The organism is Herbidospora galbida, assembly GCF_005233835.1.
In the GTDB taxonomy this organism is placed as follows: Bacteria; Actinomycetota; Actinomycetes; order Streptosporangiales; family Streptosporangiaceae; genus Herbidospora; species Herbidospora galbida.
In genome coordinates, this window is record NZ_SZQA01000010.1 from 1 (window position 1) to 193,196 (window position 193,196).

168 protein-coding genes, 3 tRNA genes, 2 rRNA genes and 1 pseudogene are annotated in these 193,196 nt (G+C 69.4%); 94 read left to right on the top strand and 80 right to left on the bottom strand.

Features of this window, described 5'->3' with window-relative positions; genetic code table 11:
- The 3 genes from FDA94_RS12575 to FDA94_RS12585 all read left to right on the top strand — a co-directional run.
- A 23S ribosomal RNA gene (locus FDA94_RS12575) occupies positions 1-126 on the top strand; the annotation flags it as partial.
- 53 nt (positions 127-179) lie between these two features.
- Positions 180-296: ribosomal RNA gene (gene rrf, locus FDA94_RS12580) — 5S ribosomal RNA — on the top strand.
- 144 nt (positions 297-440) lie between these two features.
- On the top strand, positions 441-1,340 hold the full coding sequence (locus tag FDA94_RS12585; protein WP_137247257.1) for a serine hydrolase: 900 nt from the start codon (positions 441-443) through the stop codon (positions 1,338-1,340).
- On the opposite strand, the gene FDA94_RS12590 is transcribed toward FDA94_RS12585, so the two are convergent.
- The 6 genes from FDA94_RS12590 to FDA94_RS12615 all read right to left on the bottom strand — a co-directional run bounded on the left by FDA94_RS12590 (position 1,330) and on the right by FDA94_RS12615 (position 7,240).
- Positions 1,330-2,016 (bottom strand): response regulator transcription factor, encoded by a 687-nt coding sequence (locus FDA94_RS12590; protein WP_246059805.1) that lies wholly within the window; start codon positions 2,014-2,016, stop codon positions 1,330-1,332. The genes FDA94_RS12585 and FDA94_RS12590 overlap by 11 nt on opposite strands.
- Before the next feature lie 23 nt (positions 2,017-2,039).
- Positions 2,040-2,816 (bottom strand): phosphate ABC transporter ATP-binding protein PstB, encoded by a 777-nt coding sequence (gene pstB, locus FDA94_RS12595; protein WP_137247259.1) that lies wholly within the window; start codon positions 2,814-2,816, stop codon positions 2,040-2,042.
- A 5-nt stretch (positions 2,817-2,821) separates the two neighbouring features.
- Positions 2,822-3,670 (bottom strand): phosphate ABC transporter permease PstA, encoded by an 849-nt coding sequence (gene pstA, locus FDA94_RS12600; RefSeq protein WP_137247260.1) that lies wholly within the window; start codon positions 3,668-3,670, stop codon positions 2,822-2,824.
- Positions 3,671-3,705: 35 nt separating this feature from the next.
- Positions 3,706-4,671 carry a phosphate ABC transporter permease subunit PstC gene (gene pstC / locus FDA94_RS12605; protein WP_246059807.1) on the bottom strand — a complete coding sequence of 322 codons (966 nt, stop codon included), beginning with the start codon at positions 4,669-4,671 and terminating at the stop codon, positions 3,706-3,708.
- 21 nt (positions 4,672-4,692) lie between these two features.
- A complete protein-coding gene (gene pstS / locus FDA94_RS12610; RefSeq protein WP_137247262.1) occupies positions 4,693-5,805 on the bottom strand; it encodes a phosphate ABC transporter substrate-binding protein PstS in 1,113 nt (370 codons plus the stop codon).
- A gap of 178 nt (positions 5,806-5,983) precedes the next feature.
- Positions 5,984-7,240: a helix-turn-helix domain-containing protein gene (locus FDA94_RS12615; protein WP_137247263.1), complete on the bottom strand. Its 1,257-nt coding sequence runs from the start codon at positions 7,238-7,240 to the stop codon at positions 5,984-5,986.
- A 154-nt stretch (positions 7,241-7,394) separates the two neighbouring features.
- Here FDA94_RS12615 and FDA94_RS12620 point away from each other — a divergent pair, with 154 nt between their 5' ends.
- Positions 7,395-7,670 (top strand): hypothetical protein, encoded by a 276-nt coding sequence (locus tag FDA94_RS12620; protein ID WP_062436138.1) that lies wholly within the window; start codon positions 7,395-7,397, stop codon positions 7,668-7,670.
- Here the strand turns inward: FDA94_RS12620 and hisN are convergent.
- Positions 7,667-8,446, bottom strand: a complete 780-nt coding sequence (hisN, locus tag FDA94_RS12625) for a histidinol-phosphatase (protein WP_137247264.1) — start codon at positions 8,444-8,446, stop codon at positions 7,667-7,669. The two genes, FDA94_RS12620 and hisN, sit on opposite strands and share 4 nt — an antisense overlap.
- A gap of 82 nt (positions 8,447-8,528) precedes the next feature.
- Between hisN and FDA94_RS12630 the strand changes: the two genes are divergently transcribed.
- Positions 8,529-8,975 (top strand): DUF4442 domain-containing protein, encoded by a 447-nt coding sequence (locus tag FDA94_RS12630; protein WP_246059809.1) that lies wholly within the window; start codon positions 8,529-8,531, stop codon positions 8,973-8,975.
- Here the strand turns inward: FDA94_RS12630 and rsgA are convergent.
- Entirely contained in the window at positions 8,972-9,979 is a 1,008-nt protein-coding gene (gene rsgA, locus FDA94_RS12635; protein ID WP_137247391.1) for a ribosome small subunit-dependent GTPase A, read from the bottom strand. The two genes, FDA94_RS12630 and rsgA, sit on opposite strands and share 4 nt — an antisense overlap.
- On the bottom strand, positions 9,976-11,253 hold the full coding sequence (gene aroA, locus FDA94_RS12640) for a 3-phosphoshikimate 1-carboxyvinyltransferase (RefSeq protein ID WP_137247266.1): 1,278 nt from the start codon (positions 11,251-11,253) through the stop codon (positions 9,976-9,978). Before aroA ends, rsgA begins: the two co-directional genes overlap by 4 nt.
- A gap of 36 nt (positions 11,254-11,289) precedes the next feature.
- On the opposite strand from aroA, the gene FDA94_RS12645 reads away from it, so the two are divergent.
- Positions 11,290-12,006, top strand: a complete 717-nt coding sequence (locus FDA94_RS12645) for an SOS response-associated peptidase (RefSeq protein ID WP_137247267.1) — start codon at positions 11,290-11,292, stop codon at positions 12,004-12,006.
- Positions 12,007-12,471: 465 nt separating this feature from the next.
- A complete protein-coding gene (locus FDA94_RS12650) occupies positions 12,472-12,777 on the top strand; it encodes a TraR/DksA family transcriptional regulator (RefSeq protein ID WP_246059811.1) in 306 nt (101 codons plus the stop codon).
- Here the strand turns inward: FDA94_RS12650 and FDA94_RS12655 are convergent, their stop codons facing one another.
- Complete coding sequence (locus FDA94_RS12655) at positions 12,778-13,521, bottom strand: methyltransferase domain-containing protein (RefSeq protein WP_030456433.1); 744 nt, start codon at positions 13,519-13,521, stop codon at positions 12,778-12,780.
- 293 nt (positions 13,522-13,814) lie between these two features.
- Here FDA94_RS12655 and FDA94_RS12660 point away from each other — a divergent pair, with 293 nt between their 5' ends.
- The 7 genes from FDA94_RS12660 to FDA94_RS12690 all read left to right on the top strand — a co-directional run bounded on the left by FDA94_RS12660 (position 13,815) and on the right by FDA94_RS12690 (position 19,924).
- Complete coding sequence (locus FDA94_RS12660; RefSeq protein ID WP_231515680.1) at positions 13,815-14,351, top strand: sigma-70 family RNA polymerase sigma factor; 537 nt, start codon at positions 13,815-13,817, stop codon at positions 14,349-14,351.
- On the top strand, positions 14,348-14,614 hold the full coding sequence (gene rsrA, locus FDA94_RS12665) for a mycothiol system anti-sigma-R factor (protein WP_030456435.1): 267 nt from the start codon (positions 14,348-14,350) through the stop codon (positions 14,612-14,614). Before FDA94_RS12660 ends, rsrA begins: the two co-directional genes overlap by 4 nt.
- Positions 14,615-14,624: 10 nt before the next feature.
- Positions 14,625-15,533 carry an NAD-dependent epimerase/dehydratase family protein gene (locus FDA94_RS12670; protein WP_137247268.1) on the top strand — a complete coding sequence of 303 codons (909 nt, stop codon included), beginning with the start codon at positions 14,625-14,627 and terminating at the stop codon, positions 15,531-15,533.
- A 131-nt stretch (positions 15,534-15,664) separates the two neighbouring features.
- Positions 15,665-16,999 carry an HD-GYP domain-containing protein gene (locus FDA94_RS12675; protein ID WP_342778472.1) on the top strand — a complete coding sequence of 445 codons (1,335 nt, stop codon included), beginning with the start codon at positions 15,665-15,667 and terminating at the stop codon, positions 16,997-16,999.
- A complete protein-coding gene (locus FDA94_RS12680; RefSeq protein WP_137247270.1) occupies positions 16,996-18,261 on the top strand; it encodes an HD-GYP domain-containing protein in 1,266 nt (421 codons plus the stop codon). The genes FDA94_RS12675 and FDA94_RS12680 overlap by 4 nt, the downstream gene beginning before the upstream one ends.
- A gap of 88 nt (positions 18,262-18,349) precedes the next feature.
- Positions 18,350-19,681 carry an acetyl-CoA carboxylase biotin carboxylase subunit gene (locus tag FDA94_RS12685; RefSeq protein ID WP_137247271.1) on the top strand — a complete coding sequence of 444 codons (1,332 nt, stop codon included), beginning with the start codon at positions 18,350-18,352 and terminating at the stop codon, positions 19,679-19,681.
- A gap of 33 nt (positions 19,682-19,714) precedes the next feature.
- Entirely contained in the window at positions 19,715-19,924 is a 210-nt protein-coding gene (locus FDA94_RS12690; protein WP_137247272.1) for a biotin/lipoyl-binding carrier protein, read from the top strand.
- Here FDA94_RS12690 and FDA94_RS12695 read toward each other — a convergent pair.
- Positions 19,914-20,297 carry a thioesterase family protein gene (locus FDA94_RS12695; RefSeq protein WP_137247273.1) on the bottom strand — a complete coding sequence of 128 codons (384 nt, stop codon included), beginning with the start codon at positions 20,295-20,297 and terminating at the stop codon, positions 19,914-19,916. The two genes, FDA94_RS12690 and FDA94_RS12695, sit on opposite strands and share 11 nt — an antisense overlap.
- A 47-nt stretch (positions 20,298-20,344) precedes the next feature.
- On the opposite strand from FDA94_RS12695, the gene bsaP reads away from it, so the two are divergent.
- Both bsaP and FDA94_RS12705 read left to right on the top strand, forming a co-directional pair.
- Positions 20,345-20,527 (top strand): biotin synthase auxiliary protein BsaP, encoded by a 183-nt coding sequence (bsaP, locus tag FDA94_RS41665; RefSeq protein WP_137247274.1) that lies wholly within the window; start codon positions 20,345-20,347, stop codon positions 20,525-20,527.
- 140 nt (positions 20,528-20,667) lie between these two features.
- Entirely contained in the window at positions 20,668-22,305 is a 1,638-nt protein-coding gene (locus FDA94_RS12705) for a serine/threonine protein kinase (RefSeq protein WP_137247275.1), read from the top strand.
- A 38-nt stretch (positions 22,306-22,343) separates the two neighbouring features.
- Here the strand turns inward: FDA94_RS12705 and FDA94_RS12715 are convergent, their stop codons facing one another.
- Entirely contained in the window at positions 22,344-23,978 is a 1,635-nt protein-coding gene (locus FDA94_RS12715; RefSeq protein ID WP_137247276.1) for an acetolactate synthase, read from the bottom strand.
- Between the two features lie 75 nt (positions 23,979-24,053).
- Positions 24,054-25,046 (bottom strand): biotin synthase BioB, encoded by a 993-nt coding sequence (gene bioB / locus FDA94_RS12720; protein ID WP_246059813.1) that lies wholly within the window; start codon positions 25,044-25,046, stop codon positions 24,054-24,056.
- A gap of 115 nt (positions 25,047-25,161) precedes the next feature.
- Between bioB and FDA94_RS12725 the strand changes: the two are divergent.
- Positions 25,162-26,394: pseudogene (locus FDA94_RS12725) on the top strand (RNA-guided endonuclease InsQ/TnpB family protein).
- Here FDA94_RS12725 and bioD read toward each other — a convergent pair.
- From bioD to FDA94_RS12740, 3 genes are read right to left on the bottom strand one after another with little or no spacing between them, the layout of a single operon-like run.
- Positions 26,378-27,100, bottom strand: coding sequence for a dethiobiotin synthase (bioD, locus tag FDA94_RS12730; RefSeq protein ID WP_137247279.1), 723 nt, complete (start codon positions 27,098-27,100; stop codon positions 26,378-26,380). The pseudogene FDA94_RS12725 and the gene bioD overlap by 17 nt on opposite strands.
- A gap of 10 nt (positions 27,101-27,110) precedes the next feature.
- A complete protein-coding gene (locus FDA94_RS12735; RefSeq protein WP_030456446.1) occupies positions 27,111-27,836 on the bottom strand; it encodes a GntR family transcriptional regulator in 726 nt (241 codons plus the stop codon).
- Positions 27,833-28,984, bottom strand: coding sequence for an 8-amino-7-oxononanoate synthase (locus tag FDA94_RS12740; RefSeq protein ID WP_137247280.1), 1,152 nt, complete (start codon positions 28,982-28,984; stop codon positions 27,833-27,835). The genes FDA94_RS12735 and FDA94_RS12740 overlap by 4 nt, the downstream gene beginning before the upstream one ends.
- 67 nt (positions 28,985-29,051) lie before the next feature.
- Between FDA94_RS12740 and FDA94_RS12745 the strand changes: the two genes are divergently transcribed.
- Entirely contained in the window at positions 29,052-30,530 is a 1,479-nt protein-coding gene (locus FDA94_RS12745) for a histidine kinase N-terminal domain-containing protein (RefSeq protein ID WP_137247281.1), read from the top strand.
- A gap of 53 nt (positions 30,531-30,583) precedes the next feature.
- Here FDA94_RS12745 and FDA94_RS12750 read toward each other — a convergent pair whose 3' ends face one another.
- The gene (locus FDA94_RS12750; RefSeq protein WP_030456449.1) at positions 30,584-30,838 is read right to left on the bottom strand and encodes a WhiB family transcriptional regulator; all 255 of its coding nucleotides are present in this window, start codon (positions 30,836-30,838) and stop codon (positions 30,584-30,586) included.
- 275 nt (positions 30,839-31,113) lie between these two features.
- The gene (locus FDA94_RS12755) at positions 31,114-32,067 is read right to left on the bottom strand and encodes a diacylglycerol/lipid kinase family protein (RefSeq protein ID WP_137247282.1); all 954 of its coding nucleotides are present in this window, start codon (positions 32,065-32,067) and stop codon (positions 31,114-31,116) included.
- 35 nt (positions 32,068-32,102) lie between these two features.
- Here FDA94_RS12755 and FDA94_RS12760 point away from each other — a divergent pair, with 35 nt between their 5' ends.
- On the top strand, positions 32,103-32,483 hold the full coding sequence (locus FDA94_RS12760) for a hypothetical protein (protein WP_246059814.1): 381 nt from the start codon (positions 32,103-32,105) through the stop codon (positions 32,481-32,483).
- A gap of 42 nt (positions 32,484-32,525) precedes the next feature.
- Here FDA94_RS12760 and FDA94_RS12765 read toward each other — a convergent pair whose 3' ends face one another.
- From FDA94_RS12765 to sodN, 3 genes are all read right to left on the bottom strand, one after another.
- Positions 32,526-33,305 (bottom strand): RNA polymerase sigma factor SigF, encoded by a 780-nt coding sequence (locus tag FDA94_RS12765; RefSeq protein WP_030456452.1) that lies wholly within the window; start codon positions 33,303-33,305, stop codon positions 32,526-32,528.
- A gap of 17 nt (positions 33,306-33,322) precedes the next feature.
- On the bottom strand, positions 33,323-33,742 hold the full coding sequence (locus FDA94_RS12770) for an ATP-binding protein (protein ID WP_030456453.1): 420 nt from the start codon (positions 33,740-33,742) through the stop codon (positions 33,323-33,325).
- A gap of 159 nt (positions 33,743-33,901) precedes the next feature.
- A complete protein-coding gene (gene sodN / locus FDA94_RS12775; RefSeq protein ID WP_030456454.1) occupies positions 33,902-34,288 on the bottom strand; it encodes a superoxide dismutase, Ni in 387 nt (128 codons plus the stop codon).
- Positions 34,289-34,345: 57 nt separating this feature from the next.
- Between sodN and FDA94_RS12780 the strand changes: the two genes are divergently transcribed.
- On the top strand, positions 34,346-34,660 hold the full coding sequence (locus tag FDA94_RS12780) for a S24 family peptidase (RefSeq protein ID WP_137247284.1): 315 nt from the start codon (positions 34,346-34,348) through the stop codon (positions 34,658-34,660).
- On the opposite strand, the gene FDA94_RS12785 is transcribed toward FDA94_RS12780, so the two are convergent.
- Positions 34,615-35,160 (bottom strand): CGNR zinc finger domain-containing protein, encoded by a 546-nt coding sequence (locus tag FDA94_RS12785; RefSeq protein ID WP_137247285.1) that lies wholly within the window; start codon positions 35,158-35,160, stop codon positions 34,615-34,617. The genes FDA94_RS12780 and FDA94_RS12785 overlap by 46 nt on opposite strands.
- 269 nt (positions 35,161-35,429) lie before the next feature.
- Here FDA94_RS12785 and FDA94_RS12790 point away from each other — a divergent pair, with 269 nt between their 5' ends.
- Positions 35,430-36,605 (top strand): NAD(P)-dependent malic enzyme, encoded by a 1,176-nt coding sequence (locus tag FDA94_RS12790; RefSeq protein ID WP_137247286.1) that lies wholly within the window; start codon positions 35,430-35,432, stop codon positions 36,603-36,605.
- Between the two features lie 50 nt (positions 36,606-36,655).
- On the opposite strand, the gene FDA94_RS12795 is transcribed toward FDA94_RS12790, so the two are convergent.
- The 11 genes from FDA94_RS12795 to FDA94_RS12845 form a co-directional block, all read right to left on the bottom strand.
- Entirely contained in the window at positions 36,656-37,687 is a 1,032-nt protein-coding gene (locus FDA94_RS12795) for a trypsin-like serine peptidase (RefSeq protein WP_246059816.1), read from the bottom strand.
- 235 nt (positions 37,688-37,922) lie between these two features.
- Positions 37,923-39,008, bottom strand: a complete 1,086-nt coding sequence (locus FDA94_RS12800) for a trypsin-like serine peptidase (protein WP_137247288.1) — start codon at positions 39,006-39,008, stop codon at positions 37,923-37,925.
- A 165-nt stretch (positions 39,009-39,173) separates the two neighbouring features.
- A complete protein-coding gene (locus FDA94_RS12805) occupies positions 39,174-40,385 on the bottom strand; it encodes a trypsin-like serine peptidase (RefSeq protein WP_170990907.1) in 1,212 nt (403 codons plus the stop codon).
- 324 nt (positions 40,386-40,709) lie between these two features.
- Positions 40,710-41,915, bottom strand: coding sequence for a trypsin-like serine peptidase (locus tag FDA94_RS12810; protein ID WP_137247290.1), 1,206 nt, complete (start codon positions 41,913-41,915; stop codon positions 40,710-40,712).
- A 346-nt stretch (positions 41,916-42,261) separates the two neighbouring features.
- Positions 42,262-43,488 (bottom strand): trypsin-like serine peptidase, encoded by a 1,227-nt coding sequence (locus FDA94_RS12815; RefSeq protein WP_137247291.1) that lies wholly within the window; start codon positions 43,486-43,488, stop codon positions 42,262-42,264.
- Between the two features lie 172 nt (positions 43,489-43,660).
- Positions 43,661-44,833, bottom strand: coding sequence for a trypsin-like serine peptidase (locus tag FDA94_RS12820; RefSeq protein ID WP_137247292.1), 1,173 nt, complete (start codon positions 44,831-44,833; stop codon positions 43,661-43,663).
- 398 nt (positions 44,834-45,231) lie between these two features.
- On the bottom strand, positions 45,232-46,407 hold the full coding sequence (locus tag FDA94_RS12825) for a trypsin-like serine peptidase (protein WP_137247293.1): 1,176 nt from the start codon (positions 46,405-46,407) through the stop codon (positions 45,232-45,234).
- Between the two features lie 378 nt (positions 46,408-46,785).
- Positions 46,786-47,985 carry a trypsin-like serine peptidase gene (locus FDA94_RS12830; RefSeq protein ID WP_137247294.1) on the bottom strand — a complete coding sequence of 400 codons (1,200 nt, stop codon included), beginning with the start codon at positions 47,983-47,985 and terminating at the stop codon, positions 46,786-46,788.
- 252 nt (positions 47,986-48,237) lie between these two features.
- Positions 48,238-49,431 (bottom strand): trypsin-like serine peptidase, encoded by a 1,194-nt coding sequence (locus FDA94_RS12835; RefSeq protein WP_137247295.1) that lies wholly within the window; start codon positions 49,429-49,431, stop codon positions 48,238-48,240.
- 90 nt (positions 49,432-49,521) lie between these two features.
- Positions 49,522-50,631, bottom strand: a complete 1,110-nt coding sequence (locus tag FDA94_RS12840; RefSeq protein ID WP_137247296.1) for a trypsin-like serine peptidase — start codon at positions 50,629-50,631, stop codon at positions 49,522-49,524.
- A 282-nt stretch (positions 50,632-50,913) separates the two neighbouring features.
- On the bottom strand, positions 50,914-52,023 hold the full coding sequence (locus FDA94_RS12845; RefSeq protein ID WP_137247297.1) for a trypsin-like serine peptidase: 1,110 nt from the start codon (positions 52,021-52,023) through the stop codon (positions 50,914-50,916).
- A gap of 263 nt (positions 52,024-52,286) precedes the next feature.
- On the opposite strand from FDA94_RS12845, the gene FDA94_RS12850 reads away from it, so the two are divergent.
- Complete coding sequence (locus tag FDA94_RS12850) at positions 52,287-53,249, top strand: zinc-binding dehydrogenase (RefSeq protein ID WP_137247298.1); 963 nt, start codon at positions 52,287-52,289, stop codon at positions 53,247-53,249.
- Positions 53,250-53,438: 189 nt separating this feature from the next.
- On the opposite strand, the gene FDA94_RS12855 is transcribed toward FDA94_RS12850, so the two are convergent.
- The 6 genes from FDA94_RS12855 to FDA94_RS12875 form a co-directional block, all read right to left on the bottom strand.
- Positions 53,439-54,197 carry a PadR family transcriptional regulator gene (locus FDA94_RS12855; protein ID WP_137247299.1) on the bottom strand — a complete coding sequence of 253 codons (759 nt, stop codon included), beginning with the start codon at positions 54,195-54,197 and terminating at the stop codon, positions 53,439-53,441.
- Positions 54,194-54,991, bottom strand: a complete 798-nt coding sequence (locus FDA94_RS12860; RefSeq protein WP_137247300.1) for a DUF4097 family beta strand repeat-containing protein — start codon at positions 54,989-54,991, stop codon at positions 54,194-54,196. Before FDA94_RS12860 ends, FDA94_RS12855 begins: the two co-directional genes overlap by 4 nt.
- Before the next feature lie 71 nt (positions 54,992-55,062).
- The gene (locus FDA94_RS39095) at positions 55,063-55,239 is read right to left on the bottom strand and encodes a DUF6104 family protein (protein WP_170990908.1); all 177 of its coding nucleotides are present in this window, start codon (positions 55,237-55,239) and stop codon (positions 55,063-55,065) included.
- A 68-nt stretch (positions 55,240-55,307) separates the two neighbouring features.
- On the bottom strand, positions 55,308-58,979 hold the full coding sequence (locus FDA94_RS12865) for a multifunctional oxoglutarate decarboxylase/oxoglutarate dehydrogenase thiamine pyrophosphate-binding subunit/dihydrolipoyllysine-residue succinyltransferase subunit (protein WP_137247393.1): 3,672 nt from the start codon (positions 58,977-58,979) through the stop codon (positions 55,308-55,310).
- A 219-nt stretch (positions 58,980-59,198) separates the two neighbouring features.
- Complete coding sequence (locus FDA94_RS12870) at positions 59,199-59,840, bottom strand: B3/B4 domain-containing protein (RefSeq protein WP_062342200.1); 642 nt, start codon at positions 59,838-59,840, stop codon at positions 59,199-59,201.
- Between the two features lie 56 nt (positions 59,841-59,896).
- On the bottom strand, positions 59,897-62,434 hold the full coding sequence (locus tag FDA94_RS12875) for a glycoside hydrolase family 9 protein (protein ID WP_246059818.1): 2,538 nt from the start codon (positions 62,432-62,434) through the stop codon (positions 59,897-59,899).
- 184 nt (positions 62,435-62,618) lie between these two features.
- Between FDA94_RS12875 and FDA94_RS12880 the strand changes: the two genes are divergently transcribed.
- Both FDA94_RS12880 and FDA94_RS12885 read left to right on the top strand, forming a co-directional pair.
- A complete protein-coding gene (locus FDA94_RS12880) occupies positions 62,619-63,650 on the top strand; it encodes an MBL fold metallo-hydrolase (RefSeq protein ID WP_246059821.1) in 1,032 nt (343 codons plus the stop codon).
- Positions 63,651-63,754: 104 nt separating this feature from the next.
- A complete protein-coding gene (locus FDA94_RS12885; RefSeq protein WP_137247302.1) occupies positions 63,755-64,246 on the top strand; it encodes an NADPH-dependent FMN reductase in 492 nt (163 codons plus the stop codon).
- Here the strand turns inward: FDA94_RS12885 and FDA94_RS12890 are convergent.
- Positions 64,243-65,292: an NAD(P)H-dependent amine dehydrogenase family protein gene (locus FDA94_RS12890; protein WP_137247303.1), complete on the bottom strand. Its 1,050-nt coding sequence runs from the start codon at positions 65,290-65,292 to the stop codon at positions 64,243-64,245. The two genes, FDA94_RS12885 and FDA94_RS12890, sit on opposite strands and share 4 nt — an antisense overlap.
- A 138-nt stretch (positions 65,293-65,430) precedes the next feature.
- Here FDA94_RS12890 and FDA94_RS12895 point away from each other — a divergent pair, with 138 nt between their 5' ends.
- On the top strand, positions 65,431-66,342 hold the full coding sequence (locus FDA94_RS12895; protein ID WP_137247304.1) for an SDR family oxidoreductase: 912 nt from the start codon (positions 65,431-65,433) through the stop codon (positions 66,340-66,342).
- Between the two features lie 66 nt (positions 66,343-66,408).
- On the opposite strand, the gene FDA94_RS12900 is transcribed toward FDA94_RS12895, so the two are convergent.
- A complete protein-coding gene (locus FDA94_RS12900) occupies positions 66,409-70,308 on the bottom strand; it encodes a ThuA domain-containing protein (protein ID WP_212735304.1) in 3,900 nt (1,299 codons plus the stop codon).
- A 158-nt stretch (positions 70,309-70,466) separates the two neighbouring features.
- Complete coding sequence (locus FDA94_RS12905) at positions 70,467-71,651, bottom strand: ROK family protein (protein ID WP_137247305.1); 1,185 nt, start codon at positions 71,649-71,651, stop codon at positions 70,467-70,469.
- A gap of 102 nt (positions 71,652-71,753) precedes the next feature.
- Between FDA94_RS12905 and FDA94_RS12910 the strand changes: the two genes are divergently transcribed.
- From FDA94_RS12910 to FDA94_RS12940, 7 genes are all read left to right on the top strand, one after another.
- The gene (locus FDA94_RS12910) at positions 71,754-73,304 is read left to right on the top strand and encodes a sugar ABC transporter ATP-binding protein (protein WP_137247306.1); all 1,551 of its coding nucleotides are present in this window, start codon (positions 71,754-71,756) and stop codon (positions 73,302-73,304) included.
- 18 nt (positions 73,305-73,322) lie between these two features.
- Positions 73,323-74,375 carry an ABC transporter permease gene (locus FDA94_RS12915; RefSeq protein WP_137247307.1) on the top strand — a complete coding sequence of 351 codons (1,053 nt, stop codon included), beginning with the start codon at positions 73,323-73,325 and terminating at the stop codon, positions 74,373-74,375.
- 89 nt (positions 74,376-74,464) lie between these two features.
- The gene (locus FDA94_RS12920; RefSeq protein ID WP_137247308.1) at positions 74,465-75,532 is read left to right on the top strand and encodes a substrate-binding domain-containing protein; all 1,068 of its coding nucleotides are present in this window, start codon (positions 74,465-74,467) and stop codon (positions 75,530-75,532) included.
- A gap of 20 nt (positions 75,533-75,552) precedes the next feature.
- Positions 75,553-76,692: a Gfo/Idh/MocA family protein gene (locus FDA94_RS12925; RefSeq protein WP_137247396.1), complete on the top strand. Its 1,140-nt coding sequence runs from the start codon at positions 75,553-75,555 to the stop codon at positions 76,690-76,692.
- A gap of 177 nt (positions 76,693-76,869) precedes the next feature.
- Positions 76,870-77,874, top strand: coding sequence for a sugar phosphate isomerase/epimerase family protein (locus FDA94_RS12930; protein ID WP_137247309.1), 1,005 nt, complete (start codon positions 76,870-76,872; stop codon positions 77,872-77,874).
- Between the two features lie 221 nt (positions 77,875-78,095).
- The gene (locus tag FDA94_RS39875; protein ID WP_137247310.1) at positions 78,096-79,883 is read left to right on the top strand and encodes a PQQ-dependent sugar dehydrogenase; all 1,788 of its coding nucleotides are present in this window, start codon (positions 78,096-78,098) and stop codon (positions 79,881-79,883) included.
- Between the two features lie 232 nt (positions 79,884-80,115).
- Entirely contained in the window at positions 80,116-80,943 is an 828-nt protein-coding gene (locus tag FDA94_RS12940) for an aldo/keto reductase (RefSeq protein WP_137247311.1), read from the top strand.
- Here the strand turns inward: FDA94_RS12940 and FDA94_RS12945 are convergent.
- Positions 80,940-81,323, bottom strand: coding sequence for a nuclear transport factor 2 family protein (locus tag FDA94_RS12945; RefSeq protein ID WP_137247312.1), 384 nt, complete (start codon positions 81,321-81,323; stop codon positions 80,940-80,942). The two genes, FDA94_RS12940 and FDA94_RS12945, sit on opposite strands and share 4 nt — an antisense overlap.
- A 147-nt stretch (positions 81,324-81,470) precedes the next feature.
- On the opposite strand from FDA94_RS12945, the gene FDA94_RS12950 reads away from it, so the two are divergent.
- Both FDA94_RS12950 and FDA94_RS12955 read left to right on the top strand, forming a co-directional pair.
- The gene (locus FDA94_RS12950) at positions 81,471-81,962 is read left to right on the top strand and encodes a GNAT family N-acetyltransferase (protein WP_137247313.1); all 492 of its coding nucleotides are present in this window, start codon (positions 81,471-81,473) and stop codon (positions 81,960-81,962) included.
- Positions 81,963-82,045: 83 nt separating this feature from the next.
- On the top strand, positions 82,046-82,315 hold the full coding sequence (locus FDA94_RS12955) for a hypothetical protein (protein WP_137247314.1): 270 nt from the start codon (positions 82,046-82,048) through the stop codon (positions 82,313-82,315).
- 17 nt (positions 82,316-82,332) lie between these two features.
- On the opposite strand, the gene FDA94_RS12960 is transcribed toward FDA94_RS12955, so the two are convergent.
- Genes FDA94_RS12960 through FDA94_RS12970 form a run of 3 tightly spaced genes read right to left on the bottom strand, consistent with a single transcriptional unit; the run spans position 82,333 to position 84,083 of the window.
- Positions 82,333-83,415, bottom strand: a complete 1,083-nt coding sequence (locus tag FDA94_RS12960; RefSeq protein WP_137247315.1) for a Zn-dependent alcohol dehydrogenase — start codon at positions 83,413-83,415, stop codon at positions 82,333-82,335.
- 18 nt (positions 83,416-83,433) lie between these two features.
- On the bottom strand, positions 83,434-83,631 hold the full coding sequence (locus FDA94_RS12965) for a ferredoxin (protein ID WP_137247316.1): 198 nt from the start codon (positions 83,629-83,631) through the stop codon (positions 83,434-83,436).
- Positions 83,631-84,083: a pyridoxamine 5'-phosphate oxidase family protein gene (locus tag FDA94_RS12970; protein ID WP_137247317.1), complete on the bottom strand. Its 453-nt coding sequence runs from the start codon at positions 84,081-84,083 to the stop codon at positions 83,631-83,633. Before FDA94_RS12970 ends, FDA94_RS12965 begins: the two co-directional genes overlap by 1 nt.
- Positions 84,084-84,150: 67 nt before the next feature.
- Here FDA94_RS12970 and FDA94_RS12975 point away from each other — a divergent pair, with 67 nt between their 5' ends.
- Complete coding sequence (locus FDA94_RS12975; RefSeq protein ID WP_137247318.1) at positions 84,151-84,765, top strand: class I SAM-dependent methyltransferase; 615 nt, start codon at positions 84,151-84,153, stop codon at positions 84,763-84,765.
- Here FDA94_RS12975 and FDA94_RS12980 read toward each other — a convergent pair.
- From FDA94_RS12980 to FDA94_RS12990, 3 genes are read right to left on the bottom strand one after another with little or no spacing between them, the layout of a single operon-like run.
- The gene (locus FDA94_RS12980; protein ID WP_137247319.1) at positions 84,762-85,814 is read right to left on the bottom strand and encodes a prenyltransferase; all 1,053 of its coding nucleotides are present in this window, start codon (positions 85,812-85,814) and stop codon (positions 84,762-84,764) included. The genes FDA94_RS12975 and FDA94_RS12980 overlap by 4 nt on opposite strands.
- Positions 85,811-86,524: a class I SAM-dependent methyltransferase gene (locus tag FDA94_RS12985; protein ID WP_062349412.1), complete on the bottom strand. Its 714-nt coding sequence runs from the start codon at positions 86,522-86,524 to the stop codon at positions 85,811-85,813. The genes FDA94_RS12980 and FDA94_RS12985 overlap by 4 nt, the downstream gene beginning before the upstream one ends.
- Positions 86,525-86,544: 20 nt before the next feature.
- Positions 86,545-87,762, bottom strand: coding sequence for a glycosyltransferase family 4 protein (locus FDA94_RS12990; RefSeq protein ID WP_170990912.1), 1,218 nt, complete (start codon positions 87,760-87,762; stop codon positions 86,545-86,547).
- A 165-nt stretch (positions 87,763-87,927) separates the two neighbouring features.
- On the opposite strand from FDA94_RS12990, the gene FDA94_RS12995 reads away from it, so the two are divergent.
- Together FDA94_RS12995 and FDA94_RS13000 are read left to right on the top strand one after the other, a co-directional pair.
- On the top strand, positions 87,928-88,920 hold the full coding sequence (locus tag FDA94_RS12995; protein WP_137247397.1) for a GDP-mannose 4,6-dehydratase: 993 nt from the start codon (positions 87,928-87,930) through the stop codon (positions 88,918-88,920).
- Between the two features lie 15 nt (positions 88,921-88,935).
- Entirely contained in the window at positions 88,936-89,223 is a 288-nt protein-coding gene (locus tag FDA94_RS13000) for a hypothetical protein (protein ID WP_137247321.1), read from the top strand.
- A 48-nt stretch (positions 89,224-89,271) separates the two neighbouring features.
- On the opposite strand, the gene FDA94_RS13005 is transcribed toward FDA94_RS13000, so the two are convergent.
- Positions 89,272-90,474, bottom strand: a complete 1,203-nt coding sequence (locus tag FDA94_RS13005) for a cytochrome P450 (protein WP_137247322.1) — start codon at positions 90,472-90,474, stop codon at positions 89,272-89,274.
- A gap of 248 nt (positions 90,475-90,722) precedes the next feature.
- On the opposite strand from FDA94_RS13005, the gene FDA94_RS13010 reads away from it, so the two are divergent.
- From FDA94_RS13010 to FDA94_RS13035, 6 genes are all read left to right on the top strand, one after another.
- Positions 90,723-91,532 (top strand): fumarylacetoacetate hydrolase family protein, encoded by an 810-nt coding sequence (locus tag FDA94_RS13010; protein WP_425460144.1) that lies wholly within the window; start codon positions 90,723-90,725, stop codon positions 91,530-91,532.
- Complete coding sequence (locus tag FDA94_RS13015) at positions 91,529-92,830, top strand: L-fuconate dehydratase (RefSeq protein ID WP_246059823.1); 1,302 nt, start codon at positions 91,529-91,531, stop codon at positions 92,828-92,830. The genes FDA94_RS13010 and FDA94_RS13015 overlap by 4 nt, the downstream gene beginning before the upstream one ends.
- Positions 92,827-93,573, top strand: coding sequence for an SDR family NAD(P)-dependent oxidoreductase (locus tag FDA94_RS13020; protein WP_137247324.1), 747 nt, complete (start codon positions 92,827-92,829; stop codon positions 93,571-93,573). Before FDA94_RS13015 ends, FDA94_RS13020 begins: the two co-directional genes overlap by 4 nt.
- Before the next feature lie 3 nt (positions 93,574-93,576).
- Complete coding sequence (locus FDA94_RS13025) at positions 93,577-94,833, top strand: aldo/keto reductase (RefSeq protein WP_137247325.1); 1,257 nt, start codon at positions 93,577-93,579, stop codon at positions 94,831-94,833.
- 2 nt (positions 94,834-94,835) lie between these two features.
- Positions 94,836-95,672, top strand: a complete 837-nt coding sequence (locus FDA94_RS13030; RefSeq protein ID WP_137247326.1) for an amidohydrolase family protein — start codon at positions 94,836-94,838, stop codon at positions 95,670-95,672.
- Positions 95,673-95,766: 94 nt separating this feature from the next.
- Positions 95,767-96,945 carry an NlpC/P60 family protein gene (locus FDA94_RS13035; protein WP_137247327.1) on the top strand — a complete coding sequence of 393 codons (1,179 nt, stop codon included), beginning with the start codon at positions 95,767-95,769 and terminating at the stop codon, positions 96,943-96,945.
- Positions 96,946-97,030: 85 nt separating this feature from the next.
- On the opposite strand, the gene FDA94_RS13040 is transcribed toward FDA94_RS13035, so the two are convergent.
- From FDA94_RS13040 to FDA94_RS13055, 4 genes are all read right to left on the bottom strand, one after another.
- Positions 97,031-97,702 carry a FadR/GntR family transcriptional regulator gene (locus tag FDA94_RS13040; protein ID WP_030456514.1) on the bottom strand — a complete coding sequence of 224 codons (672 nt, stop codon included), beginning with the start codon at positions 97,700-97,702 and terminating at the stop codon, positions 97,031-97,033.
- 30 nt (positions 97,703-97,732) lie between these two features.
- Positions 97,733-98,764: an MBL fold metallo-hydrolase gene (locus FDA94_RS13045; RefSeq protein WP_137247328.1), complete on the bottom strand. Its 1,032-nt coding sequence runs from the start codon at positions 98,762-98,764 to the stop codon at positions 97,733-97,735.
- A gap of 346 nt (positions 98,765-99,110) precedes the next feature.
- Positions 99,111-100,226, bottom strand: coding sequence for a steroid 3-ketoacyl-CoA thiolase (locus FDA94_RS13050; RefSeq protein WP_137247329.1), 1,116 nt, complete (start codon positions 100,224-100,226; stop codon positions 99,111-99,113).
- A gap of 19 nt (positions 100,227-100,245) precedes the next feature.
- Positions 100,246-100,863, bottom strand: coding sequence for a TetR family transcriptional regulator (locus FDA94_RS13055; RefSeq protein ID WP_137247330.1), 618 nt, complete (start codon positions 100,861-100,863; stop codon positions 100,246-100,248).
- A 96-nt stretch (positions 100,864-100,959) separates the two neighbouring features.
- Between FDA94_RS13055 and FDA94_RS13060 the strand changes: the two genes are divergently transcribed.
- The 3 genes from FDA94_RS13060 (at position 100,960) to FDA94_RS13070 (ending at position 103,922) form a co-directional block, all read left to right on the top strand.
- Positions 100,960-101,979: an acyl-CoA dehydrogenase family protein gene (locus FDA94_RS13060; protein ID WP_137247331.1), complete on the top strand. Its 1,020-nt coding sequence runs from the start codon at positions 100,960-100,962 to the stop codon at positions 101,977-101,979.
- Positions 101,964-103,118: an acyl-CoA dehydrogenase family protein gene (locus FDA94_RS13065; RefSeq protein WP_137247332.1), complete on the top strand. Its 1,155-nt coding sequence runs from the start codon at positions 101,964-101,966 to the stop codon at positions 103,116-103,118. The genes FDA94_RS13060 and FDA94_RS13065 overlap by 16 nt, the downstream gene beginning before the upstream one ends.
- A gap of 468 nt (positions 103,119-103,586) precedes the next feature.
- Positions 103,587-103,922, top strand: a complete 336-nt coding sequence (locus FDA94_RS13070) for a hotdog family protein (RefSeq protein WP_137247333.1) — start codon at positions 103,587-103,589, stop codon at positions 103,920-103,922.
- A 14-nt stretch (positions 103,923-103,936) separates the two neighbouring features.
- On the opposite strand, the gene FDA94_RS13075 is transcribed toward FDA94_RS13070, so the two are convergent.
- Positions 103,937-105,343, bottom strand: coding sequence for an RNA polymerase sigma factor (locus FDA94_RS13075; RefSeq protein WP_137247334.1), 1,407 nt, complete (start codon positions 105,341-105,343; stop codon positions 103,937-103,939).
- 189 nt (positions 105,344-105,532) lie between these two features.
- On the opposite strand from FDA94_RS13075, the gene FDA94_RS13080 reads away from it, so the two are divergent.
- The 5 genes from FDA94_RS13080 to FDA94_RS13100 are packed head-to-tail and all read left to right on the top strand — an operon-like array spanning position 105,533 to position 109,255.
- A complete protein-coding gene (locus tag FDA94_RS13080) occupies positions 105,533-106,486 on the top strand; it encodes an ABC transporter ATP-binding protein (protein ID WP_137247335.1) in 954 nt (317 codons plus the stop codon).
- On the top strand, positions 106,479-107,144 hold the full coding sequence (locus FDA94_RS13085; protein ID WP_137247336.1) for an ABC transporter permease: 666 nt from the start codon (positions 106,479-106,481) through the stop codon (positions 107,142-107,144). Before FDA94_RS13080 ends, FDA94_RS13085 begins: the two co-directional genes overlap by 8 nt.
- The gene (locus FDA94_RS13090) at positions 107,141-107,803 is read left to right on the top strand and encodes an ABC transporter permease (protein ID WP_137247337.1); all 663 of its coding nucleotides are present in this window, start codon (positions 107,141-107,143) and stop codon (positions 107,801-107,803) included. Before FDA94_RS13085 ends, FDA94_RS13090 begins: the two co-directional genes overlap by 4 nt.
- Positions 107,804-107,840: 37 nt before the next feature.
- Positions 107,841-108,755, top strand: coding sequence for an ABC transporter substrate-binding protein (locus tag FDA94_RS13095; RefSeq protein ID WP_137247338.1), 915 nt, complete (start codon positions 107,841-107,843; stop codon positions 108,753-108,755).
- On the top strand, positions 108,755-109,255 hold the full coding sequence (locus FDA94_RS13100; protein ID WP_137247339.1) for a flavin reductase family protein: 501 nt from the start codon (positions 108,755-108,757) through the stop codon (positions 109,253-109,255). Before FDA94_RS13095 ends, FDA94_RS13100 begins: the two co-directional genes overlap by 1 nt.
- Here FDA94_RS13100 and sppA read toward each other — a convergent pair.
- The 6 genes from sppA to FDA94_RS13130 form a co-directional block, all read right to left on the bottom strand.
- A complete protein-coding gene (gene sppA / locus FDA94_RS13105; protein WP_137247340.1) occupies positions 109,252-110,940 on the bottom strand; it encodes a signal peptide peptidase SppA in 1,689 nt (562 codons plus the stop codon). The genes FDA94_RS13100 and sppA overlap by 4 nt on opposite strands.
- Before the next feature lie 65 nt (positions 110,941-111,005).
- Positions 111,006-112,616 (bottom strand): glycosyl hydrolase family 18 protein, encoded by a 1,611-nt coding sequence (locus FDA94_RS13110; protein ID WP_246059825.1) that lies wholly within the window; start codon positions 112,614-112,616, stop codon positions 111,006-111,008.
- 148 nt (positions 112,617-112,764) lie between these two features.
- Positions 112,765-114,909 (bottom strand): 1,4-alpha-glucan branching protein GlgB, encoded by a 2,145-nt coding sequence (gene glgB, locus FDA94_RS13115; protein ID WP_137247341.1) that lies wholly within the window; start codon positions 114,907-114,909, stop codon positions 112,765-112,767.
- A gap of 12 nt (positions 114,910-114,921) precedes the next feature.
- The gene (locus tag FDA94_RS13120; RefSeq protein WP_137247342.1) at positions 114,922-116,271 is read right to left on the bottom strand and encodes a maltokinase N-terminal cap-like domain-containing protein; all 1,350 of its coding nucleotides are present in this window, start codon (positions 116,269-116,271) and stop codon (positions 114,922-114,924) included.
- 3 nt (positions 116,272-116,274) lie between these two features.
- Positions 116,275-118,008, bottom strand: coding sequence for a maltose alpha-D-glucosyltransferase (gene treS / locus FDA94_RS13125; RefSeq protein ID WP_137247343.1), 1,734 nt, complete (start codon positions 118,006-118,008; stop codon positions 116,275-116,277).
- 33 nt (positions 118,009-118,041) lie between these two features.
- Positions 118,042-120,126 (bottom strand): alpha-1,4-glucan--maltose-1-phosphate maltosyltransferase, encoded by a 2,085-nt coding sequence (locus FDA94_RS13130; RefSeq protein ID WP_137247344.1) that lies wholly within the window; start codon positions 120,124-120,126, stop codon positions 118,042-118,044.
- Between the two features lie 349 nt (positions 120,127-120,475).
- Here FDA94_RS13130 and glgP point away from each other — a divergent pair, with 349 nt between their 5' ends.
- The 11 genes from glgP (at position 120,476) to FDA94_RS13185 (ending at position 135,289) form a co-directional block, all read left to right on the top strand.
- Complete coding sequence (gene glgP, locus FDA94_RS13135) at positions 120,476-123,073, top strand: alpha-glucan family phosphorylase (protein WP_137247345.1); 2,598 nt, start codon at positions 120,476-120,478, stop codon at positions 123,071-123,073.
- Between the two features lie 164 nt (positions 123,074-123,237).
- Positions 123,238-123,438 (top strand): hypothetical protein, encoded by a 201-nt coding sequence (locus tag FDA94_RS13140; RefSeq protein ID WP_062349451.1) that lies wholly within the window; start codon positions 123,238-123,240, stop codon positions 123,436-123,438.
- Positions 123,438-124,280, top strand: coding sequence for a M55 family metallopeptidase (locus FDA94_RS13145; protein ID WP_137247346.1), 843 nt, complete (start codon positions 123,438-123,440; stop codon positions 124,278-124,280). The genes FDA94_RS13140 and FDA94_RS13145 overlap by 1 nt, the downstream gene beginning before the upstream one ends.
- Positions 124,277-125,773: a flavin monoamine oxidase family protein gene (locus tag FDA94_RS13150; RefSeq protein WP_281286579.1), complete on the top strand. Its 1,497-nt coding sequence runs from the start codon at positions 124,277-124,279 to the stop codon at positions 125,771-125,773. The genes FDA94_RS13145 and FDA94_RS13150 overlap by 4 nt, the downstream gene beginning before the upstream one ends.
- The gene (locus FDA94_RS13155) at positions 125,773-126,285 is read left to right on the top strand and encodes a YbaK/EbsC family protein (protein WP_137247347.1); all 513 of its coding nucleotides are present in this window, start codon (positions 125,773-125,775) and stop codon (positions 126,283-126,285) included. The genes FDA94_RS13150 and FDA94_RS13155 overlap by 1 nt, the downstream gene beginning before the upstream one ends.
- 106 nt (positions 126,286-126,391) lie before the next feature.
- Positions 126,392-128,680: a serine/threonine-protein kinase gene (locus tag FDA94_RS39880; RefSeq protein WP_212735306.1), complete on the top strand. Its 2,289-nt coding sequence runs from the start codon at positions 126,392-126,394 to the stop codon at positions 128,678-128,680.
- Between the two features lie 42 nt (positions 128,681-128,722).
- Complete coding sequence (locus FDA94_RS13165) at positions 128,723-130,669, top strand: serine/threonine-protein kinase (RefSeq protein WP_246059827.1); 1,947 nt, start codon at positions 128,723-128,725, stop codon at positions 130,667-130,669.
- A gap of 53 nt (positions 130,670-130,722) precedes the next feature.
- The gene (locus FDA94_RS13170) at positions 130,723-131,955 is read left to right on the top strand and encodes a serine/threonine-protein kinase (protein WP_137247349.1); all 1,233 of its coding nucleotides are present in this window, start codon (positions 130,723-130,725) and stop codon (positions 131,953-131,955) included.
- A gap of 150 nt (positions 131,956-132,105) precedes the next feature.
- On the top strand, positions 132,106-132,888 hold the full coding sequence (locus FDA94_RS13175) for an electron transfer flavoprotein subunit beta/FixA family protein (RefSeq protein WP_137247350.1): 783 nt from the start codon (positions 132,106-132,108) through the stop codon (positions 132,886-132,888).
- A gap of 12 nt (positions 132,889-132,900) precedes the next feature.
- The gene (locus FDA94_RS13180) at positions 132,901-133,848 is read left to right on the top strand and encodes an electron transfer flavoprotein subunit alpha/FixB family protein (protein ID WP_137247351.1); all 948 of its coding nucleotides are present in this window, start codon (positions 132,901-132,903) and stop codon (positions 133,846-133,848) included.
- Between the two features lie 295 nt (positions 133,849-134,143).
- Positions 134,144-135,289: a cysteine desulfurase family protein gene (locus FDA94_RS13185; RefSeq protein ID WP_212735307.1), complete on the top strand. Its 1,146-nt coding sequence runs from the start codon at positions 134,144-134,146 to the stop codon at positions 135,287-135,289.
- A gap of 166 nt (positions 135,290-135,455) precedes the next feature.
- Here FDA94_RS13185 and FDA94_RS41070 read toward each other — a convergent pair whose 3' ends face one another.
- Positions 135,456-136,463 carry a DUF695 domain-containing protein gene (locus FDA94_RS41070; RefSeq protein WP_137247353.1) on the bottom strand — a complete coding sequence of 336 codons (1,008 nt, stop codon included), beginning with the start codon at positions 136,461-136,463 and terminating at the stop codon, positions 135,456-135,458.
- A 59-nt stretch (positions 136,464-136,522) separates the two neighbouring features.
- Here FDA94_RS41070 and mnmA point away from each other — a divergent pair, with 59 nt between their 5' ends.
- Positions 136,523-137,605 (top strand): tRNA 2-thiouridine(34) synthase MnmA, encoded by a 1,083-nt coding sequence (mnmA, locus tag FDA94_RS13195; protein ID WP_281286583.1) that lies wholly within the window; start codon positions 136,523-136,525, stop codon positions 137,603-137,605.
- A 62-nt stretch (positions 137,606-137,667) separates the two neighbouring features.
- Here the strand turns inward: mnmA and FDA94_RS13200 are convergent, their stop codons facing one another.
- Positions 137,668-138,300, bottom strand: coding sequence for an MBL fold metallo-hydrolase (locus FDA94_RS13200; protein WP_137247354.1), 633 nt, complete (start codon positions 138,298-138,300; stop codon positions 137,668-137,670).
- Between the two features lie 19 nt (positions 138,301-138,319).
- Between FDA94_RS13200 and FDA94_RS13205 the strand changes: the two genes are divergently transcribed.
- The 3 genes from FDA94_RS13205 to ligA all read left to right on the top strand — a co-directional run bounded on the left by FDA94_RS13205 (position 138,320) and on the right by ligA (position 142,029).
- Positions 138,320-139,321 carry a methionine synthase gene (locus tag FDA94_RS13205; protein ID WP_137247355.1) on the top strand — a complete coding sequence of 334 codons (1,002 nt, stop codon included), beginning with the start codon at positions 138,320-138,322 and terminating at the stop codon, positions 139,319-139,321.
- A gap of 52 nt (positions 139,322-139,373) precedes the next feature.
- The gene (locus tag FDA94_RS13210) at positions 139,374-139,775 is read left to right on the top strand and encodes a hypothetical protein (RefSeq protein WP_137247356.1); all 402 of its coding nucleotides are present in this window, start codon (positions 139,374-139,376) and stop codon (positions 139,773-139,775) included.
- Between the two features lie 61 nt (positions 139,776-139,836).
- Complete coding sequence (ligA, locus tag FDA94_RS13215; protein WP_137247357.1) at positions 139,837-142,029, top strand: NAD-dependent DNA ligase LigA; 2,193 nt, start codon at positions 139,837-139,839, stop codon at positions 142,027-142,029.
- A 116-nt stretch (positions 142,030-142,145) separates the two neighbouring features.
- Here the strand turns inward: ligA and FDA94_RS13220 are convergent, their stop codons facing one another.
- On the bottom strand, positions 142,146-143,525 hold the full coding sequence (locus FDA94_RS13220; protein WP_137247358.1) for a glycoside hydrolase family 6 protein: 1,380 nt from the start codon (positions 143,523-143,525) through the stop codon (positions 142,146-142,148).
- A gap of 311 nt (positions 143,526-143,836) precedes the next feature.
- Here FDA94_RS13220 and FDA94_RS13225 point away from each other — a divergent pair, with 311 nt between their 5' ends.
- The 5 genes from FDA94_RS13225 to FDA94_RS13245 all read left to right on the top strand — a co-directional run bounded on the left by FDA94_RS13225 (position 143,837) and on the right by FDA94_RS13245 (position 151,826).
- Positions 143,837-145,930: a putative bifunctional diguanylate cyclase/phosphodiesterase gene (locus tag FDA94_RS13225; protein ID WP_137247359.1), complete on the top strand. Its 2,094-nt coding sequence runs from the start codon at positions 143,837-143,839 to the stop codon at positions 145,928-145,930.
- A gap of 76 nt (positions 145,931-146,006) precedes the next feature.
- A complete protein-coding gene (gene gatC / locus FDA94_RS13230) occupies positions 146,007-146,306 on the top strand; it encodes an Asp-tRNA(Asn)/Glu-tRNA(Gln) amidotransferase subunit GatC (RefSeq protein WP_030456557.1) in 300 nt (99 codons plus the stop codon).
- Entirely contained in the window at positions 146,303-147,796 is a 1,494-nt protein-coding gene (gene gatA / locus FDA94_RS13235; protein ID WP_137247360.1) for an Asp-tRNA(Asn)/Glu-tRNA(Gln) amidotransferase subunit GatA, read from the top strand. The genes gatC and gatA overlap by 4 nt, the downstream gene beginning before the upstream one ends.
- A 98-nt stretch (positions 147,797-147,894) precedes the next feature.
- Positions 147,895-149,403, top strand: coding sequence for an Asp-tRNA(Asn)/Glu-tRNA(Gln) amidotransferase subunit GatB (gene gatB / locus FDA94_RS13240; protein WP_137247361.1), 1,509 nt, complete (start codon positions 147,895-147,897; stop codon positions 149,401-149,403).
- A gap of 467 nt (positions 149,404-149,870) precedes the next feature.
- Positions 149,871-151,826 (top strand): VanW family protein, encoded by a 1,956-nt coding sequence (locus tag FDA94_RS13245; RefSeq protein WP_137247362.1) that lies wholly within the window; start codon positions 149,871-149,873, stop codon positions 151,824-151,826.
- Positions 151,827-151,873: 47 nt separating this feature from the next.
- Here FDA94_RS13245 and FDA94_RS13250 read toward each other — a convergent pair whose 3' ends face one another.
- Positions 151,874-152,977, bottom strand: coding sequence for a PQQ-dependent sugar dehydrogenase (locus tag FDA94_RS13250; RefSeq protein ID WP_137247363.1), 1,104 nt, complete (start codon positions 152,975-152,977; stop codon positions 151,874-151,876).
- A 40-nt stretch (positions 152,978-153,017) separates the two neighbouring features.
- Here FDA94_RS13250 and FDA94_RS13255 point away from each other — a divergent pair, with 40 nt between their 5' ends.
- The 5 genes from FDA94_RS13255 (at position 153,018) to ilvC (ending at position 160,262) form a co-directional block, all read left to right on the top strand.
- Positions 153,018-153,929: a 2-hydroxyacid dehydrogenase gene (locus FDA94_RS13255; RefSeq protein ID WP_212735308.1), complete on the top strand. Its 912-nt coding sequence runs from the start codon at positions 153,018-153,020 to the stop codon at positions 153,927-153,929.
- Between the two features lie 150 nt (positions 153,930-154,079).
- Positions 154,080-156,749, top strand: a complete 2,670-nt coding sequence (locus FDA94_RS13260; RefSeq protein WP_246059829.1) for a putative bifunctional diguanylate cyclase/phosphodiesterase — start codon at positions 154,080-154,082, stop codon at positions 156,747-156,749.
- Positions 156,750-156,922: 173 nt separating this feature from the next.
- A complete protein-coding gene (locus FDA94_RS13265; protein WP_137247364.1) occupies positions 156,923-158,713 on the top strand; it encodes an acetolactate synthase large subunit in 1,791 nt (596 codons plus the stop codon).
- Positions 158,713-159,237 (top strand): acetolactate synthase small subunit, encoded by a 525-nt coding sequence (gene ilvN, locus FDA94_RS13270; RefSeq protein ID WP_030456565.1) that lies wholly within the window; start codon positions 158,713-158,715, stop codon positions 159,235-159,237. Before FDA94_RS13265 ends, ilvN begins: the two co-directional genes overlap by 1 nt.
- Before the next feature lie 35 nt (positions 159,238-159,272).
- On the top strand, positions 159,273-160,262 hold the full coding sequence (gene ilvC, locus FDA94_RS13275; RefSeq protein ID WP_137247404.1) for a ketol-acid reductoisomerase: 990 nt from the start codon (positions 159,273-159,275) through the stop codon (positions 160,260-160,262).
- Between the two features lie 74 nt (positions 160,263-160,336).
- Here the strand turns inward: ilvC and FDA94_RS13280 are convergent, their stop codons facing one another.
- The 5 genes from FDA94_RS13280 to FDA94_RS13300 all read right to left on the bottom strand — a co-directional run bounded on the left by FDA94_RS13280 (position 160,337) and on the right by FDA94_RS13300 (position 164,752).
- Positions 160,337-160,786, bottom strand: coding sequence for a Clp protease N-terminal domain-containing protein (locus FDA94_RS13280; RefSeq protein ID WP_170990909.1), 450 nt, complete (start codon positions 160,784-160,786; stop codon positions 160,337-160,339).
- Positions 160,787-160,861: 75 nt separating this feature from the next.
- Positions 160,862-161,398, bottom strand: a complete 537-nt coding sequence (locus tag FDA94_RS13285; RefSeq protein ID WP_062341405.1) for an FHA domain-containing protein — start codon at positions 161,396-161,398, stop codon at positions 160,862-160,864.
- 51 nt (positions 161,399-161,449) lie between these two features.
- A complete protein-coding gene (locus tag FDA94_RS13290) occupies positions 161,450-162,334 on the bottom strand; it encodes a CAP domain-containing protein (protein ID WP_137247366.1) in 885 nt (294 codons plus the stop codon).
- A 162-nt stretch (positions 162,335-162,496) separates the two neighbouring features.
- Entirely contained in the window at positions 162,497-163,822 is a 1,326-nt protein-coding gene (locus FDA94_RS13295) for an MFS transporter (protein WP_137247367.1), read from the bottom strand.
- A 45-nt stretch (positions 163,823-163,867) separates the two neighbouring features.
- Positions 163,868-164,752, bottom strand: coding sequence for a hypothetical protein (locus FDA94_RS13300; protein ID WP_137247368.1), 885 nt, complete (start codon positions 164,750-164,752; stop codon positions 163,868-163,870).
- Between the two features lie 317 nt (positions 164,753-165,069).
- Here FDA94_RS13300 and serA point away from each other — a divergent pair, with 317 nt between their 5' ends.
- The 3 genes from serA to FDA94_RS13315 all read left to right on the top strand — a co-directional run bounded on the left by serA (position 165,070) and on the right by FDA94_RS13315 (position 169,319).
- On the top strand, positions 165,070-166,659 hold the full coding sequence (gene serA / locus FDA94_RS13305; RefSeq protein WP_137247369.1) for a phosphoglycerate dehydrogenase: 1,590 nt from the start codon (positions 165,070-165,072) through the stop codon (positions 166,657-166,659).
- Between the two features lie 400 nt (positions 166,660-167,059).
- The gene (locus tag FDA94_RS13310; RefSeq protein WP_137247370.1) at positions 167,060-168,106 is read left to right on the top strand and encodes a 3-isopropylmalate dehydrogenase; all 1,047 of its coding nucleotides are present in this window, start codon (positions 167,060-167,062) and stop codon (positions 168,104-168,106) included.
- 121 nt (positions 168,107-168,227) lie between these two features.
- Positions 168,228-169,319 carry a branched-chain amino acid aminotransferase gene (locus tag FDA94_RS13315; RefSeq protein WP_137247371.1) on the top strand — a complete coding sequence of 364 codons (1,092 nt, stop codon included), beginning with the start codon at positions 168,228-168,230 and terminating at the stop codon, positions 169,317-169,319.
- Here FDA94_RS13315 and FDA94_RS13320 read toward each other — a convergent pair.
- Entirely contained in the window at positions 169,316-169,966 is a 651-nt protein-coding gene (locus FDA94_RS13320) for an O-methyltransferase (RefSeq protein ID WP_137247372.1), read from the bottom strand. The genes FDA94_RS13315 and FDA94_RS13320 overlap by 4 nt on opposite strands.
- 193 nt (positions 169,967-170,159) lie before the next feature.
- Between FDA94_RS13320 and cimA the strand changes: the two genes are divergently transcribed.
- Entirely contained in the window at positions 170,160-171,734 is a 1,575-nt protein-coding gene (gene cimA / locus FDA94_RS13325; RefSeq protein WP_137247373.1) for a citramalate synthase, read from the top strand.
- A gap of 1,041 nt (positions 171,735-172,775) precedes the next feature.
- Here cimA and FDA94_RS13330 read toward each other — a convergent pair.
- The 3 genes from FDA94_RS13330 to FDA94_RS13340 form a co-directional block, all read right to left on the bottom strand.
- Positions 172,776-173,078, bottom strand: a complete 303-nt coding sequence (locus FDA94_RS13330; protein ID WP_137247374.1) for a hypothetical protein — start codon at positions 173,076-173,078, stop codon at positions 172,776-172,778.
- Positions 173,079-173,187: 109 nt separating this feature from the next.
- Complete coding sequence (locus FDA94_RS13335) at positions 173,188-173,457, bottom strand: hypothetical protein (RefSeq protein WP_137247375.1); 270 nt, start codon at positions 173,455-173,457, stop codon at positions 173,188-173,190.
- A 327-nt stretch (positions 173,458-173,784) separates the two neighbouring features.
- Positions 173,785-174,345 (bottom strand): hypothetical protein, encoded by a 561-nt coding sequence (locus tag FDA94_RS13340; protein ID WP_170990910.1) that lies wholly within the window; start codon positions 174,343-174,345, stop codon positions 173,785-173,787.
- Positions 174,346-175,131: 786 nt separating this feature from the next.
- On the opposite strand from FDA94_RS13340, the gene FDA94_RS13345 reads away from it, so the two are divergent.
- Complete coding sequence (locus tag FDA94_RS13345) at positions 175,132-175,554, top strand: hypothetical protein (RefSeq protein WP_137247377.1); 423 nt, start codon at positions 175,132-175,134, stop codon at positions 175,552-175,554.
- Between the two features lie 782 nt (positions 175,555-176,336).
- Here FDA94_RS13345 and FDA94_RS13350 read toward each other — a convergent pair.
- Both FDA94_RS13350 and FDA94_RS13355 read right to left on the bottom strand, forming a co-directional pair.
- On the bottom strand, positions 176,337-178,004 hold the full coding sequence (locus FDA94_RS13350; RefSeq protein WP_246059833.1) for a heparinase II/III family protein: 1,668 nt from the start codon (positions 178,002-178,004) through the stop codon (positions 176,337-176,339).
- Between the two features lie 109 nt (positions 178,005-178,113).
- The gene (locus FDA94_RS13355) at positions 178,114-178,392 is read right to left on the bottom strand and encodes an antibiotic biosynthesis monooxygenase family protein (protein WP_137247379.1); all 279 of its coding nucleotides are present in this window, start codon (positions 178,390-178,392) and stop codon (positions 178,114-178,116) included.
- Between the two features lie 32 nt (positions 178,393-178,424).
- Here FDA94_RS13355 and FDA94_RS13360 point away from each other — a divergent pair, with 32 nt between their 5' ends.
- The 3 genes from FDA94_RS13360 to FDA94_RS13370 all read left to right on the top strand — a co-directional run bounded on the left by FDA94_RS13360 (position 178,425) and on the right by FDA94_RS13370 (position 181,355).
- The gene (locus FDA94_RS13360; protein ID WP_137247380.1) at positions 178,425-179,195 is read left to right on the top strand and encodes a fumarylacetoacetate hydrolase family protein; all 771 of its coding nucleotides are present in this window, start codon (positions 178,425-178,427) and stop codon (positions 179,193-179,195) included.
- Positions 179,188-180,555: a glutamate--tRNA ligase gene (gene gltX, locus FDA94_RS13365; protein WP_137247381.1), complete on the top strand. Its 1,368-nt coding sequence runs from the start codon at positions 179,188-179,190 to the stop codon at positions 180,553-180,555. The genes FDA94_RS13360 and gltX overlap by 8 nt, the downstream gene beginning before the upstream one ends.
- A gap of 221 nt (positions 180,556-180,776) precedes the next feature.
- A complete protein-coding gene (locus FDA94_RS13370) occupies positions 180,777-181,355 on the top strand; it encodes a hypothetical protein (RefSeq protein WP_137247382.1) in 579 nt (192 codons plus the stop codon).
- Between the two features lie 3 nt (positions 181,356-181,358).
- On the opposite strand, the gene FDA94_RS13375 is transcribed toward FDA94_RS13370, so the two are convergent.
- Positions 181,359-183,329: a M3 family metallopeptidase gene (locus FDA94_RS13375; RefSeq protein WP_137247383.1), complete on the bottom strand. Its 1,971-nt coding sequence runs from the start codon at positions 183,327-183,329 to the stop codon at positions 181,359-181,361.
- A gap of 148 nt (positions 183,330-183,477) precedes the next feature.
- Here FDA94_RS13375 and FDA94_RS13380 point away from each other — a divergent pair.
- From FDA94_RS13380 to FDA94_RS13400, 5 genes are all read left to right on the top strand, one after another.
- Positions 183,478-183,549 (top strand) — tRNA-Gln (locus FDA94_RS13380).
- 18 nt (positions 183,550-183,567) lie between these two features.
- Positions 183,568-183,640 (top strand) — tRNA-Glu (locus tag FDA94_RS13385).
- A 29-nt stretch (positions 183,641-183,669) separates the two neighbouring features.
- Positions 183,670-183,742 (top strand) — tRNA-Glu (locus FDA94_RS13390).
- Between the two features lie 72 nt (positions 183,743-183,814).
- Positions 183,815-184,759: a TlpA disulfide reductase family protein gene (locus tag FDA94_RS41075; RefSeq protein ID WP_281286584.1), complete on the top strand. Its 945-nt coding sequence runs from the start codon at positions 183,815-183,817 to the stop codon at positions 184,757-184,759.
- 41 nt (positions 184,760-184,800) lie between these two features.
- Positions 184,801-185,298, top strand: a complete 498-nt coding sequence (locus FDA94_RS13400; RefSeq protein WP_137247384.1) for a PaaI family thioesterase — start codon at positions 184,801-184,803, stop codon at positions 185,296-185,298.
- A 5-nt stretch (positions 185,299-185,303) separates the two neighbouring features.
- Here FDA94_RS13400 and FDA94_RS13405 read toward each other — a convergent pair whose 3' ends face one another.
- The gene (locus FDA94_RS13405) at positions 185,304-186,995 is read right to left on the bottom strand and encodes a hypothetical protein (RefSeq protein WP_137247385.1); all 1,692 of its coding nucleotides are present in this window, start codon (positions 186,993-186,995) and stop codon (positions 185,304-185,306) included.
- A gap of 85 nt (positions 186,996-187,080) precedes the next feature.
- Complete coding sequence (locus FDA94_RS13410; RefSeq protein WP_062349501.1) at positions 187,081-187,809, bottom strand: IclR family transcriptional regulator; 729 nt, start codon at positions 187,807-187,809, stop codon at positions 187,081-187,083.
- 132 nt (positions 187,810-187,941) lie between these two features.
- Here FDA94_RS13410 and leuC point away from each other — a divergent pair, with 132 nt between their 5' ends.
- From leuC to FDA94_RS13430, 4 genes are read left to right on the top strand one after another with little or no spacing between them, the layout of a single operon-like run.
- Positions 187,942-189,330, top strand: coding sequence for a 3-isopropylmalate dehydratase large subunit (gene leuC / locus FDA94_RS13415; RefSeq protein ID WP_137247386.1), 1,389 nt, complete (start codon positions 187,942-187,944; stop codon positions 189,328-189,330).
- A gap of 14 nt (positions 189,331-189,344) precedes the next feature.
- Positions 189,345-189,932 carry a 3-isopropylmalate dehydratase small subunit gene (leuD, locus tag FDA94_RS13420; RefSeq protein WP_137247387.1) on the top strand — a complete coding sequence of 196 codons (588 nt, stop codon included), beginning with the start codon at positions 189,345-189,347 and terminating at the stop codon, positions 189,930-189,932.
- Positions 189,911-190,165, top strand: coding sequence for an SCO5555 family protein (locus FDA94_RS13425; protein ID WP_137247388.1), 255 nt, complete (start codon positions 189,911-189,913; stop codon positions 190,163-190,165). Before leuD ends, FDA94_RS13425 begins: the two co-directional genes overlap by 22 nt.
- 60 nt (positions 190,166-190,225) lie before the next feature.
- Positions 190,226-190,525: an HU family DNA-binding protein gene (locus FDA94_RS13430; protein WP_062349503.1), complete on the top strand. Its 300-nt coding sequence runs from the start codon at positions 190,226-190,228 to the stop codon at positions 190,523-190,525.
- Between the two features lie 80 nt (positions 190,526-190,605).
- Here the strand turns inward: FDA94_RS13430 and FDA94_RS13435 are convergent, their stop codons facing one another.
- Entirely contained in the window at positions 190,606-191,523 is a 918-nt protein-coding gene (locus FDA94_RS13435; RefSeq protein ID WP_137247389.1) for a TetR/AcrR family transcriptional regulator, read from the bottom strand.
- Between the two features lie 107 nt (positions 191,524-191,630).
- Between FDA94_RS13435 and FDA94_RS13440 the strand changes: the two genes are divergently transcribed.
- Positions 191,631-193,073: an MFS transporter gene (locus tag FDA94_RS13440; RefSeq protein ID WP_137247390.1), complete on the top strand. Its 1,443-nt coding sequence runs from the start codon at positions 191,631-191,633 to the stop codon at positions 193,071-193,073.
- Positions 193,074-193,196 lie beyond the last annotated feature (123 nt).

The following is a 193,196-nucleotide window of genomic DNA, read 5'->3' on the forward strand; positions in this document are numbered from 1 at the left end:
CTTGAGATGAGGTCTCCCACCTGTGAAGGGTAAGGCCCCCGGTAGACGACCGGGTTGATAGGCCGGGAGTGGAAGCGCGGTAACGTGTGGAGCTGACCGGTACTAATAGGCCGAGGACTTGACCATATTTGCTCGCGTCGACTATGCAACTCTCGAACCACAAGCAGGTTCGCTAGAGTTACGGCGGTTATGGCGGAGGGGAAACACCCGGTTACATTCCGAACCCGGAAGTTAAGCCCTCCAGCGCCGATGGTACTGCACCGGGGACGGTGTGGGAGAGTAGGACACCGCCGGACAATCTTTATATCGAAGGCCCCGATCGTTGATCGGGGCCTTCGACGTTTCGTGGGGGTATTGCCCGGCCTTATGGCCGGGCTTTCTGCGTTTCCGCCGACGCCATCTTCAACAGGTGAGCGTCGAGGGCTACATTGATGCCCACGATGTCCCCCCGTCGTGTGGTTCTCCCCCTCCTCGCAGCGCTGGCCCTGGCCGCCAGTGCCGCCTCGCATGACCTTCCTCGCCCGGCCGAGCCGGCCCCGGTTCCGGTCAGAGCCGTCGCGGTGACGTCGGAGCCGGTGCGGGCGCGGCCCCAGGTCGTACCGGAGCCGGAACCCGCTGACCCTCCCGTCGACACGCGGAAGCTGACCAAAGCGGTGAAGCGGCTGCTCAAGAGCCGGCCGGGGCGGACCTCGATCACCGTCGAGGATCTGCGCGGCAAGCGGGTCTTCCGGTTCGGGGGGAAGGCGGTTCTCCCGACGGCCAGTGTCGCGAAGGTCGACATTCTCATGGCGCTGCTGCGGAAGGAGCGCTGGGATCGGCTGCCCCAGGCCGTGAAGAGGGATGCCGAGATCATGATCCGGTACTCCGACAACAAAGCGGCCGATCGGCTCTGGGAGCGGATCGGCCGCGAGGCGGGGCTGGCCCGGGCCAACAGGGCGTTCGGGCTGAAGGCGACGACCGCGGTGCCCGGGAGGTGCGTCGACCTCTACTGCTGGGGGATCACCCGGACCACCACGAACGACCAGGTGCGGTTGCTCAAGTATCTGCCGAGGCTCGACGACGGGGCCGTCGTTCGGCGGCTGATGCGCCGGGTCGTACCGGAGCAGAAGTGGGGGGTGAGTGCGGGGGCCTGTGCCGGGGAGCGGGTCGCGCTCAAGAACGGCTGGTTGAAGCATGTGGCCAACGACCTGTGGGCGATCACGAGCGTGGGGCTCATCGCTGATCGGTACGCGGTGGCCGTGCTCACTGAGGACAACGTCACCAGCGAGGCCGGGATCGCCAAGGTCGAGCAGCTCGTCGAGACGGTGCTCGACGGGTTCCGCGCATGTCCTAAGGGGTGACCAGGCGGTAGCCGACCCCCCTCACGGTCTGGATGAGTTTGTCGTCCTCGTCGCCCAGCCGGGCGCGCAGGCGTTTCACGTGGACGGCGATGGTGTTGGTGGACATCGCGTCCGCGGAGTGCCAGACGTGCCGCATGATCTGCTCGCGGGTCACGGTGCGGTCGGCGTTGCGCATGAGGTAGTGCAGCAGCTCGAACTCGCGCAGGGGTAGGTGGACGACGCGGCCGCCCACCTTCACCTGGTAGGCCGTGACGTCGAGGGCGACGTCGCCGATGGTCAGGACGGTCCGCTGGATGCCCTGCCGGCGGAACGCCGCGTGGACGAGCGGAAGCAGCTCGGGTACGCGGTACGGCCGGGCGACGCACGCCGTCGCCCCGGCCGCCAGCGCCTCCATGGCCTGTTCCGCGAATCCCTCGCCGACGCCCAGCAGGACCGGTACGGCTCGTGCCAGGCGTACCGCCCGGACGAAGTCGACCGGTCCGATGATGGGCAGCGACGCGCTGATGAGGACGGCGTCCGGGCGCAGTGCTCCCGCCTGGAGCAGCGCCTGGGCGCCGTCGAACACGCCGGTGACGTCGATTCCCTCGGATTCGAGTTCGTGTGTCAGGTCCTCGACCAGGGCGCTGTCGGGGTCGGCGACCAACAGCGTCGGCGCGGATCGAGTTTCCCCGTCCACCCGGTCCTCCCCAATGTGTCGGATCAGCCGAAACGCCCGGTGATGTAGTCTTCGGTCGCTTTCTGGGACGGGCTCGTGAAGATCTTGGTGGTGTCGTCCATCTCGATCAGCTTGCCCGGCTGGCCCTGGGCCGCCAGGTTGAAGAACGCCGTCTTGTCACTCACGCGAGCGGCCTGCTGCATGTTGTGGGTGACGATGACGATCGTGAACTCCTGCTTGAGCTTGGCGATCAGGTCTTCGATCGCCAGCGTCGAGATGGGGTCGAGCGCCGAGCAGGGCTCGTCCATCAGCAGGACCTGCGGCCGGACCGCGATGGCGCGGGCGATGCACAGACGCTGCTGCTGTCCGCCCGACAGGCCGGAACCGGGCTTGGGCAGCCGGTCCTTGACCTCGTTCCAGAGGTTGGCGCCCTTGAGGGACTCCTCGACGATGCCGTCGAGCTCGCTCTTGGAGTAGCGGTGGTTCAGGCGCAGGCCCGCGGCCACGTTGTCGTAGATCGACATCGTGGGGAACGGGTTGGGGCGCTGGAACACCATGCCGATGGTGCGGCGGACCGACACCGGGTCGACGTCGGCGCCGTAGAGGTCCTGCTCCTCCATGCGGATCTTGCCCGTGACGGTGGCGCCCGGGATGACCTCGTGCATGCGGTTCAGGGTGCGGAGGAAGGTCGACTTGCCGCAGCCCGACGGGCCGATGAAGGCGGTGACGGCGCGGGCGTCGATGGTCATCGAGATGCCTTCGATGGCCTTGTGGCCACTGTAGTAGGCGTCGACGTCCGTGACCTCGATCTGTTTGGCCATGGCGATTACCTCTTCCTCGCGGGCGAGCGCCAGTACGTGATGAGGCGCGCGGCCAGGTTGAGCAGCATGATGATGATGATCAGCGTGAGGGCGGCGGCCCAGGCGCGGTCGATCGCGGTGTCGTTGGGCCGGGCGGCCTGGTCGAACACGTACAGCGGCAGACCCATCTGCGCCCCGTTGAACGGGTCGTTGTTGATGGAGTCGGTGAAGAAGACCGTCAGCAGCAGCGGCGCCGTCTCGCCGGCGACCCGTGCGACGGCCAGCATGATGCCGGTCACGATGCCGGTGAAGGCGGTGGGCAGCACGACCTTGACGATGGTGCGCCACTTGGAGACGCCCAGGGCGTAGGAGGCCTCGCGCAGGTCGTTGGGGACCAGCATCAGCATCTCTTCGGCGGCCCGGACGACCGTGGGCAGCATCAGGATCGACAGCGCCATCGCGCCGGCCCAGCCGGAGAACGGCATGCCCAGGATCAGGATCCAGAAGGCCAGGACGAACAAGCCGGCGACGACCGAGGGGACACCGGTCATGATGTCGACGAAGAAGCTGATCGCCCGCTTGAGGCGGCCGTTGGTGCCGTACTCGACGAGGTAGACGGCGGTGAGCAGACCGATCGGCACGGAGATGAGCGAGGCCAGCGCGACCTGCTCCAGGGTGCCGATGATGGCGTGGTAGGCGCCGCCGCCGGCGTCCCTGGCCCCGATGTTGCGCATCGAGTGGGTCAGGAACTCCATGTCGAAGCGGGCCATGCCGTTGGAGATCACCATCCACAGGACGGAGATCAGCGGGACGACCGCGATGGCGAACGCCAGATAGACAAGGGCCTGAACGCCCTTGTCCTTGAACCGGCGCATGCCGGAGATTCGCTGGATTTCTGGAGTGACGGCACTCACGCGGCGACCCTCGCGTATTCCTTGCGGCGGGAGATGACCCAGCGGGCGGCCATGTTCACCAGCAGGGTGATGACGAACAGCACCAGACCGGAGGCGATGAGGGCGCCCCGGCCGATGTCGTTGGCCTCGCCGAAGCCGTTGGCGATGTTGGCCGCGATGCTGTTGCCGTTGGCGCTGAGGATTTCGTAGCTGATCGTGAACGTGGCCGGGAAGATCAGGGCCACCGCGATGGTCTCGCCCATGGCGCGGCCGAGGCCGAGCATCGCGGCGCTGATGACGCCGGGACGACCGAACGGCAGCACGGCCATCCGGATCATCTCCCAGCGGGTGGCGCCGAGGGCGAGGGCCGCCTCCTCCTGCATCTTGGGGGCCTGCAGGAAGACCTCACGGGAGATGGCGGCGATGATCGGCAGGATCATGATGGCCAGCACCAGCGACCCGACGAGCATCGACCGGCCGACGACCTGGTCGCCGCCGAAGATCGGGATCCAGCCGAAGTAGTCGTTCAGGAACTGCGAGGGCCCGCGCATGAACGGGACCAGGAAGATGATGCCCCACAGGCCGTACACGACCGAGGGGACGGCCGCGAGCAGGTCGATGATGTAGCCCAGGAACGAGGCCAGCCGGCGGGGGGCGTAGTGGGAGATGAAGAGCGCGACCCCGATCGCGATCGGCGTGGCGATGATCAGCGCGAGGAAGGAGCTGAGGACGGTGCCGAACGCGAGCGCGCCGATGCCGAACTTCGGCTCTGAGGCGTTGGCGTTCCACGTCAGTTCGGTGAGGAACGACGCGGTGTTCGCCTGGAGTGCGGGGATGGCTCGCGCGATCAGGAACACGGCGATGGCCGCCATGATCACGAGCAGCAGGATGCCCGCACCGGTCGATGCGTAACGGAAGGGGCCGTCGCCACGGCTGCGCCGGAAGGCGGACCGGCTCAGGGGAGCCGACCCGCCTTCACGCATTTGCGTCGAGGTCGCCATTGGTTAGGCGATGGCCTCAACCGCGGCGCGGACCTTGGTCAGCAGCGACGCGGGGAGCGGCGCGTAGCCGAGGTTGGTCAGCACCTGCTGGCCCTCGTCCGAGGCGGTGTAGGTGAGGAAGCCCTTGACGAGCGGCAGGTCCGTGGCCGAGAGGCCCTTCTCACAGGTGATCTCGTAGGTCACCAGGACGATCGGGTAGGCGCCCGCGGCCGAGGTGGCGTAGTCGATCTTCAGCTTGAGGTCGTTGCCGGTGCCCTCGACGGTGGCGGCCTCGACGGTCTTGCCGGCGCTCTCGGGGGTCAGCTCGACGAACTCGCCGGAGCCGTTGGCGACCTTGGACTTCTGCAGGCCCGAGTTCTCGGCGTACGAGAGCTCGACGTAGGAGATGGCGCCCTCGGTCGACTTGACCGACGCGGCGATCTGGTCGGAGCCCTTGGCGCCCTGGCCCTTGGCCTCGGCCGGCCACGCCTTGCCCGGTTCGTACGGCCACTCGGCGGTGGCGGCCAGGAACTTGGTGAAGTTGTCGCTGGTGCCCGACTCGTCCGAGCGGTGGAACGCCTGGATGTCGGTCGAGGGCAGCTGGGCGTCGGGGTTGTCAGCCTTGATCGCGGGGTCGTCCCACTTGGTGATCTGGCTGTTGAAGATGCCGCCGATGGTCTTCGGCGAAAGCTGCAGGCCGTCGACACCGGGGAGGTTGTAGACCACGGCGACCGGGCCCACGACCATCGGCAGGTTGATGGCCTTGCCGGTGGCGCAACGGGCGTCGGCCTGAGCCGGCTCGTCTTCCTTCAGAGCCGAGTCGGAACCGGCGAACGCGACGGTGCCGGCGATGAACGCCTGGACACCGGCGCCCGAGCCGCTCGGCTGGTAGTTGATGCTCACACCGGGGTTGGCGCCCTGGAACGCCTTCTTCCACTCGTCGACCGCGTTGGCCTGAGCCGAGGAGCCCGCGGCGTTGATGGTGCCGCTGAGCGCGGCGTCGCCCGAGGCCGCGGGAGCGGCGGCGGCACCGGTGTCGGTCGCGGTGGAAGGGGTGGTGTTGTCGTCAGTACCACACGCGGCGAGCGACAGCACGCCGGCGATGGCGGCTACGGCGAGCCGGCCTGCATACTTCACGGCTGAATCCTCCAGATTGTTTCTTCAACAACCGGGAGGCTAGGGATCGAAGGTGACCTGATGGCCGGACGAAGGTGAACGAAGAATGAACGGGTCAGGTCCCCTTCGTGTAGGTCTCAGTAGATAACGGCCAGGTCACAGGCGTATCGCGGCGTTCACGAAAGCCGGCCTGGCCGGTTCAGAAGCTGCTGGTCGCACGCAGTCTGTCGTCGAAATCGCGGACCAGCAGAGACGGCGGGCCCTCGTAGTCGCGGCGGAACCGCCGCACCCGGTGGAGGACTCTCTCGGACGAATAGACGACCCCCGCCTTGAGCGCCTCACCCGCCAGGGTGAAGGCCTCGTCGACCTCCCCGGCCATCCGGCGGGCCGTGGCGATCTCCAGCATGAGCAGCGCCTGCTGCTTGGCGGCGGGGCGTACGGAGATGAGGGATTCGGCGAAGGCCGAGACCGCGTCGTGGGGGCGGCCCAGGCGGACCATCACCAGTGCGCGGTATCCGGCCAGCTTGCCGGGGTCGAAGGGGAAGACCCACGGCCAGGGCGGCGACGACGTCCGTTCGCTCTGGGCGACGGCGATCTCCGCCTCACGGAGGCAGTTGAGCGCGGCCATCACGTCGCGTTTGCCCGCATGGCCCAGCGCCTCGATGCAGGCCAGCCACGCCCGCGCGGTGGCCGGCGGATTGCCGCCCATCTGCGCTCTGGCCTGGGCGACCATCGTCAGCCCGAGCAGCGGGTCGTCGTGGTCGATCTCGAAGGCGGCCAGGCTGCCCAGCATGTACGCCTCCAGCAGCGGATGCTCGGCCCGCCGGGCCGAGTCGACCGCGAACCGGTAGAACATGCGGGCGGTTCCGATGTCCTGCATGTCGGCGTGTAACCAGGCGGCGAACCCGGCGGCCTCGCTGACGGTCGGGCAGACCTCCACCGCGAACGGCGTCTCGGCCGAGCGGGCCAGGGCCCGTTTGGTGAGCTCGACGTGGGCGACGGCGCCGCGGGCGAGCTCCCGGGCGGGGGTCTCGGCCTCCAGCCGGCGCTGCGCGCCGGTGATCGCGGCGAGGGACGACGCGGTCGTCTCGTCGGCCGACCGGTAGGAGATGGACGGCGCCACGGGCATCGCGGCGAGGAAGGCTATCTTGCTGAAGTCGCGGCGTTTCGTGGGGTCCTCACCCCCGACGTCGCCGATTCGCAGCAGGTAGTGCGGGATGCCGACCTGCCGCGCGAGGTCGCGGATCTGATCGACGGTGAGCGACTGGCGCCCCCGGAGCACCTTGGAGACCCAGCTCTGGGAGTAGCCGAGGAAGTCGGCGAGCTGGCCCTGCGTCCATCCGCGAGCGGATCGGACCTGATCGAGAATCGTCGCCATGTCACACTCGGCGAGCGCGCCGGCGACCGGCGGCCGGGCCCAGAAGTCCGGCGGCAGACCGTTTCCGTCATGACCCATGACGGTAAGTTACGCCCATTCGAGACGTCACGCAGGAATTCGCCGGACGAATATCGCGATTTCTGATCCGCATGGCGTATTCCCCGGGATCGGCCCAGGTAGTGAGTATCACGGCATGGATGCCCCCATCAAGACAGTCTCACGTGGAAAGGTCATGACCACCTATCACGGCCCGCACGTGCCGAGCCATCCCGATCCGGACGCCAAGCGGCTGACCTGGCGTCCTGGCGCGCGGTGGACCGACCGCGAGCGGGTCAGGGCTCATTCGTGCTCGTGCCGGGGAGTGGTCTACGAATTCGTCGGGGCGGCGGGTCAGTACTTCATTCGCCGTACGACACTGCAGTCGCAACTCACCGAGGAGACCGAACGAATGGTGTCCTCACGGGCCGAACAGATGTGGGCCGACCTTTTCTCCGGAAAAGTCTATTAAGCGAGCTTTTTGAGTACTTCGGTGTGCAGCAGCCCGTTCGAGCACACCATGCTCCCGCTGTCGAGCGGCGGATTGCCGCCCACGCCGGTACACGCACCGCCGGCCTCTTCGACGATCACGGTGAGCGCGGCCATGTCCCATGGCGACAGTTCCGGTTCGGCCGAGACGTCCACCGCACCCTCGGCCACCATCATGTGGGACCAGAAGTCGCCGTAGGCCCGCGTCCGCCACACACTGCGCGTCAGATCGAGGATGTTGTCGAGCTTCCCCTCCTTCTCCCAGCCGCTCAGGCTGGAGTAGGAGAAGGACGCGTCCTCCAGTTTGGCGACCGACGACACCCGGCACCGGGTGGCCTTGGTCAGACTGCGGCCGGTGAACGCGCCGCCGTCGCGGGCCGCCCACCAGCGCCGCTGGAGCGCCGGGGCCGAGACGCATCCGACGACGACCTTGCCCTCTTCCATGAGCGCGATCAGGGTCGCCCAGACAGGCACGCCACGCACGAAGTTCTTGGTCCCGTCGATGGGGTCGACGACCCAGGAACGCATGCCGTAGCCCGTCTTGCCGAACTCCTCGCCAATGACGGCATCGCGGGGGCGAGCCCGGCGAAGGGTGCCCCTGATCGCTTCCTCGACCGCCCGGTCGGCGTCGCTGACCGGCGTCAGGTCGGGCTTGGTCTCGACCTTCAGATCCACGGCCTTGAAACGGCGCATCGTGATGTCGTCGGCCGCGTCGGCCATCACGTGCGCGAGTCGCAGATCATCGCTGTAAGCCGTCACAGATCACACGCTAGCGGTTTCGGCCGCATTTCCATCAGACCCGGGACCGCTCCAGATCCTACCAATGAGTAACATGCCGTCCATGACCACTTTCGACACGGGGGCTCTGTTCCTGCAGAGCGTCCCCTTCGCGCGCACCCTCGGCGTGTCTTTCGACTCCGTCGAGTCCGGTACGGCTGTCGCCCGTCTCGCAGACCGTCCCGACCTGCACAACCACGTCGGCGGCCCCCATGCCGGAGTGGTGTTCTCCCTGGCCGAGTCGGCCTCCGGGGCGGCCATGCTCTCGCTGTTCGGCGACACCCTCGACCGGGCGACGCCGCTGGCCACGGTGGGGCGGGTGGCGTACAAGAAACTGGCTCTCGGGGACCTGACCGCCGAAGCGGTCGTGCGTGCCGAGCGCGAGGCGGTGCTCGCCGAACTCGCCGCCCGGCAGAGGCCCGAGTTCACCGTCGAGGTGACGGTACGCAACGCGGAGGGCGCGACCGTCGCCGAGGTCACCGTCGAGTGGACGCTGCGGCCCAACCGCTAGTCGTCGTCGGGGGAGCCCTCGCGGCTGCTCAGCAGGCGGCGCAGTGACACCAGGCGGGCGGGGTCGCCATGGCCCTCGGCCACGAACCGGTCGAGGGCGCAGCCGTCGCCCAGGTGGTTGCAGCCCTTCGGGCAGTCGACCGCGGCCTCGTTGAAGTCGGGGAAGGCGACCAGCACGTTGTCGATCTCGACATGCCCGAGCCCGAAGCTGCGCACGCCCGGCGTGTCGATGATCCAGCCGCCGTCGGGCAGCTCCAGCGCGACGGCGGAGGTGGAGGTGTGCCGGCCCCGGCCGGTGACGGCGTTGACGTGGGACACCGCCCGACCCGCCGTCGGCACCAGCGCGTTGACCAGCGTCGACTTGCCCACGCCCGAGTGGCCGACCAGCACGCTCACCCGGCCGGTCAGCTGGTCGCGCAGCTCAGACAGGTCGCCGCCGCGCCGGACCGTGATGTGCCGGACGCCGAGCGGCTCGTAGAGCGAGATCAGCTCGTCGGGGTCGGCCAGGTCGGCCTTGGTCAGGCAGAGCAGCGGGTCGATGTCGGCGTCGAAGGCCGCCACCAGCAGGCGGTCGATCATGCGCGGCCTGGGCGGCGGGTCGGCCAGCGCGGTCACGATGACCAACTGGTCGGCGTTGGCCACGACCGGCCGCTCGACCTCGTCGTAGTCTTCGGCGCTGCGCCGCAGCATCGAGCGGCGCTCCTCGCGGCGGACGATCCGGGCCAGCGAGTCGGGCTTGCCCGACGTGTCGCCGACGAGCGCGACCTCGTCGCCGACCACGATGCCCTTGCGGCCGAGTTCCCTGGCCTTCATCGCGGTGATCACCGTCGACGGGCCGGTCTCGTGGATGCCGCGCCCGGTCAGCACCGTGTAGCGGCCCCGGTCGACCGCGACGACGAAGCCCGGCACCGCCGCTTCGTGGGCAGGCCGGAGGCGGGTGCGCGGCCGGGAACCCTTGCCCGGCCGGACCCTGACGTCGTCTTCGTCGTATTCGCGCCGTCTCAGGACGCGTCTCCCCCCAGCATCGCCGCCCACATCGTGGCGAACTCGGGCAGCGTCTTGGCGGTCGTGGCGATGTTCTCCACCTCGACGCCGGGCACGGCCAGGCCGATGACGGCCCCGGCGGTGGCCATGCGGTGGTCGTCGTAGGAGTGGAAGACGCCCTCGCGCAGCTTCTTCGGGAAGATCTCCAGGCCGTCGTCGGTCTCGCGGGCGTCGCCGCCCAGGCGGTTGACCTCGGTGGCCAGCGCGGTGATGCGGTCGGTCTCGTGGCCCCGGATGTGGGCCACGCCCCGGATGCGGGTCGGTGAGTCGGCCAGCGCGGCCAGCGCCACGATCGTCGGGGTCAGCTCGGCCTCGTCGCGCAGGTCGACGTCGACGCCGTGGAGGCCCCCGCCGTGGACGGTCAGGCCCTCGGCCGTCAGCTCGACCCGCGCGCCCATGCCGGTCAGCAGCTCGCGCAGCCGGTCGCCCGGCTGGGTGGTCTCGGCCGGCCAGTGGGGGATGGTCACCGAACCGCCGGTGACCATCGCGGCGGCGAAGAACGGGGCCGCGTTCGACAGGTCGGGCTCGACGGTGAAGTCGGTGGCCGCGACGGGGCCGGGCAGCACCCGCCACACGTACTGCTCGGAGTCGTCGACCTCGACGCCCCTGGCCCGGAGCATCTGGACGGTCATCGCGATGTGCGGCATCGACGGGACCGGCGGGCCGACGTGGCGGACCGTGACGCCCTTCGGGAACCGGGCCGCCGCGAGCATCAGCCCGGAGACGAACTGCGAGGAACCGGACGCGTCGACGGTCACCTCGCCGCCGGTGAGCGGGCCGCGGATCGTGAACGGCAGCCGGTCGCCCTCGACGTGGGCGCCCAGGGCGCGGAGCGCGTCGAGGATGGTGCCCATCGGGCGCTTGCGGGCGTGGGGGTCGCCGTCGAAGGAGACCTCGCCGTCGGCCAGCGCCGCGATCGGCGGCAGGAACCGCATGACGGTCCCGGCCAAGCCGCAGTCGATGTGGCCGCCGCCGATGATCGGGCCGGGCGTCATCTCCCAGTCGGCGGAGGAGGCGCTCGTGCCGACGTTGGTCATGCCGGCGCCGAGGGTCCGCAGGCCCGCGGCCATCAGGTCGGCGTCGCGGCTGCGCAGCGCCAGCCGCACCCGCCCCGGACCGTCGGCCAGCGCCGCCAGCGGCAGGGCGCGGTTGGTCACGGACTTGGAGCCGGGCAGCGCCACGGTGGCGACCACCGGGCCGGACGCGACGGGCGCGGGCCACAACGGAGCGGACATGCGTCCAAGCCTATCGGCGGGTGGCAGTCTGGAGTGATGTGCGGTAGATACGCGTCGGCGCGCAAACGCCACGAGCTGCTTGAGGAGTTCGAGGTCGAGCTCGACTCGGAAGAGGAGCTCGCCCCCGACTACAACGTCGCCCCCACCAAGAACGTGTACGCGGTCATGAGCCGCGTCCCCCACGTCGAGGGCGCCACCCGGCCGGTCCGGCAGCTGCGGGTGGTCCGCTGGGGCCTGGTCCCGAGCTGGGCCAAAGACCCGTCGATCGGCTCCCGCATGATCAACGCCAGGATCGAGACGGTCGCCGAGAAGCCCGCCTTCCGCAAGGCCTTCGCCACCCGCCGCTGCCTGCTGCCCGCCGACGGCTACTACGAGTGGATGCCGACCGACGACAAGCGCAAGCAGCCCTTCTTCATCCACCCCGAAGACGGCGGCGTGCTGGCCATGGCGGGCCTGTACGAGTTCTGGAAGGACCCGGAAGGCGAGTGGATCTGCACCTGCACGGTGATCACCCAGGACGCCGAAGACCGCCTCGGCCACATCCACGACCGCATGCCCATGCTGATCGCCCGCGACAAGTGGGCGGAATGGCTCGACCCCGCGGTTTCGGACGCCTCCGAACTCCTCGTTCCGGCCACTTCGGCGGGCCTGGTCGCTTATCCGGTCGACCCGGCGGTGGGCAACGTCCGCAACAACGGAGAGCGGCTCATCGCCCCACTTCAGGACAGCGGTGACACCGATCAGCTGTTCTGAGTGTCCCCGGGTGTAAGGAGCGCCGACCTGGTCTGAATATCGGGAACAAGGCGAGAGCTACGCGCTCGTCGCCGGCCTCGATGAGGACACGGCCATCCGCCGCTTGGGGCTCGACCCGGCGGACTGCCCGATCACCGACGGCGGTGCTTACCGCCATGCGCTCCCCGGGGTCGGCAATGTGATCGCCGACACCTGCATCGAGATCTAGCGGCTCGTCGTCGTGCCCACGACATAGCGGACGGGCGCACCCTGTGTCGGGCGTCCTGCTTCAGGCCCGAAGCAAACGCCTGCTTCGTGTGCTCTGACCAGGTGTCCGCAGCTCGCAAGAGCGGAATACCTCTAATGGCAGGTGAGACCGGGAGGAACGGCCGACTCTCGGTGATCACCCTGCTCCGATTGCAGAAGTGCCACAACTGAGCCGTCGACCTCCCGGCGGCGTCCCCCCATTCCCGGAGGTGCGGATTCGTGGAATCTGCGGCCGCGCGTATGCGCCTGGAGATGATGCTCGACGACCTGGACCGGTCCATCGGAGTCCTGACAACCGCCCCCTCGGCCGAGATCACCCTCGGCGACGCCGACCGGAATCGGGCCATGATCGAGGCGGCGAGCCGGCAGCGCCAGGCGGTGGTGGCCGCACTGTCGCGGCTCGACGCCGGGACCTACGGCCGCTGCGTCGACTGCGGCGTCGCGGTGCCCGAGGGCAGGCTGGAGGCCCGTCCCGAGGCGGCCCGTTGCATCGGGTGCCAGTCGAGACGTGAAAGACGCCGCTAGTCAGAGGGGCTTGCGCCCGCTCGCCACCAGATGGATGCCGACCGTGTCGTCGTCGTCGGGGTGGGCGTCAAGCTCGGTCCGCACCAGCCACGACAGCGACCGCTGGTCGCTGCCAAGCACGTGGTCGACCGTCGAGGGCGACAGGACGGTGCGCGGGCGGACCCACTCGACCTCCAGGCCCGCGCCCGTGAGCAGGTCGCGCAGCTGGGCGGCCGAGAAGCAGCGGGTGATGCTCCCGTCGGGCCAGGGCACCAGCATGACCTCGCCCGTCTGGCACAGGTGGGCCCAGTAGTTCTGCTCGGCCAGGATCGCCATGCCGAGCACGAGCGAGTCGACGCAGACCAGCACCCGGCCGCCCGGCTTGAGCACCCGGGTCACGTCGGCCAGCGCCGACTCGGCCATGATCTCGACCGACAGGGCGCGCTCCTCGGCGACCACGGCGTCGACGCTCTCGTCGGCGAGGAACGCCAGGTCGTCGCTGCGCACCTTGTGAATGTGGTCGGACGCCTCCCGGAGCCACGGCTCGGCGGCGGGACGGCGGAAGTCGAGCACCTCCACCACGCGGTGCCCGGCCCGCGCGGCCTGGGCGGGCCAGCGCCCCCGGCCACCGGACAGGTCCAGCAGCAAAGAGGGCTTTTCGGGCAGCCAGCGGCGCAGCTGCTCGGCGACGACGGCGTGGTAGAAGGTCCAGTAAGGCCCGAGGTTTCCTGTGCCGTTGAGTTCATTGGCCGGAATGGGCAGCACGAGCGGCTCCTGGACGTTGACGATCTCAGAAGGGCATGGTGGCGACGGTGTCGCTACCGGCCGGTACGTAGCTTTTTCCCCGGATAAGGCATTGCGTACCTTGTCCGGGAACAGACTCTACGCCGCCGCGGTTGACGATGGGCATGAACGCGTTGCTGGTGAGGCCGGAAACCCCGGCCTATGCCGTCCCGGTATCCTCTGATGCGATAAGCATCTATGAGGGGGTGGGTCCGGTCTCCAAGACAGCCGAGGAGACTCTGGAGCAGCGCAGTGAGCGGTTCGAACGGGATGTCATGCCCTATCTCGACCAGCTCTACTCCGCCGCGCTCCGGATGACCCGCAATCCCGCCGACGCCGAAGACCTCCTCCAGGAGACCTTCGCGAAGGCCTTCGCGTCGTTCCACCAGTTCCAGGTGGGCACCAACCTGAAGGCCTGGCTCTACCGCATCCTGACCAACACCTTCATCAACAGCTACCGCAAGAAGCAGCGCGAACCGAAGCAGGCCGGCACCGAGGAGATCGAAGACTGGCAGCTCGCCCGCGCCGAGTCCCACACGTCGAGTGGGCTCAAGTCGGCCGAGCTCGAGGCGCTCGAACACCTCCCCGACAGCGACGTGAAAGACGCTCTCGCGGCGCTCCCCGAGGAATTCCGGATCGCGGTCTACCTGGCCGACGTCGAGGGGTTCCCCTACAAGGAGATCGCCGACATCATGGGGACCCCCATCGGAACCGTGATGTCGCGCCTCCACCGCGGCCGCAGGCAACTGCGCTCGCAGCTTGAGGACTACGCGCGCGAGCGCGGGCTTGTGCGATCGGAGGAGGGCGCATGAGCTGTGGTGACCACCACGACACCGACTGTAGTGAGGTGCTCGACCGGGTCTACAGCTTTCTCGACGGTGAACTCGACGAGGACAAGTGTGGAGACATCCGGCAGCACCTTGACGAGTGCGACCCCTGCCTGCGGGAATACGGGCTCGACAAAGTCGTGAAGCAGCTCGTGGCCAAACACTGCGGTTGTGACCCGGTGCCCGACGACCTTCGGGCCAAGATAAGGCTGCGGATCGAACAGGTACGAACCGAACTGGTGGAATAGCCTGCAGGCCATGCGGATTCTGGTCACGGGCGGTGCGGGTTTCATCGGTTCCAACCTCGTCGATCGGCTGCTCGCCGACGGCCACGAGGTCGTCGTGGCCGACGACCTCTCATCGGGGTCCAACCGGGCTCCCCGGGCGGAGTTCCACCAGATCGACGTCCGCGACCCGGCACTGGCCGAGGCCGCCGACGGCGCCGAGGTGATCTGCCACCTGGCCGCGCAGATCTCGGTCCGCGCCAGCGTCGCCGACCCGCTCACCGACGCGCGCGTCAACGTCGAGGGCACCCTCAACGTCCTCGAGGCGGCCCGCGCGAAGAAGGTCCGCAAGGTCGTCTTCGCGTCGTCGGTGGCCCGTTACGGCCGCCCCGAGACCATTCCGGTCCCCGGGAACACCCCGGCGCGGCCGATGTCCCCCTACGCCGCCTCGAAGGTGAGCGCCGAGGCCTATCTGTCGGCCTACCGCGCGCTCTACGGCATCGAATACACCACGCTGGTGCTCTCGAACGTCTTCGGGCCGCGTCAGTCGCCCGGCGGCGAAGCGGGCGTGGTGGCCATCTTCACCGACGCCCTCCTCGGCGGCCGGCCGACCGTCCTGTTCGGCGACGGCTCCCAGACCCGCGACTACGTCTACGTCGACGACGTGGTCGACGCCTTCACCCGCGCCTGCGGCCCCCGGGGCGACGGCGAGGTCTTCAACATCGGCACCGGCGCGCAGACCTCCGACCGCGCGCTGCACACCCTCATCGCCGCCGCCGCCGGGGTGCCCGACGAGCCCGACCTCGCGCCCGCCCGGCTGGGCGACCTGCCCGCGATGGCGGTCGACCCCCGGCCCGCGTTCGACGGGCTGGGCTGGCGGCCCGAACACGACCTCGCCTCCGCGCTCAAACTCACCGTGGATTGGGTTCGCAACGCTCAGTGATGAGTTGATTACGGTTTGGCGACAACCCAGTGAAGTGCCTGTCCGCTGGGTAGCCTGACCCTGCACATCAATGTGGAGGCGGCGCAGGTTGACAGACGCGCCTTCTTTGAGGGATGGCCGCTTTGCGCGAAATGCCGTGGCCGGCGAAGATCTACTTCGTCCTGTGCATCGGGGCGGCCGGAATTCTGCTCCTCCGGAGCTCGCAGGCCTATGACCAGCTCGACTGGTCGTCGACGCTGGTCCTCGCGCTGCTCTTCCTCGTCTGCGAGTCGGTGCCGACCCAGCTGAGTGTGCGCCAGGCGGCGATCTCGGTCAGCTTCTCGGCCGCCCTCGCCGCGGTGGTGCTGGTCGGCCCCGAGGGCGCGGCCCTCGTCGCCGCCACGGCGGTCTTCTCCGTACGTCCGGGGCTCGCCACCCACAAGCGCCTCTTCAACGGGGCGCAGTTCCTCATCTCGGGCTACGTCGCCGGGTGGGTCTACACCCTGGCCGGCGGGGTGCCGGGCCTGCCCAGGCGCACCGACTTCCCCGAGATCATCCTGCCCTACGGCGCCGCGACCTTCGTGTTCGTGGCGCTCAACTTCGTGCTGACCGCGCTGATCCTGGCGCTCGCCGAGGGCGTGGGCAAACGCCAGGTGCCGGTGCCCGACGTGGCGCAGTTCCTGCTCTCCTACCTCGGGTACGCCACCTTCGGTCTCCTCATCGCCGGGTTGTGGGCCACCGTCCAGTCGATCTCGGCCGTGCTGGTCCTTCTGCCGCTGTTCGTCGCGCGCTGGGCGTTCGGCCAGTACCACGCGCAGCACCGCTCCTACGAGGCCACCATCGCGGCCCTCTGCCAGGCGGTGGAGACCAAGGACTGGTACACCCGGGGCCACTGCACCCGCGTGTCGGCCGCCGCGTCGATGATCGCCGAGGAGATCGGCATGGGCACCGAGCGCCTCCACGCCATCCGCTACGCCGGCATGCTCCACGACGTCGGCAAGCTCGGCGTGCCGACCAAGGTCCTGCAGAAGGAGGGCGTCCTCACCGAAGAGGAGTTCGCCGCCATCCAGCTCCACCCCATGCGGGGCCTGGAGATCGTGCGCGGCATCGGCTTCCTCGACGAGGCGTTCGCCGGGATCATGCACCACCACGAGCGATACGACGGCCGGGGCTATCCGATGGGCCTGGCAGGGTCGGAGATCCCCGAGTTCGCGCGCATCATCTGCGTCGCCGACGCGTTCGACTCGATGACCTCCGACCGCTCCTACCGCAAGGCCAAACCGCAGGAGGAGGCGGTGGCCGAGCTGCGCAAGTGGTCGGGCACCCAGTTCGACCCGATCATGGTCGGGGCGTTCATCCGGGCGCTCGACCGCGACGGCTGGAACCCGCCCGCGAGCGTGCCCGCGCCCAGCGGCATGCCGGTGGTGACCGCCGCCAAAGACCACGACGACCCGACCACGCCGATCCAGGTGGTGTCCGACCGATGACGAGCGAGACCCGGGGCATCCAGGGCCTCGACTCGGGGCAACTCCTGCTGATCTGCGCCGGGGGGATGCTCGCGGTGGCCGGGATCTCCCACACGGCCGCCGTCGGGCTGGTCGACTCGCAGGTGGCGATCGGGTTCGGCGCGCTGATCACGTGCGGCGAGCTGGCCCGGCTGACCATGCCGGGCAACCGCGAGGTGGCGCCGATCAGCACGGCCGCCGCGTTCGGCTACGCGCTGCTGCTCTACGTCGGCGGCGAGCAGGCCGCCCACTCGGCGCTGCAGGTCGTCGCCGTCATGGCCGTCGGCATGATCGCCGGTGGGCTGCCGCACCTGGCCGTCGGCCGGGCGCCCCGGCTCGACGCGCTGGCCCGGCGGCTCATCTGCGGCTCGCTGCTGGCCTTCGCGTTCCGGCCGTTCGCCGACGTGCTGCGCCCACCGCCCGGCGGGGCGTGGTGGGTGGCGCTGCTGGTGATGGCGCTGCTCATCGGGGTGGCCCTCGCCGTCGACGTGGTGGTGGCCGGCCTGCTGCGGGCCGAACAGGTCCGCACGGCGTTCTCGGTCGCCGTACGCGACGAGGCGCGCATGGCCGCGCCGCTCGGCGCCGCCGTGGCGGCCAGCGGCATCCTGCTCGCGCTCGCGCTGCACAGCATGGAGCTGACCGCCCTGCTGGCCTTCGCCGCGCCGCTGCTCGTCACCCAGGTCGCCTTCCGCAAGTACGCCGGCATCCGGGCGACGTACCTGCAGACCATCAGGGCGCTCGCACGGGTCACCGAGGTCGGCGGCTACGTCGAACCGGGTCACTCGCGCCGGGTCAGCCGCCTGGCCGTGGCCATCGGCCGCGACCTCGGCATGGCCGAACCCGAACTCCTCGAACTCGAGTACGCCGCCCTCATGCACGACATCGGACAACTCAGCCTGACCGACCCCATCCCCGGCGGCGCGACCGTGCTGACCGACCCCGAGCAGGCCCGCCGCATCGCCGAACTCGGCGCCGAGGTCATCCGCAAGACCGGCGTGCTCAACCAGGTCGCCGACATCGTGCGCCGCCAGTGCGACCCCCTCGAAGAAGGCCCGCCGCTGGCCAGCCGCATCATCAGGGCCGCCAACGCCTACGACGACCTGGTGAGCGGATCCACCAACCGCGACCGCGCGGCCGCCGCACTCGAACGCATGCGGCTCGACGGCGGAAACCAGTACGACCCCGAAGTGGTCGAGGCGATGGCGACCGTCATCGACCGGCTCGTCCCGGTCAACAGACTGTGACAATTGTGGGCTTCCTACAGTTTGAGGCGTAACGATCAGTGCTCAAGAGTGCACGGCGCGGGATGATCCGGGCCGTAAGGTTGGCTGCGTGTTCGAGTCAGTCTTGGTCGCCAATCGCGGCGAAATCGCTCGCAGGATCATCCGGACCCTCAACGAGATGGGGATCAGATCGATCGCCGTCCACTCCGAGGCCGACGCCGACCTGCCCTTCGTTCGTGAGGCCGTCGAGTCGGTGAACATCGGCCCGGCCAATCCGGCGCAGAGTTACCTCGACCAGGCCCAGGTCCTGGCCGCCGCCCGCGCCACCGGCGCACAGGCGATCCACCCCGGCTACGGCTTCTTCTCCGAGAACGCCGAGTTCGCCCGCGCCGTCATGGCCGCCGGGCTGACGTGGATCGGCCCCTCGCCCGAGGCCATCGTCCAGATGGGCGACAAGATCAACGCCCGCAACCTCATGGAGACCGCCGGTGTGCCGGTCGCCGCGGGCACCCGGGAACCGGTCACCACGATCGAGGAGGCCACCAAGGCCGCCGCGAAGATCGGCTACCCGGTAATGGTGAAGACCGCCGGTGGCGGCGGCGGCATCGGCATGGGAGTCGCCCACGACGAGGGCACCCTCGCCAAGGCCTTCGACCAGGCCTCGCGCGCGGCCGCCCGCTTCGGCGGCACCGCCGCGATCCTGCTCGAGCGCTACATCGAGCGCGCCCGCCATGTCGAGGTGCAGATCCTCGGCCTCAACGACGGCCGCGTGCTGGCCCTGGGCGAACGCGACTGCTCGGTGCAGCGCCGCCACCAGAAGGTCGTCGAGGAGTCGCCGTCTCCGGGCATCACACCCGAGCTGCGCGAGCGCATGCTCGCGGCAGCGGCCCGCGCGGGCGCGGCGGTCAACTACCGCGGCGCCGGCACCGTCGAGTGCCTCGTCGACGCCGACGCGCAGGACTTCGTGTTCCTCGAGATGAACACCCGCCTGCAGGTCGAGCACCCGGTGACCGAGCTCGTCACCGGCGTCGACCTGGTCGCCGCGCAGCTCCGCATCGCCGCCGGTGAGGACGTCGACATCGACGCCACCCCCCGCGGCCACGCCATCGAGTTCCGCGTGTACGCCGAAGACCCCAAGCGCTTCCTGCCCGGCCCCGGTCACGTCACCGCATGGGTCGAGCCGTCGGGCGAGGGCGTCCGCGTCGACTCCGGCTACGAGGCCGGCAACACGGTCACGCCCTTCTACGACCCGCTGATGGCCAAGCTCTGCGTCTACGGCGCCACCCGCGCCGAGGCGATCGAGCGCGGCAGGGCGGCCGTCGCGGGTTTCACGATCTCCGGGCCGAAGCACAACCTGCCGTTCTGCGCCGAACTCCTCGACCACCCCGAGTTCGTCAGCGGCGACTATGACACCGGTCTGGTGTCCCGCATGAGATCGTGATCCGGAACGACAGAGGTTTGATGGGAGACAGCGGTGGCTGAGGTACGCGCGGAGATGGTGGCGAACGTCTGGAAGGTCGTCGTCGCCGAAGGTGAGACGGTGTCCGACGGAGACACCCTGGTCATCCTGGAGTCCATGAAGATGGAGATCCCGGTCATCGCCGAAGACGACGGCGTGGTCGCCATCAAGGTCGCCGAGGGCGACGTGGTGCAGGAAGGCGACCTGATCGCCGTCATCGAGTAGCGCGCGAGAGGAACTTCTCGCGGTCGACCACGACCCGCTCGATCGCGCCGGTGGCGACGACCGAGCCGTCGAGGTGGGCCGCGGTGAAGGCGAAGACCAGGCGGCGCCCCTCGACCTCGACCAGCTCGGCCGAGATCTCGACGTGGGCGCCCAGCCCGCTCGCCGCGAGGTGCTGGAGCTCGACCCGCACGCCGACCGAGGTCTGCTCGGACGTGAGCTGCCCGCCGATCGCCTCGCAGGTCAGGCCTTCGGCGAGCGCCAGCAGTCTCGGCGTGCCCAGCACGGGCACGTCGCCGCTGCCGAGCCTCTCCGCGGTGTCACTCTTCTCCACCATGATCAACCGTTCGGCCCGCAGTCCGGGTGTGAGCGCCATGGTGGGATGCTAGTAGTTCGACCCTCCAACTGATCGAAAGGTGTGACGTGGACCTTTACTGCGACCACTGCGGGGGCCTTTCGGATGACGGCGACCACGGGGCCTGTCAGAGCGCCCGTGAGATGGAGCCGCCTCGCTACTGCGCCAAGTGCCGGCGCCGGATGACCGTCCAGGTGACGCCTACGGGCTGGTCGGCGCGCTGTTCGCAACACGGGCTCACGGCAGCCTGAACGCAACCTGAACCAAACCTGTGTTCTGACCGTTATGGTGAGGGATTCCTGGGAGATCTGGGCTTACCGGCCGATTTTGCCGGTGCCCGCTAGACTTCCGGCACGACAGGTGGTCAGTGACATAGGGGGTATCCGGGGGCATGGTTGCCCAAGGGACGACGCTGGCCGGGCGCTACCGATTGGACCAGCGCATCGGCGCTGGCGGAATGGGCGAGGTCTGGCGCGGGGAAGACACCGTCCTCGCGCGTACGGTCGCCGTCAAGGTGCTGCTCCCGGGTCGGCTCGACGACCCCGGCTTCGGAGCGCGCTTCCAGGGTGAGGCGCGCGCCATGGCGCTCATCAACCACCCCGGCGTGGTCGACGTCTACGACTACGGGGTGACCGACGTCCCGGGTGACGGTCCGACCGCCTACCTGGTGATGAAGTTCGTCGACGGCGAGCCGCTCGACCGGCTGCTGCTCCGGGTCGGGCGCATCCGCCCCGACGCGGTGATGGAGCTCATCGGGCAGGCCGCGGCGGCGATCCAGGCCGTCCACGACCGGGGCATCGTGCACCGCGACGTGAAGCCGGGCAACCTGCTCGTGCAGGCCGACGGCACCCTCGTCCTCACCGACTTCGGCATCGCCCGCTCCGACGCGGCGAGCCGGTTGACCGACGCCGGCATGGTGCTCGGCACCGCCGCCTACTGCGCGCCCGAGCAGGCCGAGGGCGAGCCGGTGACGCCGGCGGTCGACATCTACGCGCTCGGCGTGGTCGCCTACGAGTGCCTGGCCGGGCGGCGTCCCTTCGACGGCGACACGCCGGTCACGATCGCGCTCAAGCACATCCGCGAACAGCCGCCGCCGCTGCCGCCCGACATCCCGCCGCACATCCGCCACGTGGTGGAGCGCGCCCTGCTGAAGTCGCCGGCCGAGCGGTGGCCGACGGCCATGGCGATGAGCCAGGCGGCCCGGCAGGCCGCCAACCCGGGCGCGTCGCTGACCCAGCCCAACGCCGCCCAGGCGCCTTCCGGCGTGTTCCCGAAGACGGGCGACTGGTACGAGCCCCCGGCGACCGGAACCTACGCCGCCGCCGCGACGGGCAACTACCCGGCGACCGGCAGCTTCCGCACCACCGCCGTCACGCCCGAGACGACGCCTGCGGGCGGGGGCGGGCGACGCAAGCGGAACAACAAGAAGCGCGGCCTGACGATCGTCGCCATCGTGGCGGCGGTGTTCGCGTCGGTCGGCATCGGCTGGGCGGGCGTGAACATCATCGGCAACCCGGGCGAAGCGACCGAGAAGCCACCGGAGTCGCAGCACGTCGCCGCGACCGACAGCGCCTCCCCGAGCCCGAGCCCGAGCAGGACGCGCCCCAAGCCGTCGCGGACGCCGGTCACCGCCAAGCCATCGGTGAGCGAGGAGCCCTCGGAGGAGCCCTCCGAGGAACCGTCGCCGAGCCCTTCGCCGAGTCCCTCGCCCAAGCCGTCGAAGCCGACCGTGAAGCCGTCGCCGACTCCGACCAAGGAGATGCGGACCGTCCCGCTGCTCTGGAAGCTGTCGGCCGACGCGGCCGAGTCGGTGCTGCTCAAAAACGGGTTCCAGGGCTCCTTCCAGACCAAGGGCGACACCGGCCTGGGCTGCACCGAGGTCTACTCGCAGAACCCGAAGGGCTCGACGCAGGCGCCGGTCGGCTCGACGGTGACGGTCTACGTGCGGCGCATCGCCTGCCCGGCGGCCCCGCCGTCGCCGTCGCCGTCTCCCTCGGCCGCGTCGACGGGCACGGGCACCGCTCCGTAGCAACGTGGCGGTGACGGTGAACCGTCACCGCCACGTCGTCAGACGCCCGTCGTGCTGCGCGGGTAGGCGATCTCGGGGTCGGTCGCGATGTTCACCATGTAGGGCACGCCCGACTCGAACGCGCGCTTCAGCGCCGGCCCGATCTCGCTGGGCTTGGTGACGAGTTCGCCGCCCCCGCCGAGCGCGGTCACGACCTGGTCGTAGCGGCACTGGGGCTGCAGGTCGGCGGCGACGTCGTAGCCGTAGAGCATCTGCATGGGGTGTTTCTCCAGGCCCCACATGCCGTTGTTGCCGCAGATCATGACGACCGGCAGCTTGTGGCGGACCAGCGTGTCGACGTCCATCAGCGAGAAGCCGGCGGCGCCGTCGCCGAGCAGGAGCACGACCTGCGACGACGGGCGGGCCAGGCGGGCCGCGATGGAGTAGCCGAGGCCGGTGCCGAGACAGCCGTAGGGGCCGGGGTCGAGCCAGTGGCCGGGGCGCTTCGGCTCGACGTACTTGCCGGCGTAGGAGACGAAGTCGCCGCCGTCGCCGATGACCACGGCGTCGTCGGCCAGCTGCCGGTTGAGCTCGCCGTAGATGCGCATCGGGTGGATCGGGTCGCTGTCGGCGGCCAGCAGTTCGGCGTCGTCGGCGATGGCCGCCTTGGCCGCCTCGGCCAGCTTGGTCGTCCACTCGTCGCGGGGTTTCACATTCGCGGTACGGCACGCCGCCGCCAGCCCCCAGAACACCAGCGACAGGTCGCCCGCCGCCGAACCGGACAGACCGGTGTGGGTGGCCAGCTGGGAGGGCGCGTCGGCGAGGTGGACGACCCGGGCCAGCGGCGCCCCCTCCTTGCCGCCGAACCAGCCGTAGTTGAGCCGGAAGTCGAGCGGGGTGCCCGCCACGATGACCAGGTCGGCCTGCGAGAACGCGAGGCCGCGGGCGCGGGTGACCAGCAGCTCGTGGCCCGAGGGCAGGATGCCGCGGCCCTGGCCGTTGGGCACCACCGGCAGCCGGAACTCCTCGGCGAAGTCGCGCGCGGCCTCTTCGGCGCGGTCCATCCACACGTCGGAGCCGACCACCAGCATCGGCCGCTCCGCCTCGGCGATCAGCGCGGCGATGGCGGCCAGGTGGTCGGTGTCGGGCTCCAGCGGCGAGGGCGCCAGCGTCTCGGTCTCGACCGAGGGGGAGGGCGCGAACAGGTGGTCCATGTAGAAGTCGAGGAACACCGGGCCGCGATGGGGGGCGAGCGCGGTGCGGAAGGCCATCTCGACGTCCTGGCCGATCGAGTCGGCGCCGGAACCGGTGAAGGCCAGCTTGGTGATCGGGTCGAGCAGCGGCGGGTGGTCCATCTCCTGGAGCGCGCCGGAACCCCAGCGCGACTGCGGGGCCCGGCCGCCGAGGATCACGACCGGGCTGCCGTTGAAGTGGGCGGTCGCCACGCCCGACACCCCGTTGGTGATGCCGGGCCCGGCCGTGAGCACCGCCAGGCCCGGTTTGCGGGTGAGCCGCGCCGTCGCCTCGGCGGCGAAAACGGCGCTCTGCTCATGGCGTACGTCGAGGATGCGCATGTCTTCGTGGACGGCGCCGTCGTAGAGGGGGAAGACGTGGCCACCCGAGAGGGTGAACATCGTCTCGACGCCGTAGGCCTTGGAGACGCCGACAGCGACGTCGCCCGCGTGCTTGCTCATTCGTGAAACCTACCAGTCGGTTAACTAGTGGGACCTACGAGCTGCCCTGGCCGCGGGCGAACGAACCCTCCTGGTCTAAAGCGTCTGGGACAGGGCCTTGATCGGCATCTTCAGGTCGGTCAGCAGAGCCAGATCTTCGGCTGGGGGGCGGCCGAGGGTGGTCAGGTAGTTGCCCACGATGATCGCGTTGATGCCACCCATCATGCCCGCACGAGTGCCCAGGTCGCCAAGGGTCAGCTCACGTCCGCCGGCGTACCGGAGGATGGTTCGCGGTAGTGCGAGGCGGAAGGTCGCGATTGTCTTCAGCGCCTCGCTGCCCTCGACGACCGGGTAGTCGGCGAAGGGGGTGCCGGGGCGGGGGTTGAGGAAGTTGAGCGGGACCTCGTCGGGCTGGAGCTCGCCGAGCTGGGCGGCGAACTCGGCGCGCTGCTCGACCGACTCGCCCATGCCGATGAGGCCGCCGCAGCACAGTTCCATGCCGGCCTCGCGCACCATCAGGCAGGTGTCCCAGCGCTCCTCCCACGTGTGCGTGGTGACCACGTTCCCGAAGTGGGACTTACAGGTCTCCAGGTTGTGGTTGTAGCGGTGGACGCCCATCTCGGCGAGCTCGTCGACCTGGGCCTGCGTCAGCATGCCGAGCGAGCAGGCCACGTTGATGTCGACGGCCTCCTTGATGGCCTTGACGCCCTCGCGGACCTGGTCCATCAGGCGCTTGTCGGGCCCGCGCACGGCCGCGACGATGCAGAACTCGGTGGCGCCGGTCTGGGCGGTCTCGACGGCGGCCTTCACCAGCTCGTCGATGTCCAGCCACACGGAGCGCACGGGGGAGGTGAACTGGCCCGACTGCGAGCAGAAGTGGCAGTCTTCCGGGCAGCCGCCGGTCTTCAGGGAGATGATCCCCTCGACCTCGACCTCCGGGCCGCACCACTTCATCCGCACCTCGTGGGCGAGGGCGAGGAGGTCGGGCAGGCTCTCATCGGGCAGGTTCAGGCATTCGAGCGCCTGCTCCCGCGTCAAGCCCCTGCCCTCGTCGAGCACCTGCGTTCTGGCGATCTCCAGGATGGTCATCAAATCTCCCTGAGCGTGGCTGATCCCGCATCTGGGCGGGAGAGGAAACGTATCTTGGCGTCACAGGATCGAACATGTGTACGATTCTTGACGCCCCTGCGATAGATTTCAGACCGTGAAACGGGCCTTCAAGTACCGCTTCTATCCGACTCCGGAGCAGGCAGAACAGCTGTCCCGAACGTTCGGCTGCGTGCGCCTGGTCTACAACAAGGCGTTGGAGGAGCGGACACGTGCCTTCAGAACGGACGGCCGCAAGGTCTCCTACCTGCAGAGTTCCGCCGCGCTGACGGCGTGGAAGCGAACTGAAGAGCTGGGTTTCCTCAACGAGGTGTCGTGTGTGCCGCTGCAACAGGCGTTGCGGCATCTGCAGGCGGCTTTCGCGAACTTCTTCGCGAAGCGGGCGCGATATCCGGTCTTCAAGTCGCGCAAAAGGTCTCGGGCCTCGGCCGAATACACACGTTCGGCATTCCGCTGGTCTGGCGGCACGCTTACCCTGGCCAAGATGGACACCCCACTCGACATCGTGTGGTCGCGGCCGCTGCCCAACAGGGCGAAGCCGTCCACGGTCACGGTGTCGAAGGATGCGGCGGGCCGCTGGTTCGTCTCGATTCTGGTGGAGCACGAGATCGTCCCCTTGCCCTCGGTCGAGGCCGCGGTCGGCGTCGATGTCGGTATCGCCGAACTGGCGACCCTGTCGACCGGAGAGAAGATCGACAATCCGAGATGCGAACGGGCCGATCGCAGAAAACTCGCGAAGGCCCAACGGGCCCTGGCACGCAAGGGAAAGGGCAGCAACAACCGCGCCAAGGCCAGAACGGCCGTCGCCCGGATCCATGCCCGGATCGGGGATCGCAGGCGCGACCATCTTCACAAGGTCACGACACGGCTTGTTCGCGAGAACCAAGTGATCGCCGTGGAAGACCTGTCCGTTCGCAACCTGGTCAGAAATCGTTCTCTTGCCAGGGCCGTCAGCGACGCGGGCTGGCGGGAACTGCGGACCATGCTGTCGTATAAGTCCGCGTGGTACGGCCGGGAATTGCTGATCGTCGACCGCTGGTGCCCCTCCAGCAAGCGATGCTCCGAGTGCGGGGCCGTGGCCGAGTCGATGCCGCTGCGACTTCGACAGTGGTCGTGCGTCTGTGGCGCGTCCCATGACCGTGATGTCAACGCGGCCAGGAACATCCTCGCGGCCGGGCTGGTCGAGAGGTGAAACGCCTGTGGAGCCGGTGTGAGACCCCAAGGAGACTCCTCTCTGGCCGGGCGGTCGGCGATGAAGCAGGAACACTCACGGGCGACCGTGAGAACCCCCTCCCTCCGGGGAGGGGAGGATGTCAATGGGAAATCCTAAGGGCGGTCCGGAAGGCCGACGGGTCGAACGCGCCGCCCAGCGGCGCCCCCAGCGAGGCCCGCGCGACCTTGCCGAACGCCTGCCTGCGCAGCAGCCCGGCATTCTCCGGTACGGCCCCCGCCAGCGGCCTGGCCGCCAGCATCTCGAGGTCGGCGACGTTGCACCGTTCGGCCAGCCCCGGCTCCGCCGGCCACGACCCGATGACCACCCCGGCCAGGTCGAGCCCGTGGTTGGCCATCGCCTCCAGCGTCAGCGCCGTGTGGTTCAGGGTGCCCAGCCCGGCCCGCGCCACGACCAGCACCTGCGCCTTCAGCGTGTGGGCCAGGTCGGCGAGGGTGGCGCCCTCTTCGTCGAACCGTACGAGAAGACCGCCCGCGCCCTCGACCACGACGAGCCGGTGGGACTCGGCGAGTTCGGCGATCCGCGTGGCCGTCTCGGTCAGGTCGAGCGCGGGCTGCCCCGAGACCCGCGCGGCGGCGGCCGGGCTCAGCGGGTCGGGGTAGCGGGCGAACTCGAAGGTGTTCGTCGCGCCCGAGAGCCGGATCACCTCGTCGAGGTCACCCGGCTCGTCTTTCCCGACGCCGGTCTGGGCCGGTTTGACCACCGCCACGGGACCGCCCCGCTCGATCGCCAGGGCCGTGACGGCGGCCGTGACCACGGTCTTCCCGACACCGGTGTCGGTGCCGGTCACCACAAGAACGCTCATCCGGCCAAGATTACGGAGTCGGACGCCGCAGCCGCGTGACGAACTTGTAGCGGTCGCCCCGATAGAGGGACTGCGCCCACTCGACCGGGTTGCCGTCGGCGTCGAAGGCGTGCCGGGTCAGCATCAGCATCGGCAGCCCTATGTCGACGCCGAGGACCTGCGAGTCGTAGGGCGTGGCCAGGACCGTCTCGATGATCTCCTCGGCGTCGGAGAGCCGGACGCTGTAGGCGTTGTGGAGCGTCTCGTACAGCGAGGGGTGGCCCTCCAGCTCCCGCCGCAGCCGTGGGAATCGCCGCGCCGACAGGTGGGTGGTGTCGATCGACATCGGTTCGCCGTTGGCCAGGCGCAGGCGGTGGATGCGCAGCACCCGGCCGCCGGGGTTGATGGCCAGCCGCCGGCCGAGGGCCTCGTCGGCGGTGATGTAGGAGATGTCGAGGATCTTGGTGTCGGGTTCGAGGCCGACGGTCCGCAGGTCCTGGACATAGGAGGTGAGCTGGAGGACCTGGGCGACCTTGGGCTGGGCGACGAAGGTGCCCTTGCCCTGGATGCGGATCAGGCGGCCCTCGACGACGAGTTCGGTCAGCGCCTGGCGTACCGTCGTGCGTGAGGTCTCGAAGCGCACCGCGAGGGTGCGCTCGGGGGGCAGGGCACTCCCGGCGGGCAGGCTCTTGGTGAGCTCGAGCAGGCTACGTTTGACGTCGTAGTACTTCGGCACCCGGGGAGTGTCTTCGGTCACGCGGTCACCTTCGTTCCGGCCACGGCGGCGAGCGCGCGCCCGGTCACCGCGAGATCTTCGGACCCCAGATTGGCCCGAGCGGTCAACCTTAGACAAGACCGCCCGTCTGGAACCGAAGGGGGTCTGAAGCAGCCGACCTTCACACCGTGGTCCGCGCAGGTCGCGGCGGCGGCCAGGGCCCGGTGGGGATCGCCCAGCACCACCGGCACCACGGCGGCGGCCGGCTCGGTGGTCTCGAACCCGAGTTCGCGGGCGGTCGAGGCCAGTGCGAGGGCGATTTCCCGGGCTCGTTTCGGCAGGTCAGGCTCCTCTTCGAGGATGTGCAGCGCGGCGAGGGCCGCCCCGGCGCTCGCGGGGGCGAGACCGGTGTCGAAGATGAACGACCGGCCGGTGTCGACGAGGGTGTCGATCACCTCCGGCGCGCCGAGCACGGCGCCGCCCTGGGAGCCGAGCGACTTCGACAACGTGACGGTTCTCACAATGTGAGCATTCCCCGCAAGTCCGGCATTGTGAACCGCCCCGCGGCCGGATTCCCCGACGACGCCGAGGGCGTGCGCCTCATCGACGACGAGGAGCGCTCCATTCCGTACGGCCACCTCCGACAGCGCCCCCAGCGGCGCGAGGTCGCCGTCGACGGAGAACACCGCGTCGGTGACCACCACGGCGTTCTCCTCCTCGCGGCCGGCCAGCGCCTTCTCGACCGCGCCGACGTCGCCGTGGGGGGTCACCACCACGCGGGCGCGGGCGAGCCGGCACGCGTCGACGATCGAGGCGTGGTTGCCCGCGTCGGAGACGACCAGCCCGCCCCGGCCGAGCGTGGCCACGGCGGCGAGGTTGGCTAGGTAGCCGGAGGAGAACACCAGCGACCTGGGGGAGTGGCTGAAGGCCGCGAGGGCCTCCTCGAGTTCGTGGTGGAGCCGGGTGCTGCCGGTGACCAGCCGGGACCCGGTCGCGCCGGTGCCCCACTCGCGGGTCGCGGCCACGGCCGCCTCGGTCAGCCGGGGATCGCGGCAGAGCCCCAGATAGTCGTTGGAGGCCAGGTCGAGCAGCCCGTCGAAGTCGGGCGAGCGCGGCCGCAGCACCCGGGTCAGCCCGGCGGCGGCGCGGCGCTCGGCGGCCTGGCGAAGTCGATCGATCGGCCCATGCATGGAGAGATGATGCCAGGTGCCGTGTCCCGATTGGCGTTCGGCCTGTCTCACGACGCATCATGCCTAGGTGCCAACTCTCAGCGACCTGGTGGCCAAGCACACCGATCTGTCCGCCGCCGACCTCGAATGGGTGCATTCGCTGGTCTCCGACTGGCAGTTGCTCGCCGACCTGTCCTTCGCCGACCTCATCCTGTGGATCCCCGCCGAAGAGGGCTGGATCGCGGTCGCCCAGATGCGGCCGACGACCGGGCCGACGGTCTACCACGACGACGTCGTCGGCTCCTTCATCGGCCGCAACGAGCGGCCGCTGATCGAGACGGCCTGGCAGGAGCGGCGGATCTGCCGAGAGGGCGATCCCGACTGGTCGACCGGCGTGCCGGTCCGGGAGGAGACGATCCCGGTCCGCCGCGCCCTCGACGGGCCGCTCATCGGGGTCATCCAGCGTTCGACCAACCTGTCGTCGGCGCGTACGCCCTCGCGGCTGGAGCTCACCTATCTCCAGAGCGCCTCCGACCTGGCCCAGATGGTCGCCGAGGGCCGGTTCCCCTTCCACGGCGACGAGCCCATGCTGGTCCGGTCGCCCAGGGTGGGCGACGGGCTGCTGCGGCTCGATAGGGCCGGGCGGGTCACCTACGCCTCGCCCAACGCGCTGAGCGCCTACCGCCGGCTCGGGCTGCACGCCGACCTGGTCGGCTCGGAGCTCGGCAAGACCACGGCCGACCTCTGCTACCGCGACGAGCCCATCAACGAAGACCTGATGCTGGTCGCCAGCGGCAAGGTGCCGAAGGAGACCGAGGTGGAGCGTGGCGGGACGGTCGTCCAGCTCCGGGCCATCCCGCTGATCATCTCCGGCGGGCGGATCGGCGCCCTGGTACTGGTGCGCGACGTGACCGAGCTGCGGCGCCGGGAGCGCGAGCTGCTGACGAAGGACGCCACGATCCGGGAGATCCACCACCGGGTCAAGAACAACCTGCAGACGGTGGCCGCGCTGCTGCGGCTGCAGTCGCGCCGCCTGCGGGTGCCCGAGGGGCGGGCCGCGCTCGACGAGGCGGTCAGAAGGGTCGGGTCGATCGCGATCGTGCACGAGACCCTGGCGCAGATGCCCGAGGAACTGGTCGCCTTCGACGAGATCGCCGACCGGGTCATCCACATGACGGCCGAGGTGTCGGTGGCCCAGGTGGCGCTTCGGCGGGCGGGCACGTTCGGCATCCTGCCGGCGGCCGTGGCGACGCCGATCGCGATGGTGCTGACCGAGCTGCTGCAGAACGCCGTGGAGCACGGGCTCGACGGGCGGCCGGGCAACGTCGAGGTCCGGGTGGAGCGCCTTCAGGACACGCTCGAAATGGTGATCGCCGACGAGGGTCAGGGGCTGCCGTCCGGATTCGACATCGAGACCAACAGCAATCTGGGCCTGCAGATCGTGCGGACCCTCGTCGTGGGAGAGCTTTCCGGACGCCTCAACATAGCCCCGCGAGAAGGCGGCGGCACGGAAGTCGTCCTCAGCATTCCGGTGAACGTTCCCACCAACGACATTCACCGGATTTGACCCGTGCGCAACAAACGCGCAATGCGGGCAGGCTCTAATTCGGTTGTATGAATTCAGACGTTGGCACGGGCGCGGGCCCGGGCGGTGCGGCGCTTGAGAGCGCGACGCTCGTCCTCACTGAGGCCGCCCCAGACGCCGGCGTCCTGCGCCGACTCCAGAGCCCACTTCAGGCACAGTTCGCTGACCGTGCACTGACGGCAGACCTGCTTGGCCTCTTCAATCTGCATCAACGCGGGCCCGGTGTTGCCGATCGGGAAGAACAGCTCGGGGTCCACGTCACGGCAGGCAGCGCGGTGGCGCCAGTCCATGCGTTCCACTCCTTCGTAAGTGGAGCCTGGGCGGCTCCTGCACCTTTGTGAACAGTTTCACTAACTGACGCGAACGGCCGCCCGAAACTTTGAGGGACGAGATTCGCGATGACGATCGCCGGGAACCTTGGCGTGAGCTGTGGCTCTCGTAAAGGTCCTACGTTCCGACGTCGCGTTCAGCTTTTCAGCCACTCCTACAGCACACAAGAGGTTTGGGGGAAGGTTTTGCGGGTCCTAGCTGTCGGATGCGTCACACTATGACCGCTTGTAACTGTCTAGACCAGAACTTGTAACGCGTCCGGGATAGAGCGAAATGTCACCCTTTCCCGTTCTCCCAGGTAGTCGCCGTCAAGCTGCAGCGCGATGGGCCGAACCGCCTCGATCGTGAAAACACTCTCGTCATGTGCTTGAACGAGGTGTTTACCTGTCGGCAATCCCTGAGGCTCGCCGACGATCTGCCGGAGCAGGTTCGCCACGGCCGGGAGCCGCAGTTTCGTCATCGCCAGCAGGTCGAGACCGGTGTCGAATCCGGCCCACGGAGTCGGGTTGACCGGCCGGCTCCCGACGAACGTCCAGGGCGCGGTGTTCGAGACGATCGCCAGGAAGATCCCCGGTACGTCGGTCTGCCCCGGCCGGGTCAGGGTCATCGCCGGATGCCGCCGGTCGGTCATGAGGTAGTGCCGCAGGGCCGTCTGCATGTACAGCGTCGGCGAAGCCCGGTAACCGGCGCTGCGCAGGCCTTCGACGGCTCTGATGACCTCGGCGTCCCAGCCCAGGTCGGCACAGAATGTGAAGTAGCGAGACTCCACCCCTGCCCCGGTGCCGGAATCCCTAACATCCCATTCGGCCAGCCCGAGGCTGATCGTCCGCGACCGGCCCTCACGCAGCGCCTCGAGGAGCGCGCCGGTGGCCTCGACCGGATTGTTCGGCAGCCCCAGCGCCCGCGCCAGCACATTGGCGCTGCCCCCCGGAATGATGATCATCTTGGCCCGGTCGTCGACCGCCATCAGCCCGTTGGCCACCTCGTTGACCGTTCCGTCGCCGCCGAGGACGGCCACCGCGTCGAAGCCCTTCTCCTTCGCGTGGGCGGCCAGCACCGACGCGTGACCCCGATATCCGGTCTCGGCGACCTCCAGGTCGACCGCCGCCCCGAGCGCCCGCAGCAGGACGTCGAGCGTGCGTCGGTTGGTCGAGGTCGCCTTGGGGTTGACCAGCAGAAGTGCCCGCATGCCTGAAGGTTATGCGACGGGTAGTCTCACCAACTGTGCAGAACCGTCCGTTCACCCTCCTCGTCGCGGCGGTCGCCGTCGCGATCGAAGGACTGGCCGCCGTCGCGATCGGCGGCTGGGTCGCCTACGAGACCCTGCTCGGCGGGGCCGGCGACGTCATGAGCTCGCTCGTGCTGGCCGCGTTCGCCCTGGCCGTGGGCGCCGGCCTGGTCTGGGTCGCATGGGGGATCCTCCAGCTGATGCGCTGGAGCCGGGGGCCCGCCGTGGTCACCCAGATCTTCGCCGGGCTTCTCGCGATCACCCTGATCCAGGCGGGGCAGCTCGCCTGGGGCGTGCCGCTGATCGTGGCGGCCGTGGTGATTCTCGTCACTCTTCTCGCGCCGCCCTCGACCCACGCCCTCATGGGCGACGTCTAGGGCCGGAAAAGGACTCGGCCGGCGCTTGCGCGCCGGCCGAGGTCAGTCTTCCGCGGTCAGGCCTTCGCGCAGCTGCGCGAGGGTCCGGGCCAGCAGGCGGGACACGTGCATCTGCGAGATGCCCAGCTCGGTGGCGATCTGCGACTGGGTCATGTTGCCGAAGAACCGCAGGAGCAGGATGCGCTTCTCCCGAGGAGGCAGGCGCTCCAGCAGCGGCTTCAGCGACTCGCGGTATTCGACGCCCTCCAGCGACTCGTCGACGATGCCGAGCGAGTCGGAGACCGCCGGCGCGTCGTCGTCGCCCGAGTCGGGCGCGTCGAGCGAGACCGTCGAGTAGGCGTTGGCCGACTCGAGGCCCTCGAGCACCTCTTCCTCGGTCATCTGGAGATGGGCGGCCAGTTCGGCCACCGTGGGCGCCCGGCCCTCGCGCTGCGACAGCTCGCTGATCGCCTTGGTCAGCGACAGCTTCAGCTCCTGCAGGCGGCGCGGCACGCGGACCGCCCAGCCCTTGTCGCGGAAGTGTCGCTTGATCTCACCGACGATGGTCGGGGTGGCATAGGTCGAGAACTCGACGCCCCGGGCCAGGTCGAACCGGTCGATCGATTTGATCAGGCCGATCGTCGCCACCTGGGTCAGGTCGTCGAGCCACTCGCCGCGGTTGCGGAACCGGCGGGCGAGGTATTCCACCAGCGGAAGGTGCAGCTCGACGAGCTCGTCGCGGATGCGCTGGCGGCGCGGGTCGTCGGCCGGCAGCTCAGCGAGCTCCCCGAAGAGGGTGCGGGCGCGCACCCGATCCGGGACTCCGGAGTCGCTGGTGGCCATGGCACGGGTCCTTTCCGTCACGCCGGCCTCGCCGCGCCTCGCCGCTTGCGCAGCACGATCGCCATGTGATCGGGGGAGGACACGGCATCGACGTCGTCGGCGAGCGCGGTGAGCACCATCCAGGCGAAGTCATCGCGTTTGGGCTCGGCGATCCCGACGGTGGTGACCTCGACCCGGATCGACATCTCCTGTCCGGTCAGCTCGAACTCCGCGATCAGGTCGGTGCCGGGGACGGCGTGGCGCAGCAGCATGGCGCACGCCTCGTCGACGGCGATCCGCAGATCTTCCATCTCGTCGATGGTGAAGTCGAGCCGTGCCGCCAGACCTGCTGTCGCGGTCCGCAACACGGACAGATAGGCGCTGGCCGCCGGAAGCCGTACGCTCACGGCGTCGCGGATCCCGGCCAGATCCCCTGTGACATCAGTTGCGTCGGTCACGATCCTCCTTGCCCTGCCGGCCACATCTCGCGGGGCCGCATGTTTGCAACCTACCGCCACTCGACCGCGATTGCTCGGCTTGGACGCGCCGATGCCGGAAATGCGCGGACCCCGCACGGAAAGCTCCGAGTGATCGTGCGGGGTCCGGGGCGGTGAGGCCTAGGCGGCCTTCGTCTCCCAGAAGATCTTCGCGATCTCGTCGATCTTGCCCAGGAGGTCGTCGGCCTTGGCGACGTCGACGGTGCCCTTGGCGCCGGCGGCGCCGGCCAGCTTGGTGGCGTCCCAGAAGAGCTGGTGGAGCTGCGGGTGCGCCTCCAGGTGCGGGGGCTTGAAGTAGTCGGTCCACAGCACCCACAGGTGGTGCTTGACCAGCTCGGCCCGCTCCTCCTTGATCGTGAGGGCCCGCGAGCGGAACACCGGGTCGTCGTTGTCGGCGTACTTCTGCATGATCGCCTTGACCGATTCGGCCTCGATACGCGCCTGTGCGGGGTCGTAGACGCCGCAGGGCAGGTCACAATGGGCCGATGCCACGTGCTTGGCAAGCATCGGGTTTCCTTTCGTCAGAGTGGCTGCGGTTCCGACATTACTGCTCCGAGGTGGATCATGTTCACCAGCGTCCGGGTCTCCGGGGATTCCATGCTTCCGGCCCTGCGGCCCGGCGACTGCCTGGTGGTCCGCCGCACCGCGAAGATCCGTCCGGGCGATGTCGTGATCGCTCGCATACCCGGAAACCTCATCGTCAAAAGGGTGTTCCGGTGGACCGATGAGGGGTGGTGGCTGGAGAGCGACAACCAGCGCGCGCCCGGCCGCAAGGACTCGTGGGACTTCGGCGCGATTCCCCAGGACCGGATCGTCGGGAAGGTGGTCGGCCGTTACTGGCCGTCACTCGCCTTGGGGCCGCGCTTCCTGGCCCGGTAGGCGGCCACGTTGGCCCGGCTGGCGCACCGCTCGGAGCAGTAGCGCCGCGACCTGTTCGACGAGGTGTCGAGGTAGGCGTTGCGGCAGGGCGCGGCCTGGCAGATGCCCAGCCGGTCGGCGCCCAGGCCGGTGACCACGCTGGCCAGGCCCATCACCGACCCGACCGCGACGGTGTCGCCGACCCGGCCGCCCTCGGTCAGGTGCATGTGCCAGGGCTGGCCGTCGTGCCCTGCGATCTGGGGGTGGACGGGATGGCGTACCAGCAGCCCGTTCAGCCGCTGGACGACGTCCTCCTCGTTGCCCTCCGCGGCCGACTCGAACACCTCGGTCAGTTCGTCGCGCAGCTCGATGACGTGGTCGAGGTCGCGCCGGGTCGCCCGCCCGGCGGCCTCGGTCCGGCCGGTCTCCGACAGCAGGTCACGCAGCCCGTCGAGGGTCTTCAGATCGTCCCGGCGGTTGACGAGGAGGACGGCCAGCTCGGCATAAGAGGTCAAGTCCACGGGGAACCCTGTAATAGGTGACTCTGGACATTGAGTATTACACAGGGACGGAAAGTTCCAAAGAGATTGTCAGGGCATTAAAGGCCAAACGCTTGCGGTGTACGCGACCGCGAGCGGCCGTCTCAGCATGTGGCACACTAGGGCAACGGGTGACCCCCGTGCCCGAGACGGCCGTCAACGACGACGGTTCCGGTGTCTATCCATGCCGCGGGCCCTCGTCTCGTAACGGTCTGTGTTGTGTCCGTCACCAGACATCAGGGGTCAGCGTAATGACTGCTTCCCTCGAAGCCCTCGACCTCGATCCGGCCTTCGCGCTGCACCGCGGCGGAAAGCTAGAGGTCAGAGCCACCATCCCGGTCCGAAACGCCGACGATCTGTCGCTCGCCTACACGCCCGGCGTGGCCCGGGTCTGCTCGGCCATCGCCGATTCGCCCGAGCTCGCCAACGAATACACCTGGGTCTCCAACGTGGTGGCCGTCGTCACCGACGGCACCGCCGTGCTGGGGCTCGGCGACATCGGCCCCGCCGGCGCGATGCCCGTCATGGAGGGCAAGTCGCTGCTGTTCAAGGAGTTCGGCGGGGTCGACTCGGTGCCCATCTGCCTCGACTGCACCGGGGTCGACGAGATCGTCGAGACCGTCGTCCGGCTCGCGCCCTCCTTCGGAGGCATCAACCTGGAGGACATCAGCGCCCCCCGGTGCTTCGAGATCGAAGACCGGCTGCGGGAGCTGCTGTCGATCCCGGTCTTCCACGACGACCAGCACGGCACGGCGATCGTCGCCACCGCCGCGCTGACCAACGCCGCCCGGCTCATCGGCCGTCCGCTCGGCGAGCTCCGGGCCGTGGTGGCCGGGGCCGGGGCGTCCGGGGTCGCGGTGACCCGCATGCTGCTCAACGCCGGCATCGGCGACATCGCGGTCTCCGACAGCAAGGGCCTGATCTTCGAAGGCCGGGCCGGAATGAACCCCTACAAGGACGCCCTGGCCAGGGAGACCAACAAGGCCGGGCTGACCGGCTCGACCGAGGCGGCCCTCGCCGGCGCCGACGTCTTCATCGGCCTGTCGGGCGCGACCATCTCCGAGCAGGCCATCGCGTCGATGACGCAGGACGCCATCGTGTTCGCCCTGTCGAACCCGACGCCCGAGGTCCACCCGCAGGTCGCCGCCAGGCACGCCGCCGTGGTCGCGACCGGGCGGTCCGACTTCCCCAACCAGATCAACAACGTGCTCGCCTTCCCCGGGGTGTTCCGGGGGGCGCTCGACGTGCGGGCGACCACGATCACCGAGAACATGAAGATCGCCGCCGCGGCGGCGCTCGCGGGGGTCGTGGGCGACGAGGTGCGGGCCGACTACATCATCCCCTCGCCGTTCGACGACCGGGTCGCCCCGGCCGTCACCCGAGCGGTGGCCGACCAGGCCCGCAAGGACGGCGTGGCCAGGCGCTGACATCGGAGACGGCCCGGTCCCCGAAAAGGGCCGGGCCGTCTGCGGCGCGACTACTTCTTGACGATGCTGCCCGACCAGTTATTGGCCGCGGCCTTGTAGACGTCGTACGTCTCGCCGTCGAAGTAGGGCGAGGTGATCTTGTCGATGCGGTCGTTGCCGTTGGAGTCGGCGAAGGCGCTCGTCACGCCGTTGACGTAGCCGAGGCGGCGGGCGTTGCTGTACTTCAGCAGCCACGGGCCGCCGTCGGCGCCCGGCGTCATCGAGCAGGTGATCGCGATCTGCTCCTCGATCTTGAGCCCCGCGTCGGTGACCTCACGGTTCGGCTTGCCGTAGCACCACTTCGGGGTGACCCCGGTGAACGCCTTGTTGCCGTCGGGGTGCCGGGCCGCGGGGTAGCCGAAGGCGTAGACCGCGCCGGCGCCGACCTTCTGGTTGTAGGCCAGGCCCTGGCCGCCGACGTTGTCGCCGAGGCGGCCGGCGTCCTTGACGGTGAGGATCCACCACTTGCCCTTGTCACGCCACTTGAGGCCGCCGTGGGCCTTGTACTGCTTCTCGGAGACGGCCCTGGTGGCCTCGAACTTGACGCCGTTGTAGACCGTGACGAAGGCGTAGTCGCGGTCGTAGTCCTCGTAGACGTCGAAGTCGTAGTGGGTGAAGCCCTGCTTGGCGACGTACACGCCCCAGGGGGCCTTGCCCTGGTAGTAGCCGGGGACGAAGATCCACTGGTCGAGCATGTGGTCGTTGTCGTCGGTGTCGAAGACGCAGTGCCCCGCGGTGGCGACCAGGTTCTTGTACTTGGCCTGGATCGAGGTGGCCGAGCACCAGTGGGTTTTTCCGTTCTTGCGGAAGAAGACCTTGCCCAGCGTCTTGGGGATGTTGATGTTCTTCGAGGTGCCGGCCTGGCCGCCCGGACCGGTCGGGGAGACGGTGCCCGCCTTGCCGTCGGCCGACGGGCCGCCCTTGGAGGACAGCTTGGCCACCTTGGCGACCGTCTCGGCGTCGGGGCCCCACTGGGTGGCGGCCTTGAGCGCCTTGCTGTTGCTGCGGAACCAGAAGCCCGCGATGTTGTCGGCGTCTGCCACGGAGACCGTGGGTCCGTCGGCGGGCGAGGCGTTCGCCGGTAACGCCACTAGAACGGCGGATCCAGCTATGCCGGCGGTCACGAGACCCAGGCGTGCGCGCGTGTCCACGTGAGCCCTCCTTTTCCTCCCGTTGCGGATTTGATCTAGCAGGTGACTAACCGTGAGACCGAAAACAAACGGGAGGAGAAGGAATGTGACCTAAGTCACATAGTGACTTACGGCAGATTCAGGAGCGCTACTTAACTTCGGTGAGACCGAGCGTGCCGTCCTTCTTGACGATCGAGCCCGACCAGAGCGGGGCCGCGGTCTTGTAGACCGCGTAGGTCTCGCCGTCGAAGTAGGGCGAGGTGATCAGGTCGCTGCGGTTGTTGCCGTCGGTGTCGCCGCCGAGGCTGCTCACGCCGTTCAGGTAGCCCTTGCGGGCGGTGCTGCTGTACTTGATGATCCACGGGCCGCCGGAGGCGCCGCCGGTCAGCGAGCACCGCAGAGCCAGGTGCTCCTCGGCCTTCACGCTCTTCTCAGCCACGGGGTAGACCGGCTTGCCGTAGCACCACTTCATGGTCGAGCCGGTGTAGGTGTAGTCGCCGTCGGGGTGGGCGGCGGTCGGGTAGCCGAATACGAAGACGTTCTGGCCGACCTTCTGGTTGTACGCGAAGCCCAGCCCGCCGACGTTGTCGCCCAGGCGGCCGACGTCCTTCCACTTGCCCTCCGACCACGTGATGCCGTTGTAGACGGTCACGAAGGCGAAGTCGCGGTCGATGTCCTCGTAGACGCTGAAGTCGTAGTGGGTGTAGGCGGTCTTGCCGACGTACACGCCCCACGGAGTCTTGCCCTGGTAGTAGCCCGGGATGAACACCCAGTGGCCGACGACCGAGGCGTTGCTCTCCAGGTCGTAGGCGCAGTGCCCGGCGGTCGCCACGAGGTTCTTGTACGCCGACTGGATCGACGACGCCGAACACGAGTAGAGGGAGTCGCCGAGCGTGAAGAACACGCGGCCGGCGCTCTTCGGCAGGTTGACGTTCTTGGTCGTCGTCGTGGGCTTGGCCTCGTCGCCGATGGCGGGCACCACGCCCGGCTTGCCGTCGGCGGCGGGGCCGCCGGTGGAGACGTGCTTGGGGACGCGGGCGTGCTCCAGGCCGTAGGGGGCGGCGGCCTTGAGGTTCTTGCCGCCGTCGGCGGTCCAGAACTCCAGGGTGTCGGCGGCCGCGGCGGGCGTCGCCAGCTTCGCCGAGGTGCCCAGCTTGGGGGCCGCGTTCGCCGGGACCGCTAAGGAGGCGGCCACGAGGCCGGCCACGCCGACGGGAAGGAGGATGCGCTTCACAGGGGGTTCGCTCCTTGCGATGGGCGTGAGACGCCTCTTGCGTCCCATGCGCCAGAAAGGGATAACCAGAAACTTACATGACTCTGGCAACTCAGCTAAAGAACACATAAAAAAGGAAAAGCCCGGCTGGATGCCGGGCTTTTCCACTGCCGTCAAGCGGATCGACTAGGCGATCGAGCCGGTCCACAGGTTCGCGGCGGCCTTGTAGACACCGTAGGTCTCACCGTCGAAGTAGGACGAGAGCGAGGTGTCGATGCGCTTGTTGCCGTCGGAGTCGGAGACGCCGATGGTCACGCCGTTCAGGTAGCCGAGACGGCGGGTGTTCTTGTACTGCGCCAGCCACGCCGAGCCCAGCGAGCCCTGGCCGGTGAAGGACGACTTGACGCCCAGCAGCTCCTCGCCCTTGATGGCCGAGGCCTTGGCGGCGAAGGTCTTGCCGTAGCTCCACTTGAGGGTCTTGCCGCTGTAGGCGGCGTTGCCGTCCGGGTGCGAGCCGCTCGGGTAGCCGAAGACGAAGACGCTCGAGCCGACCTTCTGGTTGTACGCGAAGCCCTGGCCGCCGACGTTGTCACCGAGGCGACCGGCGTCCTTGAACTTCCACACGAAGTACTTCGTGACGTCCTTGCCGTCGACCTTCTCGGTCTTCTTCCGGGTGAGGAAGCCGCCACCGTTCTTCTGGTACGTGTTGTACTCGGCCTCGGTGATCTCGGCGGGCGCACCCTGGCCGAGCGAGATGCCGTTGTAGACGTTGACGAACGCGTAGTTGCGGTCGCCGTCCTCGTACACGTCGAAGTCGTAGTGGGTGAAGGCCTGCTTGCCGACGTACACGCCCCACGGGGTCTTGCCCTGGTAGTAACCCGGGACGAACACCCAGTAGTTCATGGTCGCCGAGTTGGTCTCGGTGTCGTAGACGCAGCTGCCGGCCGTGGCGACCAGGTTGCGGTAGGCCGACTGGACCGAGGTGGCGGTGCACCAGCGGGGGTTGACGGCCACGACGCGCCCGGTGGCCGGGTCCTTCTTGACGCCGTCGGCGAAGAACACCTTGCCCGTGGTCTTGGGCAGGTTGATGTTCTTGGACGTGCTGGTGGTCTTCTTCTCGTCACCGATGGCGGGGACGATGCCCGGCTTGGTGTCGGCGGTGGGGCCGCCGGTCGAGACGTGCTTCGCCGGGACCGTGGTCTCGACGTTGTACGGCTGCGCGTTGATCAGGTTCGCGGCGCCTTCCGTCAGCCAGAGGGCGGCGATGTTCTTGGCCGCGATGCCCGTCGTCGCCAGGGGGTCGGAGGCGACGTCACCGGCGGCGGAGGCCGGCTGGGTGACGAGAGCGGAGGCCAGCAGACCGGCCGCCACACCACCGAGGGCGAGAGTGCGCTTCATGGGGGAACTCCTCTTGGTCTGTACGTGGGCCGCCTCTTGCGTCCCATGCGTCAGTAAAGGGGCAGTCCGGAACTTACATGCCTGTTCGTCACACGCGGTAGCGAATCTGGGGCGCCCGAAACCACCCAGGTTCCCGTGACATTTCCGTGATCTGTCAGACCCGAGGTCAGAGGTGGAGTCGGGTTGTTATCAACAGGTGATGATGTGATGTAAATCACATAAGGTCGATGGCACCGATTCGGGGGCCCGTGCGTCAAAGGGAACTTCGTTGGAACGGGCAAACGAAAAGGCCCGGCCGGAGCCGGGCCTTCCGTTGGAGAACCACTACGCGATCGAACCGCTCCACAGGTTCGCGGCGGCCTTGTAGACGCCGTAGGCCTCGCCGTCGAAGTACGGCGACACCGAGGTGTCATAGCGCTTGTTGCCGTCGGTGTCCGAAACACCGATGGTCACGCCGTTCAGGTAGCCCAGACGACGGGCGCTCTTGTACTGCGCGATCCACGAGGAGCCCAGGGCGCCCTCGCCGGTGAAGGAGGACTTGACGCCCAGCAGCTCCTCGGCCTTGATGGCGGAAGCCTTGGCGGCGAAGGTCTTGCCGTAGCTCCACTTGAGGGTCTTGCCGGTGAAGGCCTGGTTCCCGTCGGGGTGCTGGCCACTCGGGTAGCCGAACACGTAGACGCTCTGGCCGACCTTCTGGTTGTAGGCGAAGCCCTGGCCACCGACGTTGTCGCCGAGGCGACCGGCGTCGATGAACTTCCAGACGTAGAACTTGCCCTTGTACTTGAAGTGGAACTTGTAGGTCTTGGCGACCGCCTCGGTCACCTCGGTCCAGGCGCCCAGGTCGGCGTCGGACTTGATGTCGGCGAAGCCGCCCGAGGGCAGCTTCAGGCCGTTGTACACGGTGACGAACGCGTAGTTGCGGTCGCCGTCCTCGTACACGTCGTAGTCGTAGTGGGTGAAGGCCTGCTTGCCGACGTAGATGCCCCACGGGGTCTTGCCCTGGTAGTAACCCGGGACGAACACCCAGTTCTCGAGGGTGGCCTTGTTGGTCTCCGTGTTGTAGACACAGCTGCCGGCGGTGGCGACCAGGTTGCGGTAGTTCGACTGCACCGAGGTGGCCGAGCACCAGTGCGGGTTCACGGCGACCCAGCGGCGCGACTTGTGGTCCCAGTCGAAGCCGTCGGAGAAGAACACCTTGCCCGTGGTCTTGGGCAGGTTGACGTTCTTCGAGGTGCTGGTGGTCTTCTTCTCGTCACCGATGGCGGGGACGACACCCGGCTTGGTGTCAGCGGTGGGGCCGCCGGTCGAGACGTGCTTGGAGACGACCTGGGTCTCCACGTCGTAGGGGGTCGCGTTGACCAGGTTGGCGGCGTTCTCCGCCAGCCACAGGGCCGCGATGTTCTTGGCCGCGATGCCGGTCGAGGCCAGCGGGGTGCTGGCGACGTCGCCGGCGGCGTTGGCCGGCTGGGTGACGAGAGCGGAGGCCAGCAGGCCGGCCGCCACGCCACCGAGGGCGAGGGTGCGCTTCATGAGGGAACTCCTTGGTCTGTACGTGGGCCGCGTCCTGCGTCCCATACGTCAGGAAAGGGATGTTCCGGAGGTTACCCCCGCGATCTTTTGCGCCTGAAGTGGCGTTTGCGCACTTCAGAGGCCCGTGATGTGGCCGTGATCTGAGTGACTCACAGTCGGGTCACGAGTCAGCGACTCCCGGACGCGGAAAGTCCACGCTCACAGGGGTGCCGGGCTTGACCGTGATGGTTAACCGATGGTTAAGAAGTCGGACATAGATCCACAAATGTGACACAAATCACACGCGATCAATGGAACCGAAACGCGTGAGGCCCGGCCGTCACCGGCCGGGCCTCAGGTCGGGCACTTAGGCGATCGAGCCGGTCCACAGGTTCGCGGCGGCCTTGTAGACGCCGTAGGTCTCGCCGTCGAAGTACGGCGACACCGAGGTGTCGAAGCGCTTGTTCTTGTCGGTGTCGGAGACGCCGATGGTCACGCCGTTCAGGTAGCCCAGACGACGGGCGCTCTTGTACTGGGAGATCCAGGCGGAGCCCAGCGAGCCCTCACCCGTGAACGACGACTTGACTCCGATCAGCTCCTCGGCCTTGATGGCCGAGGCGCCGGCGGCGAAGGTCTTGCCGTAGCTCCACTTGAGGGTCTTGCCGGTGTAGGCCTGGTTGCCGTCGAGGTGCTTCCCGCTCGGGTAGCCGAAGACATAGACGCTCTGGCCGACCTTCTGGTTGTAGGCGATGCCCTGGCCGCCGACGTTGTCGCCGAGACGGCCCGCGTCCTTGAACTTCCAGACGTAGTAGTGCTTCTTGCCGTCCTTCCACTCCGTGCCCGCGAGCAGGAGACGGCGGCTGCCCGCCCAGTAGGCCTTGTACTCGGCCTGGGTGACCTCGGTCTTGCTGACGTCGGCCGACTGCTCCGGGCCGTTCAGCGTGAGGCCGTTGTACACGGTGACGAACGCGTAGTTGCGGTCGCCGTCCTCGTAGACGTCGTAGTCGTAGTGGGTGAAGGCCTGCTTGCCGACGTACACGCCCCACGGGGTCTTGCCCTGGTAGTAGCCCGGGACGAACACCCAGTGGTTCATGGTCGCCTTGTTGGACTCGGTGTCGTAGACACAGCTGCCGGCGGTGGCGACCAGGTTGCGGTAGTTCGACTGCACCGAGGTGGCCGAGCACCAGTGCGGGTTCTTCGCGACGACCTTGAAGTCGTCCATGGTGCCCTGGATCTCGAAGCCGTCGGCGAAGAAGACCTTGCCCGTGGTCTTGGGCAGGTTGACGTTCTTCGAGGTGCTGGTGGTCTTCTTCTCGTCACCGATGGCGGGGACGACGCCCGGCTTGGTGTCGGCGGTGGGGCCGCCGGTCGAGACGTGCTTGCTGGCGACCTGGGTCTCCACGTCGTAAGGCGTGGCGTTGACCAGGTTGGCGGCGTTCTCGGTCAGCCAGAAGGCCGCGATGTTCTTGGCCTGGATGCCGGTGGCGGCGAGCGGGGTGCTGGCGACGTCGCCGGCCGCGGAGGCCGGCTGGGTGACGAGGGCGGAGGCGAGCAGGCCGGCCGCCACACCGCCGAGGGCGAGGGTGCGCTTCATGGGGGAACTCCTTGGTCTGTACGTGGGCGCGCTTGCGTCCATGCGTCAGGAAAGGGATGTTCCGGAGGTTACTGACGGGACCTTGTGGGACTGCAGCGATCAAGAAACCACTCAGAGAACGACAAAAGGCCCGGTCGTTAACGACCGGGCCTTCCGTCAGCTGGTGACCGCTTTAGGCGATCGAGCCGCTCCACAGGTTCGCAGCAGCCTTGTAGACGCCGAAGGTCTCACCGTCGAAGTACGGGGAAACCGAGGTGTCGTAACGGTTGTTCTTGTCGGTGTCGGAGACGCCGATCGTCACACCGTTCAGGTAGCCAAGGCGACGAGCGCTCTTGTACTGCGAGATCCAGGCGGAGCCCAGCGAGCCCTCACCGGTGAAGGAGGACTTCACGCCGATGATCTCCTCGGCCTTGATGTCCGACGCCTTGGCGGCGAACGTCTTGCCGTAGGTCCACTTGAGGGTGTGACCGGAGTAAGCGTGGTTCCCGTCCGGGTGCGAGCCGCTCGGGTAGCCGAACACGTAGACGTTCTGGCCGACCTTCTGGTTGTAGGCGAGGCCCTGGCCCCCGACGTTGTCGCCCAGGCGACCAGCGTCGTTCCACTTCCAGATGTAGTACTTGCCGCCGTCGATGAAGCGGATGTCGTACTGCAGCCACAGTTCCTTCGAGACTTCGACGAGACCGCCGAGGTCCTTCAGGGTCTTGACGTCCTTGAGGCCGCCGTGGGGCAGCTTCAGGCCGTTGTACACGGTGACGAACGCGTAGTTGCGGTCGCCGTCCTCGTACACGTCGAAGTCGTAGTGCGTGAACGCCTGCTTGCCGACGTAGATGCCCCACGGGGTCTTGCCCTGGTAGTAACCGGGGACGAAGACCCACTTGTCCAGGGTCGCCTTGTTGTTCACGACGTCGTAGACGCAGTGACCGGCGGTCGCGACAAGGTTCTTGTACGCGGCCTGGACCGAGGTGGCGGTGCACCAGTGCGACTTCTTGTCAGCGCCGATGAAGAACACCTTGCCCGTGGTCTTGGGCAGGTTGACGTTCTTCGAGGTGCTGGTGGTCTTCTTCTCGTCACCGATGGCGGGAACGATCCCCGGCTTGGTGTCGGCGGTCGGGCCACCGGTCGAGACGTGCTTCCCGACGACCTGGGTCTCCACGTCGTAGGGGGTCGCGCCCTTCAGCTGGGCCATGTTCTCGGCCCACCAGAAGGCGGCGATGTTCTTGGCCGCGATGCCAGTGTTGGCCAGCGGGGTGCTGACGACGTCACCGGCGGCGGCAGCCGGCTGGGTGACGAGAGCGGAGGCCAGCAGGCCCGCCGCAATGCCACCGAGGGCGAGAGTGCGCTTCATGGGGGAACTCCTTGGTCTGTACGTGGGCCGCGTCTTGCGTCCCATGCGTCAGGAAAGGGATGAGTGGACCTTACAGCCGATCTTGGGTGTGTCCGTAGCGATACCTGGGGCTCGTTGACGCGCTTGAGGCGTCGAGATATTTCCGTTATCCGACTGACTGGAAGTTGACAGGCTTGTAAGGATTGCCTCTGGTGTAGAAGCGCAGTTCGGATGCCCTTGATCCGCCCTCTGTGGGGGCGGAAGAAAACCACAAGGTTCTGTGAAGTTCCTGGGAATGTGATGTAAATCACTCGTGATCAATGGAACCGATCGGCGAGTTAACCCAACCTTTGCTGGAACGTGCAAAAACGACAAAAGACCCGATCGTAACGATCGGGTCTTTCGTCGAGCTGGACCGCTTAGGCGATCGAGCCGCTCCACAGGTTCGCAGCAGCCTTGTAGACGCCGAAGGTCTCACCGTCGAAGTACGGGGAAACCGAGGTGTCGTAACGGTTGTTCTTGTCGGTGTCGGAGACGCCGATCGTCACACCGTTCAGGTAGCCCAGACGACGGGCGCTCTTGTACTGCGACAGCCACGCGGAGCCCAGCGAGCCCTCACCGGTGAAGGAGGACTTGACGCCGATGATCTCCTCGGCCTTGATGTCCGAAGCCTTGGCCGCGAACGTCTTGCCGTAGCTCCACTTGAGGGTGTGGCCGGTGTAGGCGTGGTTGCCGTCCGGGTGCTTGCCGCTCGGGTAGCCGAAGACGTAGACGCTCTGGCCGATCTTCTGGTTGTACGCGAGGCCCTGGCCACCGACGTTGTCGCCGAGGCGACCGGCGTCGAAGAACTTCCAGACGTACCACTTGCCGTCCTTGAACTTCTTCAGCCAGTTCTCGTACTGGTGGGCGAGCTCCGGCGACACCTGGACCCAGCTGCCGATGTTCTCCGGCGTGACGTCCTTGAGGCCGCCGTGGGGCAGCTTCAGGCCGTTGTACACGGTGACGAACGCGTAGTTGCGGTCGCCGTCCTCGTACACGTCGAAGTCGTAGTGGGTGAAGGCCTGCTTGCCGACGTAGATGCCCCACGGGGTCTTGCCCTGGTAGTAACCCGGGATGAAGACCCACTTGTCCAGGGTCGCCTTGTTGCCCACGACGTCGTAGACGCAGTGACCGGCGGTCGCGACGAGGTTCTTGTACGCGGCCTGGACGGAGGTGGCGGTGCACCAGTGCGACTTGCCGTCAGCGCCGCGGAAGAACACCTTGCCCGTGGTCTTGGGCAGGTTGACGTTCTTCGAGACGCTGGTGACCTTCTTCTCGTCACCGATGGCGGGAACGATCCCCGGCTTGGTGTCGGCGGTCGGGCCACCGGTCGAGACGTGCTTCCCGACGACCTGGGTCTCCACGTCGTAGGGGGTCGCGCCCTTCAGCTGGGCCATGTTCTCGGCCCACCAGAAGCCCGCGATGTTCTTCGCCGCGATGCCCGTGTTGGCCAGCGGGGAGCTGACGACGTCGCCGGCGGCGGCGGCCGGCTGGGTGACGAGAGCGGTGGCCAGCAGGCCCGCCGCCACGCCACCGAGGGCGAGAGTGCGCTTCATGGGGGAACTCCTTGGTCTGTACGTGGGCCGCAGCTGCGTCCCATGCGTCAGGAAAGGGATGGCTGGACCTTACAGCGGCGATCTTCTGTGGCTGAAGAGCATTCCGAGGTTCGGTTGTAGCCCTGAGTGACGGATGCTTCTCCGTGATCCAAGTCACTTTCTGTTGACAGACATGTCAATGAGAACCGAGGAGCGGAAGCGCAGCTCTGCTGCCCGATGCGTGTGACGGGCGGGTGGCGAAGGGAACCACACCTTCCTGAGAAGATCATGGGAATGTGATGCAAATCACACGAGATCAATGGAACCCGTCGCGAACGGCAAAGGCCCGGCCTTATCGGCCGGGCCTGCACAGGTTCTTACTTGACTGATCGACCTTGACTAGGCGATCGAGCCGCTCCAGAGGTTGGCGGCCGCCTTGTAGACGCCGTAGGTCTCGCCGTCGAAGTAGGCCGAGACGCTCGTGTCGATGCGCTTGTTGCCGTCGGTGTCGGAGACGCCGCTCGTGAGACCGTTCAGGTAGCCGAGGCGGCGGGAGCTCTTGTACTGCGAGAGCCACGCCGAGCCCAGCGAGCCCTGGCCGGTGAACGACGACTTCACGCCGATCAGCTCTTCGGCCTTCACGGCCGACGCCTTGGCCTTGAACGTCTTGCCGTAGCTCCACTTGAGCGTGTGGCCGGTGTAGGCGTGGTTGCCGTCCGGGTGCGAGCCGCTCGGGTAGCCGAACACGTAGACGTTCTGGCCGACCTTCTGGTTGTAGGCCAGGCCCTGGCCGCCGACGTTGTCACCGAGGCGACCGGCGTCGGTGAACCGGATCACGTAGTACTTGCCCTTGATCGGGCCGGGCGAGCGGATGGCCTTGCTGTAGGTCTCCCACTCGGCCTTGGAGACTTCCTTGGTGTTCTCGGTCCGCATCCACTTGGCGAACTCGCTGCCCTTGGCGGGCAGGCCCGACGCCGGCGCCTTGAGGCCGTTGTAGACGGTCACGAACGCGTAGTTGCGGTCGCCGTCCTCGTAGACGTCGAAGTCGTAGTGGGTGTAGGCGGTCTTGCCGACGTAGATGCCCCAGGGGGTCTTGCCCTGGTAGTAGCCCGGCACGAAGACCCAGTAGTCGAGGGTGGCCTTATTGGTCACCGTGTCGTAGACGCAGCTGCCGGCGGTGGCGACCAGGTTCTTGTACTTCGACTGCAGCGAGGTGGCGGTGCACCAGTGGGGCTTGCCGTCGCCGCCGCGGAAGAACACCTTGCCGGTGGTGCGGGGGAGGTTGACGTTCTTCGAGGAGCCGCCGGACTTGGCCTCGTCGCCGATGGCGGGGACCGTTCCAGCCTTCCCGTCGGCCGCAGGGCCGCCGGTGGAGACGTGCTTGTTGACCTTGATGGTCGTCTCGGCGTTGTAGGGGGTCGAGCCGACCAGGTTCGCGTACTTGTTGGCGAACCAGTAGGCGACCACGTTCTTGGCCGCGAGCGACGTCTTGGCCAGGGAGTCGCTCGCCACGTCGCCGGCCGCCGAGGCGGGCTGGGTGACGAGGGCGGAGGCCAGCAGGCCGGCTGCCACACCGGAGAGGGCGAGGGTGCGCTTCAAGGCTTCTCCATGCGTTGGTAAAGGGACCGTCAGGACGATATGCGGGATGTTCCGCGTGTCCAAAGCGACTTCACCGCGCCTTTGGGGCCGTTGTGCACCTATTGCCGCAGGTGGGAACTTGACTGGCGGCAGTCGGATCTTGGTTCAGATGTGACCCGAATCACATTTTTCCATGGCACCGAAATCCGGCTATGTACGTCTAATTCCTCTTGGCATGAAAAAGGCCCGGCCGAGGACGGCCGGGCCTTCGTGTTAGGCGATCGAACCCGACCACAGGTTCGCCGCGTGCTTGTAGATGCCGTAGGTCTCGCCGTCGAAGTAGGGCGAGAGGCTGACGTCGATGCGGTCGTTGCCGTCGGTGTCGGAGACCGCGGCGGTGACGCCGTTCAGGTAACCCTTGCGGCTGGTGTTGCTGTACTTGTACATCCAGGCCGAGCCCGACGAGCCTTCGCCGGTGAAGCTGCACTTGACGCCGAGCAGCTCCTCCGCCTTGATGGCCGACGCCGAGGCCGGGAACGTGGTCCCGTAGCACCACTTCTGGGTCTGGCCCGTGTAGGCGTGGTTGCCGTCGGGGTGTGACCCGCTCGGGTAGCCGAAGACGTAGTCCTTCACGTTCTTCTTCTGGTTGTACGCGAAGCCCTGGCCGCCCACGTTGTCACCCAGCCGGCCGGCGTCGACGAACTTCCAGATGTAGTACTTCGAGCCGATCTTCTTCGTGTACTTGGAGACGATCCACGGGTAGCTGCCGTAGGAGCGGTACTTGTCCCACTCGCTCTTGGAGACCTTCTTCCAGTCGCCGTCGAGCGGGCCGCCGTCGTGCGGGGCCTTCAGGCCGTTGTAGACGGTGACGAAGGCGTAGTTCCGGTCGAAGTCCTCGTAGACGTCGAAGTCGTAGTGGGTGAAGGCCTGCTTGCCGACGTAGATGCCGTAGGGGGTCTTGCCCTGGTAGTAGGCCGGGACGAACACCCAATACTTCATCGTGGCGGCGTTCGACTCGGTGTCGTAGACGCAGTGCCCGGCGGTGGCGACCAGGTTCTTGTACTTCGACTGGAGCGAGGTGGCGGTGCACCAGCGGGGGTTCTTGTCGGCGTCCAGGAAGAAGACCTTGCCGGTGGTGCGGGGCAGGTTGACGTTCTTGGACGTGGTGGAGCCCGCGCCGCCGATCGGCGCGACCAGGCCGGGCTTGCCGTCGGCCGAGGGGCCGCCCTTCGACAGGTGCTTGGCGACGACCTTGGTCTCGACGTCGTAGGGGGTGGCGGCGTTCAGGTTGGCCTTCGCCTGGCCGTACCAGAAGGCGACGACGTTCCAGGCGGCGATGCCGCTGCCGGCCAGCGGGTCGGACGCCTCGTCGGGCGCGGCGCTGGCCGCGGACGGGACGGCCAGGGCCGCGCCGAGAAGGCCGGCGGTGGCGCCGAGGAGCGCGAGGTGCTTCGCTCGGGATCGCATGGTGGTGCTCCTTCATTACAGAGGGTGTGCTGTGATGAAGGTAGGTTCCTGCGCTTTATCTCCGCTTTATCGCCGGTTGCAGAGCGCTTACTAGCTGGTCGCCTGCTTGGCGGCCTGCTGGTAGACCCGGGCGGTCACCGCGTTGAAATAGGGGGAGGACGCAGCGTCGAGCTTGCCGTCGGCGTTGATGTTCCACGTCAGGCTGGTCACGCCGTTGAGGAACCCGGTCTTCTTCACCGGATCCCAGCCGAGCACCCACGGGCCGCCGCTCGCGCCCGCTGTGAAGGGGCACGGGTTGAGCAGGACGCCGTTCTCCAGCAGGTAGGTGGGGGCCGTCGCGGCGGTGGCCCTGGTCGTGCCGGAACAGGACCGGACGCTCTGGCCGTCGAAGGGGCGGGTGCCGTCGGGATGGGCGCCGGCCGGGTAGCCGAACACCGACACCGGGCGCGCGCGGCCCTTGGTCGAGGAGAACTGGAAGGCGCCGACCTTGTCTTCGAGTCGGCCGCCCTGCACCCGCTGGTCGCCCTTCCAGGTGAAGCCCTGGTAGACGGTCACGAACGCGTAGTCACGGTCGTAGTCGCCCGCGCCCGAGAAGTCCTCGTGAAGGTAGAGCGTGTGGCCGACGTAGATGCCGGCGTCGGTGGAGCCGCCCGCGTAGGACGGGATGAAGACCCAGTTCTCCACGGGCTTGTTCTGGCCCAGCGACCAGCCGCAGTGGCCGGCCGTGGCGACCAGGTTGCGGTTCTTGGAGTGGACGACCGAACCGGAGCACCAGTACTCCTTGTCGCCCAGCTTGAAGAAGACCTTGCCGACCATCGGCTGCTGCGAGGGCGCGGCGGCGCCGGTCGCCGTCGTCGCGCTCTCGCCGGAGAGTTCCGCCATCGAGGGGGCCTGCCGCGCCGCGGTGGACGGCTTGGAGGCCGGGACATAGGTGCTGGCCTCCTTGAGCCGCGCGGGCGTCCAGTAGGAGGAGACCTTCTGCATGTCGCCGCCGGCCGCCGCGAGGGGGTAGGCCATCACGCCCTTGCCGAGATGCTTCTCCGCCGGCGGGGCGGCCATCTTGGCGGAGACCTCCATCAGGGGCGCCGTGGGCGGGGCCGCGATGGCGGGCATGGAGGTCGGCGCCCAGATCGAGAGGAGCGCGGCGGCACCCAGCGCGGCGGCGGCGCCGCTCGCTGCAAGGGTGATCCGCCTGGTCATGGGGGCCTCTCGGGGTTCTCGTGACGGAGGTATCGATCGTAAGGGGTGATTTTTCCAGATCACCAGTGATCAGGCACAGGTTCTTGGCCGTCTCGTTATGAATTCGAGGGAACCGAACGGCCCTCTGGTCCGTCCGAGTAGATCGCGCCGAAGCTACGGCCCGCGTAAAAGGAAGCGCCCGGGAGACGAGGAACGTCTCCCGGGCGCGTGGTTCCATGGCCGTGTCTTTCGGGCGGATTCAGGGCGCGAGCCACGGCCGCCCTTCGGCCGTCCGCGTCTCGCTTACGCGGTCCAGCGGTTCGCCGCGACCTTGTAGACGTCGTAGGTCTCGCCGTTGAAGTACGGCGACGAGAGCCGGTCGTACCGGTCGTTGCCGTCGCTGTCCCAGGCGATGCTGTTGACGCCGTAGAGGTAACCGGAGCGGGTCTTGCTCTTGTAGTTCCAGAGCAGCGGGCCGCCGCTGGCGCCGGCGGTCATGCCGCACTTGATGCCGACGTGCTCCTGGACGTTGTACTTCGGCGCGGCCGGCATGGCCGAGGTCTGGCCGTAGCACCACTTCATCGTCTTGCCGCTGAACGGACGGTCGCCGTCCGGGTGCGGGCCGGCGGGGTAGCCGAACGAGAAGACGTTGGTCTTGGTGCTGCGGTTCCAGGTGAAGCCCTGGCCGCCGACGTTGTCGCCGAGGCGGCCGACGGCGGTCTTCACGAGCTTGTACTTGCCGTCGACCTTCTCCCAGCTGGCCTTGTAACCGGAGGCGACGTTGACGAACGCGTAGTCGTAGTCGTAGTCCTCCTTGACCACGAAGTCGTCGTGCGCCTGGTACCAGGTGGCCGGGTAGATGCCGTAGGGCGCCTTGCCGTTCCACGCCTGCGTGCCGTCCCAGTACGACGGGATGAACACCCAGTTGTCGTAGAAGCGGTTGCTCGCCGGGTCGTACACACAGTGCCCGGCGGTGGCCACGACGTTGCGGAACTTGCCCTGGATCGAGGTGCCGGAGCAGTACTTCCAGCTCCTCGGGTCGAGCGGGTTCTTGCCGGGCAGGGTGAAGAACACCCGGCCGACCGTGTTGGGCAGGTTGACCTGCTTGCTGGCGGGGGTGCCCGCCTTCTCGCCGCCGATCGGCGGGACCACACCGGCCTTGCCGTCGGGCTGGGGGGTGCTCGGACGGCCCGAGCCCTTGACCGCGTTGCCCAGTTCCTCGGTACGGTCCTTCGCGGCGCGGAGCCGGTCGGGGGTCCAGAACTGCGCCGCCGCGGCGGCCGTGGTGGGGGCCGCCTTCTGGGTCACGTCACTGGGGGCCGTGGCCGTGGCCGACGAGGCGGTGCCCACCGCGCCGAACGCGACCAGCGCGCCGGCGAGGGGGATGGAGAGACGTCGTGCTCGGGAGATCATCGAAGTCCTTTCCCTTGGGACGAATTGAGGGTGCGTCCCAAATACGTGGAAACAGCTCCGAACGTTAATGACGCGATCACGGGTAACGCCGCAGATATAACGAGAGGGCGGGGTCAATTGGCCTTAACGTTATTCATGCACTGCTGTTATGAATTGCGTTTCCGCAGGTGATCCCTGGTTTGCCGATTCGGTTTACGCATTATTCGCGGCCGGTCTCGGTCCCTTTTGTCACTCTGGTAACAGAGATAGAGTAATGTTCTGCCATGATCGCAGTCACGGCCTCGCAGACCGATCCGAACGACCCGCTGAAGGGTCTGACCGTGGGCGAGCGGCCCGAGCCCGCCGTCCCCGACGGCTGGACGACGGTGACCGTCCGCGCCACCGCGCTCAATCACCACGACCTGTTCACCCTCCGCGGGATCGGCATCAGCCCCGACCGGCTGCCGATGACGCTCGGCTGCGACGCGGCCGGCGTCGACGAGGCGGGCAACGAGGTCATCGTGCACGCCGTCATCGGCGAGCCGGTCAACGGCGACGAGACCCTCGACCCCCGGCGGACCCTGCTGTCGGAGCTCCACCAGGGCACCTTCGCCGAGAAGGTCGTGGTGCCCCGGCGGAACCTGGTGCCCAAACCGGCGGCGTTGAGCTTCGAGCACGCGGCGTGCCTGCCGACGGCGTGGCTGACGGCCTACCGGATGCTCTTCGAGAAGGCGGGCCTGGAGCCCGGCTCGACCGTGCTCGTGCAGGGCGCCGGCGGCGGCGTCTCGACCGCGCTGATCGCCCTGGGTCGGGCGGCCGGCTACCGGATGTGGGTGACGAGCCGCTCCGGCGACAAGCGCGAGAAGGCCCTCGACCTGGGCGCCGACCAGGCCTTCGAGACGGGCGCGCGGCTGCCCGAGCGGGTCGACGCGGTCATGGAGAGCGTGGGGGAGGCGACGTGGGACCACTCGATCGCGTCGCTGCGCCCCGGCGGGAAGGTGGTGATCTGCGGCGCGACCAGCGGAATGGTCGCCCCCACCAAGCTGGCCCAGGTCTTCTTCCTGCAGAAGCAGATCATCGGCTCGACGATGGGCACCCGCGACCAGCTCGGCCGCCTCGCCACCTTCCTGGCCCAGACGGGCGTGCGCCCGCTGGTCGACCGGGTGCTCCCGCTGACCGAGGCCCGCGAGGGCGTGGCGGCCATGGCCGGGGGCGACGTCTTCGGAAAGATCGTCTTCACTCTCTAGGACGACTGGGGCACGCCCCCGCGTCCCCGTGACCGGGCGATCCGGGCGCGGCCGGTCGGCGCCGGTTACGGGGAGGCCGGGCGTCGGCGGGCGGGGCCGGCCGGGCGGAGCCGTAACGGAAGCAGAGAAGAGACCAGGAACGGCTCGAGAGACCGCACACGACGCACACGCGAGCTCCACCCATCTGACTCAGTCGCCCGGGTCGAGGATCGCCTTCAGGCGGGCCGCGGCCTCGTCGAGGACCGCCTTGCAGGCCGCCAGGTCATCGTCGCCGAGCCGGGTGTCGGCCGCCTCCGAGCGGACGTCGGCGACGAAGTCGGCCAGATACTGGCCCAGCTCGGCGTCGTTGGCCGTGGCCCGCTCGTCGTCGGTGGTGCCGTTGGGGGGCGTCGGGAAGCCCGTCATGGCCCAGGTGTCGGTCCAGATGCGCTGCCACTCGACCTTCCAGCGTTCCGACTCCGCCTTCCACTGCTGCTTCTGGCGGGACCATTCGGCCTTCTGCCGGTCGCGCTGGCGCTTCCACTCCTCGCGCGTGTCGCGCGCCGAGCCGGTCGTCTCGTGGTTGATGTTGCGGGCCATCGTGGTCAGCTCGTGGCGCAGGGAACGCACCGTCTGGCGGACGTCCTCCTTGACCTCGCGGGCGATGTCCTGGACCGAGGCGGTGATCTCGCGTTCCAGGTCGGCGAGCTCGTCGAGGCGGGCGTTCAGTTCGGCGCGGCCCTTGTCGGTGAGGGTGAAGACCTTCTTGCCGTCGACGACCTCGTGGGTGACCAGGCCCTCCTCCTCCAGCCGCGCCAGGCGCGGGTAGATCGTGCCGGGGGAGGGGGAATAGACGCCGAGGAAGCGGTCCTGCAGCAGGCGGATGACCTCGTAGCCGTGGCGCGGGCTCTCCTCCAGCAGCTTGAGCAGGTAGAGCCGGAGCCTGCCGTGGCCGAAGACGGGACTCATTCTGTTTCCTTACTGAGCAGGGTCACGCCGCCCGAGACGGTGGTCGCGCTGAGGGTGGCCATGCCGCCGCCGAGGCGCCCCGTGAGGGTCTTGGTGCCGGGGTGGCCGTTGTAGGTGAGACCCGGGAAGGCGGACTCCAGGCTGCCCGACATCGAGCGGAAGGTCACGTCGCTGTCGGTGGCGCGCGGGAGCCGTACCCAGATCGAGCCCGAGACCGTGTTGAGGGTCACGTGGCCGGTCGGGCCGAGCGTCAGGTCGGCGGTGATGTCGCCGTTCACGGTGTTGCCGCGCAGGCGGCGGGGCGTGCCGTCGGCGACGGTCAGCTCACCCGAGACGCTGGTGAACGACAGGTCGCCGGCCAGGGCGCGGCTCTCCACCGACCCCGAGACGGTCTCGGCGTGGACGTCGCCGCTGACGCCGTCGAGCACGATGCCGCCCGAGACGCTGCGCACCCGGGTGCGGCCCTCGAAGCCGGCGACGACCGCTCCGGCGGAGATCACCCCCGCCTCGACCCGGCAGGTCTTCGGCACGGTCAGCGTGGCCACGCAGCGGCGCCCGCCGCCGGGCCGCAGCCAGCCGAGAACGCCCTCCCAGCTCAGGTCGCCGTAGCTGACCGTGAGGTGGCCGTCTTCGTGGTCGACGACCAGGGGGTCGCTGCCGATCTCGCTGATCTCCAGGCTGGGCGGGCCGTCGCTGGCCAGCACCGCGAGGTGGCCCGCCACGATGCGCACGCTCAGCCGGTCGACCGGATCGAACGTGAGCTGGTCGGGTTGGTCGATGGTCCATCTCGGCATGACGCCGCCCCTTCCACGAATGCCTACAAACACGATATGTCGCGTTCGTGGAAAGTCAAGATGTATCGCGTTCAGTCCTCGTCGTCGTCGAGCCGGGCCAGCCAGGTCGCCAGGCGTTCGACCGGGGTCTCGAACTCGGGGTTGAGGTCGACGAACTCGCGGAGCCGCTCGGCCAGCCAGACCATCTGCACCTCCTCCTCGCCCCGGCGTTCGACGAGTTCCTCGATGCCCCTGTCGGTGAAGTACATGGATATCCGCTCCCGGAAACGGCGAGAGGCCCCCCGCAGTGGAGGGCCTCCCGCTGGGTGTGACGTGTCTAGCCGAAGATCTCGGTGACGATGGCGTGGAGTTCGTTGTCGTGGGTGCTGTGGGAACCGGCGGCCGGCGAGGAGTTCGCCGCCCGCGAGACCCGCCGCAGCCGACGGCCGTCGATGACCTCGGGCCGCTCGGTCAGCTTCAGCGCCAGGTAGGGCCACGGGCCCATGTTGACCGGTTCGTCCTGCGCCCAGATGAGCTCGACGTCGTCGGCGTAACGGGCCAGTTCGGCCTTCAGCGGCTGCTCGGGGAACGGGAAGAGCCGCTCCATCCGGACGACCGCCGTGTCGGTGTGCCCGCCCTTGTCGCGTGCGGAGGCCAGATCGTAGTAGATCTTGCCGGAGCACAGGACGACCTTCCGGACGCCCGCCGGGTCGACCGTGGTGTCACCCAGGATCGGCTGGAAGGTGCCGGAGGTGAACTCCGACGCCGCCGACGCCGCCGCCTTGTGGCGCAGCAGCGACTTGGGCGTGAACACGACCAGCGGCTTGCGCCGGTCGGCCAGCGCCTGCCAGCGCAGCAGGTGGAAGTAGTTCGCCGGGGTCGTCGGCTGGGCCACGGTCATGTTGTCGAGCGCGCAGACCTGCAGGAAGCGCTCGATGCGGGCCGAGGAGTGGTCGGGACCCTGACCCTCGTAGCCGTGCGGCAGCAGCAGCACGACCGACGACCGCTGGCCCCACTTCTGCTCACCGGACGAGATGAACTCGTCGATGATCGACTGGGCGCCGTTGACGAAGTCGCCGAACTGCGCCTCCCACATGACCAGAGCCTCGGGCCGGACCACGCTGTAGCCGTATTCGAAGCCCAGCGCCGCGAACTCGCTCAGCAGCGAGTCGTAGACGTAGAACTTCGTGACGCCCTCGTTGAACGTCTTCAGCGGGGTGTGGTCTTCGCCGGTGACCCGGTCGACCAGCACCGCGTGGCGCTGACCGAAGGTGCCGCGCCGCGAGTCCTGCCCCGCCAGGCGGACGGGGTGGCCGTCGAGCAGGAGCGAACCGAACGCCAGCGTCTCGCCGGTCGCCCAGTCGATCGCGTCCTCCTCGATCATCGCGCCGCGCCGCTGGAGCACCGGGTTGAGCCTCGGGTGGACGGTGAAGCCCTCGGGCAGCGTGAGCTGCGTGTCGATGACCCGCTTGACGGTCTCCTCGGAGATGGCCGTCTTGGTGTCGTCGTGGCTCCACTCGATGAGCTCGTCGGTGGGCGGCTTGACGACCGCGCCCTCTTCGAGCGGCTTCTTGGCGGCCTCGCGGGTCTCGGTGAAGGCCCGCTCCAGCTGCTCCTGGTAGTCGCGCAGCGCCTGCTCGGCCTCTTCGACCGTGATGTCGCCGCGGCCGATCAGGGCCTCGGTGTAGAGCTTGCGGGTGGAGCGCTTGGCGTCGATCAGGTCGTACATGAGCGGCTGGGTGAAGCTCGGGTTGTCGGCCTCGTTGTGGCCGCGGCGCCGGTAGCAGATCATGTCGATCACGACGTCCTTGCGGAACGCCTGGCGGTATTCGTAGGCCAGCTTGCCGACCCGGACGACCGCCTCGGGGTCGTCGCCGTTCACGTGGAAGATCGGCGCCTGGATCATGCGCGCGACGTCGGTGGCGTACACCGACGAACGCGAGGCCTCCGGGCTGGTGGTGAAGCCGACCTGGTTGTTGACCACGATGTGGACGGTGCCGCCGGTGCGGTAGCCGCGCAGCTGCGACAGGTGCAGCGTCTCGGCCACCACGCCCTGGCCCGCGAAGGCCGCGTCGCCGTGGATCAGCACCGGCAGGACGGTGAAGCCCTCGGGGCCCATCTCCAGCAGGTCCTGCTTGGCGCGCACGACGCCTTCGAGGACGGGGTCGACCGCCTCGAGGTGGGACGGGTTGGCGACGACCGACGCCTTGATCCGCTTGCCCGACGGCGACACGAAGTCGCCGTTGGCGCCCAGGTGGTATTTCACGTCGCCCGAGCCGTGGGCGCTGCGCGGGTCGAGGTTGCCCTCGAACTCGCCGAACACCTGGGCGTAGGACTTGCCGACGATGTTGGCCAGCACGTTGAGACGGCCGCGGTGGGCCATGCCGATGACGACCTCGTCGAGCGACTCGTCGGCCGCCGACGCGATCACCGAGTCGAGCAGCGGGATCAGCGATTCGCCGCCTTCGAGCGAGAACCGCTTCTGGCCGACGTACTTCGTCTGCAGGAAGGTCTCGAACGCCTCGGCGGTGTTGAGCCGCGCCAGCACGTGGAGCTGCTCGTCGCGGTCGGGCTTGGCGTGGGGCTTCTCGACCCGCGCCTGGATCCAGGCCCGCTCCTCGGGGTTCTGGATGTGCATGTACTCGATGCCGACGGTGCGGCAGTAGGAGTCGCGCAGCACGCCCAGGACCTCGCGCAGCGTCATCAGCGCCCGGCCGCCGAAACCACCGGTCGGGAACTCGCGCTCCAGGTCCCACAGGGTGAGGCCGTGCTTGGTGATGTCGAGGTCGGGGTGCTTGCGCTGGCGGTATTCCAGCGGGTCGGTGTCGGCCATCAGGTGACCGCGCACGCGGTAGGCGTGGATCAGCTCGATGACGCGGGCCGACTTGGCGACGTCGTCGTCGTGGGAGGCCGACACGTCGGCGGTCCAGCGGACCGGCTCGTACGGGATCCGCAGCGACTCGAAGATGTCGTCGTAGAAGTCGTCGGCGCCCAGCAGCAGCTGGTGGATGCGCCGCAGGAAGTCACCCGACTGCGCACCCTGGATGATGCGGTGGTCGTAGGTGCTGGTGAGCGTCATGACCTTGCTGATGGCCAGCCGCGAGAGCGTCTCGCCCGAGGCGCCCTGGTATTCGGCCGGGTATTCCATCGCGCCGACGCCGATGATCGTGCCCTGGCCGGGCATCAGGCGCGGCACCGAGTGGACCGTGCCGATGGTGCCGGGGTTGGTCAGCGAGATCGAGGTGCCCTGGAAGTCGTCGACGCCGAGCTTGCCCGAGCGGGCCTTGCGGACGATGTCTTCGTAGGCCATCCAGAAGTGCTGGAAGTCGAGCGTCTCGGCGGCCTTGATCGACGGCACCAGCAATTGGCGCGTTCCGTCGCTCTTCTGGACGTCGATCGCCAGCCCCAGCCCGACGTGCTCGGGCCGGACGATCGCCGGCTTGCCGTCGATCTCGCCGTAGGCGTAGTTCATCTCCGGCATGGCCTCGAGAGCCCGCACGATGGCGTAGCCGATGAGGTGGGTGAAGGAGATCTTGCCACCGCGCCCACGGGACAGGTGGTTGTTGATCACGATCCGGTTGTCGATCAGCAGCTTGGCCGGCACGGCCCGCACGCTCGTCGCGGTCGGGATCGCCAGCGACGCCTCCATGTTGAGGGCGGTGCGGGCGGCGGCGCCGCGCAGCTTCTCCTCGACCGCGCCGACGGGCGGTTTCGGCGCCTCGGTCTTGGCGGCGGCCGGCTTCTCGGGAGCCTTGGCAGGAGCGGCCTTCTTCGGCTCCGCCTTCGGCTGCGGGGGAGCGGTGGGTGCGGCGGGAGCGGGAGCGGCGGCCTGCGTCGCGTCGCCCGGCGGGGCGACCTTGCCCTGCCCGTTGTAATCCGCGAAGAAGTGCCACCAGGCCTTGTCAACCGACTCGGGGTCCTGAAGGTACTTTTGGTACAGCTCGTCGACAAGCCATTCGTTCTGTCCGAAGCTTGCCAGCGGGTTTGTCCGCGACGACTCAGACGACACGGCGGAAATCGCCCTCTTCCGCAGATCGGCGTTGATGTAAAGGAACCTGTCCAAGGCTACTCGTCCAGCCAGGTGACGAGAGCCGTCCGGCGCGTGGCTCCCGCTTATGCTCCCAGGACTGTCCGAACTGGTCACGCACGGGTAGCCCCCCAGGATGGTAGAGGCACCCTCACCGGCTGGTCAGGGCGAGGTCCCCTTTTCGTCATATTGGTCGTAATTCTAGCCGATTGTGCGTGTTGAAGTTCGGACCTCGGGGCTGATCACCTGCAGCAATGTGACCAGTTCGGCGCCGGCGGTGGCCAGTTCCTCCATGGTCATCGGGGCCAGGCGCTCCAAAATGAAAATCGCGTCGACCGTGTCTTCGGTGATCCGGGTGCGGACGCCCTGACGCCAGTTCCAGCGGCGGCACGTCACTCCCGCGTCGTCGCGCCACACGACCTCGCCCGGGGCGGGGTCGCCCAGCACCTCGTCGGCCTTCTCGTCGCCGGTGGCCCGGACCAGCCGCGCGGGGCCCTCGTAGCGGCGCAGGTCTTCGCCGCCGATGGGGAGCGTGTGGCGTACGGAGATGGAGTTGTAGGCGTCGACGACCAGGTTGATCTCGGGCAGCGGCATGCGGCGGATCAGCGCGTCGACCGACGGGCGGGTGCGCTGGGGCTTGGCGCCGAAGGCGCGGTAGGCCTCGCGCCAGGCCTCGATCTTCTCGTGGTCGAGCGGCGCGGCCTGCGCCGACGCCTCGGCCAGCCACTTGCGCGACCGGTCGTCGGAGGGGCCGTTGACGAAGCCGACGGCCTCGACCAGGAGCACGGCGAAGTCGGGCCGCAGCGCGCGGACCGCCTCGTCGACGTGGATGTCGTTCAGCACAGGAGAAGAGTAGGGGCCCGTGGCTCCCCCGGATGAGCCACGGGCCCGGGGTCGGCTTAGGCGCAGGCCTTGCCGTTCAGGAGGAACAGGTCCGGCACCGGGTTGGCGCCCGGGGCGCCGACGCCGTTGAAGCCGAAGGTGATCGACGAGCCGGGGTGGATCTTCTTGTTGTGGGACAGGTTCTTCGCGGTCAGGGTCGCGCCCGACTGCGAGTAGTCGGCGTTCCAGCCGTGGTCGAGCTTCTGCCCGCCCAGGAACGACCACTTCAGGTTCCAGCCGTCGATCGCGGCGGTCCCGGTGTTCTTGATCGTCACCTGGGTCGAGAACCCGGTCTGCCACGTCCCGTGGATCTGGTAGGTCACGTCACACGAGCCGGGGGCCGTCACCGAGCCGTCGCCCTGGTCGGCGATGAAGGCCGAGATCCACGACAGCGGGGCGTTCCAGTTGATCGTCAGCTCGTTGGTCGCCCACGACTCGATGTGGTCGATGTAGCAGAACTGGGGCTTGCAGCCCTGCAGGTTGGTCTGCGCGATCGGGTCCTGGATGGCCGAGTTCGGGCCGCCCGCCAGGGTGCCCCGGGGCGGGTTGGGCAGGTCGGGGTTGAGCTGGTTGGCGTACCAGCGGGAGTGCTGGTTCTCGGAGTTGACCTCGCCGTAGCCCGTCACGTAGGAGATGTTCAGGGCGTTGCGGCCGAGGATGTAGTCGATGCCCTCCAGGACTCCGTCGAGGTACTTCTTCTGGCCGGAGATGTCGTACGCCGCCGCCATCACGACCATGTTGTTCAGGACGAGGTTGTTGGAGCCCCAGTCGAAGTCGGGCGGGTTGTACGGCAGGCCGTACGGATGCGCGTCGAGCGTGGCGAGGTACTTGTCGGCGCCTTCCAGCACCGAGGCGCGGACCGCCGCCCGGCCGGGCAGGTTGTTGGGCACCGTGGCCAGGTCGAGCCGGCCGAGCTGCGCCGTGGAGGCCCAGTCGAAGCCGCGCTCGCGCCACACGTCCGAGGTGTGCAGCGGCGAGTTCAGCACGGCGTCCCGGAAGACCGCCTCGCCGGTGGTGATGTAGAGCTCGGCGGCGGCCCAGTAGAACTCGTCGGTCACGTTGTCGTCGTTGTAGGCGCCGCCGCCCACGCCGTCGCCGGCGGAGGCGTAGATCGCCGGGTTGGCCTTGGCGGCCGTCCAGGCCTTGCGGGCGGCGGCCAGGTTCTCGGCCGCGAACGCCGCGTCGTAGGGCGCGAACAGGCGGGCGGCCTGGGCGGCCGTGGCGGCCAGGTTCAGCGTGGCGGCCGTGGAGACCGGGTGGAGCTCACGGGGCTGCGGGTCGAGGTGCGGCATCAGCGGCAGGCCGGTCCACGCGGCGTCGTGGATCTTGTGGTGGGCCATGCCGTCGGGGCGCTGCATCTTGAGCAGGAACTCCTGCTCCCAGCGGGCCTCGTCCAGGATGTCGGGAACGGCGTCGCCGCTCTCCGGGATCGCCAGCGAGCCGATGGTCTTGGCGGTGGCGGCGTTCTTGGTGCGCTCGAACTCGCTCATCAGCTGCCAGGCGGAGATGCCGCCGTTGACGACGTACTTGCCGTGGTCGCCGGCGTCGTACCAGCCGCCCGAGACGTCGAGGGAGTAGTCGCACACGCCGGGCTGACACGGGACGTTCGTGTCGCCCTGGTTGGGCGCGACGCCGACGTGCCCCGCCGGGCGGCCGTAGCCGGGGCGCAGCGCGTCGTCGATCGCGATGCCGCTGCGCTGGGTGTAGTAGAACTTCAGCGCGTCCAGCTTGAGCTGGGCGTAGGCGCTCGCCGAGATGTCGAACGGCCGGCTGGTCTCGCCGTCGGCGGTGAGGGTGTAGCCCTCGCCGGCGGTCGTGTACGCGCCGAAGTCGATGCTGTGGACGTTCTGGCCGGAGCTGGAGTCGACGCCGCGCGGGGTCGTCGAGCCGTCCGCCACGACCGTGCCGCCGTCGTTCTTGAGCTGCCAGGCCACGGCCTCGGTCGCGTCGGTGACGACGGTCGCGTTCTTGGGGCCGTTGGGCAGGTAGGCCACCTGGTTGACGCGCACCCGGGGGCCGGTGTCGGGCTCGTAGACCTCGGGCTCGGCGCCGCCGCGCAGCGACACGTCGTCGAGGCAGAAGCGCCACGGGGTCGCGCTGCCGCCGAGCTGGAAGGCGATCTGGGCGTTCGGCAGGCTGGTGGGCGGGGTGAAGGTGAACTCGTAGGAGTTGCCCGACACGCTCAGCTCGGGGTTGGCCGCGAAGAACGTCGTCCAGGGGTCGACCGGGAGCTGGATCAGCGCCCGGCCCACCCGCGAGGGCGTGGCCGAGGCGTAGAAGCGGTAGGCGTAGGTCTCACCGGCGACCAGCGGGATGCCGTCGAGGCCGATGATCGCGTCCCACGGGTTGGTCGTCGAGCCGGGGATGTCGGCGCACAGGCGGCCGTCCTCCAGTTCGACGGTGACGTTGCCGGTGTTCCACCAGGGCGCGGTGGAGGTCTCGAACGTCCCGTTGGGGATCTGCTCGGGGCCCTCGTCGGCGTACGCGGCGGTGACCGGTAACAGGAGCAGGGCCGCCGCGGCGAACACGGCGGTGAGGCGGGAGGGTCGCGTCAAAATGCACCTCGTCAGGTATGGGAGCGCTCCCATGGCTCAGGTGCACCTGATGTTTCCAATGGGTTTCACCGAGGGTCAAGAATCGCAGGTCGGCGCAGGTGGGCGACCTGCCGCGCGTCCGGATTGTCCGATGAAACTTTCAGCCACTAGAATTTTGTTCGGTACGTCGGACACAATCGACCCCGTGAGAAGACCAACCGAACCGGCCAGTCCCGCCCAGCACGCCGCCTGGCTGGCCGGTCGCCTCCCCGAGGTCGAACGCGTCCGCCCCGGCCTCTGGTCGATCCCCGTGCCGCTGCCCAATACGCCGCTGCGCTACGTGCTCGTCTACGCCCTCGAACTGCCCGGCGGCGTGGCGCTGATCGACGCGGGGTGGGACACCGAGGAGGCGTACGCGGCCCTCACGGCCGGGCTGAAGACGGCCGGCTACGACGTCACCGACGTCCGGGCGGTCCTGGTCACCCACATGCACCCCGACCACTACGGCCTGGCCGGCCGGGTCAGGGAGGACTCGGGCGCCTGGATCGGCCTGCACCCCGCCGACGCCCGGCTGCTGCGCGGCCGCTACGACGACCCCGAGGACCTGTCGGAGCGCGAACTCCGGCTGCTGCTCCGCAGCGGCATCCCGGAGGAGAAGGCCCGCGAGCTGGCGGGCTCGTCGATGGCGATCCGCCGGCTGGTCTCGGCCGGCGCCCCCGACCGGCTCATCGAGGACGGCACGCGGCTCGACCTGCCCGGCTGGGACCTGACCGCGATCTGGACGCCCGGCCACTCGCCGGGCCATCTGTGCTTCGCCGGCGAGGGGCTGCTCTTCTCGGGCGACCACGTGCTCGCCAAGATCACCCCGATGGTGGCCTTCCATCCGCAGTCGGCGCCCGATCCGCTCGCCGACTACCTCGACGCCCTGCGCGCGGTGGGCCGCCTGGACGTCGAGGAGGTCCTGCCCGCCCACGAGTACCGCTTCCCCGACCTGCTCGGCCGCGTCGAGTATGTGATCTCCCACCACCACGACCGGCTGGCCGAGATCGAGCGGGTGGTGTCCGGGGAGCCGGGCCTGACGTGCTGGCAGATCGCGACCCGGCTGACCTGGTCGCGGCCCTGGGAGTCGATCCAGGGGTTCCAGCTGCGGGCGGCCAACAACGAGACGCTCGCCCACCTGATCTATCTGGAGGCGAAAGGCCGGCTACGCGAGGAAAGAAACCTATATTACAAGTAGGAAATAAGTGCTACATTCGAGGCCATGAGCCTGGAGTATCCCGGCGACGTCTTCTGGTACGACCTCCCCGACGACGAGGCCGAAGAATACGAGGAGGACGTCTGATGGGCAGCATCGTGACCCTGGTCGGCAACCCCCGCAGCGGATCGCGCACGTTGACCGTCGCCGTCCGCGCCGCCGAGGCGGCCCTCGGCTCGGCCGGTGACGTGGTCGACCTCGCCGGTCTGGCCCCCCACCTGTTCGCGCCCCAGCCGGTCTCGGCCGTGGAGGTGGCGCTCGACCTCGTCAAGGACGCCGATGTGCTGGTGGTGGCGAGCCCGACGTACAAAGGGACCTACACGGGGCTCCTCAAGGCCTTCCTCGACCGCCTGCCGCCCCGGGCGCTGGCCGGGAAGCACGCGCTGCCGATCCTGGTGATGGGCGGCGCGCAGCACGCCCTGGCGGTGGAGGTCCACTTCCGGCCGCTGCTGGTGGAGCTGGGCGCGATCGTACCCACGCCGGGGCTGGCGGTGCTGGAGAGCCAGATCGCCGATCTCGACGCGGTGCTCAAGCCGTGGGCCGCGCAGCTGGAGGGGCAGCTTCCCGCCGGGGCCTAGGCCAGCCGGGCCGTGCCCCGGCCCGTCACCATCGGCAGGTCGAGGATGGTGCGGATGCCGGGGTCGGCCAGCACCACCGCGCGGATCGTGTTGACCGCGTGGGCGGCGGCCCCCGCCAGCCCGTGGTTGACCTCGTTGAGGTTCACCACGATGGTCGGCCGCCCCTCGATGTGGATCGAGAAGCCGGGGTCGGCCCAGCGCGGCACCTTGTCGGCGTCGGCCTTGTAGACGCACTCGACGGTCATGAAGGGCCGCCCGCGTACGAGGCCGGAGAAGACCCAGCGCGAGGCCGCCACCGTGCCCTGGCGCACCATGCCCGAGGCGATCTCGAAGTCTTCGGCGGCCAGCTCGAACTCGTCCATCTCCTCGATCTCGTCGAGTTCGACGCCGAGCGCCGCGGACACGAGCTGCACGCTCTCGGTGAACAGGGCCCGCTGGAAAGCCCGGAACGGGCGCACCGCCGTGACGTAGTCTTTGGCGGTCCGGGCGAAGCCGATCAGGTCGGTGACGATGTGGTGAGACGGGTGGCCGCGGTAGTCGGAGGTCTCGCGCACGTAGATGTGGTCGAGCCGCGACGACAGGCCCGTCAGCGTGAGGGGGAGCACGTCGCTCACGAACCCGGGGTTGATGCCGGTGCCGTGGAGCGTGGTGCCGCCCTCCTGGCAGGCCTTCTCGATGCGGTCGACGACGCTCGTGCCGTAGGCCATCGGGTAGACGAAGCCGGTCGTGGTGATGACGTTCTTGCCCGACGCGAGCAGCCTGCAGATCGTGTCGACGTCGTGGCTGTGGTCGCCGCCGAAGAAGGTCGCCGGCAGCGGCATGTGCAGCACGCAGTCGGCGTCGAGCGCCATGATGGCGTCGACGTCGTCGGTGCAGATGACCCCCGTTTCGGGGAGGCCGACGAGCGGACCGGCGTCGATGCCGATCTTGTCGGGGTCGTAGACCAGGACTCCGGCGAGCTCGAACTCGGGACGCTCGACAACACCGCGAAGCGCGTATCCCCCCACGGCGCCGGTGGCCCACTGAACCACGCGGAGAGTGCGCATTGACACGGCCTCCAGCCAGGGTGCGACGGCGGCGAAACCATATCAGAAACTCACTCGTCCGATCACTGTCCGCTACGTCCCGTTTGGTATGGTGCGCTAGTCCAGAATTTTGTTCTCCTTGGAAGGGTGTGGGCGAGAATGCCGGATGATCTCCTCAGGTACGACGGCCAGGTGGCCGTCGTCACCGGCGCCGGGCACGGTCTCGGCCGGTCGCACGCGCTGCTGCTCGCCGAGCGCGGGGCCAAGGTCGTCGTCAACGACCTGGGCGGGGCGCTCGACGGCACGGGGGCCTCCGCCGGACCGGCCGCCGAGGTGGCGGAGCTGATCGTCAAGAACGGCGGCGAGGCCGTCGCCAACGGCGACAACGTGGCCACGCCCGAGGGGGCCGAGGCGATCGTCCGGCAGGCCGTCGAGACCTTCGGGCAGCTCGACATCGTGGTCAACAACGCCGGGATCCTGCGCGACCGGTCCCTCGGGAAGATCACCGTCGAGGACTTCGACGCGGTGCTCGCGGTGCACGTGCGCGGGTCCTTCCTGGTGACCCGGGCCGCCTATCCGCACATGAAGGAGCGCGGGTACGGCCGGATCGTCAACACCTCCTCGCCCGCCGGGCTGTTCGGCAACTTCGGGCAGGCCAACTACTCCACGGCCAAGATGGGGCTGGTCGGGCTGACCAAGTCGACCGCGATCGAGGGTGCCCGGTCGGGGATCACCGCCAACGCCATCGCCCCCATCGCCTGGACGCGGATGACCGAGTCGCTCCTGCCGGCCGAGTTCGAGGCCAAGTTCGGGCCCGAGACCATCAGCCCGCTGGTGGCCTACCTGGTCCACGAGAGCTGCGCCACGAGCGGCGAGGTGTTCTCGGTGGGCGCCGGGCGGGTGGCCCGCGTGTTCGTGGCCGAAGGGCCGGGCTGGCACGCCGACGGCGGGCTCACCGTCGAGGGGATCGCGGCGAACTGGGAGGCCATCGTGGCCGAGCAGCCCTACCTGCAGCCGACCGAGATCGGCAAGCAGGCCACCGCCTCGCTGCAGGCGATGCTGAAGCCCTAGAAGACCCGGAAGGGCCCGGCGTGGGGGGGAACACGCCGGGCCCTGCGGTGTTTCTGAGGGGTGGTTCTAGCTGCCGTACACCTCGAACTCCCAGAGCGAGTAGCCCCAGGCAGTGCCGCGTGCCGTGCCGTTGATGCGGACGTAGCGGGCGCTGTTGCTCAGGCCCGTGTGATCGTCGACGCCGCCGTTCTCACCGGTCACCGTCTTGATCGTCGTCCAGGTCGTGCCGTTGGGCGAGGTCTGGATCTGGTAGCCGCTGCCGTAGGCGGCCTCCCAGCTCAGTCGCACCCTGCTGATGGCGTAGGTCTGGCCGAGGTCGACCTGGATCCACTGCGGGTCGGAGAACGCGCTCGACCAGCGGGTGGTGCCGGAGCCGTCGACGGCCATCGCCGGGGTGTAGGCCGCCTCCTGGCTGGAGGCGGTGGCCGTCTTGCCCTGCGCGACGTTGGTCGGCGTCGGGTTGGTCGGGCCGCTGCTGCCGTAGACCTCGAACTCCCAGAGCGAGTAGCCCCACGCGGTGGCGCGGGTCGTTCCGGTGATGCGGACGTAACGACCGGTGGCGCTCAGGCCCGTGTGGTCGTCGACGCCGCCGTTCTCGCCGGTCACGGTCTTGACCGTGGTCCACGTGGAGTTGTTGGCCGAGGTCGCGATCGTGTACGCCGACCCGTAGGCCGCCTCCCAGCTCAGCCTGACCCGGTTGATGTCGTAGGAGGCCCCGAGGTCGACAGTGATCGACTGCGGGTCGGCGAAGGCGCTGGCCCACCGGGTGGTGCCGCTGCCGTCGACCGCGGCCGTGCCCGGGTAGGCCGCCGACTCGGCGCTGGTCACCACGACCGGCTTGTTCAGCGCCAGGTTGCCCGTGGGCTGCTGCGGGCCGCTGCCGGTGCCGAAGGTGAAGTCGTCGACGTCGAACAGGCCGCCGCCCGTGGCGCCCTTGAACACCAGATAGAGCTGGCCGGTGCTCGTCGGCGGGTTGGTTATCGGGACGGTGACGTCCTGGAAGGTGGCGTACCCGCCGGTGGCCGGGACGGTGACCGTGGCCACGAGCGTGCCCGTCGGCGAGCCGGTCCGCACCTCCAGCGTGTTGCCGCCGGCGACCGCGCCGACCCGCGCCGTGAACGAGGTCGCCCCGCTCAGGTTGTACGGGGTGAACGCGATCCAGTCGTTGTTGTCGATGTAGCCGACCGCCGCGCCGCCGTGCGGAGCCGCGCCGGCGACCGCCTGCACGCCGCTCTGCGACGAGAAGTGCTCGGCCTGGCGCAGCCTCGGCTGCAGCTGGGCCTGGGTGTGCGTGGTCAGGCCGCCGTTGTCGGTGTACTCGGCGTCGATGACGCCGTAGATGTTCGCGGCGGAGTCGTGCTCACCGTCGGTCGTCGTCTGCAGGACGCCCGAGCAGCCGTTCGCGCTGGTCATCGGGTGGCCGTGCGAGTCGTGGCCGAGGATGAAGCTGACCTTGACCCGCGAGCAGGCGATCGTGCCGTCCTCCGGGTCGGTGACGGTCACCGTGAACGGGATCGCGTCGCCGAAGGAGAACAGGCCGCCGTTCACCGGGGTGTTCACCACCACCGTCGGCGCGGTGTTGCCGACCGTGATCACCGTCGAGGCCGACGACGACTTCCCGGTCGAGTCGCGCACGGTCAGCGTCGGGTTGTAGGTGCCGTTGGCCGTGTACGTGTACGACGGGTTGGCCGCCGTCGAGTCGCTGCTGCCGTTGCCGTCGAAGTCCCACGCCAGCGTGATCGGGTCGCCGTCGGGGTCGACGGTGCCGGCCGAGGAGAAGGCGACCGTCAGCGGCGCGGGGCCGCTCGTCCGGCTCGGTGTGATGACGGCCTTGGGCGCGTGGCCGTCGGCGGCGTACTCGATCCGGTAGAGGGCCGAGTTGCCGTCGCCGTTGAACCAGCCGGTGCCGTAGTCGAGGACGTAGAGCGCGCCATTCTTGCCGAACTCCATGTCCATGACCTGGGTGCCCGACCACGGGAACGGGTTGATCGTCAGCCACTGCCCGGTGGAGTCGGGCACGATGTTCTTGATCCACCGGCGGCCGAACTCACCGGCGAAGAAGGTCCCGTCGTAGTAGCGGGGGAACTTGACCGTGGAGGTCGAGGCCGCGTCGTAGCGGTAGACCGGGCCGCCCATCGGCGACAGGCCGCCGCCGGTGAACTCCGCCGGGGTCGAGCCGGTGTAGGGGATCCAGCCGCGCTGCGACGGCGGCAGCGTCTGGATGCCGGTGTTGTTCGGCGAGTTGTTGGTCGGGCCGCCCGCGCAGTTGTACTTCGCGCCAGACGGACCCGACGGGAAGGTGTACTCGTTGTACGCGTCGTTGAACGACGAGCAGTAGGGCCAGCCGTAGAAGCCGGGCGCGGTGATCCGGTCGAAGGAGACCTGGCCGGCCGGGCCGCGGTTCGGGTCGGCGGTGCCGGCGTCGGGACCGTAGTCGCCCAGGTAGACGATGCCGGTCGCCTTGTCGACGCTCATCCGGAACGGGTTGCGGAAGCCCATGGCGTAGATCTCGGGCTTGGTGTTCGCGGTGCCCGGGGCGAACATGTTGCCCGACGGGATCGTGTACGCCGGGCTGCCCGAGGCGGTCGGCTTGATGCGCAGCACCTTGCCGCGCAGGTCGTTGCTGTTGGCGCTGGTGCGCTGGGCGTCGAACGCCGGGTTGCGGCCCGCCCGCTCGTCGATCGGGGAGAACCCGGCCGAGTCGAACGGGTTGGTGTCGTCACCCGTCGACAGGTAGAGGTTGCCCTGCGCGTCGAAGTCCATGTCGCCACCGACGTGGCAGCACATGCCACGGCTGGTCGGCACGTCCAGGACGGTCCGCTCGGAGGCGAGGTTGAGCGTGTTGTCGGCGTTCACAGTGAACCGGGACAGGCGGTTCACCCCGTTGAACGGGGCGAGTTGGGCGGCGGTGCCGCTGGCCGGGGCGTCGCCCGCGGGGGTCGACAGCGGCGGCGCGTAGAACAGGTAGATCCACCGGTTGGTGGCGTACCCGGGGTCGACCGCGACGCCCTGGAGGCCCTCCTCGTCGTGGGTGTAGACGGGGATGGTGGCGGCGATCTTGGTGTTGCCGGCCGCGTCGGTGTAGCGGACCGCGCCGGTGCGGGCGGTGTGGAAGACGCCGCCGTCGGGGGTGACCGACAGGCTCATCGGCTCGCCGACCTCGGCGACGCCCTTGGCCAGCTCGATCTGCTGGAAGTTGCCCGTCACCGTGGCGCCGCAGTCGGCCGCCGCGAAGCCGGCCGCGGTGCGGATGCCGCCGAGCAGGTGGTTGCGGAAGTTGGCGTCACTGTAGGAGGCGTCGGTGTGCCCCATGCCGGTGTACCAGGAGCGGCCGCCCGCGTAGTCCTGGCACCACGAGATCGGGTGGTCGATGCCCATGCCGCCACCGGAGTAGGTGGTCTCGTCGAGGGTGGCCAGCACATGGACCTTCCCGCGCGGGTTGGCGCGGTAGCTGTACCACTCGTCGAACCGGCTCCAGCGGTGCGGCAGGTGCGCGGTGGAGGGGTGGACCCGGTCGGAGACCCGTACGGTCGCGGTCTGCTCGGCGGGGTGCTGCTGGAAGTAGGCGCCGACGAGGTTGCCGTACCAGGCCCAGTCGTACTCGGTGTCGGCGGCGGCGTGGACGCCGGCGTAGCCGCCGCCCGCCGCGATGTAGCGCTCGAAGGCGGCCTGCTGGGTGGCGTTGAGCACGTCACCGGTGGTGGAGAGCCAGATGACCGCCTGGAAGCGGGCCAGGTTGGCGTCGGTGAACTGGGCCGCGTCCTCGGTCGCCTCGACCGTGAAGTTGTTGGCGGCGCCGAGTTGCTGGATGGCGGTGATGCCGGGGCCGATGGAGCCGTGCCGGAAGCCGGCGGTCTTGGAGAAGACCAGGACGCTGAAGTCCGCCGCGTGGGCCGGAGGGGTGGTGACGACCACGCCCGCCAGCACCAATAAGGCGCTTAAGACGACACGGATGAAGGGGCGCACAGGGGCGTTCCTTTCGGAGGGGGTGCCGGAACGCGTGCGCCGAACGCGTCAGAGGGGAAGCGCTCTCACCGGTAGGTCAGCGTGCCACCGCTGACCGGATCGAGTGGGACCCGCCCGTAATGTTGCTGCTTTGTCACGAGTCAGTCAAGAGAGCGCTCTCAGGATGAGACGACCAGATCCACCGCTTCCGGGGACAGGACGTGCTCTATGACCATGACGGCCGCGCCGATGATGCCCGCCCGATCACCGAGCTCAGTGGCTCTTATGCTCAGGTGTTGCGTCGCCAGCGGGAGCGATCGGCTGTATATGACCTCTCGCACCCCGGCCAGGATGTGCTCCCCGGCCTCGGCCATGTCTCCACCGATCACTATCACCGACGGATTGAAGAAGTTCACGATCGACGCCAGGACGTCGCCGATCTCGCGCCCGGCCTGCCGTGCGAACTGCACGGCCATCGTGTTGCCCTGCCGAACCAGGTTGACCACGTCGCGGCTGCCGTGGGCGTCGACCCCGGCCGCACTGAGCTGGGTCGCGATGGCAGCGCCGCTGGCCACCGCTTCGAGACATCCGCTGTTGCCACACCGGCACACAACCTCGTCGCTCGTGGTGACCCTGATGTGCCCGATGTCCCCGGCCGCACCCTGAGCGCCGCGATGGAGCCGCCGCTCGGAGATGATGCCGCACCCGATGCCGGTGCCGATCTTGACGAACACCAGATGCTCGACGTCACGCCTGGCCGCCCAGTGTTCGCCCAGCGCCATGATGTTCACGTCGTTGTCGACCAGAACCGGTGCCCCTAGACGAGATCCCAGCCAGTCAGGCACTGGGAACCCATCCCATCCGGGCATTATCGGCGGGTTGACCGGCCGGCCGCTGGAGTGGGAGACCGGTCCGGGGAGGCCGACACCCACGCCGCAGAGCGAGCCGCCGGTCTCGACGAGCAGCTCTTTCAGCGTCACCACCAGCCAGCCGAGAACCTCTTCGGGCCCTCGATCGATGGGCAGGTCGACCCTGCGCTCGGCCAGGACGGTCGAGGCGAGGTCGGTCACCGCCACACGTGCGTGGGTCGCCCCGAGATCGGCCGCCGCGACGACCCGGGCGCCCCGGTTGAAGGTGAAGGCGGTCGCGGGCCGCCCTCCTGAGGAGATCGCGTCGTCGGCGGGCACGATCCATTGATGCGAGAGCAGCGCGTCGAGCCGCTGCGAAACTGTGGACCTGGCGAGACCCGTGAGCTGCACGAGCTCGGCCCGAGTGCGGGCCTGGCCGTCACGAAGGATCGAGAGCAGTGCTCCCGCTCCGGTGACCGAGCCGCTGGACTCGCTCAGCATCCCCTGAGTCAACATCGCCTCCCTTCACCGCATCCGATGATTCCAGATCTCATTATGACATCAGGACATCCACTTTTGCTTGACCGTCAGCATAAGTCGTCCTTAGCATCCGGAAACATGGAGGACATAAGCCGGGAGCAGTCGGAAACCCCGTCGTTGCTTGCAATGCGGGACATCGTCAAGCAGTTCCCCGGCGTGCGTGCACTCGACGGGGTGGACCTCGACGTCCGCGCCGGAGAGGTCCACTGTCTATTGGGACAGAACGGGGCCGGTAAGTCGACCCTCATCAAGGTGCTCGCGGGCGCCCACCAGCCGGACTCCGGCGAGGTGCTGATGAACGGCGAACCGGTGAAACTGACGACCCCGACGGCCGCTATGAAGCTGGGCGTCGCGACCATCTATCAGGAACTCGACCTCGTCGACGGCCTCAGCGTCGCCGAGAACGTGTTCCTCGGGCACGAGCACGCCACGATGGGATTCACCCACCGGGGCGCGACCAACGCCGCCACCAGGAAGATCCTGGAACGACTCGGGCACGGCGAGATCCGCCCGACGACCGAAGTGGGCCGCCTCTCCCCGGCCGGCAAGCAGGTCGTCTCCATGGCGCGGGCGCTGTCGCACGACGCGCGGATCATCGTCATGGACGAGCCCTCGGCCGCGCTGGCGCACGATGAGGTGAACAACCTCTTCCGGATCATCCGGGAGGTCACCGCCCAGGGTGTCGCCGTCATCTACATCTCCCACCGCCTGGAGGAGATCCGTGAGATCGGCGACCGGGTGACCGTGCTCAAGGACGGCCGCACCGTCGCGGTCGGCCTGCCCGCGAAGGACACCCCGACCAACAAGGTCGTGTCGCTGATGACCGGCCGCAACGTCGAATACGTCTTCCCGCCCCGCTCTGACGGCGGCTTCGGGGACGAAATCCTCACGATCGAGAACGTCTCCGTGGCCGGCATGGTCCGTGACGTGACGTTCTCGGTCCGCGCCGGTGAGATCGTCGGTCTCGCGGGACTGGTCGGCTCCGGCCGCTCGGAGATCATCGAGGCCGTGTACGGCGCCCGGAAGTTCTCCGGCAAGATCACGCTGAACGGCCAGGTCGTGAAGCCGGGCAACACCACCCGCACCGTCGGGCTCGGCATGGGCCTGGCCCCCGAGGAGCGCAAGGCCCAGGGTCTTCTCCTCGGCCAGAGCGTCGCCCGCAACATCACCCTGGCGAGCTTGGAGCGTTACTCCACCTTCGGGTGGATCAACCGCAAGAAGGAGGCGGAGGAGGCCGAGAGCCTGGTCAAGGCGCTCGACATCCGCCCGCCGGACCCCAACCGCATCATCAAGACCCTCTCCGGCGGCAACCAGCAGAAGGCGGTCATCGGCCGCTGGCTGGTCGGAGAAGGCCGAAAGCTACTGCTGCTCGATGAGCCGACCCGCGGTGTCGACGTCGGCGCCCGCGCCGAGATCTACGCCCTCATCCGCAAGCTGGCCGACGAAGGTGTCGGTGTGTTGCTGGTCTCCAGCGAGGTCCCCGAGGTTCTCGGGCTGGCCGACCGTGTGCTGGTGATCCGCGAAGGCCGCATCGTCCGAGAGGCCGGCGCCGGAGAGCTCGATGAGCACACCGTGCTGGACCTCGTCATGGACGCTCACCCCGTGACGTCCGCCCCCTCCCACGACTGATCTGCAGGAGCCCGTTCCATGACAGAGGTGAATCCGCAACAGGTGTCCGCACCCAAGGCGGACGAAACCGCCCGGGTGGAGGCCGCCGCGGCGGCCGCCGCCAAGCCCTCCGGCGGCGGACTACGACTCGGCGGGATCGGAGAGATCCCGCACATCGGCCTGGTACTGGCCCTGGTCATCCTGGCCGCGGTCGGCCTGGTCACCGTGCCCGACGCGTTCGCCACCACGTCGAACATGGTGTCGATCCTGGCCCTGGCCGCGACCATCGGCGTCATCACCGTCGGCGCGACCTTCGTCATCATCGGCGGCGGCATCGACCTGTCGGTCGGCGCGGTGATGGCCCTGGCCTCCGTCTGGGCCACCACGCTGGCGACCCAGGCCTACGGGCCCTGGGTGATGATGATCTGCGCCGTCCTGGTGGGAACCGGAGCCGGACTTCTCAACGGCTTCCTGATCTCGTACGGGCGGATGGTGCCCTTCATCGCCACGCTGGCGATGCTGGTGGCCGCCCGTGGTCTGGCCCAGCGCATGTCCGACCGGAAGACCCAGCTGGTCGGCCCCGACAACCAGGTGATCGTCGACCTCTCGACGACCCGGGTGCTCGGCCTGCCGCTGCTCGTCTACGTCTTCGCCGTGGTCGTCATCGTCGGCTGGCTGATCCTCAACCGCACCACCTTCGGCCGCCGCACCTACGCCGTCGGCGGCAACCCCGAGGCCGCCCGGCTGGCCGGCATCAACGTGAAGCGCCACACGATGATGCTCTACGCGCTGTCCGGGTTCTGCTGCGGCATCGCAGCGATTCTCATCATGGCGCGCACCACGACCGGGTCGTCCACCCACGGCGACCTGTACGAACTGGACGCGATCGCCGCGGTCATCATCGGCGGCACGCTTCTGACCGGTGGCCGGGGCACGATCGTGGGCGCCATCCTCGGTCTGCTCATCTTCACCGTGATCACCAACCTCTTCATCCTGAATGGGCTGAACACCAGTGACCAGCTCATCGCCAAGGGTCTGATCATCGTGGCCGCCGTTCTCCTTCAGCGGCGCAGCCTCCAAGCAAGTACATAGCAAGTTCTCACCCCCTGCTGGACCGCGGCATCCGTTCCGCCGCGGTCCGGGTTCCCCACTGCCGGAAACAACTCCTCAAGGAGAAGAACATGACCCAGACCCCGGGTCGCCGCGGATTCCTCCTCGGCGGTGCCGTCATCGGCGCCGGTGCGCTCGTGTCGGCCTGCACCAGCAACGAGCCCGCCGCGGCTCCGGCGGCCACCTCGGCCGCCGCCGCCCCCGCGCCGGCTCCGGCCGGCGGCAACGACGCGCCTGGCGACAAGGTCGTCATCGGCTTCTCCGCGCCCGCCGCCGACCACGGCTGGATCGCGGCGATCGCCAAGAACGCCGCCGACGCCGCCAAGCAGTACTCCGATGTCGAGTTCAAGGCCGTCGAGCCGACCAACGACATCAGCGTGCAGATCTCGGCCGTCGAGTCGCTCATCGCGGCCAAGGTCAACGTGATCGTCATGCTGCCGAACGACGGCGCGCAGCTGAACCAGATCGCCCGCACCGCCACCGACGCCGGCATCCCGGTCGTCAACCTCGACCGCGTGTTCCCGGACAAGCTGTCGTACCGGACCTGGATCGGCGGCGACAACTACGGCATGGGCGTGGCCGCCGGCCACTTCATCGGCAAGAAGCTCAAGGACGCCGGTACCTCCAACCCGGTCATCCTCGAGATCCAGGGCATCGCCACGCTGCCCCTGACCCAGGACCGCAGCAAGGGCTTCGAGGACGCGCTCAAGAGCTACGGCTTCTCGGTGACCGCCAAGCAGGACGCGCAGTTCACCGTCGAGTCGGGCACCGAGGTCGCCGCCAACCTGCTCCAGGCGCACCCGAAGATCGACGCCATCTGGAACCACGACGACGACCAGGGCATCGGCGTCCTGGCCGCCATCAAGGAGGCCAACCGCTCCGAGTTCTTCATGGTCGGCGGCGCCGGTTCGGCCAACGCCATGCGTGAGATCCAGGCCGACTCGGGCGTCCTCAAGGCGACCGTCACCTACTCGCCCACCATGGCCGCCTCCGCGATCAAGCTCGCTCGCCTGATCGCGCAGGGCAAGGGCATGAGCGACCTTCTGGAGCACCAGGTCCCGCAGTCCATCACCTTGGCCTCCGAGACCATCACGAAGGAGAACGCCGCCGAGTACCTGCCGCTGGGCTTCGAGTCGTGAAGCCGGTCATCGGGGTTGGCATGGTGGGGTACGCGTTCATGGGACGCGTGCACTCCCAGGCCTGGCGCAGTGTCGGTGCGTTCTTCGACCTGCCGGTCAAGCCGTCCATGGCGGTGCTGTCCGGCCGGTCGCGGGCGAACACCGAGGCGGCCGCCGAGTCCATGGGCTGGGCGTCCGTCGAGACGGACTGGAAGGAACTCGTCAAGCGCGACGACGTGCACTTGGTCGACATCTGCACGCCCGGTGACTCGCACGCCGAGATCGCCATCGCCGCTCTTGAGGCGGGAAAGCACGTGCTGTGCGAGAAGCCGCTGGCCAACACCGTGGAGGAGGCGGAGGCCATGGCCGCCGCCGCCCGCGCGGCGTCGGCCCGGGGTGTGCGCAGCATGGTCGCCTTCAACTACCGACGCGTCCCCGCCGTCGCGCTGGCTCGCCAGCTCGTCGCCGAGGGCCGTCTCGGGACCATCCGTCACGTACGCGCCCAGTACCTCCAGGACTGGATCGTCGACCCCGATTTCCCGCTCGTCTGGCGTCTGCAGAAGGACAAGGCCGGATCGGGTGCGCTCGGTGACATCGGCGCGCACATCATCGACACCGCGCAGTTCATCCTCGGTGAACACCTGACGGGCGTCTCGGCCATCACCGAGACGTTCATCAAGGAGCGGCCCCTCGCCGACGCCTCCGCCGGGCTCTCCGCCCAGGGCGGCGCCGAGATGGGCCAGGTCACCGTGGACGACGCCGCGATCTTCACCGGCCGCTTCGGCGGCGGGGCGATCGCCTCCTTCGAGGCCACGCGCTTCGCCACCGGCCGCAAGAACGCGCTGCGCATCGAGGTCAACGGGTCGCTCGGCAGCATCTCGTTCGACTTCGAGTCGCTCAACGAGCTGTGGTTCCACGACCACACGCTGGCCGCGGAGGAAGGTGGATTCCGGCGGGTGCTCGTCACCGAGGCCGGTCACCCCTACGCGGGCGCGTGGTGGCCCCCGGGCCACGGACTCGGCTACGAGAACACGTTCACCCACGAGGTGAAGGACTTCCTGGAGGCCATCTCGGCCGGGGCGGACCCCACGCCCACGTTCGACGACGGACTCCAAGTGCAGAAGGTGCTCGACGCGGTCGAGCGCAGCGCCGGCGACGACAGCCGCTGGACGACTGTCTAAGACCACGCACACCTTTTCGGGGGGACCGGGGTTCCCGGCCGCCCGGAACGCGACCGGCACGGTCGCGTGTACGCCGTCGCGCCGAGGCGACGTACACGTGAGTGCCACCCGAGCCGTTTCGCGTTCCGGGCGGAAGGGGCAGACCCCATCCCAGGAGACTGACGGAGACTGACGACGATGACGCGACCGATCACCCTCTTCACCGGCCAGTGGGCCGACCTGCCCTTCGAGGAGGTCTGCCGCCTCGCCTCCGAATGGGGCTACGAAGGCCTCGAGATCGCCACGTGGGGCGACCACCTGGAGATCGACAAGGCGCTGAGCGACCCCGGGTACGTCAAGCGCAAGCTGGAGACCCTGGAGAAGTACAACCTCAAGGTCTGGACGATCTCCAACCACCTGATCAGCCAGGCCATCTGCGACCACCCGATCGACGAGCGGCACAAGGGCATCCTGCCCTCGCGCCTGTGGTCGGACGACGCCGAGCAGGTCCGGCAGAACGCCGCCGAGGAGACCAAGAACACCGCCCGCGTCGCGGCCCTCCTGGGCGCGAACACCGTGGTCGGCTTCACCGGCTCCTCGATCTGGCACACCGTGGCCATGTTCCCGCCGGCCAGCCAGGCCATGATCGACCGTGGCTACGAGGACTTCGCCGAGCGCTTCAACCCCATCCTCGACGTGTTCGAGCAGGAGGGTGTGCGCTTCGCCCACGAGGTCCACCCGAGCGAGATCGCCTACGACTACCACACGACGGTCAAGACCCTGGAGGCCATCGGCCACCGGGCGTCGTTCGGCCTGAACTGGGACCCGTCGCACATGGTGTGGCAGCAGCTCGACCCGGCCGGCTTCATCCTCGACTTCGCCGACCGGATCTACCACGTCGACTGCAAGGACGCCAAGGTCCGCATCGGCGACGGCCGCCGCGGCATCCTGTCCTCGCACCTGGCGTGGGCCGACCCCAAGCGCGGCTGGGACTTCGTCTCGACCGGCCGTGGCGACGTGCCGTGGGAGGACTGCTTCCGCGCCCTCAACCACATCGGTTACGACGGCCCCATCTCCATCGAGTGGGAGGACGCCGGCATGGACCGCCTCATGGGCGCGCCCGAGGCCCTGGCGTACATCTCCAAGCTCAACGCGATCACCCCGCCCGCGGCGGCGTTCGACGCCGCTTTCAGCTCCGAGTGATCTCCTGAACGAGGCAGGTCTGCGTTTCCGAGGTCAGGAGCGCAGACCTGCCTTTCTCAAGCCTGCAACCCACGCCGGTCGTGAAAGTTTCCCGGCCCGGGGCGCGGCCGGCGGCGTACACGCAGATCGGCGAGCGGGCGCCCGCCCGGTGATTGCCCCCGGGGCGGCCGGCGCTTTCGATGGGGACGAGCCGGTAGTCCCGTCCCACCCGGGAGCGTGCGATGCCCAAGCACCTGTCCTCGGCACTCTCCGTCGTCCTCTGTGCCGTGCTCGCCGCCACGGCGCTCGTCGTGACCCGGCCTGCCGCCGCGGAGACGGGCGGATTCGACTTCACCCGGGCACAGGTCGCCGCCGTGGGGCTGCGGGTGCCGTGGGGCATGGCCTTCCTCCCCGACGGCAGCGCCCTCGTCTCCGAACGCGACACCGCGATCCTGGCGCGGGTGCGTCCCGGCACCTCGCCCGTACCGGTGGCCACGGTCCCGAACGTGCACCACGGAGGCGAGGGGGGCCTGCTCGGCATCGCGCTCTCTCCCACGTTCGCGCAGGACCAGTACGTCTACGCGTACATCAGCTCCGCCTCAGACAACAGGGTGGTCCGGTTCCGGCTCAGCGCTCCGCACGTCCAGCAGGTGATCCTCGCCGGCATCCCCCGGGGCCAGACCCGCAACGGCGGGCGCATCGCGTTCGGCCCCGACGGCATGCTGTACGTGGCCACGGGCGACGCGGGCTACCCCGCGCACGCCCAGAGCACGAACCTCGGCGGCAAGATCCTGCGCATCACCCGCGACGGCGCGGTCCCCACGGACAACCCGTTCGCCGGCTCACCGGTCTACAGCTACGGCCACAGCAACGTGCAGGGGCTCGCCTGGGACGAGGCCGGCCGGCTGTACGCCACGGAATTCGGTCAGAACTCCACAGACGAGATCAACTTCATTCGCCCGGGCCACAACTACGGCTGGCCCGCCTGCGAGGGCCCGTGCAGCAGCCCGAGCTTCACGAACCCCCTGGTGACCTGGAGCGCCACCGAGGCGTCCCCCAGCGGCCTGGCGTACGCCAACAACACGCTCTTCGCCGCGGCCCTGGCCGGTAAGCGCCTGTGGACGGTGCCGGTCAGCGGCGGCACCATGGTGGGCACTCCGGTGGCCGAACTGCGGGAACAGCCGGGACGGCTGCGCACCGTGGCGCTCGGCCCGGACGGCTGGCTCTGGGTGGCGACGAGCAACCGCGACGGCAGGGGCACGGTTCGCCCCGGCGACGACTTGATCATCCGCATCCCGCCCGCCGGCCCGTCCGGCCCGTCACCATCCGGCCCGGGGGTCTCCCCGTCGGCCGGCCCGTCACCCTCGCCGGGCGGCCCCTCCCCGTGCCCCTCTCCCGCGCCCAGCCCTTCACCGTCGGCGTCGCCCAGCCCGTCGGCGTCCCCCAGCGCCTCTCCCGCGCCCAGCCCTTCACCGTCGGCGTCGCCCAGCCCGTCGGCGTCCCCCAGCGCCTCTCCCTCGCCCAGCGCATCACCATCGCCCAGCCCTTCGCCGTCGCCCAGCCCTTCGCCGTCGCCCAGCCCTTCGCCGTCGCCGAGCCCATCACCCAGCCCATCACCATGCCCCTCGCCGTCGCCCAGCCCTTCGCCCTCGCCCAGCCCATCACCGTCGCCTAGCCCATCACCGTCGCCCAGCGCGTCACCGTCGCCCAGTCCGTCGCCGTCGCCCAGCGGTACGCGCTCCTGCGAAGCGACGATCCGGTTCTTTCTGCAGTGGACGACGGCCTCGTGGGGCGAACTGACGGTGCGCAACACCGGAACGTTGCCCATCACCTCGTGGACGGTCACCTTCAAGGTTCCCAACGGGCTGAGCTACCTGCAGTTGAACGGCTACCACCTGCCAGGCGCCACGGTGACCGTCACCCAGAACGGCGTACTGCTGCCGGGCAATTCGGTGACGGTGCCATTCCCGGTCGGCTGGTCCGGCGGCAATGTCGCGAGTCCGTCGCCCATCACCTGCACGGCCAGATGACGCCTCGGCCACGGATCAAGGCGGGGCCGACGCCCCCGATCACTTCTGGATGCGCCGAAGGTGTGCTGCGCCGCCCCGTCCACGAGGAGATCGTGAGCACCCCTCCCGCTGACGCGCGGGCGGCGCCGGCGTGTCAACGAGCATCCCACCCGCGAAGGCGAGCTCCACTCCCAAGGCGTGTTCGTCCAGGCCCGGACGCGGCCTCGCAAATCCCCCGGACCACTATGGAGTCATGTCTACTCACGTGACTCTCAACACCGGGCACTCCATGCCCCTCGTCGGACTTGGCACTTACCCCCTCCAGGGCCGGACGGCCATCGACGCCGTGCTCACCGCGGTCGATGCCGGATATCGGCTGCTCGACACGGCCGCCAGTTATGGGAACGAGGCCGCTGTCGGGGCCGGGGTGCGCGAGTCGGGGTTGCCGCGGAAGGACTTCTTCGTCACGACCAAGCTTCGCGGAGAGGATCATGGGGCCGCCAAGGCGCGGGCCGCGATCGAAGGGTCGTTGGAGCGGCTCGGGCTCGACTATGTCGATCTCTATCTCATCCACTGGCCGCTGCCCCGGCTCGGGCTCTACGTCGAGACCTATGCCGCGTTGCTGGAACTGGCGCGGGAGGGGCTCATCCGATCGGTGGGGGTGTCCAACTTCACGCCTGAGCATCTCGACGCCGTGGTCAAGGAGACCGGGGTCCATCCCGCCGTCAATCAACGGCAGGTGTCGCCGACCCACGCCCAGGCAGCGCTCGTCGACGCCCCGCAGGGCGATCCGACGGTGCTGCAGGCCTGGAGTCCGCTGGAGCGGAACACGGGCGTTCTGGAGCACCCGGTGATCGTCGAGATCGCCCGGCGGGTGGGGAAGGCCCCCTCGCAGGTGGTGTTGCGGTGGCTGCTCGACCGGGGGATCGGCGTGGTGCCGAAGTCGGGGGACCCGGGACGGCAGCGGGAGAACATCGACGTGTTCGACTTCCGCCTCGACGCCGCCGACGTCGCGGCGATCACCGCGCTCGACACGGGGAAGCCGGTCAGGCTCGACCCCGACACCCACGAGGAGTTCTAGGTCGTCACGACCGACCCCTGGGGCGCGTAGAGGGGGGCCAAGTCGACGAAGACGCGGTAGTCGGTGATCAGGCCGTCGTCGCCCACGGTCCAGATCGACACCGCCACGACGCCGGTCTCCCCGCCGTCGAGTCTCGTGTACGTCACCTCGGTCTCCGCGACCACGTCGGCGCCCGTCTCCCAGGTGCGGACGATGCGGTGGCGGAGGCCGCCGATGGTGGAGAAGAAGCCCCGCAGCCCCGCCGCGATCGCCTCGCGGCCCTTGTTGGGGGCGGCGTTGCCGAACCGCAGGGTGGCGTCCTCGGCCAGGAGCTTGACGAACTCGTCGGGGTCGAAGGTGTCGACCACGTCGAAGACGCGTCGTGCCGCATCGTCGGACATACCGATCTCCCTCACGCGATCGACAGCACTGAGGGGGACGATACGGAGCCGACCGTCCTGAGGCGTATGCGCCGAAACGATATACTTCGATCATCATTTGCCTCCCCGGTCCGCCGGGGAGGCTTTTTTCATGCCCGGAGGAGAGCCATGCACGACGTCAGAGTCCGCCCCGCCACCGCCGACGACCGGCCCGCGGTCGAGCGGCTCTGGCTGCTGTTCCGGCATGACCTGTCGGAGTTCACCGGCGGCCTGCCCAACCCCGACGGCACCTACCGCAGCGAACGCCTGCACGCCGCCTTCACCGACCCCGACTGGGCCGCCTACCTCGTGACGGGCGAGGGCAGCCCGCTCGGGTTCGCCTTCGTCCGCGCGCTCGGCGGTCCCGTCCGGGTGCTCAACAGCTTCTTCGTCGTACGCGCCGCGCGGCGCTCCGGCGTCGGCCTGCGCGCCGTGGCCGACGTCGTCACCCGGCACCCGGGCCCCTGGGACGTCGCCTTCCAGGACGTCAACCTTCCCGCCGTCCGCTTCTGGCGCCGCGCGGCCACCGAGGTGGCCGGGCAGGCCTGGACCGAGGAGCGACGGCCGGTGCCCGGCCGCCCCGACCTTCCGCCCGACGTCTGGATCTCGTTCGACGTCTAGACCGCCGCGGCCCTTTTCACGCCCGTACGGCGGGATGATGGCCGGACCGACGATCAAGCGACGAGGGACGGTGGTCCAGCGCGATGGCTTCCCGCTTCGGCAGGCTCCCCGACGGATGGACCCTGGCACGTGTCGCCCAGGTCGCCATGGCCGAGGACGCCGCACTGATGCCGCTCCACACGCCGGTCCTCCTGGACGGCACCCCCGTCCAGCCGTCGTTGATCATCCAGGTCGGCGGACTGTGCGTGGTGCGTGAAGACGGCTACCTCGTGGGAGGCATGGACGACTCGGGCGTCATCTCCTGCTGGGCCTCCTACGGCGACGACCTGGCGGACGTGCTGCGGGGGCTCTGACCGGCCGTGGTGGGCGGTTACAGCAGGACGATCTGGCGCAGTACCTCGCCGCCGCGCAGGGCCGTCACCGCGTCGTTCAGGTCGGTCAGCTGGATGCGGGAGCTGATCATGCTCTCCAGGTCGAGCTTGCCGGCCTTGTACAGCCCCGCGAAGAACGGGAAGTCGCGGCGGACGTCGCTGCCCCCGTACAGGGAGCTGAGGAGGTTCTTGCCGTCGAACAGGAGGCTGAAGGCGTTGAGGGGGACCATGTCGTCCATCGCGCCGGCGCCCACCACGATCACGTCGCCGCCGCGCCGGGTCGCCTGCCAGGCGGTCATGATGGCCTGGGACTTGCCGACGACCTCGAAGCCGTAGTCGAAGCCCTGGCCGCCGGTCAGCGTGCCGATGGCGTCCATGAGCTGGTCGGGGGTGCAGGCGTGGGTGGCGCCGACCTTCTTGGCCAGTTCGTGCTTGGACTCCAGGGGGTCGATCGCCAGGATCGTGGTCGCGCCGGAGATGCGGGCGCCCTGGATCACCGACAGGCCCACGCCGCCGCAGCCGACCACGGCCACCGACGTGCCGGGGCGGACCTTGGCGGTGTTCAGCGCGGCGCCCACGCCCGTGGTGATGCCGCAGCCGATCAGGGCCGCCATCTCGAACGGGACGTCGGCGTCGACCTTGATCGCGCCGCCGGCCGGGACCACGATCTCCTCAGCCCAGGTGCCGCAGCCGGCCATGCCGAAGGCGGGCTTGTCGCCGTCGAACTTGAAGCCGGGCTCGGTGAAGCCGCGGACGACCGAGGTCATGCACAGGTGCGGCTGGCCGTGGGAGCAGCTCGGGCACGACCCGCACGCCGGGGTCCAGTTGATGATCACGTGGTCCCCGGGCGCGACGCTCGTCACGTGGTCGCCGACCTCGACGACCTCACCGGCCCCCTCGTGGCCCGGCACCAGGGGCGCGGGCTGAGGGAGCACCCCCGAGATGGCCGACAGGTCCGAGTGGCAGACGCCGGTCGCCCTGATCCGGACCCGGACGTCCGAAGGGCCGACCGGGATGAGGGTCAGGTCGTCGCGGATGTCGAGCTTGTCCGCGCCGATGGTGTGCAGCAGAGCGCCGCGCATGGGAACCTCCGGTGGTTTTTACTCTTCTTCGAGCGAAAGTGCCGCCTTCGGGCATGACCGGACCGCGTGCCTGACCCGGTCGAGCATGTCGGCGGGGGGTTCTTCCAGCAGAACGTGCAGGTTGTCGTCGTCGTCGAGGTCGAACACGTCGGGGGCCAGGCCCACGCAGACCCCGTTGGCCTCACAGACGAGGTAGTCGACAATGACCTTCGGCATCAGGAGCTCCCGTGCAGTTTGCGGTGATCCCAGGAGACTACGCGCCCCGGCTCGACGATGTAGGCGACGCGCTTGCGTCCGGTGAGCTCCACCATCGGGCGCATCGGTTCGGGGTCCTGGCCGGTCATCCTGGCCGTGATGCGCATGCCGGCGTCCATCACGTCGTCGTAGGGGAGCGCGGTGCCGTAGATCGTCGCGCCGCGCAGGTCGCCGTAGTCGTCGCCCACTTCGACCAGGCAGGTCACCCGGGGGTCGCGGTCGATGTTGCGGGACTTCTGCGCCTTGGCGTAGGTCCAGAAGATCAGCCGGCCGTCGTCGGACAGCCCGTAGAACATGGTCACCAGATGGGGCGTGCCGTCCTGGTTGATCGTGGCGAGCTGGAGTTTGCGGCCCTCTTTCAGCAGGGTGGCCACCTCTTCGCCGGTCATCACGATCCGCGCGCGCTGGTTCACGACCAGAAGTAGAACACGTTGCATCTACGTGGACAAGGGTAGTCTCGGGCGGGTGACACACCCTCCGATGCCGGCACTTTTGCGGCACACCGCCGAGCGGGCCAAAGGTTTCATGCCCCCAGACGAGGGCCAGGCTCTCTACGAGCTCGGTTGCCTGTACGGCTCCCGCGGCCCCATGGCCGAGATCGGCTCCTACTGCGGCAAGTCGGCCGTCTACCTGGGCGCCGCCGCCCGGGAGGCCGGCACGGTGCTGTTCACGGTCGACCACCACCGGGGCTCGGAGGAGATCCAGCCCGGCTGGGCCCACCACGACCCCACCCTGGTCGACCCCCGCTTCGGCCGGATGGACTCGCTGCCCTTCTTCCGCACCACCATCGCCACGGCCGACCTCGAAGACGTCGTCGTCGCGGTCGTCGGCGCGTCGGCGACCGTGGCGGGGCACTGGCACACCCCCCTCGGCCTGCTGTTCGTCGACGGGGGCCACTCCGAAGACCCGGTGACCCGCGACTACGAGGGCTGGGCGCCCCACGTGGTGCCGGGGGGTGTGCTGATCTTCCATGACATCTACCCCGATCCGGCCGAGGGCGGGCAGGCGCCGTACCGGATCTACCGCAGGGCCCTCGAAGAGGGCTTCAAGGAGGTCCGGGTGACCGGCTCCCTGCGGGCCTTGGAGAAGGTCTAAGCGGGCGAGGCCGCCCGCTGGCAGCCGCAGTCGTCGGAGGCCCGGTCTTCGGCGAAGCCGCCCGCGTCGCGGAAGACGCCGTTGGCCGGGGTGGTGCGCGACAGCGCGTCGGCGGCGAGGATCACCGCGGCCGCCGTGTACGCCGACCGCTCGTTCGGGAAGTGGCGCTCGTTCACGAACTGCCAGCCCGTCCAGTAGCCGCCGCCGGGGTGCCGCAGGTGCTGCATCTCGGTGAAGACCTTCAGAGCGCGGTCGTCGTCGCCCACCGCGTCGAGGGTCAGCACCAGCTCGCACGACTCGGCGCCGGTCACCCACGGCTGGTCGGAGACGCAGCGGATGCCGAGGCCGGCCACCGCGAAGCGGTCCCAGTCGTCGTCGAGGCGGCGCAGCGCCCGGTCGCCCCGCAGGGCGCCGCCGAGCACGGGGTAGTACCAGTCCATCGAGAAGCGGCTCTTGTCGGCGAACGCCTCGGGATGCTCGCGCAGCACGTGGCCGAGCCGGTCGGCCGCCAGCTCCCAGTCGGGCCGGGGGTCACCCAGGCGCTCGGCCAGCCGCACCCCGCAGCGCAGGCCCTGGTAGACCGACGAGCAGCCGGTCAGCAGCGCGTAGGAGCCCGGGGAAGCCTCCCAGACGATCTCGCCGCGCCGGGTCTGCAGCCCGGTCACGAAGTCGAGGGCGCGGCCGACGGTCGGCCACATCTCCCGGGCGAACGCCTCGTCGCCGGTGACCAGCAGGTCGTGCCAGACCCCGACGGCCACGTAGGCCGCGTGGTTGGACTCGCCCCGGTCTTCGAGCGGCTCGCCGTTCAGGACCTTCATCGGCCACGAGCCGTCGGCCCGCTGGTGGCGCCGCAGCCACTCCCAGCCGCGCGCGGACGCCTCGCGCAGCCCGGCCGCCGTCATGGCCATCAGGCACTCGACGTGGTTCCACGCGTCGACGTGCCCCTCGGGCCACGGCACGCCCCCGTCGGGGAGCTGGACGGCGGCGATGCTGGCGGCGGTGGCGGCGATCTCGTCGCCGGTCACGACCCCGGGCACCGCCGGGATCATGCGGGCTTCCGGGCGTAGAGGACCACGCTCTTGCCGATCACCGGGTTGAGGATCTGCTCGGCGATCCGGGTGACGGCGGGGCGCTTCATGATGTCCCACACCAGCAGCTCGTGGTAGGCCTTGGCGATCGGGTGGTCGTTGTTGTCGACCCCCACCGCGCACTTGATCCACCAGTAGGGCGTGTGGAGCCCGTGGGCGTGGTGGTGGTCGCCGATCTCCAGGCCCGACGACTTCAGCTTCGCCGACAGCTCGGCGAGGGTGTAGATCCGGATGTGCCCGCCGGGAGCCGTGTGGTAGGCCTCCGAGAGCGCCCAGCAGACCCGCTCGGGCAGGAAGGCCGGCACCGTCACGGCCAGCAGCCCGCCGGGCTTCAGCACCCGGACGATCTCCTTCATCGCCGCCATGTCCTCGGGGATGTGCTCCAGGACCTCCGACGCGATCACCCGGTCGAACGACCCGTCGGGGAAGGGCATGTCGAGCGCGGTCCCGACGACGGTCTCGCCGGTGGCGCCGTAGGGGACCTCGCCCTCCTTGTCCATGGCCGCGAACATCGCCGCCACCGACTCCATCTCGGCCGGATCGAGGTCGAAGGCGACCACGTCGGCGCCCCGGCGCAGCACCTCGAAGGCATGCCTGCCGCCACCGGCGCCCAGGTCGAGCACACGGTCTCCGGGCCCGACGGGCAGCCGGGCGAAATCGACGGTCAGCATCTCCTGGGGAACCCTTCGGGTCAGCGCGCGGCGATGGCCTCGCGGTAGGCCTCAACGGTCTTGCGGGCCACGACGGGCCACGCGTAACGCTCCATGACTCGGTCGAAGCCGCGCTTGCCGTACTCCTCCCGCAGGTCGGGGGAGTCGATCAGGCGGCGCAGCGTCGCCGCGAGCTCCTCGGGGTCGCCCGGGGCGACCTGGACCGCGGCGTCGCCCACCACTTCGGGCAGGGCGCCGGTCCGGGACGCCACCAGCGGGGTCCCGCACGCCATGTGCTCCACGGCGGGGAGCGAGAAGCCCTCGTACAGAGAGGGGACGACCGAGATCTCCGAGGTGGCGATCAGCGTGCCGAGCTCGTCGTCGGAGATGCCGTGGACGAAATTGACCCGGTCGTGCAGCGAGAGCTCGGCCACGAGCTGCTCGGTCGGGCCGCCGGGGGTCGGCTTGCTGACGACGGTCAGGTTCACGTCGCGTTCGGTGGAGAGCTTGGCGACCGCGCGCAGGAGCGTCGCGACCCCCTTCATCGGGGAGTCGGCGCTGGCCACGGCCACGATCGAGCCCTTGCGCTTGGGCAGCTCGGGGCGCGGGTGGAAGAACCTGGTGTCCACGCCGAGCGGGATCAGGCGCAGGTTCGACTGCGGGACGCGGAAGTCGCGGTGGATGTCGGCCACCGACGACTCGCTGACCGTCAGGATCGGCTTGAGCCGCGCGGCGACGTAGGCCTGCATGCGGACGAAGCCGTACCAGCGCCGTTTGGAGAGCTTCGCCCAGCCCTCGGCGGCCTCGAGCTCGATCCGCCGGTCGACGCTGATGGGGTGGTGGATCGTGCCGACCACCGGGAAGTGCTTCTGGATGCCCAGCACGCCGTATCCGAGCGTCTGGTTGTCCTGTACGACGTCGAAGTCGCCGATCCGGGCCTTGAGCTCCCGGTAGGCCCGGAGGCTGAAGGTCAGCGGCTCGGGGAAGCCGGCCGTCCACATCGTGCCGACTTCGAGGAGGTCGATCCAGTCGCGGTATTCGCGCAGACCGGGCGTCCGGAAGGGGTCTTCGTCCCGGTAGAGGTCGAGGCTCGGCACCTTGTTGAGGATCACGCCCTCGTCGAGCTCCGGATAGGGCTGACCCGAGAACACCTCGACGTGGTGACCCATCGCCACGAGCTCGCGGGTGATGTGGCGGAGATACACCCCCTGACCGCCGCAGGTGGGTTTGCTGCGATAGGACAGCAGTGCGACGCGCAGCCTCTCCACCCCGAAGCACCCCTTTCCGCCCCTGTGGGGGCACCTGAGATGACCTTAGCCTAGGCGGGTGGAATGCCGTTCGGTGGAACGTGTTCTACGAATGCGGCCCGGTCAGGGCCTTCGGGGTACATTCGCCTACAAAGTTCGCAGACGGAGGAGGGCGTGTTGGCCAGACGCGCGTTGATCACGGGCATCACCGGTCAGGACGGCTCCTATCTCGCCGAACACCTGCTCGCCGAGGGCTACGAGGTGTGGGGCCTGGTCCGCGGCCAGTCCAACCCGCGCGTCGCCCGGCTGCCGAAGGACATCCACCTGGTCCGGGGCGACCTGCTCGACCAGGGGTCGCTCATCTCGGCCGTCGAGAGGGTCCGGCCCGACGAGGTCTACAACCTGGGCGCCATCTCGTTCGTGCCCATGTCGTGGGAGCAGGCCGAACTGACCGCCGAGGTGACCGGCATGGGCGTGCTGCGCATGCTGGAGGCGATCCGCGTCTGCTCCTCGCGCGGTGGGGAGATCCGCTTCTACCAGGCCTCGTCGTCGGAGATGTTCGGCCAGGTCCGCGAGACCCCGCAGACCGAGGTCACGCCCTTCCACCCGCGCTCGCCCTACGGCGTGGCCAAGGCGTACGGGCACTTCCTGACCCAGAACTACCGCGAGTCCTACGGCATGTACGCCGTCTCCGGCATCCTGTTCAACCACGAGTCGCCCCGCCGGGGAGCCGAGTTCGTGACCCGCAAGGTGTCGCTCGGCGTGGCCCGCATCAAGCTGGGCCTGGCCACCGAGCTGCGCCTGGGGAACCTGGAGGCCCGGCGCGACTGGGGATTCGCGGGCGACTACGTGCGGGCCATGCACCTGATGCTCCAGGTCGGCAAGCCGGAGGACTACGTCATCGGGACCGGCCGCACCCAGTCGGTGCGCGAACTCGTCGAGGCCGCCTTCACCGCCGCCGACCTCGACTGGGAGCGTCACGTCATCGCCGACCAGTCGCTGCACCGCCCGGCCGAGGTCGACCTGCTGTGCGCCGACCCGAAGAAGGCCCGCACCCAGCTCGGCTGGGAGCCGACCGTCCCGTTCGAGGAACTGGTCGCGATGATGGTCGAATCGGACCTCCGCCTCCTCAGCGAGGGCGGTGACCCGCAGGACTCCTCCTGGCCCTAGTCGCCGGGACGACTGGTGACCGTCCTCACGTCGCACTGCCGGACCGCCATGTCCTTCTGGACACTGGCTCCCTGTTCGGTCAGGGGACGGTTCGAGATCCGCAAGGACGACGCCCTCGTCGCCTCTGGGCCCTTCAACGCGACCAGTGATCTGGACGGCCGCGCCACCCTCGACCAGATCTTCACCTTCCGCTGCGACGGGCGGGGCGACTACACCTTCGCCGTCACCGAGGCCACGTACATCTTCCCGACCCTCGCCGCCGTGCCCCTCCCCGGCACCTTCGTCGCGCGGACGGCCTGCTGACGAACGGACGGTGCGGGGCCGTCGACCGGCCCCGCACCGTTCGCGGGCTCAGAGGGAGACGGGCAGGTCCTTGATGCCGTTGATGAAGTAGGAGCGGAGGCGGCGGGCCTCGCCGGCCTGCTGGATCTTGGGGACGCGCTCCGACAGGACTTCGAACAGGACCCGGAGTTCCATCTTGGCGAGGTGGTTGCCGAGGCAGAAGTGGGCGCCGCCGCCGCCGAAGCCGAGCTGGGGGTTGGGGTCGCGGGTGACGTCGAAGACCTCCGGGCGGGCGAAGACCTCCTCGTCGCGGTTGGCGCCCGCGTAGAAGATGACGACCTTGTCGCCCTCCTTGATCTGCTGACCCCGTAGCTCCATGTCCTGGGTGGCCGTGCGCCTGAAGAGGTTCACCGGCGCGACCCACCGGACGATCTCGTCGGCCGCCGTCTTCGCCACCGACGGGTCGGCGACGAGCTTGGCCCACTCGTCGGGGTTCTCGAAGAGGGCCAGCATGCCGCCCGAGGCCGCGTTGCGGGTGGTCTCGTTCCCGGCCACCACGAGGAGCAGGACGAACAGGTCGAACTCCTCCACGCTCAGCTCCTCGCCGTCGTCGCCGGGCTGGAGCAGCTTGGTCACCAGGTCGTCGCGGGGGTCCTCGCGGCGCGCCTCGGCGAGCTGGTTGGCGTACGCGTAGACCTCCATCGGCGCCATCTGGCCCTCTTCGGGGCTGGCCGAGTAGTCGGGGTCGTCCATGCCGATCATGCGGTTGGACCACTCGAAGAGCTTGGCCCGGTCTTCCACCGGCGCGCCGAGGAGCTCGCAGATGACGTACAGCGGCAGGGGCGCGGCGATGTCGCGGACGAAGTCGACGCTCGGCTTCGCCTGGGCCTCGTCGATGAGCTCGTGGCAGATGTCGCGGATGTGGTCTTCAAGCTTGGAGATGGCGCGCGGGGTGAAGCCCCGGTTGACCAGCGAGCGGCGGCGGGTGTGCTCCGGCGGGTCCTGGTTCAGCATCATCAGCCGCTGGAGTTCGAGCTCCGCCTCGCCCGGCTCGGGGAAGAGCGACAGCCGCCGGTGCGACGAGAACAGGTCGCTGCGCCGTGACACGTGCACCACGTCGGCGTGCTTGGTCAGCGCCCAGAAGGGCGGCCAGCCCTCCATCTGGCCGCCAGGGTGGTGGAACACCGGGGCGTTGGCCCGCAGCCAGGCGAACTGGTCGTGGGGGGCGCCGGAGGCCGCGTACCGATCCATGTCGACGAGGTCGATGTGCATCTGATCACCCGATCATCGTTGGCCGAAAGCGAGACGCGGCCGGCCGCGTCTCGCGCTGTCGATCCGCCTCAACAAGAGACGTGGAACGTGTTCCAGCCAAGCATGTTTCTGGGCCCCACAGGTCATCCGATGTCTGAGCTTGACAGGGAGGCAGGCATGCCATCAGGCTTCCTCATGCAAACATCGGATGTATAGGGGGAGTCGTGAGGCTGCTTCGAGTAGGTGGAAAAGGCGCGGAACGCCCGGCCGTGCTCACAGACGACGAGCGGCTGCTCGACCTGGGCGAATTCCTCAACGGAGCCGATTTCACCCCGGACTTCTTCGCCTCGGGCGGCCTCGACCGGGTCCGGTCGGCACTGGCCGGAGACCCCCTTCCGGAGCTCGACCAGGACGGTCTGCGCATCGGTCCGCCCATCGCGCGGCCCGGAAAGATCGTATGCATTGGACTGAACTACCGCGACCACGCGGAGGAGTCCGGCGCCGCCGTTCCGGCCGAGCCCGTGGTCTTCATGAAGGCCCCCAACACAGTCGTCGGACCTTTTGACGAGGTCCTCGTGCCGCGCGCCAGCGAGAAGACCGACTGGGAAGTCGAACTCGCCATCGTGATCGGCTCGACCTGCCGCTACCTCGCCTCGCACGAGGAGGCGCTCGCGGCCGTCGCCGGCTTCACCGTCTCCAACGACGTCTCGGAGCGCGAGTTCCAGCTCGAGCGCGGCGGCCAGTGGGACAAGGGCAAGTCCTGCGAGACCTTCCAGCCGCTCGGCCCGTGGCTCGTCACCGCCGACGAGGTCGCCGACCCCCAGGCGCTCGGGCTGCGCCTCTGGGTCAACGGCGACCTGAAGCAGAACGGCGACACCAAGAACATGATCTTCGGCGTGGCCGAGATCGTGCGCTACCTCAGCCAGTTCATGGTCCTCGAACCCGGGGACGTGATCAACACCGGCACACCCGCCGGGGTCGCCCTGAGCGGCCTGCATCCCTACCTGAAGGAAGGCGACGTCATGGAGCTCGAGATCGACGGTCTCGGCCGGCAGCGGCAGACGGTGGGTCAGGCGTGACCATCGGAGCGTCGATCCACCCGCCCATCCAGTCGTTCCAGACCTTCGACATCCGGTTCCCGACGTCACTGGAGCTCGACGGCTCCGACGCGATGAACCCCGACCCCGACTACTCGGCCGCCTACGTCGTGCTGTCCGACGGCGAGTGCGAGGGCCACGGCTTCGCGTTCACGATCGGGCGCGGCAACGACATCCAGACCGCCGCCATCCGCGCGCTGGAGCCGTACGTGCTCGGCCGCGACGTCAGCGACCTCGGCGCCCTCTACAAGGAGATGGTGTACGACAGCCAGCTCCGCTGGCTGGGCCCCGAGAAGGGCGTCATGCACATGGCGATCAGCGCGGTCGTCAACGCCCTGTGGGACCTCAAGGCCAAGCGCGCGGGCAAGCCCCTGTGGCGGCTGCTCGCCGAGATGTCGCCCGAGGAGATCGTCGGCCTGGTCGACTTCCGCTACATCGGCGACGAGCTCACCCCCGACGAGGCGCTGGAGATCCTGCGCCGCGCCGAGCCCGGCCGCGCCGAGCGCATCGAGAAGCTGCTGGAGACCGGCTACCCGGCGTACACGACCTCGCCCGGCTGGCTCGGCTACGACGACGAGAAGCTGCGCCGCCTCTGCAAGGAGGCCCTCGACGACGGCTTCAAGCAGATCAAGCTGAAGGTCGGCGCCGACCTCGAAGACGACGTGCGCCGCATGCGCATCGCCCGCGAGGTCTGCGGCGAGGGCTTCCCGATCGCCATCGACGCCAACCAGCGCTGGGACGTCGGCGCCGCGATCCACTGGATCAAGGCGCTCAGCCCCTACTCGCCCCACTGGGTCGAGGAGCCGACCAGCCCCGACGACGTGCTCGGCCACGCCACCATCGCGCGGGCCATCGCGCCGATCCCGGTGGCCACCGGCGAGCACGTCCAGAACCGGGTGATCTTCAAGCAGCTGCTGCAGAAGCGCGCGCTCTCCTACCTGCAGCTCGACGCCGCGCGGGTCGCGGGTGTGAACGAGAACATCGCGATCCTGCTGCTGGCCGCCAAGTTCGGCGTGCCGGTCTGCCCGCACGCCGGCGGCGTCGGCCTGTGCGAGCTGGTGCAGCACCTGTCGATGTTCGACTATGTGTCGGTGACCGGAACGATGGAGAACCGCGTCATCGAGTACGTCGACCACCTGCACGAGCACTTCACCGACCCGGTCGTCGTGGAGAACGGCGTCTACCGGGCCCCGCTCGCACCCGGGTTCAGCGCCGAGATGCGACCCGAGTCGATCGCGGCCCACGTGTTCCCCGACGGGCCGGTCTGGAGGGATTCATGACCGAGTTCGAGGGCCTCAAGGCCCTGGTCACCGGCGGCGGCCAGGGCATCGGCCTGGCCATCGCCACGCTGCTGACCGAGCGCGGCGCCCGCGTCGCCTGCCTCGACCTCAACCCGCCCGGCGACCCCTTCGTCGGGGTCAAGGCCGACGTGTCCGACGACGCGTCGGTCCGCGCGGCCGTCGCGTCCGCCGCCGAGCAGCTCGGCGGCCTCGACATCGTCGTCAACAACGCCGGGATCGGCGCGGCCGGCACGGTCGCCGACAACGACGACGCCGAATGGCTGCGGGTGTACGACGTCAACGTCGTCGGCATGGTCCGGGTCACCCGGGCCGCCCTGCCGCACCTGCGCGAGTCGTCCCACGCCGCGATCGTCAACACGTGCTCGATCGCGGCCACGGCCGGGCTGCCCCAGCGGGCGCTCTACAGCGCGACGAAGGGCGCGGTCTACTCGCTGACGCTGGCGATGGCCGCTGACCACGTACAGGATGGAATTCGGGTCAACTGCGTCAACCCGGGCACCGCCGACACCCCGTGGGTCGGCCGGTTGCTCGACGCCGCCGCCGACCCGGCCGCCGAGCGGGCCGCCCTGAACGCCCGCCAGCCGATGGGCCGCCTGGTCTCCGCCGAGGAGGTCGCCCACGCGGTGGCCTACCTGGCCAGCCCGTTCGCCTCGGCCACCACCGGCACCTCGCTGGCGGTCGACGGCGGAATGCAGGGCCTGCGCCTGCGGCCGAGGAGCTGAGGCGTGCAGCGCATCGCCCTGCGCACCCGGCTCAAGCCCGGCAGCGAGGCCGCCTACGACACCGAGCACGCCCGCCTGCTGCCGGGCCTGGAACGGGCGATGCGCGAGGCCGGCGCCCGGGTGTGGCGGATCTGGCGCGACGGCCTCGACCTGTTCCACTACGTCGAGGTGGTCGACTACGCCGACTTCCAGGCGCGGCTGGCCGGTGATCCGATCAACCAAGCTTGGCAGAAACAGATGAACCGCCACCTGGACGGCGACTTCGACCCCTCCGCCGGGCCTCTCCGCAAAGTGTGGGAGATGCCGGGGGCTGTACGTCCGAGGGCTCCGTTCTCTACGGTTTTCGGCGTGACGACGACCTACGGCTTCGGTGCCGCCCCGATTGGCAACCTCTTCACCGCTCTGACCGACGACGAAGCGTCGGCGGCGGTCGAGGCCGCGTGGGACGCGGGGATCCGCTACTTCGACACCGCGCCCCACTACGGGCTCGGCCTGTCGGAGCGCCGGCTCGGCAAGGTGCTGGCCGGCAAGCCGCGCGGCGAGTTCGTGCTCTCCACGAAAGTGGGCCGGCTGCTCGTCCCGGCCGACGGCGTCGGCAAGGACGACGACGGCTTCGACGTGCCGAAGACCCACACGCGGGCCTGGGACTTCTCCCGTGACGGCGTGCTGCGCTCGCTGGAGGAGTCGCTCGAACGGCTCGGCCTCGACTCCATCGACGTCGCCCTCATCCACGACCCCGACCACCACTGGGCGCAGGCCGTCGGCGAGGCGTTCCCCGCCCTGGCCGAACTCCGCGACCAGGGCGTCGTGAAGGCCGTCGGCGTCGGCATGAACCAGTGGCCGATGCTGGCCGACTTCGTCCGCGAGACCGACGTCGACACCATCCTGCTGGCCGGCCGCTACACGCTGCTCGACCAGTCGGCCGCGGCCGAACTGCTCCCGCTGTGCGTCCGGCGCGGCGTCTCGGTGGTCGCCGGCGGCGTCTTCAACAGCGGCCTGCTGGCCCGCCACGACCTCGTCGGCGGCACGTTCAACTACGGGCCCGCCCCCGACGACGTCCTCGCCCGCGCCCGGGAGATCGCCACCCTGTGCGAGAAGCACGGCGTGACCCTGCCGCAGGCCGCCATGGCGTTCCCGCTGCGTCACCCGGCGGTGACGACGGTCGTCATGGGCATGAGATCCGTGCAGGAGGTTCGGGGGAACATGGAACTGGCCGCCCGGCCCGTTCCCGAGGCTCTGTGGGAGGAGCTGGGGTTCTGACCATGATCGACGCCCATCACCACCTCTGGGACCCGTCCCGCCGCGACTACCCCTGGATGTCCGGCGCGGCGCTCGCGCCGATCAGGCGCCCCTACGGCCTGCCGGAACTGCGGGCCGCCACCAGTGCCACCGGCACCGTCCTCGTGCAGACCGTCTCCTCGGTCGAGGAGACCCGCGAGTTCCTGCGGACCGCGTCGGAGTCCGACGGCCTCATCAAGGGCGTCGTCGGCTGGGTCGACCTGACCGCCCCCGACGTCGCCGACGTCCTGGCCGAACTGCGCGAAGGCCCGGGAGGCCACCTGCTGGTCGGCATCCGCCACCAGGTCCAGGACGAGCCCGACGACGAGTGGCTGGCCCGCCCCGACGTCGTGCGCGGCCTGCGCGCCGTCGCCTCGGCCGGGCTGGCCTACGACCTGCTGGTGCTCGTCCACCAGCTGAAGACGGCCCGCCAGGTCGTGGCCGACCTGCCCGACGCGAGGTTCGTCCTCGACCACGCCGCCAAGCCGCCCGTCGCCAGCGGACTGATGGAGCCGTGGGCGACCGAGATCGAGGGCCTGGCCGAACTCGACAACGTGACGTGCAAGATCTCCGGCCTGGTGACGGAGGCGAGCTGGACCGACTGGACCCCTGGTCAGCTCCAGCCCTACGTGGAGCACGTCCTTGAATATTTCGGCGCGGAAAGGGTCATGTTCGGCTCAGACTGGCCCGTCTGCCTCCTTGCCGCGACGTATGGCGAGGTAGTGGAGACAACTAAGGATTTCACCAGTGGGCTGAGTGGAGACGAACAGTCGTACATCTACGAATCGACGGCACAGAAGGTATATCGCCTGAAGCCATAAGCGGTTTTCCACAGAACGGCGTTCAAGGACGCGCGCTCAGCGTAACCCCCCGGACTCTTGGGTCGCCCTGTCTTTCCCGACCCAGGAGTTCCGGATGCTCACAACGCTCCTCACCGCCATCCTCTGCACCCCCCACCCGGGTGCGGAGCCGCTGCCGTGCCCGTCACCGGCTTCCTTCCGGTACGTCTTCCAGCCGACCGCCCTCGCCGACGAGCCGGATGAGCTCGACGAGCTGATCGACCTGGCCGAACTCGCCGAACGCTGGGGCCACACGTGGCCCCCGCCGGAGTGGGACGGCTTCGACCCATGGGCGGCCGACGGGCCGTGGGCCGAGGCCTGGGACGACCTCGAGGGTCCGGAGGAGATCACGGGCGGCATCTTCGGCCCGTCCGACCGCGACCTGCGCCCGGGCTCGGGGCCTTGGCCCTGGGGAGGCGCCCGCCCGCTCCCGGAGAGCGGCGCCCCTTCGGGCGAGGGCACGCCTCCGATCCCGGACGAAGCTTCCCGCCCGCTCTTGAACGGGGGTGTCACCTCGGCTGGTGCGCGTCCGCTTCTGGACGGCGGCATCGCTTTGGACGGCCGCTCGCGCCCGCTTGTGGACGGCGGCAACATCTCAACTGGGGAAGCGCGTTCGCCCCAAGACGGTGAGGTCACTCTCGACGGCGGGGCACGTCCTCCGCAGGAAGGTGCCGATTCCGAAGGCGGCTCGCAGCCCGAGAGCGTCGGTACCGACCGGAAACCGAGCAGGCCCCGGGGCAAGTCGGAGGAGCCGCCCGGCGTCGACGCCGAGCCCAGGAAGAAGCGCGATGACCGCGAGCCGCGCAAAGACGAAGAGGAGAACACCACCACCCCCGGGGCGATCGCGTTGCGGGCCGCGACCAAGTGGCTCGGCATTCCCTATGTGTGGGGCGGCGGCAACGCCCACGGGCCGAGCCGGGGGGTCGGCAAGGGCGCGAACCGGGTCGGCTTCGACTGCTCGGGTCTGACCCTCGCGGCCTGGGCCAAGGCCGGGGTGACCCTCGGGCACTACACCGGCACCCAGATCAAACAGGGCAAACCCGTGCAGACCAAAGACCTGCTCCCCGGCGACCTGCTGTTCTTCGGCGCGACGAAGACCGACCCGTCCCACGTCGGTCTCTACGCGGGAGACGGCGACATGATCCACGCCCCCAAGACGGGAGACGTCGTCAAACGCGTCGAGGTCCTGGCCGCGCCGGTCTGGATGAAACGCTTCCAGGGTGCGGTCCGCCCCCAACGATCGTCGAAGACATGAGCGTCGTGCTCGGGCACGTGGGCGCTCTTGCTGCTACACACAAACGCGCCCGTCGAGTCGGACCGGCGCGCTTGATGAAACGTCGTTAGAGCGCCTGTCTGAGCCACGACTCCACGTCGGCGATGTGGACCGTCGCCCACGAATGCGCCACCTCGGGCTGGCGGGCCGCTATCGCGCCGTAGATGGCGTAGTGCTGGTCGAGGGTCTTGCTCGGGGCGTTCGACTGGGTCAGGCCGCGCCAGATGCGGGCCCGGGTCGTGGGGCCCGACAGGCTCTCGATCAGGGAGCAGAGGACGGCGTTGCCCGAGCCTTCGGCGATGCGCTGGTGGAACTCCAGGTCGTTGGCGACCAGCTGTTCGACCGTGGGGTTCTCGGGGAGGGAGTCGAGGATCTTGCGGAGTTCCTCGATGCCGGCGTCGGTCATGTTGACGGCGGCCTTGGAGGTGGCGGCGGGTTCGAGGATGCGGCGGACCTCGAAGAACTGCAGGACGGTGTCGTCGCGGTGGAAGTCGACCACGAACGAGAGGGCGTCGAGGAGGAGGCGGGGTTCGAGGCTGGTGACGTAGGTGCCGTCGCCCTGGCGCACGTCCAGGACGTTGATCAGCGCGAGCGCGCGCACCGCCTCACGCAGGGAGTTCCGGGAGAGCCCGAGCCGTTCGGCGAGGTCGGCCTCTTTGGGGAGCCGGGCTCCCGGCGCCAGCTCTCCGTTGAGGATCATGTCCTTGATCCGGTCTATCGCCGTATCGGTTACCGCCACGCCTCGCACCCACCCTCAGACATCCGATGTCTAGGAGTGTACGACGAACGTGACCGGATCACCTCCCGTGCGCCTGACCAATCCGCGCACCTCCAGTGTCCGCAGGTGCGCCGCGGCCTCCCCGGCGGCCATCCCACGGAGCATCGGGGCCAGGTCCTCCCACCGGCGGTTCCAGGTCATCAGCGACGCGGCGGTCCAGATCGTCAGCGGCCGGTCGGCCTCGGTCATCGAGGCCAGCAGCTTGGTCAGCTTCTCCTCGTGGTGTTCGGCGATCTCGCCGGCGCGGGCGGCGACGTCGGAGAACGTCCACTCGTGGGCGGGAAGGGCCTCCAGCGGGCCGAACGTGGCGATCTTGTCGAGTGAGGTCAGGAACTCGCTGAGTGGGTCGATATCGGTTCGATCGTAGGGATACATCCCGATATGGGGAGTGATGCCCGGCAGCACGTGGTCGCCGGTGAAGACCCGATCACCGTCTTCGAGGTGGAGGCAGATGTGCCCGGGGGAGTGCCCGGGGGTCCAGACGGTCCGCAGCCGCCGCCCCGGCACGTCGACGAGCGCGCCGTCGGCCAGGTGGACGTCCGGGATCGCGGGGGGCGTCGGGGCGTCCATGATCGCGGCCGGGAGTTCCTCGGGTGAGGCGCCCGCCCGGCGGAGCATGTCGGTCTGCATCCGTGGCCGGTCGTCGGAGGCGGCCATGTCGTGGAACATGCGGACCATCTCGGCGTCGGCCTCGTGCATCGCGATCCACCCGCCGGAGGCCTCCCTGACCTGCCCGGCGAGCCCGGCGTGGTCGGGGTGGTAGTGCGTGACCACGACGCCGCGCACGTCGGCGAGCGAGATGCCCGCCTGCCCGAGCCCGCTTTCGAGCGCCTGGAACGCCTCGGGATGGTTCCACCCGGCGTCGATCAGGACCGGCCCGGTGGGCGACTCGACGGCGTAGACGAGCGTGTACCCGAGCGGGTTGCCCGGTATCGGCACCGGCACACTCCACACCCCGTCACCGAGGTCGGTGACCTTCTGGGCCGAGTAGGCACGCCGCGTCCGCACATCCCGCTCACTCATCCGGCCCCCATCAAGCGCTTGTTACCGCGACCATGGTCCCAAACCCCCGCGACCACCGCATTCCGCCCTCCCCTTCGCCGCCATCGCCCCACGTCGCAGAGGGGATCCGAGGCCAGCCGCCAGCCGACGCGGTCCTCCGTCGCCCCACCACGACAGTGGTCACGCGACTCAGCCCGCACCCGGCCCGTCAAACGGGACGTCATCGGCGGCAGTGCGCGGATGAAGGCCGGCGAGGGGCTGATCCTCGCGAACGACGGCTGCTTCATCTGAGCGCCGGCCATGGTGGAGGGGACGCATTCCGCTTCGCGTGTTCGGAACGGGTGACCGCAGGGTCCGGGCCGTTGGGTCACGCGCGTTCGAGGATGGTTGCCGTTGCGAGGGCGCCGCCTGCGCACATCGTCACCAAAGCCGTCGAGCCGTCGGTGCGTTCGAGTTCGTGCAGGGCCGTGGTGAGGAGGCGGCTTCCGGTCGCGCCGACCGGGTGGCCGAGGGCGATGGCGCCGCCGTTGACGTTCAGGCGGGTGAAGTCGGGTTTGTGTACTGTCGCCCACGACAGGACGATGGCCGCGAAAGCCTCGTTGACCTCATACAGGTCCAGATCTGACATCGACATCCCGGCCCGGTCCAGCACCCGCGTGGTGGCCTCCACGGGGCCGTCCAGATGGAAATAGGGCTCCGCCCCGACCAGCGCCTGGGCCAGGATCCGCGCGCGCGGGCGCAGGCCGTGCCGGGCCGCGGCGGTCTCGCTCATCAGCAGCACCGCGGCGGCGCCGTCGGAGATCTGCGAGGACGTCCCGGCGGTGTGCAGGCCGCCTTCGCCCATGACGGGCTTCAGGCGGGCCAGGCCCTCGGTCGTCGTCTCCCGCAGGCCCTGGTCGCGGGTCACCTCGGCGACCGGGACGATCTCGCGGTCGAAGCGTCCCTCGGCCCACGCTTCGGCCGCGCGCTGCTGGGACCGGGCGCCGAACGCGTCGAGGTCGGCGCGGGAGAGGCCGCGCCGGGCGGCGATGCGCTCTGCGGCGGTGAACTGGTCGGGCAGGTCGATCGTCCAGTCGTCGGGGCGGGGGCTGGCGGGCAGCACGTTCGAGCCGAGCGGCTGGCGGCTCATCGACTCGACGCCGCAGGCGATGCCGACCTCGATCACGCCGGCCTGGATCAGCGCCGCCACCAGGTGCACGGCCTGCTGTGACGACCCGCACTGCGCGTCGACGGTGGTGACACCGGTTTGGTAGGGGAGCCCGGCGTAGAGCCACGCGTGGCGTCCGACGTGTCCGCCCTGCTCACCGGCCTGGGTGACGCATCCGGCGAAGACCTGTTCGACGGCCAGAGGGTCGATGCCCGCTTTCCGCACCAGGCCGGTCAGGGTCGCGGCGAGCAGCGCCTGTGGCTTGACTCCGGCCAGCCAGCCGCCGCGTTTGCCGATCGGCGACCGGACGGCCTCGACGATCACCGGCGTCCCCATGCCGAAACTGTAACGCGTTCTACTCCACCCGTGAAGTCGGGAACTCGGCCAGGAGGCGGGAGGCGGCGATCTCGATGCGGCGCTGGATGTCTTCATACGTCCGCCGGCCGCGCAGCATCTCCAGGAGTTCCTGCACCCACACCGCGCCGAGCGAGGCCGCCAGGACGCCCTGCTCCTCGGTGGCCCGGCCGTCGGACAGGCCCGCGACCCGGACCAGCAGCCCGGCCATCCGGTCGCCGAAGGGCAGCTCGACGTCGGCCAGGATCAGCGCCCTGATCAGCGCGTCGGCGAGTTCGGGCTCGCGCATCAGGCCGCGCGTGGCGCGCATCAGCACGTCGACGGCCCGCCCGTCGGGGGTGGTGGCCGACGGCGGACGGCGGGCGATGCTCGACTCCAGCATGTCGAGTTCCTCGCCGACCACGGCGACCACGAGGTCCATCTTCGAGGGGAAGTAGCGGTAGAGGGTGCCCAGGGCCACGCCCGCGCGTTCGGCGACGGTGCGCATCTGCATGGCCTCGACCCCGCCGCGTGAGGCCAGGGCCGCGGCGGCCTGGAGGATGCGCCTGCGCCGCTGGAGCTGGCTCTTGGTGCGCAGGCCCGGAGCCGTGCCGGGCGGGAGGTCCTGGACCGCTTCCATAGCAGAACACGTTATCTGACCAGGTCCCGTGCCGGATGGTTACTCACCAGTCACGGGGTTGTGGACACTTACTAGAATCCGTTCTAACTTCGGTGGGTGGATTTCGATCTCGACGAGCCGCAACGGGAGTTGCGCACCCTCGCGGCCGGGCTCCTCGACAAGGAGGCCGACCCGGAGGCCCACGAGAAGACCGGCGAACCCTACGACGCGCGCCTGTGGGCCACCATGGCCCGCGCGGGACTGACCGGGGCCTGCCTGCCCGAGGAGTCGGGCGGCGCGGGGCTCGGGCCGGTCGAGATGGCGGTGCTGCTGCGCGAGGTCGGCGCGCACGTCGCGCCCGTGCCGCTGCTGCCCGCGCTGGTCACCGGGCTGGTCGTCGGCCGTCACGGCACGGCGGCCCAGCAGGGCCGGCTGGCTCCCGTCGCGGAGGGCGGGGTCCCCTACACCTACGGCGTCGGCGGGCGGGTCGCCGTCGCGAACGGGCGTCTCACCGGGCGGGTGACCGGCGTCCCCTACGCCGCGCAGGCCGCGGGCGTCCTGGTGGCGGTCGACGACGACGTGTACGTGGTCCATCCGGAGGCGCTGACCGTACGGCGGACCCCGACCGCGACCGGGGAACCGGCCGGAGTGGTCACCCTCGACGACGCCCCGGGAGAGCTGATCCCCGGCGCGGCCCACGAGCTCGGTCTGCTGGTGCGCGCCGGGCTCACCGCCACCGCCTCGGGGGTGCTGGCCCAGGCGCTCAAGATCACCACCGACCACGTCAGGACCCGCCGTCAGTTCGACCGCGCGCTGGCCGAGTTCCAGGCCGTCACCATGCAGATCGCAGACGTCTACATCGCCGCCAGGGCGCTCGACGTCGCCGTCTGGTCAGGGGTGTTCCGCCTGGCGGCGGGGCTCGACGCCGACCGCGACCTGGCCGTCGCGGCGCTGCACACCGCCGACTCCGCGCTGCGCGCCCTCTACACCTGCCAGCACCTGCACGGCGGCCTCGGCCTCGACGTCACCTATCCGCTGCACCGCTACTTCGCCTGGGGCAAGCACATCGCGCACGTCCTGGGCGGCGCCGAGGCGCAGCTCGACCTGATCGGGGACCTCGAATGTTCGTCGAACTGACCGACGCGCAACGCGCGCTGCGCGACGAGCTGCGCGGCTACTTCGCCACCTGCCTGACCGCCGGGCAGCGCGCCGACATCGCGGCCGACCCGTTCGGCGCGGCGTACATGGAGCACTGCCGCAGGCTGGGCCGCGACGGCATGCTCGGCATGGGCTGGCCGCGGGAGTTCGGCGGACGCGGCTACGGCCCCCTGGAGCAGCAGATCTTCGCCAACGAGATCGCCCGCGCCGAGGTGCCCTACCCGATCATCACGCTGCAGACGGTCGGCCCCACCCTGATGCAGTACGGCACCCCCGAGCAGAAGGCGTTCTTCCTCCCGCGCATCCTGGCGGGCGAGTGCCACTTCGCCATCGGCTACAGCGAACCGGGCGCGGGCACCGACCTGGCCTCGCTGACCACCACCGCCGTCCGCGACGGCGACCACTACGTCGTCAACGGCCAGAAGATCTTCACCTCGGGCGCCCACTTCGCCGACTACATCTGGCTCGCCGCCCGCACCGACCAGAGCGCCAAGAAGCACCGCGGCATCACCATGATGATCGTCTCGACGGACGACCCGGGTTACTCCTGGACCCCGATCATCACCATGGACGGCCGCCACCACACCAACAGCACCTACTACAGCGACGTCCGCGTCCCGGCCGACATGGTCGTCGGCGAGGTCGGCAAGGGCTGGGACCTGATCGTCAACCAGCTCAACCACGAACGCGTGACCCTCGGCCCGGCCGGCAACATCGCCCACACCTACGACCGCTTCAAGGCCTGGGCGCGGCGCTCGGGCGCCATCGAGGAGCCGGCGGTCAGAAGGGCGCTGGGTTCCGTGTACGCCGCCTTCCGGACCAACGAACTGCTCAACTGGCAGGTGGCCGCCAACATGGACCTCGGCTGGCTCGGCGCCCCCGACGCCTCGGCCACCAAGATCTACGGCTCCGAGCGCATGCAGGACGTCGGCCGCATCGTCGGCGAGACCCTGGCCCGGTTCGGCGACCCGGCCGACGAGGAGACCCGCGACCTGATGGAGCGGGTCGACCGGGGCGTGAAGGGCGGCCTGGTGCTGACCTTCGGCGGCGGCGTCAACGAGGTCCAGCGCGAACTCATCGCCATGCTGGGTCTCCAGCTGCCGAGGCCGCCCCGCTGATGCGCCGATGGAGCGTCTCCAGCCGCAAAAAAGACATACCGCACCTCCCTCTGCCTGGGAGGATGCCGGAGTTCCGCCCGCGAGTGGAAAAACCTCAACCCGGTGAATCTCGACCCCAACCGGCGGATCAACCGGCTAACACGGACACCCTGCGCGTCTGGAAGGGTTCACTCTGCGGAGAGCTTCCGGGCCCAGCGGTGCGGCGAGCCCGGAAGCCTGCGACATTCCGCCCAGACCCGGTCCGCCCGGCGTGCCGTCCTCCTCCGACGGAACCGCGCCGGCGACCGGCGTAGGGCGAGATGCGGACGGCCGAAGGCCGGCCGTGGCTCGCCCTGTGAATCTGCGCGATAGACCCGTTTTGTGTCCTGTCGACCAGCAACCGGGAGCCGTGAGATGCGAACCCTGAACATGTCCAGGCGCGGCACACCGTTCGCGGCCTCCTGCCGCCCCGCCCCGTGGAGCGGCCCGATGCGAACCCCGGAAGTCCCGACCGGCACCCAGCTTCCCCGCCTGATCCTGTCGGCCGCCCTGACGGCCCGCCAGGGCTCCGCGGTGGCCGCCGACGTCCAGCTCACCATGCTCACGACGATGGACCTGGTCGAGAGCTACGTGACCGACTGGGCCGGCCCGGACGCCTTCATCCGCGGCATGAACGTCAAGCTCGGCCGCCCGGCCCACGCGGGCGACACCATCACCTTCACCGGCGTCGTGGTGGGTGTCACCACCGAGATCGTGACGGTCGAGGTCTGCGCCCGATTAGCCGAGGGCGTCCACGCGACCGGCACGGTCCGCGTGTCGTGGTGAGGTAAGGGCGAGGGTCAGACCAGCAGCGGCATCGAGAAGAAGACCGCCAGCGCGATAGCCAGGCAGATCAGGAAGCCGATCAGCTCCCATGCCCAGTCGTGGTGACGCTCCGGCTTGGCCTTGGGCGCCCGCCGCCCCGAGTGGGAGCGGGCCGGCAGCAGCGGGGGCGGGTCGAGCGGGGCCTCGGGCAGGGAACCCGTCTGCACGGCCCTGACCAGCGCGCTCTCGGGGGCGTCGATCGTGGTCGAGCCCTGCGGCAGATCGTCGTCGGCGACCGGCCGGGCGAACACCAGCCGGTCGGACGGCAGCAGGTCGGGCATCGTGGTCTCGCCCGGGGTCTCCTGCTCGGTCCGGGAGAAATCCATCAAAGGCTCGGCGGCAGGAGGTTCGGTCTCCACCGGCTCCGCCAGGGCGGGCGACTCGGTCTCGCTCGTGAAGCCGTCGAACGACGCCATCTTGGAGAACGCCGCCAGCTGGTCTTCGACGACCGCCTCGACCGCTTCCACCGTCTCGGGCGGGGCGGGGGCGGGCTCCGGCGCGGGCTGGGCCGGCAGGCTCATACGGCGCTTCGGCGGGCCGTTGCCGATGTTCTTCAGGATCGAGCCGCGCAGGCGGGGCATCGGCTCGGTCAGCGCCTCGTGGCGGCGGCGGCGTTCGGCGATCTTCGTCGGGTTGTTCAGGTCGTCGAGCGGGACGACCGTCGTGTTGGTCGCCGGGTCGGTGTCGGTCGCCAGCGGCAGCGGCCACGAGGGCGCGGTGGGCCAGAGCTTGCGGACCGGCAGCGAGGACTTCCGGCGGACCGGTGGCGCCTGGTCAAAAGGGAGGGCCGACTGGTGGAGCCGGCGCAGCACGTCGTGGGGCGGCTCGCGCCAGGGGAGCCGGGCCAGCACGTCTTCGAGGGGGGCGACCCCGATGGCGTCGTACACCTCTTCGACGTCGCGCGCGATGAACGGTGCGGTGCGGGCGGCGGCGACGGCGGTCGAGAGGGTCTGGCCGAACCGGTGGCGGGCGCTGGTGGCCAGATCTTCGGCGGTGTCGGCGGCGACGTCGAGGACTAAGGCGAGCTCGGCGGTGCTGAGCCCGCAGTGGGCCGACAGCAGCAGGACCTCGCGCTGGTGGGGCCGGATGTCACGGAAGACGCGTTCGATGAGGGCGGTCGCCGGGTCGGCGATCGAGTCGACGGCGGGCATCGCGTAGCTGACGTCGCGGCGGTAGATCTCGCGCCGGGCGAGGGAGAAGAGCGCCGCGCGTGGCGGATCCGTCGGCGGGACGCCCGTGAGCACGGCTACCAGGGCGTCGGCGGCCGAGGCCGTCTCACCCAGCTGGTCGTGGCAGTAGGCGAACAGCCCGGCGGCGTGACGCTCGTAGAGCTCGGCGATCAGGTCGCTCCTGGAACGCTGACCCGTGAGCGGTGTTGTCACGGCCGGTACCCCTGGTGTTGAAGTGGAGGGATCGTACGTCAATCATGCCGCCACCAAGGCTGGAGCGCACTAATTAGTGGGCTTTTGATTCATATTCTTCTGGGCAGTGACCATTGATCATTTCGGAATGTAACAAAGCCCTCGTAGGCTGGCCCGCGGAGATCGACACCCTGTGGACAGAGGTCGCCAGTGATCACTTTTGACGGCGTCACGAAACGCTACGCCGACGGGACGGTCGCGGTGGACGACCTCTCCCTGGAGGTGCCCAACGGCGCCATCACGGTCTTCGTCGGCCCTTCGGGCTGCGGGAAGACCACGTCGCTGCGGATGATCAACCGGATGATCGACCCCACCGAGGGCCGCATCCTCCTCGACGGGAAGGACGTCACCACCGTCGACCCGGCGACCCTGCGCCGCGGCATCGGCTACGTCATCCAGCAGGCCGGCCTGTTCCCCCACCGCCGCATCGTCGACAACATCGCGACGGTGCCGTTCCTGCTCGGCTGGGACAAGAAGAAGGCCCGCGACCGCGCGATGGAGCTGCTCGAACGCGTGGGCCTCGACCCCAAGATGGCCCGCCGCTACCCCTTCCAGCTGTCCGGCGGCCAGCAGCAGCGCGTCGGCGTGGCCCGCGCGCTGGCCGCCGACCCGCCGGTGCTGCTGATGGACGAGCCCTTCAGCGCGGTCGACCCGATCGTGCGCACCTCGCTCCAGGAGGAGCTGCTCCGGCTGCAGTCCGAGCTGCACAAGACGATCGTGTTCGTCACCCACGACATCGACGAGGCGGTCAAGCTCGGCGACACCGTCGCGGTGCTGCGGGTGGGCGGGAAGCTGGCCCAGGTCGCCGCGCCCGCCGACCTGCTGAGCGACCCGGCCGACGACTTCGTGCGCGAGTTCCTCGGCCGCGACCGGGGCATCCGGCGGCTCGGGTTCGTCCCGGCGAAGAACCTGGCGCTCGACCCGGCCCCCGAGGGCGTGACGCCCGAGGGCCACGGGACCTTCAACCCGGCGCGCGACTCCCTGCGGGCCGCGCTCGACGCCTCGCTGCTGTCGCCCGACGGGCTGGCGGTGGCCGTCGACGACGACGGGCGGGTGCTCGGGGTGGTCGGCCAGGCCGCGCTCGTGGGGGCGGCCCGTGGATGAGCCTCTCGTCCGCTGGGACTGGATCGCCCGCAACTGGGACAACGGCGGGCCGACCTCGGTGAAGGTCCTGCTGGAGAACCACATCGTGATGGCGTTCGTGCCCGTCGTCGTCGGGCTGCTCATCGCGATCCCGCTCGGCCTCGCCTGCGCCCGCTACCGGTGGCTCTACCAGCCGACCGTCGGCATCATGAACGTCGTCTACTCGCTGCCGTCGCTGGCGCTGTTCTCGATCCTGCTGTCGGTCACCGGCCTGACCCAGACGACCGTCATCATCCCGCTGACCCTGTTCTCGCTGGCCGTGCTCATCCCGGCCGTGGTCGACGGCATGCAGTCGGTGCCCGACCACGTACGCCAGTCGGCGGTCGCCATGGGCTTCCAGCCGATGCGCCGGCTCACCAGGGTCGAGCTGCCCATCGCGGTGCCGGTCGTCCTGGCCGGGCTGCGGGTCGCGGCCGTGTCGAGCATCTCGCTGGTCAGCGTGGGCGCGCTCATCGGGCAGGGCGGGCTCGGCTACCTGTTCATCGACGGCTGGCAGCGGCAGTTCTACACCCCGATCGTCGTCGGGATCGTGCTCGTGGTCGCGCTGGCACTGATCGCCGACCTGGTCATCATCGTGGCCCAGCGCCTGCTGACGCCGTGGGCGAGGAGGCGGGCGTGAACTGGCTCATCGAGTTCTTCGGCAGCGCCGAATACTGGTCGGGCGACGACGCCATCCCGATCCGGCTGCTCCAGCACCTCGAATACTCGTTCCTGGCCTTCGCCATCGCCGCGCTCATCGCGATCCCGCTCGGCCTGCTCATCGGGCACACCGGCCGGGGCGCGGTCATCGTCGTGGTGTCGGCCAACGCCGCCCGCGCGCTGCCGACCCTGGGCCTGCTCGTGCTGGTCGTGCTGCTCATCGGCGTCGGCACGCTCTGGCCGGTGCTGATCCCGCTGATCGCCCTGGCGATCCCGCCGATCCTGGTGAACACCTATGAGGGCATCCGGGGCGCCGACCCCGATCTGCGCGACGCCGCATACGGGATGGGCCTGCGGGGAAGTCAGGTGCTGTTCCGGGCGTTGCTGCCTGTTGCGCTGCCGTTGATCCTGCTGGGTCTGCGCCTGTCGGCCATCACCGTGGTGGCGACGGCGACGGTGGCGGCGTATGTCGGGCTTGGAGGGCTGGGGAGATACATCATCGACGGGCTGGCGACGAAGAACTACGCCGAGGTGTTCGGGGGAGCGGTCCTGGTCGTCCTCCTGGCGCTCGCGGTGCAGACCGGGTTCACGCTGCTCAACCGGGTAATCGTCTCGCCGGGGGTGCGACAGGTCCGCTAATCTCTACCTATCCCCCCGATTTTGAAGGGAATGTACGTTGAAACGAGCACTCGTCACCGCGCTCGCCGCGGTGTTCGCCCTATCCGCCTGCGGAGGAGGTGGCAGCGACCCGTTGGCGCAGGCCACCCCGTCCGCTCCCGCCACCTCGGGGGGCTCCGCCGCGGCCTCGACCGTCGTCGTCGGTTCCTTCAACTTCCCCGAGAGCGTGCTGCTCGGCTCGATCTACGCGCAGGCCCTGCAGGCCAAGGGCGTCACCGTCGAGGAGAAGCCCAACATCGGCTCCCGTGAGGTCGTCTTCGACCAGGTCAAGAGCGGCGGCCTGACGGTCCTCCCCGAATACGTCGGCTCCCTGCTGGCCTTCGTCGACCCGGCCGCCACGGCCAAGTCGACCGACGACGTGGTCGCCGCGCTGAAGACCAAGCTGCCGCCGGAGGTCGAGGTCCTCACCCCGGCCGCCGCGCAGGACGGCAACTCCCTCACGGTCACCAAGGCGTTCGCGGCCGAGAAGAGCCTGACGACGATCGAAGACCTGGCGAAGATCTCCAAAGACCTCGTGGTCGGCGGCCCGCCGGAGTTCAAGGAGCGCCAGGAGGAGAACTTCAAGAACACCTACGGCCTGGAGTTCAAGTCGTGGGAGCCCACGGCCGAGACCACGGCCGACGCCATCAAGAGCGGCACCATCCAGGTCGGCAACGTGTTCACCACCGACCCGAAGATCCTGCTCAACGACCTGGTCTCGCTCCAGGACAACAAGAACGCCTTCGCCGCCGACAACATCGCGCCGCTGGTGTTCAAGTCCGGGGTGGACGACACGGTCAAGACCACGCTCGACGCCGTCTCGGCCAAGCTCACCACCGAGGGCCTGCTCGAACTGATGAAGCAGGTCGCGGTCGACAAGGCCGACCCGCCGGTGGTCGCCAAAGACTGGCTGACCAAGAACGGCCTGCTCTGATGACGACCCCGGCGGCGGGCGCGCTGTTCGTCGAGGCGATGGCCCAGCTCGCCGCCGGGGTCGCCGTCGTCACGGTGAAAGACGACCGTGACGACGTCGGCAACACCGTCACCAGCCTGCTGTCGGTCTCGGCCGCGCCGCCGACCGTGCTGATCAGCCTCGCCAACGGCGCCTACCTGACCGAACTGCTGCTGCGGCGCGACCGGTGGGGGGCGACGCTGCTCGCCGACGGCCAGCAGGCCATCGCCTCGCGCTTCGCCACCCCGGGCCGGCCCGGCGCCCGGCTGCTGCTCGCCTCGGTGGCCCACCACCGCGGCGCCCACTCGGAGGCGCTGATCGTCGAGGGCGGGGTGGCCGCCATCGAGGCCGAGACCACGACGGTGGTCCCGGCCGGCGACCACATGCTGTTCATCGCCCAGGTGACGGCGGTCGACTACGTCGACGCGGCCAAGCCGCCGCTCACCCGGCTCCGCGGCCGTTATCGGCCGGTCGGGAGCTAGCGGATCACCCACTGGCCGGGCAGCACCAGCGGCCCGGCGGCCGGCAGGCCCAGCTCGGCGGCGAACGCCGCCAGCGGCCCCCACGCCTCCAGGCGGACCCGCGCCATCGCGGCCGTCTTGTCTTCGGACGACTCCGCCGGGATCAGCCGCTCCAGCGGGTTGATCTTCGGGTAGGAGCGCACCGGCGCGTCGGCCGCCAGCCCGGCCCGCTTGCGCGCCTCGGCCAGGGCGTCTTCGACCCCGCCGAGCTCGTCGACCAGCCCGTTGTCACGCGCGTCGGCGCCGGTCCAGACCCGGCCCCTGGCCAGCGACTCGGCCTTCTCGCGATCCATGCCCCGGCCCTCGGCGACCTTGCCGACGAAGTCGTCGTAGACCCGGTCGAGCCAGGTGTTGATGCGCGCCCACTGCGAGTCGGAGAACGGGCGGGTGGAGGAGAACATGCCCGCGTTGGCGCCCTCGGCGACGATCTCGGTGGCGATGCCGAGCCGGTCGAGCAGCCCGCCGAGCACCGCCTTGCCGCCGAACACGCCGATCGAGCCGGTGAGGGTGCCGGGCTGGGCGTAGATGACGTCGGCGGCCATCGAGACGAAGTAGCCGCCCGAGGCGGCGACGTCGCCCATCGACACGATGACCGGCTTGCCCGCCCGCTTGGCCAGGATCACCTCGCGCCAGATCGAGTCGGAGGCGGTGTAGGAGCCGCCGGGGCTGTCGACCCGGAACACGATCGCCCGCACCTTGTCGTCGCGGCGGGCCGCGCGGATCGCCGCGCTGATGGTGTCGGAGCCCATTGCGCTGCCGCCGCCCAGGGGGGAGCGGCCGCTGCGGCCCAGCCTGATCGCGCCGTGGCCGTGGACCAGCGCGACGACCTGCTCGCCCGGGTGGGGCATCTTGGGCAGGGCGGTCTTCGCGTAGCGGGCGACGTACAGGAGAAGGGCCTCTTCCGGTACGTGGTCGGCGTAGACCTCGTCGCGGTATTTCAGCCCGTCGACCAGACCGGCCGCGACGGCCTCCTGGCCGTAGAAGGGGCCCTGGTCGATGAGTTCGCGCACCCGCTTGGGTTCGAGGCCGCGGCCCTCGGCGATGCCGGCCACGAGCTGCTCGGTCAGCGACTCGGCCAGCCGGCCGGTCATCTCCTTGTGGGCCTCGGTCATGTGGTCTTGGGTGAACATGTTCGCGGCGGTCTTGTACTGGTGCCGCTGGCCGACCTGGTAGTCGATGTCGAGCTTGCCGAGCGCGCCCTTGAGGAACCGCTGCTCGATCGCCACGCCGGTCAGCCCGACGTCGCCCGACGGCTGGAGGTAGACCTTCTCGAAGGCGCTGGCCAGGTAGTAGGGGACGGTGCCGTTGGCCACCTCGCCGTAGCTGTCGGCCCAGGCGACGGTGAGCTTGCCGGCGGCCCGGAAGTGGACGACCGCGTTGCGGATCTCCTGGACCATGGCCAGCCCGAGCGGGTGGCCGCCGATCTTGACGATCAGGCCCTTCACCCGGGGGTCGCGGCGGGCCCGCCGCAGGCCGCCGATGACGTCGCTCAGCCGGGCCCGGCGCATCGACAGCAAGGCCGACACGGGGTCGGCGGGCGGAGCGTCGGTCAGACCTTCGGTCAGGTCGAGCTCCAGCATCAGCGGAGAGGTCCGGCGCTGCCGCATCTTGCCGACGGCCTCGATGATCGTCTTGGTCGCGTCCATGCAGCCACACTAAGCGAAACGGCCCCGCGCGCAGGGCGCGGAGCCGTTCTGCCGTCAGAGGACGCCTACTTGAGACCGTTGCTCATCGCGGTGATCAGCTCGCCGTTGGCGGTGTCTCCACTGGTCTCCCAGAAGAAGGCGCCGGCCAGGCCATGGTTCTTGGCGTAGGTCATCTTCCCGGCGATGGTGGCGGGGGTGTCGTAGCTCCACCACTGGTTGCCGCAGTGGGCGTAGGCGGTGCCGCCGACCGTGCCGGTGGCCGGGCAGCGGGTCTTGAGGACCTTGTAGTCCTCGATGCCGGCCTCGTAGGTGCCCGGGGCCGCGCCGGTGGCCGAGCCGCCGGGGGCCGACTGGCTGACGCCGGTCCAGCCACGGCCGTAGAAGCCGATGCCGAGCAGCAGCTTGGAGGCCGGGATGCCCTTCGATTTGAGCTTCTGGATCGCCAGGTCGCTGTAGAAGCCGGCGGTCGGGATGCCGGTGTAGCTGGTCAGCGGCGAGTGCGGGGCGGTCGGGCCCTGCGCGGCGAACGCGCCGAAGTAGTCGTAGGTCATCGGCATGTAGAAGTCGACGTACTGGGCCGCGCCTCCGTAGTCGGCGGCGTCGATCTTGCCGCCGTTGGTGCCGTCGGCGGTGATCGCGGCAGTGACCAGGGCGTTGGGGCCGAACTTGGCGCGGAGGGCCTGCATCACGTTCTTGAAGGAGGAGAAGCCGGTGGCGTCACAGGTGAGACCGCAGGCGTTCGGGTACTCCCAGTCGATGTCGATGCCGTCGAAGACGTCGGCCCAGCGCGGGTCCTCGACCATGTTGTAGCAGGAGTTGGCGAACGCGGTCGGGTTCGCGGCGGCCTGGGTGAAGCCGCCGGAGTAGGTCCAGCCGCCGATGCTGAAGATCACCTTCAGGCCCGGGTACATCGCCTTGAGCTTGCGCAGCTGGTTGAAGTTGCCGCGCAGCGGCTGGTCCCACGTGTCGGCGACGCCGTCGACGGAGTTGGCCGTGGTGTAGGCCATCTCGTAGTCGGCGTAGCTGTCGGAGATCGTGCACTGGCCGTTCTGGACGTTGCCGAAGGCGTACAGGATGTGGGTCAGCTTGGCGGCCGAGCCGCTGGTGTGCAGGTTCTTCACGTAGAACTGGCGGCCGTAGACGCCCCAGTTGGTGAAGTAGCCGATGACCTTCTTACCGCCCGGCGGGGGAGTGACCGTGGGCGTCACCGTCGGGGTGGGGGTCGGCGTGGGCGTGACGGTCGGGGTGACCGTGGGGGTGGGCGACGGCGAGGGGTTCACCGGGCCGCCCGTGCAGGGGGCGCCGTTGAGCTTGCAGTTCTGGACCGCCGACAGGCCGCCCGGGGCGCCGATGAAGCCGAAGCTGAAGGAGGTCCCGGCGGCGAGCGGGCCGGCCCAGCTCTTCTTGGTGAAGGTGTAGTGGTTGCCCGACTTCACCATGTCGGCGTCCCAGGCCGAGCTGATGGTGGTGGTGCCCGGCACGTCGAACTCGACCGTCCACGTGGACAGGGCCGTGTCGCCCGCCTTCACGGTGACCTTGCCCTGGAAGCCGGTGCCCCAGTCCTGGTCGACGGCGTACGTGGCGGTGGCCGGAGTGGCGGCGGAGGCCTGGCTGAAGCCGAACGGCACGAGCAGCGCCGCCGCGGCGATCAGCGAGCCGATGGTGATACGTCGCAAGGAACGCTCCCGGGGGGGTAACTCTTAGGAAAGTTTCCTATTAATGGCCCGAGATTAGGACCATGATCTGACCCCGGTCAACTCATCGGTAAGGGGGTTAATCTGCGCTTAAGGTTCCCATAAGAAAGGGCCCCCGAAGGGGCCCCTGTCAAGCTTCCTTACGGAGCCAGATGGTCCCGAGCGGGGGCACCCGCAGCCTGACCGAGTAGGGCAGCCCGTGGTGCTCGGCCTCGGTCGCCACCACGCCGCCCAGGTTGCCGACGCCGCTGCCCGCGTAGTCGTAGGCGTCGGTGTTGAGGACCTCGGTCCAGGTGCCGCCCTCGGGCAGGCCCAGCCGGTAGTCCTCGTGGGGGCCGCCGGAGAAGTTGGTCACGCAGGCCAGCGCCGAGCCGTCGGAGCCGTAGCGGACGAACGAGAACACGTTCCCCGAGAAGTCGTCGGCGTCGATCCAGCGGAACCCGTCGGGGGTGTCGTCCTGGGTGTAGAGCGCCGGGGTCTCCTTGTAGACGCCGTTCAGGTCGCGTACGAGCTTCCGCACGCCCTGATGGAAGTCGAAGTCGAGCACCCACCAGTCGAGCCCCTTGGACTCCGACCACTCGCCGCCCTGGCCGAACTCCCCGCCCATGAACAGCAGCTGCTTGCCCGGGTGGGCCCACATGAAGGCGTAGAGGGCGCGCAGGTTGGCGAAGCGCTGCCACTCGTCGCCGGGCATCTTGCCCAGCAGCGAGCCCTTCAGGTGGACGACCTCGTCGTGCGACAGCGGCAGCACGAAGTTCTCGGAGTAGGCGTACATGAGCGAGAACGTGAGCTGGTGGTGGTGGTACTGGCGGAAGACCGGCTCGTGGGCCAGGTAGGCCAGGGTGTCGTGCATCCAGCCCATGTTCCACTTGAAGCCGAAGCCCAGGCCGCCCAGGTGGACCGGCCGTGAGACCCCGGGCCAGGCCGTCGACTCCTCGGCGATCGTGACGATGCCGGGGGCCTCGCGGTAGGCGACGGCGTTCATCTCCTTGAGGAACTCGATCGCGTCGAGGTTCTCGCGCCCGCCGAACTGGTTGGGGGTCCACTCGCCGTCGCGGCGGGAGTAGTCGAGGTAGAGCATCGAGGCCACGGCGTCGACGCGCAGGCCGTCGATGTGGAACTCGCGCAGCCAGTAGACCGCGTTGGCCACCAGGAAGTTCCTCACCTCGCGGCGGCCGAAGTCGAACACGTAGGTGCCCCAGTCTGGGTGCTCGCCCCGGTGGGGGTCGGCGTGCTCGTACAGGGGGGTGCCGTCGAAGCGCGCCAGGGCCCACTCGTCCATCGGGAAGTGGGCGGGCACCCAGTCGACGATGACCCCGATCCCGGCCCGGTGGAGCGCGTCGACCAGGGCGCGGAACTCGTCGGGCGAGCCGAACCGGGAGGTCGGCGCGTAGTAGGAGGTGACCTGGTAACCCCACGACCCGCCGAACGGGTGCTCGGCGACCGGCATGAACTCGACGTGGGTGAACCCCATCTCCGTCACGTACGCGGTCAGCTGCTCGGCCAGTTCGAGGTAGGACAGCCCCGGGCGCCAGGAGCCCAGGTGCACCTCATAGGTCGACATCGGCTCCTTGAGCGCGTCGCGGGTGGCGCGGGCGGCCATCCACTCCTCGTCGTTCCAGGTGTAGGACGACTCGTCGACCACCGAGGCGGTCAGCGGCGGCACCTCGGTGCGCCGCGCCATCGGGTCGGCCTTGCCCCGCCACACCCCGTCGACGCCGAGGATCTCGAACTTGTAGCGGGTCCCGGCCCCCACGCCCGGGATGAACAGCTCCCACACCCCGGCCGACCCCAGCGACCGCATCGGGTGGCCGCCGCCGTTCCAGTGGTTGAAGTCGCCGATCACCCGTACGCCCAGCGCGTTGGGCGCCCACACCGCGAACGCGGTGCCCGGTTCGTCCTCGTGGGTCAGCACCCGCGCGCCGAGCACCTCCCACAGGCGCTCGTGGCGGCCCTCGCCGATCAGGTGCAGGTCGACCTCGCCGAGCGTCGGCCAGTGGCGGTAGGGGTCGCCGGCCTCGATCGCCTCGCCGCCCTCGTACTTCACCCGCAGCCGGTAGGCGGGGATCTTGTCCAGACCCGGCAGGAGGACCTCGAACACGCCGAACTCGACGTGCGACAGGGCGTGGGCCTCCCCGTCGACCAGCGCCTCGACCGTCTCGGCGAACGGCCGCAGCACCCGGATGACCACGCCCTCGCCCGTCATATGGGCGCCCAGGATCGCATGGGGGTCGTGGTGGGCGCCGCCGGCGAGGCGGTCCAAGTCGTTCCTCATCAATGCCAACTCTCAGTGTTTCGTGGTGAACGCCGCCAAGGGGATCGGCAGCCAGGACGGCCGGTTGCGCGCCTCGTAGACCACCTCGTAGACGGCCTTGGAGAGTTCCAGCGCGCGCATCATCACGACGTCGGCGGGGCGCAGGTCGCCGCCCGACCTCGTGTATCCGGACAGGAAGGCGGCCCGGTTACGCACCGCCCACTCCTCGGCCCGGTCTTCCAGCGTCTCCGCGTCGGGGTGGTCGGCCAGCAGGTGGCGGGCGGCGTACTCGAAGGAGCGCAGCATGCCCGCGACGTCGCGCAGCGGCGAGTGGAGCGCGCGGCGCTCGGCCAGCGGCTGCCCCGGCTCACCCTCGAAGTCGAGCACGATCCAGTCGTCGTAGGTCCGCATGACCTGGCCGAGGTGATAGTCGCCGTGCACCCGCTGCACCAGGACCGGCTCGTCGATCGAGGCCAGCAGGTCGTAGGCCTCCCGGGCCACGTCGGCGTGGTCGGACAGCGCCGGGACCTCCTCGACCGCCCGCTCCAGCTGGGCCAGGTAGAGCTCGGCCATCGCGTGGATCTCGTCGGGGTCGAGGGCGTCGTACCCGAAGGCCTCCCGCAGCTCGCGGTGGACCTCGGCGGTGGCGACGCCGAGCCGTTCGGCCTCGGCGGCGAAGTCGCCCCCGGCGTCGCCGGCGGACACCTCGCGGGAGGTGGCATAGAGATCGCGGACGCTGGTCAGCGCCATCGCCCAGCCCTCGCTGGCGCCCCCGAGGAACGCCTGCATGATCGCCAGGGTGGTCGCCTCGCCGTCGATCGTCCCCTCGACCCAGCCGAAGGGCCGGGCCACGTGGTGGGAGCCCTCGTCGGCCAGCGCGCGGACGATCTCCAGCTCGGGGTTCATCCCCGGGATGACCACGCGGAACATCTTGAGAATGTACTGGTCGCCGAAGACGATCGAGGTGTTCGACTGTTCGGCGGTCATCACCAGGCTGCGCTGGGAGGTGTCGATCTCCACCCCGGGCACCCGGTGGAAGCTCAGCGGGCCGACGGTCGCGTCGCCCGCGACGCCGTGGAGCAGCCGGCCCATGAGTTCGGCGTCGTGGGCGGCGTCGTACACGTCGCGCTCGCGGCCGCCCCACTCGCAGCGGCCGATGTAGACGTGCCGCAGCCTGCTGCTCAGCGCGTCGCGCAGCCCCAGCAGGAGCTGGTATCGGGTCGTGCGCTCACCCTGGACCACCTTGACGATCAGGTGGGCCAGGGCGGGGTCGCCGTCCACGAGCGGGACGTTGGACTCGATCGACAGATCGTCGATCGGCCGCCCCTTACCGGCGAACCATCGTTGATCGGCGATCCATCCGGTAAGGAGCTCGGCAAGCACTTTCTATTCCTCCCGGGACGACGGCGGGATGGTGAACCAATAGAACCCATGCCCCGGGAGCGTCAAAAGATACGGAAGTTCGCCAATCGGGGGGAACGGGACGTTACCCGTCGCCTCGATGGGTGAAACCCCCTCGAACCGGCGCAAATCCAGCTCCACCGGCTGGGGGAACCGCGACAGGTTGTTGACGCAGAGCACCCGGTCGTCGCCCAGCTCCCGGACGAACGCCAGCACGCTCGGGTTGGAGGAGTTGAGCTCGGTGAAGTCGCCCAGCCCGAAGACGGGGTGGCGCTTGCGGATCTCGATCATCCGCTTGGTGAAGTGGAGCAGCGAACCGGAGTGCTTCTGCTGCGCCTCGACGTTGATCGCCTGGTAGCCGTAGATCGGGTCCATGATCACCGGCAGGTAGAGGCGGCCCGGGTCGCAGTCGGAGAACCCGGCGTTCCGGTCGGGCGTCCACTGCATCGGGGTGCGCACGCCGTCGCGGTCGCCCAGCCAGATGTTGTCGCCCATGCCGATCTCGTCGCCGTAGTAGAGCACCGGGGAACCCGGGAGCGACATGAGCAGCGCGGTGAACAGCTCGATCTGGTTGCGGTCGTTGTCGAGCAGCGGCGCGAGCCGCCTCCGGATGCCGACGTTGGCCCGCATGCGCGGGTCTTTGGCGTACTCGGAGTACATGTAGTCGCGCTCTTCGTCGGTGACCATCTCGAGCGTGAGCTCGTCGTGGTTGCGCAGGAAGATGCCCCACTGGCAGTTCTCCGGGATCTTCGGCGTCTGGGCCAGGATCTCGGAGATCGGGTAGCGCGACTCGCGCCGGACCGCCATGAAGATGCGCGGCATCAGCGGGAAGTGGAACGCCATGTGGCACTCGTCGCCGCCGGTGACGGGGTCGCCGAAGTACTCGACCACGTCGCTCGGCCACTGGTTGGCCTCGGCGAGCAGCACCCGGTCGGGGTAGAGCCGGTCGATCTCGGCCCGGACCCGCTTCAGGTAGGCGTGGGTGGCCGGCAGGTTCTCGCAGTTGGTGCCGTCGACCTCGAACAGGTAGGGGATGGCGTCCATGCGGAAGCCGTCGATGCCCAGGTCGAGCCAGAAGCGCAGGACCTCCAGCATCGCCTCCTGCACGGCCGGGTTCTCGTAGTTGAGGTCGGGCTGGTGGTGGAAGAACCGGTGCCAGTAGTACTGCTGGCGGACCGGGTCGTAGGTCCAGTTGGACGTCTCGGTGTCGATGAAGATGATCCGGGCGTCCTTGTAGAGCTCGTCGTCGTCGTTCCAGACGTAGAAGTCGCCGAACGGGCCCGTCGGGTCGTGCCGGCTGGCCTGGAACCACGGGTGCTGGTCGCTCGTGTGGTTCATGACCAGGTCGGCGATGACCCGGATGCCGCGCTTGTGCGCCTCGTCGACCAGCTTGATGAAGTCGCCCAGGTCGCCGAAGTCGGGAAGGATCTTCATGAAGTCGGCGATGTCGTAGCCGCCGTCACGCAGCGGCGACTCGTAGAGCGGCAGCAGCCAGAGGCAGTCGACCCCGAGCCACTCGAGGTAGTCGAGCTTGTCGATGAGCCCCCGGATGTCGCCCGTGCCGTCGCCGTTGGAGTCGGCGAACCCGCGGATGAGCACCTCGTAGAAGACGGCGCGCTTGTACCAGAACGCGTCGCGCGGCTTCTCGTGCGTGAAGGTGTTCGGAATCGGCTGATTCGGCTGATTCTGCGGATTCGGCTGAGGTGTCGTAACGCTCACCTGTGGACTCCCCGGTTGTGCAGGCTGCGGTTTCTATGGGCGGTGCGCTGACCCGTGACGCAGCGTGAAGATGTGTGCAGGATTGACATGCGGGTCGAGGCGCACGTAGTTGGCCTGCCGCCAGCGGTACGACTCGCCAGACAGCTCGTCGTCGACGACGAACTCGGCATGCCAGTCGAGACCCAGGGCCGGCATGTCCAAGAAGACGGTGCCCTCGTGGGTGTTGTGTGGATCAAGATTGACGACCGTCAGCACGACGTCGCCTATGGCGTGCCTTCGTGTGGCCGTGTCGTAGGCGCCCGGCAGCCGCTTGGAGAAGCAGATCACGGCCGGCTGGTCGACGCTGTGAAACCGTAGATTACGCAATTCCTGCAGGGCCGGGTGTGCTCTTCTGAACAAATTCAGCTGCGTGATGAACGGCGCCAGGCTGCGGCCCTCACGTTCGGCCGCCTGCCAGTCACGGGGCCGGTATTGGTACTTCTCGCTGTCGAGGTATTCCTCGCTGCCAGGGCGTACCGGGACGTTCTCGCCCAGTTCGTAGCCGGCGTAGACACCCCACGTCGGCGACATCATGGCCGCCAGCACCGCCCGGATCTTGAACGCGGGCAGCCCGCCCTGCTGCAGGTACTCGTGGAGGATGTCGGGCGTGTTGACGAACAGGTTCGGCCGCATGAAGTGGGCCGTCTCGTGCGAGAGCTCGGTCAGGTACTCCTCGAGCTCCGGCTTGCTGTTGCGCCACGTGTAGTAGGTGTACGACTGGTGGAAGCCCACCCGGCCCAGCGTCCGCATCATGGCCGGCCGGGTGAAGGCCTCGGCCAGGAACAGCACGTCGGGGTCGGTGTTGCGGACGTCGCGCAGCAGTCGCTCCCAGAACGCCACCGGCTTGGTGTGGGGGTTGTCGACCCGGAAGATCCGCACCCCGTGGTCCATCCAGTGGCGGACCACCCGCAGGACCTCGCGGTAGATGCCCTCGGGGTCCTTGTCGAAGTTCAGGGGATAGATGTCCTGGTACTTCTTCGGCGGGTTCTCCGCGTACGCGATGCTCCCGTCGGCCCGGATGTTGAACCACTCGGGGTGCTCCTTGACCCACGGGTGGTCGGGCGAGCACTGCAGCGCCAGGTCGAGCGCGATCTCCATGCCGAGCTCGCGCGTGCGCGCCACGAAGGAGTCGAAGTCGTCGATCGTGCCCAGATCGGGGTGGACCGCGTCGTGCCCGCCCTCTTCCGCGCCGATCGCCCACGGGCTGCCGGGGTCGTAGGGCTCGGGCGTGAGGGTGTTGTTCGGGCCCTTCCGGTACGCCGTCCCGATCGGGTGGATCGGCGGCAGGTAGACCACGTCGAAGCCCATCTGGGCGACCGCCGGGAGACGCTTCTCGGCCGTCTTGAACGTGCCGGACTTGGGGGCCACGCCCTCTTCGACGATCGCGCCCTCGGAGCGCGGGAAGAACTCGTACCAGGACCCGAACAGCGCCCGCCTGCGGTCGACCATGACCTTGTAGCGGACCGTCCGGGTGACCAGCTCGCGCAGCGGATGGGCGGCGATCAGGGCCTGCGTCTCGGGCAGCTGCGCGGCGGCGAAGCGGGCCCGCGGGTCGACGTCGTCGTCGCGGAGCCGGGCGGCCATCGCCTGGAGCGCGGCGCGGTGGCCGCAGACGGGGTCTTTGGGCTTCGCCTTGGACGTGGTGGTCTTGCGCGGCCTGAGCGGGACGTCCGGGCAGTCGGCGGCGCGGACCGCCCTGGCGGCGCGGTCGAACAGCCGCGCGCCCTCCTCGCACATCAGATCGGAGTCGAGCCCTCGCGGGATCTTGATCCCGGCGTCGTGCAGCCAGGTCGCGATCGGGTCGCTCCAGGCCTCGACGCGGTAGGACCACAATCCCTCCGCGGGCAGCGTGACGTCGACGCCCCACCGGTCGGTGCCGGGCGCGAGCTCCCGCATGGGTCTCAGGCGGCCGGGCACGCCGTCGGGATCGAAGAGCACGACCCCGGCGGCCACCGCGTCGTGTCCCTCGCGGAACACGATGGCGGTGATCTCGAAGGATTCCCCGGCGGCGGCCTTCGCGGGTCGCTTCCCGCAGTCGACGACGGGATGGATGTCCTGGATTGGGATTCTTCCGATCATCGTTTCTCAACGTAGCGACGGCACGCCCGGTACCGCCGGAGTCCACGGGGCAATTGTCGATCTTTGCTCTGTCTTGAGGCAGCACGAAGCACAGCCCGCTGACCGGACCACTCGCTCGTACTGGAGTTGCCCTAATGCTCCCCCTTTACCCGCCAGAATGAAAGTCAGTCCGACGGGTCAAACCCGCGTGTCATCCACGGGTCTCCGGAGGTTCGTGCGGCGTACACGTACTCACTGTCACCCCGGCCGATCGGTGAGGTTTGAGCAGGTATGCCAATGGTGAGTTCGCACTGTGTGGCGAGAAGTTCCGGCCACATCCACCCCCTCCGATCGCCTAGGGTCTGGCCACGTGAGAGCTATACGCAGGTTCACCGTCCGTACCGTCCTTCCGGCCGAGCTCGCGCCGCTTGGCGAGCTGGTCCAGAATCTCCGCTGGTCATGGCACCCGGAGACGATGGACCTGTTCGCCGAGGTCGACCCCGAGGTCTGGGAGCGGGTCGAGCACGACCCCGTGGCCCTCCTCGGCGCCGTCTCGGCCGAGAGGCTCCGCGCCCTGGCGCAGGACCGGCGCTTCCTGCGCCGCCTGGCCGACGCCGCCGACGACCTCCGCGAGTACATGACGGCGCCGCGCTGGTACCAGACGCTGGAGGACGCGCCCGCCGCCGTCGGTTACTTCTCTCCCGAATACGGCATCGCCGCCGCCCTTCCCCAGTATTCGGGCGGCCTCGGCATCCTGGCCGGCGACCACCTGAAGGCGGCCTCCGACCTCGGCGTGCCGATCCTCGGCGTCGGCCTGCTCTACCGGCACGGCTACTTCACCCAGTCGCTGTCGCCCGAGGGCTGGCAGCAGGAGCACTACCCCTCCCTCGACCCCGGCGGCCTCCCCCTGACCCTCCTGAAGGAGGACGACGGCAGCCCCGCCCGCATCCGCATCAGCCTCCCGGGCGGCACCGGCCTGCACGCCCAGATCTGGGTCGCCCAGGTCGGCCGGATCCCGCTGCTGCTGCTCGACTCCGACGTGGCCGACAACGACACCACCGCCCGCGACGTCACCGACCGCCTCTACGGCGGCGGCGGCGACCACCGCCTGCTCCAGGAGCTCCTCCTGGGCATCGGCGGCGTGCGCGCCATCCGCGCCTACTGCCGCGTCACCGGCCACCCCGAGCCGCAGGTCTTCCACACCAACGAGGGCCACGCCGGATTCCTCGGCCTGGAGCGCATCCGCGAGCTCACCGAGGCCCGCCTGTCGTTCGACGAGGCCCTGGAGGCGGTCCGCGCCGGCACCGTCTTCACCACCCACACCCCCGTCCCGGCCGGCATCGACCGCTTCCCCGCCGACGTGATCGCCCGCCAGTTCGGCGGCGACAACGCCTGGCCGACCGTGCCGGTCGACCGCGTCCTGGCCCTCGGCGCCGAGCCCGACACGGGCGACGGCGAGAAGGCCGTCTTCAACATGGCCGTCATGGGCATGCGCCTGGCCCAGCGGGTCAACGGCGTGTCGGTCCTGCACGGCGAGGTCAGCCGCGGCATGTTCCAGGGCCTGTGGCCGGGCTTCGACCTGTCGGAGATCCCGATCGGCTCGATCACCAACGGCGTCCACGCCCCCACGTGGGTCGGCCGCGAGGTCATGGAGCTGGCCGGCAAGGAGCTGCCGACGATCGTCGAGCGCGCCCAGGGCTGGGAGGGCGTCCAGAAGCTGTCGGACGCCGACCTCTGGACCATCCGGGGGCAGCTGCGCGCCAACCTCGTCAACGACGCCCGCAAGCGGCTGCGCCGGTCGTGGCGGCAGCGCGGCGCCTCCGACGCCGAGCTGACCTGGACCGACGAGGCCCTGTCGCCCGACGTGCTGACCATCGGCTTCGCCCGCCGGGTGCCCTCCTACAAGCGGCTCACGCTGATGCTGCGCGACCCCGAGCGGCTGCGCGCGCTGCTGCTCGACCCGGTCAAGCCGGTCCAGATCGTGATCGCCGGCAAGGCCCACCCGGCCGACGAGGGCGGCAAGAAGCTCATCCAGCAGATCATCAAGTTCGCCGACATGGAGGACGTGCGCCACCGCATCGTCTTCCTGCCCGACTACGACATGACCGTCGGCCAGCTGCTGGTCCAGGGCTGCGACGTCTGGATGAACAACCCGCTGCGCCCGCTGGAGGCGTGCGGCACCTCCGGCATGAAGGCCGCGCTCAACGGCGGCCTGAACCTGTCGATCCGCGACGGCTGGTGGGACGAGTGGTTCGACGGCAACAACGGCTGGGCCATCCCGACCGCCGACGGCGTCTCCGACCCCGACCGGCGTGACGAACTGGAGGCCTCGGCCCTCTACGACCTGATCGAGCGCGAGGTCGCCGACCGGTTCTACGACCGGGCCGCCGACGGCCTGCCGCGCCGCTGGCTGGAGATGGTCAAGCACACCCTGAGCTCGCTCGGGCCGAAGGTGCTGGCCGGCCGGATGCTGCGCGACTACGTCGTGGAGCTCTACAGCCCGGCCGCCGGCGCCGCCAAGGCCCTGTCGGGCGACGGCTACGCCCAGGCCAAGGCGTTCGCGGCCTGGAAGCTGCGGGTCTCGCAGGCCTGGCCCGCCGTCCGGGTCGAGCACGTCGAGACGGCCGGCATCGGCGACACCCCGGAACTGGGGGCCGCCATGGAGGTCAACGCCACGATCGCGCTGGGCGAACTGTCGCCCGACGACGTCGAGGTGCAGGCCGCCTACGGCCGGGTCGGCCAGCACGACGAGCTGATCGAGCCCAACCACGTGAAGCTGACCGTCGGCTCGCTCGACGACGACGGCCACGCCATCTTCACCGGGGTGATCCCGCTCGACCGGACCGGCGCGTTCGGCTACTCGGTCAGGGTGGTGCCCTTCCACCCGCTGATGGCCTCGCCCGCCGAACTCGGCCTGATCGCGGTCCCCGAGGAACCGGCCGGCATGACCAACGGCACCCTCCGTTAACGATCTACCTACGGGACGGGTTCTCCCTGGCGGGAGGACCCGTCCCTGTCTCTGAAGAGTTGTCGCACGGGACGGGTCCTCCCTGGCGGGAGGACCCGTCCCGTGCGGTTATTGTGACCATTGGGTGCGGAACGTTCCGTGCATCCCGGCTAGGGTTTCGGGTCATGCGGCCCGTCCTCCGCCTCGTCCTTCGTGTGCTCGCCCCGCCCCGGCTCCGCCGGGCCGTCCGCGTCCGGGTCGACGCCCGGTACGTCACCCGGGCCGACCACGCGCAGGACATGAAGGAGGCGCTGTGGGAGATCCAGATGCTCCGCCGGGAAGTGGTGGCGCTGCGCCGTGAGGTCGATCGATTGCGGAGCTACTGATGCGGGTTTACCTGTCCGTCGACATGGAGGGCGTCACCGGGCTCACCGACCCCGAGGAGATGCACCACGGCGGCCGGGGCTACGAGCGCGGCTGTGAGTTCATGACCGGCGACGCCAACGCCGTCATCCGGGGCGCGTTCGCGGCCGGGGCGACGCAGGTGCTGGTCAACGACGCCCACGGCTCGACCAGGAACCTGCGCATCGACCAGCTCGACCCGCGCGCCACCCTGATCCGCGGCCCCGGCAAGCCCCACCGCATGGGCCAGGGCCTCACCGAGGGCTTCGACGCCGCGATCTTCGCGGGCTACCACGCGCGGGCCGGGGTCTCCCAGGGGGTGCTCAACCACACGTGGATGGGCAAGGAGATCCAGAACGTCTGGCTGAACGGCGAGATCTGCGGCGAGACCCGGCTGGTGGCCGCGTTCGCCGGGTTCGTCGGGGTGCCGGTCGTGCTGGTCACCGGTGACGTGGCGGTCTGCGATGAGGCCCGCGAGGTGCTCGGCGACGTCGAGACGGTCGCCGTCAAGCAGGGCATCGACATGTTCGCCGCCGAGCTGCTGCCGATCGCGGTGGCGCAGCAGAAGATCGAGGAGTCGACCCTCACCGCCCTGACCCGGCTGGCCGACTTCCGGCCCTATGCGATCGAGCCGCCGTACACGCTCGAAGTGGAGTGGAACAGCACCGCCATCGCCTCGGCCTGCGCGATCATCCCGGGAACCCGGCGCAAATCGGCAAGGAACACCGAGTTCACAACGCCCGACTACCGGGAGATCATGGCACTCTTCGGGCTGTACGCCATGATCGCCGGCCAGGTCGCGTGCGGAAGCGGTGTGTATGGGTGACGGGTGACTTAAGCCGCAGGGCTCTCCTCCACGGACTCGGCGTCGCCGGGGGAGCCGGCGCCATGCTGGCCGCCATGGGCGCCCTCGGCCTCGTCCCGTCCAGCCAGGCCCGCACCTTCACCGCGCCCCAGCCGGGCGACTTCACCCTGACCGGCCGATCGCCGAAGCGCGTCGTGATCCTCGGCGCCGGGATCGCCGGGCTCGCCGTCGCCTACGAACTGCTCAAGGCCGGGTACGACGTCACGATCCTGGAGGCCGCCAAGAAGGTCGGCGGCCGGAACCTGACGATCCGCGGCGGCGACGAGATCACCGAGATCGGCGGCGTCACCCAGCGGGCCGCCTTCCGCGACGGCACCTATTTCAACGCCGGCCCGGCCCGCATCGCGCAGTGGATGATCACCATGGACTACTGCCGCGAGCTCGGCGTGCCCCTGGAGATCTTCGTCAACTCCAACGCCGACGCCTACGTCCACACCTCCGGGAAGTCGATCAGGCTGCGCACCGCCCGCGCCGACACCCAGGGATACCTGTCGGAACTGCTGGCCAAGGCCACGAACCAGGGCGCCCTCGACGCCGACCTGACCGCGGCCGACAAGACCGACCTGCTCGACCTGTTACGCGAGTTCGGCCAGCTCGGCGAGCAGCTCACCTACGACGGCGGCGAGCGCCGCGCCGACACCGGCCCGATCCCGTCGGTGAGTGAGGTGCTGGGCTACCGGATCCCCTACGCGCTCACCTGGGACCTCGCCCACGACCAGGCCATGCCCATGTTCCAGCCGGTCGGCGGCATGGACCGCATCGTCGACGCCCTGGTCGCCAACGTCGGCCGCCACCGCATCAGGACCGGCACCCCGGCCACGAAGATCACCGACACCGGCCGCGAGGTCGTCGTCGAGTACCAGAACGGCGCGGCAAGGGCCGACTACTGCGTCGCCACCCTGCCCCCGCACGTCCTCGCCCGCGTCCCCAGCACGCTGCCGCCCGGGATCGTCTCGCGCCTCGGCCAGGGCTTCGTCCTCGCCGGCGGCAAACTCGGCCTGGAGTACGGCCGCCGCTGGTGGGAGCTGGACGAGAACATCTACGGCGGCACCAGCGAGACCGACCTCGACATCGGCCGCATCTGGTATCCCTCGCACGGCTTCCACGAGCGCCGGGGCCTGCTCGTCGGCTACTACACCGTGGCCGACCCGGCCGCCGTCTACGACGCCCTGTCGCCGGCCGCCCGCCTCGACCGCGCGCTGCGCGCCGGCGAGCAGGTCCACGGGCCGCGCTACCGCAAGGACCTGCTGTCGGCCGTCTCGATGTCGTGGGCGAAGCGGCCCCACGTCGAGGGCATGATGAACGTCGGCCTCCAGGGCGTGCCGCAGGCCCACGGGCGCGTCTACCTGGCGGGTGACTGGATGACCGGCCTGGTGGCCTGGCAGGCTGGGGCCTTCGAGTCCGCACGCAAGGCAGTGCTCTCGATCCATGAGAGGGCGCTGAAGGAGAACTGATGCTGGATTGGGTCCCCGCCGCCGACCACCTCGATCTGCTGGCCGAACCGGTGGCGAAGGCCGTACCGGACCTGAAGATCGACCTGCGGGCGACCGCCATCGACCCCGGCCTGGCCGACACCGCCGCCTTCTGCGAGACCTACGGCGTCGCCCCGGAGGACTCGGCCAACTGCGTCGTCGTGGCGGCCAAGCGTGGCGGCGAGATCCGCTACGCGGCCGTCATGGTGCTGGCCACCCACCGGGCCGACATCAACGGGATCGTCCGGCGGCACCTCGACGCCCGCAAGATCTCGTTCGCGCCGATGGACGACGCCGTCTCGCTGACCGGGATGGAATACGGCGGAATCACGCCGATCGGGCTGCCGGAGGGCTGGCCGGTGCTCGTTGACGAAAACGTGACCCGCCGCGACTTCGTCGTCATCGGCAGCGGGCTTCGCCGGTCCAAGCTGGCGCTTTCCGGTAGTGATCTCGTCACCGCCACCCGGGGCGAGGTGCTGTTGCTCACTTTGTGACCGTAGGGTGGGAAACCGTTGGACCAATCCTGCCGTTGTACAGGGCAGGAATGTGGCCTGATGGTTCACTCATGGGCGGTGTTTTAGTCGGTATGGTGCTAAAGGCATGAATCAGGACGACCGACTTGGCCCCTACCGGCTGCTCAGGCGGCTCGGTGAAGGCGGCATGGGCGTGGTCCACCTGGCCCTTGATCCTCACGGCAGGCAGGTGGCCGTCAAGGTGCTGCGCCCGGAGGTCGCCGGCGACGACACGGCGCGCCGCCGGCTCTCCCGCGAGGTCGAGACGATGCGGCGGGTCCGCAACCCCTACATCGCCGAGGTCGTCGACGCCGACGTGACGGGCCAGCGGCCCTACATCGTGACGCGCTACGTCCCCGGCAAACCCCTCGACGACCTGATCAAGCACGACGGCCCGATGTCGGTCGAAGGTCTGCTCAAGATCGCCTACGGGGTGGCCGACGCGCTGTCGGCCGTCCACGCGGCCGGGGTCATCCACCGCGACCTGAAGCCGGGCAACGTGCTCATGCTCGACGGCGACCCGGTGCTGATCGACTTCGGCATCGCCCAGGCGGTCGACGCGACCCGGCTGACCCAGACCGGCATGTTCATCGGCACCCCCGGCTACCTGGCCCCCGAGATCATCGAGGGTCACGAGGCCGGCCCCGAGGTCGACGTGCACGCCTGGGCCGGCACCCTGCTCTACGCCGCGACCGGCCTGCCGCCGTTCGGCAAGGGCACGCTGGAGATGATCTTCTTCAACATCACCTCGGGCAAGGCGAACGTCGACGCCGCCCCGCCGGTGATCCAGGCGGTGCTGCGCGCGGCGTTCCAGCGCGACCCCTCGCGGCGTCCCCGGGCGGTCGAGCTGCGCGAGCAGGTGGCCCGGCTGATGCCGCAGGCGCGGCGTCCCCGGGTGCCCGACGAGGTCACCACGGTCCCCAACATCGACGACCAGACCGGCCAGCCGATCGCCGTCTTCGGCGTCGACGGCCCGCCGCCCACGCCGCGGCCCCCGTCGACCGACCAGGTCAACCAGCCGGTGGCCGGTCCGAAGGCCAATCCGCTGATCACCCCGGTCGTCCGCCGCCAGCCGTCGCAGGAGGAGTATGTCTCCCTCCTGAACGACACCCCCTACGCGGGCCACCAGCCGCCGGCCGAGCCGATCCCGACGAGCGACGTCCGGCCGACCCAGGGCCACCCGAACCGGCCGAACCAGGGCTATCCGGGCACCGGCGCCAATCCCGCTCAGGGCGGCCGGCAGGGGCCCGGCTATCCGGGGCAGCAGCACGGCACCGGTCCCTCCGGGTTCACCGGACATCCGAACACCGGGCAGAGCCCCGGCCCCGCCGAGCCGACCGCGCCGCGGCAGGCCGTCAACCCCTCCGGCCCCGGGCACGTTCCCGGCCGGGGCGGCGGCGACCCGTTCCCGACGGTCCGGGTGACCGGCGAAGACCTGCGCCGGGCCGGGCTCTCGGGCGAGGGCGACGTTCCGACCCGGATGCCGGGCCGGCAGAGCGGCTGGGACGACGGCGACATGCCGACCCGCCGGGCCGGTCAGGGCGGCTGGGAGCAGCCGCGCGACGGCGATCTGCCCACGCGCCGGGTCCGGCCCGAGGAGCTGCGCCAGTCGCAGAACCCGCAGCAGGCGTTCTTCGAGCAGCCCGCCGAGCTCTACGAGCGGACCCCGCAGGTCCACCAGCCCAAGCCGGCGCCGTTCCTCGAGACGCTGCGCGTCCCGCCGCCCCCGCCGCTGCACAACCCGGGCGCGCGTCCGGGCGCCATGCTGCAGCGCTCCCGCGCCTACGGCGTGGCGAGCGTGCTCATGCAGGTCGCGCTGCTGGGCGGCGCGGCGATCGCGCCGACGCTGGCCGCACTGCTGATCATCCCGAGCGTCATCCTCTTCCGGGCCGCCGACATCGCCCAGCCGCAGCTCAACGGCCAGCGGCAGGTGAGCGCGGCGGCGGGCGACGTGTTCCGGGTGCTCAACGAGCCCGCCGCGCTGGCCAAGTCGGCCGGGGCGACGCTGGGGCTCATCTTCTACGGGCTCATCCTCGGCATTCCCGTCACGTTGCTGCTGACGGTGCTCACGAACATGGACATCCCCGCCACTCTCGGCTGGGGCGTCGCGGTCGCCCTCTGGACGATCTGCGCCGGCCCCGCCGTCGAGGCCCCCACCCGCCAGGTACGCCGTACGCTGGCATCGCTGTTCCCCACCAGGGGTATGGCGATCGGGGTCGCGGCCATCGTGGGGGTGGTGGCGGTGGTCCTCGCGGGAGTCGCGCTGTTGTCGCTCAGTTCCGAGATCCACACGGCAGGTTTGATCTGGGGTTTCGACCTGCCGGAACTGACACAACGGCTGGAACAACTGCGGAAATCAGGACTAGGGGGTTCATAGTTGGCCGCAACGGAAGCACCGGAGAGGATCGGTCCCTACCGATTGCTCCGGCGACTTGGCGAGGGCGGGATGGGCGTCGTCCATCTGGGGCTCGACTCCGACGACCGCCAAGTCGCCGTCAAGGTCCTGCACCCACACGTCGCATCCGACCTGAAGGCGCGCGACCGTCTCACCCGCGAGGTCGAGACGATGCGCCGGGTGCGCAGCGGCCGCGTCGCCGCGGTCCTCGACGCCGACCTGACCGGCGCCACGCCCTACATCGTCACCCGCTTCGCGCCGGGCCGCACTCTTGAGCAGCGGGTGCTCGAAGACGGCCCGCTCAAGGGCGACGAACTGACCAAGCTGGCCCGGGGGCTGTGCGAGGCGCTGGTGGCCATCCACCACGCCGACGTCATCCATCGCGACCTCAAGCCGGCCAACGTGATGCTCGTCGACGACGGGTCTGGCACGTTCGAACCGCTGGTCATCGACTTCGGCATCGCCCACCTCGTCAACGCCACCCGGCTGACCCAGACGGGCATGTTCGTCGGCACCCCCGGATACCTCGCACCGGAGATCATCCGTGACAGCGAGATCACCCAGGCCGCCGACGTCCACGCGCTGGCCGCGACCGTGTTCTTCGCCGCGACCGGCAAGCCGCCGTTCGGCTCGGGCACCTTCGAGGCGGTCTGTTACAACATCCTGGAGGGCAAGGCCCAGGTCGACGCGGCGCCCGCGTTCCTGCGCGGCTGGCTGCGGCTCGCCCTGGCCACCGACTCCACCGCCCGCCCGACGGCCGGGTCGCTGCTGAAACTCTCGCGCGCCCTCGACCCGACGGTGACGGTGTTCAAGGAGGGCGGCACCGCCGTCCAGAAGAACCAGGCCGTCGACGGCACCCGCGTCCTGTCCGACGGGACCCGCGTGCTGGCCGACGGCACCAGGGTCCTCAACGACGGGACCCGGGTGCTCACCGACGGCACCCGCGTGCTGTCCGACGGCACCCGCGTGCTGAGCGACGGCACCCGCGTGCTCGACGACGCCGTGCCCTCGGCCCGGCGCGACGAGACGTTCTCCGACCTGCTGCCGCCGGTCAACTACGTCGCGCCCGAGCGTGAGCCCCGGCCGCAGAAGGAGTCGCGGCGCCGTCCGGGCGGCTCGTCGCAGCCGCCGCCCTACGTCCCGGCCAACGTGCCGCCCTATCAGCCGCCGCCGCAGTTCGCGCCGCCGCCCTACGCCGACCAGCGGGTGGCCGGTTTCCCGTCGCCCCAGCAGCAGCGGTCGGCGCCCCCGGCCCCGCCGCAGGCGCGGCCCTACACCCCGCCGCAGCCGCAGCAGGACCGGCCGCGCTACAAGACCAGCCACCCCGTGATGGCGGGGCTGATGCTGGCGACGCTGGTCGGCGCGGCGTGCCTGCTGCCGGTGATGGTGAGCCTGTTCGCGGTCGTGCTGGTGCTGTGCCTGCGGGTCGGCAACTCGCTGATCGGCGACATGAGCGAGCGCCGGTCGGTCCGGGGCACCAGCAACTCCGACCCGATGCGGGCCGTGCTCGGCACTCCGTGGGCGCTGGTCAAGGCGGTGCTGGCCACCGTGATCCACGTCCCGCTGGGCATCCTGTTCGGCATCTGCGTCTGGGGCGCGTGCCGCTACCTGGGCGGGCTGACGACCGACGGCGCGGCGGCCTACGCGGCGGCGGCGTTCGTCGGCGGGCTGTTCCTGCTGCCGGGCGGGCGCAAGCCGCGCCAGGCGGTGCAGCGGGCGCTGGCGGGCGTCATCCGCAGCCCCGGCGCCGGCATGGTGGTCACCCTGGTCTTCGGCACGCTGGCGTTCTTCATCGTGATGACCGCGCTGTCGGCCGAAGCCGTCTGGACGCCCTGGCGTCCGCCGTCGGCCGTGATCGACGACCTGGTCGCCAGTCTCGGCAAGGGACAGGACACCGCGGTCAACCTGATCACCGGCCTGTTCGAAGACCTGATGAGCCAGATCGGATTGGGATTCCTCGTCGGAAAGTGAGCCAGAGCCCGCGACGGGGCACGATGACACGTGAATCCTGAAGGGAGCAGCCGGTGGAGTCGAGCGTCTCTAACGCCGGGCCCTATCGGCTGCTGTCGCCCCTCGGCAAGGGTGGGTTCGGTGCGGTCCATCTGGCGCTCGACGCCGAGGGCCGCACCGTCGCGGTGAAGGTCCTCCACCCGCACATAGCGGCCGACGCCTCCGCCATCACCCGGCTGTCGCGCGAGGTCGAGACGATGCTGCGGGTGCGCGGGCCGCACATCGCCGAGGTCCTCGACGTGTCGCTCGAGGGTGACCGGCCCTACATCGTCACCCGTTACGTGCCGGGCCGGGCCCTGTCGACGATCGTCGCCGAGGGCCCGGTCAAAGACGACGCCGACCTGCTGCGGCTGGCGCGGGGCCTGGCCGAGGCGCTGGCGGCGATCCACGACGCGGGGGTCGTCCACCGAGACCTGAAGCCGGCCAACGTGATGCTGGCCGACGGCGAGCCCTACCTCATCGACTTCGGCATCGCCTCCGCACTCGACCTGGTCTCGGTGACCGACACCGGCGCGGTCGTCGGCACCCCCGGCTACCTGGCCCCCGAGGTCCTCGAAGGCCGCGAGGCCGGGCCGCCCGCCGACGTGTTCGCGTTCGCCACGACGCTCGCCTTCGCCGCCACCGGCCGTCCGATCTACGGCCAGGGGCCCGCCCCGGCGGTCGCCTACCGGATCGTCCACCACGAGCCCGACCTGACCGGGGTGCCCTCGTGGCTGGTCCCTATCCTGCGCGACGCTCTGGCCACCGACCCGGCGGCCCGTCCGACGGCCGGTCAGCTGCTTGCCCGCCTGGGCGCCCAGCGCCCGGTCGCCCCGGCCACCCCGGTCACTCCGGCGCCGGCCGGCGCCCACCGCGAGGAGGAGACCGTCGAGCTGAAGGCGGCGACCGTGCCGCCGCCCGACACCCGCTCGCCGGCCGAGATCGCCTTCGCCCGCCGCCGCGACGTGGTGCGCCGCCGCTGGGTGGTCGGCACCTGCGCGGTCGTCGGCCTGCTCGCCGCGACCGGCCGCGAGCACCTGCCCGAGGCCTCTCTCCTCCTGCTCGTCGTGTACGGTCTGGCGCTCCTCATCGACGCCATGTTCGGCCTGGCCGCCAAGGAGAGAGGGCGCGTCGTCCTCGACCTGTCGGCCATCGCGGGCTCGATCGTGCTCTGGTGGGCGCTGAGCACCTTCTTCAGCACGTTTATCCTGCTGCTGGCCGTCGGCGCGGTGCTCTTCGCGCTGGGCGTGCTCGTCCTCGCGAGCTGACCCCCGCCGTACCTGTCCAGAACATAGTTCGGTATGGTGAGGGCAAGTGCCCCGTACGCGGGGTTTGTGAGTAAGCTACCCGTGGGTAACAAATAGCCAGTCGTCCGCTGCGGCGTCAGCCGTCTGAGTACGGGAGGTCGGCCACCGGCCATGAACATCGTCGTCTGCGTGAAGCAGGTTCCCGACACCGCGACCGAGCGCAAGCTGCGGTCCGATGACAGCACGATCGACCGCAGCGCCAATGGGGTCATCAACGAGCTCTGCGAATACGCGGTCGAAGACGCTCTCAAGCTGAAAGAGGCCCACGGCGGCGAGGTGACGGTCCTCACCATGGGGCCCGACCAGGCCACCGACGCCATCCGCAAGGCCCTCGCGATGGGCGCCGACAAGGCCGTCCACCTGTCCGACGAGGCGCTGCACGGCTCCGACGCCCTCTCGACCTCCTACGCGCTGTCCCAGGCGCTCAAGAAGATCGGGTTCGACGTCGTCATCCTCGGCTCCGAGTCGACCGACGCCCGCACCGGCATGCTCGCCGCGATGCTCGCCGAGCGCCTCGGCGTGCCGCAGCTGACCCTCGCCAGCAAGATCGAGGTCGACGGCTCGGCCATCAGCATCCACCGGCAGACCGACTACGGCTACGACAAGGTCGAGGCCACGCTGCCCGCCGTCGTGTCGGTCGTCGAGAAGCCCGACCCCTTCAAGCCGCGTTACCCGTCCTTCAAGGGCATCATGGCGGCCAAGAAGAAGCCCATCGAGAAGATCGGCGTCGCCGACGCCGAGATCGACCCCGCCCAGATCGGCCTCGCCGCCGCCTGGAGCGTGGTCTCCGACTTCACCGCCGCGCCCCCGCGCGGCAAGGGCGTCGTGGTCAACGACGAGGGCGACGGCGGCACCAAGGCGGCCGAGTTCCTCGTGTCGAAGAAGTTCATCTAGGGAGGGTTGGCAATGGCAGAGATCCTGGTGCTCGTCGAACAGGTCGACGGCGAGATCAAGAAGGTCACCCTCGAACTGCTCACCCTGGCCCGCTCGCTCGGCGAGCCGTCGGCCGTGTGGGCCGGTCCCGGCTACACCGACGTCGCCAAGGCCCGCCTGTCGGAGTACGGCGCGGAGAAGATCTACGTCGCCGACTCGGCCGACATCGCCGACTACCTGGTGGCTCCCAAGGCCGAACTGCTCGCCTCGCTGGTCGGCAGCCGGTCGCCGGCGGCGGTCCTGATCGCCTCCACCACCGAGGGCAAAGAGGTGGCGGGCCGCCTGGCCATCAAGACCGACAGCGGCGTCATCACCGACGCGGTCGGCGTGGCCGAGGGCTTCGTCGCCGAGCAGCCCGTCTTCGGCGGCGGCGTGATCGTGCACAGCAAGGTCGCCAAGGGCACGCCGATCATCGCCCTGCGTCCCAACTCGACCCAGCCGGTGGCCGCCGCCGGGGCCGGCACCGAGGAGAAGGTCGACGTCGCGCTCTCCGACGCCGCCCGCGGGGCGCGCGTGGTCGAGCGGGTGAAGGAGAAGTCGAGCTCCCGTCCGGAACTGACCGAGGCCGCGATCGTGGTCTCCGGCGGTCGTGGCGTCGGCGCCGACTTCTCGATCATCGAGCAGCTGGCCGACTCGCTCGGCGCGGCCGTGGGCGCCTCCCGGGCCGTGACCGACTCGGGGTGGTACCCGCACGAGTTCCAGGTCGGGCAGACCGGGAAGACCGTGGCGCCGCAGCTCTACATTGCGGCGGGCATCTCCGGGGCCATCCAGCACCGGGCCGGGATGCAGACCGCCAAGACGATCGTGGTGATCAACAAGGACGGGCAGGCGCCCATCTGGGAGATCGCCGACTTCGGCGTGGTGGGCGACCTGCACAAGGTGCTGCCGCAGCTGATCGACGAGATCACCAAGCGGAAGTAGTCCGGCCGCACGAAGGGCGCCGGGGCTTCGGCCTCGGCGCCCTTCGGTCGTCGCGGCGGGGTGTGGCGCGGCCGGGTGGCGCGGGGTGCGGCGGGAGGGGTCGGCGGCGGGGGGCGCCGGCCCGGCGGAGCCGTAACGGAGCGGAGTCTTTCGGGCTTTCCGCCACGTGAACGGGGGTTTCCGGCGGCTGTCCGGCGGGCAGACCGATTCAGGTCGCCCTTACGGCCCGGGCCGTAGTGGGCGACCACCAATTCCCCGCGGTGGAGTCGGAGTTCACTGCGGATACGCTTGTTTGGTGCGAACTGCCTACCTGGATCATGCCGCGACCACGCCGATGGTTCCCGAGGCGGTCGCCGCGATGGTGGCGGAGCTCTCCCGGGTCGGAAACGCCTCCTCGCTGCATGCCGCGGGGCGCCGCACCCGGCGCATCGTGGAGGAGTCGCGCGAGACCATCGCCTGTGCGCTCGGCGCGCGGCCCAGCGAGGTCGTGTTCACCGCCGGGGGCACCGAGGCCGACAATCTGGCGATCAAGGGGCTGTTCTGGGCCCGGCGGCGTCCTCGGGTGCTGCTCAGTTCGATCGAGCACCACGCCGCGCTCGATCCGGCCCACTGGCTGGCCACCCACCAGTCTGCGCGGGTCGAACTGCTGCCCGTCGACGCCCAGGGGCGGGTGCGGCCCGAGACGCTGAAGGCGGCGATCGGCGACGACGTCGCGCTGGTCAGCGTGATGTGGGCCAACAACGAGGTCGGGACCGTTCAGCCGATCCACGAGCTGGCGGCCATCGCCCACGAGGCCGGGGTGCCCTTCCACACCGACGCCGTGCAGGCGGTCGCCCAGCTCGACGTCGACTTCGCCGCCTCCGGGGTCGACGCGATGACGATCTCCGGCCACAAGGTGGGCGGGCCGATGGGGGTCGGGGCCCTGCTGCTGGCGCGGGGGGTCGATCCGGTGCCGGTGCTGCACGGCGGCGGCCAGGAGCGCGACGTGCGGTCGGGGACCCTCGACGCGCCCGCCATCGCCGGGTTCGCCACGGCCGTGAAGCTCGCCGTCGAGCGCCGGGCCGCGCTGGCCGCCCGGCTGACCGACCTGCGTGACCTGCTGATCGCGAAGGTCCGGGCCGCCGTGCCCGACGTGGTGGTCAACGGCGACCCCGACCGGCGGCTGCCGGGCAACGCCCACTTCACCTTCCCCGGGTGCGAGGGCGACGCCCTGCTGATGCTGCTCGACGCCAAGGGCGTCGAGTGCTCGACCGGCTCGGCGTGCTCGGCCGGCGTGGCCCAGCCCTCCCACGTGCTGCTCGCGATGGGCCAGGACGGCGCGCAGGCGCGCGGGTCGCTGCGCTTCTCGCTCGGGCACACCTCGACGGTGGAAGACGTCGAATGGGTCGGCGAGGTCATCGGCGGCGTCGTGGAACGGGCCCGCCGAGCGGGTCTTTCCTGACGTTCGAAAAACCAGGTCTGCTCATGCTTTTCTGGCCAGGTCAACTCATGCTGTGCCTGAGCGCGCCGGTGTCTGGACTGAGGAGCGCAGGAGAGCGAAGCGAACCGGAGCGACGAGGGAAGACACCGGATCAAAAGCGCTCAGGCCTGCGCGTGCGGAGCACGTGCTAAGTCAAAAAATGGGCCACGGCTGACCACTCCGGGTCCATCGTGACGACGATCGCCGGGCGGCCCTCGCGCCAGACCAGGTCGCGGACCGCGCGTTCGGTGGCGCCCGTCGGGTCGGCGTAGACGTGGAAGGTCCGTACGCCCTCGGAGCTCACGTGGGCGGCCACCACAGCCGGGCCCAGCGCCGCGGTCAGGGTCTGGTGGAAGGCGTTGAGGGCGTCGAGCGAGTCGCCTGCCGGGAGGCCGTCGCCGTCGGACTTGCGGTAGGGCAGGGTGACGGCGATGTGCTGGTCGTAGAGGGGGTAGTCGACCGGGCGGAGCGGGAACCTGGCGGTCGCGGTGAGCTTCTTGCCGCGGGCCGTGGTGCCTTCGAGCAGGGCCCACTGTTCGTCTTGGAAGCCCTCGGCGACGTCGGCCACCACGGCCGGAAGGTGGATCGCGGGGAGGGCGTCGATCGGCTCGATCTGGGCGGCGGTCACGTCGCCGACCCAGCGGGCCACCTCGTCTTCGCCGAGGAGGCGGTCGAGGGCCAGCATGGCGGTCTCCATGCGGGTGTCGTCGTCGATGTCCTCGAAGATCGGGTGATAGGCGGAGATGTCGACCCTCGGGCTGCCCGGCGGGACCCGCAGGGCCACCACGAAACGGGCCATGTCGAACTCGTGGGGACCGGCCGGGAACCGGACGTCGGCCGGGATCGAGGCCGCCTGCCGGGACGGATGGAACTCCCACATCGCGTCGGGCTCGGGGGCCGCCTGCGCCCAGCGGTGGGCCAGGGAGCGCAGCTCCGGGTTGGCGGCCGAGCTGACGACCAGGGAGAAGAGGCTGCCTCGGCCGTTGCCGACCTCCCAGACCAGGCCCGGGTCGATCGCCGCCACGGCGGGGGCCATCAGTTCAGCCTTGTCGTCGGCGGCCTCCACCCGGGGGCGGGCCTCGGCCCACCACGTCCAGAACTCGGAGATCGCCACCGCCGGGTCAACCGGCTCGCTCTTGCGCCCGAACAACCGCATGGCGTGCAATCCAACCAGCAGGACGGGCAGGACGCCAACGCGGGTAGGCTCGAAGGGTTATGGGATTCAAGCCTCTGCGCGTGCTCGCCGCCATGTCCGGCGGCGTCGACTCGGCCGTGGCCGCCGCCCGCATCGCGGAGGCCGGCCACGATGTGACGGGTGTGCACCTCGCGCTGTCGTCCAACCCGCAGTCCTACCGCACCGGCGCGCGGGGCTGCTGCACCGTCGAAGACTCGCGCGACGCCCGCCGCGCCGCCGACGTCATCGGCATCCCCTTCTACATCTGGGACATGGCCGAACGCTTCCACCGCGACGTGGTCGAAGACTTCGTGGCCGAATACGCCGCCGGGCGGACCCCCAACCCCTGCCTGCGCTGCAACGAGAAGATCAAGTTCGAGGCGGTGCTCGACCGGGCCCTCGCGCTCGGCTTCGACGCCGTCGCGACCGGCCACCACGCGCGCCTCGAAGACGGGGTGCTGCGGCGCTCGCCCGACGAGGGCAAAGACCAGTCCTATGTGCTCGGCGTGCTGACCCGCGAGCAGCTCTCGCACGCGATCTTCCCGCTGGGCGACTCGACCAAGGCCCAGGTCCGCGAAGAGGCCGCCCGCCGGGGGCTGACCGTCGCCGACAAGCCCGACTCCCACGACATCTGCTTCATCGCCGACGGCGACACCCGGGCGTTCCTGGCCGACCGCCTCGGCGAGGCCGAGGGGCCCATCGTCGACGCGCTGTCGGGCAAGGTCGTCGGCACCCACGGCGGCGCGTTCGGCTACACGGTCGGGCAGCGCAAGGGCCTCAACATCGACCGGCCCGCCGCCGACGGCCGGCCGCGCTACGTGCTGTCGATCGAGCCGGTGTCCAACACGGTGACGGTCGGGCCACGGGCGGCGCTCGAGGTGACGTCCATCGTCGCGACCAAGCCGGTGTGGAACGGGCCCGTCGACACCTCTACGGGCGAGATCGGGTGTTCGGTGCAGTTGCGGGCGCACGGCGAGGTCTATCCGGCGCGGGTGCGCGTGGGCGAGGGCGAGGTCCACATCACGCTCGAGGCGCCCGCCACCGGGGTCGCGCCCGGTCAGGGGGCCGTCCTCTACGACGGCGACACCGTGATCGGCTCGGCGACCATCGCCTCGGCCGCCTGAGGCCGTCATCCACCGGCAAAGCTTCAGCGCACTGTCATTCGTGTGAGGCCGATGTGCCTGAATCAGGCGAATTCCATGGACTCGCCCGGCTTGAGGCGGCGCATGTCGGCCTTCTGCTTCTTCCCCTCGACCGCCATGAAGTTGTCGATCATGCCCTGGCCGATCTCGTTGACCAGCCCGTCGTGGGTCGAGAAGGCGTGGTCGGGGCGGACGGCCCTGAGGTATTCGATGAAGTCCCACACCCGCAGCCACGGCGCGTTCGACGGGGCCAGCAGGGTCTCGACGGCCACGCCCGGGTCGGTCAGGGCGTCGCCCGGGTAGAAGACGCGGTCGTCGATCAGGAAGCCGATGTTCTGGATGATCGGGGCGTCGGGGATGGTCGGGGCGTGCCATTCGCCGATGACGCGTACGGAGAAGCCGGCCACCTCGAAGACGTCGCCCTCGCGGACCGTCTGGATCTTCACCGGGACCTCGCCGAGGGCGTTCGTGACCCCGTTGCAGGTCCAAACCTCCAGGTCAGGGCTGGCCGACTTGATCAGGTTGGCGTCGAGGTGGTCGACGTGCTCGTGGGTGATCAGGACGGCTTCCGCGCCGTCGAGCAGGCCGGTCCCGCTGAAGCTGCCCGGGTCGAGGACGAACGCGCGGCCGTCCTTCTCGAAGCGCCAGCAGGCATGGCCGAGTTTGGTGAGCTTCATAATTCCTAAGCTAGTCCTCGTGCATTCGTACCCATGGGACCAGGCCACCGCTACCGGGGTCGGTTCCCACCCCGGCGAAGACCATGTCGAGGCGCTCCGGACCGTGTTCGGAGAGCTGCCGATGCCCTATCTGCCCGAGTTGCCGGCACGGGGGGTGGGGGCGGACATGATCGGGCGTACCGCCTCGCTGCTCGTCGAACTGGCCGTCGAGGTGCAGCCCTCGGGCTGGCGCATGGCCGACCGGCCGGGGCGCGACCACAAGCGGGCGCGTGATCACCTGCTGCGTGACCTCGACGCGCTGGAGGAGGTCGCGCAGGGGTACACCGGGCCGCTGAAGATCCAGATCTGCGGGCCGTGGACCCTCGTCGGGGCGATCGAGCTGCGCTACGGCGACAAGGTCCTCGCCGACGCCGGGGCGGTCCGCGACGTCACCGACTCGCTGGCCGAGGGGCTCGCCGCGCACATCGCCGACGTGCGGAAACGCGTTCCGGGGGCCTCGCTCGTGGTGCAGGTCGACGAGCCGGGGCTGCCGGGGGTGCTGGCCGGGACGGTGCCGACGGCGTCGGGGTTCTCCCGTCTCGCCCCGGTCGAGGGCCCGCTCGCCGCCGCGCGGCTCGGGCAGGTGCTGTCGGCGGCCGAATTCCCGATCGTCCACTGTTGCGCGCCTTCGGTGCCCTTCGAGGTGCTCCGCACCGCGGGGGCCAAGGGGATCTCCCTGGACGCTTCCCTCATGCGGCGGCGTGACGAGGACGTCCTCGGCGCGGCCATCGAGGCCGGGATCGCCTTCTTCCTCGGCGTGGTGCCGGGCACGGACAGCCGGCTGCCCGACGTCGGCGTGGTCGCCAAGCCGGCGCTGGAGCTGTGGCGGCGGCTGGGGTTCCGGCCAGAAGGGCTGGCGCACCAGGTCGTGCTGACACCGGCGTGCGGACTCGCCGGCGCCTCGCCCGCCTACGCGAAGGCGGCGCTGGCGAAATGCCGCGAATCGGCCCGGGTGCTGCGGGAGGACCCAGAGGAGGAGTAAGAGCCCGCGGAAGTACATCCGATTGCAAGCGTGGCCAGATATCCCTACACCTATGCGGATATTTCTGGTCACGGGCGCAGTGCTGGCCGGGCTCCTCGTCGCGGCCTCTCCGGCCCTCGCCGACACCTGGCACTGGGGGCCGGTGAAGTCGGCGGACGGCAAGGGCAGGGTCACGAACGGGAAGATCGTCGGCACGGCCGCCGGGCTCAAGATCACCGGGCGGCTGCACGACGCCACGGCGGGTGGTTCGTGTTCATGGGTGCGGTTCCGGTACCTGACCGATCGCGGCAAAACGGTGTACAAGTCGTACAAGACCTGTAAGGCCGGATGGAGCGCGGTCACCCTCAAAACGGACCATGTCCTCAGCGTCGAAGCGCGTGTCTGCCGGGGCACGGCCACGGCGGTTACCGGGCGTTGCTCCGCTTATGAGGGGGTCTGGGCGCAGGGCGGCTGAGCACGGGAAAGTCGGTCGGCGGCGATAGGTTTTCCCTGAGTCGCGATGAGGGGAGCGGGGCATGACCGAGGGGATCGCGCCGGAGCCGAGTCCGGAGGAGGCCGAGCTCAGCAGGCGGCACTCGGAGCTCACCGAGCTGATCGAGCAGGCCAGTTTCCGCTACTACGTCCGCGATTCGCCGACGGTCAGCGACGCCGAATACGACTCCTGGATGCGGGAGATCACGGCCATCGAGGAGCGGCGGCCCGAACTGCGGACGCCCGATTCGCCGACGCAGAAGGTCGGCGCGCCGATCTCCACCGAGTTCACCGCCGTCGAGCACCTGCAGCGGCTCGAAAGCCTCGACAACGCCTTCAACGCCGCCGATCTGGCGGGGTGGCAGGGGCGGGCCGAGCGGCTCGCCGAGCGCGACCCCGCGCCCTACCTGTGCGAACTGAAGATCGACGGGCTGGCGGTCGCGCTGGTCTACGAGAAGGGCCGCCTGGTCAGGGCGGCCACGCGCGGCGACGGGCGCGTGGGCGAAGACGTGACGCCCAACGTCCGCACCATCGCCGACGTGCCCGAACGGCTGACCGGCGACGACGTGCCCGACCTCATGGAGGTCCGGGGCGAGGTGTTCCTGCCGGTCTGGGGGTTCGAGAAGCTCAACCAGGAGCTCATGGACGCCGGCAAGCCCCCCTTCGCCAACCCGCGCAACTCCGCGGCGGGGTCGCTGCGGCAGAAAGACCCGCGCATCACCGCGCACCGGGCGCTGCGCATGATCGTCCACGGGGTCGGAAAGTGGGAGGGCGCGGCGCCGCCGAAGGCCCAGTCGGAGATGTACGACCGGCTCAAGTCGTTCGGGCTGCCGGTCAGCGACCGCTACAGGGTCGTCGCGACGATGGCCGAGGTCCAGGAGTTCGTCGACCACTACGCCGAACACCGCCACGACACCGAATACGAGATCGACGGCGTGGTGGTCAAGCTCGACCACGTCGACGTGCAGCGGCAACTGGGCTCGACGAGCAAGGCGCCCCGGTGGGCGATCGCCTACAAATATCCGCCGGAAGAGGTCACGACCAAGCTCCTCGACATCCGCGTCGGCATCGGCCGGACCGGCCGGGTGACGCCCTTCGGCATGATGACCCCGGTGGTCGTGGCCGGGTCGACGGTCGAGCGGGCGACGCTGCACAACGCGTCCGAGGTGGCGCGCAAGGGCGTGCTGATCGGCGACACGATCGTCCTGCGCAAGGCCGGCGACGTGATCCCCGAGATCGTCGCGCCGGTGGCCGACCTCCGCGACGGCACCGAGCGGGCGTTCGTGATGCCCACCCACTGCCCCGAGTGCGGCACCGAGCTCGCCTACGAACGCGAGGGCGACGCCGACCTGCGCTGCCCCAACACCCGGGCCTGCCCCGCCCAGCTACGGGAACGGATCTTCTTCGCCGCCGGCCGTAACGCCTTCGACATCGAGGGCCTCGGCTACGTCGCCGCGACCGCCCTCACCCAGCCGCTGCCGCCGCAGGAACCCGTCGTCCGTACCGAGGCCGACCTGTTCGACCTGACGATCGACCGGCTGCTGCCGATCAGGTCGTCGGTCCGCGACCCCGACTCCGGCCTGCCGAAACTCGACCCCGAGACGGGCGAGGAGAAGGTGGTCTCCTTCTTCGCCAACAAGTCGGGGGCGCCCAGCAAGAACGCCCTGACCATGCTGGAGAACCTGGAGAAGGCCAAGTCGGCCCCGGTCGCCCGGGTGCTCGTCGCCCTGTCGATCCGGCACGTCGGCCTGCCCACCGCGACCGAGCTGGCCGCGCGGTTCCGCTCGATCCGGGCCATCGCCGACGCCTCGGCCGAGGAACTGGCCGAGGTCGAGGGCATCGGCGCGCGCGTGGCCGAGACGATCAAGGAGTGGTTCGAGGTCGACTGGCACCGGGAGATCATCGACCGGTGGCGGGCGGCCGGGGTCGTGATGGAGGACCCCGAGCCCGTCGAGCGGCTGCCGCAGACGCTTGACGGTCTGACGTTCGTGGTGACGGGGACGCTGGCGGGGTTCAGCCGCGACGAGGCGTCGCTGCAGATCACCGCACGGGGCGGCAAGGTGACGTCCTCGGTGTCGAAGAAGACGAGCTTCGTCGTGGTGGGGGAGAACGCGGGGTCGAAGTACGACAAGGCGGTGACGCTCAAGGTGCCGATCCTCGACGAGGAGGGGTTCCGGGTGCTGCTCACCCAGGGGGCGAAGGCGGCCGAGGGGGTCGCGGTCGTGGGCGGGGAGTAGCGCCGCCGCCGAAATGGAAGAGGCCACCCGTTCCGGGCTTCTGGGCCGGAACGAGTGGCCTCGGTCTGCGGGGGGTGCTCGGGTGTGGTTCGGCGCAGCCCGCAGAGTTCAGGGGCTTACAGGGCCGTGCAGGTCACCGACGGGACGTTGTTGGTGCTGCCGGAGTTGGCCGTGAAGCCGAAGTTGGTGCTGGCGTTCGGGGCGAGGTTGCCGTTCCAGTTGAGGTTGGTCACCTGGACGTTGCCGCCCGACTGGGTGTGGCTGCCGCTCCACAGCTGGGTGATGGTCTGGCCGTTGGCGAACGTCCAGTTGACGCGCCAGCCGGTGAGCCCGGCGCCGCCGCTGTTGCGGACCGAGACCTCAGCCTGGAAGCCGCCGCCCCACGGGTTGATGATCCGGTAGGTCGCCGCGCAGGACTTCCCGCCCGGCGTGGGCGTGGGCGTCGGGGTGGGGGTCGGCGTGGGAGTGGGGGTCGGGGTGGGAGTGGGGGTCGGGGTAGGCGTGGGCGTCGGCGTGGGCGTCGGCTGCGGGGTGTACGGAGCCGCGATCGCCAGGTCGTAGGCGCGCTGGGGCACGAACTGACCGGCGGCCGCGATGCAGCCGTCGGCCTCACCGGGCAGCTTGATCCACAGGAAGGCGTCGATCGCCGAGTCGCCGGTGTTGGTGGTGCTCCACGTGCCGGTCGCGCGGCCGCCCGGGTCGCACCACTCGCTGCCCTGCGGGCCGTTGCCGTTGCGGCTGGTGTCGATGACGGCCTTCAGGCGGGAGATGCCGGTCGCGGCGATGACGCTCTTCGCGTACGAGATCTCGGTCGAGGAGTAGCGGTAGTTCGAGACGTTGAGCGCGATGCCGTCGGCCGAGTTGGCGATGTCCGACTGGACGAGCCGGTTGGCCGCCTCCTGGGCGCTGAGCCAGCCCCCGTGGCCGATGTCGAAGTAGACCTTGGCCTGGGACGAGCCCGCCTTCAGCTTCTTGCCGGCGTAGGCCATCGAGGCCTTCACGTCGTTCTGCAGCGACGTGCTCATGCAGTTCGTCATGATCGGCAGCACGTCGGGTTCGAGGATGATGTACGCCGCGCGGCCCTGGAGACCCGCCGCGACCTCGTCGATCCAGGCCCGGTAGGCCGAGTGGCTGGGCGCGCCGCCGGTCGAGGCGCCGGAACAGTCGCGGTTGGGGATGTTGTACACGACCATGATCGGGATCTTGCCCTGGGAGGCGGCCGCCCCCACGTACGAGCTGACCTGCGAGCGGACCGTCGAGGTGTTGGTCGTGGTGAACCAGCGGCCCTGCGGCACGGCCGCGATGCGGTCGCGGATCACGGCGGTCTTCGAGTCGTTCGGGTTGGCCGCCACCCAGCGGGCCGCGCTGGTGTCGGGGTCGACCCAGAACACCGAGTCGGCGGCGTTGGCGGCCGACGTGCTGAGAACGGCGGCGCCCACCCCCAGGGCGGTGACGGCGGCGGCGAATGCGGCCGTCAGAGTCCTTCTTCGAAACATGAGATACTCCGTCCCAGAATGTGGGAGCGCTCCCACCAGGTTGCGGCGATCTAATCACCAGTTGGCGGGCACCTGAAGGCCCATCCCGAATTAGGCGAGGCCCTCAGGGTGAAACACCCAGGCAACACGGTGGAAACGGCTATCTGGGCATCTGAAACTTTCAGTGCGAACGTGCTAGATCAATCCATCGCACGAAATATCCCGTAACGCAACGTGCCCAAGCGGTTTCGCGAAGTGGCCCGTAGGCCGTACCCTCCCATAGTGACCTCTTGGGGGGTTTCTCAACGATGACTGCAATTGCGCGCCATCTCATGCCATGTCCTGAGATCGGCGACTCGACCGGATCAACTGGCCGTGCCCCCGCGCCGCCCGACACTCGGGACGCCGGGCCGCGGCTCGGCTCGCCCCTGTGGACCTACTTCGCGGCGATCATCACGATCGGGTTCACCGCCCTCGTCGTCGCGACCGTCCGGCTCGGCGGCCCCGAGCTGGCGCTGCTCGGCGCCGACCCGCTCTTCTGGGTGCTGGTCGTGCTGGTCTTCCTGGGCGAGCTCCGGCCGGTGATGGTGAGTTCGTCCGCGCTCGTCGGGGGCACCCCCACCTCGACGATGTTCACCTTCGCGGTGCTGATGCACTACGGGCTGTCCGCCGCCGCGATCATGCAGGCCGTCGCGATGCTGGTCAGCGGGCTGGTGCACAAACGGGCCTGGCACCGCATCGCGTTCAACATCGCCCAGGTCACCCTCGCGTGCCTGGCCGCCGCCGTCGTGTTCGGCATGTTCGGCGTCCACTCGCGGCCCATGAACACCTGGACGCCCACCGGCGCCGACATCCCGGCCATCGTGCTCGCGGGGCTGGCCTACTTCCTGGTCAGGGGCCTGCTGGTGTGCGGCGCGGTGGCGCTGCACGAGCGCAAGACCGTGCTGCGCGTGCTGAAGACCTCGCTCGTGCCGCAGGGCCTCGTCTACGGGGCGCTGCTCGGCCTCGCGCCGCTGGTCGTCGTGGTGATGGAGCACTCCGCCGGGCTGGTGCCGCTGTTCGTGGCGCCGCTCGCGGCCGTCTACTTCACCGCGACGCTGTCGATGCGCCGCGACCACCAGGCGATGCACGACGGCCTGACCGGGCTGCCCAACCGCAAACTGCTCATCCTCCGCACGGAGGAGGCGCTCGCCGAAGCCCGCCATGACGAGCGGGTGGGGCTGCTGCTGCTCGACCTCGACCGGTTCAAAGAGGTCAACGACACCCTGGGGCACCCGGTCGGCGACCTGCTGCTCAAGATCGTGGCCCACCGGCTGACCCACTCCGTCCGGCCCGGCGACGTCGTCGCCCGGCTCGGGGGCGACGAGTTCGCGGTGCTGCTGCCGCAGATCCGCGACGCCCAGGCCGCCAAGGAAGTGGCCTCCCGCCTGCGGGTCGCGCTGACCGAACCGGTCAGGCTCGAAGGGATGACCTTCGATCTGGACGCGTCCATCGGCATCGCCCTCTACCCCGACCACGCGCCCGACTTCGAGCTGCTGCTCCAGCGCTCCGACGTGGCGATGTACATGGCCAAGGAGGCCCGCTCGGGCGTCGAGTTCTACGTGGCCGAACGCGACCGCAACTCCCCTGAGCGCCTCAGCCTGCTCGGCGACCTCAGAAGGGCCATCGACGGCGCCGAACTCGACCTCCACTACCAGCCCAAGGTGGCTCTCCAGGACGGCCGCGTCGAGGGCGTCGAGGCGCTGCTGCGCTGGTGGCACCCGGTACGCGGACCCGTCTCGCCCGGCGAGTTCATCCCGCTGGCCGAGCAGTCCTACCTGATGCGCGAGCTCACCCAGTACGTCATCGCCAAGGCCCTCGACCAGGCCGCCCGCTGGTGGCACTCCGGTCTGGAGATCCCGATCTCGGTCAACGTGTCGGCCCGCGACCTGCTCGACTCGGGCCTGCCCGACCAGCTCTCGGCCGGCCTGGCCCGCTACTCGCTGCCCGCCAATGCCATCCACCTAGAGGTCACCGAGCGCATCCTGATGACCGACCAGGCCTACTCGGCCGACACCATCCGCACGCTGGCCGCCCTGGGCGTCCCCCTCGCGCTCGACGACTTCGGCACGGGCTACTCGACGCTCGTACGGCTGCAGCGGCTCCAGGTCGACGAGGTCAAGATCGACGCCTCGTTCGTCCGGAAACTGGGGGAGTCGGCCGATGACGAGCGGATCGTGCGCTCGATCATCGACCTGGTCCGGTCGCTCGGATTGCGCGCCGTCGCCGAAGGGGTGGAATCGGCCGACATCGCTGCGCAATTGCGGGGCATGGGCTGCCACGCCGGGCAAGGCTGGTGGCTCGCCGAGCCCATGCCGGCCGAGGAGGCCGTCGTGTGGCTGCGGTCGCGGCTGCGGCTGCCGATGGCCACGTCCAGGGTCGATTGACCGCGTCGAGGAGGGGCTGCGGCTCGCCCTAGGATGAGGTGTCCACACTCCACCCAGGAATCGGGTTAAACGACTTATGTCTGCCATAACCCGCGAAGAGGTCGCTCACCTCGCCCGGCTGTCCCGGCTGGCGCTGGCCGACGAGGAACTCGACCACTTCGCCGCCCAGCTCGACCAGATCGTCGGCGCGGTCGCCCGCGTCGCCGAGGTCGCGACCGCCGACATCCCGCCGTCCTCGCACGCGCTGCCGTTGACGAACGTGTTCCGGCCCGATGTCGTCGCGCCCAGCCTCACCCCCGAGCAGGCCCTCTCCGGCGCGCCCGCCGTCGAGGACGACCGCTTCCGCGTGCCCCGCATCCTCGGGGAGGAGGCGTGAGCGAGCTGATCAAGAAGACGGCCGCCGAGTTGGGGTCGCTGATCGCCTCCGGTGAGGTCTCGGCCGTCGAGGTGACCCAGGCCCACCTCGACCGGATCGCCGCGGTCGAAGACCGGGTCCACGCGTTCCTGCACGTGGGCGCCGAGTCGGCGCTCGCGCAGGCCGCCGCCGTCGACGCCCGGCGTGCCGCCGGCGACGAACTGGGCCCGCTGGCCGGCGTGCCGATCGCGCACAAGGACGTCTTCACGACGACCGACATGCCCACCACGGCCGGCTCGAAGATCCTCGAAGGCTGGCGCCCGCCCTACGACGCGACGGTGACGCGCCGTCTGCGCGAGGCCGGGCTGGTCATCCTGGGCAAGACCAACCTCGACGAGTTCGCGATGGGCTCCTCGACCGAGAACTCGGCCTACGGCCCGACCCACAACCCGTGGGACCTGACCCGCATCCCGGGCGGCTCGTCGGGTGGCGCGTCGGCCTCGGTGGCGGCCTACGAGGCCCCCCTGTCCACCGGCACCGACACGGGCGGCTCGATCCGCCAGCCCGCCGCCGTGACCGGCATCGTCGGCATGAAGCCGACCTACGGCGGATCCTCCCGCTACGGCCTGATCGCCTTCGCGTCCTCGCTCGACACGCCGGGCCCGTTCGCCCGCAACGTCATGGACGCCGCTCTTCTCCACGAGGCGTTCTCCGGCCACGACCCGATGGACTCGACCTCGATCGACCAGCCCGTGCCCTCCGTGGTCGAGGCCGCCCGGCAGGCCGACGTCGCCGGGCTGACCGTCGGCGTGGTCAAGGAGTTCGGCGGCGACGGCTACCAGCCGGGCGTCCTGGCCCGGTTCCAGGAGGCCGTCGAGCTGCTCGAATCGCTCGGGGCCAAGGTCGTCGAGGTGTCCTGCCCCTCGTTCACCTACGCGCTGCCGGCCTACTACCTGATCGCGCCGTCGGAGTGCTCGTCGAACCTGGCCCGGTTCGACGCCATGCGCTACGGCCTGCGCGTCGGCGACGACGGCACCCGCTCGGCCGAAGAGGTCATGGCCCTGACCCGGGCGGCCGGCTTCGGCCCCGAGGTCAAGCGCCGCATCATGCTCGGCACCTACGCGCTCTCCTCCGGCTACTACGACGCCTACTACGGCTCGGCCCAGAAGGTGCGCACGCTGATCTCGCGCGACTTCGACGCCGCCTTCCAGCACGTCGACGTCCTGATCTCGCCGACGACGCCGACCACGGCGTTCCCGATCGGCGAGCGGGCCGACGACCCGATGGCCATGTACCTGGCCGACCTGTGCACCATCCCGTCGAACCTGGCCGGAAACGCGGCCCTGTCGGTGCCGTGCGGTCTCGCCGACGAAGACGGGCTTCCCGTCGGTCTGCAGATCATGGCCCCGGTGCTCGGCGACGACCGGTGCTACCGGGTGGGCGCCGCCGTGGAGCGGGCCTTCGAGTCCCGGTGGGGCGGGCCGCTGCTGTCCAAGGCTCCGGCTCTGTAGAAACAGGAGGAAGAGCGGCATGATCACGCGTATCGTGCCGCTCTTCCGGTCCTCATCGGCCGACATGATCAAAGCTCTGGAAGGACTGGGTTATCAGCATGGCTGACACGCCGACACTCATGCCCTACGACGAGGCGTTGGAGAGGTTCGAGCCGGTGCTCGGCCTGGAGACCCACGTCGAACTCGGCACCAACTCGAAGATGTTCTGCGGCTGCCCGACCACCTTCGGCGCCCCGCCGAACACCCACGTCTGCCCGACCTGCCTGGCCTTCCCCGGCGCGCTCCCGGTCGCGAACGCGGTGGCGATCGAGTCGACGATCCGCATCGGTCTGGCCCTCAACTGCTCGATCGCCGAGTGGTGCAGGTTCGCCCGGAAGAACTACTTCTATCCGGACATGCCGAAGAACTACCAGATCAGCCAGTACGACGAGCCGCTCTGCTTCGACGGCTACCTCGACATCACCGTCGAGGGCAAGACGGTCCGGATCGAGATCGAGCGCGTCCACCTCGAAGAGGACACCGGCAAGTCGACCCACGTCGGTGGGGCGACCGGCCGCATCCAGGGCGCCGACCACTCGATCGTCGACTACAACCGGGCGGGCATCCCCCTGGTCGAGATCGTCACCAAGCCCATCGAGGGCACCGACCGGCTCGCGCCCGAGGTCGCCCGCGCCTACGCCACCGAGCTGCGCGAGGTCATGCGCTCCCTGGGCGTTTCCGACGTCCGCATGGACCAGGGCTCGATGCGCTGTGACGTCAACGTCTCGCTGATGCCGCGCGGCTCGACCGAGTGGGGCACCCGCACCGAGACCAAGAACGTCAACTCCTTCCGCAGCGTCGAGCGGTCGGTCCGCGGTGAGATCGAGCGGCAGGCCGCGATCCTGGCCGAGGGCGGCCGGATCATCCAGGAGACCCGCCACTTCCACGAAGACACCGGGCTGACCACGTCGGGCCGGTCGAAGGAAGAGGCCCAGGACTACCGCTACTTCCCCGAGCCCGACCTGGTCCCGATCGCGCCCGACCCGGCGTGGGTCGCCCAGCTCAAGGCCGAGCTGCCCGAGCTGCCCTCGGTGCGCCGCGCCCGGCTGCAGGCCGAGTGGGGGGTCAGCGACCTCGACATGGCCGCCATGCACAACGCCGACGCGTTCGGCCTGGTCGAGGCGACCGTCGAGGCGGGCGCCCCGGCGGCCGACGCGCGCAAGTGGTGGATGGGCGAGCTGGCCCGCCGCGCCAACGAGAACGGCGTCGCGCTGGCCGAGCTGCCGATCACCCCGGCGCAGATCGCGAGGGTGACCGAGCTGGTGAAGTCGGGCGCTCTCAACGACAAGCTGGCCCGCCAGGTCCTCGAAGGCGTGCTCGCCGGGGAGGGCTCGCCCGACGAGGTCGTCGAGGCCCGCGGCCTGAAGATCGTCAACGACGAGGGCGAGCTGTCGGCCATCATCGACCAGGTCATCGCCGACAACGCCGACGCCGCCGACAAGATCCGAGGCGGCAAGATCGCCGCCGTCGGCGCTCTCGTGGGCGGGGTCATGAAGGCCAGCCGGGGCAAGGCCGACGCCGGCCGCGCCCGCGCCCTCATCCTGGAGAAGCTCGGCGTCACCGAATAGACGATCATGCCCGGGTCCGTCCAGGGCCCGGGCATCTTCATGTTCCGTTACGGCTCCGCCCACCACGGCCCCGCCCGCCGACTCCGCCCCCCCGCCGAGTCCGGCGCCGACCCCCGCTCCCGGCCCGCGCCGCCACGGACAGCGCGACGGCACTCCACCCGCCGTTTGACACGCCCTCGAACCAACACCATGTGACATAGCGCCAAAATTCACCGCCACAAATCCCTGATCTGTTTCATCCGCACCGCCCTGTGCGGCGAATGTGTCATGACAGATCCCTGACAGTCGCGCCTGGGCGGCGCCTGGCTCTGTTATAAGAAGTCCGACGTCTCGCGCCAAAACCACGTTCCACAGTCGCTTGACATGACCCCTGACAGGGCGAACCTCATGTTTTCGCGACATATCCAGAAGAGGGTGCTTTAGGGTTAACTGAAGGGAGTTTCCCCTGAGCCGGAGGAGAGCAAGGCGTGCGGAACGCCGAAGCGTCCATCGACCCGCCGACGGATCCGTTCGGGACGGACTCCGAGGCGGTCTCCGCACGTAAACACCCGGTTCGCGCGGGCGGTTCGCTTCCCCCGGGCGTGACGTCCGACATCTTCGGCAGCGCCCCCCTCGTCAAGTCGCCGCCCCCGGAGACCTCGTTACCGCCGCCGGCCAAGGTCGAGGTCTGGCCGGTCGCCGCGCCGCGCAAGGTCACCATCGCGCCGCTGCCCGTCGAGGTCGAGGATCTGCCCGACGAGGGGCCGGGGTTCCGCTGGGTGCGGCCGGCCCTGTTCGTCGTGGCGGGGCTCTTGGTTCTGCTGTACGCCGTCCCCGCCTTCGTGATGGCCGGCAACGTCTACCCGGGCACGACCGTGCTCGGCGTCGACGTGGGCGGGATGAACGCCCGGCAGGCCACCGACCGGCTGACCACGGGGCTGGTCAGCGCGGCCACCAACGCCATCGTCGTGCGCGACGGGGCCAAGAGCGAGCGGATCAGCCCCGAGCGGAGCGGCCTGTCGATCGACATCCCGGCCACCGTGCGGGCGTTACCCATGGGGTTCCCGAGCCCGGCCGACATCTGGCGGGCGATGACCGGCGGGCGTGAGGTCACCCCGGTCGTCCGGGTCGACAGCGCGCGGCTGGGCGAGGTGGTCTCGACGCAGGTCGCCAGGGCCATGGAGCGGCCGATGGTCGAGGGCGACGTCACCTTCGACGGCCTGCGGCCCGAGCCGGTCTACCCCAAGGAGGGGACCGCGCTCGACGTGCCCCGGGTCGTCGAGGCGGTGCGCGCCGCCTACCTGAACCCCGACATCATCGTCGACGTGAAGCCCGTCGAGGCCGGTCCCCGCGCCACCCGCGACGGCGTGAACCGGGCGGTGGCCTGGGCGCGCAGGGCGGTCGCGGCGCCGGTCACGCTGACGTACGGGGGCGTCTCCCTGGAGCTCGCCCCGGTCGACATCGCGGCGGCGCTGAGCTTCGAACCCGGCGAGACCGGCGGGCTGGAGGCCCGGTTCGACGCGGCCGTGGCGACGCGGGGCATGCGGTTCGTGCCCGAGGGCGAGGCGCCCCGCGACGCGACCTTCGTCATCGCCGACGGGCGGCCCAAGCTGGTGCCGGGCCGGCCCGGCATCGGGATCGACACCTCCAAGCTGGGCGCGCAGATCATCGCCATCCTCAGCCGCCAGAGCGGCCGCGCGGTGACCGTGCCGATGACCCTGCTCCAGCCCGACATGGACGACAAAGAGGCCGCGGCGATCGGCATCAAAGACGAACTGGTCCGGGTCGACATGAGCTACAGCTGCTGCCAGCCCCGCGTGACCAACATCAAGGAGACCGCCCGGCGGGTCAACGGCACGATCGTCCGGCCCGGCGAGACGTTCTCCCTGAACCAGGCGACCGGACTCCGCGAGGGCCGTCCCGGCTACGCCGGCCCCGCCGAGCCGGTCTCGATCCGGGGAGAACAGGGCAGGGACGTCCCGGGGGTGTCGGTCGCCGGGACCGTCCTCTACAACGCCGCCCTCCGCAGCGGCCTCGAGATCGTCGAGGCGGTGCCGCACGAGTCGTTCCTGCCGCCCTACCCGGCCGGGGTCGAGGTGGCCGTCTCCTATCCGGGGCCAGACCTGGTCTGGCGCAACGACACCGACTACGGGGTGCTCATCCAGGCCACCGCCACCGACACGGTCATGACGGTGTCGCTGTGGGGGACCAAGACCTACGAGGTCACGATCAGTCAGAGCGACCGCACCCGGTTCACCTCGAACCTGCCGGTCCAGGGCCCCGAGGTCGGCTGCGTGCCGTCGGCGGGCGCCGCCGGGTTCACGATCGTGACCACCCGCGAGCGCGTGCGGCTCGACGGCACCGTCGAGACGCCGGAGAGCTGGAAGACGGTCTACAAGCCGCGCGCCGAGACCGTCTGTCCAGAGGCGGGTACTCCGGGGTAGGTTCACCCGCGCGAGCCACGGTCGGCCTTCGGCCGCCCGCGTCTCGCTCAGCGTCCGGGGATGACCAGGATGCGGTCGTCGCCGTTCTTCGGGTCGCCGCGGCCGTCGCGGTTGCTCGTGCCGACCCACAGCGAGCCGTCGGGCGCCGTTGCGACCGACCGCAGGCGGCCGAATTCGCCCTCGTAGAGCGCCTCCGGGCGGCCCGCCGCCCCGTCTTGGGTCACCGGGACCTTCCACAGCCGCTCGCCACGTAGCGCCGCCGCCCACACCGCGTGGTCGGCGTAGGCCAGGCCCGAAGGAGACGCCTCGTCGGTCGACCACGTCACCAGCGGGTTGACGAACCGGTCGTCGGCGGCCACGCCCTCGACCTCGGGCCAGCCGTAGTTGCCGCCCGCCCTGATCAGGTTGAGCTCGTCGAAGGTGTTCTGGCCGAACTCGGTGGCGTACATGTTGCCGCTCTCGTCCCAGGCCAGGCCCTGGACGTTGCGGTGGCCCATGCTCCAGACCAGGGTGCCGAACGGGTTCTCGGGGGCCGGTTCGCCGTCGACCGTCATGCGGAGGATCTTCCCGGCGAGGGAGTCGCGGTCTTGGGACAGGCCCCGGTCGCCGATCTCACCGGTGGAGGCGTACAGGAAGCCGTCGGGGCCGAAGGCCAGCCGTCCGCCGTTGTGGTTGCCGCCCTTGGGGATGCCGGTCACGATCGGCTCGGGGTCGGACAGGGCGCCGTCGAAGCGGTAGCGGACGATGCGGTTGTCCTCGGCCGAGGTGAAGTAGACGAAGATCTGCTTGTCCCGCTCGTACTCGGGGGAGACCGCGATGCCCATGAGGCCGCCCTCTCCCGACGCGGCCACCCCGGCGACGGTGCCGATCTCGGTCTTGCGGCCCGAGGCGGCCACCTGGACGATCTGGCCCGAGTTCCGCTCGGTCACCAGGGCCTCGCCGCTGGGCAGGAACGCGATCGCCCAGGGCACCTCCAGGCCCTCGACCAGTGTGCGCGGACCGTCCGCGGGAGCGGAGGTCGCCGTCGCCGTCGCGGCCAGCGGGGTCGGCGTCACGCCCGTGCCCACTCCGGTCTCCGCAGTGCAGGCCACCGTGCAGCTCACCGTCAGTGCCGCCGCCAGCGTGTGCAGCCCGGTCCGGCCAACGCCCATCAGTTACACCCTTCTGTACCGGTCATTAGGGTTATCCCCTGTGAAGATCTGGGTGGCCCCGCAGGCCGAGTCCGCCGTCCCGACCGACCTGGCCGACGTCGAATACACGCTCTTCGACGGACGCGACCATCCCGAGCCGCCCGGGGCCGAGGACGTCGAGGTGTGGGTTCCCCCGCTCATCCCGGTGCCGGACATCCCGGAGTTGCTGTCGCGGATGCCACGTTTGCGCCTCATCCAGACGGTTACCGCCGGGGTCGAACCCTACCTGCCCCACGTCCCCGATGGTGTGATGCTGTGCAACGCCAGGGGCGTCCACGACGCGGGAACCGCCGAGTGGGCGGTCGGCGCGATGATCGCCTCGCTGCGCGAGTTCCCCGCCTTCGTACGCGCCCAGGAGCAGGGCCGGTGGGCCTACCGGCACACGGGCGTCCTGGCCGACTCCACGGTCCTCATCCTCGGGTACGGCTCCATCGGCGCCGCGCTCGAACGACGGCTGGCCGGGTTCGAGGTCGAGGTGATCAGGGTGGCCAGGAGCGCCCGCGACGGCGTCCACGCCGAAGCGGAACTGCCCGACCTGCTGCCCCGGGCCGACGTCGTGGTGCTGCTGGTCCCGGCCACGGCCGCCACCAAGGGCATGGTCGACGCCGCGTTCCTGGCCCTGATGAAAGACGGCGCCCTGCTCGTCAACGCCGCCCGCGGGCCGGTCGTCGACACCGGAGCGCTGCTGGCCGAGCTCGAATCGGGCCGGCTCCGGGCGGCGCTCGACGTCACCGACCCCGAGCCGCTGCCCGAAGGGCATCCGCTCTGGAAGGCACCCCACCTGCTCATCACCCCTCACGTCGCGGGCAGCACTCCCGCCTCGACCAGGCGCGCGCTCGTCTACGTCGAGGCACAGCTGCGAAGGCTGCACGACGGCCGTCCGCTGACCAATATCATCAGCGGGGGCTACTGAATCTGGTTCCGGACCGTAGCGAGGCCGTGACCTCGGGTCCGTACCGTGAATTCCTGTTTATCAGATCGGTGACGACTGGGCCGATGTCTCCATCAGGGGCGGCACCGGCGCGCAAACTGACGATGTGACCGGAAGTAAAGGGCGACGAGCGTGAACGGCACGCGTGACCCCAGGGTCTCGCTCATCGCCGCTGCCGGGCTCGGCGCGGCGGTCATCGCCGCTGCCCTGATAGCGGGGGGATCGGCCTCCGCGGTGACGGCGGTGGCGGGCCTGGTGACGGGTCTGCTCGCGGCTGTCTCCCTGGTGGTGGCCTCGGGCCGGATCATCTCGGGCGAGCGCGACACCAGCGACAGCGCGAGCGACCGGCGAGAGGCCGTGGGCTGGCGCTGGCTGGCCGGCGGCGCGCTCACCTGGCTGGCCGGGATCGGGGTGCGGCCGGTGGCCGAGGGCACCGCCTTCGTGCTCACCTTCGCCGACCTGATGCTGCTGGTCGGGGCGCTGCTGATGACGATCGGCTGCTGGCTGACCTCGCTGCCGCCGCCGCAGAGCCGGGGCCTGTTCCGCCAGATCGGCGACGGTTACCTGTCGGCCGCCTCCCTGTTCGCGATCACCTGGGCGCTGCTGCTCGCGCCGATGTTCGCCAAGGCCGAGGAGCCGGGCGCCTTCTACACGACCCTCGCGCTGCCGCTGCTGTGCCTGCTGGCGACGTGCGCGGCGGCCCCGTTCGTCGCGGTCTCGCGGGCGGCCAACCGGTCGGTCGGGCTGGCCGGGCTCGGGGTGCTGTTCGCGGTCACGGTGGCCGAACTGGCCACCGCCGTCTCCCGCCTCAACGGCGTCGACCCGGCGGTTCCGGCCGGGCTGGTCGCCCCCCTGGGATTCGTCGCGCTGGCGATCGCTCCGTGGATCGAGGAGACCGGACGCCGCCGGGTGCCCTCGGATGAGCGCAACGCCGCGACGCCCCCCGTGGTGGTCACCGTCGCCCCCTACGCGCTCGTGCTCGCGGCCGTGGTCGTGGTGGCCGTGAAGGCCGTCGGCGCCACGGGCGACGTGCTGATGCCGGTCGTCGCCGTGTCGGCCGTGGCCGTGCTGCTGGCCCGGCTGCTGATCGTGATGCTGTCGGCCGACGGCATGCGGCGGCAGATGGTCGTGAGCGAACGGCAGCTGCGGCAGCTCGCCGAGAACACCGGCGACGTCGTGCTCATGGTCGACCTCGAGGGGGTCGTACAGGAGATCAGCGAGGGCGTCGAGACCACCTACGGCTACGCGCCCGCGAGCCTGCTCGGCCAGCCGATCGCCGACTACGTCCACCCCGAGGACGCGCCCGTGATCCAGGCGCTGCTGCGCCAGATCGCCGAAGACGACGGCAACATCGAGCGCTACGGCACGTGCCGGCTGGCCTGCCGGGTCCGCGCCGCCGACGGCACCTGGCGGCCCACCGAGTCGGTGGCGACCCGCGACGTCCGCCGCGAAGACCTGATCCTGGTGACCACCCGCGACGTCTCCGACCAGGTGGCGCTGCGCAACCAGGTCACCCACCTGACCTTCCACGACGGCGTGACCGGGCTGCCCAACCGGGCCTACTTCGAGGAGCGCACCCGCGAGGTGCTCGCCCGCTCGGCCGGCACCGCCGTGATCTTCCTCGACCTCGACGGCTTCACCGGCGTCAACGACTCCGTCGGCCACGCGAGCGGCGACTACCTGCTCGGCCAGGCCGCCCGGCGGCTGCGCCAGGCCCTGCGGGCCGACGACACGCTCGCTCGCTGGGGCGGCGACGAGTTCGCCGTGCTGCTGGAGGCCGGGGCCGACGCGCAGATGGTCGTCGATCTGGCCGAACGGCTGGTCCGGGCGGTCTCGCAGGAGCCCTTCCGGGTCGCCGACCGCGACATCGCGCTGACCGCGTCGGTCGGGGTGGCCTTCACCGAAGACGACACCTCGGCCGCCGACCTGCTGCGCAACGCCGACGTGGCCATGGCGCGGGCCAAGGGCCTGGGCGGACGCCGGGTCGAGGTCTTCGCGGCCCACATGCACGCCGAGGCCGTACGCCGCCTCGAAACCGCCGCCGACCTGCAGCGGGCCCTGCTCGACCAGCAGTTCGCGATCGAATACCAGCCCGTGGTCGACCTGGCCACCTCGCGCGTCACCGCCGTCGAGGCGCTGGTGCGCTGGTGCCGGGGGAGCGGCGTGTTCACCCCGCCCGAGCAGTTCCTCGGCACGGCCGAGGACACCGGCCTGATCGTGCCGCTGAGCGAGTGGATACTGCGCGAGGCCTGCCGCGAGGTCGCCGAATGGCGCGCGGCCAACTGGGACATCGGCCTGTCGGTCAACCTCTCGAAGCGCCAGATCATGGCGGCCGGCTTCGTCGAGACGGTCTCGGAGGCGCTGTCCGACAGCGGCCTGCCCCCGAGCGCCCTCACCCTCGAGGTGATCGAGGAGATGCTCGTCGAAGACGCCGAAGACACCATCGGCAAGCTGTCCGACCTCCGTGCCCTGGGCGTCCGCCTCGCGATCGACGACTTCGGCACGGGCTACGCGTCCCTGGCGCTGCTCCGGCAGCTCCCGGTCGACATCATCAAGATCGACCCGTCGTTCGTGAGCGGCCTCGGCCGCGATGAGACGCTCAGCCTGCTGACGCGCACGATCGTGCGGCTGGGGCATGATCTCGGGCTCATAGTGGTCGCAGAGGGAATCGAACGCCCCGAACAGCTCGATCTGCTGCGTGAGATGGGTTGCAGCCGAGGTCAGGGCTACCTCGTGGGGCGCCCTATGGCCGCCCAGGGGGTCAGCTCCCTCATCCGGACCAGCCTCACCGCGTCCGCATAGCCGGGCACGCCATCTCACACAGTGAGATGTGCGTATCACTAATTTGACTGGTGGCCGTCTCATCGGACAAGGTGGGTCCATGCATCGCGGTGGGATCCTCCTCGTAGTACTTCGCAGGCGCGCCTGACGAAGTCCAGAGTCCTGCGCGCGCCGCCCCAGCTCCGCCTTTGCGGATGGGGCATTTTTTATGCCGGAACACGCCCAGCTCAGTCACAAGGAACGAGCCGATGACCGAACAGATGACAGGTGCTCAGGCCCTCGTGCGGGCCCTGGAGCAGGTCGGGGTCGACACCGTGTTCGGGATCCCCGGCGGTGCGATCCTCCCCGCCTACGATCCCCTCTACGACTCCAAGAAGGTCCGGCACGTGCTCGTGCGTCACGAGCAGGGCGCCGGGCACGCCGCCGAGGGCTACGCCCAGGCCACCGGCCGGGTCGGAGTCTGCATGGCGACCTCGGGTCCCGGCGCCACCAACCTGGTGACCCCCATCGCCGACGCCTACATGGACTCGGTGCCGATCGTGGCGATCACCGGCCAGGTCGCGTCGGCCGCCATCGGCACCGACGCCTTCCAGGAGGCCGACATCTCCGGCATCACGATGCCGATCACCAAGCACAACTTCCTCGTCACCGACGCGGCCGACATCCCCCGCACGATCGTCGAGGCCTTCCACATCGCGGCGAGCGGGCGACCCGGCCCCGTCCTCGTCGACATCTCCAAGGACGCGCTCCAGGCGACGACCACGTTCACCTGGCCCGTCCAGATGCAGCTTCCGGGCTACCGCCCGGTCACCCGCCCGCATTCCAAGCAGATCAGGGAGGCGGCCCGGCTCATCGCCGAGGCCAAGCGCCCTGTCCTGTACGTCGGCGGCGGCGTCCACAAGGCGCAGGCGTCGGCTGAGCTGTTCGAACTGGCCGAGCTGACCGGGATCCCGGTCATCACGACCCTGATGGCCCGGGGCACCTTCCCCGACAGCCACCGGCAGCACCTCGGAATGCCCGGCATGCACGGCACGGTCGCGGCGGTCGGCGCGCTCCAGCGCACTGATCTCATCATCGCGCTGGGCGCCCGCTTCGACGACCGCGTCACCGGCCGGCTCGACACCTTCGCCCCGTACGCGAAGGTCGTCCACGCCGACATCGACCCGGCCGAGATCTCCAAGAACCGCCACGCCGACGTGCCGATCGTCGGTGACTGTAAAGAGGTCATCGCCGACCTGGTCGCGGCGATCAAGGCCGGTTCCGCGCGCGGCGACTACACCGAATGGTGGCGCCACCTCGACGCCTACCGCGAGACCTACGCCCTCGGCTACGAGACCTACGAAGACGGCTCGCTCGCGCCGCAGTACGTCATGGAGCGCATCGGCGCCCTGGTCGGTCCCGACGCGATCTACGCCGCGGGCGTCGGCCAGCACCAGATGTGGGCCTCGCAGTTCATCGGCTACGAGAACCCGGGCTCCTTCATCAACTCCGGCGGCGCGGGCACGATGGGCTTCGCCGTCCCGGCCGCGATGGGCGCCAAGATGGGCCGTCCCGACAAGGACGTGTGGGCCATCGACGGCGACGGCTGCTTCCAGATGACCAACCAGGAGCTCGCGACCTGCGCGCTCGAAGGCGTCCCGATCAAGGTCGCGGTCATCAACAACGGCAATCTCGGCATGGTGCGCCAGTGGCAGACGCTCTTCTATGAGCAGCGCTACAGCAACACCGACCTGCAGTCGGCCCGCCGCATCCCCGACTTCGTCAAGCTGGCCGAGGCCTACGGCTGCGTCGGCCTGCGCTGCGAGCGGCCGGAAGACGTCGACGACACCATCCGCAAGGCGATGGAGATCACCGACATGCCCGTCGTGATCGACTTCGTGGTGCACCAGGACGCCATGGTCTGGCCGATGGTCGCCGCCGGCACCAGCAACGACGACATCAAGTACGCCCGTGACATGGCGCCGAAGTGGGAGCACGAGGACTGATGAGCAGGCACACCCTGTCCGTTCTGGTCGAGAACAAGCCCGGCGTCCTCGCCCGGGTCTCGGCCCTGTTCAGCCGCCGCGGATTCAACATCGACTCGCTCGCGGTCGGCCCGACCGAACACGCCGACGTCTCCCGCATGACGATCGTCGTCAACGTCGAGGACCTGCCGCTGGAGCAGGTCACCAAGCAGCTCAACAAGCTGGTGAACGTCCTCAAGATCGTCGAGCTCGACACCGCCCAGTCGGTGCAGCGCGAACTCATGCTGATCAAGGTGCGGGCCGACGCCGACTCGCGCAGCCACGTCCTGGAACTGGTCAACCTGTTCCGGGCGCGCTGCGTCGACGTCGCCCCCGACGCGGTCACCATCGAGGTCACCGGTACGGTCGACAAGCTGGAGGCGTTCGTGCGCGTCCTTGAGCCGTTCGGCATCAAGGAACTCGTGCAGTCGGGCATGGTGGCCATCGGCCGCGGTGCCCGGTCGATCACCGACCGCTCGCTCCGGGCCCTGGACCGGACCGCCTGAGATAAGAACCCGAAAGGTTATTCGAAGTGACTGAGATCTACTACGACAACGACGCCGACCTGTCGATCATCCAGGGCCGCCACGTCGCCGTCCTGGGCTACGGCAGCCAGGGCCACGCGCACGCCCTGAGCCTGCGCGACTCCGGCGTCGACGTCCGCGTCGGACTCCCCGAGGGCTCCAAGAGCCGGGAGAAGGTCGAAGCCGACGGCCTGCGGGTGCTCAACCCGTCCGAGGCGGTCGAAGAGGCCGACCTGACCATGATCCTCGCGCCCGACCACATCCAGCGGCACCTCTACGCCGAGCACGTGGCCCCGAACCTGGTCGAGGGCGACGCCCTCTTCTTCGGCCACGGCCTCAACATCCGCTACGGCCTGATCGAGGCCCCCGCGGGCGTCGACGTCGCCATGGTCGCCCCGAAGGGCCCCGGCCACCTGGTCCGCCGCCAGTACGCGGCCGGCCGCGGCGTGCCGTGTCTCGTGGCCGTCGAGAAGGACGCCACCGGCAACGCCTGGCCGCTCGCGCTGTCCTACGCCAAGGGCATCGGCGGCACCCGCGCGGGCGCGCTGAAGACCACCTTCACCGAGGAGACCGAGACCGACCTGTTCGGCGAGCAGGCCGTGCTCTGCGGCGGCGTGTCCGAGCTCATCAAGGCGGGCTTCGAGACCCTGATCGAGGCCGGCTACCAGCCCGAGGTCGCCTACTTCGAGTGCCTCCACGAGATGAAGCTGATCGTCGACCTCATGTACGAGGGCGGCATCCACAAGATGTACTGGTCGGTCTCCGACACCGCCGAGTACGGCGGCTACTCGCGCGGCCCGCGCCTCATCAACGACGAGACCAAGAAGGAGATGCGCCGCATCCTCGACGAGGTTCAGTCGGGTGAGTTCGCGCGTGAGCTCGTGGCCGAGTTCGACGGCGGCCAGAAGCGCTTCCAGCAGTACCGCGACGAACTGGCCGAGCACCCGATCGAGAAGACCGGCGCCAAGCTCCGCCCGATGATGTCCTGGCTCCAGAACCAGGCGTAGGCACCGATCACGGCCCCGTTCCTCCGAGGAAGCTTCGGAGGAACGGGGCCGTTTTGGTGCGTGACCTGCCGATGTCAGGGCCACACCCACCCGGCCGGAACCGGCTCCCGCAGCACGCTGACGACCTGCCGCCGGAGCGTGGCCGGATCAGCCCCGTGGCGGGCGAGAAGATCTGGGGCCTCCTCCGCCAGTGCAAGCAAGAGGTGTTCGGTGCCGATGTACCGGTGGCCGAGGAGGTGGGCCTGGTGCCGTGCCTGCTCCAGAACCGCGGTGATCCCGTGTGTCGTCGGCGGGTCGTCGGCCTGGGGTGCGTCGGCGAGCTCGCGGGGGCCGGCGCCGAGCCTGCGCAGGCACAGGACCGCGACCCCGTTTCCGTTCTTCAGCAGGGCGGCCATGACGTGCTCGGGTGCCACCTGAGGAGCGTGCGCGGCGACCGCCTCCTGATCGGCCAGTACGAGCACTCGTTCGGCATTGGTGGTGAGGAACCGCTCGACCGGCCCTCGCAGCACTCCGCGCCGGAACACGGGGACTCCTCTCGCGACGGTGGAAATCACGAAGGCCCGGCTCCCTTGATCAGGGGGAGCCGGGCCTTCGTGCGATCAAAGGGGGACGGACACCAGGAAGGCGCAGTCGCCGAAGCTGATCTCGTCACCGCTGCGGACTCGGGCCGGGCCCACCAGCCGCCACCCGTTCAGGCGGGTGCCGTTCAGTGAGCCCAGGTCGACCAGCAGCCAGTGGTCTTCTTCTCGTCGCAGTTCCGCGTGGATCCGCGAGACGGTCAGGTCGGCCAGCACCAGGTCGCAGGCCGATCCTCGCCCCACGACGTACCGGATCCGCGTGTCTGCCGGCAGTGCGAGGCGGGGGAGCTTGGGGCGGCGCCAGGCCGCCCGTAGCCGGGTGCTGAAGTCGGACACCGAGCCGACGAGGTCGGTGGCCCGCCGCCGGAACCTGCCCCGCTGGGGCAGGTCGGCGACGAGTTGTTCGAGCTCTGCGGCGCTGCGGGCGCGCAGGGCCTGGTCGACCCTGCCGACGAACGTCTCCATCGAGAGGTGGCCTTCGGCCGCCCGTTCACGTAGCTCGTTGAGCGCACGCTCGCGGTCCTCGTCAGAGGCGCGCACATGTGGCTCGGAGCTCATGTCTGGAGTATCCGCTTTCCGTCAGGCCGGTGTCCAGATAGCCCCTAAACGTCAGGGCTTCGCGAAGTCTTGGGTCCAGTATGGCCCACCCGCGACCACGTGACCCACGCCGATGTGCGTGTAGGTGCAATTCATGATGTTCGCCTTGTGGCCGGGGCTGTTCATCCAGCCCTGAACGACCTGGGCGGCCGTCTGGTAGCCCTTGGCGATGTTCTCGCCGGCGGCGCGGAAGCTGAATCCGGCCTGCTTGAGACGGTCGCCGAAGGAGCGTCCGTCGGCCGAGTCGTGGCTGAAGTAGTTCTTCGCCGACATGTCCGCCGAGTGGTTGAAGGCGGCGGTGCGGAGCTTGGCGTCGTGCGTCAGGGGGCCGCAGCCGCCCTTGGCGCGCTCGGCGTTGGTCAGCCGCACGACCTCGTTCTCGACGGCCGTGCCGACGGTTCCGCCGGTGGGCGGGGTCGACGGGGTGGCGCTCGGCGAGGGGCTCGGCGACGCGCTGGGCGAGGCCGAGGGCGAGGGGGACGGCGCGGGGGTCGGGGTGCACGTGGTGATGTTCACCCGGCGCGAGTTGACGACCTGGCCGAAGCGGCCGGTCACCTGGGTGTAGTAGACGCCGGGGGCGCAGGTCGCGCGGAGGCGCAGCTTGGCGGTGCGGACGACCTTGGAGCCGCTCTTGAGCGTGGTGTCCGGACCGGCGACCGACTGCTTGATCCGCACCCGGACCCTGGTCTTGCCGAAGCAGCGGCCGGTGCGGGAGCCGACTGCGGTGAGCTGGCCGAGCTGGTTGACGGCGGGCTTCGAGGCGACGATGCGGCAACGCGCGGCCTGTGCCTGCGCGGCCTGGGCCTGCGCGGAGGCCGCCGAGGCAGAGCCGACCGCCGGGAGAGTGGCGGCCAGCAGCACACCGGCGCAGAAGAGCGCGCGGAGTGAAGTCTTCATGAACTTCCTTCCAGGGGTGGGGTTCCGAAGCTCTGGAATGGAACCGAAGTATGGCCTGGTCGGAGCTGTCATGCGAGGAAAACCGTCATATTCGGTGACCTGGTCGAGATCTTCCCGTTACGGAATCCCTGATGGCCACGTTCCAGACGAGGTTCATGTGATTTACGTCACATCGTGTGAAACCTGAGACATCTTGGCACTCGTGAGGTCGTATTTGAAGGTCATCAGGACCCCCAGGAGGATGATGGCCGCGGGCACCACCGTGATGCCGATGAGCACCGCGAACTCGGCACTCTGCGGCTGGGTGACCGGGTTGGCGGGGTCCGACTCGCGGAAGCCGCCGATGGCCAGGGTCGCGCCGTAGATCGTCGCGCCGAAGGCGGCCACCGCGCTCTCCACCGCCGTCCACAGTCCGGTGAACACCCCGCCGCGCCGCTTGCCGCTCACCATGCCGTCGTACGCGATCACGTCCGCCAGCATCGAGAACTGGAGCAGCTGGAGGCCGGCGTACCCGACGCCGACCACGACGATCACCAGGTGGGCGTAGAGCGGTCCGAACAGGGGGGTGGCGACGGCCGCGACCGCGCCGGTCATGAACAGGACCCCGGAGAGGATCATGGCGCCGCGCTTGTCGAGCTTCTTGGCCAGCCACACCCACAGCGGCATCGTCACGAGCATCGGCCCGACCAGCGCCGCGAACAGGGTCGTCGTCGCGCCGGTGCTGCCGACCGTGTACGCCGCGAAGTAGGGTGCGCCGGCGAGCATGACGTACGCGCCGAGGGTCTGGGCACTGCTCAGGCCCAGCAGCCACATGAACGGCTTGGAGGTGCGGGCCGCCCTGAGCTGGGCCTTCAGGCTGGCCTCGGGCTCCGCCTGGCCGGTGTAGGGCGCGTTGGCGGTGCCGAAGAACGAGGCCAGCATCGCCAGCAGCAGGATCACGCCGAAGACCAGGCCCATGAGTCGGTAGCCCTCGACCGTGTCACCCGCGAGGATCGGCGCCAGGATGCCGCTCATGCCGATGCCGATGGCGATGAAGATCATGCGCCACTGCAGCAGCGACGTGCGCTCGTGGTAGTCGTGGGTCATCTCGGCGGGCATCGCCTTGTACGGGACCTCGTAGAGGGCGTACCCGCTGGCCGCGACCAGGAAGGCGGCCCCGACGAAGAGCGCGGCCGGGACCCCGGTGAGCGGCGGGCCGATGAACATCACGACGAAGGCGATCGGCAGGATCGCCGCCCCGCCGAGCAGCCACGGCCGACGGGGGCCCCACCGCGACACCGTCCGGTCGGACCACTGGCCGACGAGCGTGTTGGCTACCAGGTCCCACGCCTTCGGCAGGAACACCACGACACCGGCCAGCAGCGGATCGACGGCCAGCACGTTGGTCATGTAGATGAGCAGCAGGAGGCCGGGGATCGTGGTGAAGTTCGCCGTGCAGAAGGAGCCGACGGCGTAGCCGAGGCGCACTCGGGTGGGGACCGTGACCATGGCCGCAATTCAAGCCCAATCACGGCAAATCGGATAGGGAATCGATCAGTCCGTTACGTCGGCACAGACGACGTGCGCGCCCAGCTCGATCATGCGCCGCTCGGTGAACGCGTCGGCCACCCTCGCCATCAGCACCGGAGCCTCGCTGGCGGCCAGCTGCGGCAGCCTGGCGCGCACCCCGCGATGCAGGTCGCGGACGATGTCCTCGGCGTTGGCGGTGTGCACCTTCACATGCAGCATGATCCCCTGCGACCCCGAGACGGTCCGGGCGGCCGAGATCCACACGTGGTGGACGACCGGGAGGTCGCGCAGTAACTCGGCGATGGCCACCCGCAGGGCGGGCAGTATCGGGTGGTTCGTGCGCTGGTATCCGGGGTCGACGACCTGCATCGCGCCCGACAGGTGCTGGCGCGGCTGGGGGATCCACGGAGCCGGCGCGGCGGGGGCGTGCTGCTGCACCGGCGGGACCGGCGCCCCCAGCGGCACCGGCGCCGCGGTGCGGACCGGCGGCTTGGGGATCCGCTCCATGCTGCCGGTCGCGTAGGCGTTCGGCGTGGCGCCCGACAGGACGGGATGGGGCCCGCTGCGGGTCTGGCGGAGGTACCGCTGGAGGTCGTCGATCGGCACGGCCGCGGCGGCCGGCCCGGCGGCGTCGATGACGATCTCGCGGACCCCGGTCACCCGCTGGATGTCCAGGATCGTGTCCGCGTCGCAGACCGACAGCGAGTGGCTGCCCCGATGGCGCGCGTAGGTCGCCGGTCCGGTGTAGCCGAGCAGCACCCGTTCGCCACTCTGCGTGGTGCCGAGCACCACGGAACGATCGGGCCGGACGGCGACCAGGATGCCCCAATCCGCCAAAGCGGCGAGAAGTTGGTGCGGACTGCCGTGCTGGGCGAGCACTTCGCCGAGAGCGGGATTCCCGATGCTCATATGCTGAACCATAGGTACCGAACCACGATTTAGCAGGCTAATCGCCAAGATTAGGTGCGATCAATACCAAGTTGGCGGCTGTGGGGATTGGCTCGGTCCAAGCCGGGTATCACCCCAAATCTGCTGTTTACGTGAAGGATTCTCACGACTCCCCCGAGTAACAGCCGTCTCGTATGGCGGATCCTCCGAAGCCTCTCCGAAGAGCGTGGATAGACTCGTCGGCGACCGATGAAGTGAGACGCGGGAGGCCGGAGGCCGACCGTGACTCGCGCTCGTGAATCTGCCCTTAGAGTCGTCACGTTCGAAGGAAATCACCAGTGAACAAGCCCGTCGTACTGGTCGCAGAGGAGCTCTCCCAGGCCGGTCTCGCCGTCCTCGGAGCGGACTTCGAGGTCCGTCAGGTCGACGGAGCCGACAGGTCCGCGTTCCTTCCGGCCCTCTCCGACGTCGACGCTCTGATCGTGCGCAGCGCCACCCAGGTCGACGCCGAGGCCGTGGCCCACGCGCCCAAGCTGCGCGTGGTGGCCCGCGCGGGCGTCGGCCTCGACAACGTCGACGTCGAGGCGGCCACCAAGGCCGGGATCATGGTCGTCAACGCGCCCACCTCGAACATCACCAGCGCCGCGGAGCACACCGTCGCGCTCATCCTCGCCTCGGCCCGCAACGTCGCCCAGGCCCACACCGCCCTCAAGGGCGGCGAGTGGAAGCGGTCCAAGTACACCGGTGTCGAGCTCGACGAGAAGGTCGTCGGCATCCTCGGCCTCGGCAAGATCGGTCAGCTCGTCGCGCAGCGCCTCGCGCCGTTCGGGGTGGAACTGATCGCGTACGACCCCTACCTCCCGGCGGCCCGCGCGGCGGCCATGGGCGTCCAGCTCCTGTCGCTGGAAGAGGTGCTGGCCAAGGCCGACTTCATCACCGTCCACCTGCCGAAGTCCAAGGAGACCATCGGTCTCATCGGCGAGCGCGAGCTGCACCAGGTGAAGCCCAACGTGCGCCTGATCAACGTCGCGCGCGGCGGCATCATCGACGAGAACGCCCTCTACTCCGCCATCAAGGAGGGCCGCGTCGCCGGCGCCGGCATCGACGTGTTCCCCAAGGAGCCCGTCACCGACAGCCCGCTGTTCGAGCTCGACCAGGTCGTCGTCACGCCGCACCTCGGCGCCTCCACCCACGAGGCCCAGGAGAAGGCCGGCACCCAGGTCGCCCGCAGCGTGAAGCTCGCCCTCGGCGGCGAGTTCGTGCCCGACGCGGTGAACGTCCAGGGCGGCGCGGTGGCCGAAGAGGTCAAGCCGGGCCTGCCGCTGACCGAGCGGCTCGGCCGGGTCTTCACCGCCCTCGCGGGCGAGGTCGCCACCCGCCTGGTCGTCGAGGTCCGGGGCGAGATCGCCTCGCAGGACGTGCGGGTGCTGGAGCTGGCCGCGCTCAAGGGCGTCTTCACCGACGTGGTCGAGGGCGGCGTCACCTATGTGAACGCGCCGCTGCTGGCCCACGACCGGGGCACCGTCGTCGAGCTGGTCACCAGCCCCGAAAGCCCCGACTGGCGCAACGTGATCACCGTTCGCGGCGTGCTGGCCGACGGCCGTACGGTCTCGGTGTCGGGCACGCTGTCCGGCCCGCGTCAGATCACCAAGATCGTCGAGGTCAACGGCTTCACGATGGAGATCGAGCCGACCGACCACCTGGCGTTCTTCACCTACACCGACCGTCCCGGCATCGTCGGCATCGTCGGCCGCCTGCTCGGTGAGCAGAGCGTCAACATCGCCTCGATGCAGGTCGCCCGTGGCGCCAAGGGCGGCAAGGCCCTGATCGCGCTGACCCTCGACACGGCGGCCCCGGCCGACGTGGTCGACCAGATCGCCGCCGAGATCGGCGCCGACAGCGGCCGGGTCGTCGACCTGGAGGGCTGATCCCCGCCACACGGAGGCCGTGCCCGTTCGCTGAACGGGTGCGGCCTTTGCCGTCTCATGAGATGAGATGGTAGGTCGTCCTACGAGACGGCTGGGGTACTGTGACAGGGATGCGTCGGGTTCTCGTAATTACCTGCCGCGGCGGGGTCTGATCCAGCAGGCCGGCGACCCGCCGCGGAGTCGTGGCGTGCCGACCTCCCTTTCTCCTCCCAGAGCTGGAGACCCTCATGTACGACATGTATCCGTGGAACCGTCCCGAAGACACCGACGACGAGGTCGCCGAGGCCCTGCAGACGGCCCTCGACCGGCGCGACAACGGCGGCTCGCCCGAGCGCTGACGCGACATTCCGTATGGTGAGATCGTTGTTCGATCTCCGAGACAGCCCGCTAAGGTACCTCCATGGATTCGAGCAACATCCGCCTGGCAGTGATCCCCGGCGACGGGATCGGCACCGAGGTCGTCGCGGAGGGCCTCAAAGTTCTCGACGCGGTCGGCGTCAAGGTGGAGTCCACCCACTACGACCTGGGTGCGGCCCGCTACCACGCCACGGGTGAGACCCTGCCCGACTCGGTCCTCGCCGAGCTGCGCGGGTTCGACGCGATCCTGCTCGGCGCGGTCGGCGACCCGAGCGTGCCGCCGGGGGTGCTGGAGCGCGACCTGCTGCTGCGCCTACGCTTCGAGCTCGACCACTACGTCAACCTGCGCCCGGTGAAGCTCTTCCCGGGCGTGGAGACCCCGCTCGGCAAGGCCCGCCCCGAAGACGTCGACATGGTCGTCGTCCGCGAGGGCACCGAGGGCCCCTACGCCGGCGCGGGCGGCGTGCTCCGCAAGGGCACCCCCCACGAGATCGCCACGCAGGACTCGGTCAACACCGCCTACGGCGTCGAGCGCGTCGTCCGCTACGCCTTCGAGAAGGCCGCCGGCCGCGAGCGCCGTCACCTCACGCTGGTCCACAAGACCAACGTGCTGACCTTCGCCGGCGACCTGTGGTCGCGTACGGTCAAGCGGGTCGCCGAGGAATACCCGCAGGTCACCACCGACTACTGCCACGTCGACGCGGCGTCGATGTTCTTCGTCTCGCAGCCGCAGCGGTTCGACGTGATCGTCACCGACAACCTGTTCGGCGACATCATCACCGACATCGGCGCCGCCATCGCCGGTGGCATCGGCCTGTCGGCCAGCGGCAACGTCAACCCCGACCGCACCGCGCCGAGCATGTTCGAGCCGGTCCACGGCTCGGCCCCCGACATCGCCGGGCAGGGCAAGGCCGACCCGAGCGCGACCATCCTGTCGGTCGCCATGCTGCTCGACCACATCGGCCAGGCCGAGGCCGCCGCCCGCGTCGAGCAGGCGGTCGCCGACGACCTCGTCGAGCGCGCCGGCGCATGGGCGGCCCGCACCACCCGGGAGATCGGCGACGACATCGCCGCCCGAGTAGCCGGCTGATCGCCGGCCACCTTCGTCGTTCGTTCCACAGCGCACAGTGGCCCGGGTTGGGTCACTGTGCGCTTTTTTGTGCCCCGCGACATGCCCTAGGTTTTCATCAGTAGCGTAGAGAGGAACCCGCATGACCAGCCAGCTCAGCTTTGAGGTGCGCCCGAACCCCCAGGCGCGCAGCACCGCGGAAAGAGAGCGGGTGCTGGAGGCGCCCGGCTTCGGGCAGACGTTCACCGACCACATGGTGTCGATCGACTTCACCGAGGGCGAGGGCTGGCACGACGCCCGGCTCGAACCCTACGGTCCGCTCGTCCTCGACCCCGCCACCTCGGTGTTCCACTACGCCCAGGAGCTGTTCGAGGGCCTCAAGGCCTACCGTCAGGCCAACGGCTCGATCGTCGCGTTCCGCCCTTACGCGAACGCGGCCCGGTTCAACGCCTCGGCCGCCCGCATGGCGATGCCCGAGCTGCCCGAGGACACGTTCGTCGAGTCGCTCGAACTGCTCGTGCAGACCGACCGCGAGTGGGTGCCCACGACCGAGGGCCACAGCCTCTACCTGCGCCCCTTCATGATCGCCACGCAGGCCGGGCTGGGCGTCAACTACCCCTCGAAGACCTACCGCTACATGGTGATCGCCTCACCGGCGGCCTCCTACTTCGCGGGCGGCGTGAAGCCGGTCTCGGTGTGGCTGTCGACCGAGTACACCCGCGCCGCCCCCGGCGGGACCGGCTTCGCCAAGTGCGGCGGCAACTACGCGGCGGCCTTCGTGGCCCAGCGCCAGGCCGTCGCCGAGGGCTGCGACCAGGTCGTCTGGCTCGACGCCGTGGAGCACCGCTACGTCGAGGAGATGGGCGGGATGAACCTGTTCTTCGTCTTCGGCGACCGCCTGCTCACCCCGGCGCTCACCGGCACCCTCCTGCCTGGCATCACCCGCGACTCGATCCTCACCTTCGCCGCCGACCTCGGCCTCACCGCCGAGGAGGGCCGCCTCTCGATCGAGGAGTGGCAGGCCGGGTGTGAGTCGGGCGAGCTCACCGAGGTCTTCGCCTGCGGCACCGCCGCCGTGGTCACCCCGGTCGGCTCGGTGAAGGGCGCCGACCGCGCCTGGACCATCGGCGACGGCACCCCCGGCCCGGTCACCCTGAAGATCAGGGAAGAGCTCATGGGCATCCAGTACGGCAGCCGTCCCGACACCCACAACTGGGTGCACAAGATCGCCTAACGCTTGCGTGCCAGCGTCAGACCGTCGGCCACCGGGAGGAGCACGGAATCGACCCGGGGGTCGGCGGTCACCATGTCGTTGAACTCGCGCAGCACCGGCACGTTGCCGCCCGCGTCCGGGTCGGTGATCCGGCCGCCCTGGATCGTGTTGTCGCAGACGATCAGGCCGCCCGGACGCATGCGGGGGAGCAGCGCCTCGTAGTAGGCCGGATAGCCGCCCTTGTCGGCGTCGATGAACGCGAAGTCGATCTCCTCGTCGGCGGGCAGCGCGCCGAGGGTCTCGACGGCGTCGCCGAGCCGCAGTTCGATGCGGTCGGTGAGCCCGGCGCGCTCCCAGTACTTGCGGGCCATCGACGTCCACTCCTCGCTGACGTCGCAGGCGATCAGCCGCCCGCCGGGGGTCAGGCCCCGGGCGATGCAGATCGAGGAGTAGCCGGTGAACGTGCCGACCTCGACCGCGAGCTTCGCGCCCGTGAGCTGCACCAGCATGGTCATGAACGTGCCCTGCTCGGGCGCGATCTGCATGCCGGCGTAGTCGGAGTGGAGGGCCGTCGTCTCGACCGCGAGATCACGAAGGACCTGGTCGGGCTGGGTGGCATGGGCGGAGAGGTAGGCGGGCAGCGCTTCGCCCAAGTAGGAACCCTTCATGATCACTATCTTACTTGGTGAGATCGATGTGCCAGATCGTGAATCGTATGGTTAACTCGCAAGCACCATGTTCAACGGTCTGCTCATTATTGGCAGGCGCGCCGGCTGACGGATCATTCCAGCCAGGCGCGCAGACCTCTCACGCCCGTGAGGGGTCTTTTTGTTTGTCTCGCAATCACCCCAAGGAACCGAGATGGCCGACGACCGCTTCCACGTGTACGACACCACGCTCCGCGACGGCGCCCAGCAGGAGGGCCTCAACCTCTCCGTTGCCGACAAGATCGCCGTCGCCCGTCACCTGGACGCACTGGGGGTCGGCTTCATCGAGGGCGGTTGGCCGGGCGCCAACCCCAAGGACACGGAGTTCTTCCGGCGCGCTCAAACAGAGCTCGACCTGAAGCACGCGCAACTCGCGGCGTTCGGCGCGACCCGCCGGGCCGGAGTGAAGGCCGCCGACGACCCACTGGTGGCCGCCCTGCGCGACTCCGGCGCGCCCGTCGTGACCCTTGTCGCCAAGAGTCACGACCGGCACGTGGAACTGGCCCTCCGCACGACTCTGGAGGAGAACCTCGCGATGATCCGCGACACGGTCTCCCACCTGCGTGCGGAGGGTCAGCGGGTGTTCCTCGACGCGGAACACTTCTTCGACGGCTACAAGTCCAACCCGGCCTACGCCCTGGAGGTGCTCCGGACGGCGGCCGAGGCCGGGGCGTCGGTGATCGCCCTGTGTGACACCAACGGCGGGATGCTGCCCGACGAGCTGGCGGACGTCGTACACAACGCGGTTGCGACCAGCGCCCGGATCGGCATCCACTGCCACGACGACACCGGCTGCGCGGTCGCCAACACCCTCGCGGCGGTGAAGGCCGGGGCGACCCACGTGCAGGGCTGCGCCAACGGCTACGGCGAGCGCTCGGGCAACGCGAACCTGTTCACCGTGGTCGCCAACCTCCAGCTCAAGCGGGGCTTCGACCTCGTGCCGCCGGAGGCGCTGCGGGACATGACCCGGATCGCCCACGCCATCACCGAGGTCACCAACGTGACCCCCAACTCCCACGCCCCCTACGTGGGCGCCTCGGCCTTCGCCCACAAGGCCGGCCTGCACGCCTCGGCGATCAAGGTCGACCCGAACCTCTACCAGCACATCGACCCGGCCGAGGTCGGCAACGACATGCGCATGCTGGTCTCCGACATGGCCGGCCGCGCCTCGGTCGAGCTGAAGGGCCGCGAGCTCGGCTACGACCTCACCGGCGAGCAGTCGCGCGAACTGGTCGACCGGGTCAAGGACCTGGAGTCGCGCGGCCACACCTTCGAGGCCGCCGACGCCTCCTTCGAACTGCTGCTCCGCGACACCCTCCACGGCGAGCGCCGCCGCCACTTCACGGTGGAGTCGTGGCGCGTGATCGTCGAACGCCGCCCGACAGGCGAGGTCGTCAGCGAGGCGACCGTGAAGGTCCACGCCAAGGGCGAGCGCATCGTCGCGACCGGCGAGGGCAACGGCCCCGTGAACGCCCTCGACCGGGCGGTCCGGCTGGCGCTGGAGAAGCTCTACCCCGAGCTGGCGACCGTCGAGCTGATCGACTTCAAGGTCCGGATCCTGGAGGGCACCCACGGCACCGACGCGGTCACCCGCGTCCTGGTGACGTCGAGCGACCCGAAGGGCGACTGGAGCACGGTCGGGGTGGACGAGAACATCATCGAGGCGTCCTGGCACGCCCTGGAGCAGGCCGTGACGTTCGGCCTGCTCCGCGCCGGCTACGAAATCTGATCGCCGCGCCTCCGGCACGGCTGCTCGGTCGCTAGGAGTCTGGGGCTTCCCTCGGCACAGTGCTCGGGCCTTCTTAGAGTTACCTTCGATGTATGACCAAGTCATTGCATCCCAGGTCGAAAGGGTTATTAGCCTCTCCGCTTCCCGGTGATGATCTGCCGGGAAGCAGGAGTATCGCGAAAATCCTGCTGAGCCCGTAGTACTTGGGCCAGGTCCGGATCAATACCAAGACCCCGGGCAAGCGCCTGCCCGCCCATGAGCGTCACACGTGGGTACGCGATGCCGCGTAGCTCCGCCATGACGGGCAATCCCACGCCGACAACCACCGGCAAGTGCTTGCCCGCACAAGGGATAAGGAGGTGAGCGCTGTTACCGGTAGCCGAGCAAGGCCGCCAGCCGGTCCACTGCGTGATCGCTGAGAGGCCCCGCCGCAGCCACGATCGACCGGGCGTAGGCAGCGATCACGGGATCGTCTGAGGTCATCTCGCCGACGTGCGCCCCCTGCCCACGGCCCGCTGACGCGGCCTCATGCCCTCCAGCAAGATCCGCATCTGTCGGGGTTCTCTGGTCGGCCTAGCCGCATCCCGCCCACCCTCCGCTGAGTCGTGGCCGGCCGCCGCCGACACCCACTCCTCCAGGCCCGGCAACACAGGCATGTCGGCCCCGTCGGGACGCTTTGCCGAACGGCGACGCTTACCCGCACCCGACCGCGCCGACGCGCGCCCAACCCTGGCACTCATCAAGCACCAGCCCCGGCCAACCCCGGCGCCGCACCCGCAGCCAGCCCCCGCACCGGTGGCCCGCCCCTATCCGGAACACCCTCCCCAGGCCCCTCCCGCGCCGCCTGACGAGCCGCCACCAGCCGCAACAGCCGGACCGCGATCGGATGCCGCCCCGGATCAGAAGCGCTCAACCGCTGCCACACATACCGGCCCGGCTCGCTCGCCTCCTGCTCCGGATCCAGACCAGCCGCCGCCGGCGCCCACCCCACACCTGCCCAAGGCCCGCCGCGCACGCCGGAAGCAGTCCCCGCACGATGCCTCACAACCACGAGGCCTTGCCCGAACCGGTCGCGCCCGCGATCAGCACATGAGTCCCATGGACCTGGAGACGAAACGACGCCCCGTCCTCAGTGAGCCCGATCTCTACCGGCCCGACCCACGCCCGGACCGGGAGCGGCATTGCCGGAACCACCGACACCAGCGCATCGACGCGCGGGAAGACCAGCGTCACCCAGCCCGGCTGGGGCGAAGTGATCCGCACCCGGGGAGCCCCAAAGCCGTTCGACAGGTTCGGCGCACGGTCGGTGAACTGCTCCACCACCTGACCGGCCAGCATCCGCACCCACACCACATCGCAGGGGCATCACAACGCACCCGCAACCAGATCCGGCAGACACAGCCGACCACCGAAGTTGCCCGCCAGGCCGGCCATGACCATGACCGACTGCCACCTACGCCGGTACACCCACATCCACCGCCACAAACGGCAAGCCCAGGCTTGCCATGGCGGGCGGCACCGGAGGCATCTCCGGAGCGACCGCAGCCACGATCTTCACCGAGACCGTCTTGTCCGCCGCGCGGACATCGGGACTCGCGTTGGTCACTGCAACCGACCACACCGGCTCACCGGTCGTCTTGTCACGCTGCTCGACGGGACGGTCTCTCGTGCTCGCGTCGAAGTCGAGTACCGGGGTGACCTCCCCACTCAGGAAGGCCCCCATGAGGAAACACGAACTGGTGGTGCACAGGGATCGGTCCCCTGATCAAAGCGGCATCAGCCTCCTCGACAGCTGATCCCCGCCCAAGCCGGCACACTTGCACTCCGACAAATGACCTGACTCGGCAGGCTTATAGCCAGTAAACGACACGAGAAGGCCAGTAGATCCCGCTATACCGGAAGGCATCGATCAGGCATTACCAAATCAGGAATCCACTTTTATAATCCTGCCCGCGCCGAAACGGTGCCGCAGGCAAACCGCGCACGGAGGCGACTGAACACTGCATATGACGTTGGCGATCATCTCTCCTCCTCTTCTGTCTCTCGCGGTCTACGCCGGGAAGTAGATTAGCTCAGAAACTGCGTATTGGAGAACATCTCCATCTCTATCTCTCAGCTTGGCGGCAATATAACCTTCCCTTCCCGGTAGCTCGTCTCCAATGCTCTTCACAAGTGCGCCGACAAGTTCTATTTTATAATCACCATTCTCGTCGCGCTCTCCCTCTGCAAAGGACCTCTCTCGATCACTTCCTTTATCGTCTTCATTTGCGATGACGTATACGCTCAGCGAATCCGAACTTTTGAAGCCTGTGACCGTCACGATGATCGGCCCACCCGGGTAGGTGGGATCGGTATAGTTCACTGCCGGTTCGGCCGAAGCGGGGGTTGCGGGCGCGGAAGATTCGGGATTGGAAGGAGGGCTTGCTTCGGGGGTGTCGGACCCGAGTGCTGGACTGGCAATAGGTGATACTTTCGCACTGGTCGACTCGCCAGGTAATCCAAGTGCATTTCTGACTTCCGGAACGACGATAACGGCGGCCAGCGCACTCACCCCGGCTAGTATGATTGCGATCAGAACTGGAATCGGCCACTGCTTCGGAGGGCTTTCCATCTAACATCCTTTCACGGCATCGTCGATTATCTTCGCTGCCATGCTTGCAGAGTAGCCGTCACTGTCGATGGCGAGCATCCCTACTCGTTTACAGCCGATGGGCTTTAGTCCCTATCTTCGGGTCATTCTTTCCAAGTATCAGTGGATCGGACGAGTCGGTTCAAGGTCGACGCGCCATCTGACTGGAAGGGCCGGTGAGCCCTCATGTGCCAGTCTCCAGGTTTCGGCTGGACTGAATTCCAGGCAGCAGGAGTTCATTATCCGGACTTGGCCAACAAGATCGAATTACCCGAGGGGCAGGATCGACCCCGGTTGACCTTGTTGGCGCGTCTAGTCCCACATGATGCTTGACGTTTCTGTCCCAGCACATGCTTGACGGGTGGGCTAGAAAACATGACCGGCCTGCATTGCCGAATTGTTCTTATAGATGTCAAGGCGCGGCCTGACGGCCGCGCGGGCGGCAGAACGCCGCCCTCCGCTCGCCGGGCATGCGGCCTCCGGCCGGGCCCGGCGAGGAGCGGCAAGCCGCCCGAAAGCGCGTAATGTCACCCAAAACATCAAAGCTCAGACACCGAGGCGGCACTGCCAACAATCATGCGCCAAGCCTCATGTGCCAAGCGCTCCCGAGGGGCAACCCGCTGGCGAAAGCGGCAGCAGGCACCACCGGCAACCACCACCCCGGTGTCACCGGAGACGCAAGAGTCCCGAACGCGCGGAATCGATCCCCGCCGGTCACATGCCGGTAGCCATCGCCAATCTTGATCAGTAGCACTACGGTTCAACATCATGAAACGACGGTGGGGGTGTCTGGCAGCCGCCCTGGTGCCGCTGGTCGGCCTATTCTTCTTGATCATGACCCCCGTCTGGCGCGACGACGCACGTCTCGACGCCTTCCACCAAAAGGCGATCAGCTACCCGCGCCCACCGCACACGCGCGAGTTCCACCACAGGGATGACGCGACATCCGGCCCCAATCTGACAGGAGGCAGCGGAGACTACTGCGAATACCGGGTGAGGATCACGCTGCTGACCACCCTGCCCCCGCAGAGAATCCGCGACCACTACAGCAAGGCCAAAATCCCAGGGTTCCAACACGACGTGATGGTCTCCGTCTACTTCAAGGACCCCGAATCCGGCGAGAGCCAGTTCATCGTCGAGTTCATCGATACCTATCGAAACCCCTGGGACTTGCTCTGCGGCGCCCTCTAACCACCCACGACTTCATTGCAGAGCGTCAGCCGACATCCGAGACAATGGACACGATCGACTCGCGACGCCACCCTTCAGTGCGGCCCGTGCCAGTGCCGGCCGAACTCGCTCGACGATCCCCCCTATGGGGTGACCTACGGTCATTCCGCCGGCCCAGCCACTGCCGCACGGATGAAGACCCGTACCGCCACAGCTCGGAAATACAGCACCTACCCCATGATTCGATCTGCCGAACTATGTGAATAAAGGTGGGGTGGGGAGCGGACCGGACACGCTACGACCCATCCCGCCCCCCGTACCGCCGAACCGGTCGCATGCGCGGGAGACACACGCGACAGCCCATCTCTTCGGGTCCGCTGCCGAGTACCCGGGATGAAGGGCCACCGGCCCAGCGCCGTCTCAGCCCACCCTCAGCGCTCTCAATCTGCACCGCCGTGCAACCGAGCCGGGCTCCGTCAAGGACGGCCCTGTACGTAGGGCAACCAGTCACCGTGGAAGGTCACCGGGCGATGTACACGCAAGGCCATCCTTGACTGACCTCCGCCCGATAGACCCGGAGGGGGCAGCCAGCGGGAGCAGCGCAGGAGTGGCACACCCGCCGAAGCCACTCCCAGACGCCAGCTGAATCCCCCGCCGGAGCACGGCCGGCCTCTTCTATTGGACGAGGCGTGAGGTCACGGTTGGGTCACGCTCCAAGCGGCCTAAATGCCCAGGTCAGAAGGGCTTTCACTAGGTCTCTCTAAGAAGGTGCGTTTGACCAGCCACAGACGCTCCCTCGCAATCTAAACGAGGTTCTTGCCCGAGATCTTGAAGGAGACGGGACCGTTCGGGGTGTGCGCGATGACCGTGCTCCCCGAACAGGTCACCTGGCCGTCGGCCGTGCCCGGCACGACCACGGTGAGCAGGCTCTTGGCCGACGGCGAGACGATCACCGGGGCAGCGGTCTTCTGCATGTAAGTCTGGGAGATCCAGCCCTGGAAGGGCTTCGGCCGGCCCGCCACGATCTTCTGGCCCTTGACCGGCTTGCAGCCCGGCAGCGCGAACTGCACGACGGAGGCCCGCCAGTCGTTGTCCTTGACCACGACCCGGCCGCCGCTGTTGCCGACGACCGACATGCGCGGGTCGAGGTGCCAGAGGTTGCCCACCTTCCCGGACGCGACCGTGTCGAGGACCGCCATGACGTCCTTCTTGTCGTGGTTGACCAGCACGGCCCGGGTCCGGCTGACGCCGTACGCCTTGTCGGTCAGCGTGTACGACTGGCGGTCGCCCGCGAGCGTCTTCTTGGTCAGCGACGACGGGGTGTGCGGCCGCAGCTTGCGGCCCTGCGGGATCGGGACGTTGTGGGCCTCGGGGCTGAGGGTCCAGTTCCGGTAGGGGCTCGGCTCGTAGGAGTGGAACCCGGCCTCGGTCAGGATCGGCCGGCCCTGGGCGTAGTAGGTGACGCCGAGGTGGTCTTCGTGGCCGTGGAACTTCATGCCGGGGCCGTACCGGATCGAGTAGTAGGAGGCCTCTTTGGAATCCCAGGCGGACCGCCCGAAGACGTACCCGGCCTTGTAGATCTGGACCTTCGAGTCGGGCCGGGCGTAGGCGGCCGGCTGCACGTCGGCCGCGCCGTCGCCGATCGGCACCAGGAAGCCGTTGGGCATCGTGGCCGCCGAAATGTGCTCGGGCATCCGGTCGAAGCGATCGGCCAGGTCGGCGGGGACCTTCAGGCCGCACTCGCGGATCCGGTCCATGGCGACCTTGAGCCGGTCGTGGAAGTAGATCGCGTAGCGCGGCGACTGCTCCAGCAGGGCGCCCTGGGAGTCGACGTCCATCTTGGTGGTCGTGGTCATCCGGCTCAGCGCCTTGGACTTCCAGGCGGCGTTCCCCATGCGGCAGCCGACGCCCAGCAGGGCGATGTCGGCGTCGAGCCCGTGGTTGTGGCCCCACTTGTAGTTCGAGTTGTCGGTGAGGAACCGCGCGTGGGCGTTCAGGCTGTCGGTCAGCCACTTGGCCGAGACGTGCTTCGACAGGCACACCAGCACCGGCGTCCGCAGCGAGACGGTGTGCTCGGCCCACGCCAGCTTCGGTGTGCTGCGCCCGTGGCGGGGGTTCTTCTCGATCCAGTCCTTGATCACGGCGGTGCCGCGGGCCAGATAGGAGGCCTTGCCGGTGGTCTCGTAGTCGGCCACCAGCCGCCCGGCCCAGCGCAACGACTGGAACACCATGACCCACGACCGGTTCTTGTACGGATCGAGCCGCCAGTTGACCCTGTCACCGATCTTGACGGGGTCGAGATCGAGGAACCCCAGCTCACCGTCCATGACCTCGGGGGAGGTCGGCGTCGAGGGCAGCCACTCCCCCTGACACTCGGGCGTCTTCGCCACGGCATGGGCGGGCCCGGCCTGAATCAGGCTGCCTAACACGACAAGAACGGCGAACACGCCGAATTGGATACGGCGCGTCACGCCAGTTCCTTCCATACGGGGGGCGCGGCTCATGCTGGCCGAACGTCGCACGGGCGGTCAAGTCGGTCGGCGGACCCTGAGAAACACCGGGGAACCCGGAACGTGCCAGCTAGGCCGAGGGGCCGGCGCTCTGGACCACGTCGAACGTCCACACCTCGGCCTGCCCCTGCCCGTGCCCCTGGCCCGCCCACTTCTGGAAGTCCTCTTCGCTGCGCCAGCGCGTGTAGACCAGGTACTTGTCCGTTCCCTCGACCGGGCGCAGCAGTTCGAACCACTCGAAGCCGTCGGCCGACTCCACCATTCCGGCCCGCCCGGCGAACCGCTTTTCGAGGTCGTCCCGCATGTCGGCCGGGATGGTCAGGACGTTGATCTTCACTACCGATGCCATGGCGCCACCTTATGAGGCACTAGCCTGGGACGGTGCGTATCGCGAGGTTCTCCACTGGTGGCGGGGTCGCCTTCGGTGTGGTCGAAGAGGGCGAGCAGGTGCTCGCGAGGATCGACGGTCATCCCTTCGGCGGGGTGTCGCTGACGGGGGAGCGGTTCCCCGTCGCCGAGGTCCGCATGGTGGCGCCCATGCTGCCGTCCAAGGTCGTGGCGATCGGGCGCAACTACGCCGACCACGCCAAGGAGATGGGCAACGACGTACCGGCCGAGCCGATGATCTTCCTGAAGCCGTCGACGTCGGTGATCGGGCACAACGAGCCCATCGCCTATCCCGAGAATCTCACCCAGCACGTCGACTACGAGGGCGAGCTCGCCGTCGTCATCGGGCGGCTCTGCCGCGACGTGCCGGCCGAGCGGGCGAAAGACGTCATCCTCGGCTACACCTGCGCCAACGACGTGACCGCCCGTGACCTGCAGAAGAAAGACGTGCAGTTCACCCGGGCCAAGGGGTTCGACACGTTCTGCCCGCTCGGGCCGTGGATCGAGACCGACCTCGACGCGTCCGACCTCGCGCTGACCACCACGGTCAACGGCGAGCTGCGGCAGAGCGGGCGCACCTCGCAGCTGATCTTCGACATCCCGGCGCTCATCGCCCACGTGACCGCCGTCATGACCCTCCTGCCGGGTGACGTCATCCTCACCGGCACTCCCGCCGGCGTCGGGCCGGTCAAGCCCGGTGACGAGGTCTCCGTGGGCATCGAAGGCATTGGAACTCTCACCAACAGGGTTGTCTCTCGTGACTGAGGTACGTGTTCGCTTCGCGCCGTCCCCCACCGGCATGTTCCACGTGGGCGGCGCCCGGTCGGCCCTGTTCAACTGGGCCGTCGCCGAGCAGACCGGCGGCAGGTTCGTGCTCCGGATCGAGGACACCGACGCCGCCCGCAACCGCCCCGAATGGACCGAGGGCATCATCTCGGCCCTGTCGTGGATCGGCATCGACAGCTCGTCGCCGCTGTTCGAGGGCCCCTACTTCCAGTCCTCCTACGCCGACCAGCACCGCGAGACGGCCGCCCGCCTCCACAAGGAGGGCCGCGCCTACCACTGCACGTGCACCCGCGACGACGTGAAGGCCCGCACGGGTTCGGAGCACAAGGGCTACGACGGCCACTGCCGCGACCGCGGCCTGACCGAGGGCGCGCTGCGCTTCCGCACCCCCGACACCGGCGTCACCGTGGTCGAAGACCTGGTGAGGGGCACGGTCGAGTTCCCCAACGACGCGATGGAAGACTTCGTGATCTCCCGCGCCGACGGCTCGCCGTTGTTCGTGCTGGCCAACGTGGTCGACGACGTCGAGATGCGCATCACCGAGGTCGTCCGCGCCGAGGAACACCTGTCGAACACGCCGAAGCAGCAGTTGCTGTGGGAGGCCCTCGGCCACACCCCGCCCGTCTGGGCGCACGTCCCGGTGATCGTCAACGAGAAGCGCCAGAAGCTGTCGAAGCGGCGCGACAAGGTCGCCCTGGAGTCCTACCGCGACGAGGGTTACCTGGCCGAGGCCATGGTCAACTACCTGATGCTGCTCGGCTGGGGCCCCGGCGACGACCGCGAGATCATGCCGTGGTCCGAGATGGCCCCCCTGTTCGACCTCCGCAACGTGAACCTGTCGTCGGCCTTCTTCGACGAGAAGAAACTGCGCGCCTTCAACGGCGAATACATCCGCAAGCTGACCCTCGACGAGTTCGTCGAGCGCTGCGACCCGTTCCTCGACCCGGCGTGGGACCGCGCGACCTTCCAGAAGGTCGCCGAACTGGCCCAGACCCGCGTGGCGGTCCTGTCCGAGATCGCACCCAACGTCGACTTCCTGTTCCTCGACGAGCCCGTCCACGACCAGCAGTCGTGGGACAAGGCCATGAAGACGAGCGCCCAGGAGATCCTGACCGGCTACGCCGCCCGCCTCGCGACCGCCGACTGGAACCCCGAGGCGCTCAAGACCGCCCTCGAAGAGGTCGGCGCCGAACACGGCCTCAAGCTCGGCAAGGCCCAGGCCCCGGTCCGCGTGGCGATCACCGGCCGCACGGTCGGCCTCCCGCTGTTCGAGTCCATCGAGGTCCTCGGCCGCGAGAAGTCGATCGAACGCCTCAACGCGGCGCTGGCCAAGCTCTGACCCACCGGCCGCCCGCCCGATCAGGGCAGGCGGCCGTTTTCATTTTTCCGTTACGGCTCCGCCCACCCCGGCCCCGCCCGCCGCCTCCGCACCGCCCCGCGACCGGCGCTCCTCACCTGCTCCCGCCTCCCGCCGCGACGCCGGAGCAGGCGTCGACCCCAGGGTCCGGGGCCGGAAAGACCAGGGTCCACAGGGCGTCGCGTGGCTCCCACACTGGGCGCATGCGCTTACGTTCGAGGTTGTCCCGCGCGTTCGTCGCGGTCACGGTCGCCGCCACGGTCGTCCTCGCCCCGGCCGGACCGGCCTCCGCCGGGATCTGGCAGCTCACCGACGGGTTCGAGCCCGGCACCAATCCAGCGTCCCGGTGGTCGCCCACCGTCGTGGGGACCTGCTGGGGGCCCTACTACACGGGCGGGCTCGGACCCCCGCGCACCGGAACGGGGTTCGCCCACTGGCGGGTGCTCTACCGGCCCGACTGGTGCGCGATCGGGCGCACCATCCATCTCTCTCCGGTGGTGAGCCGCCCGGGGCCCATCAGGTGCAGCGCGGGCGTCTGGGCCAGGCTGCGTGGTCAGGGCCCCCACTTGAACGTCGAAGTGATCGACCCCGACACGTGGACGTACATCGCACTGAAGTCGGTGCCGTATCCGGGCTGGACGCCCGGATACACCCTCCACACGGTCAGCTGGACCGCGCAGCGCGCCGACGTCGTGCTGCGGTTCGCGATGGGGGCCACGGACAACGGGCCCTACGAAGCCGAGATCGAACTGGACGACGTCGTGGTGCAGTGCACCTACTGATCGTCAGAGGAGCCCGCGCCTCTCCAGCAGCGGCTCGATGCGCGGGTCGCGGCCCCGGAAGGCGCGGAAGGCGCCCAGCGGGTCGGTGCTGCCGCCCTTCGACAGCAGCCGCGACCGGAAGATGTCGCCGTTCTCCCTGGTCAGGCCGCCGTTCTCGGTGAACCAGTCGACCGTGTCGGCGTCGAGGACCTCGCTCCAGATGTAGGAGTAGTAGCCCGCCGCGTAGCCGCTGGCCCAGATGTGCGCGAAGTAGGTGCTGCGGTAGCGCGGCGGGACGGCGGGCAGGTCGACCCCGGCGCTCCGCAGGGCGGCGACCTCGAAGGTCTCGGCGTCGCCGCCCTCGTAGTCGGTGTGCCAGGCCCAGTCGAGCAGGGTGGCGGCCAGGTATTCGACCGTCGCGAAGCCCTGGTTGAACTTCTGGGCCTCCAGCATCCGGTCGACCAGTTCCTGGGGCATCGGCTCGCCGGTCTCGTGGTGCCTGGCGTAGTTGGCCAGGATCTCGGGATGGGTCGCCCACATCTCGTTGACCTGGGACGGGTACTCCACGAAGTCGCGCGGCACCGACGTGCCGGAGAAGCGGGGGAAGCGCACGTCGGAGAACAGGCCGTGCAGGGCGTGGCCGAACTCGTGGAACATCGTGTTGACCTCGTCGAAGGTCATCAGGGTCGGCTCGCCCTTGACGATGTTGAGGTTGTTGACCACCACCGGCCGGTAACCCTTCAGGCCCGACTGGTGGACCAGGCTGTTCATCCACGCCCCGCCGCGCTTGGACGCCCGCGCGTGGAAGTCGCCCAGGAACAGGCCCAGCGGCGAGCCGTCTTCGTTGGCGACCTCCCAGACCCGCACGTCGGGGTGGTAGCCGATGAGGTCGGGGCGCTCGGTGAACGAGAGGCCGTAGAGGCGGTGGGCGGCGTGGAAGACGCCGTCGACCAGGACGCGGTTCAGCTCGAAGTAGGGGCGCATCGCGGCGCTGTCGATGTCGTAGCGGGCCTGGCGCACCTTCTCGGCGTAGAACGACCAGTCCCAGGCCTCGATCGGGAAGCCGGCCTGCTCCTCCAGCGCCTGCTGCTCGCGGCGGGCGTTGGCGACGGCGGGGGTGACGAGCTTGTCGAGCATCTCGGTGACCGCGCCGGTGGAGCCGGCGGTCTGGTCGGCCAGGGCGTATTCGGCGTGGTTGCGGTAGCCGAGCAGGTTGGCCCGTTCGCGGCGGAGCCGGGCGATGCGGGTGATGAGCTCGGCGTTGGCCGCCCCCCGGCCGGTGGAGGCGCGGTGGACGCGCTCGCGCAGCGACCGGTCGGTCAGCGACGACAGCGCGGGCTGGCCCGTCGGGAGGACCAGCGTGATCAGGTACTTCCCGTCGAGGTCCCGCGCGCTCGCGGTCTCGCGCAGGCCGGCGATCTCGTCGGCCGACAGGCCGTCGAGGGCCGACTCGTCGTCGACCGCGACCGCGCGCGCGTTGGTGTCGTTGAGCAGGTTGAACTGGAAGGTCGCCGCCAGGCTGGACAGTTCCTCGTTGATCGCGCGGAGCCTGGCCTGCTGGTCGTCGTCGAGCTCGGCGCCGGCGCGTACGAAGTCGGTCAGGTAGCGCTGCAGGAGCCACTGCTCTTCCGGTACGTCGGTCTCCACGGCCTTGAGCCGCGCGTAGAGCGCCGGATTGAGGGCGACGGAGTCGTTGTGGGCCGCCAGCTTCGGGGTGATCTCCTGCTGGATCTCCTGGATGCGCGGGGTGGTGTCGCTGCTCGCCTGGTTGAAGAAGACGATGGAGACCCGCTGGAGCATCTCGCCGGCCCGTTCGAGGGCCTCTAGCGTGTTGGCGAAGGTCGCGGGCTCCGGCTGCGTCGCGATGGCCTCGACCTCGGCGAGGTGGTCGGCCATGGCCCGTTCGAACGCCGGAACGTAATGTTCCTCCCTGATCTCCGCGAACGGCGGCAGCCGGTAGGGCAGGGTGCTGGGCGTGAGGAACGGGTTGGTCATCGGCCGGACTCCTTCGCGAAACGGGACTTTCAGCTTGTCACACCGGTCATCGGCGAGGCGATCGGCTTTCGTTTTGGCAGTGGGCCCGGAGCTGGGCTATTCTTTCGGAGTCGCGAGCGATAAGCCCCCCGGGGAACGAGTTCGCTGATGGGGTATGGTGTAATTGGCAACACGACTGATTCTGGTTCAGTTATTCTAGGTTCGAGTCCTGGTACCCCAGCGCACGTAGTGCAGCCTTGCTCCCGTCGTCTAGTGGCCTAGGACGCCGCCCTCTCAAGGCGGTAACGGCGGTTCGAATCCGCTCGGGAGTACGAGATTTCCCTCTCACCAGCAGTTCTAGGGCTCCGTCGTCTAGCGGCCTAGGACGCCGCCCTCTCAAGGCGGTAGCGGCGGTTCGAATCCGCTCGGGGCTACATCGAAACGGGCTTCCTCACGGAAGTCCGTTTTTTTGTTGTCCTCAGATTGGATAGTGCTACTATCGATACATGAGCTATCCAGTCAGCCTGCTTGCCGACGGACGTGAAGAGGTCATCGCCGGAGCCGTGGTGCCCCACGGTGTGACCCTGATGGGCTGGGAGCGCAAGGCCCACGGGTGGTGCCGGGGAGACGCCTGCGTCCCGGCGTTCCGCTCCGCCGCGGCCGAGACCGCCGAGGGGGTCGACGTCGTCGCGTTCGCCGAACTCCTCGGGCGGCCCGTGGTGGCGGGCGAGGGGATCATCGCGGTCGGCGAGCCCGTCGCGGCCGATCTCGGCACCGCGCCCGACTTCACCCTCGACGGGTTCACCCTGTCGTCGCTGCGGGGCCGGAAGGTGTTTCTGGTCTTCTGGGCGTCGTGGTGCGGGTGCCGCTACGACCTGCCGGCCTGGCTGGCCCTCGGCGAGGAGCTGCCCGTGGAGATCGTCCCGATCTCCCTCGACCGGGCCCGTGCCGACGCCGCCGCCTGGCACGACGGCCCCGTCGACGTCGAGGGGGTGGTGGCCGAGCTCTACAACGTCGTCAACGTGCCGACCGTGGTCTGGATCGACGAGGACGGCCGCGTCGCCCGCCCCCAGGACACGATGACCGCGACCGACACCTTCCGCTCCATGAACGGCCTGTCGTCGGAGGCCGCCGTCGCGGCGCTGCGCCACTGGGCGCTGACCGGCGAGTCGGGCGCCTCGGGCCGGAGCCTGCGCCGGGCCACCGACGAGGAGCGCGCCGCCCGCCTGCACGCCCGGATCGCCGCCTGGGCCTTCCGCGAGGGCCGTCCCGACCAGGCCCGCCACCACCTGGCGGCCGCCGCCGACCTGGCCCCGCACGACGTCGCGATCAGGCGCGGGCTGATGTCGCTCGACGGAATCGACCCGTTCGGCGACGCCTACTTCGACCTCAAGGTCGAACTGGAGGACGCGGGCATCGCGATCTACCGCCCGTTGCCCGACTGGTCGTGACGATTTGCCACCGGCCAGCCCTGGGTTCCAAAATTAGACTCATGACGACCACGATGCAGAGCCGGACCCACTCCTGGGCGCCCCCGACGATCCCCGCCGACGTCGCCGAGATGTCCGGGCTGGAGTTCCTCCAGGCCATGCTCGACGGGAAGATCCCGGCGCCGCCCATCGCGGGAACCCTGGGCTTCACCATGCTCAAGGTCGAGAAGGGGCTGGCTCTGTTCGAGGGGGAGACGGGAGAGCATCAGTACAACCCGATGGGCACCGTCCACGGCGGCTACTTCGCCACCCTGCTCGACTCGGCTCTCGGGTGCGCGATCATGACGGCCCTGCCGGCCGGGCGGGCGTACACGACGGTGCAGCTCAACATCAACATGATCAGGCCCGCGTTCGCGCACACCGGGCCGCTGCGCTGTGAGGCGAAGACCCTGCACGTCGGCCGGACCACCGCCACCGCCGAAGGGTCGCTCGTGGGCGTGAACGACGGCAAGCTCTACGCCCACGGCACCACGACCTGCGCGGTCTTTCCGTTGAAGTAGACGGGTCAGTCGCCGGAGCGAGCCTTGAACAGGGCCCGCTTGGCGGCCTTGCCGACGTTGCGGTCGGGGTGGGCCTCGGCGATCGCCTCAAGCAGTTCGTCGAGGTGGGGGTGGCGGACCTTCCAGATCACCTCGAGCAGGCTGATCAGGTCGGTCGCCGGGCCGATGTCTTCGAGGCTGCTGACGAACTCGGCGCGGCCGAGGCCCGCCGAGATGGTCCACATGTCGAGGATCAGCCAGTGGGTGTCGGCCTGGGTCGGCTCGGGCGCGTCGTCGACCTCGAGCTGGGTGAGGTGGGTCGCGGCGTAGGAGCGCAGCGACTCCTCGTTGAGGGCCTTCTTCCAGGCCGGGATCGCCACCTCGCCGAGCTGACCGACCAGGGAGGCGGCCTGGACGCGTACGAGAGCGTCGGACTCGTCTTCCACGGCGGCGCCGAGCAGTTCCTCGGCGGCCTGGGCGGGCTCGCGCAGGCGCATCCAGGCGGCGAACTCGGCGTCGGCCTCCTCTTCGGACATGTCGGCGCTGAATGACAGCAGGTCGTGGGCCGTCATGGCGTCGATGGCCGGGCGGGCGTCGATGTCGAGGTCGGCCTCGTCAACGAGGTGGACGACGCCCTCGGTGCCCAGCGAGGTGAGCTGGACCGTGTCGCCCTCGACCTCGGCCATGCCGTAGCCGGTCAGCCAGTCGAGGACCGGGACCAGCGGGTCGCCGGCCGCCTCCCAGGCGGCGTCGCCCAGGTCGTCGTAGTCGCGGACCGCCTCGGCCAGCTCCTCGCGCAGGTCGTCGAGCGCCTTCTGGCCGCCGCTCAGCAGGACGCGGATCAGGGTCTCGCGGGTCAGGCCCGACAGGGCCACGGTCAGATCGTCGTCGTCGAGCTCGGGGTCGCCGTAGTCGATCGAGCCGAGGCCGAGCATCCAGGCGTCGAGGACGTCTTCGTCGTCGTCGAACGGCCAGGCGGCGGTGTCGGAGTCGATGCTCACGGTGTCTTCACCCGAGGGGGTGACGAACTCGAGGTCGATCGCCAGGTTCCACAGGTTCCACAGCTTCTGCGGGCCGGTGAGGCCGAGGGCCGTCACGGCCTCTTCGACCTCGGCGTCGGTCAGCAGCGTCGACTGGCCGACCTTGCGGTCGGTGCCGATCCAGACCGACAGGTCGCGGGCCGCGGTGATCAGCGGCACCCGGCGGGCGTCGGCGGCCAGCTCGGCGTCGGGGCGCAGCCGCAGGGTCGGCAGCTCGGCGAGCTCGTCGGCGAACGGCTCGAAGTCGCCGAGGCCCTCGTCCTCCTCGCCGTCCTCCTCGTCGTCCCACTCGGTCTCGCCGATGGCGTCTTCCATGCGGTCGACGAAGTCGTCTTCGAGCGCGTCGAGCTCGTTGAGCAGCAGTTCGAGGCGGTCGGAGGCGGCCGTCAGGCGGCCGGTCTCGTGGAGGAAGGTCAGGTAGGACCGCAGCGAGGGCACCATCGCGTCGGCGGCGGCGTCGGGGTCTTCGACCACCTGTGGCAGACGGTCGAGCATGAGGGGGCGCAGATCGTCGCGGCGCCAGTGGCCCACGTCGGAACGCTGGCTCAGGCGGTGCCACAGGGCGGCCGAGCCGACCAGGTCGGGGTCGCTTTCGGGTGCGTTGGCGGGCACCCAGAGAAGGAATTCCTGGAGCAGTGGACGCAGTTCAGCCGCGGCTGCCTCAATGCGATCTGTCACCCCGCCAGCCTAGGGCCAACGGGCGAGGCCATCTAACAGCTTCTCGGGGCGGGTTCACCGCGCGAGCCCTTGTTCCGCGCGCCGTTCAGGAGCCGTTCGCACCGGCCCGGCGCATCGCCTCGGTGATGCGGTCGGCGGCGCTCACGACGGGGGCGGCGTGGAGGCGGCCGGGGGTGCGGGTGAGGCGCTCTATGGGGCCCGAGACCGACACGGCGGCGATCACCTTGCCGCCCACGCCCCGGATGGGCGCCGACACCGAGGCGACCCCCTGCTCGCGCTCGCCGACGCTGTGGGCCCAGCCGCGCCGCCGGACGCTGGCCAGGGTCGCGGCGGTGAACTTGGCGCCGCGCAGGCCGCGGTGGAGCCGGTCGGGCTCCTCCCAGGCCAGCAGGATCTGGGCGGCCGACCCTGCGCTCATCGGCAGCGCCGACCCGACGGGAACGGTGTCACGCAGGCCGCTGGCGCGTTCCGCCGCCGCGACGCACACCCGCTCGTCGCCCTGGCGGCGGTAGAGCTGGGCGCTCTCGCCGGTGAGGTCGCGCAGCTGGGTCAGGACGGGACCCGCGACCGCGAGCAGGCGGTCTTCGCCGGCCGCAGTGGACAACTCGGACAAACGGGGGCCCAATATGAATCGGCCCTGTGTGTCGCGGGAGACGATCCGGTGATGCTCCAGGGCCACCGCGAGGCGGTGAGCAGTGGGTCGGGCCAGCCCGGTGGCCTGGACCAACTGCGCCAGCGACGCCGGTCCGGCCTCCAGGGCGTTGAGCACGAGGACGGCCTTGTCGAGTACGCCGACTCCGCTAGAGTTGTCCATACCCCGATACTGCCGTCTCGCTTATTGAGATGCAACCGCAGTAGTGGCGGTTAGAAGATACAGTGTCCATATCCCGATATATCAGTCTCATCATAAGAGACGGGACGATAACGCGAGGAGGCGTTGGAGACCATGGGACGCACACTGGCCGAGAAAGTCTGGGAGCAGCACGTCGTCAGGCGCGCCGACGGTGAGCCCGACCTGCTCTTCATCGACCTCCACCTCATTCACGAGGTGACCAGCCCGCAGGCGTTCGACGGGCTCCGCATGGCCGGGCGGCCGGTACGCCGGCCCGACCTGACCATCGCCACCGAAGACCACAACGTGCCGACGGTCCGCGGCCCGATCGCCGACCCGGTGTCCCGCACCCAGGTCGAGACGCTGCGCAAGAACGCCGCCGAGTTCGGCATCCGGCTCCACCCGATGGGCGACGCCGGCCAGGGCGTGGTGCACATCATCGGCCCGCAGTTCGGGCTCACCCAGCCGGGCATGACGATCGTCTGCGGCGACAGCCACACCTCGACCCACGGCGCCTTCGGCGGCATCGCGTTCGGCATCGGCACCTCCGAGGTCGAGCACGTGCTGGCCACGCAGACGCTGCCGGCCTACCGGCCGAAGACGATGGCGATCGAGGTCAAGGGCGCGCTGCCGTTCGGCGTCACCGCCAAAGACCTGATCCTGGCGATCATCGCCGAGATCGGCACCGGCGGCGGCCAGGGCTACATCGTCGAATACCGGGGCGAGGCGATCCGGAACCTCTCGATGGAGGGCCGGATGACGGTCTGCAACATGTCCATCGAGGCGGGCGCCCGCGCGGGCCTGATCGCCCCCGACGAGACGACCTTCAACTACCTGAAGGGCCGTCCCCACGCTCCCGAGGGCGAGGCCTGGGACGCGGCGGTCGAATACTGGAAGACGCTGTCCACCGACGACGACGCCGTCTTCGACAAGGTCGTGGAGATCGACGCCGCGACGCTCGCCCCGTTCGTCACGTGGGGGACCAACCCAGGCCAGGGCGCGCCGCTGAGCTCGGTCGTCCCGGCGCCGGAGCAGTTCGGCGACCCGATCGAGCGGTCGGCCGCCGAGCGGGCGCTGGAGTACATGGGGCTGACCGCCGGCACCCGGCTCACCGACGTCGAGGTCGACACGGTGTTCGTCGGCTCGTGCACCAACGGCCGGCTCGAAGACCTCCGGGCCGCCGCCGAGATCCTCCAGGGCCGTCAGGTCAAGACGCGCACGCTGATCGTGCCGGGCTCGATGATGGTCAAGCTCCAGGCCGAGGCCGAGGGGCTGCACGAGGTGTTCAAGGCCGCCGGGGCCGAGTGGCGGGAGGCCGGGTGCTCGATGTGCCTGGGCATGAACCCCGACACCCTCGCGCCGGGGGAGCGCAGCGCCTCCACGTCCAACCGCAACTTCGAGGGCCGGCAGGGCAAGGGTGGCCGCACCCACCTGGTGTCGCCGCAGGTCGCCGCCGCGACCGCCGTCACCGGCAAGCTGACCGCCCCCGCCGACCTCGTCTGACCCGGAGACCTCTGATGGACGCCTTCGTCACCCACACCGGCACCGCCGTCCCGCTGCGGCGCAGCAACGTCGACACCGACCAGATCATCCCGGCGGTCTGGCTCAAGCAGGTCAGCCGCACCGGCTTCGAGAGGGGCCTGTTCGCCGCCTGGCGCGAAGACCCCTCGTTCGTGCTGAACGACCCGGCCTACACCGGCGCCTCGATCCTGGTGTCCGGTCCCGACTTCGGCACCGGCTCCTCCCGCGAGCACGCCGTCTGGGCCCTGCAGCAGTACGGCTTCCGCGTCGTCATCGCCGCCCGCTTCGGCGACATCTTCCGCAACAACTCCACCAAGATGGGCCTGCTCCCGGTGATCCTTTCACCGGAGGCGGTCGAGACGCTCCAGAAGGCCGTCGAGGCCGACCCGGCCACCGAGATCACCGTCGACCTGGCCGAGCGCCAGGTGCGGGCGGCGGGCGAGACGTGGTCGTTCGAGATCGACGACTACACCCGCTGGCGCCTCATGGAGGGCCTCGACGACATCGGCCTGACCCTCCGGCACGCCGACGCCATCGCGGCGTACGAGAGCGAGCGGCAGCCGTGGCTGCCGAAGACGGCCTGAGCGGTCCGGACGACGACCGGGCCGAAGAACTGGCGCGGCGGCTGCGCGACGCGCAGCGCCGCGTCCGGGACCTACCCTTGACAGGGGAGGAGCGGGAACGTGTCGCTCGGAGGCTGCTCGCGATCTGTGATGCGGCAAAGCGCGACATTCCCCACGCAACCACCCGTTTGGAGGGCTTCATCGCCTTCCTGGACGGCGAATTCGACACGCCGAGTGGCGGTGAATTCACGTAAGGTGATTGAGTCGCGCGCGTTCCTCCCCTACTTTCAAAGCGCGTAAGGGGGAGGAACCACATGAACAAGAAGGAACTCGTCGACGCCATCGCCGACCGCGTCGGTGACAAGAAGACGGCGACCGAAGCGATCAACGCCGTCATCGACGCCATTCAGCACGCCGTGGCCAGCGGCGACAAGGTCTCGATCACCGGGTTCGGCGCTTTCGAAATGGCGCACAAGCCGGCCCGCACCGCGCGTAACCCTTCCACGGGTGAGCCGATCAAGGTCGCCGAGAGCTGGGCGCCGAAGTTCCGTCCGGGGGCCGATTTCAAGGAACTGGTCAACGCGGGCGGAAAGAAGGCCCACAAGAAGAAGTAACGCGGACGGCCGAAGCTGGCCGTATACGCGGAAAACGGCGCACCCGATGCAAACGATCGTTTCGGGGGCGCCGTTCCTATTCACGGCACCGGAAATGTGCCCAGCGTAATGAACGAGATCACGCCGTCGGTCAGCACGATGTTGACCCGCTGGCCCGGCCGGAGCAGCCGCAGCGGGCCCGCGTCGAAGGCCGCGGCCGGGAACGGCACCTCGGTGCCGTCGTCGAGGTAGACCGACCCTGACCGGGTCTCGTCGTCGAAGGTCTTCACCGTCGCCTGCACGCCGTCAGGGTAGTCGATGTAGGACGCCAGGCCCCTGAGGATGACGTCGAGGCCGAGCTCGAACCGGTAGTCGTTGGTCTCGCCGGTCATGTAGGGCGCCATCGCCGTCAGGTTCGGGTAGTCGTCGGCCGGCAGGTCGCGGAAGTAGCTCTCCATCTGCTCCATGACCTCGGCCCACTCCTCGGGGGTGGAGGCCTTGAAGCGCTGCTCCCAGGTGCTCTCCTCCAGGGTGAACCCTTCGAGGAAGGTCGACAGCAGGTCGCCCGCGATCGCCGCGACCCGGTCGGGCAGGCCGCCGGAGCGCAGGATCGCCATCAGCCGCTCGACGTTGGGCATCAGCTCGGGCGTGAACGGCACGTGCTGCATCGAGATCCAGGCCAGGTCGCGGTGGGCGCGCAGGCGCTCCCGGCCGGCCCTCGCGAAGTCCTTGACCTGTTCCATCCAGTTGACCGGGTCGGGCTCGGGCAGGCCGGCGCCGACGAACAGGCGCTCGTACATGAGCTTGAACAGCTCTTCCTTGTTCTGCACGTGGGCGTAGAGGGCCGAGACCGCGACGCCGAGCTCGGCGGCGACCTGGCGCATGCTCATGCGGTGGTAGCCCTCGCGGTCGAGCACGACGTAGGCGGCGTCGACGATGCGGTCGCGGCTGAGCGGGACCTTCGCCGGACGCTTGGGCTCCTGCTCGTTCTTCTCCCACGGGGGCGTCGGCACGGTCATGGCGCCAACCCTTTCAGATGAACAGTGTTCTTGCTTACTGAACACTGTTCATGCTAGAACAGTGTTCACTTCATTATGAACACTGTTCTCCTCCCGGGGGTAATCGCATGTCCCACACCACGGTCACGGAGGTGACGGAGGGCTACCGATGGCGCTGGCCGGCCCTCTTCGTCATCCTCGGCGCCGAGATCATGGACCTGATCGACGCCATGGTCACCAACATCGCCGGCCCGCACATCCAGGCCGAGCTGGGCGGATCCGAGACGCTGCTCCAGTGGCTCGGCGCCGCCTACACCCTGGCCATGGCCACCGGCCTGCTCACCGGCGGCCGGCTCGGCGACGTCTTCGGCCGGCGCCGGATGTTCATCATCGGCGCCGTCGGCTTCACCGTCAGCTCGCTGCTCTGCGGCCTGGCGATGTCGCCCGAGATGCTCGTCGCCTCCCGAGCCCTCCAGGGCCTGTTCGCCGCCGTCATGCTGCCGCAGGGGCTCGGCATGCTGCGCGAGATGTTCCCGCCCGCCGAGATGGGCAAGGCGTTCGGCATGTTCGGGCCGGTCATGGGCCTGGCGTCGGTCGGGGGGCCGATTCTGGCCGGGTGGCTGGTCGACGCCGACTTCTTCGGCACCGGCTGGCGCATGATCTTCCTGATCAACCTGCCCGTCGGCCTGCTGGCCGTCGCGGGCGGCCTGCGCTACCTGCCCGAGTCGAAGTCGCCCACCCCGCCCTCGCTCGACCTGGTCGGCGTCGTGCTGGCCTCGATCGCCGGGCTGCTCGTCGTGTTCCCGCTGGTCCAGGGCCGTGAGCACGACTGGCCCGCATGGGCCTTCGTGATGCTGGCCGCCTCGGTCGCGGTGTTCGGGCTGTTCGGGTGGTACCAGGGCCGGCGCACCCGCACCGGACGCGACCCGCTGATCGAGGGCAGCCTGTTCCGCAAGCGCGCCTTCAACGGCGGCCTGGTCACCGGGCTGGTCTTCTTCTCCGGCATGTCGGGCTTCATGCTCGTCTTCAACCTCTACACCCAGATCGGGCTGCACTACTCGCCGCTGAAGGCGGGCCTGGCGGGCGTCCCGTGGTCAGTCGGCATGATCATCGGCTTCGGGCTGGTCCAGCCGCTCATGAAGCACGGCCGGGCCTGCCTCCAGGGCGGCGCGCTGCTGATGACCCTCGGCGTCGTGCTCGTCTGGGTGACCCTCCAGATCGCCGGGCTCGGCGTCACCCCCTGGCAGCTCACCCCGGCCCTGATCATCACCGGCGTCGGCATGGGCTTCCTGATGGCGCCCTTCTTCAACCTGGTGCTCGCCGGGGTGGAGCCCCGCGAGACCGGCTCGGCGTCGGGCACCCTCACGGCGGTGCAGCAGCTCGGCGGGGCGTTCGGGGTGGCGCTGCTCGGCACGGTCTTCTTCGACCTGCTCGGCGACCGGCCCAGCCCCGCCACGTTCGAGACCGCGATGGAGACCACGCTCTGGGTGGTCGCCGGGATGCTGCTGCTCACCTTCGTGGTGTCGTTCCTGCTCCCCAAGCACGTCAGGGAAGAGGACCTGCAGCACTAGGGCCTGTTTCGAAGTAGGTATGCGCTGCGGCGTGTCGTGGCCGGGTACGCGAAGAGGTCTCCGGTAAGTGGGTTGATCGACCAAGAAAAACCTGATCACCGGAGACCTCGTGGCCACCTTAGC

Coding starts and splice junctions, on each gene's coding strand:
- ilvN (WP_030456565.1), top strand. CDS start 158,713: ATGAGCAGGCACACCCTGTCCGTTCTGGTCGAGAACAAGCCCGGCGTC.
- FDA94_RS12840 (WP_137247296.1), bottom strand. CDS start 50,631: ATGACCAGGCGGATCACCCTTGCAGCGAGCGGCGCCGCCGCCGCGCTG.
- FDA94_RS12585 (WP_137247257.1), top strand. CDS start 441: ATGTCCCCCCGTCGTGTGGTTCTCCCCCTCCTCGCAGCGCTGGCCCTG.
- FDA94_RS13340 (WP_170990910.1), bottom strand. CDS start 174,345: ATGGAAAGCCCTCCGAAGCAGTGGCCGATTCCAGTTCTGATCGCAATC.
- FDA94_RS12805 (WP_170990907.1), bottom strand. CDS start 40,385: ATGAAGCGCACTCTCGCCCTCGGTGGTGTGGCGGCCGGTCTGCTGGCC.
- FDA94_RS12670 (WP_137247268.1), top strand. CDS start 14,625: ATGCGGATTCTGGTCACGGGCGGTGCGGGTTTCATCGGTTCCAACCTC.
- FDA94_RS12915 (WP_137247307.1), top strand. CDS start 73,323: ATGACAGAGGTGAATCCGCAACAGGTGTCCGCACCCAAGGCGGACGAA.
- FDA94_RS12890 (WP_137247303.1), bottom strand. CDS start 65,292: ATGCGCACTCTCCGCGTGGTTCAGTGGGCCACCGGCGCCGTGGGGGGA.
- sppA (WP_137247340.1), bottom strand. CDS start 110,940: ATGGACGCGACCAAGACGATCATCGAGGCCGTCGGCAAGATGCGGCAG.
- FDA94_RS12620 (WP_062436138.1), top strand. CDS start 7,395: ATGACCACCTATCACGGCCCGCACGTGCCGAGCCATCCCGATCCGGAC.
- FDA94_RS12815 (WP_137247291.1), bottom strand. CDS start 43,488: ATGAAGCGCACCCTCGCCCTCGGCGGTGTGGCGGCCGGCCTGCTCGCC.
- FDA94_RS13400 (WP_137247384.1), top strand. CDS start 184,801: ATGACGACCACGATGCAGAGCCGGACCCACTCCTGGGCGCCCCCGACG.
- FDA94_RS13440 (WP_137247390.1), top strand. CDS start 191,631: ATGTCCCACACCACGGTCACGGAGGTGACGGAGGGCTACCGATGGCGC.
- FDA94_RS12885 (WP_137247302.1), top strand. CDS start 63,755: ATGGGCAGCATCGTGACCCTGGTCGGCAACCCCCGCAGCGGATCGCGC.
- FDA94_RS12960 (WP_137247315.1), bottom strand. CDS start 83,415: ATGCGCGGCGCTCTGCTGCACACCATCGGCGCGGACAAGCTCGACATC.
- FDA94_RS12755 (WP_137247282.1), bottom strand. CDS start 32,067: ATGCGGGCACTTCTGCTGGTCAACCCCAAGGCGACCTCGACCAACCGA.
- FDA94_RS13175 (WP_137247350.1), top strand. CDS start 132,106: ATGAACATCGTCGTCTGCGTGAAGCAGGTTCCCGACACCGCGACCGAG.
- FDA94_RS12705 (WP_137247275.1), top strand. CDS start 20,668: ATGGTTGCCCAAGGGACGACGCTGGCCGGGCGCTACCGATTGGACCAG.
- FDA94_RS13370 (WP_137247382.1), top strand. CDS start 180,777: ATGCGCTTACGTTCGAGGTTGTCCCGCGCGTTCGTCGCGGTCACGGTC.
- FDA94_RS12630 (WP_246059809.1), top strand. CDS start 8,529: ATGACCACTTTCGACACGGGGGCTCTGTTCCTGCAGAGCGTCCCCTTC.
- mnmA (WP_281286583.1), top strand. CDS start 136,523: ATGGGATTCAAGCCTCTGCGCGTGCTCGCCGCCATGTCCGGCGGCGTC.
- FDA94_RS13250 (WP_137247363.1), bottom strand. CDS start 152,977: ATGGGCGTTGGCCGGACCGGGCTGCACACGCTGGCGGCGGCACTGACG.
- FDA94_RS12920 (WP_137247308.1), top strand. CDS start 74,465: ATGACCCAGACCCCGGGTCGCCGCGGATTCCTCCTCGGCGGTGCCGTC.
- FDA94_RS13290 (WP_137247366.1), bottom strand. CDS start 162,334: ATGAAGACTTCACTCCGCGCGCTCTTCTGCGCCGGTGTGCTGCTGGCC.
- FDA94_RS12860 (WP_137247300.1), bottom strand. CDS start 54,991: ATGCCGAGATGGACCATCGACCAACCCGACCAGCTCACGTTCGATCCG.
- FDA94_RS13140 (WP_062349451.1), top strand. CDS start 123,238: ATGCGGCCCGTCCTCCGCCTCGTCCTTCGTGTGCTCGCCCCGCCCCGG.
- FDA94_RS13050 (WP_137247329.1), bottom strand. CDS start 100,226: ATGGGGACGCCGGTGATCGTCGAGGCCGTCCGGTCGCCGATCGGCAAA.
- FDA94_RS12855 (WP_137247299.1), bottom strand. CDS start 54,197: ATGAGTCCCGTCTTCGGCCACGGCAGGCTCCGGCTCTACCTGCTCAAG.
- FDA94_RS39095 (WP_170990908.1), bottom strand. CDS start 55,239: ATGTACTTCACCGACAGGGGCATCGAGGAACTCGTCGAACGCCGGGGC.
- FDA94_RS12675 (WP_342778472.1), top strand. CDS start 15,665: ATGCCGTGGCCGGCGAAGATCTACTTCGTCCTGTGCATCGGGGCGGCC.
- FDA94_RS12950 (WP_137247313.1), top strand. CDS start 81,471: ATGCACGACGTCAGAGTCCGCCCCGCCACCGCCGACGACCGGCCCGCG.
- FDA94_RS12680 (WP_137247270.1), top strand. CDS start 16,996: ATGACGAGCGAGACCCGGGGCATCCAGGGCCTCGACTCGGGGCAACTC.
- FDA94_RS13210 (WP_137247356.1), top strand. CDS start 139,374: ATGCGGATATTTCTGGTCACGGGCGCAGTGCTGGCCGGGCTCCTCGTC.
- leuC (WP_137247386.1), top strand. CDS start 187,942: ATGGGACGCACACTGGCCGAGAAAGTCTGGGAGCAGCACGTCGTCAGG.
- FDA94_RS13310 (WP_137247370.1), top strand. CDS start 167,060: ATGGATTCGAGCAACATCCGCCTGGCAGTGATCCCCGGCGACGGGATC.
- FDA94_RS41070 (WP_137247353.1), bottom strand. CDS start 136,463: ATGCGGTTGTTCGGGCGCAAGAGCGAGCCGGTTGACCCGGCGGTGGCG.
- FDA94_RS12695 (WP_137247273.1), bottom strand. CDS start 20,297: ATGGCGCTCACACCCGGACTGCGGGCCGAACGGTTGATCATGGTGGAG.
- FDA94_RS13265 (WP_137247364.1), top strand. CDS start 156,923: ATGGGGCATTTTTTATGCCGGAACACGCCCAGCTCAGTCACAAGGAAC.
- FDA94_RS13130 (WP_137247344.1), bottom strand. CDS start 120,126: ATGATCGGAAGAATCCCAATCCAGGACATCCATCCCGTCGTCGACTGC.
- FDA94_RS12910 (WP_137247306.1), top strand. CDS start 71,754: ATGGAGGACATAAGCCGGGAGCAGTCGGAAACCCCGTCGTTGCTTGCA.
- FDA94_RS12850 (WP_137247298.1), top strand. CDS start 52,287: ATGATCGCAGTCACGGCCTCGCAGACCGATCCGAACGACCCGCTGAAG.
- FDA94_RS13100 (WP_137247339.1), top strand. CDS start 108,755: ATGACGACCCCGGCGGCGGGCGCGCTGTTCGTCGAGGCGATGGCCCAG.
- FDA94_RS12940 (WP_137247311.1), top strand. CDS start 80,116: ATGTCTACTCACGTGACTCTCAACACCGGGCACTCCATGCCCCTCGTC.
- FDA94_RS13300 (WP_137247368.1), bottom strand. CDS start 164,752: ATGAGCATCGGGAATCCCGCTCTCGGCGAAGTGCTCGCCCAGCACGGC.
- FDA94_RS12780 (WP_137247284.1), top strand. CDS start 34,346: ATGTTCACCAGCGTCCGGGTCTCCGGGGATTCCATGCTTCCGGCCCTG.
- FDA94_RS12845 (WP_137247297.1), bottom strand. CDS start 52,023: ATGATCTCCCGAGCACGACGTCTCTCCATCCCCCTCGCCGGCGCGCTG.
- FDA94_RS13055 (WP_137247330.1), bottom strand. CDS start 100,863: ATGGAAGCGGTCCAGGACCTCCCGCCCGGCACGGCTCCGGGCCTGCGC.
- glgB (WP_137247341.1), bottom strand. CDS start 114,909: ATGAGGAACGACTTGGACCGCCTCGCCGGCGGCGCCCACCACGACCCC.
- FDA94_RS12965 (WP_137247316.1), bottom strand. CDS start 83,631: ATGCCGAAGGTCATTGTCGACTACCTCGTCTGTGAGGCCAACGGGGTC.
- FDA94_RS13145 (WP_137247346.1), top strand. CDS start 123,438: ATGCGGGTTTACCTGTCCGTCGACATGGAGGGCGTCACCGGGCTCACC.
- FDA94_RS12765 (WP_030456452.1), bottom strand. CDS start 33,305: ATGGCCACCAGCGACTCCGGAGTCCCGGATCGGGTGCGCGCCCGCACC.
- FDA94_RS13035 (WP_137247327.1), top strand. CDS start 95,767: ATGCTCACAACGCTCCTCACCGCCATCCTCTGCACCCCCCACCCGGGT.
- FDA94_RS12825 (WP_137247293.1), bottom strand. CDS start 46,407: ATGAAGCGCACTCTCGCCCTCGGTGGCGTGGCGGCGGGCCTGCTGGCC.
- FDA94_RS12945 (WP_137247312.1), bottom strand. CDS start 81,323: ATGTCCGACGATGCGGCACGACGCGTCTTCGACGTGGTCGACACCTTC.
- FDA94_RS12930 (WP_137247309.1), top strand. CDS start 76,870: ATGACGCGACCGATCACCCTCTTCACCGGCCAGTGGGCCGACCTGCCC.
- FDA94_RS13315 (WP_137247371.1), top strand. CDS start 168,228: ATGACCAGCCAGCTCAGCTTTGAGGTGCGCCCGAACCCCCAGGCGCGC.
- FDA94_RS12790 (WP_137247286.1), top strand. CDS start 35,430: ATGACTGCTTCCCTCGAAGCCCTCGACCTCGATCCGGCCTTCGCGCTG.
- FDA94_RS12820 (WP_137247292.1), bottom strand. CDS start 44,833: ATGAAGCGCACTCTCGCCCTCGGTGGCATTGCGGCGGGCCTGCTGGCC.
- FDA94_RS39875 (WP_137247310.1), top strand. CDS start 78,096: ATGCCCAAGCACCTGTCCTCGGCACTCTCCGTCGTCCTCTGTGCCGTG.
- FDA94_RS13005 (WP_137247322.1), bottom strand. CDS start 90,474: ATGCACATCGACCTCGTCGACATGGATCGGTACGCGGCCTCCGGCGCC.
- gatB (WP_137247361.1), top strand. CDS start 147,895: ATGGCTGACACGCCGACACTCATGCCCTACGACGAGGCGTTGGAGAGG.
- FDA94_RS13225 (WP_137247359.1), top strand. CDS start 143,837: ATGCCATGTCCTGAGATCGGCGACTCGACCGGATCAACTGGCCGTGCC.
- cimA (WP_137247373.1), top strand. CDS start 170,160: ATGGCCGACGACCGCTTCCACGTGTACGACACCACGCTCCGCGACGGC.
- FDA94_RS12925 (WP_137247396.1), top strand. CDS start 75,553: ATGGTGGGGTACGCGTTCATGGGACGCGTGCACTCCCAGGCCTGGCGC.
- FDA94_RS39880 (WP_212735306.1), top strand. CDS start 126,392: ATGAATCAGGACGACCGACTTGGCCCCTACCGGCTGCTCAGGCGGCTC.
- FDA94_RS13335 (WP_137247375.1), bottom strand. CDS start 173,457: ATGGGGGCCTTCCTGAGTGGGGAGGTCACCCCGGTACTCGACTTCGAC.
- pstB (WP_137247259.1), bottom strand. CDS start 2,816: ATGGCCAAACAGATCGAGGTCACGGACGTCGACGCCTACTACAGTGGC.
- FDA94_RS12750 (WP_030456449.1), bottom strand. CDS start 30,838: ATGGACTGGCGCCACCGCGCTGCCTGCCGTGACGTGGACCCCGAGCTG.
- FDA94_RS13355 (WP_137247379.1), bottom strand. CDS start 178,392: ATGGCATCGGTAGTGAAGATCAACGTCCTGACCATCCCGGCCGACATG.
- FDA94_RS12740 (WP_137247280.1), bottom strand. CDS start 28,984: ATGCATGGGCCGATCGATCGACTTCGCCAGGCCGCCGAGCGCCGCGCC.
- FDA94_RS12810 (WP_137247290.1), bottom strand. CDS start 41,915: ATGAAGCGCACCCTCGCCCTCGGTGGCGTGGCGGCCGGCCTGCTGGCC.
- sodN (WP_030456454.1), bottom strand. CDS start 34,288: ATGCTTGCCAAGCACGTGGCATCGGCCCATTGTGACCTGCCCTGCGGC.
- FDA94_RS13285 (WP_062341405.1), bottom strand. CDS start 161,398: ATGAGCTCCGAGCCACATGTGCGCGCCTCTGACGAGGACCGCGAGCGT.
- FDA94_RS13030 (WP_137247326.1), top strand. CDS start 94,836: ATGATCGACGCCCATCACCACCTCTGGGACCCGTCCCGCCGCGACTAC.
- FDA94_RS13345 (WP_137247377.1), top strand. CDS start 175,132: ATGAAACGACGGTGGGGGTGTCTGGCAGCCGCCCTGGTGCCGCTGGTC.
- FDA94_RS12660 (WP_231515680.1), top strand. CDS start 13,815: ATGCCCTATCTCGACCAGCTCTACTCCGCCGCGCTCCGGATGACCCGC.
- FDA94_RS12955 (WP_137247314.1), top strand. CDS start 82,046: ATGGCTTCCCGCTTCGGCAGGCTCCCCGACGGATGGACCCTGGCACGT.
- FDA94_RS13180 (WP_137247351.1), top strand. CDS start 132,901: ATGGCAGAGATCCTGGTGCTCGTCGAACAGGTCGACGGCGAGATCAAG.
- FDA94_RS12615 (WP_137247263.1), bottom strand. CDS start 7,240: ATGGGTCATGACGGAAACGGTCTGCCGCCGGACTTCTGGGCCCGGCCG.
- FDA94_RS13020 (WP_137247324.1), top strand. CDS start 92,827: ATGACCGAGTTCGAGGGCCTCAAGGCCCTGGTCACCGGCGGCGGCCAG.
- FDA94_RS13435 (WP_137247389.1), bottom strand. CDS start 191,523: ATGACCGTGCCGACGCCCCCGTGGGAGAAGAACGAGCAGGAGCCCAAG.
- FDA94_RS13430 (WP_062349503.1), top strand. CDS start 190,226: ATGAACAAGAAGGAACTCGTCGACGCCATCGCCGACCGCGTCGGTGAC.
- pstC (WP_246059807.1), bottom strand. CDS start 4,671: ATGCGTGAAGGCGGGTCGGCTCCCCTGAGCCGGTCCGCCTTCCGGCGC.
- gatC (WP_030456557.1), top strand. CDS start 146,007: ATGTCTGCCATAACCCGCGAAGAGGTCGCTCACCTCGCCCGGCTGTCC.
- bioD (WP_137247279.1), bottom strand. CDS start 27,100: ATGAGCGTTCTTGTGGTGACCGGCACCGACACCGGTGTCGGGAAGACC.
- FDA94_RS12645 (WP_137247267.1), top strand. CDS start 11,290: ATGTGCGGTAGATACGCGTCGGCGCGCAAACGCCACGAGCTGCTTGAG.
- FDA94_RS41075 (WP_281286584.1), top strand. CDS start 183,815: ATGAGCTATCCAGTCAGCCTGCTTGCCGACGGACGTGAAGAGGTCATC.
- FDA94_RS12905 (WP_137247305.1), bottom strand. CDS start 71,651: ATGTTGACTCAGGGGATGCTGAGCGAGTCCAGCGGCTCGGTCACCGGA.
- ligA (WP_137247357.1), top strand. CDS start 139,837: ATGACCGAGGGGATCGCGCCGGAGCCGAGTCCGGAGGAGGCCGAGCTC.
- FDA94_RS12975 (WP_137247318.1), top strand. CDS start 84,151: ATGCCGGCACTTTTGCGGCACACCGCCGAGCGGGCCAAAGGTTTCATG.
- rsrA (WP_030456435.1), top strand. CDS start 14,348: ATGAGCTGTGGTGACCACCACGACACCGACTGTAGTGAGGTGCTCGAC.
- FDA94_RS13410 (WP_062349501.1), bottom strand. CDS start 187,809: ATGGACAACTCTAGCGGAGTCGGCGTACTCGACAAGGCCGTCCTCGTG.
- FDA94_RS13070 (WP_137247333.1), top strand. CDS start 103,587: ATGCGAACCCCGGAAGTCCCGACCGGCACCCAGCTTCCCCGCCTGATC.
- FDA94_RS12895 (WP_137247304.1), top strand. CDS start 65,431: ATGCCGGATGATCTCCTCAGGTACGACGGCCAGGTGGCCGTCGTCACC.
- bioB (WP_246059813.1), bottom strand. CDS start 25,046: ATGACCATCCTGGAGATCGCCAGAACGCAGGTGCTCGACGAGGGCAGG.
- FDA94_RS12985 (WP_062349412.1), bottom strand. CDS start 86,524: ATGCTGACCGTCGATTTCGCCCGGCTGCCCGTCGGGCCCGGAGACCGT.
- FDA94_RS12980 (WP_137247319.1), bottom strand. CDS start 85,814: ATGATCCCGGCGGTGCCCGGGGTCGTGACCGGCGACGAGATCGCCGCC.
- FDA94_RS13375 (WP_137247383.1), bottom strand. CDS start 183,329: ATGACCAACCCGTTCCTCACGCCCAGCACCCTGCCCTACCGGCTGCCG.
- pstA (WP_137247260.1), bottom strand. CDS start 3,670: ATGCGCCGGTTCAAGGACAAGGGCGTTCAGGCCCTTGTCTATCTGGCG.
- FDA94_RS13200 (WP_137247354.1), bottom strand. CDS start 138,300: ATGAAGCTCACCAAACTCGGCCATGCCTGCTGGCGCTTCGAGAAGGAC.
- FDA94_RS12835 (WP_137247295.1), bottom strand. CDS start 49,431: ATGCGATCCCGAGCGAAGCACCTCGCGCTCCTCGGCGCCACCGCCGGC.
- FDA94_RS13320 (WP_137247372.1), bottom strand. CDS start 169,966: ATGAAGGGTTCCTACTTGGGCGAAGCGCTGCCCGCCTACCTCTCCGCC.
- leuD (WP_137247387.1), top strand. CDS start 189,345: ATGGACGCCTTCGTCACCCACACCGGCACCGCCGTCCCGCTGCGGCGC.
- FDA94_RS13065 (WP_137247332.1), top strand. CDS start 101,964: ATGTTCGTCGAACTGACCGACGCGCAACGCGCGCTGCGCGACGAGCTG.
- FDA94_RS13155 (WP_137247347.1), top strand. CDS start 125,773: ATGCTGGATTGGGTCCCCGCCGCCGACCACCTCGATCTGCTGGCCGAA.
- FDA94_RS13220 (WP_137247358.1), bottom strand. CDS start 143,525: ATGTTTCGAAGAAGGACTCTGACGGCCGCATTCGCCGCCGCCGTCACC.
- aroA (WP_137247266.1), bottom strand. CDS start 11,253: ATGTCCGCTCCGTTGTGGCCCGCGCCCGTCGCGTCCGGCCCGGTGGTC.
- FDA94_RS13295 (WP_137247367.1), bottom strand. CDS start 163,822: ATGGTCACGGTCCCCACCCGAGTGCGCCTCGGCTACGCCGTCGGCTCC.
- FDA94_RS12715 (WP_137247276.1), bottom strand. CDS start 23,978: ATGAGCAAGCACGCGGGCGACGTCGCTGTCGGCGTCTCCAAGGCCTAC.
- FDA94_RS13045 (WP_137247328.1), bottom strand. CDS start 98,764: ATGAGTGAGCGGGATGTGCGGACGCGGCGTGCCTACTCGGCCCAGAAG.